Origin of the sequence: Paenibacillus albicereus (assembly GCF_012676905.1) — a bacterium.
In the GTDB taxonomy this organism is placed as follows: domain Bacteria; phylum Bacillota; class Bacilli; order Paenibacillales; family Paenibacillaceae; genus Paenibacillus_O; species Paenibacillus_O albicereus.
Genome location: NZ_CP051428.1, coordinates 3,891,454 through 4,117,584 on the forward strand (window position 1 = coordinate 3,891,454; position 226,131 = coordinate 4,117,584).

214 protein-coding genes, 5 tRNA genes and 2 riboswitches (2 of these 221 cut by a window edge) are annotated in these 226,131 nt (G+C 63.1%); of the genes, 55 read left to right on the forward strand and 164 right to left on the reverse strand.

The genetic code is table 11. The features are described 5' to 3' along the window. The 3 genes from HGI30_RS17485 to HGI30_RS17495 form a co-directional block, all read right to left on the reverse strand. Positions 1-240 carry the 5' end (the start) of an ABC transporter substrate-binding protein gene (locus tag HGI30_RS17485; protein ID WP_168908727.1) on the reverse strand. The gene continues 1,062 nt to the left of window position 1, outside the view, so 240 of the gene's 1,302 nt are visible here — the first part of the coding sequence; it begins with the start codon at positions 238-240; its stop codon lies off the left edge, out of view. A 223-nt stretch (positions 241-463) separates the two neighbouring features. Next, positions 464-1,294, reverse strand: coding sequence for a carbohydrate ABC transporter permease (locus HGI30_RS17490; RefSeq protein WP_168908728.1), 831 nt, complete (start codon positions 1,292-1,294; stop codon positions 464-466). Next, entirely contained in the window at positions 1,294-2,175 is an 882-nt protein-coding gene (locus HGI30_RS17495) for a carbohydrate ABC transporter permease (RefSeq protein ID WP_168908729.1), read from the reverse strand. The genes HGI30_RS17490 and HGI30_RS17495 overlap by 1 nt, the downstream gene beginning before the upstream one ends. Before the next feature lie 225 nt (positions 2,176-2,400). Between HGI30_RS17495 and HGI30_RS17500 the strand changes: the two genes are divergently transcribed. Both HGI30_RS17500 and HGI30_RS17505 read left to right on the forward strand, forming a co-directional pair. Further along, positions 2,401-4,251, forward strand: a complete 1,851-nt coding sequence (locus HGI30_RS17500) for a cache domain-containing sensor histidine kinase (RefSeq protein ID WP_168908730.1) — start codon at positions 2,401-2,403, stop codon at positions 4,249-4,251. Further along, a complete protein-coding gene (locus HGI30_RS17505) occupies positions 4,248-5,837 on the forward strand; it encodes a response regulator (RefSeq protein WP_168908731.1) in 1,590 nt (529 codons plus the stop codon). The genes HGI30_RS17500 and HGI30_RS17505 overlap by 4 nt, the downstream gene beginning before the upstream one ends. A 377-nt stretch (positions 5,838-6,214) precedes the next feature. Here the strand turns inward: HGI30_RS17505 and HGI30_RS17510 are convergent, their stop codons facing one another. Beyond that, the gene (locus HGI30_RS17510; RefSeq protein ID WP_168908732.1) at positions 6,215-6,463 is read right to left on the reverse strand and encodes an AbrB/MazE/SpoVT family DNA-binding domain-containing protein; all 249 of its coding nucleotides are present in this window, start codon (positions 6,461-6,463) and stop codon (positions 6,215-6,217) included. A gap of 211 nt (positions 6,464-6,674) precedes the next feature. Beyond that, a complete protein-coding gene (gene trmL / locus HGI30_RS17515) occupies positions 6,675-7,139 on the reverse strand; it encodes a tRNA (uridine(34)/cytosine(34)/5-carboxymethylaminomethyluridine(34)-2'-O)-methyltransferase TrmL (protein WP_168908733.1) in 465 nt (154 codons plus the stop codon). A 117-nt stretch (positions 7,140-7,256) separates the two neighbouring features. Between trmL and HGI30_RS17520 the strand changes: the two genes are divergently transcribed. Beyond that, positions 7,257-7,982, forward strand: a complete 726-nt coding sequence (locus HGI30_RS17520; RefSeq protein ID WP_328805152.1) for a response regulator transcription factor — start codon at positions 7,257-7,259, stop codon at positions 7,980-7,982. 138 nt (positions 7,983-8,120) lie between these two features. Here HGI30_RS17520 and serC read toward each other — a convergent pair whose 3' ends face one another. The 4 genes from serC to HGI30_RS17540 form a co-directional block, all read right to left on the reverse strand. Further along, a complete protein-coding gene (serC, locus tag HGI30_RS17525) occupies positions 8,121-9,209 on the reverse strand; it encodes a 3-phosphoserine/phosphohydroxythreonine transaminase (protein WP_168908735.1) in 1,089 nt (362 codons plus the stop codon). A 255-nt stretch (positions 9,210-9,464) separates the two neighbouring features. After that, positions 9,465-10,889, reverse strand: coding sequence for a type I glutamate--ammonia ligase (gene glnA / locus HGI30_RS17530; RefSeq protein ID WP_168908736.1), 1,425 nt, complete (start codon positions 10,887-10,889; stop codon positions 9,465-9,467). Between the two features lie 333 nt (positions 10,890-11,222). Continuing rightward, on the reverse strand, positions 11,223-12,284 hold the full coding sequence (gene aroF / locus HGI30_RS17535) for a 3-deoxy-7-phosphoheptulonate synthase (protein ID WP_168908737.1): 1,062 nt from the start codon (positions 12,282-12,284) through the stop codon (positions 11,223-11,225). 230 nt (positions 12,285-12,514) lie between these two features. Beyond that, complete coding sequence (locus tag HGI30_RS17540) at positions 12,515-13,867, reverse strand: sugar efflux transporter (protein ID WP_235680171.1); 1,353 nt, start codon at positions 13,865-13,867, stop codon at positions 12,515-12,517. Between HGI30_RS17540 and HGI30_RS17545 the strand changes: the two genes are divergently transcribed. Next, complete coding sequence (locus tag HGI30_RS17545; protein ID WP_168908738.1) at positions 13,805-14,734, forward strand: AraC family transcriptional regulator; 930 nt, start codon at positions 13,805-13,807, stop codon at positions 14,732-14,734. The genes HGI30_RS17540 and HGI30_RS17545 overlap by 63 nt on opposite strands. Before the next feature lie 75 nt (positions 14,735-14,809). Here the strand turns inward: HGI30_RS17545 and HGI30_RS17550 are convergent, their stop codons facing one another. The 11 genes from HGI30_RS17550 to liaF form a co-directional block, all read right to left on the reverse strand. Then, entirely contained in the window at positions 14,810-15,661 is an 852-nt protein-coding gene (locus HGI30_RS17550) for an aldo/keto reductase (protein WP_168908739.1), read from the reverse strand. 217 nt (positions 15,662-15,878) lie between these two features. Next, positions 15,879-18,164, reverse strand: coding sequence for a glycosyltransferase family 39 protein (locus HGI30_RS23475; RefSeq protein WP_168908740.1), 2,286 nt, complete (start codon positions 18,162-18,164; stop codon positions 15,879-15,881). Positions 18,165-19,656: 1,492 nt separating this feature from the next. Beyond that, positions 19,657-20,211 (reverse strand): DUF2062 domain-containing protein, encoded by a 555-nt coding sequence (locus tag HGI30_RS17560; protein ID WP_168908741.1) that lies wholly within the window; start codon positions 20,209-20,211, stop codon positions 19,657-19,659. Further along, positions 20,208-21,158, reverse strand: a complete 951-nt coding sequence (locus HGI30_RS17565; RefSeq protein ID WP_168908742.1) for a 4-hydroxy-3-methylbut-2-enyl diphosphate reductase — start codon at positions 21,156-21,158, stop codon at positions 20,208-20,210. Before HGI30_RS17565 ends, HGI30_RS17560 begins: the two co-directional genes overlap by 4 nt. A gap of 86 nt (positions 21,159-21,244) precedes the next feature. Next, the gene (locus HGI30_RS17570; protein ID WP_168908743.1) at positions 21,245-22,720 is read right to left on the reverse strand and encodes a sensor histidine kinase; all 1,476 of its coding nucleotides are present in this window, start codon (positions 22,718-22,720) and stop codon (positions 21,245-21,247) included. Position 22,721: 1 nt separating this feature from the next. Beyond that, entirely contained in the window at positions 22,722-23,417 is a 696-nt protein-coding gene (locus HGI30_RS17575) for a response regulator transcription factor (protein ID WP_168908744.1), read from the reverse strand. 135 nt (positions 23,418-23,552) lie between these two features. Then, positions 23,553-25,184 (reverse strand): S1C family serine protease, encoded by a 1,632-nt coding sequence (locus tag HGI30_RS17580; protein WP_168908745.1) that lies wholly within the window; start codon positions 25,182-25,184, stop codon positions 23,553-23,555. Between the two features lie 208 nt (positions 25,185-25,392). Next, positions 25,393-25,812, reverse strand: a complete 420-nt coding sequence (locus tag HGI30_RS17585) for a YugN family protein (protein ID WP_168908746.1) — start codon at positions 25,810-25,812, stop codon at positions 25,393-25,395. A gap of 152 nt (positions 25,813-25,964) precedes the next feature. Next, positions 25,965-26,627, reverse strand: coding sequence for a response regulator (locus HGI30_RS17590; protein ID WP_168908747.1), 663 nt, complete (start codon positions 26,625-26,627; stop codon positions 25,965-25,967). After that, positions 26,624-27,661, reverse strand: coding sequence for a sensor histidine kinase (locus HGI30_RS17595; protein WP_168908748.1), 1,038 nt, complete (start codon positions 27,659-27,661; stop codon positions 26,624-26,626). Before HGI30_RS17595 ends, HGI30_RS17590 begins: the two co-directional genes overlap by 4 nt. Before the next feature lie 10 nt (positions 27,662-27,671). Further along, complete coding sequence (gene liaF / locus HGI30_RS17600) at positions 27,672-28,796, reverse strand: cell wall-active antibiotics response protein LiaF (protein WP_168908749.1); 1,125 nt, start codon at positions 28,794-28,796, stop codon at positions 27,672-27,674. A gap of 392 nt (positions 28,797-29,188) precedes the next feature. On the opposite strand from liaF, the gene HGI30_RS17605 reads away from it, so the two are divergent. After that, the gene (locus HGI30_RS17605; RefSeq protein ID WP_168908750.1) at positions 29,189-29,647 is read left to right on the forward strand and encodes an Lrp/AsnC family transcriptional regulator; all 459 of its coding nucleotides are present in this window, start codon (positions 29,189-29,191) and stop codon (positions 29,645-29,647) included. Positions 29,648-29,691: 44 nt separating this feature from the next. On the opposite strand, the gene HGI30_RS23605 is transcribed toward HGI30_RS17605, so the two are convergent. The 3 genes from HGI30_RS23605 to ytxC all read right to left on the reverse strand — a co-directional run bounded on the left by HGI30_RS23605 (position 29,692) and on the right by ytxC (position 33,858). Beyond that, on the reverse strand, positions 29,692-30,510 hold the full coding sequence (locus tag HGI30_RS23605) for a 3D domain-containing protein (RefSeq protein WP_168908751.1): 819 nt from the start codon (positions 30,508-30,510) through the stop codon (positions 29,692-29,694). Positions 30,511-30,619: 109 nt separating this feature from the next. Further along, the gene (thrS, locus tag HGI30_RS17615; RefSeq protein WP_168908752.1) at positions 30,620-32,563 is read right to left on the reverse strand and encodes a threonine--tRNA ligase; all 1,944 of its coding nucleotides are present in this window, start codon (positions 32,561-32,563) and stop codon (positions 30,620-30,622) included. Between the two features lie 350 nt (positions 32,564-32,913). Next, a complete protein-coding gene (gene ytxC / locus HGI30_RS17620) occupies positions 32,914-33,858 on the reverse strand; it encodes a putative sporulation protein YtxC (protein WP_168908753.1) in 945 nt (314 codons plus the stop codon). Between the two features lie 206 nt (positions 33,859-34,064). On the opposite strand from ytxC, the gene HGI30_RS17625 reads away from it, so the two are divergent. Beyond that, positions 34,065-35,186: a GGDEF domain-containing protein gene (locus HGI30_RS17625; protein WP_168908754.1), complete on the forward strand. Its 1,122-nt coding sequence runs from the start codon at positions 34,065-34,067 to the stop codon at positions 35,184-35,186. A gap of 1,166 nt (positions 35,187-36,352) precedes the next feature. Here the strand turns inward: HGI30_RS17625 and mqnC are convergent. The 10 genes from mqnC to metA form a co-directional block, all read right to left on the reverse strand. Next, complete coding sequence (gene mqnC / locus HGI30_RS17630) at positions 36,353-37,486, reverse strand: cyclic dehypoxanthinyl futalosine synthase (RefSeq protein WP_168908755.1); 1,134 nt, start codon at positions 37,484-37,486, stop codon at positions 36,353-36,355. 344 nt (positions 37,487-37,830) lie between these two features. After that, positions 37,831-38,607: a sulfite exporter TauE/SafE family protein gene (locus HGI30_RS17635; protein WP_168909946.1), complete on the reverse strand. Its 777-nt coding sequence runs from the start codon at positions 38,605-38,607 to the stop codon at positions 37,831-37,833. Positions 38,608-38,614: 7 nt separating this feature from the next. After that, positions 38,615-39,739 carry an MBL fold metallo-hydrolase gene (locus HGI30_RS17640; RefSeq protein ID WP_168908756.1) on the reverse strand — a complete coding sequence of 375 codons (1,125 nt, stop codon included), beginning with the start codon at positions 39,737-39,739 and terminating at the stop codon, positions 38,615-38,617. After that, on the reverse strand, positions 39,736-40,335 hold the full coding sequence (locus tag HGI30_RS17645) for a sulfurtransferase TusA family protein (protein ID WP_168908757.1): 600 nt from the start codon (positions 40,333-40,335) through the stop codon (positions 39,736-39,738). The genes HGI30_RS17640 and HGI30_RS17645 overlap by 4 nt, the downstream gene beginning before the upstream one ends. An 84-nt stretch (positions 40,336-40,419) precedes the next feature. After that, a complete protein-coding gene (locus HGI30_RS17650; protein ID WP_168908758.1) occupies positions 40,420-40,905 on the reverse strand; it encodes a DsrE/DsrF/DrsH-like family protein in 486 nt (161 codons plus the stop codon). 76 nt (positions 40,906-40,981) lie between these two features. Continuing rightward, positions 40,982-41,209, reverse strand: a complete 228-nt coding sequence (locus HGI30_RS17655) for a sulfurtransferase TusA family protein (RefSeq protein ID WP_206110107.1) — start codon at positions 41,207-41,209, stop codon at positions 40,982-40,984. 102 nt (positions 41,210-41,311) lie between these two features. Beyond that, positions 41,312-41,572: a metal-sensitive transcriptional regulator gene (locus tag HGI30_RS17660; protein ID WP_168908760.1), complete on the reverse strand. Its 261-nt coding sequence runs from the start codon at positions 41,570-41,572 to the stop codon at positions 41,312-41,314. 152 nt (positions 41,573-41,724) lie between these two features. Beyond that, positions 41,725-42,921 carry a trans-sulfuration enzyme family protein gene (locus HGI30_RS17665; RefSeq protein WP_168908761.1) on the reverse strand — a complete coding sequence of 399 codons (1,197 nt, stop codon included), beginning with the start codon at positions 42,919-42,921 and terminating at the stop codon, positions 41,725-41,727. Continuing rightward, the gene (locus HGI30_RS17670; RefSeq protein WP_328805155.1) at positions 42,918-44,087 is read right to left on the reverse strand and encodes an aminotransferase class I/II-fold pyridoxal phosphate-dependent enzyme; all 1,170 of its coding nucleotides are present in this window, start codon (positions 44,085-44,087) and stop codon (positions 42,918-42,920) included. The genes HGI30_RS17665 and HGI30_RS17670 overlap by 4 nt, the downstream gene beginning before the upstream one ends. 24 nt (positions 44,088-44,111) lie before the next feature. Next, entirely contained in the window at positions 44,112-45,029 is a 918-nt protein-coding gene (metA, locus tag HGI30_RS17675) for a homoserine O-acetyltransferase MetA (protein ID WP_168908763.1), read from the reverse strand. Positions 45,030-45,148: 119 nt separating this feature from the next. After that, positions 45,149-45,258, reverse strand: a riboswitch (SAM riboswitch). Between the two features lie 231 nt (positions 45,259-45,489). Between metA and uraA the strand changes: the two genes are divergently transcribed. From uraA to corA, 3 genes are all read left to right on the forward strand, one after another. Next, a complete protein-coding gene (gene uraA, locus HGI30_RS17680; protein WP_168908764.1) occupies positions 45,490-46,788 on the forward strand; it encodes a uracil permease in 1,299 nt (432 codons plus the stop codon). A 271-nt stretch (positions 46,789-47,059) separates the two neighbouring features. After that, positions 47,060-50,296, forward strand: a complete 3,237-nt coding sequence (locus HGI30_RS17685) for an S-layer homology domain-containing protein (RefSeq protein ID WP_168908765.1) — start codon at positions 47,060-47,062, stop codon at positions 50,294-50,296. Positions 50,297-51,530: 1,234 nt separating this feature from the next. Beyond that, positions 51,531-52,466 carry a magnesium/cobalt transporter CorA gene (gene corA, locus HGI30_RS17690; protein ID WP_168908766.1) on the forward strand — a complete coding sequence of 312 codons (936 nt, stop codon included), beginning with the start codon at positions 51,531-51,533 and terminating at the stop codon, positions 52,464-52,466. Between the two features lie 144 nt (positions 52,467-52,610). On the opposite strand, the gene HGI30_RS17695 is transcribed toward corA, so the two are convergent. Continuing rightward, positions 52,611-53,942 (reverse strand): MFS transporter, encoded by a 1,332-nt coding sequence (locus tag HGI30_RS17695; RefSeq protein ID WP_168908767.1) that lies wholly within the window; start codon positions 53,940-53,942, stop codon positions 52,611-52,613. 227 nt (positions 53,943-54,169) lie between these two features. On the opposite strand from HGI30_RS17695, the gene HGI30_RS17700 reads away from it, so the two are divergent. The 3 genes from HGI30_RS17700 to HGI30_RS17710 all read left to right on the forward strand — a co-directional run bounded on the left by HGI30_RS17700 (position 54,170) and on the right by HGI30_RS17710 (position 57,010). After that, the gene (locus HGI30_RS17700) at positions 54,170-55,072 is read left to right on the forward strand and encodes a LysR family transcriptional regulator (protein ID WP_168909947.1); all 903 of its coding nucleotides are present in this window, start codon (positions 54,170-54,172) and stop codon (positions 55,070-55,072) included. An 11-nt stretch (positions 55,073-55,083) separates the two neighbouring features. Then, positions 55,084-55,893 (forward strand): histidinol-phosphatase, encoded by an 810-nt coding sequence (locus HGI30_RS17705; protein WP_168908768.1) that lies wholly within the window; start codon positions 55,084-55,086, stop codon positions 55,891-55,893. A 196-nt stretch (positions 55,894-56,089) separates the two neighbouring features. Beyond that, a complete protein-coding gene (locus HGI30_RS17710; protein WP_235680172.1) occupies positions 56,090-57,010 on the forward strand; it encodes an EamA family transporter in 921 nt (306 codons plus the stop codon). A 9-nt stretch (positions 57,011-57,019) separates the two neighbouring features. Here HGI30_RS17710 and HGI30_RS17715 read toward each other — a convergent pair whose 3' ends face one another. Both HGI30_RS17715 and HGI30_RS17720 read right to left on the reverse strand, forming a co-directional pair. After that, a complete protein-coding gene (locus HGI30_RS17715) occupies positions 57,020-57,841 on the reverse strand; it encodes a DUF695 domain-containing protein (RefSeq protein WP_168908769.1) in 822 nt (273 codons plus the stop codon). A 229-nt stretch (positions 57,842-58,070) separates the two neighbouring features. After that, positions 58,071-58,466 (reverse strand): DoxX family protein, encoded by a 396-nt coding sequence (locus tag HGI30_RS17720; RefSeq protein ID WP_168908770.1) that lies wholly within the window; start codon positions 58,464-58,466, stop codon positions 58,071-58,073. Positions 58,467-58,630: 164 nt separating this feature from the next. Between HGI30_RS17720 and HGI30_RS17725 the strand changes: the two genes are divergently transcribed. Continuing rightward, positions 58,631-58,939 carry a winged helix-turn-helix transcriptional regulator gene (locus HGI30_RS17725; protein ID WP_168908771.1) on the forward strand — a complete coding sequence of 103 codons (309 nt, stop codon included), beginning with the start codon at positions 58,631-58,633 and terminating at the stop codon, positions 58,937-58,939. Positions 58,940-59,107: 168 nt separating this feature from the next. Then, on the forward strand, positions 59,108-60,040 hold the full coding sequence (locus tag HGI30_RS17730; protein ID WP_168908772.1) for a hypothetical protein: 933 nt from the start codon (positions 59,108-59,110) through the stop codon (positions 60,038-60,040). Positions 60,041-61,600: 1,560 nt separating this feature from the next. Here the strand turns inward: HGI30_RS17730 and sdhB are convergent. The 3 genes from sdhB to HGI30_RS17745 are packed head-to-tail and all read right to left on the reverse strand — an operon-like array spanning position 61,601 to position 64,831. Then, positions 61,601-62,371, reverse strand: coding sequence for a succinate dehydrogenase iron-sulfur subunit (sdhB, locus tag HGI30_RS17735; RefSeq protein ID WP_168908773.1), 771 nt, complete (start codon positions 62,369-62,371; stop codon positions 61,601-61,603). A gap of 18 nt (positions 62,372-62,389) precedes the next feature. Beyond that, complete coding sequence (sdhA, locus tag HGI30_RS17740; RefSeq protein ID WP_168908774.1) at positions 62,390-64,138, reverse strand: succinate dehydrogenase flavoprotein subunit; 1,749 nt, start codon at positions 64,136-64,138, stop codon at positions 62,390-62,392. Positions 64,139-64,165: 27 nt separating this feature from the next. Continuing rightward, on the reverse strand, positions 64,166-64,831 hold the full coding sequence (locus tag HGI30_RS17745; protein ID WP_168908775.1) for a succinate dehydrogenase cytochrome b558 subunit: 666 nt from the start codon (positions 64,829-64,831) through the stop codon (positions 64,166-64,168). 246 nt (positions 64,832-65,077) lie between these two features. On the opposite strand from HGI30_RS17745, the gene HGI30_RS17750 reads away from it, so the two are divergent. Further along, positions 65,078-66,010 carry a LysR family transcriptional regulator gene (locus tag HGI30_RS17750; protein ID WP_168908776.1) on the forward strand — a complete coding sequence of 311 codons (933 nt, stop codon included), beginning with the start codon at positions 65,078-65,080 and terminating at the stop codon, positions 66,008-66,010. A gap of 35 nt (positions 66,011-66,045) precedes the next feature. On the opposite strand, the gene HGI30_RS17755 is transcribed toward HGI30_RS17750, so the two are convergent. Next, positions 66,046-66,723: a potassium channel family protein gene (locus HGI30_RS17755; protein WP_168908777.1), complete on the reverse strand. Its 678-nt coding sequence runs from the start codon at positions 66,721-66,723 to the stop codon at positions 66,046-66,048. Positions 66,724-66,744: 21 nt separating this feature from the next. Next, positions 66,745-68,097 carry a TrkH family potassium uptake protein gene (locus HGI30_RS17760; protein ID WP_168908778.1) on the reverse strand — a complete coding sequence of 451 codons (1,353 nt, stop codon included), beginning with the start codon at positions 68,095-68,097 and terminating at the stop codon, positions 66,745-66,747. 70 nt (positions 68,098-68,167) lie between these two features. Further along, a riboswitch (cyclic di-AMP (ydaO/yuaA leader) is annotated at positions 68,168-68,343 on the reverse strand. Positions 68,344-68,590: 247 nt separating this feature from the next. On the opposite strand from HGI30_RS17760, the gene HGI30_RS17765 reads away from it, so the two are divergent. Beyond that, complete coding sequence (locus HGI30_RS17765; RefSeq protein WP_168908779.1) at positions 68,591-70,213, forward strand: CPBP family intramembrane glutamic endopeptidase; 1,623 nt, start codon at positions 68,591-68,593, stop codon at positions 70,211-70,213. A 73-nt stretch (positions 70,214-70,286) separates the two neighbouring features. Here the strand turns inward: HGI30_RS17765 and uvrC are convergent, their stop codons facing one another. Next, a complete protein-coding gene (gene uvrC / locus HGI30_RS17770; protein ID WP_168908780.1) occupies positions 70,287-72,191 on the reverse strand; it encodes an excinuclease ABC subunit UvrC in 1,905 nt (634 codons plus the stop codon). A gap of 283 nt (positions 72,192-72,474) precedes the next feature. Here uvrC and HGI30_RS17775 point away from each other — a divergent pair, with 283 nt between their 5' ends. The 3 genes from HGI30_RS17775 to HGI30_RS17785 all read left to right on the forward strand — a co-directional run bounded on the left by HGI30_RS17775 (position 72,475) and on the right by HGI30_RS17785 (position 74,390). Continuing rightward, a complete protein-coding gene (locus HGI30_RS17775; protein ID WP_168908781.1) occupies positions 72,475-72,627 on the forward strand; it encodes a YqzM family protein in 153 nt (50 codons plus the stop codon). A 150-nt stretch (positions 72,628-72,777) separates the two neighbouring features. Then, the gene (locus HGI30_RS17780; RefSeq protein WP_168908782.1) at positions 72,778-73,059 is read left to right on the forward strand and encodes an ArsR/SmtB family transcription factor; all 282 of its coding nucleotides are present in this window, start codon (positions 72,778-72,780) and stop codon (positions 73,057-73,059) included. A 98-nt stretch (positions 73,060-73,157) separates the two neighbouring features. After that, a complete protein-coding gene (locus HGI30_RS17785) occupies positions 73,158-74,390 on the forward strand; it encodes an MFS transporter (RefSeq protein ID WP_168908783.1) in 1,233 nt (410 codons plus the stop codon). 124 nt (positions 74,391-74,514) lie between these two features. Here HGI30_RS17785 and HGI30_RS17790 read toward each other — a convergent pair whose 3' ends face one another. From HGI30_RS17790 to HGI30_RS17825, 8 genes are all read right to left on the reverse strand, one after another. After that, entirely contained in the window at positions 74,515-74,703 is a 189-nt protein-coding gene (locus HGI30_RS17790) for a YezD family protein (RefSeq protein ID WP_168908784.1), read from the reverse strand. Positions 74,704-74,706: 3 nt separating this feature from the next. Beyond that, positions 74,707-75,597: a sulfate ABC transporter permease subunit CysW gene (gene cysW / locus HGI30_RS17795; protein WP_168908785.1), complete on the reverse strand. Its 891-nt coding sequence runs from the start codon at positions 75,595-75,597 to the stop codon at positions 74,707-74,709. Between the two features lie 12 nt (positions 75,598-75,609). Then, on the reverse strand, positions 75,610-76,443 hold the full coding sequence (cysT, locus tag HGI30_RS17800) for a sulfate ABC transporter permease subunit CysT (RefSeq protein ID WP_168908786.1): 834 nt from the start codon (positions 76,441-76,443) through the stop codon (positions 75,610-75,612). 40 nt (positions 76,444-76,483) lie between these two features. Further along, a complete protein-coding gene (locus HGI30_RS17805; protein ID WP_168908787.1) occupies positions 76,484-77,626 on the reverse strand; it encodes a sulfate ABC transporter substrate-binding protein in 1,143 nt (380 codons plus the stop codon). Between the two features lie 290 nt (positions 77,627-77,916). After that, positions 77,917-78,888 (reverse strand): primosomal protein DnaI, encoded by a 972-nt coding sequence (gene dnaI / locus HGI30_RS17810; protein ID WP_168908788.1) that lies wholly within the window; start codon positions 78,886-78,888, stop codon positions 77,917-77,919. Between the two features lie 36 nt (positions 78,889-78,924). After that, complete coding sequence (locus tag HGI30_RS17815; protein WP_168908789.1) at positions 78,925-80,436, reverse strand: replication initiation and membrane attachment family protein; 1,512 nt, start codon at positions 80,434-80,436, stop codon at positions 78,925-78,927. Positions 80,437-80,480: 44 nt separating this feature from the next. Further along, on the reverse strand, positions 80,481-80,651 hold the full coding sequence (locus tag HGI30_RS17820; RefSeq protein WP_168908790.1) for a hypothetical protein: 171 nt from the start codon (positions 80,649-80,651) through the stop codon (positions 80,481-80,483). A gap of 1 nt (position 80,652) precedes the next feature. Beyond that, positions 80,653-80,940, reverse strand: a complete 288-nt coding sequence (locus HGI30_RS17825; protein WP_206109943.1) for a YuiB family protein — start codon at positions 80,938-80,940, stop codon at positions 80,653-80,655. Between the two features lie 184 nt (positions 80,941-81,124). On the opposite strand from HGI30_RS17825, the gene hemQ reads away from it, so the two are divergent. Further along, positions 81,125-81,871, forward strand: a complete 747-nt coding sequence (gene hemQ, locus HGI30_RS17830) for a hydrogen peroxide-dependent heme synthase (RefSeq protein ID WP_168908791.1) — start codon at positions 81,125-81,127, stop codon at positions 81,869-81,871. A gap of 145 nt (positions 81,872-82,016) precedes the next feature. On the opposite strand, the gene HGI30_RS17835 is transcribed toward hemQ, so the two are convergent. Genes HGI30_RS17835 through HGI30_RS17890 form a run of 12 tightly spaced genes read right to left on the reverse strand, consistent with a single transcriptional unit; the run spans position 82,017 to position 93,482 of the window. Beyond that, entirely contained in the window at positions 82,017-83,165 is a 1,149-nt protein-coding gene (locus HGI30_RS17835) for a class-II aminoacyl-tRNA synthetase family protein (RefSeq protein WP_168908792.1), read from the reverse strand. A gap of 28 nt (positions 83,166-83,193) precedes the next feature. Then, positions 83,194-84,060 carry a sugar phosphate isomerase/epimerase family protein gene (locus HGI30_RS17840; RefSeq protein ID WP_168908793.1) on the reverse strand — a complete coding sequence of 289 codons (867 nt, stop codon included), beginning with the start codon at positions 84,058-84,060 and terminating at the stop codon, positions 83,194-83,196. A 31-nt stretch (positions 84,061-84,091) separates the two neighbouring features. Next, a complete protein-coding gene (locus HGI30_RS17845; protein WP_206109945.1) occupies positions 84,092-85,444 on the reverse strand; it encodes a class I adenylate-forming enzyme family protein in 1,353 nt (450 codons plus the stop codon). 17 nt (positions 85,445-85,461) lie between these two features. Further along, positions 85,462-85,755: an acyl carrier protein gene (locus HGI30_RS17850; protein ID WP_168908794.1), complete on the reverse strand. Its 294-nt coding sequence runs from the start codon at positions 85,753-85,755 to the stop codon at positions 85,462-85,464. Beyond that, entirely contained in the window at positions 85,736-86,812 is a 1,077-nt protein-coding gene (locus tag HGI30_RS17855; protein ID WP_168908795.1) for a hypothetical protein, read from the reverse strand. The genes HGI30_RS17850 and HGI30_RS17855 overlap by 20 nt, the downstream gene beginning before the upstream one ends. Next, positions 86,813-88,597 (reverse strand): ABC transporter ATP-binding protein, encoded by a 1,785-nt coding sequence (locus HGI30_RS17860; RefSeq protein WP_168908796.1) that lies wholly within the window; start codon positions 88,595-88,597, stop codon positions 86,813-86,815. After that, positions 88,594-89,559 carry a DUF6005 family protein gene (locus tag HGI30_RS17865; RefSeq protein ID WP_168908797.1) on the reverse strand — a complete coding sequence of 322 codons (966 nt, stop codon included), beginning with the start codon at positions 89,557-89,559 and terminating at the stop codon, positions 88,594-88,596. The genes HGI30_RS17860 and HGI30_RS17865 overlap by 4 nt, the downstream gene beginning before the upstream one ends. Further along, positions 89,556-89,825 (reverse strand): acyl carrier protein, encoded by a 270-nt coding sequence (locus HGI30_RS17870; protein WP_168908798.1) that lies wholly within the window; start codon positions 89,823-89,825, stop codon positions 89,556-89,558. The genes HGI30_RS17865 and HGI30_RS17870 overlap by 4 nt, the downstream gene beginning before the upstream one ends. A gap of 1 nt (position 89,826) precedes the next feature. After that, complete coding sequence (locus HGI30_RS17875) at positions 89,827-90,963, reverse strand: DegT/DnrJ/EryC1/StrS family aminotransferase (protein WP_168908799.1); 1,137 nt, start codon at positions 90,961-90,963, stop codon at positions 89,827-89,829. Next, positions 90,932-91,960 carry a Gfo/Idh/MocA family protein gene (locus HGI30_RS17880; RefSeq protein WP_168908800.1) on the reverse strand — a complete coding sequence of 343 codons (1,029 nt, stop codon included), beginning with the start codon at positions 91,958-91,960 and terminating at the stop codon, positions 90,932-90,934. The genes HGI30_RS17875 and HGI30_RS17880 overlap by 32 nt, the downstream gene beginning before the upstream one ends. 1 nt (position 91,961) lies before the next feature. Next, positions 91,962-92,225 (reverse strand): phosphopantetheine-binding protein, encoded by a 264-nt coding sequence (locus HGI30_RS17885; RefSeq protein WP_168908801.1) that lies wholly within the window; start codon positions 92,223-92,225, stop codon positions 91,962-91,964. A 3-nt stretch (positions 92,226-92,228) separates the two neighbouring features. Then, a complete protein-coding gene (locus HGI30_RS17890; protein WP_168908802.1) occupies positions 92,229-93,482 on the reverse strand; it encodes an AMP-binding protein in 1,254 nt (417 codons plus the stop codon). A gap of 99 nt (positions 93,483-93,581) precedes the next feature. On the opposite strand from HGI30_RS17890, the gene HGI30_RS17895 reads away from it, so the two are divergent. Then, a complete protein-coding gene (locus tag HGI30_RS17895) occupies positions 93,582-94,778 on the forward strand; it encodes a macrolide family glycosyltransferase (protein ID WP_168908803.1) in 1,197 nt (398 codons plus the stop codon). A 30-nt stretch (positions 94,779-94,808) separates the two neighbouring features. Here the strand turns inward: HGI30_RS17895 and HGI30_RS17900 are convergent, their stop codons facing one another. From HGI30_RS17900 to HGI30_RS17950, 11 genes are all read right to left on the reverse strand, one after another. Continuing rightward, positions 94,809-96,035 (reverse strand): glycosyltransferase, encoded by a 1,227-nt coding sequence (locus HGI30_RS17900; protein WP_168908804.1) that lies wholly within the window; start codon positions 96,033-96,035, stop codon positions 94,809-94,811. Further along, the gene (locus HGI30_RS17905; RefSeq protein WP_168908805.1) at positions 96,032-96,640 is read right to left on the reverse strand and encodes a D-sedoheptulose-7-phosphate isomerase; all 609 of its coding nucleotides are present in this window, start codon (positions 96,638-96,640) and stop codon (positions 96,032-96,034) included. The genes HGI30_RS17900 and HGI30_RS17905 overlap by 4 nt, the downstream gene beginning before the upstream one ends. Before the next feature lies 1 nt (position 96,641). Next, the gene (locus HGI30_RS17910) at positions 96,642-97,232 is read right to left on the reverse strand and encodes a D-glycero-alpha-D-manno-heptose-1,7-bisphosphate 7-phosphatase (RefSeq protein WP_168908806.1); all 591 of its coding nucleotides are present in this window, start codon (positions 97,230-97,232) and stop codon (positions 96,642-96,644) included. After that, the gene (locus tag HGI30_RS17915; protein ID WP_168908807.1) at positions 97,220-98,194 is read right to left on the reverse strand and encodes a GHMP family kinase ATP-binding protein; all 975 of its coding nucleotides are present in this window, start codon (positions 98,192-98,194) and stop codon (positions 97,220-97,222) included. The genes HGI30_RS17910 and HGI30_RS17915 overlap by 13 nt, the downstream gene beginning before the upstream one ends. Before the next feature lie 40 nt (positions 98,195-98,234). Then, positions 98,235-99,320: a hypothetical protein gene (locus tag HGI30_RS17920; protein WP_168908808.1), complete on the reverse strand. Its 1,086-nt coding sequence runs from the start codon at positions 99,318-99,320 to the stop codon at positions 98,235-98,237. A gap of 166 nt (positions 99,321-99,486) precedes the next feature. Continuing rightward, entirely contained in the window at positions 99,487-100,362 is an 876-nt protein-coding gene (locus tag HGI30_RS17925; protein WP_168908809.1) for a carbohydrate ABC transporter permease, read from the reverse strand. After that, positions 100,359-101,288 (reverse strand): carbohydrate ABC transporter permease, encoded by a 930-nt coding sequence (locus tag HGI30_RS17930; RefSeq protein WP_168908810.1) that lies wholly within the window; start codon positions 101,286-101,288, stop codon positions 100,359-100,361. The genes HGI30_RS17925 and HGI30_RS17930 overlap by 4 nt, the downstream gene beginning before the upstream one ends. 95 nt (positions 101,289-101,383) lie before the next feature. Beyond that, the gene (locus HGI30_RS17935; RefSeq protein WP_235680173.1) at positions 101,384-102,826 is read right to left on the reverse strand and encodes an ABC transporter substrate-binding protein; all 1,443 of its coding nucleotides are present in this window, start codon (positions 102,824-102,826) and stop codon (positions 101,384-101,386) included. Between the two features lie 246 nt (positions 102,827-103,072). After that, a complete protein-coding gene (locus HGI30_RS17940) occupies positions 103,073-103,573 on the reverse strand; it encodes a discoidin domain-containing protein (protein WP_168908811.1) in 501 nt (166 codons plus the stop codon). Between the two features lie 369 nt (positions 103,574-103,942). Next, complete coding sequence (locus tag HGI30_RS17945; protein ID WP_168908812.1) at positions 103,943-104,209, reverse strand: hypothetical protein; 267 nt, start codon at positions 104,207-104,209, stop codon at positions 103,943-103,945. Further along, the gene (locus tag HGI30_RS17950; protein ID WP_168908813.1) at positions 104,209-105,402 is read right to left on the reverse strand and encodes an NAD(P)/FAD-dependent oxidoreductase; all 1,194 of its coding nucleotides are present in this window, start codon (positions 105,400-105,402) and stop codon (positions 104,209-104,211) included. The genes HGI30_RS17945 and HGI30_RS17950 overlap by 1 nt, the downstream gene beginning before the upstream one ends. A 207-nt stretch (positions 105,403-105,609) precedes the next feature. On the opposite strand from HGI30_RS17950, the gene HGI30_RS17955 reads away from it, so the two are divergent. After that, positions 105,610-106,605: an NAD(P)/FAD-dependent oxidoreductase gene (locus tag HGI30_RS17955; RefSeq protein ID WP_168908814.1), complete on the forward strand. Its 996-nt coding sequence runs from the start codon at positions 105,610-105,612 to the stop codon at positions 106,603-106,605. A gap of 408 nt (positions 106,606-107,013) precedes the next feature. Here the strand turns inward: HGI30_RS17955 and sda are convergent, their stop codons facing one another. Together sda and HGI30_RS17965 are read right to left on the reverse strand one after the other, a co-directional pair. Beyond that, positions 107,014-107,157 (reverse strand): sporulation histidine kinase inhibitor Sda, encoded by a 144-nt coding sequence (gene sda, locus HGI30_RS17960; protein ID WP_168908815.1) that lies wholly within the window; start codon positions 107,155-107,157, stop codon positions 107,014-107,016. A gap of 231 nt (positions 107,158-107,388) precedes the next feature. Further along, positions 107,389-108,039, reverse strand: coding sequence for a YheC/YheD family protein (locus tag HGI30_RS17965; RefSeq protein ID WP_168909952.1), 651 nt, complete (start codon positions 108,037-108,039; stop codon positions 107,389-107,391). Positions 108,040-108,491: 452 nt separating this feature from the next. On the opposite strand from HGI30_RS17965, the gene HGI30_RS17970 reads away from it, so the two are divergent. Beyond that, positions 108,492-109,004, forward strand: a complete 513-nt coding sequence (locus tag HGI30_RS17970) for a hypothetical protein (protein ID WP_168908816.1) — start codon at positions 108,492-108,494, stop codon at positions 109,002-109,004. A gap of 122 nt (positions 109,005-109,126) precedes the next feature. Here HGI30_RS17970 and HGI30_RS17975 read toward each other — a convergent pair whose 3' ends face one another. The 4 genes from HGI30_RS17975 to HGI30_RS17990 all read right to left on the reverse strand — a co-directional run bounded on the left by HGI30_RS17975 (position 109,127) and on the right by HGI30_RS17990 (position 113,909). After that, complete coding sequence (locus HGI30_RS17975) at positions 109,127-111,079, reverse strand: ABC transporter permease (protein WP_168908817.1); 1,953 nt, start codon at positions 111,077-111,079, stop codon at positions 109,127-109,129. Continuing rightward, positions 111,054-111,830 carry an ABC transporter ATP-binding protein gene (locus HGI30_RS17980; protein WP_168908818.1) on the reverse strand — a complete coding sequence of 259 codons (777 nt, stop codon included), beginning with the start codon at positions 111,828-111,830 and terminating at the stop codon, positions 111,054-111,056. Before HGI30_RS17980 ends, HGI30_RS17975 begins: the two co-directional genes overlap by 26 nt. Positions 111,831-111,934: 104 nt before the next feature. Further along, the gene (locus HGI30_RS17985) at positions 111,935-113,050 is read right to left on the reverse strand and encodes a sensor histidine kinase (protein WP_168908819.1); all 1,116 of its coding nucleotides are present in this window, start codon (positions 113,048-113,050) and stop codon (positions 111,935-111,937) included. Between the two features lie 67 nt (positions 113,051-113,117). Then, entirely contained in the window at positions 113,118-113,909 is a 792-nt protein-coding gene (locus HGI30_RS17990) for a response regulator transcription factor (RefSeq protein WP_168908820.1), read from the reverse strand. Between the two features lie 231 nt (positions 113,910-114,140). Here HGI30_RS17990 and HGI30_RS17995 point away from each other — a divergent pair, with 231 nt between their 5' ends. The 6 genes from HGI30_RS17995 to HGI30_RS18020 all read left to right on the forward strand — a co-directional run bounded on the left by HGI30_RS17995 (position 114,141) and on the right by HGI30_RS18020 (position 117,234). Then, on the forward strand, positions 114,141-114,467 hold the full coding sequence (locus HGI30_RS17995) for a hypothetical protein (protein ID WP_168908821.1): 327 nt from the start codon (positions 114,141-114,143) through the stop codon (positions 114,465-114,467). Between the two features lie 179 nt (positions 114,468-114,646). After that, complete coding sequence (locus HGI30_RS18000) at positions 114,647-115,228, forward strand: TetR/AcrR family transcriptional regulator (RefSeq protein WP_235680174.1); 582 nt, start codon at positions 114,647-114,649, stop codon at positions 115,226-115,228. Between the two features lie 188 nt (positions 115,229-115,416). Further along, a complete protein-coding gene (locus HGI30_RS18005; RefSeq protein WP_168909953.1) occupies positions 115,417-115,743 on the forward strand; it encodes an SMR family transporter in 327 nt (108 codons plus the stop codon). Between the two features lie 31 nt (positions 115,744-115,774). Beyond that, positions 115,775-116,089, forward strand: a complete 315-nt coding sequence (locus tag HGI30_RS18010; RefSeq protein WP_168908823.1) for a DMT family transporter — start codon at positions 115,775-115,777, stop codon at positions 116,087-116,089. Positions 116,090-116,225: 136 nt separating this feature from the next. Further along, entirely contained in the window at positions 116,226-116,900 is a 675-nt protein-coding gene (locus tag HGI30_RS18015) for a CPBP family intramembrane glutamic endopeptidase (RefSeq protein WP_168908824.1), read from the forward strand. A 70-nt stretch (positions 116,901-116,970) separates the two neighbouring features. Next, positions 116,971-117,234: an excalibur calcium-binding domain-containing protein gene (locus HGI30_RS18020; protein WP_168908825.1), complete on the forward strand. Its 264-nt coding sequence runs from the start codon at positions 116,971-116,973 to the stop codon at positions 117,232-117,234. 174 nt (positions 117,235-117,408) lie between these two features. Here HGI30_RS18020 and HGI30_RS23670 read toward each other — a convergent pair whose 3' ends face one another. From HGI30_RS23670 to HGI30_RS18050, 6 genes are all read right to left on the reverse strand, one after another. Further along, on the reverse strand, positions 117,409-117,744 hold the full coding sequence (locus HGI30_RS23670) for an IS3 family transposase (RefSeq protein WP_168908826.1): 336 nt from the start codon (positions 117,742-117,744) through the stop codon (positions 117,409-117,411). A gap of 320 nt (positions 117,745-118,064) precedes the next feature. Beyond that, positions 118,065-119,024 (reverse strand): ABC transporter permease, encoded by a 960-nt coding sequence (locus HGI30_RS18030; RefSeq protein ID WP_168908827.1) that lies wholly within the window; start codon positions 119,022-119,024, stop codon positions 118,065-118,067. Continuing rightward, entirely contained in the window at positions 119,024-119,959 is a 936-nt protein-coding gene (locus HGI30_RS18035) for an ABC transporter ATP-binding protein (protein ID WP_168908828.1), read from the reverse strand. The genes HGI30_RS18030 and HGI30_RS18035 overlap by 1 nt, the downstream gene beginning before the upstream one ends. A gap of 14 nt (positions 119,960-119,973) precedes the next feature. Continuing rightward, on the reverse strand, positions 119,974-120,798 hold the full coding sequence (locus tag HGI30_RS18040) for an ABC transporter permease (protein ID WP_235680450.1): 825 nt from the start codon (positions 120,796-120,798) through the stop codon (positions 119,974-119,976). 1,032 nt (positions 120,799-121,830) lie between these two features. After that, positions 121,831-122,190, reverse strand: coding sequence for an iron-sulfur cluster insertion protein ErpA (gene erpA, locus HGI30_RS18045; RefSeq protein ID WP_168908830.1), 360 nt, complete (start codon positions 122,188-122,190; stop codon positions 121,831-121,833). A 171-nt stretch (positions 122,191-122,361) separates the two neighbouring features. Beyond that, complete coding sequence (locus tag HGI30_RS18050; protein ID WP_168908831.1) at positions 122,362-123,141, reverse strand: phytanoyl-CoA dioxygenase family protein; 780 nt, start codon at positions 123,139-123,141, stop codon at positions 122,362-122,364. A 134-nt stretch (positions 123,142-123,275) separates the two neighbouring features. Between HGI30_RS18050 and HGI30_RS18055 the strand changes: the two genes are divergently transcribed. From HGI30_RS18055 to HGI30_RS18065, 3 genes are all read left to right on the forward strand, one after another. Beyond that, complete coding sequence (locus tag HGI30_RS18055) at positions 123,276-124,154, forward strand: AraC family transcriptional regulator (protein ID WP_168908832.1); 879 nt, start codon at positions 123,276-123,278, stop codon at positions 124,152-124,154. A gap of 299 nt (positions 124,155-124,453) precedes the next feature. Next, entirely contained in the window at positions 124,454-125,557 is a 1,104-nt protein-coding gene (mqnE, locus tag HGI30_RS18060; RefSeq protein ID WP_168908833.1) for an aminofutalosine synthase MqnE, read from the forward strand. 79 nt (positions 125,558-125,636) lie between these two features. Next, the gene (locus tag HGI30_RS18065; protein ID WP_168908834.1) at positions 125,637-126,704 is read left to right on the forward strand and encodes an NAD(P)/FAD-dependent oxidoreductase; all 1,068 of its coding nucleotides are present in this window, start codon (positions 125,637-125,639) and stop codon (positions 126,702-126,704) included. A 27-nt stretch (positions 126,705-126,731) separates the two neighbouring features. On the opposite strand, the gene HGI30_RS18070 is transcribed toward HGI30_RS18065, so the two are convergent. After that, positions 126,732-127,001 (reverse strand): YuzB family protein, encoded by a 270-nt coding sequence (locus tag HGI30_RS18070; RefSeq protein WP_168909954.1) that lies wholly within the window; start codon positions 126,999-127,001, stop codon positions 126,732-126,734. A gap of 68 nt (positions 127,002-127,069) precedes the next feature. Between HGI30_RS18070 and HGI30_RS18075 the strand changes: the two genes are divergently transcribed. Further along, positions 127,070-127,315 carry a NifU family protein gene (locus tag HGI30_RS18075; RefSeq protein WP_028600524.1) on the forward strand — a complete coding sequence of 82 codons (246 nt, stop codon included), beginning with the start codon at positions 127,070-127,072 and terminating at the stop codon, positions 127,313-127,315. Between the two features lie 60 nt (positions 127,316-127,375). Here HGI30_RS18075 and HGI30_RS18080 read toward each other — a convergent pair whose 3' ends face one another. From HGI30_RS18080 to HGI30_RS18160, 17 genes are all read right to left on the reverse strand, one after another. Next, positions 127,376-128,167 (reverse strand): SDR family oxidoreductase, encoded by a 792-nt coding sequence (locus HGI30_RS18080; RefSeq protein WP_168908835.1) that lies wholly within the window; start codon positions 128,165-128,167, stop codon positions 127,376-127,378. Positions 128,168-128,185: 18 nt separating this feature from the next. Then, positions 128,186-128,911, reverse strand: a complete 726-nt coding sequence (locus tag HGI30_RS18085) for a Cthe_2314 family HEPN domain-containing protein (protein WP_168908836.1) — start codon at positions 128,909-128,911, stop codon at positions 128,186-128,188. Between the two features lie 25 nt (positions 128,912-128,936). Further along, on the reverse strand, positions 128,937-130,709 hold the full coding sequence (locus tag HGI30_RS18090) for a UbiD family decarboxylase (protein ID WP_168908837.1): 1,773 nt from the start codon (positions 130,707-130,709) through the stop codon (positions 128,937-128,939). Beyond that, the gene (locus tag HGI30_RS18095; protein ID WP_168908838.1) at positions 130,706-131,635 is read right to left on the reverse strand and encodes a COX15/CtaA family protein; all 930 of its coding nucleotides are present in this window, start codon (positions 131,633-131,635) and stop codon (positions 130,706-130,708) included. Before HGI30_RS18095 ends, HGI30_RS18090 begins: the two co-directional genes overlap by 4 nt. 1,051 nt (positions 131,636-132,686) lie before the next feature. After that, positions 132,687-133,031 carry a thioredoxin family protein gene (locus HGI30_RS18100; RefSeq protein ID WP_168908839.1) on the reverse strand — a complete coding sequence of 115 codons (345 nt, stop codon included), beginning with the start codon at positions 133,029-133,031 and terminating at the stop codon, positions 132,687-132,689. Between the two features lie 27 nt (positions 133,032-133,058). Next, on the reverse strand, positions 133,059-134,621 hold the full coding sequence (locus HGI30_RS18105; protein ID WP_168908840.1) for a copper amine oxidase N-terminal domain-containing protein: 1,563 nt from the start codon (positions 134,619-134,621) through the stop codon (positions 133,059-133,061). Between the two features lie 84 nt (positions 134,622-134,705). Beyond that, entirely contained in the window at positions 134,706-136,388 is a 1,683-nt protein-coding gene (locus tag HGI30_RS18110) for a putative polysaccharide biosynthesis protein (protein WP_168908841.1), read from the reverse strand. 227 nt (positions 136,389-136,615) lie between these two features. Then, positions 136,616-137,344 (reverse strand): ThuA domain-containing protein, encoded by a 729-nt coding sequence (locus tag HGI30_RS18115; protein ID WP_168908842.1) that lies wholly within the window; start codon positions 137,342-137,344, stop codon positions 136,616-136,618. Between the two features lie 31 nt (positions 137,345-137,375). Then, positions 137,376-137,864: a DUF456 domain-containing protein gene (locus HGI30_RS18120; RefSeq protein ID WP_168908843.1), complete on the reverse strand. Its 489-nt coding sequence runs from the start codon at positions 137,862-137,864 to the stop codon at positions 137,376-137,378. A 2-nt stretch (positions 137,865-137,866) separates the two neighbouring features. Then, positions 137,867-138,619 carry a Cof-type HAD-IIB family hydrolase gene (locus HGI30_RS18125; protein ID WP_168908844.1) on the reverse strand — a complete coding sequence of 251 codons (753 nt, stop codon included), beginning with the start codon at positions 138,617-138,619 and terminating at the stop codon, positions 137,867-137,869. Positions 138,620-138,814: 195 nt separating this feature from the next. Next, positions 138,815-139,876 (reverse strand): glycosyltransferase family 2 protein, encoded by a 1,062-nt coding sequence (locus tag HGI30_RS18130; RefSeq protein ID WP_168908845.1) that lies wholly within the window; start codon positions 139,874-139,876, stop codon positions 138,815-138,817. A gap of 153 nt (positions 139,877-140,029) precedes the next feature. Then, entirely contained in the window at positions 140,030-140,911 is an 882-nt protein-coding gene (locus tag HGI30_RS18135) for a metal ABC transporter permease (RefSeq protein WP_168908846.1), read from the reverse strand. 1 nt (position 140,912) lies between these two features. Then, positions 140,913-141,872: a metal ABC transporter permease gene (locus HGI30_RS18140; RefSeq protein WP_168908847.1), complete on the reverse strand. Its 960-nt coding sequence runs from the start codon at positions 141,870-141,872 to the stop codon at positions 140,913-140,915. Next, entirely contained in the window at positions 141,869-142,744 is an 876-nt protein-coding gene (locus HGI30_RS18145; protein WP_168908848.1) for a metal ABC transporter ATP-binding protein, read from the reverse strand. The genes HGI30_RS18140 and HGI30_RS18145 overlap by 4 nt, the downstream gene beginning before the upstream one ends. Beyond that, on the reverse strand, positions 142,741-143,712 hold the full coding sequence (locus tag HGI30_RS18150) for a metal ABC transporter solute-binding protein, Zn/Mn family (protein WP_168908849.1): 972 nt from the start codon (positions 143,710-143,712) through the stop codon (positions 142,741-142,743). Before HGI30_RS18150 ends, HGI30_RS18145 begins: the two co-directional genes overlap by 4 nt. A 220-nt stretch (positions 143,713-143,932) precedes the next feature. Beyond that, on the reverse strand, positions 143,933-145,300 hold the full coding sequence (locus tag HGI30_RS18155) for a transglutaminase domain-containing protein (protein WP_168908850.1): 1,368 nt from the start codon (positions 145,298-145,300) through the stop codon (positions 143,933-143,935). A gap of 51 nt (positions 145,301-145,351) precedes the next feature. Next, positions 145,352-145,780, reverse strand: coding sequence for a hypothetical protein (locus HGI30_RS18160; protein ID WP_168908851.1), 429 nt, complete (start codon positions 145,778-145,780; stop codon positions 145,352-145,354). A 206-nt stretch (positions 145,781-145,986) separates the two neighbouring features. Here HGI30_RS18160 and HGI30_RS18165 point away from each other — a divergent pair, with 206 nt between their 5' ends. The 3 genes from HGI30_RS18165 to HGI30_RS18175 all read left to right on the forward strand — a co-directional run bounded on the left by HGI30_RS18165 (position 145,987) and on the right by HGI30_RS18175 (position 147,951). Next, on the forward strand, positions 145,987-147,147 hold the full coding sequence (locus tag HGI30_RS18165; RefSeq protein ID WP_168908852.1) for an MFS transporter: 1,161 nt from the start codon (positions 145,987-145,989) through the stop codon (positions 147,145-147,147). A gap of 135 nt (positions 147,148-147,282) precedes the next feature. Next, on the forward strand, positions 147,283-147,420 hold the full coding sequence (locus HGI30_RS18170) for a hypothetical protein (protein WP_168908853.1): 138 nt from the start codon (positions 147,283-147,285) through the stop codon (positions 147,418-147,420). Positions 147,421-147,576: 156 nt separating this feature from the next. After that, positions 147,577-147,951 carry a toprim domain-containing protein gene (locus HGI30_RS18175; protein ID WP_168908854.1) on the forward strand — a complete coding sequence of 125 codons (375 nt, stop codon included), beginning with the start codon at positions 147,577-147,579 and terminating at the stop codon, positions 147,949-147,951. Between the two features lie 77 nt (positions 147,952-148,028). On the opposite strand, the gene HGI30_RS18180 is transcribed toward HGI30_RS18175, so the two are convergent. The 4 genes from HGI30_RS18180 to cyoE form a co-directional block, all read right to left on the reverse strand. Continuing rightward, complete coding sequence (locus HGI30_RS18180) at positions 148,029-150,398, reverse strand: putative bifunctional diguanylate cyclase/phosphodiesterase (protein ID WP_168908855.1); 2,370 nt, start codon at positions 150,396-150,398, stop codon at positions 148,029-148,031. A gap of 91 nt (positions 150,399-150,489) precedes the next feature. Continuing rightward, positions 150,490-151,422: an AEC family transporter gene (locus HGI30_RS18185; protein WP_168908856.1), complete on the reverse strand. Its 933-nt coding sequence runs from the start codon at positions 151,420-151,422 to the stop codon at positions 150,490-150,492. A 91-nt stretch (positions 151,423-151,513) separates the two neighbouring features. After that, positions 151,514-152,149, reverse strand: a complete 636-nt coding sequence (locus HGI30_RS18190; protein WP_168908857.1) for an SCO family protein — start codon at positions 152,147-152,149, stop codon at positions 151,514-151,516. Between the two features lie 70 nt (positions 152,150-152,219). Continuing rightward, positions 152,220-153,116: a heme o synthase gene (gene cyoE, locus HGI30_RS18195; protein WP_235680176.1), complete on the reverse strand. Its 897-nt coding sequence runs from the start codon at positions 153,114-153,116 to the stop codon at positions 152,220-152,222. 292 nt (positions 153,117-153,408) lie between these two features. On the opposite strand from cyoE, the gene HGI30_RS18200 reads away from it, so the two are divergent. Then, entirely contained in the window at positions 153,409-153,831 is a 423-nt protein-coding gene (locus tag HGI30_RS18200; protein ID WP_168909955.1) for a cell wall hydrolase, read from the forward strand. A 53-nt stretch (positions 153,832-153,884) separates the two neighbouring features. After that, positions 153,885-154,346, forward strand: coding sequence for a spore coat protein GerQ (gerQ, locus tag HGI30_RS18205; RefSeq protein WP_168908859.1), 462 nt, complete (start codon positions 153,885-153,887; stop codon positions 154,344-154,346). Here gerQ and HGI30_RS18210 read toward each other — a convergent pair. After that, positions 154,343-154,633: a hypothetical protein gene (locus HGI30_RS18210; protein WP_168908860.1), complete on the reverse strand. Its 291-nt coding sequence runs from the start codon at positions 154,631-154,633 to the stop codon at positions 154,343-154,345. The genes gerQ and HGI30_RS18210 overlap by 4 nt on opposite strands. Before the next feature lie 182 nt (positions 154,634-154,815). Here HGI30_RS18210 and HGI30_RS18215 point away from each other — a divergent pair, with 182 nt between their 5' ends. Next, a complete protein-coding gene (locus tag HGI30_RS18215; protein WP_168909956.1) occupies positions 154,816-155,802 on the forward strand; it encodes a metal-dependent hydrolase in 987 nt (328 codons plus the stop codon). A 125-nt stretch (positions 155,803-155,927) separates the two neighbouring features. On the opposite strand, the gene HGI30_RS18220 is transcribed toward HGI30_RS18215, so the two are convergent. Beyond that, positions 155,928-156,149: an alpha/beta-type small acid-soluble spore protein gene (locus HGI30_RS18220; protein ID WP_168908861.1), complete on the reverse strand. Its 222-nt coding sequence runs from the start codon at positions 156,147-156,149 to the stop codon at positions 155,928-155,930. A gap of 137 nt (positions 156,150-156,286) precedes the next feature. Between HGI30_RS18220 and HGI30_RS18225 the strand changes: the two genes are divergently transcribed. Continuing rightward, the gene (locus tag HGI30_RS18225) at positions 156,287-156,454 is read left to right on the forward strand and encodes a DUF5325 family protein (RefSeq protein WP_168908862.1); all 168 of its coding nucleotides are present in this window, start codon (positions 156,287-156,289) and stop codon (positions 156,452-156,454) included. 198 nt (positions 156,455-156,652) lie between these two features. On the opposite strand, the gene trpS is transcribed toward HGI30_RS18225, so the two are convergent. Next, positions 156,653-157,636, reverse strand: a complete 984-nt coding sequence (trpS, locus tag HGI30_RS18230; protein WP_168908863.1) for a tryptophan--tRNA ligase — start codon at positions 157,634-157,636, stop codon at positions 156,653-156,655. Between the two features lie 450 nt (positions 157,637-158,086). On the opposite strand from trpS, the gene HGI30_RS18235 reads away from it, so the two are divergent. The 3 genes from HGI30_RS18235 to HGI30_RS18245 all read left to right on the forward strand — a co-directional run bounded on the left by HGI30_RS18235 (position 158,087) and on the right by HGI30_RS18245 (position 159,842). Further along, entirely contained in the window at positions 158,087-159,085 is a 999-nt protein-coding gene (locus tag HGI30_RS18235) for a permease (RefSeq protein WP_168908864.1), read from the forward strand. A 19-nt stretch (positions 159,086-159,104) separates the two neighbouring features. Next, positions 159,105-159,548, forward strand: a complete 444-nt coding sequence (locus HGI30_RS18240) for a DUF1980 domain-containing protein (RefSeq protein WP_168908865.1) — start codon at positions 159,105-159,107, stop codon at positions 159,546-159,548. Between the two features lie 72 nt (positions 159,549-159,620). Further along, the gene (locus HGI30_RS18245; RefSeq protein WP_168908866.1) at positions 159,621-159,842 is read left to right on the forward strand and encodes an alpha/beta-type small acid-soluble spore protein; all 222 of its coding nucleotides are present in this window, start codon (positions 159,621-159,623) and stop codon (positions 159,840-159,842) included. A 71-nt stretch (positions 159,843-159,913) separates the two neighbouring features. Here HGI30_RS18245 and HGI30_RS18250 read toward each other — a convergent pair whose 3' ends face one another. Next, a complete protein-coding gene (locus HGI30_RS18250) occupies positions 159,914-160,342 on the reverse strand; it encodes an O-methyltransferase (protein WP_168908867.1) in 429 nt (142 codons plus the stop codon). Between the two features lie 271 nt (positions 160,343-160,613). Between HGI30_RS18250 and HGI30_RS18255 the strand changes: the two genes are divergently transcribed. Together HGI30_RS18255 and HGI30_RS18260 are read left to right on the forward strand one after the other, a co-directional pair. Next, complete coding sequence (locus tag HGI30_RS18255; protein WP_168908868.1) at positions 160,614-161,870, forward strand: methyl-accepting chemotaxis protein; 1,257 nt, start codon at positions 160,614-160,616, stop codon at positions 161,868-161,870. Between the two features lie 149 nt (positions 161,871-162,019). Then, positions 162,020-162,862 carry a polysaccharide deacetylase family protein gene (locus HGI30_RS18260; RefSeq protein WP_168908869.1) on the forward strand — a complete coding sequence of 281 codons (843 nt, stop codon included), beginning with the start codon at positions 162,020-162,022 and terminating at the stop codon, positions 162,860-162,862. A gap of 72 nt (positions 162,863-162,934) precedes the next feature. On the opposite strand, the gene HGI30_RS18265 is transcribed toward HGI30_RS18260, so the two are convergent. The 3 genes from HGI30_RS18265 to HGI30_RS23315 all read right to left on the reverse strand — a co-directional run bounded on the left by HGI30_RS18265 (position 162,935) and on the right by HGI30_RS23315 (position 166,005). Next, on the reverse strand, positions 162,935-163,591 hold the full coding sequence (locus HGI30_RS18265) for a 3D domain-containing protein (protein WP_235680177.1): 657 nt from the start codon (positions 163,589-163,591) through the stop codon (positions 162,935-162,937). 347 nt (positions 163,592-163,938) lie between these two features. Continuing rightward, the gene (locus HGI30_RS18270) at positions 163,939-164,661 is read right to left on the reverse strand and encodes a CAP domain-containing protein (RefSeq protein WP_235680178.1); all 723 of its coding nucleotides are present in this window, start codon (positions 164,659-164,661) and stop codon (positions 163,939-163,941) included. Between the two features lie 291 nt (positions 164,662-164,952). Further along, a complete protein-coding gene (locus HGI30_RS23315) occupies positions 164,953-166,005 on the reverse strand; it encodes an HNH endonuclease (protein WP_235680179.1) in 1,053 nt (350 codons plus the stop codon). 355 nt (positions 166,006-166,360) lie between these two features. Here HGI30_RS23315 and HGI30_RS18280 point away from each other — a divergent pair, with 355 nt between their 5' ends. Beyond that, positions 166,361-166,723 carry a helix-turn-helix domain-containing protein gene (locus tag HGI30_RS18280; RefSeq protein WP_168908870.1) on the forward strand — a complete coding sequence of 121 codons (363 nt, stop codon included), beginning with the start codon at positions 166,361-166,363 and terminating at the stop codon, positions 166,721-166,723. 126 nt (positions 166,724-166,849) lie between these two features. Here the strand turns inward: HGI30_RS18280 and HGI30_RS18285 are convergent, their stop codons facing one another. The 23 genes from HGI30_RS18285 to HGI30_RS18395 all read right to left on the reverse strand — a co-directional run bounded on the left by HGI30_RS18285 (position 166,850) and on the right by HGI30_RS18395 (position 192,423). Further along, on the reverse strand, positions 166,850-167,674 hold the full coding sequence (locus tag HGI30_RS18285) for a hypothetical protein (RefSeq protein WP_168908871.1): 825 nt from the start codon (positions 167,672-167,674) through the stop codon (positions 166,850-166,852). A 49-nt stretch (positions 167,675-167,723) separates the two neighbouring features. After that, a complete protein-coding gene (locus HGI30_RS18290) occupies positions 167,724-168,914 on the reverse strand; it encodes a copper amine oxidase N-terminal domain-containing protein (RefSeq protein ID WP_168908872.1) in 1,191 nt (396 codons plus the stop codon). A gap of 6 nt (positions 168,915-168,920) precedes the next feature. Next, positions 168,921-169,487, reverse strand: coding sequence for a hypothetical protein (locus HGI30_RS18295; RefSeq protein WP_168908873.1), 567 nt, complete (start codon positions 169,485-169,487; stop codon positions 168,921-168,923). A gap of 93 nt (positions 169,488-169,580) precedes the next feature. Continuing rightward, the gene (locus tag HGI30_RS18300) at positions 169,581-172,367 is read right to left on the reverse strand and encodes an S-layer homology domain-containing protein (protein WP_168908874.1); all 2,787 of its coding nucleotides are present in this window, start codon (positions 172,365-172,367) and stop codon (positions 169,581-169,583) included. Positions 172,368-172,412: 45 nt separating this feature from the next. Continuing rightward, entirely contained in the window at positions 172,413-173,759 is a 1,347-nt protein-coding gene (locus HGI30_RS18305; RefSeq protein ID WP_168908875.1) for a UDP-glucose dehydrogenase family protein, read from the reverse strand. Between the two features lie 19 nt (positions 173,760-173,778). Further along, on the reverse strand, positions 173,779-174,999 hold the full coding sequence (locus HGI30_RS18310) for a glycosyltransferase family protein (RefSeq protein WP_168908876.1): 1,221 nt from the start codon (positions 174,997-174,999) through the stop codon (positions 173,779-173,781). 138 nt (positions 175,000-175,137) lie between these two features. After that, the gene (locus HGI30_RS18315; RefSeq protein WP_168909959.1) at positions 175,138-176,514 is read right to left on the reverse strand and encodes a sugar phosphate nucleotidyltransferase; all 1,377 of its coding nucleotides are present in this window, start codon (positions 176,512-176,514) and stop codon (positions 175,138-175,140) included. A gap of 46 nt (positions 176,515-176,560) precedes the next feature. Continuing rightward, on the reverse strand, positions 176,561-177,928 hold the full coding sequence (locus tag HGI30_RS18320; RefSeq protein ID WP_235680181.1) for a glycosyltransferase family 4 protein: 1,368 nt from the start codon (positions 177,926-177,928) through the stop codon (positions 176,561-176,563). Between the two features lie 67 nt (positions 177,929-177,995). Continuing rightward, on the reverse strand, positions 177,996-178,628 hold the full coding sequence (locus tag HGI30_RS18325; protein ID WP_168908877.1) for a WcaF family extracellular polysaccharide biosynthesis acetyltransferase: 633 nt from the start codon (positions 178,626-178,628) through the stop codon (positions 177,996-177,998). After that, positions 178,625-179,845, reverse strand: a complete 1,221-nt coding sequence (locus tag HGI30_RS18330) for a glycosyltransferase (protein ID WP_168908878.1) — start codon at positions 179,843-179,845, stop codon at positions 178,625-178,627. The genes HGI30_RS18325 and HGI30_RS18330 overlap by 4 nt, the downstream gene beginning before the upstream one ends. Positions 179,846-179,872: 27 nt before the next feature. After that, complete coding sequence (locus HGI30_RS18335; protein ID WP_168908879.1) at positions 179,873-181,021, reverse strand: glycosyltransferase; 1,149 nt, start codon at positions 181,019-181,021, stop codon at positions 179,873-179,875. A gap of 16 nt (positions 181,022-181,037) precedes the next feature. Then, positions 181,038-182,405, reverse strand: coding sequence for a hypothetical protein (locus HGI30_RS18340; RefSeq protein WP_168908880.1), 1,368 nt, complete (start codon positions 182,403-182,405; stop codon positions 181,038-181,040). Positions 182,406-182,415: 10 nt separating this feature from the next. Beyond that, a complete protein-coding gene (gene gmd, locus HGI30_RS18345) occupies positions 182,416-183,411 on the reverse strand; it encodes a GDP-mannose 4,6-dehydratase (protein ID WP_168908881.1) in 996 nt (331 codons plus the stop codon). 71 nt (positions 183,412-183,482) lie between these two features. Then, on the reverse strand, positions 183,483-184,415 hold the full coding sequence (locus HGI30_RS18350) for a GDP-L-fucose synthase family protein (RefSeq protein WP_168908882.1): 933 nt from the start codon (positions 184,413-184,415) through the stop codon (positions 183,483-183,485). A 33-nt stretch (positions 184,416-184,448) separates the two neighbouring features. After that, positions 184,449-185,096: a sugar transferase gene (locus HGI30_RS18355; RefSeq protein ID WP_168909960.1), complete on the reverse strand. Its 648-nt coding sequence runs from the start codon at positions 185,094-185,096 to the stop codon at positions 184,449-184,451. 102 nt (positions 185,097-185,198) lie between these two features. Next, positions 185,199-186,194 (reverse strand): polysaccharide pyruvyl transferase family protein, encoded by a 996-nt coding sequence (locus HGI30_RS18360; protein ID WP_168908883.1) that lies wholly within the window; start codon positions 186,192-186,194, stop codon positions 185,199-185,201. Positions 186,195-186,199: 5 nt separating this feature from the next. After that, entirely contained in the window at positions 186,200-187,624 is a 1,425-nt protein-coding gene (locus tag HGI30_RS18365; protein ID WP_168908884.1) for a lipopolysaccharide biosynthesis protein, read from the reverse strand. Between the two features lie 98 nt (positions 187,625-187,722). Next, the gene (locus HGI30_RS18370; protein ID WP_168908885.1) at positions 187,723-188,622 is read right to left on the reverse strand and encodes a glycosyltransferase; all 900 of its coding nucleotides are present in this window, start codon (positions 188,620-188,622) and stop codon (positions 187,723-187,725) included. A gap of 1 nt (position 188,623) precedes the next feature. Beyond that, a complete protein-coding gene (gene galU, locus HGI30_RS18375; RefSeq protein WP_168908886.1) occupies positions 188,624-189,538 on the reverse strand; it encodes a UTP--glucose-1-phosphate uridylyltransferase GalU in 915 nt (304 codons plus the stop codon). Positions 189,539-189,630: 92 nt separating this feature from the next. Continuing rightward, on the reverse strand, positions 189,631-190,329 hold the full coding sequence (locus HGI30_RS18380; protein ID WP_168908887.1) for a CpsD/CapB family tyrosine-protein kinase: 699 nt from the start codon (positions 190,327-190,329) through the stop codon (positions 189,631-189,633). Continuing rightward, on the reverse strand, positions 190,310-191,083 hold the full coding sequence (locus HGI30_RS18385; protein WP_235680182.1) for a YveK family protein: 774 nt from the start codon (positions 191,081-191,083) through the stop codon (positions 190,310-190,312). The genes HGI30_RS18380 and HGI30_RS18385 overlap by 20 nt, the downstream gene beginning before the upstream one ends. 125 nt (positions 191,084-191,208) lie before the next feature. Continuing rightward, positions 191,209-191,511 (reverse strand): hypothetical protein, encoded by a 303-nt coding sequence (locus tag HGI30_RS18390; protein ID WP_168908888.1) that lies wholly within the window; start codon positions 191,509-191,511, stop codon positions 191,209-191,211. 477 nt (positions 191,512-191,988) lie between these two features. Next, entirely contained in the window at positions 191,989-192,423 is a 435-nt protein-coding gene (locus HGI30_RS18395; RefSeq protein ID WP_328805161.1) for a GtrA family protein, read from the reverse strand. Between the two features lie 239 nt (positions 192,424-192,662). Here HGI30_RS18395 and HGI30_RS18400 point away from each other — a divergent pair, with 239 nt between their 5' ends. The 4 genes from HGI30_RS18400 to HGI30_RS18415 all read left to right on the forward strand — a co-directional run bounded on the left by HGI30_RS18400 (position 192,663) and on the right by HGI30_RS18415 (position 196,116). After that, positions 192,663-193,478: a phosphatidylinositol-specific phospholipase C/glycerophosphodiester phosphodiesterase family protein gene (locus HGI30_RS18400; RefSeq protein WP_328805288.1), complete on the forward strand. Its 816-nt coding sequence runs from the start codon at positions 192,663-192,665 to the stop codon at positions 193,476-193,478. Between the two features lie 382 nt (positions 193,479-193,860). Further along, on the forward strand, positions 193,861-193,998 hold the full coding sequence (locus HGI30_RS23610; RefSeq protein WP_328805162.1) for a hypothetical protein: 138 nt from the start codon (positions 193,861-193,863) through the stop codon (positions 193,996-193,998). A gap of 503 nt (positions 193,999-194,501) precedes the next feature. Continuing rightward, on the forward strand, positions 194,502-194,990 hold the full coding sequence (locus HGI30_RS18410; protein WP_168908891.1) for a hypothetical protein: 489 nt from the start codon (positions 194,502-194,504) through the stop codon (positions 194,988-194,990). Between the two features lie 139 nt (positions 194,991-195,129). Next, on the forward strand, positions 195,130-196,116 hold the full coding sequence (locus HGI30_RS18415; RefSeq protein WP_168908892.1) for a lipoate--protein ligase: 987 nt from the start codon (positions 195,130-195,132) through the stop codon (positions 196,114-196,116). Between the two features lie 251 nt (positions 196,117-196,367). Here HGI30_RS18415 and HGI30_RS18420 read toward each other — a convergent pair whose 3' ends face one another. From HGI30_RS18420 to HGI30_RS18480, 13 genes are all read right to left on the reverse strand, one after another. After that, positions 196,368-197,120, reverse strand: a complete 753-nt coding sequence (locus tag HGI30_RS18420) for a MerR family transcriptional regulator (protein WP_168908893.1) — start codon at positions 197,118-197,120, stop codon at positions 196,368-196,370. Positions 197,121-197,314: 194 nt separating this feature from the next. After that, positions 197,315-197,713, reverse strand: coding sequence for a DUF2500 domain-containing protein (locus HGI30_RS18425; protein WP_235680183.1), 399 nt, complete (start codon positions 197,711-197,713; stop codon positions 197,315-197,317). 228 nt (positions 197,714-197,941) lie between these two features. Continuing rightward, positions 197,942-198,970 carry an ABC transporter ATP-binding protein gene (locus tag HGI30_RS18430; protein WP_168908895.1) on the reverse strand — a complete coding sequence of 343 codons (1,029 nt, stop codon included), beginning with the start codon at positions 198,968-198,970 and terminating at the stop codon, positions 197,942-197,944. Continuing rightward, the gene (locus HGI30_RS18435) at positions 198,967-200,004 is read right to left on the reverse strand and encodes an ABC transporter ATP-binding protein (RefSeq protein WP_168908896.1); all 1,038 of its coding nucleotides are present in this window, start codon (positions 200,002-200,004) and stop codon (positions 198,967-198,969) included. Before HGI30_RS18435 ends, HGI30_RS18430 begins: the two co-directional genes overlap by 4 nt. Next, positions 199,971-200,942, reverse strand: coding sequence for an ABC transporter permease (locus HGI30_RS18440; RefSeq protein ID WP_168908897.1), 972 nt, complete (start codon positions 200,940-200,942; stop codon positions 199,971-199,973). The genes HGI30_RS18435 and HGI30_RS18440 overlap by 34 nt, the downstream gene beginning before the upstream one ends. Continuing rightward, entirely contained in the window at positions 200,939-201,907 is a 969-nt protein-coding gene (locus HGI30_RS18445; protein ID WP_168908898.1) for an ABC transporter permease, read from the reverse strand. The genes HGI30_RS18440 and HGI30_RS18445 overlap by 4 nt, the downstream gene beginning before the upstream one ends. A 212-nt stretch (positions 201,908-202,119) precedes the next feature. Then, a complete protein-coding gene (locus HGI30_RS18450) occupies positions 202,120-203,877 on the reverse strand; it encodes an ABC transporter substrate-binding protein (RefSeq protein WP_328805163.1) in 1,758 nt (585 codons plus the stop codon). A gap of 541 nt (positions 203,878-204,418) precedes the next feature. Beyond that, positions 204,419-205,489 carry a M42 family metallopeptidase gene (locus HGI30_RS18455; RefSeq protein WP_168908899.1) on the reverse strand — a complete coding sequence of 357 codons (1,071 nt, stop codon included), beginning with the start codon at positions 205,487-205,489 and terminating at the stop codon, positions 204,419-204,421. Between the two features lie 79 nt (positions 205,490-205,568). Then, on the reverse strand, positions 205,569-207,389 hold the full coding sequence (locus tag HGI30_RS18460; RefSeq protein WP_235680184.1) for a sensor histidine kinase: 1,821 nt from the start codon (positions 207,387-207,389) through the stop codon (positions 205,569-205,571). Positions 207,390-207,397: 8 nt separating this feature from the next. Continuing rightward, positions 207,398-208,183: a response regulator transcription factor gene (locus tag HGI30_RS18465; protein ID WP_328805164.1), complete on the reverse strand. Its 786-nt coding sequence runs from the start codon at positions 208,181-208,183 to the stop codon at positions 207,398-207,400. A 122-nt stretch (positions 208,184-208,305) separates the two neighbouring features. Continuing rightward, a complete protein-coding gene (locus tag HGI30_RS18470) occupies positions 208,306-209,964 on the reverse strand; it encodes an extracellular solute-binding protein (protein WP_168909963.1) in 1,659 nt (552 codons plus the stop codon). Positions 209,965-210,134: 170 nt separating this feature from the next. Beyond that, entirely contained in the window at positions 210,135-211,022 is an 888-nt protein-coding gene (locus HGI30_RS18475; protein WP_168909964.1) for a carbohydrate ABC transporter permease, read from the reverse strand. 50 nt (positions 211,023-211,072) lie between these two features. Then, positions 211,073-212,029: an ABC transporter permease gene (locus HGI30_RS18480; RefSeq protein WP_168908902.1), complete on the reverse strand. Its 957-nt coding sequence runs from the start codon at positions 212,027-212,029 to the stop codon at positions 211,073-211,075. Positions 212,030-212,381: 352 nt separating this feature from the next. Between HGI30_RS18480 and HGI30_RS18485 the strand changes: the two genes are divergently transcribed. Then, positions 212,382-213,407, forward strand: coding sequence for a DUF4183 domain-containing protein (locus HGI30_RS18485; RefSeq protein WP_168908903.1), 1,026 nt, complete (start codon positions 212,382-212,384; stop codon positions 213,405-213,407). A gap of 126 nt (positions 213,408-213,533) precedes the next feature. Here the strand turns inward: HGI30_RS18485 and HGI30_RS18490 are convergent. The 6 genes from HGI30_RS18490 to HGI30_RS18515 form a co-directional block, all read right to left on the reverse strand. Then, a tRNA-Leu gene (locus tag HGI30_RS18490) sits at positions 213,534-213,619 on the reverse strand. Positions 213,620-213,647: 28 nt separating this feature from the next. Then, positions 213,648-213,723, reverse strand: a tRNA-Lys gene (locus HGI30_RS18495). Between the two features lie 9 nt (positions 213,724-213,732). Continuing rightward, positions 213,733-213,807 (reverse strand) — tRNA-Glu (locus tag HGI30_RS18500). A 161-nt stretch (positions 213,808-213,968) separates the two neighbouring features. Further along, a tRNA-Ser gene (locus tag HGI30_RS18505) sits at positions 213,969-214,059 on the reverse strand. Between the two features lie 5 nt (positions 214,060-214,064). Continuing rightward, positions 214,065-214,140 (reverse strand) — tRNA-Asn (locus tag HGI30_RS18510). Between the two features lie 31 nt (positions 214,141-214,171). Beyond that, entirely contained in the window at positions 214,172-214,648 is a 477-nt protein-coding gene (locus HGI30_RS18515; protein ID WP_168908904.1) for a SprT family protein, read from the reverse strand. A 96-nt stretch (positions 214,649-214,744) separates the two neighbouring features. Between HGI30_RS18515 and HGI30_RS18520 the strand changes: the two genes are divergently transcribed. Beyond that, positions 214,745-215,098, forward strand: a complete 354-nt coding sequence (locus HGI30_RS18520) for a hydrolase/acyltransferase (protein WP_168908905.1) — start codon at positions 214,745-214,747, stop codon at positions 215,096-215,098. Between the two features lie 73 nt (positions 215,099-215,171). Next, entirely contained in the window at positions 215,172-215,318 is a 147-nt protein-coding gene (gene cmpA / locus HGI30_RS18525; RefSeq protein ID WP_168908906.1) for a cortex morphogenetic protein CmpA, read from the forward strand. Between the two features lie 209 nt (positions 215,319-215,527). Here cmpA and HGI30_RS18530 read toward each other — a convergent pair whose 3' ends face one another. The 4 genes from HGI30_RS18530 to HGI30_RS18545 form a co-directional block, all read right to left on the reverse strand. After that, positions 215,528-217,774: a Tex family protein gene (locus HGI30_RS18530; RefSeq protein WP_168908907.1), complete on the reverse strand. Its 2,247-nt coding sequence runs from the start codon at positions 217,772-217,774 to the stop codon at positions 215,528-215,530. A 73-nt stretch (positions 217,775-217,847) separates the two neighbouring features. After that, the gene (locus HGI30_RS18535) at positions 217,848-218,483 is read right to left on the reverse strand and encodes an MBL fold metallo-hydrolase (RefSeq protein ID WP_168908908.1); all 636 of its coding nucleotides are present in this window, start codon (positions 218,481-218,483) and stop codon (positions 217,848-217,850) included. 8 nt (positions 218,484-218,491) lie between these two features. After that, positions 218,492-219,058, reverse strand: coding sequence for a thioredoxin family protein (locus HGI30_RS18540; protein WP_168908909.1), 567 nt, complete (start codon positions 219,056-219,058; stop codon positions 218,492-218,494). Positions 219,059-219,129: 71 nt separating this feature from the next. After that, positions 219,130-219,738 (reverse strand): undecaprenyl phosphate transporter UptA, encoded by a 609-nt coding sequence (locus HGI30_RS18545; RefSeq protein WP_168908910.1) that lies wholly within the window; start codon positions 219,736-219,738, stop codon positions 219,130-219,132. Between the two features lie 177 nt (positions 219,739-219,915). Between HGI30_RS18545 and HGI30_RS18550 the strand changes: the two genes are divergently transcribed. Next, entirely contained in the window at positions 219,916-220,380 is a 465-nt protein-coding gene (locus tag HGI30_RS18550; RefSeq protein WP_168908911.1) for a cupredoxin domain-containing protein, read from the forward strand. 132 nt (positions 220,381-220,512) lie between these two features. Further along, positions 220,513-220,824 carry a dehydrogenase gene (locus tag HGI30_RS18555; RefSeq protein ID WP_168908912.1) on the forward strand — a complete coding sequence of 104 codons (312 nt, stop codon included), beginning with the start codon at positions 220,513-220,515 and terminating at the stop codon, positions 220,822-220,824. 12 nt (positions 220,825-220,836) lie between these two features. On the opposite strand, the gene HGI30_RS18560 is transcribed toward HGI30_RS18555, so the two are convergent. The 4 genes from HGI30_RS18560 to HGI30_RS18575 form a co-directional block, all read right to left on the reverse strand. After that, positions 220,837-222,906, reverse strand: a complete 2,070-nt coding sequence (locus HGI30_RS18560) for an O-antigen ligase family protein (RefSeq protein ID WP_168908913.1) — start codon at positions 222,904-222,906, stop codon at positions 220,837-220,839. Between the two features lie 423 nt (positions 222,907-223,329). Continuing rightward, positions 223,330-224,241, reverse strand: coding sequence for a hypothetical protein (locus HGI30_RS18565; RefSeq protein ID WP_168908914.1), 912 nt, complete (start codon positions 224,239-224,241; stop codon positions 223,330-223,332). 28 nt (positions 224,242-224,269) lie between these two features. Then, positions 224,270-225,352 carry an HD-GYP domain-containing protein gene (locus HGI30_RS18570; protein ID WP_168908915.1) on the reverse strand — a complete coding sequence of 361 codons (1,083 nt, stop codon included), beginning with the start codon at positions 225,350-225,352 and terminating at the stop codon, positions 224,270-224,272. A 127-nt stretch (positions 225,353-225,479) separates the two neighbouring features. Beyond that, a protein-coding gene (locus HGI30_RS18575; RefSeq protein ID WP_328805165.1) for a histidine kinase N-terminal 7TM domain-containing diguanylate cyclase crosses the window boundary here: on the reverse strand, positions 225,480-226,131 show its end. 1,079 nt of this gene lie beyond the right edge of the window; the window shows 652 of its 1,731 coding nt (coding positions 1,080-1,731); the start codon falls outside the window, past its right edge; the stop codon is at positions 225,480-225,482.

Consider the following 226,131-nt stretch of genomic DNA (forward strand, 5'->3'; position numbering starts at 1 on the left):
CTCGATGTTCAGCGTGACGTTCGGATTCTCCTTCTCGTAGTCCGCCTTCAGGCGGTTCATCGCGTCGGCGATCTCTACCTTGAACTGGAAGACGTTCAGCGTCACTTTCTCGCCGCTGCCCGCGTTTCCTCCGTTCGTGGCCGCCTCGTTGCCGGCGCCTCCGTTGTTGGACGTGCTGCAGCCGGCCAGCATGGCGATGGCTACGCCCGCGGATACCGCGGCCATCAAGCTCTTTTTCATCTTGTACAGTCCCCTTTCCTATCCTTGCTCCCCTTAGTATGCCAATGATTCCGCATCGGATGCGGGAGCATCTCTGCTTTATATCTCAAATTATAAGGGTTTCGCGCAAACGTTGGCACTGACGATATTGCGGCAAAAGGGGGAGGATATTGACCTCGCGCAAGCGCGGATCAACATCCTCCCCCTCGGGGAAGCGTCTCTTGAAAGGGGCTTTATTCGCCGATCAGCCCTTCACCGAGCCGGCCGTAATGCCCTCGATGATATGGCGCTGCAGCGTCAGGAAGAAGATCAGGATCGGCAGCACGCCCATGACGAGGCCTGCGAGCGCCAGGTCCCATTGCTTCGTATACTGGCCGAAGAACGAATACGTGGACAGCGGGATCGTCCGGTTCGCTTCGCCGAGAATCAGGTTCGGCAGCAGGAAGTCGTTCCAGATCCACAGGCTGTTCAGAATGATGATCGTCGCCGTCATCGGCTTGAGCAGCGGGAAGACGATCCGCCAGAAGACGCCGTAAGGCGTGCAGCCGTCGACCGTCGCCGACTCCTCGATCTCAAGCGGAATCGACTTGACGAAGCCATGGTAGAGGAAGATCGTGAGCGACGAGCCGAAGCCCATGTAGCACACCCACAGCCCCCAGATGCTGTTCGTCAGGCCGAACGACGCCGTCACCTTCATGAGCGGAATCATGATCGACTGGAACGGGATGACCATCGCCGCGACGAACACCATGAACAGGATGTTGTTGTACTTGGACGGATGGCGGACCATCCGGTAGGCGCACATCGAGCAGATGATCGCCAGGCCGATGATGCTCGTCAGCGTGATGAGGAACGAGTTGGCGAACGACGCCGGGAAGTTCATGATGTCCCAGGCCCGGGTGAAGTTGTCGAACGTCCACGGATTCGGCAGCGCGGCCGAGTCGAGCAGGATGTCCGCGTACTTCTTCAGCGAGTTGCTGACGAGGAAGTAGAACGGCACGAGGAAGATCAGCGCGACGAGCACCGCAAGGATTTCCAGGACGAGCGTCGACCAGCGATAGCGGCTGTTTTCCATCAGACCTGCACCTCCTTGCGTTTCGTCGCCCATACCTGCACGGACGAGATGAGCGCGACGACGATGAAGAAGATCAGCGCTTTGGCCGTGCCGAGGCCGTAGTTGTTGTTCTGGAACGCTTCGTTGTAGATGTTGAGCGCCACGGACTGGGTCGAGTTGTACGGTCCGCCCTTGGTCAGCGACAGGATGATGTCGAACGACTTGAACGACCAGCTGAGCGCGAGGAACAGCGAGATCGTCACGGCCGGCATGATGAGCGGCACCGTGATGTGGCGCAGCCGCTGCCAGGCGGTCGCTCCATCGATCGACGCCGCCTCGATCAGCTCGCGCGGCACGTTGATGAGCGCCGAGATGTAGATGACCATCAGATAGCCGGCCGTGCTCCAGATCGTCACGATGACGATGCCCCAGAAGGCGGTCGTCTCGTCGCCGAGCCACGGCAGGTTGAACAGCGCCCAGCCGGTCTTCTCGCCGACGGCCGCGAAGCCTTTGACGAAGATGAACTGCCAGATGAAGCCGAGCAGCAAGCCGCCGATGACGTTCGGCATGAAGAAGATCGTGCGGAGCACGTTCCGGGACTTGAGAGGCTGCACGAGCAGCAGCGCCAGCAGGAAGCCGACGAGGTTGGAGAGGATGACGGCCGCCACCGTGAACCGGGCCGTGAAGGCGAAGGAATTCAGGAATGTCTGGTCGCTGAAGATGTTGATGAAGTTGCTGAAGCCGATGAACTCGGCATTGTCGGACACGCCGTTCCACTCGAAGAACGAGTAGTACATGCCCATAAAGAAGGGAAGCGCAACAATGATCGCGAACGCGAGCGTGACCGGGCCCGTGAAGACGATCTGTTGGATCCATGATTTGGACCATCCGTTGCTTTTCATCCCGTATCTCCCCTTTCGCTTGAATCGTAGTCAGTTTGGCCTGCGTAATGTCGAACTATGCCTGCCGCTGGCCTCATTATTCTCAAGTATAAGCGCGGGAGGAAGACGCTCCCACCGAGGATGATGACCGGAAAGGTGTAAAATATTGATGCGCATGGCGCTTGCCGCTATAATCGAACGATAGCCCTTCCTGACCGGAAGGCATGTCAAAGGAGCGCACCGGCGGTGAAATTCTACTGGCTGAGGCGCAGCATCCGGACCAAGCTGGCCGTCTTCCTGCTGCTGGCGATCGGGATTCCGATGCTCGTCTCCATTACGATTACCAATACGCGGACGGCCCGCTTCGTCGAAGAGGACACGATCCGGCAGAACTCCAACCTGCTCTATCAGGGCAAGACGAATCTGGACAACTATTTCCGGTCCTTTTTCCAGACCTCGCTCGCGCCTTATTCCGATACGACCTTGTACCGCACGCTCGAGACCGGACGAAGCGACTATCTGACCGACAACCAGATTTTCGTCAGCCTGCAGCTCATGTCGTCGTCGGTCAAGGAGATCTATCAGGTCTACCTTCATTCCCCGCTCGCGGAGCGCGGCTACTTGTACTCCAAAGGCCAATACAAGCGGATGGAGCAGATCGTCAACGCTCCCGGCACGTCGCTGCCGGAAGGCGTCCCCTATTCGATCCGGCCGCTGCACATGAGCAGCAACTACAACATCAGCGCGGCGCCGCCGTTTCTGTCGAAGCCTGTCATCACCGTCATCCGGCCGATCCTGCAAATTCCGAGCGACAAGCAGATCGGCACGCTTGCGCTCGACATCACGACCGAGATGATCGTATCGATCTGCGACCAGCTGTATCAGCGGGGCGAGGGCGAGGAAGTATACCTGCTCGATCCGGACGGCGTCATCATCTACGGTCCCGACACCGACCGGTTCGGACTCAAGCTCGATGCCGACTGGTCGCGCGAGCTGCTCGGGCAGGCGTCCAAGCCGCTGCCGGACGGAGCTGCGGACGGGGCGCGCTCGACGAGGCTCGGCAGCGGCGAGCAGGAGGCCGTCTTCATCTACGAGCAGATCGAAGCGGGAGACAAGATGTGGACGCTCGTCAAGCGCATCCCCGACCACGTGCTGATGCGGGCGACGAACCAGGTCACGCAGGTGAATACCGGCGTGCTGATCGGCTCGCTGCTGATCGTCGCCGCCGCCGCGCTGTTCATCTCGTTCTGGATCACCCGGCCGATCAAGCGGCTGACCGGCTACGTCAGCCAGATCCAGTCCGGCCAGCTCCATACCGACATCCATCTCGGGCAGGCCGACGAGATCGGCCAGCTCGCCCGGCGCTTCCGCATGATGATGGAGACGATCAACAATCTCGTGCTGCGCGAGTACAAGCTGGAGCTGGCCAACAAGACGAACCAGCTCAAGGCGCTGCAGGCGCAGGTGCATCCGCATTTCCTGTACAACGCGCTGCAGTCGATCGGCACGACCGCCCTCAAGCGCGGGGTGCCCGACCTGTACAAGCTCATCATGCAGCTCGGCAAGATGATGCGCTATTCCATGAATACGGCGGAGGAATTTGTCGCTATTTCCCAGGAAATCGACCATGCCCGCTCCTACCTGGAGCTGCAGCGGCATCGCTTCGACGACAAGCTCACCTATGAGATCGCGATGGACGGCGACGTCGGCCAAGCCATGCTGCCGCGCATGGTCATCCAGCCGATCGTCGAAAATGTATTCAAGCATGCCTTCGATCCATCGGGCGGTGAAGTCCACGTCTCGATCCGCTGCTTCCGCGAGGACGGCTGGATCAAGATCGAGATCGCCGACAACGGCCCCGGCGTGAAGCCGGACCGGCTGCAGGCGCTGCGCGCGAGCCTGCGCCGCGTCGACGAGGACAGCGCCTCGGTCGGCGAGCATATCGGACTTGCCAATGTCGCGGCCCGGCTCGCCCTCCACTGCGGCTCGACTTCCTCGATGAAGCTCGATTCCGGGCTGGAGCCGCTCGGCGGATTCTCCGTCACGCTCGTCATTCCCGATCAACCTACATCCCAGACTAGCGAGGTGTCCCCATGAACGTATTGATCGTCGATGACGAAAGCCACGCGCGCGAGGCGGCGAAGCTGCTCGTCGACTGGCACGGACTCGGGTTCCAGCGCGTGCTCGAGGCCGACAACGGCGAGGCCGCCAAGATGCTCATGGACGAGCATGGCCCGATCCTTATCCTGACCGATATCCACATGCCGATTACGAACGGCCTCCGCTTCATGGAGTGGATCAGCACCCATCACCCGGATGCCAAGGTGATCGCCATCAGCGGCTACAACGACTTCGACTACGTCCGCAAGACGATGAAGTACGGCGGCCGGGACTATATCCTGAAGCCGATCGACCCCGATCAGCTGAACGAGGCGGTGCATCGGGCGCTCGAGGAGCATCGGGCCGAGACGAAGGAAAAGCAGCGCCAGGTGGAGAGCGGCATCGCGCTGAACCAGTACAAGCCCGTTTATTGGAGCCATCTGTTCGGCCGCCTGCTGGCCGGCTCCCAGGAGGCCGAAGCGGCCGCCGTCCAGCTGAAGGCCGAGTTCTCCGGCTTTCCCGATCAGGCTCCGATGCAGGCGGTGCTGCTCAGCCTGTATCCGATCCCGGACAAGCTGCTGCGCCGCTTCCGCGGAGACCGGGAGCTGCTCGATTTTGCGATCGTCAACGTGCTGAACGACCTCCTGCGGACGGAATGGCGCTGCGGCTACGCATTCCGCAGCTCCGACACGCCCGATGAGCTGGTCGCCCTGTTCTGGGATGGCTTCGACCGGCTCGAAGAGCGCGTCCGCCAGCTCATGGAGGCGGTGTCGATGACGCTCAAGGCGGAGCTTCATGCCGGCATCGGCAGCAAGGAAGAACGGGCTTCCGCCGCCTGGCAGTCGGTCAAGGAAGCCCGGAGCTCGCTTTCCCAGCGCAACCTGCTTGCCCCGGAGCAGCGCATCCATCGCAGCGGCCCCCCTGCGTCAAGCGCCGCGCTGCCGAACCTGTCGGCGATCGGCGACGCGCTGCGGCTGTCGATCCAAGTGCGCAACGCCGCCGAGGCGACAGCCTCGCTCGGCCAGTGGTTCCGCCTCGTCCGCAGCCACGGCGTCGTCACGCCGGCTCACGTCCGTGCCTGGGAAACGCAGATGAGCGTCATGCGCAGCCGCATTGAGCAGGAGTACGGGATCGAGACGCTGCGCGATCACGAGCTTCCCGTCGTGTTCAGCGACCAGGGCCGGCTGCTGCTCGACGAGACCGAGAAGGAATGGCGCCTGCTTCTGCTCGACTGGATCGACGCGCTGCTGCGGAGCATCCGGCAGGAACGCAGCATCATCGACGAGATGAGCTCGTATATCTCTTCGCACCTGGAGGAAGACTTGAGCTTGCAGGCGCTCGCCTCCCGCTTCTTTCTCAGCCGCGAGCACGTGAGCCGCCGCTTCAAGCAGGAGACGGGGCAGACGCTGAGCGATTATGTGGAGAGCATGCGCATGGACAAGGCCCGCAAGCTGCTCTCCTCGCCGGAGCTGCGCGTAGGCGACGTCGCCGTTCAGGTCGGCTATGCCGACGAAAAATACTTCAGCAAAGTCTTCAAGAAGCATGCCGGCTTGTCGCCGGGACAATATCGCCAACGCTCATGACACATTCTGTTCACAATTTGAATCGTTTTCTTTTATTCTCCAGTTGGGTATAATGAAGACAATTCGTACGGAGGTGCTACATATGTCCTTACCGTTTATCGTAGTCGTGCTGGTTTCGCTGCTCTTCCTGACGGCGATGCTCACCGCGGCGTACAACGACGACAAGACCAAAGGCCTGTAAGAGGCTCGGCACGACGATGCGGCGAGATGGCGATACGGCTTTCTTCTCCCTCTAGCGGCGAATCTCGTATCGGGCCAAAAAAGATAAGCCCCGTACGCGAGCTTATCCTCCTTTCTTTTTGCAGCAAAGGCCAGACGTTCCGGGTTTCTCCGGTCCGCCTGGCCTTTTTCTTTGCGCGATCGAAGCAGGCACCGCCTCAGCGGCGCAGCTGCACCATTTGTCCCATGCATTCCGCGCACAGGAACCTCTCCTTGAACTCCCGAACCTCTTCCATCGATCCGCAAAAGACGCAGCGGGGACGATAGCGCTCCAGGATGATGTGATCCCCTTGCACGAGGATTTCAACGGGATCGCCTTCGTTCATTTGATAGCGTTTGCGCAGCGACTTGGGCAGGACGATCCGTCCCAGCTGATCGACCTTGCGCACGACTCCGGCCGGTTTCATCGGTTGTATTCGCTCCTTATGTCTGAAAATCTAGTCACAACCAACCCTCGGCGAACCTTGGTCTCAGGGCTATTGGATGTCTATTCCCTCTTGTTGTTCGCTTTGCGCGATCGGATTCCTTCCTGAATCGCCTTATTTCTTAATATAGTCCAACTCCTGGCAAAATGGACTTCCGCTGGATGACGGGACGAGAGACATGCTTCCGCCGCGATCAAGCCATACCGGGAAACCCGTTCTGGCGCAACGCTTCGAACAGAATGACGGCTGCGGAATTGGACAGATTCATCGATCTGACCTCGCCTGTCATCGGCATGCGAATCGCCGATTCGCGGTTGGCCTCGATCAGCTCCGGCGGCAAGCCCTTCGTCTCCTTGCCAAAAACGAGCAGGTCACCGTCGCGATATGCGACCGTGTCATAGCGACGGCTCGCCTTGGTCGAGGCATAGAAAAAGCGGCCGTGCGGAAACCGCTCCTGAACCTCCTGGAACGAATCGTAATAAGCCACGCGGACGGCGTGCCAGTAGTCCAGGCCGGCACGCTTCAGCGTCCGGTCGTCCGTCTGGAAGCCGAGCGGCCGGACGAGATGCAGATGGGCGCCGGTCGCGGCGCAGGTGCGCGCGATGTTGCCGGTATTCGCCGGAATCTCCGGTTCGACAAGAACAATATGGAAAGCCATTGCCTTCAAGACATCCTTTCGTTGACGCTTTTACATTCCTTTTACGCGCCATTGATTCCTCTCTAAAGGTCGCGCTTTATGCTGGTTCAAAGAACCTGGAAAAGGAGACCGACCAAGGTGACGAAAAAAAAAGTTCTCATTGTCGACGACGAGCCTTCCATCTCCATGCTTCTGGAATTCAATCTCAATCTTGCCGGCTACGAAGTCCGCTCCGTCCATGACGGCTTGGCCGTGTTCGATACGCTCAAGCCGTTCCGGCCCGATCTGATCGTGCTCGATCTGATGCTTCCCAAGATGGACGGCATCGAGGTATGCCGCGAGCTGCGGCGGCGAGGCAACGCCGTCCCGATCGTCATGCTGACGGCGATGCAGGACGTCACCGATCGCATCGCCGGACTCGACAACGGCGCGGACGATTACATGACCAAGCCGTTCAGCCCGCAGGAGCTGATCTCCCGCATCCAGGCCGTCCTGCGCCGCGTGCAGGCGCAGCCCGGGCAGATGGAAGAGATCAACTACGATATCGGCCCGCTGCACGTCGATCTGGGCCGCCGCGAGGTGCACTTGAACGGATCGGCCATCGAGCTGACGCCCAAGGAGTTCGAGCTGCTCGCCTTCCTCTGCCGGCATCGGGGCAAGGTGCTGAGCCGCCAGCAGCTGCTCCAGGGCGTATGGGACTATCATTTTCTCGGGGACACGCGCATCGTCGACGTGCATATCAGCCATCTGCGGGACAAGATCGAGCGCAGCGCCCGTTCCCCGGAATTCATTATGACCGTACGGAATGTCGGATACAAGCTCGCCGGCCCCGGACCGCATGATCGGAAGAGCGCGCTGGCCTAGCTCGATGAGGGCGGCTCTTCGATATCCCGATCAAGCGGCAGTCTTCCGCTGGGGGGGACCCGCACAAAAGGCAGCAGCGCCCTTGCCGGCAAGTCCGGCAAGGGCGCTGCTGCTTCAGGCAAGCTGTGCATGCTTTGCTCAGCCGTTTTGGCGCTGGAACTCGGCCATGAACTCGGCGAGCGCCTGGCAGCTCTCCAGCGGCACCGCGTTGTAGGTCGATGCCCGCAAGCCGCCGACGTCGCGGTGACCTTTGAGGCCGACGAATCCAGCCTGCTCCGACTCCTGGATGAACTTCTTCTCCAGCTCTTCGCTCGTCAAGCGGAACGTGACGTTCATGAGCGAGCGGCTGCCGGACTCCGCTACGCCGCGGTAAAAGCCGCCGCTGCCGTCGATCGCGCTGTAAATGAGGCCCGTCTTCTCGCGGTTGAGGCGGTCGATCCCTTCCAGGCCGCCCTTGTCGCGGATCCATTCCAGCACGAGGCCGACCATGTAGACCGCGAAGGATGGAGGCGTATTGTAGAGCGACTTGGACTTGGCATGCGTATCGTAGCGCAGCATCGTCGGCACGCCGGGCCGGCTTGCCTCGAGCAGGTCGTCGCGGACGATGACGAGCGTGACGCCCGATGGACCGAGGTTCTTCTGCGCGCCGGCATAGATCATGCCGAACGAAGGGATGTCGAGCGGGCGCGACATGATGTCGCTCGACATGTCCGCGATGAGCGGCACCGCTCCCGTATTCGGGAAGGAAGCGAGCTGCGTGCCTTCGATCGTCTCGTTGGACGTCAGATGCAGGTAAGCCGCATTGTCCGGCAGCTCCACGGCCGCGAGATCCGGCATGCGGGTGAAGCGGGCGTCTTCGGAAGAGGCGACGACGCGCGTCTCTCCGATCAGCTTGGCTTCCTTGATCGCCTTTTTGGCCCAGCTGCCGCTGTTCACGTAAGCGGCCGTCTTGCCGTCCGCGAGCAGGTTCATCGGCACCATCGCGAACTGCGTGCTGGCCCCGCCCTGGAGCAGCATGACGCTGTAGCCGTCCGGCACGCCGAGGAGCTCGCGCACGAGGCGCTCCGTGTTGTCGTTGACGCCCTCGAATGCCTTGCTGCGATGGGACATCTCCATGATGGACATGCCCGCACCCTTGTAATCGACGAACTCCTCCTGGGCCTGCCGCAGCACTTCAAGCGGCAGCGCGGCCGGTCCGGCATTGAAATTGTAGGCTCTCTTCGTCACGCTCTCGCACCCCTGTCTCTGTCGCTGGAACGAAACGCTCCAGTAAAGTTATGAGTATCTTAACAAGTTTGGGTCTATCCTTCAAGGACAAATTCGCGAATGCTAGCCGGGAAAAGGGAAGCCATCATTCGGATTTAGGCAAGCTTCCCCGTGGCTTGCCCGAAGCCTGTCCGCCGCTCTCATCCGCTTCCCTGCCCCGCATGAAAACAAGGCTCCCTGAAACAGGGAGCCTTGAGGGTATGAGTGCGAATCCGATTAGCAGTCGAAGTAGAGGCCGTACTCGTGCGGATGCACGCGGATGGCGACGGCTTTGGCTTCTTGACGCTTGAAGGCCACGTAGTTGTCGATGAAGTCCTGGCTGAACACGCCGCTTTCGGTAAGGAACGCGGAGTCTGCCTCGAGAGCGTCCAGAGCTTCGTCCAGCGTTCCGGGAACGCTGCGGATCTCTTTTTTCTCCTCATCGGACAGCTCGTAGATGTTCTTGTCGTACGGACCGTAGCCGAGAGCCGTCGGATCGATCTTGCGCTGGATGCCGTCCAGGCCGGCGAGCAGCATGGCCGCGAACGACAGGTACGGGTTGGCCGTGGAGTCCGGCGTGCGGAACTCGATGCGGCAGCCCTTCGGCGTGACCGCGGCGACCGGGATGCGCACGGCTGCGGAGCGGTTACCTTTGGAGAACACGAGGTTGACCGGAGCTTCGTAGCCTGGAACGAGGCGCTTGAAGGAGTTCGTGCTCGGGTTCGTCAGGGCGATCAGCGCCGGCGCGTGGTGCAGGATGCCGCCGATGTAGTGCAGCGCCATCTGGCTCAGGTTCGCGTAAGCGCCTTTCTCGTAGAACAGCGGGCTGTCGCCGTCGAAGATCGACTGGTGGACGTGCATGCCGCTGCCGTTGTCGCCGAAGAGCGGCTTCGGCATGAACGTCGCGACCTTGCCGTATTGGCGAGCCGTGTTGTGCACGAGGTATTTGTAGAGCAGCAGATTGTCCGCCGTCTTGGTCAGCGTGTCGAAGCGGAAGTTGATCTCCGCTTGGCCGGCCGTCGCCACTTCGTGGTGATGGCGCTCGACGCGCAGGCCCGCTTCCTGCATCAGGCGGACCATCTCGCTGCGGATGTCCTGCTGGGAGTCGACCGGCGCGACCGGCACGTAGCCGCCTTTTACGCCGACCTTGAAGCCGAGGTTGCCGCCCTCTTCCTTGCGGCCCGTGTTCCAAGCCGCTTCCTCGGAGTCGACCGAGTAGTAGGAGGTGTTCATGGAGCTTTCGTAGCGCACGTCGTCAAAGATGAAGAATTCGGACTCTGGGGCAAAGAATGCCGTCGTGCCAACGCCGGAGGATTGGAGGTATTCTTCCGCTTTTTGGGCGATGCTGCGCGGATCGCGATCGTAGCGCTCGCCGTCAGGCGTGTGGATGTTGCACATCACGTTCAGCGTCGGATGGTCCGTAAAAGGATCGATGAAGACGGATTCCGTATCCGGCATCATGACCATGTCGGACTCTTCGATCCCGCGGAAGCCCGGAATCGAGGAACCGTCGAACGCAACGCCGTTGACGAACGTGTCACCGTCCACTTCCGTCGCAGGAAGGGTGATGTGGTGAGCGCGGCCGGCAAGATCCACAAAACGGAAATCGACAAACTGGATGCTGTTTTCTTTGATTTTGTCTAATACACCTTGAACTGACATCTGAAATTTCCTCCATTTCCGAACGTTAGCATTGATTGGAGCCCAAATTGTTCAACTTTGACCCTAAACCTTGAAGTAATTATAAAACTCTCGAATAACAGCGTCAATAGCTATGTCAGGTATTTCTGGCACAAGTGTAAGCATTACTCACAACATTTATACAATATTCACGCGAAGGACCGCCTTTCCGCACAAACATCCGTAAATCCTTGAGAGATCAAGGTTCTACGGATGTTTTACGAACATTTAGAGGGAACGCGATTCATGTCGTTATTCGTATTCCTACATATTTATGCGAAAACGCTTTCTTTCTCTCTCCCTCGAGCGCTGGTTTCAGCGCTGCCAGACGGCGAAAGCCTCGGGCTGCTCCTTCTTCGTGTCAAATTTCTTGCCGACGATCGGGGCGAGCCGCTCGAGGTCCTTGAGCAGGCCGGCGAACTGGTCGGGGAAGAGCGACTGCACGCCGTCTCCGGTCATGGAGTTGTCCGGATCGGTATGCATCTCGATGATGAGGCCGTTCGCGCCGGCTGCGACCGATGCCTTGGCCATCGGCTCGACGAGCTCGCGACGGCCCGTGCCGTGGCTCGGATCGGAGATGACGGGCAGGTGGCTCAATCCTTGCAGCACCGGGATCGCCGACAGGTCGAGCGTGTTGCGCGTGTACGTCTCGAACGTGCGGATGCCGCGCTCGCACAGCATGACGTTGGGATTGCCTCCGGCGAGGATGTATTCGGCCGCGTTGAGGAACTCGTCGTACGTGCTGCTGAAGCCGCGCTTGAGCAGCACCGGCGTCTGGATCGTGCCGAGCTTGCGCAGCAGGTCGAAGTTCTGCATGTTGCGCGTGCCGACCTGCAGGATATCGGCATGCTCCGCGCAGATGTCCACGTACTCCGGGGTCATGACCTCGGTAATCGTGAGCAGGCCGTGCTTCTCGCCGGCCTCGCGCATCATCTGCAGTCCCTCGACGCCTACGCCCTGGAAGCTGTACGGACCCGTGCGCGGCTTGAACGCGCCTCCGCGCAGCACCTGGCCGCCGGCAGCCTTCACGAGGCGCGCGATCTCGTCGCTCTGGGCCGGCGATTCGACGGCGCAAGGACCGCCCATGATGACGAGATTGTCGCCTCCGATGCGGACGCCCTTGATGTCGATGATCGTATCCGCCGGATGGAAGTCGCGGCTGGCGAGCTTGTAGGACTTGGAGATCTTGATGACGTTCTCGACGCCCTTGAGCTGGCGCAGATGCTCCGCGAGCGTCGGCGCGGCCTGGCCGATGATGCCGATGACGGTGCGGTCGGTCCCTTTCGATACATGGGCCGTGACGCCTGCCTGCTCGATCTGCGCGACGATCTCGGCGATGCGCGCGTCGCTGATGGACGGTTGGGTGATGACGATCATGACGGTTCTCTCCTTCGGCGGTTCGGATGGTTGGCGCTATTCGGACGGACAAGACTTTCGCGCTTGTTCGCTTTTAAGCTTTTATGCTTTTATTTGCTAAAGCTACTATAGCCGATCGCGCCTCTCCCTGTCAAGAAGCGGCCAGGGGCAGCCGCGTCCAGCCTTGCGCTCCAGGCTCGGGCCCTCGAACGGCCAAGAAGCGCCCTTGGCGGGCCGCCCGACCGTCGCGGCTAGCCCGCCGAAGGCGATGCTCTTTTATTCCGATGCAGATAGACATAGGCGAGAAGCGCCAGCAGCAGGTAAGCCCAATAGACGTTGCGGAACCCGAGCTGCTCCGCGGCGAACCCGCTGCCCATATTCCCGAGCAGCCTCCCGAGGGTGGAGGCATTGGCATAGATGGCGGCCGCGATGCCTGGAGAGCCAGGAAACCATTCCATGAAATAGCTCAATCCGTTGCCCATGACGATCGCCACGAATATCGCCTGCAGAACCTGCGCCGCCATGACCTGCCATACCTCGCCCGCTGAGGCGAGCACGATGCCGTACAGCATGCCGACCAGGCAACCGACCCTCAGGAGCAACGGGCTGCTTATGTGCCTGCCCAACGCTCCGAGAACGAGCAGGATCGGAATTTCCAGTCCTGCGCAGAGGCTCACCATCCGGCCCACATCCGCATGCGTCCCCCCGATTTCGTTCACCATGAACAACGGCGTATGGACCGTGTTGAACGCATTGGCCATGAACAGCAAGACGAAGGCAAGGAACGGCTCGCGAAACGCCTTGCTTCGGAACGATGGCATGGAAGCCCTGCTCGTCCGCGCCGCCGCAGGCACGGCCGGTTCCGCGCGATGCACGAACAGCAGGACAAAGGCCGCTAGGACGGCGTAGAGCCCTGCCGTTGCCGCAAACAGGCCTTGATACCCGTACCCGGTCAAAACGAACGTGCCGGCCAGAGGTCCGGTCAAGAAGCCGACCGAAATGAGAGTGCGCAAGGCGGACATCGCGAAGGGCTTGTCCGTCGATCCGCTCGCATCGGCCGCCTCCTGGGCGGATGCGTACACCTGGGGAACCGCGATGGCTCCGATGCCGGTCAGCAAGCTCACAAGAAGCAGGAGAAGGACGTACTGGTGAATCGTCATATACGCAAGGTAAGCCAGCATCGAGCCGACGGCCGCGGCAAGGATCAGCCATTTTCGGTTGAGGCCGTTGTCCGAATGCCGGGCCAGCCCTGTATTGACAAGCACGCCGGATAAGGAGCTTGCGGCCATGAAGATGCCGAAGGCCGTGGCGCTCATGCCGAGCTCTTCGGTAAAATAAAGGGCCAAATACGGGGTCGTGATCGATACGCCGATTCCGATGAGGAGCATGCACAGAAACAGCACGGGATACCTCGGGATGGCGAAGATGCTCTTCATGCGTTGAATCAAGGCGCGGTCCTCTTTTCTCCTTCTGCTCGCGCCATCGCAAGCGGGTTGGTTTAATTTTATAATGGGAGCAGCCGCACCGAGGAGGATGAAACCATGACCATCGAAAGCCTGGCCAAGATGCAGAACGAAATGGCGCAGCTGCTGCAGCGCCATCATGGCCGTGAAGAGGGAGTCCTCGAAAGCAGGATCCCCTCGCTGTCCACCATCTACCGCATCGGGCGCACCGAGCCGAGCCATCGGCTGTACCATCCGGCTTTCTGCTACATCGCCAGCGGCCGCAAAGAACTGCGGCTGGCGGATGAGCGGCTGGAATACGGACCGAACGACTATCTGATTGCTTCGATGGATGTTCCCGTCATCGGCAAAATCATCCAAGCCACGGCCGCAGAGCCCTACCTCAGCTTGAAGCTGGACTTTACGCCGGTCGAGCTGATCGAGGTGGCGAAGGAAGCCGGGCTTCCTGTCCGCCGAAACGAGCCTTCTCCCCGAGCGCTCGCCGTCGAAGAGATCGAGCCTTCCATCTTGGAGGCAGTCCTTCGGTATGTCCGGCTGCTTGACCGGCCGGGAGACATCCCTTTTCTCGCTCCCATCTACAAAAAAGAAATTCTGTACCGGCTGCTGCAAGGGCGGTACGGCTTGATGCTTTCGCAGCTGGCCATCGAAGACAGCGCCGGCTTCCGCATCCGCGACGCGCTCCAACGCATCATTCGCGATTTTGCCCGCCCGCTGCGGGTAGACGAGCTGGCGGAAGAGGCGCGGATGAGTCCGTCGACCTTCCATCGCCATTTCAAGGATGCGACCGCCATGAGCCCGATCCAGTTCCAAAAGCAGCTCCGGCTGCAAGAAGCAAGGAGGCTGCTGATAGCGGAGTCCCTCGATGCCGCAGACGCCGCTTTTCGGGTCGGATACGAGAGCTCTTCGCAGTTCAGCCGCGAGTATGCGCGCATGTTCGGCGCTCCGCCCGCTGCCGATCGCAAGCGGTGGCAGGAATCCCTCCCGACCTCGCCGCGCGCCACTTCCTGATGCGTGCGGCGACGGAGGCGAATCGGCAAGCGGCCGCCTTAGCGGCCTGCTCGCGGAATCCTGTCCGATCCCTGATTAAAGGTCAAGCTTCCGCGTCCCGATCCATTTCACCATCTCCGGGTCCTGGTGGGAAAAGAACATGCTCTCGTTCGTATCCAATGCCGCGATGCGATCCATATCCTGCGGGCCCAGCTCGAAATCGAAAATCTGGCCGTTCTCTATTATTCGTTCTTTCCGGACTGACTTCGGAATCACGACGATGTCCCGTTGCACCAACCAGCGCAAAATGACCTGCGCCACGGACTTTTCGTGCTTTTCCGCGATCGCTGCCAAAACTTCGTTTTGGAACAGGCCGTTTTTTCCTTCTGCAAACGGCGCCCACGATTCATGCCGGACCCGGTGCTCGCTCATAAAGGCGGAGCTTTTGATCTGCTGGCAGAACGGATTCGTCTCCACCTGGTTCACAGCCGGTACGACTTCGTGATGAAGGATGAGGTCCATTAACCGATCGGAAGAGAAATTGCTGACCCCGATGGCCCGGATGGTCCCTTCTCGAACCATTTCCTCCATCGCGCGCCAAGAGCCGTAAACATCCCCGTACGGCTGATGGATGAGGTACAGGTCCAAATAATCCAGTCCCAGCCTTTGCAAGGATCGGGCCACGGCTTTTTTGGTGCGCTCGTATCCTGCATCTTGAACCCACAGCTTTGTCGTGACGAACAGCTCTTCCCTGTCGACGCGGCTTCTTCGAATGCCCTTGCCCACCGCCTCCTCGTTCAAATAAGAAGCCGCCGTATCGATGAGCCGGTAGCCTGCCTCGATCGCATCGAAGACGCTTTGCTCGCATTCGTTCGAATCGGACATCTGAAAAACGCCCAGCCCCAAGATCGGCATCTCCACGCCGTTATTCAGCAACACTTTTTCCATTGCCGCTCCTCCTTCGCATTCGCGCCGACCAGATCGCCCTCGTCAACGCCTCTTCCTGAATCTATTATGGTCGCATCCCGGTCTCGACCGTTAACCCATTCGTGCCGAATGATTGCCTATTCCTCTCGCCCTGGACGCAACGCTGCCTGGGGAGAGTCCGGCGAGACGTCGAAAAGCCGCTTCCCAAGCGTTCGGGAAACGGCTGCAGCTCGTTCCATTACTTCAGCGTGACTTCGTAGAGCGTCGCCGCCGCCGACGCAGAGGAGCCATAGGCCGACGGCTCGACCGCCTTGCCGTGCTGCTCGATCCAGGCGTTCAGACTGTCGCTCCCCCGTCCGCCTCCTCCCCCGAAGCCGCCTCCGACAAGGAAGTACTTCACCTTGCCCGAGCGGACCAGCGCCTCGAGCTTCGCCTCGTCGTAGACCGGATCGGAGTTCTGGAACCCGTGCAGGATGACGACCTTCTCGCCTTCTCCGACGATGTAGGGAGCTGCCGTGCCGTAGTCGGACACGGCGATCAGATAGTCCGTCGTCTCGTTGTCCCGCAAGTAGGCGAGCAGGCCCTGATCGACCGCGACATCGCCTCCGCTTCGCCCGACGGGGAACGATCCGGCCGTCATGCCGCCGAAGCCGTTCTGTTCCTGCGAATCCGCCGCGCCGCCGGAGCCGTTGCCGGAGCCGTCGCTGAGTCCGCCGGGAGCGCCGCCGCCTGCACCGTCATCCGCTCCGTCGCCTTGGGCGCCGCTCCAGCCGCCCGCGCCGGGCATTCGCCCGCCCGCTCCTCCTTCCGGCATCGCGCCGGGAAATCCGCCGGCCATGCCGCCGGCGGCTCGTCCGGACATCGCCCCGCCGAAGCCGCCCACGCCGGAGTCCGGTCCGGCGGCCGGAATCATCGTATTCTGCCCGTACACGATCGGCGTCGCCGACCACCAAGCCGGTCCGACGAGCAGAACCATCAGGCCCGCCGCCGAAATCCAGCGCACGGAGCGGCGGTTGCGTCCTGCCGCCCCGGTCGTGCCCAGCACGAGAACCGACAGCAGGCCGAGTCCGGCGACGGCGATCGTCCAGCCGAGACCGATCGTCGATTCGTACGCTTGCAGGACATAGCCCTGGAACAAAGCCGTCGCCGCGATCGACGCCGGCAGCAGCCAGGACTGCCAGCTCGTGCCTTCGCGGTAGCGCGCCCACAGCGTCCATGCCCCCGCGCCTGCCAGCGCGGCGATCGGCGGCGCCAGCATGATGAGATAGTACGAGTGGAAAAAGCCGGCGACGCTGAAAAATGCCGCTGCCGGAACGAGCCACGCCAGCCAGAACAGCGTCTCCTTCTGCGCCGCCGTCAGGCTGCGGAGCCGCAGCGGCAGCAGCAGCGCCAGCGCCGACAGCAGCGCCAGCGGCAGCAGCCAGCTCGCCTGGCCGGACAGCGCCTGCTGGAACAGCCGCAGCGGCCCTGCCTCGCCCGTGTTGAACATGCCGCCTCCGCCGAATCCGCCGCCAGCGCGGCCTCCGCCAGCGCCGGCAGTGCGGCCTCCGCCATCGCCGGCAGTCCGGCCTCCGTCCGAGCCGAAGCTCCCGGCTCCGAACCCTCCGCCCGCATCCGACCGATCCGCCCCCTCTCCGCCCATCCCGCTCGCACCGCTCGCACCGCTCGCACCGCTCGCACCGCTCGCACCGCTCGCACCGCCCGCGCCGCCACGGTCGCCGGTCAGGCGGGACAGGCCGTTGTAGCCGAACGCCAGCTCCAGCACGGAGTTCGTCTCGCTGCTGCCGATATACGGCCGCTTGTCCGCCGGCACCGCGTCGACGACGACCGCCCAGGAGACGGAGATCAGCAGCAGGAGCGCGGTGCAGCCGGCCAGCAGGCCGTACTTGGCCTTCGCCTTCATCCGCACGCCCAGCAAGTAGAGCAGGTAGAACGCCGGCAGCACCATGTACGCCTGGAGCATCTTCATGTTGAAGCCCGCTCCGATCAGCGCGAACGCGGCCAGCAGGCTGCCCGCGCGTCCTTCGCGGACGCCGCGCAGCAGGAACCAGGCCGCGAGCGCAAGCGTGAACACGAGCATCGCGTCGATGTTGTTCGTCCGCGACACCGCGGCCGCCACCGGCGTCAGCGCCATTGCCCAGGCGGCGCCGCGCGCCGCGACCGCGCCGAAGGTCGGCTTCACGCAAGCGTACAGCAAAGGCACGGTCGCGACGCCCGCCAGCGCCTGCGGCAGGATGACCGACCAGCCGTGCAGGCCGAACGCCCAGGCGAACGCCGCTTGGATCCAGAAGGTCAGCGGCGGCTTGTCGACCGTCACCGACCCGGCCGAGTCCAGCGCCCCGTAGAAGAAGTTGTGCCAGCTCTGCAGCATGCTCCCGACCGCCGTCGTGTAGTACGTGTTGGCATACGTCTCCTGCCAGATGCCGTACCCGTTCAGGAAGGCCGCCGCGGCGATCGCCGCCAGCAGCCATCCGTCCGCGGCGATGCGGCGGCGCGGCCTCGCTGCCCTCTCATTTCCTCTCATCGTTCCCACTCTCCTCGTCCATCCGGGCTGATTCCACCATCTTACGGGATCAAGATGAACGAAAAATGAACGAGGCCGCGCTCAAAACGAACCAATTGGGGCAGCCGCCGAAATCCGCAGAACGCTGGACCATCCAAAACCTGCACCCGCTTCGCAGAGCCGGGACTCAATTGAAACCTGCACCCGCTTCGCGAAACGCTGGAGCATTCGAAACCTGCACCCGCTTCGCTGAGCCGGGACTCAATTGAAACCTGCACCCGCTTCGCGGAGCCGGGACTCAGTTGAAACCTGCACCCGCTTCGCGAAACGCTGGATCATTGGAAACCTGCACCCGCTTCGCAGAACGCTGGATCATTCGAAACCTGCACCCGCTTCGCGGAGCGGGGACTCGTTCCGATCTCCCTGGAGCCCAGATTCCTTCGATCTCCTTCTCTTAAACGGAAGGAATCCGGCCTCCAAGGGAACCGCTGCCGCTTCTCCACGAGCCCCCGTCCGCTACGCTCTTCGGTTCCATTTCTAGACTCTCGCTTCGCGCACGCGGCTCGGTCCACTGCCTCTCCCGCCAAAATGCAGCTCGGCTCCGACCGTTCGCTCCGCCTAACGGAAATCCGCTCAGCCGACATTGCACGATGGGCTCCGTTTTGCTGCGCGTCTTCGGCCTTTACTCCAACCCGCATTCCAACTAACTCGATTTATTCGACTTACCGGCTCGACTTCGCTTCCCCGAGTACCCGTTAACTCGATTTATTCGACTTACAGGCTCGACTTCGCTCCTCCGAGCACCCGTTAACTCGTTTTATTCGACTTACCGGCTCGACTTCGCTCCTCCGAACACCCGTTAGCTCGATTTATTCGACTTACCGGCTTGACCTCGCTCCTCCGAACACCCGTTAACTCGATTCTTTCGACTTACCGGCTCGACCTCGCTTCTCCGAACACCCATTAACTCGATTCTTTCGACTTACAGGCTCGACTTCGCTCCTCCGAGCACCCGTCAACTCGATTTACTCGACTTACAGGCTCGACTTCGCTTCTCCGAACACCATTAACTCGATTTACTCGACTTAACAGTTCGACTTCGCTCCTCCGAGCACCCGTTAGCTCGATTTGTTCGACTTATTGGCTCGTTTCCCAGGTATGCGGGAGACGGCCAACTCCCCCCCAAAAAAGGGGGGAGCAAGTAATGAGGGACAAGGCAGAGCGAAGCGAGCCGATGCCTTTCGGAGAAGCGGCAGCGGTCCTCTTGGAAGACGGATGGCCTCCGTATAGGAGGTCGGGAAATCAGGGCATCCGGCTTCCAGTGGAATCGGAGAAAGGCTCGGCTCGTGCAGCGGCCTTCTTGCCCACCGAAGTGGCCCGGCTCGCGCCAACGGACTTTTTTTCCCATGCGCAAAAAGCCGCCCGCGAGCCCGAAGCTCGCGGACGGCCGTATGGAACTACCTTGCCGCTGCCTGCATCGGCGGCAGCAGCCAACATCGGACAGCGGCTCCGCTCAGCCCCGCGCGATGTCCGGCTCAGATGCAGCTGCGGGGCGCCGACGAAGCCGGCGGCGTTCCTTGCGCTGCGCAGCCAGATAAAGCAGCAAGGAGCGCATCGCGATGAACAGCACCGCGCCGATCCACAACCCGTCGACCATGCCGCCGACGATCAGCTTGAGATTCAGCAGCAGGATGCGGTTGATCTCCTCGCCGATGAGCGGCAGGTGGAAGCTGAGGCGCGTCGGCAGCACCCAGCCCCCGACGACGGAGTGCAGGTAGGCGAGCGGCAGATAGACGACCTTGCCCAGCACGAAGCCGACAAGCGCTCCCGCGAAGCTCCCCCGCAGCACATAGATCAGCGGGAAGATCAGGAAAAACGCGAGCCCGTACGTCGGCAGCGTGAACATCTCGCAGAAGAAGCCGACGGCGAAGCCCGTCGCGACGAAGGTCGGCCCGCCCGGAGCGCGCAGCAGCTGCAGCAGCTTGAAGCGCGCCCAGCGGCGGATGCCGGCCGGCCCGAAGCGAAGCCCGGTACGCCTGCTCCGCCCCGCTTCTTTCCGATCGGTCATGGGGTCGACTTGACCTTGACCTTGGGCAGCAGCTTGGCCATGTCGACCGTCCGCTTGAGCTCCCATGTGGCCGGGTCCTGCTCGTCGTACTGCTCCAGGAACTGGATGACCTCGCGCGTCAGCGGCGTCGGGGTGGAGGCGCCGGAGGTGACCGACACCCGCTGCTTGCCCTGCAGCCACTCCAGCTTGAGCTCGGACAGGTCGGCGATCCGGTACGCCGGCACGCCGGAGATTTCCTCCGATACCTGCGCGAGCCGGTTGGAGTTGTTGGAGCGCGGGTCGCCGACGACGATCGTCAGCTCCGCCGCTCCCGCCTGGTCGGCGACCGCTTCCTGGCGCACCTGCGTGGCGAGGCAGATTTCGTTGTGGATCTCGGCGTGCGGGAACTTCTCCAGCAGGCGGGAGATGAGATGGCGGATGTCCCACTGCGACATCGTCGTCTGATTCGTGATGAGGATGCGGTCGCCCGCCACCTCCAGCCGCTCGATGTCCTCCTCGCGCTCGATCAGATGCACGAGGTCAGGCGCGACGCCGACGGCGCCTTCCGGCTCGGGGTGGTTCTTTTTGCCGATATAGATGATCCGGTAGCCCTCCGCCGTCTTCTCGCGGATGAGGTCATGCGTCTTGGTGACGTCCGGGCAGGTGGCGTCGACGACGGTCAGGCCCTTCTCCTTGGCGCGGCGGCGCACCTCCGGAGAGACGCCGTGCGCGGTGAAGATGACAGTGCCCGACTCCACCTGCTCCAGAATGTCGAGGCGGTTCTCGCCGTCGAGCGTGATGATGCCCTCTTCCTTGAAGGCGTCGGTGACATGCGCGTTGTGCACAATCATGCCGAGAATATAGATAGGGCGCGGGAGATCGAGATTGCGCGCGGTCTGCAGCGCCAGCACCATCGCGTCGACCACCCCGTAGCAGTAGCCCCTGGGCGATATTTTGACAACTTCCACTTGGATGACCTGCCTTCCCTGCCGCCGCCCGTAGGATATCGATCCGGCATCCCCGAGCCCGCGGCGCTAGCTGTCTCCAGTATACTCTATATGGCCGGGACGGAAAAGGCGACCGGCAGCCAGACGGTGAACGTCGTGCCCGCGCCGGGACTCGTATGCACCTCGACCGAGCCTCCGTGCTCGTCGATGATCCACTTGGCGATCGACAGGCCGAGGCCGGTGCCGCTCGTCACGCCCCGCGACTCGTCGGCGCGGTAGAACCGTTCGAAGATATGCGGAATCTGCTCCGGGCTCATGCCGAGGCCGGTGTCGCGGATCAGGATGCCGGCCTGGCCTCCGCTCAGCGTCGCCTCCAGCCGCACGAAGCCCTCCGGCGTGTACTTGAACGCGTTCTCGATGAAGATGAACATGAGCTGGCGCAAATAGTCCGCGTTGCCGTGCACGCCGATGCCCTCCAGCGCCGACAGGTCGCCCGGCCGCCACTGCGCCGTGCGCGGCAGCAGCGCGGCCCGCCGCACGACGTCGTCGAGCAGCGGCAGCAGCTCGATCGGCTTCTTCTCCATGACGAAGCCGGCGTCGGCGCGCGCGAGCGCGAGCAGGTCGTTGACGAGGCGGCTCATGCGCCGCGCCTCGTCGCCGATGTCGCGCATCGACTCGCGCGACATCTCCTGCCGCAGCGCCTCCTGCTCCGAGACCGGCTCGGAGCGTCCGGCCTCGGCTTCCAGAGCGGGCGTCCACATCTTTTCAAGCAGGTCGATGTTGCCCCGGATCGTCGTGAGCGGCGTACGCAGCTCATGCGAGGCGTCGGAGACGAACCGGCGCTGCGCGTCGTACGCCTCGTCGAGCTCGTTGTAGGCGCGCTCCATCCGGCCGAGCATGCCGTTGAGCGTATCCGTCAGCCGCCCGAGCTCGTCGCTCGGCCCGTCCCAGGCGATGCGCATGCGCAGGTCGGAGCCCTTGTCGATCTGCTCGGCGGCCTGGATGACGATCTCGATCGGCCGCAGCGCCTGCCGCGCCATGATGAGCCCGACCGAGAACGCCAGCAGCAGCCCCATGATCGACGAGAACACGAGGATCGTGCGCAGCTGCTGCAGCAGGTTCTCCTGGGCGCCGACGAACAGTCCGACCTGCAGCAGCCCGACCGTCTGCTGGGTGCTCGTCGCCTGGATCGGCACCTCGTAGATGTAGAACGGATTGCCGGAGACGGACGTTTTGACGAAGCGGGCCTCGGTCACCTTGCCCGCGTCCTTTTCGTAGGGAAAAAGCAGATTGCGCTGCACGAGGCCCGCGGAACGCTGCCCGTCATCGGTCCGGTAGTTGTAGATCTGGATGTAATATTCGTCCTGCAAATAGGAAGACCGGTCCAGCTGCAGCCGTCCGGGATCGAATACGCTGTTCTGCACGATCTGCTGGCCCAGATTCTGGCCCTGCTTCTGGAGCTTGCCCTTCATCTCGTTGTACGTGTTGTGGTAGAGGAACGCATACACCGAGCCGCTCAGGATAATCAGCACGAACGCCAGGATGCCGCTGTACCAGAGCGTCAGCTTGAGACGGATCGGCACGTCAAGCCCCTCCTCCGCGCAGCACGTAGCCGGTGCCGCGCACCGTCTGGATGAGGCGGCTTTCCTTGCCGGAGTCCTCGGTCTTCTGACGCAGCATGGCGATGTACACCTCGAGCACGTTGGACTCGCCGCTGTAGTCGTAGCCCCAGATCTTGTCCATGATGGAGTCGCGCGTCAGCACCCGCTTCGGATTGCTCATGAAATACTGCAGCAGGTCGAACTCCTTGGCCGTCAGCTCGATGCGGCGTCCGCCGCGGATCGCCTCGCGCGAGTCGAGGTCGAGCACGAGGTCCTCGAAGACGAGCCGGTTGGACGGCTCCTCCAGCTTGTCCGGCTTGCGCCGCAGCAAGGCGCGCACCCGCGCCAGCAGCTCCTCCAGCGCGAACGGCTTGACGAGGTAGTCGTCCGCGCCGAGATCGAGCCCTTTGACCCGGTCGCCGATGTCATCCTTGGCCGTCAGCATGAGGATCGGCACGGAGCTGCCCCCTTCCCGTACGCGGCGGCATACTTCCCAACCGTCCACCTGCGGCATCATCACGTCGAGGATGAGCAGCTGCGGCTCGATGCCGAGCAGCACCTTGAGCCCCTCTAGCCCGTTGCCGGCCGTCGTCACCTCATAGCCCTCGAAAGCCAGGCTGCGGCGCAGCATCGATATGATCTTCTCGTCGTCGTCGACGACCACGATATGCGGTCTCATGTTCCGCCCCTCCTCCATCCATCCTGCCTCTATCTGCCTCTATCGTACCGCATTGCCGCCGCACGCAAAAGCGCAGGCGCCTGTTTCGAAGCGCCTGCGCGTCCGCAGCGGCTTTCGTCGAGCCGCTTCTACCGCTTACTCCATGTCGAACTGGCTCTTGTCGCCGACCTCGACGGTCACCTGCATCTTGTCGCCCTTGCGCATGACGTCCAGGACGACCTTGTCGCCGACCTTCTTTTTCTGAATTTCCGCGATGAGCTCTTCCTTCTTGGCATAGGCTTTCCCATCCATGCCCGTGATGACGTCATATTGCTGCAAGCCGGCCTTGTACGCAGGCGAGTTGAACAGCGTCTCGCGCACGATCGAGCCGTCCGTGTTCGGCAAGCCGAGGTTCTGCTGCATCTGCTCGCTGATGTCCGCGAGCGTCGCGCCGATGAACGGCGTCGGCATCGTCACGTTCTGGCTGCTCTTCAGCTGCTCGAGCACTTCCTTGATCGTGGAGGTCGGGATCGCGAAGCCGATGCCCTGCGAATCCGCGCTGATCGCCGTGTTGATGCCGATGACCTCGCCGCTGGTATTGAGCAGCGGTCCGCCGGAGTTGCCGGGGTTGATGGAGGCGTCCGTCTGCAGCAGATGCTGGTACGTCCGGGCCGTGCTGCCCGTGCTGTCCGCCGCGACCTGGATCGTGCGCTCGCGCGCGCTGAGCACGCCGACCGTCACCGTGTGGTCAAAGCCGTTCGGGTTGCCGATCGCGACGAGCCAGTCGCCGATCGCGACGGCTTCGGAGTCGCCGAGCGGCAGCGTCGGGAAGTCCTTGCCGTCCACCGGCTCGACCTTCAGCACGGCCAGGTCGAGGTCCTTGGCGGAGCCGAGAAGCTTGGCCGTCAGGTCCTTGCTTTCGCCCTGCACCTTGACCTTGATCTCCTCGGCGCCGTCGATGACGTGCTGGTTGGTCAGGATGTAGCCGTCCTTCTCGAAGAAGAAGCCGGAGCCGAGGCCCGTCTCCTGCAGCTGCCCGCCGTTCCCTCCCTGGCCGCCTTGCCCGCCCTGGCCGCCTTGTCCACCTTGCCCGTCTTGTCCGCCGCCTCCGAACTGGTCGCCGAAGAATTGGCGGAAGAACGGATCGTCGTACAGGCTGCTGCCGGAGCTGCTGCTGCGCGAGCTCGCATACGTCGTGATGAGCACGACGGCCGGCGAAGCCTGCTCGGAGATTTGGGCGATGTTCATCGGACGGGTCGTATCCGCAGCCGTGGATGCCTTGCCGCTCGTCGGCACGTTCGTGGAGCTCTGGCCGGAGAGGGCGACGGCCGGAGCCGAGTCGCCGGTGAACCAGTTGTCCGTATCGGCTTTCCACATCAGGCCGCCGACCGCGATGACGCCGGCGAGGAACGAGACGGCCGCCGTGCGCAGGCCGCTGCCGCGCTTCTTGTTGCCGCCTCCGCCGCCGCTGCCCTGCCATTCGCCCTTGCCGGCCGACGAGGCGGGCACGAACGGACGAAGCTGGCGGGGCGGAGTGACGACGACGTTGCGCGGCTCGCCGCCCTCGGCCTGGGCCCGCTCTTCCGGCTGCCGGGAGGCCTCGTTTGCCGCGCCCTCCGGCTGGCCCTGCTTGAACGGCCCGTACGAATAGTAGTAGGACGAAGAGCTTTGGGACCGATCGGAGCCTTGTCCTTGCTGGTCCTGCTGCTCCTGCCGATCGTCCCGGTCCCGTCCCGCCTCGGAGTCCTTGCCGCTCCAAAACTCGTCATAGCGATTGCGATCGTCCATGTTTTTGTTCCTCCTCTTGGTCTCTATGAGATGCGCCTATCGGCGCCTGACTGGTATGGTTCTATCATGCACAACCTTCCTTAAAAGAAACTGAAAAAGCGTTTAAGACAACATAAAAAAGCCTCAGCTCCCAAATGATCGGGGCAAAGGCTTTTGAAACCGGGCCGCAGGACGCCCGCTTGCCGGAAGGAGCGGTCCGTCGCGACCGTCAGCGGGCCGTCAGCAGCTGGTCCTCGGCGCGGCGAAGCTGCTCCCCGGCGAGATCGACCCACTTGCCGTCCACCTCGGCGTCCGGATCGACCGGCGCCTGGAACTGGTCGAACAACGCGCCGACCGTACGCGCCTTCGCTTCGGGATCGTTCCCTTCCCGGTACAGATGGCGCAGCACGTACGGAGTCGTGAGCTTGACGGAGGCGTCGTTGTCCTCCGTCTGGTCGTCGACGTTGCCGCGGAGCACGTCGAAGCCCAGACGCAGCCATACCTTGTTCTCTTCGTCGAGGTTCAGGTCGAAGGAGCCGCTGCCGTAATCCCAGTTGCCTCCCAGCACGAAGCCTTGCTTCTCCAGCACGCGCTTGATCTGAACGAAATCATGCTCGGTCCCCTCCAGCGGGGATTGAATCGCGATCATGGACACCTCTCCTTGTCGGCTCAAGTAGGATCAGCATTCCCTGTGGGGAGCCGGCTTATGTGCGGGAGCAGAGGCGCCATGCAGCGCGGCCGGGCGCGATGCGGGCCGGATCGGCCCTCAAGGCGCGAGCGGACCTTGCCGCGGCACGCCGGTCAGGCCTTGACCCAGCCCTTGCGGTGGGCATAGACGGCCAGCTGGGTGCGGTCCTCCATCTCGCATTTCATAAGCAGGTTGCTTACATGGGTCTTAACCGTTTTGATGCTGATGTGAAGCTCCTCGGCAATCTCTTTGTTGGCCCGGCCCTCGGCGATGAGCAGCAGCACTTCCTTCTCGCGCTCGGTCAGTCCCTCGTCTACGCCCTGCGCGGAGCGCTGGCGCAAGCCGCGGGTGAGCGCCTGGGAGACGTCCGAGGTCATGACCGGCATGCCGCGCAGCGCGCCGTTCAGCGCATAGACCAGCTCCTCGGAGCTGACCGTCTTGAGCACGTAGCTGACGGCGCCCGCCTCGACGGCGGCGACGACCTTCTCATCCTCGAGGAAGCTCGTCAGCAGCACGATGCGCATCGCCGGGAACGCCTCGATGACGCGGCGCGTCGTCTCGACGCCGTCCATGCCGGGCATCATCAAGTCCATCAGCACGAGATCCGGCGGCCCGTCCGGGAGGCCGGTCTCCAGCAGCCGCAGCGCCTCTTCCCCGCTGCCCGCCTCGGCCACGACCTTGAATTTCGGCTCCAGCATCAAATACGTCTTGAGCCCCATCCTCACCATATCGTGGTCGTCCACGATCATGATCCGGCAAATCTGCGTTTCCGTCATCCTTCCGCCCGCTCCTCTGCTCCATAATTCGGGAGCGACACCCGAATGCGGGTGCCTCCTCCCGGCTTGCTGACGATGGCGGCGTCTCCGCCGAGCTGCAGCGCCCGCTCCTGCATCGTCGACAGTCCGTACGATCCCGGGCGGACCTGGTCCGCGCGGAAGCCGATCCCGTCATCCTGCAGCAGCATCGTAAGTCCGGTCCGCGTATCCGACAGGCTGAGCGTGACGCTCGTCGCCTGCGCATGCTTGACGACGTTGGCCATCGCTTCCTGCACGATCAGGAACAGCTGATGCTCCTTGGCCTCGGAAATGTTGCCCTGCACGCGCCAATCCAGCTCTCCCTGCAAGCCGTTCTGCCGGCAATAGTCCGGGAACCACCGCTCCAGCGCATCCTCCAGCGATCGTCCCTCCAGCTCCAGCGGCCGCAGCTGGGCGATCAGCCCGCGCATCTGCTTCTGCGCGTGGGAGCTCATCGTGATGAGCTGCTCCATCACCTCGCCCGCGCGCTCCGGACTCGCGGAGAGCAGCTTGGGCAGCGAGGAGGCCGACATATGGATGGCGAACAGCTGCTGGCTCACCGTATCGTGCAGGTCTCGCGCAAGCCGCTTGCGCTCCTCGAGCACCGCTTCTTCATTGGAAGCCGCCTGCTGCAGCACATGCATCTCGTTCTGGCGCTGCATCACCTGCAGCCTCCGCTCCAGCTTGCCGGCCAGCTCGTTGAACTCGGCATAGGCCGCGCCGAGCGAGTAGCCTTCGCGTTCCGGCAAGCGCACGGCGAGATTGCCCTGGGCCGCCTGCTTGAGCGCCAGATGGAGCGCGTCGATGCGCGACTGCTGCCGGCGTCCTACGCCATAACCGAAGCCTACGCCCGTCAGCGCGAATATGATCGTGCCGATCATCCACAGCTGCGCGGTGGAGGCGTCCGGCATGGCGGTATGCTTGATTGCATAAAGAATGCTCCACGGAAGCACGGAGCTGATGATGAAGAACATCACCAGCTCCAGCCTTCCGCTTCTCAGCAGCTTGACCATCATGACCGATTTCTCACCCGACCTTCGTCACTCGCACATCCCCGATGAATGTGCTGCATACCAGCTTGATCCGGCGCTCGCTGTCGCGGAAGCCGGTCGATTGCGTGTCCATGTGGCGGAACATGCCGCCTTCCTTGCGCCCGAGCACCTTGGAGTCTCCGATGAACGCGCTCGAGACCACTTGGATGCCGATGTCGGAGTCGGTCGGGAGGAACACCTTGACGTCTCCGATGAACGAGCTCACCGTAATCCGGGTCTCGCCGGGCGCGATGTTCGCGCGCGTCAGGTCGATCACCGTATCGCCGATGAAATGCGAGATGTTGAGCGGCACGAGGTCCCAGTAATCATGGCCGAGATGGATGTCCCCGATGAAGTTCGAGCGGGTCTGGACGTTCGCCTCGGTGTTCCACCATTCGGTGCGCCCGCCCGCCCGTTCCTGGCGCTCGCGGCGATCGGCGCGGTGGGAGTGCAGATGATGGCGGCCCTGCTTGACCGCGTCCCGGATGTCCTCCTGCACCTCCCTCAGGTCATCCTTCAGCTCCCGCTTGGCGCGGCGCAGCTCATCTCGCCAGTCGTCGGCTTCCCCTTGTCCGTCGGCGGGCCGGGCCGGACCGTCCTGCTCGCGCGGTCGGCTTGCCTTGCCAGGAGGCGGCGGAGGCGCGGAGCCGGGGGACTCAGAGCCTTCGCGGTCGAGATCCTTGCCGAGCGGGTCCGGATGAAGAGGCGGCGGCTCGGGAGCGTCATAGGGAAAGGAATCGTAGGAGGTCCACTCCTCCTCCTTGGCTTCCTTGCGGCGGCTCCGGTTCGATCGGCCCAGCAGCAGCTGGAGGCCGTAGGCGATGATGCCGACCGGGATGAGATAGCGGATCACGTCGCCGAATTCCATATCGTAAAAGCCCGAATTGCGGCTCAGCATGACGAGCGCGAACACCGTCACGGCCAATCCCGGCAGCCATCCGCCTCCGAGCAGCATCGATACGCCGACATAGAGCGGGGCGATCGGCCAGTAGCGGCTGATGAACTCCCCGATGCCGAGCGGCTCGAAGCCGAACAGGCCGGCGGTATGGAACAGGAACAGCGCTCCGATGGCGACGATGGCGAGGCCCGTCAGCACCTGATTCAGTTTGGCATGGTTCATCTATGACACGCTCCTCGGATGTAGTTCCGTTGTGATAGTTGAAGTATAGCGCATGGGATTGCCGCGCTCCAGAGGCTGGCGGTCGATCCTCGCCTCGGTCTGCAGACCGAGGACAGGTCACGGACCGGCGGCTGGCGGCACGAGGATGAGAGATGAGGAGAAAGAAGATAAGATAGCTTACATTGACCTACCATTAATTTCGGCAGGCTGAACTCCATTCCTATCCTTCCTTTGCCGAATTCTCCCCCATTCCCCTTCCTTTTACTTGCGTAAAGCATGAAATGGACGGGACGGCGTTGCTGTTCGCAATCAAAAACCTCTACTCATTCTCTTCTTTATATGTTATGTTTATTGACATCAATATTGGTTTGCAGAAAGGAGTTCAACCGGCCATGAAGCTCCCCCACCTGGACGAGATCGACCAGCGGATCGTGCAGCTGCTTCTAGAGAACGGACGGATGCCCTACGCCAAGATCGGGGAGGCGCTGAGCCTGTCGCGCGTGGCCATTCAGAAGCGCGTCGAATCCTTGCTCGACAGCGGCGTTTTGGAGCATTTCACCGTTCGCGTCAACGTGGCGAAGCTCGGTCGCACCGTCTCCGCCTTTTTCGAAGTGCAGGTCGAGCCCCGTCATGTCGATGCGGTCGGGCAGCAGCTGTCCGAGGAGGTGCAGGTCATCAGCATCTACCAGATGACCGGCTCGAGCACGCTCCATGTCCACGCCCTGCTGCGGGACGAGGAGGAGCTGGAGATGTTCCTGTACGACAAGCTCTACGTGCTCGAAGGCGTCGTCAACGTGCAGACCCAGCTCATGATCAAGAAGTACAAATCGGCCAGCGGGCTTGATGTCTAGCCGGCCGAGCGAGCGAAAAAAGCTGAAGCCTCCCTGAGGAGGCTTCAGCTTTTTTGTTCGTCGATCAGCAGGCTCTTGCCCGCCTTCATCGCTTGGTTCATCCGGTTCAGCGTCGACTGGTCGAGCTTGCCGCTGCCGAACCTCAGCACCTGCACGGTGACCTGCTTCTTGCCCCATTCCTTGTACACCTGCTTCGTCGTATCGAAGTACAGGTCGATGCGGCGTCCTTTGATCTTGGAGCCGGTATCGGCGACGACGCCGTAGCCGTAGCCCGGCACGTAGACGATCGTGCCGATCGGCATCACCTTCGTATCGGCAGCGATCGTCGACACGTCGCCGCGCCGGACCTTGACGCCGGAGCGGGTGATGCCGTAGAGCGGATGCCCCGGCTTCTTGCCCGTCGACTCGATGCCGGCGGTATAGCCTGTGGCAAGCACCGAGATCGACTTGAGCGCCGGAGGAACCGCCCGGCTCGCCGGTGCGGCAGGCTTGTCCGCCTCATGGCGCCGCTGCGGAATGGCCGGCCTCGCCGGCTTGGCCTCGCGCGCCTGGATGACGCGGTGCAGCCGGGCGATGCCGGGCTGAGCGGAACGAACCGCCGGCTCGTGGTGCAGCGCCGCGAGCGGCGCCGCTTCCTGCAGGCGCTTGTCGAGCTTCTCTTCCAAGCGGATGCGGGACGCTCCGCCTGCAGGTCCGCTGCCGTCCGCCACGACAGGCTTGGCCGGTTCCGGCGCGTCCGCCACGACGACCAGACGGCCGGCGGCCAGGCAGAGCGCGGCGACCAGCAAAAGCAGCAGCGTATGGGCAGCGCTCCAGACGAAGCGCGTCTTGCCATATGGATCGTTTCGATAGCCTTTCGGCATGTTTGCAATCTCCCCTTTACACGGAGGTTACCCGCCGCAGAAGGAGCTTATTCAGATTCAAGGCCAAAAAAGCGCCCTCCAATTGCTGGAGAGCGCTAATGATCTATCGCTATTGCACGGTTTTGCTGCGGATTTCTTCCGCAAGCTGCGCCGCCAGCTCCGCGACCGGACGGGCGCCGAGGTCGCCTTCGCCGCGCTTGCGCACGGAGACGGTGCCGGCTCCGGCCTCGTTCTCGCCGACGATCAGCATGTACGGGATCTTTTCGAGCTGCGCCTCGCGGATCTTGTAGCCGAGCTTCTCGTTGCGCAGGTCGCTCTCGGCGCGCACGCCGGCGGCGAGCAGCTGCTCCTCGACGCTGCGGGCATAGCTTTCATACGCCTGGGAGACCGGAATGACGCGCGCCTGCTGCGGGCTCAGCCAGAGCGGCAGCGCGCCGGCGAAGTTCTCGAGCAGGAACGCCGTCATGCGCTCCATCGTGCTGATGATGCCGCGGTGGATGACGACCGGACGATGCTTCTTGCCGTCCTCGCCGACATACTCCAGCTCGAACCGCTCCGGCAGCAGGAAGTCGAGCTGGGCGGTGGAGAGCGTCTCCTCCTTGCCGAGCGCGGTCTTGATCTGCACGTCGAGCTTAGGCCCGTAGAACGCCGCCTCGCCCTCCGCCTCGAAGAACGGCAGGCCGAGCTCCTCCACGACCTCGCGCAGCATGCGCTGGCTCATCTCCCACATCTCGTCGTTCTGGAAGTACTTCTCCGTGTCCTTGGGATCGCGGTACGACAAGCGGAAGCGGTATTCCTTGATGCCGAAGTCCTCGTAGACCTGCTGGATGAGGTTCACGACGCGCGCGAACTCCTCCTTGATCTGGTCCGGACGGCAGAAGATGTGGGCGTCGTTGAGCGTCATCGCGCGCACGCGATGGAGGCCGGTCAGCGCCCCGGACATCTCGTAGCGGTGCATCGTGCCGAGCTCGGCGACGCGGATCGGCAGGTCGCGGTAGCTGCGCATGTCGCTCTTGAACACCATCATGTGATGCGGGCAGTTCATCGGACGCAGCACGAGCTCCTCATTGTCCATGACCATTTTCGGGAACATGTCCTCGCTGTAGTGCTCCCAGTGTCCGCTCGTCTTGTACAGATCGACGTTGGCGAGCACCGGCGTGTAGACGTGCTGGTAGCCGAGACGCTCCTCCAGATCGACGATATAGCGCTCGAGCGTGCGGCGCACGCGCGCGCCGTTCGGCAGCCAGATCGGCAGGCCTTGTCCGACCTCCTTGGAGAACGTGAACATCTTCAGCTCGCGCCCGAGCTTGCGGTGATCGCGCTTCTTGGCCTCCTCGAGCAGGTGGAGATGCTCGTCGAGCTGGGCTTTCTTCGGGAAAGCCGTGCCGTAGATGCGCTGCAGCATCTTGTTCTTGGAGTCGCCGCGCCAGTAGGCGCCCGCTACGCTGAGCAGCTTGAACGCCTTGATGCGGCCGGTGCTCGGCAGATGCGGCCCGCGGCACAGGTCGAAAAATTCGCCCTGGTCGTAGATCGTGATGGCGGCGGATTCCGGCAGGTCGCGGATCAGCTCCAGCTTGAGCGGGTCTTCCAGCTCCGTGAAGATGCGGACCGCTTCCTCGCGGCTCACCTCGCGGCGGCGGATCGGCAGGTCCTCCTTGATGATGCGCTCCATTTCCTTCTCGATCTTCTCGAGGTCCTCCGGCGTGAGCGACTGCTCCATGTCGATATCGTAATAGAACCCGTCTTCGATGACCGGACCGATGCCGAGCTTCACCGTCTTCTCGCCGTAGATGCGCTTGATCGCCTGCGCCATCAGATGCGCCGTGCTGTGCCGGTACACCTCCAGGCCGTCGGCCGAGTCCAGCGTGACGATCTCGACGGTCGCGCCGTCGGTGACAGGCGCGTACAGGTCGACGACCTTGCCGTCGAGCTTGCCGGCGACCGCGTTCTTGCGCAGGCCGGAGCTGATCGAGCCGGCCACGTCCTCGATGGTCGCTCCCGCTTCGTACGAGCGCGCCGCTCCGTCGGGGAGCTTGATTTCTACTGCTGCCATATTCATTCGCCTCCGCCAAAAATTGTTGTCGTAGGACGCAAAAAAGCACTGCGTCCCGCAAAGGGACGAGTGCTGTCGGTTCAGACCCGTGGTTCCACCCTCATTCAACGTCCCTCGGCCGCAGCGGCCGAACAAGGAGCGTTCTCCTGATGTCCGGTAACGGGGACGAGTCGTCAGGACATACTGCCGGCGGACCGGGTTCCATCCTGCAGCTTCGAAGGGGTACCGCCATCCGCGCTCGCATCGGGGGCTTGCAGCCTAAGGCTCCCGTCTCTGAAAAGGGCTGTCGGAGGCCGCATGTCTTCGTCACGGCTTTGTGTTGCCATTATAGCGGCGCGAAGGCGAGCCCGTCAAGGCTCGCCGCCGCCCAATCCTTCCCGGCGCTCCTCGGCGCAGTCGGGGCACCCTCCGCAAATGCCGATCCGGCTGTCGAAGATCGATCGGATCGTCCGCACGACCTGATGCTCCGGATCGGACGTATGGATCCGAATCGAAGCCGGCGCCGCGGCGATGAGGCTGCTCAGCACCATGTCCTCCATGTTCAGCTCCGCGTCCACGAGCTCGGCCAGCGCTTTACCTTCCGACCGGATGTCGAGCGGCTCGCGGCTCTCGTCCAGCAGCCGGATGCCGCGCTCCGGCTCGTGAAGCACATGCACGAGGCTGCGGCGGCTCGGCTGGGAGGCCACGTAATACTTCAGCAGCGAGATGAACTCCTGGTACTGCTTATCCATCACGTATTCCTCTACCGCGTACTCCGCCGCGTCCCGCAGCTCCTGCCAATATCCGTGCAGGCGGAAGGTCACATAGCCTTGCAGATGCAGGCTCGCGTTCTCTTCGAAATAATCGCGCAGCTCCGCCGCGATCCGGCTGCTGCGCAGGCTGCGGCCGGAGCCCGGCGCATCCGCTTCCTCTCCGGCGCTCCACTGCTCGCCGGAAAGAACGAGGCGGCAGCAGCGCTCGACAGCCAGCTCCTCCTCGCGGGAGTAGCGATAATGCTTGCGGATGATCTGGCGGACCAGGTCGCCTTCGTGCCGGTCGACGATATAGTCGGACAAGGCGCTTGCCGCTCCTTCATACAGCAGCCCCCCATGCTCGCCGAGCCGGAAGCGGGGCAGGTTCGCCGTGCAGCGCAGCCGGCCGGCTTCCTCGGCCAGCCCCCAGCTCCAAAGCGGCTCCTCCGAGGCGGCGCTGCCTTGGCTCGCGGCCAGGGCGGCGTGCTCGTTCAGCCGCTCCAGCAGCAGCGCGGCGCCGCCGTCCTCTCCTTTTTCGATGAGCTCCACGACAAGCAGTTCCATCGCCATCCGCCTCCTTTCCTTCCGCTAGTATATGGCTGAGCGCGGTCGGATATGCGGCTTGCAGGGCGTCGTTCGTAAGCCCTAAAGATGTAGGAAAATGGTGGTTAATCATGAAATATCTATTTAGGGAGGATTGGAATGAATTCATATTCATGGTATATTGTTTAACGTGCATCATTAGCTTTCTAGCTGGAGTGAACCTAACCTTGGATGATCAACTGCTCGACTTCACCCGGGCGCGCTGGAACCGGATGCTGATGAACGGCTTCTGGTGCCTGCTCGTCTTGATGGTCATATTGGAAGGCCTGTTCCTGATCTTCATCACTCCGCTTGCTCCGGATGTTTTTTTGCGGCGGTACATGCTGCTGCCGACGTCCCTCCATCTGAGCGTGCTCGTGCTGACGGAGCTATGCCTCCGCTTCCTGGAAGAGCGGCTGCGCGACTATTCGCTGCTGGCTGCCTCCTCGCTGCTGACGTTCATCATCGTCGACATCAACATCGAGATCGGCTACATCATCCCGGCGCTGTTCCTGCCCGTGCTCGTCTCGATCTTCTACTTCTCATCGCGCAAGCTCATCGCCGCCGCGATCCTATCGCTGACGACGCTGTACAGCCTGTACTTCTTCAACCGGAGCCTGGATATCTCCGTCGTCGGCATCCTGTCGCTGACCGCGATGCTGGGCGCGTTCTGCCTCATCGCCTGGGGCGTCATCTCGCGGGGCAAGGAGATGCGCAGCTACTACATCCACGCCGCCAAGTCCAACCAGGAGCTGCTTGTGAAGAACATCCTGATGGACAAGCTGGCCAAGACCGATGCGCTGACCGAGCTGTACAACCATATCACGTTCCACGAATACCTGGACAAGCTGATCGAGCATCACGACGCGACGTCGATGCCGCTGCAGCTTGCCCTGATCGATATCGACAACTTCAAGTCCGTCAACGACCAGTTCGGCCATCGCGCCGGCGACTCCGTGCTCAAGCAGGTCGCCGACCTCGTCCGCTCGCAGGCCGGCATGAACGATTTCGTCGCCCGCTACGGAGGCGAGGAGCTGGCGCTCATCTTCACGGACAAGAGCGCCGACAAGTCGCTGCAGCTGCTGGAGACGATCCGCCACAACATCGAGGCGGCTTCGTACGAGGAGCTCGGCTCGCGCAAGATCACCGTCAGCATCGGCTTCGCGGATTACCTCGGCGAAGGCAAGGAGCAGTTTTTCGTCCGCACCGACCAAGCTCTCTACGCCGCCAAGTCGCAGGGCAAGAACCGCATCGTCACCGCTGCCGCGGAGCCCGATCCCGGCTCGAAGTCCCGTTTCGCCTGGCAATAATGTAGACAGCCCTTTCCTGCGGGAACGGGCTGTTTTTTTCGTCGGCTTCGCCGAGCGGGCGGTTGAGTTTCGAAACCTGCGCTCGCTGCGCGGAGGGGCCAAGGTAACCGTATGAACCCTGTATCCGCTGCGCGGAGGGGCCAAGGTAACGTATGAAACCTGCATCCGCTGCGCCGAAGGGCCAAAGTAACGTATGAAACCTGCATCCGCTGCGCCGAAGGGCCAAAGTAACGTATGAAACCTGCATCCGCTGCGCGGAGCGGGAACTCGTTCCGATCTCCCTGGAGCTCGGATTTTTTTGAATTTATTATTCGCAATGAAAAAATCCGCCCTCCAAGGGAACCGCTGTCGCTTCTCCACGAGCCCCCGTCCGCTCCGCTCTCCGGTTTCATTTAGGACCGCTCGCCAGCACATCTCTTGCGAAGGTAGTCCTGACCCCGTCACAAGCGCAAATGAGCTTACGCTATGCTCGCGAAGGTAGTCCCGACCCCGTCACAAGGGCAAATGAATTTTCGCTACGCTCGCGAAGGTAGTCCCGACCCCGTCACAAGGGCAAATGAACTTTCGCTACGCTCGCGAAGGTAGTCCCGACCCTGTCACAAGGGCAAATGAACTTTCGCTACGCTCGCAAAGGTAGTCCCGACCCCGTCACAAGAGCAAACGGGCCTTCCCTACGCTCGTGACGGAAGTCACGACGGGGGGATGGCATGTACCATGTTCCGCCTTCCGGTTCTATGGAAGGCGTCCCTCCCCCAAAAAAAAGGGGTGGGCGGGCAAGTGGACAAAGCAAGCGAAGCGAGGCGATGCCTTTCGGAGAAGCGGCAGCGGTCCTCTTGGAAGACGGATGGCCTCCGCATAGGAGGTCAGGGGATCAAGGGCATCCGGCTTCCAGTGGAATCGGAGAAAGGCTCGGCTCGCGCAGCGGGTTTCTTGTCCTAAAAAAGTTCCGGCTGCTGCCGAGAAAGGCTCGGCTTGCGCAGCGGGTTTCTCGTACTAAAAAAGTTCCGGCTGCCGCCGAGAAAGACTCCGCTCGCGCAGCGGGTTTCTCGTACTAAAAAAGTTCCGGCTGCCGCCGAGAAAGACTCCGCTCGCGCAGCGAACTCCTTATCCGCATGAAAAAAAGCCTTTTCCCGAATTCGGGAAAAGGCTCTTCCTGCACGTCAAGCTCAGTTCTGCATGACGAAATCGCGCTCCGCATGCTCGCCCTCGCGGAACACGCGAAGGATATCATAGCGGGTGTTGCGCTGCGCGGGAACCTTGCCCGCCTCGCGGATGTACTGCAGGATCAGCTCGATGTTGACCTTGTGCGTCGTGCCTGCGGCGGAGACGACGTTCTCCTCCAGCATCGTGCTGCCGAAGTCGTTGACGCCGTACGACAGCGACTGCTTGCCGATCTCCGGTCCCATCGTCACCCAGCTCGCCTGCATGTTCGGGATGTTGTCCAGCATGATCCGGTTGATGGCGACCATCTTGAGGTACTCCTCCGGCTTGGACTTCTCCCGCTTGAGGTTCGTGTTGTCCGGCTGGAACGGCCAGGTGATGAACGCCAGGAAGCCGGGCGACGGATAGCCGAGCTCCTTGCACTCGTCCTGCGCCTCGCGCACGCGCAGCATGTGCAGCGCGCGCTCCTCCATCGACTCGCCGAAGCCGTACACCATCGTCGCGGTCGTGTTCATGCCGTTGCGCCAGGCCGCCTTCATCGTATCCATCCAGTCCGTCCAGGAGCCCTTGAGCCGGCTGATCTTGCGGCGCGTCCGGTCGTCGAGGATCTCGCCGCCGCCGCCCGGCAGCGAGTCGAGGCCCGCCTCATGCAGCTGCCGCAGCGTCTCGTCGAGGGAGAGGCCGGAGAGCACTTTCATCTTTTGAATTTCGGCCGGGGAGAAGCTGTGCATCGTGATGTCCGGGAAGCGCGCCTTGATCTTGCGAAGGATATCGAGATAGTACTCGAAAGGCAAGTCCGGGTTGACCCCGCCCTGCATCAGCACCTCGTCGCCGCCCACATCGGACAGCTCCTGGATCTTCTGCAGGATCGTCTCGTCCGGCAGCACGTAGCCTTCCTTGGAGCCCGGGGGACGGTAGAATGCGCAGAAGCGGCAATACACGTCGCACACGTTCGTATAGTTGATGTTGCGGCCGATGTTGAAGGTGACGATCGGCTCCGGATGGCGCCGCCTCATGATCTCGTCTGCGGCCCGTCCCATTTTTTCGATCTCGTCGGACTCCAAAAGAACGATGCAGTCCTCGAGGCTGATCCGCTCGCCCTGCAGCGCCTTATCCAGCACGCGGTCCACTTGTTGCATCTCTGCGGCCTCCTTCTATCGCGAGGCGGCGCCGGGGCTCATCCAGAGCCTCGGCGCCGCAGCTGTTCAATTTGAACTACGTTCCTATTTTCACAGCTTATGTTACCATGAAGCGCTTCCCGCGTCACGTTGCAATTCCATGTCCAAAATGGAGCACGGACGAGAATGCGGCCGCTCCGCGGCTCGCGATCGCTTGATTCAGGCTGCCTTCCGGATTGCGCTGCGGCGCGGTTCTGTGTCCATAACCCGACTAGGCAGCCCCTCCGGATTCCGGCAGGACTGCCTAGGACAAAGATCACCGTCCGCCGCCTCGCTCCTGCACGCAGAACAAGGGCGCAATCGGCTCAAACCATGTCGATCCAGATTTTGATGGCAGTCGCCACGATCAGCAAGGCGAGGATAAGCTGCAGCAGCTTCGTATTCATGCGCTTGCCGAGCGCCGCTCCCAGGGGAGAGGCGATGAGGCTGGCTACGACCATCACGGCGGCGGCCGCATAGTCCACTTGTCCCGTCGAGACTTTGCCTGCCGTCGAGCCGATCGAGGAGATGAACGTGATCGCCAGCGAGGAGGCGATCGTCATGCGAGTCGGGATGCGGAGCACGACCAGCATGATCGGCACGAGCAGGAACGCTCCGGCCGCGCCGACGATGCCCGAGCCGATGCCGACAGCCAAGGCGAGCGCAGCCGCCAGCGGGCGGTTGAATCTCACCTCGTTCAGAGGCAGGTCTTCGGAGCCTCTTTTGGGAAAGAACATCATGACCGCCGCGATCGAAGCCAGTATGCCGTAGACGATATTGATCGCCTGCTCGCTCATCGCGCCCGAGCCGAAGCCGCCGATGAAGCTGCCTGCGAGAATCGCCGTGCCCATGTATCCGATCAGCGGACCGTTGAGGTAGCCTCCCTTGCGGTAAGCCCACACGCCGCCGATCGTCGCGAACAGAACCTGTACGGCGCTGATGCCCGACACCTCATGCGCGCTGTAAGCGGCATAGCCGAGCAGCGGAGGAATGTAGAGCAGCATCGGATACTTGATGATCGAGCCGCCGATGCCGACCATGCCGGAGACAAGCGAGCCGACGAAGCCGATCAGAAACAGCGTGACGACGAAGCCGAGGCTCATCTCCATGTCATCTCACCGCACAGCGGTTCGGCCCGATCTCCATCTCCCGCTGCTGCTCCTCGCCGGGCTGCAGCCGCCCCATATTCGTCTGCCGGATTTCTTGATAAGCGTTGGGCTGCGGGGGCAGCTGCTCCGTCACCATCGAACGGAACTCCTGCTCGTCCTTGACGTTCAGGCCATGATTGCGGCGAAGCAGCTCGCCGAGCGGGCGGGAGACGGTGCCGTCCGCGTTGAGCTCCTCCATGACCATGAAGTGCGCGGGCAGCACGAGCAGTTCTTCCGAAAGGGCCCGGTAGCGCACGTACAGCGTCTCCCTCAGATCGCCGACCCAGTCTTGCGCCGATCCGGCAAGATCCGGCCGGCCGATCGAGTCGACGAACAGGATGTCTCCCGTCAGCAGATAGCTGCCGTCGATGATGAAGGACATCGAGCCGATCGTATGGCCGGGAGTTTCCAGCGCCTCGATCCGGATGCTCGACGAGCCGACCGCAAGTTCGAGTCCCGGCTCCAGCGGCTCGTAGCGGTAAAGAACCTGCTCCGCGTCTTTGGGCGGCAGCCAATAGCTCGCCGAAGCGGCTTCCGCGATGCTCCGGCCTCCCGAAATATGGTCGGCATGAAGATGCGTATCGAAGACATGCCGAATCTGGACGCCGCGCCGCTTCGCAAAGTCGAGGTAGACCTCCGTCATGCGCGTCGCATCGAACAGCGCCGCTTCGTCTCCGGAGATCGCCATGTAGGACAGGCATCCCTTCCCGATGCGGTTGAACTGGAACAGCTCTCCTCCGCCAGCCAGATCCCCGACCTTCAGCGGCACCAGATGCTCGCTCCAGGCTTTCATGCCGCCCTTCAGATACCCGACTTGCCGCCCGTGCCCGTCCAGCATCTCCGCGATCATCCTCGACGATCCTTCCTTGGCGCAGACGACAAGAATGTCTTCATCCGCCGGAAGACGGTCCAGAATGTTCTCCACTCCGTCGATCAGGTCGTAATAGGGTACGTTCAAGTAGCGAAAGCCTTCTCCCTCGACCTTCCAATCCCGGAAAGCCTCTTCGTTGCGCACGTCCAGAATGAACAGGGAATCGCCGCCGATCGCTTTCGACGCAAGCTCCGCCGCTTCCACTTCTCTCATCATCGGCTCTCCTCCTTGACCGGTTTTCCATCGATGGCTTCCAGTTCCCCCGTCCACCCGTTCATGCCGGGCACGACATTGAACACGCGCCGGAAGCCCGCTTCCGTCAGCAGCCTCGCCGCCAGATCGCTGCGCGTGCCGGACCGGCAGATGACATACAGCTCCGACTCCGCATCCAGCTCCGACCGGCGCTGCTCCAGCTCGCCCAGCGGAATGGAGATCGCCCCCGGGATGTGGCCGAAAGCATACTCCGCCGGCTCCCTCACATCCAGCAGCAGCGCTCCGCCGTTGAGCTTCTCCCTCAGCGCGTCCAGCTCCGCGACCGCCTCGTGCCGTCCCTCTTCCGCTGCTGCTTGCTCGGTGCTGGCCGCCTTGCGGACATAATGGCGTAGCACGCCCTGCTCCTCCTTCGTGCCCAGGTACTGATGGCCGGCGCTTTGCGCCCACGCTTTGAGATCGGAGGTCGAGCCCGCATCCGTCGCTTCGATTTCAAGCACCAGACCCTCGCCGAGCTCCTTCATCGCTTTTTTGGTGCGCACGATCGGCATCGGGCAGGCAAGCCCTTTCGCATCCAGCTTTTGATCGCTAGGTATGGTCACGTCAATTCTCTCCTTTATACATATACGAGTATGGGTATTTTATAAGGTATAAAAAACGACAGCCCGCTCTGTTCGGCTTCCCTGTTAAATAAACAAATTGACCCGGCCCTGCTCCGCATCGCCCAGATAAGCCGCCACGCCGGCGTATTCGATGCCGTCGAGAAGCTCGGCTTTCTGCAGTCCCAGCAAGTCCATCGTCATCGTGCACGCGACCAGCTTGACCTCCTGCTCCTGGGCCATCTCGATCAGCTTCGGCAGCGGCACGGCATTATGCTTGCGCATGACCTGCTTGATCATTTTCTGGCCCATGCCCGCGAAATTCATTTTGGAGAGCCCCATGCGGTCTGCTCCGCGAGGCATCATGCCGCCGAACATTTTTTCCATGAACCCTTTAGGGGAGGTCAACTTAACCGATTCTTCCTTGCGCAGCGCGTTCAGTCCCCAGAAGGTATGGAAAATCGTCACCTCGTGGTCATATGCCGCTGCGCCGTTGGCGATAATGTAGGCGGCCATCGCCTTGTCGTAGTCGCCGCTGAACAAGACGATCGTCGTTTTTTTCGTTTCTTCCATGCTAAGCTTCATCTCCTTCATCCTGGATCATTCCTAAATTTACCTATACGGGTTGGGGTATTAAAAAGGGCGAAACTCAGCCCTTTTTCAGCCAGAATTTCAGCACGCCCTGCTCTTCGCTCCCGTGAAGAAGCTCGTTCCCGCTGGATTTGGCCCATGCCGCCAGATCGCTGCGCGCGCCTTGGTCCGTCGTATGCACTTCGAGCACCTCGCCGGTCTGCATGTCCTTCATCGCTTTTTTCGTTTGGACGATCGGCATCGGACAAGCCAATCCTTTCGCATCCAGATAACGGTCCGCTTTCATCATAGATCGTTCCTCCTTTATTGTCTTCATACCCTGCGGGGTATCGTGAAGAGTAAAAAAAAAGGGAAGCCCCTTTTTCTTCTCGGGGATAGCCGGCTGAAGTCAACGGCTGCGCACGAGCAGCTCCACCGCTTCCTTGATGAGCTTCTCGGCATCCTCGCCGTTCTTCTCTCCCTCGCGCACGCATTCCACCAGGTTGGCGCTGACGATGACGCCGATCGTCCGGTCGATGGCCGTGCGCGTGGCGGACAGCTGCGAGATGACGTCCTTGCAGTTCTCCTGCTGCTCCATCATGCTCAGGATGCCCCGGAGCTGGCCTTCGATCCGCTTGACGCGGTTCTTGATCGGATCCTGATACTCCACGTGGTTCGTCCTCCTCCACCAAGCCCCGATTCGGCCGCCCGGCCCGCTTGGCTTGAGACCTACTATATACCCATGGGGGTATAATGTCAAGCTGTCGACTCGCTTCTCCGAAAAAAATGCCGCCGGCGCAAAGCCGGCGGCGAAAGCAACAACTAGGAATCGGCCCCGCCGAGCGCCTGCTCCAGATCCTCGAGCAGGTCGTCGACATGCTCCAGGCCGACGGAGTAGCGCAGCAGCCCGTCGCCGATGCCGCGCTCGGCGCGGACCTCCGGCGGCATCGCGGCATGCGACATCATCGCCGGATAGGAGAGGATGCTCTCGACGGCGCCGAGGCTGACCGCAACGAGCGGCAGCTGCACGCGGCTCAGCACGCGCTTGGCCCGCTCGCCGCTGCCGACGTCGAACGAGACGACGGCTCCGTAGCCGAGCGACTGGCGCTCATGCACGTCGCGGCCGGGATGCTCCGGCAGGCCCGGATAGTAGACGCGGGCGATATCGCCGCGCGCGGCAAGCCATTCGGCGAGCCGCCTCGCGCTGCGCTCGCTCTGCTCCATGCGGGCCTGCAGCGTCTTCATGCCGCGCAGGAGCAGCCAGCCCTCCTGCGGGGCGAGCACGGCGCCGAGGCCGTTCTGCAGCGCGTAGAGCCTTTTGCCGAGAGCCTCGTCCTTGGTCACCGCCAGCCCCGCCAGCACGTCGCTGTGGCCGCCGAGGAACTTGGTCGCGCTATGCAGCACGATGTCCACGCCCAGCTCGAGCGGACGCTGATGGTAAGGCGTCATGAACGTATTGTCGACCATCGTGAGCAGGCCGCGCTCCTTGGCCCAGGCGGCGACGGCGGCGACATCGGTGATCTTGAGCGTCGGATTGGACGGCGTCTCCATGAAGACGGCGGCCGTATTCGGCTTGAGCGCCGCCCGGACCGCATCGAGGTCGGTCATGTCCACGAACGTCGTCTCGATGTTCATCCGCGTCAGGATCGTCGTCAGCAGCCGGTACGTGCCGCCGTAGACGTCCTCGGTCACGATGATGTGGTCGCCCGCCGACAGCAGCAGCAGCGCGCTCGAGATCGCCGCCATGCCGGAGGCGAAGGCGAAGCCGCGCGTGCCGCCCTCGAGCAGCGCGATCGCGCTCTCCACCGCCGCGCGGGTCGGGTTGCCGGAGCGGCTGTAATCGAACGCCGGCGGGTTGTAGATGTCGTGGTGATGGAACGTCGACGCCTGGTGGATCGGGACGCTGGAGGCGCCGGTGACGGCATCGATCTCGCCGCCGAAATGCAGCAGCTTCGTGGCGAAGCGGCGCTCGGAGGGCGATTTTGGTCCTCCGCGCTCGCTGAGCTCGCGGCCGCTCATGCCGTCACCTCGCCAGCGATCTCCCGGCGGGCCGCCTCGAGCGCCTGCCCGAGATCGGCGATCAGGTCGTCGGCATGCTCGATGCCGACGGAGAAGCGCAGCAGCCGGTCGTCGACGCCGACGGCGCGGCGGATCTCCTCCGGAATGTCGGCATGCGTCTGCACGGCCGGATACGTCATGAGCGACTCTACGCCGCCGAGGCTCTCGGCGAAAGCGATCAGCCGGATGCGCCGCAGGATCGGCTCGACATAGCGCGCGTCCTTGACCTTGAAGGAGAAGATGCCCGTGTTGCCGGACGACTGGCGGTTCTGCACGTCATGGCCCGGATGATCGGGGAGCGCCGGGTAGAACACTTCCGCGATCGCGTCATGCCCTTGGAGGTATTCGGCCAGGCGGGTCGCGTTGTATTGATGGCGCTCCATGCGCAGCGCCAGCGTCTTCATGCCGCGCATGAGCAGCCAGGAATCCTGCGGGCCGAGCACGGCGCCGATCGAGTTGTGCAGCACGGCCATCTCGGCCGACAGCTCCTTGCCCTTCGTCACGATGAGCCCGGCAAGCACGTCGTTGTGGCCGCCGAGGTACTTGGTCGCGCTATGGATGACGATGTCGGCGCCGAGCTCGAGCGGGCGCTGGAAAAACGGCGTCAGCAGCGTGTTGTCCACGATCGTCAGGATGCCCTTGGCCTTGGCCCACGTACAGACGGCCTCGATGTCCGTGACCATCATGAGCGGATTCGTCGGCGTCTCGATGAGGACGGCTTTCGTATTCGGCTGCAGCAGCTTGTCCATCGCCTCGATGTCGTTCGTGTCGACGTAGGAGGTCGTGACGCCGAAGCGCGACATGATCCGCTCCAGCAGGCGGTACGTGCCGCCGTACAGGTCGAGCGAGACGATCAGATGGTCGCCTTGGCTGAACAGCGCGAAGATCGTCTGCAGCGCGGCCATGCCGGAGCTGCAGGCGAAGGCGGCGTCGCCTGATTCCAGCTCGGCGGCCGCTTCCTCGAGGACGGCTCGGGTCGGGCTTTTGGTGCGGGCGTAGTCGAAGCCGGTGCTTTCGCCGAGGCGGGGATGGCGGAACGCCGTCGCCTGGTACACCGGGAAGCTGACGGCGCCGGTGACGGGCTCTTGGATGGATCCGATCTGGGCAAGGCGGCTTTCAATCTTCATGGGCATCAAGGTCTCCTTTGCGAATCAGATATGCGCGCCAAGCTCGAACGGCGTCTGCTGGTACACGTAATAGTTGAGCCAGTTGCTGTAGAGCAGGTTGGCATGGGCTCTCCAGGTCGACAGCGGCTGCCGGGCCGGATCGTTGCCCGGATAATAGTTGGCCGGCAGCGCGATGTCCATCCCTTTGGCGATGTCGCGGTCGTACTCGTACTTGAGCGTCTCCGGATCGTACTCCGAATGGCCCGTGACGAAAATCTGCCGTCCGTCCTTGGAGGCGACGAGATAGACGCCGGCATCCGGCGATTCGGACAGGATCTGCAGGTCGGAGATGCGCTCGATGTCCTCGCGGCGCACGTCCGTATGCCGCGACTGCGGCACGAAGAACAGCTCGTCGAAGCCGCGCAGCAGGCTGACGTTGCGTTTGCGGATCGTGTGCGGGTAGACGCCGAAAATCTTCTGGTCCAGGTCGTATTTTTCCACTCCGTAATGATGGTACAGCCCCGCCTGCGCCGCCCAGCAGATATGGAAGGTCGAGGTGACGTGGCTGCGGCTCCAGTCCATGATGTCCTTGAGCTCCTCCCAGTAGGTGACCTGCTCGAACGGCAGATGCTCGACCGGGGCGCCGGTGATGATGAGGCCGTCGAAGTACAGGTGGGCCACCTCGCCGAACGTCTTGTAGAACGACTGCAGATGCTGGGAGCTCGTATTCTTGGACGTGTGGGACTGCGGATGCAGCAGCACGACCTCGACCTGCAGCGGCGTGTTGCCGATCAGGCGCAGCAGCTGCGTCTCGGTCGTCTCCTTGGTCGGCATCAGGTTCAGGATCGCGATCCGCAGCGGACGGATGTCCTGCTGGTAGGCGATGCTCTCGTCCATGACGAAAATATTTTCCTCCGCCAGCACTTCCTTGGCCGGCAGATGGTCAGGCACTTTGATCGGCATGCTCGTCACTCCTTCGTGGCTCGGAAATATAGGCCGTACCGAATACCTTCCGGGCTAAGGGCGCAAAAAAAGACCCCTATCCTGACAGAGAGGGGTCGTGTATGAAAACACATGCACCTCTCTCATCTCTCAGACATGCGCTACATGTCCGCAAGAATTAGCACCGTGCGTGTCAACGCCGGTTGCCGGGCTTCATCGGGCTGGTCCCTCCGCCTACTCTTGATAAGAAAGTTACGTATTCAGTTCATGGGCAGGTTGCTGCTCCCCTCCTACAATAAGGGTTGCGCCGCTCTTTCGTCAAGAAGCGTTTGCAGAGAACAGGGCATATCGGGGAATAATCATTGTCAAAACGCGTCGATCCCTGTAGAATGGAACCGTTTGTGCTTGCAGCCGGGACAAGCCCGGCCGCGGCGCGACGATTGGACCACCATATCCGCTAGCCGAAGGGGCGTCTCAACGAATGAAAAAAGAAATCGGAGTGCTGGAGCGGCCGTCAATCGGCCCGGGCATGCTGCTGAGCCTGCAGCATCTGTTCGCGATGTTCGGCTCGACCGTGCTCGTGCCGAACCTGCTCGGCGTCGATCCTGCCATCTGCCTGCTCATGAACGGCATCGGCACGCTGTTCTACATCCTTATCACCAAAGGCAAGATTCCGGCCTATCTCGGCTCGAGCTTCGCCTTCATCGTGCCGGCTCTGACCGTCATCGGCACCCAGGCGTCGGGAGGCGGCTACGCGGCCGCGCTCGGAGGCTTCATCGCCGCCGGCGTCGTATTCACGATCGTCGCCATCATCGTGCAGCTCGCCGGCACCGGCTGGATCCACGTCCTCTTCCCGCCGGCCGCGATGGGCGCGATCGTCACCGTCATCGGCCTCGAGCTGATCCCGGTCGCCGCGGGCATGGCCGGCTGGATCAACCGCAGCCCGGGCAGCGACTGGACGCCGAATACGGATGCGATCCTGCTGTCGATCGCCACGCTGCTGCTCACCGTGCTCGGCTCGGTGCTGTTCCGCGGCTTCCTGAAGATCATCCCGATCCTGATCGGCATCGTCGGCGGCTATCTGCTCGCCTGGGGCATGGGACTGACGGGAGAAGCGGGCAAAGCCGTGGGAGAAGCCGCCTGGCTGAAGCTGCCGGTGTTCACCACGCCGGAATTCCACTTGAGCGCGATGCTCGTCATCGTGCCGGCGGCATTCGTCGTCATCGCCGAGCATGTCGGCCATCTGGTCGTCACCGGCAACATCGTCGGCAAGGACCTGTCCAAGGATCCGGGCCTGCACCGCTCGATGCTCGGCAACGGCATCAGCACGATCCTGTCCGGCTTCGTCGGCGCGACGCCGAACACGACGTACGGCGAGAACATCGGCGTGCTGGCGATCACGCGCGTCTACTCGACGTTCGTCATCGGCGGCGCGGCCGTCATCGCGATCGCGCTCAGCTTCCTGGGCAAAGTGTCGGCGCTCATCGCCTTCATCCCCGAGCCGGTCATGGGCGGCGTATCGCTGCTGCTGTTCGGCGTCATCGCCGCCTCGGGACTGCGCATGCTCGTCGAGTCCAAGATCGACTACGGCCGTCCGACGAACCTGTACCTGACCACGATCGTGCTCGTCGCGGGCCTCAGCGGCGCGAAGATCGTCATCGGCGACTTCTCCCTGTCGGGCATGGGCCTCGCCACCGTCGCCGCCATCGTGTTCAGCCTGCTGTTCAAGCTGTTCGAGGTGACCGGCCTGTCCAACGACAAGGAAGAGTCGGCTCACTGAGCCGGCTTGCATTCAAGCCCTTGCATCAAATGAAGCCGGGACGAATCGGAGACGGACTCCGCTTCGTCCCGGTTTTGCTTCCTCTCCGTTTTCGGCCCGATCGGCATGGATGTCCGAATCTAAGCGGATAATTCCTCCAATTTATCCGGTAGGTTGTCCGAAACCGCCCCTTTATACTGGGAGGGATCGTTGAAATCGCTTCCAGCAAGCAGGTAAATTGAAAGCGCTTAACCTCTCTTGCCGAAGCCAACGAGAAGAAGGAGCTGATGAGATGTTCAAGAAATGGAGCGCCGCCGCCCTCGCGGCCTGCCTGCTCGCGCCGCTGGCCATCCCGCCTGCGGCCGCAGCGGCCGCGCCGGCGGACAGCGCGCAATCGCCCGGGCGCCAGCAGCCGTACGCCTGGAGCCGCGCCGCCGTCGTCGGAGGCGGCTACATTCCCGGCATCATCTACAGCGAGGCGGAATCCGGGCTCGCCTACGCGCGCACCGACATGGGCGGCGCCTACCGCCGCGACGCCTCGACCGGAGGCAAGTGGAAGCAGCTGCTCGAGGGCGTCGGCATGGAGGAATGGAACCTGCTCGGCGTCGAGAGCATCGCGGCCGATCCGTCGGATCCCGACCGGGTCTATGCCGCTCTCGGCACGTACACGAACGACTGGACGGACATGAACGGCTTCATGTACCGGTCCGGCGACCGCGGCGACAGCTGGCAGCGGACGGAGCTTCCGTTCAAGCTCGGCGGCAACATGCCGGGGCGCAACATGGGCGAGCGGCTCGCCGTCGATCCGAACGACGGGCGGGTGCTGTTTTTCGGAGCGCGCAGCGGCAACGGCCTCTGGAAAAGCTCCGACGCCGGCGCGACCTGGGCGCGCGTCGCGTCGTTCTCCGCGGTCGGCCAAGTCGCGGACGACTATATGAAGGATCCGCTCGGCATCGCCTGGGTCGTCTTCGACAAGACCACCGGGCAGCCGGGCCGCCCGACGCCGACGCTCTATGCCGGAACGGCTGAGCGGACGAGCCCGATCTACCGCTCGACGGACGCCGGCGAGACATGGCAGCCGGTTCCGGGCCAGCCGGAGCAGGGCTTCCTGCCGAACCGAGGAGTCCTTGCCCGCGATGGCCGCCTCTACGTCAGCTACGCCAAGGACATCGGGCCTTACAACGGCGGAGAAGGCTCGCTCTGGGTGCTCGATACGGCGAGCGGCGCCTGGACCGACATCAGCCCGGAAGGGGCCGGCTCCACCTCCAGCCCGTACGGCGGGCTTGCGGTCGACGCGCAGAACCCCGACATCGTGATGGCCGCTACGCTGAACAAATGGTGGCCGGACGAGCAGATCTACCGCAGCCTCGACGGCGGACGCAGCTGGACGCCGTTCTGGACATTCGGCACTTATCCGGAGCGCGACAACAAGTACGAGCTGGATTATGCCCTGTCCCCGTGGCTCGACTGGGGCCGCAAAACCGATCCGCTGCCGGAGACGTCGCCGAAGCTCGGCTGGATGATCGGCGACCTCAAGATCGACCCGTTCGATTCCGACTCCTTCCTCTACGGGACCGGAGCGACGATGTACGGATCGGACAACGCGACCGCGATGGACCGTCCGGTCACGGTCGGCGGCGACGTGTACGGGAAGGTGCGCATCTCCGTCAAAGCCGAGGGCATCGAGGAGACCGCCGTGCTCGGCCTGGTCAGCCCGCCGTCCGGCGCGCCGCTGCTCAGCGCGATGGGCGACATCGGCGGCTTCCGGCATGCCGACCTGAGCCGCGCGCCCGAGATGATGACGAATCCGTATATCGGCTCCAGCACCGACATCGACTATGCCGAGCTGGATCCGAACCGTGTCGTGCGCGTCGGCAACGTCTCCGGCAGCGATGTCGGCATCGGCGTCTCGCATGACAACGGCGTCACCTGGCAGCCCGGCACCAATCCTTGGGGCGGCGGCGCATCCGTGAACGGCGGCTTCGTCGCCATGGGCGCCGATGGCGGCTCGATCGTCTGGGGAGCGGAAGGCCAACCGATCCATCATTCGGTCGACGACGGCGCGAGCTGGACCGCATCGGCAGGCATCCCGGCCGGCGCGGTCGTCGCCTCGGACCGGGTCGATCCCGAGCGCTTCTACGGCTTCGCGGAAGGCGTGCTGTATGCGAGCGAGGACGGCGGAGCGACCTTCGCGCCGAGCGGCGCCGAGGGACTGCCGCGCAAGATCACGAGCAAGCTCAAAGCCGTGCCCGGCCGGGAGGGCGAGGTATGGATCGCCGGCGGACGGGACAACAAGAACCCGGAGGACGCGTTCGGGCTATACCGCTCGACCGACTCCGGCGCGACGTTCGAGCGCCTGGACGGCATCGAGGAGGCGGTCACGATCGGCTTCGGCAAAGCCGCTCCGGGACAGGATGAGCCGGCCTTGTACAGCTACGCCAAGCTGGACGGGCAGTGGGGCATCTACCGCTCCGACGACGGCGGCGCGGACTGGATCCGCATCAACGATGACGCCCATCAGTTCGGCGCCGCCAACCGCGCGATCACCGGCGATCCGCGCGTGTACGGCCGCGTCTACGTCGCGACGAACGGCCTCGGCATCGTCGTCGGCGAGCCGTCCGGCGAGATCGAGCCGCAGCCGGGCACGAGTCCCGACCCGCAGCCGAGCGCGGAGCCGAGTCCGAGCGTGAGCCCGGACCCGCAGCCGAGCGCGGAGCCGAGTCCGAGCGTGAGCCCGGACCCGCAGCCGAGCACGGAGCCGAGTCCGAGCGTTAGTCCCGACCCGCAGCCGAGCGCGGAGCCGAGTCCGAGCGTGAGCCCGGACCCGCAGCCTAGCGTTGATCCGTCTCCGACAGCCGCCCCTCCGGCGCCCCCTTCCCCGACGCCGGCTCCGACGGCGAGCGCCGCGCCGTCCGCGGCGCCAAGCGCTTCTCCGGCCGCATCCCCATCGCCGTCCGCCGCTCCGCCTTCGTTCGCCGACGTGACCGACGCGCATTGGGCTGCGGAAGCCGTCGCCGGACTCGCGAGCCTCGGCCTCGTGCAAGGCACAGCGAACGGCCGCTTCGAGCCTGCGCGGCCGATTACGAGAGCTGAGTTCACCGCCCTGCTCGTCCGCGCGCTGCGCCTGCCTGCGGCCGAGGCGGGGGCCGCGCCGTTCGCCGACGTGCCGGCCGGCTCCTGGCATGCGGCCGCAGCGAGCGCCGCGTCGGCCGCCGGCCTCGTGCGCGGCACCGCGAGCGGCCGCTTCGAGCCGGACGCGCCGCTGCGCCGGCAGGACATGGCCGTGCTGCTCGAGCGCGCGCGGCAGCGGCTGGCGGCATCGCGGAACGCGCCGCTGGAACCCGCCGCCGCCGCGTTCCGCGATGCCGGCGACATTTCCGGCTACGCCCGCGCTTCGGTGCAGGCGCTGGCCGCGGCCGGCATCCTCGGCGGAGACGCCGAGGGCAGGCTGCTGCCCACCAAGTCCGCGACGCGCGCCGAAGCGGCGGCCGCGCTCTGGCGCTTGCTGCAAGCTGCACCGCAAGGCTGAGCCGCAGCCGGAACTTGCCGCCCCGCTCCGGCAGCGGCCCGCAGCACGCCGCTCCCTTGTCCATTCAACGATGGCCGCAGCCCAGGCAAAGGATGCCCGGGCTGCGGCTTTTCACGCTGCAGCCTGTCCAAGGCCGGTGCGGCATATCTGTTGCGAATCGTCTTGTCCGAGGCATCATGGACGTTCCGAGAATCAACGCTAACAACGCCTGAGACGCTTAGCCGGCCCTTTTTTGCCTTTCCGGCAGGCTAACGACTCCTCACGCGCTTAACGACTAGTTTCGCCTTCTATCCGGGCTGATTCCGGCCTTTTTCAGCCGCTAAGCTCATCACGCGTCGTTAACCAATCGAAACCTCTGCTTTTATCGTTCTAACAAGCCGATTCGTCGTAAGGCAGCCACATGAATCGGCGAATGAAAGGTTCCGGACATCCGACGGGCTATCTTGCTCGGGTAGGACATGGCCGGGTCAGGCCGCGCCTCGCATGCTGCCGGCTCATCCTCGCAGTCCGCCCCTCCGGTTCACTTCGCCGCTTCATAGGGCCGATCCCATGTCGTAAAGCCTCCTAGCTCGGCGCACCTTTTCCCAGCCGTCGAATAAGATGGGCCATGGGCCGACGGGTCTTGCGGAAAGGCCGGACAACACGCCTGCGATGGCCCTGCAGACAGGCGGGCCCGTGTGTCTGGCGAGCGGCTTGAGCCAGGGAGCCGGCACCTGGCCCGCTTGGAAGGGCATTTCCAACGCTCGTCCCGCTAGCGCCTCTCCGGCCTCCGCTGCCGAACCCCGACGCTGAGCCCGCTTGCGCCTCTCCACACTCCGCGGCGGAGCCTCGACGCTCGTCCCGCAAGCGCCTCGCCGGCCTCAGCGCCAGCCTCAGCCGCTGGCTTCCGCAAGCCGAGGCTGCAGGGCCTCGCAAGCGCCGCGCAGCCGGTTTTTCCTTCTTGAGTGTGGTCGGCCGGAAGAGTATACTAGACAAGACTTTCAACCGAAAAGGCAAAGGAGTGAAACGCCATGGAAGGCGATAGGCCGAAGCCCGTCCCGACAGCAAGACCCGCAAGCAAGCATCGCGATAGACGACAAGCCGGCCCCGCCTCTCCTGGCGGATGACCTCCCTCGCCTGCCCGAAGCGCCATCCCTCCGCATCCAGCGGCTGAGGAAGGCCGCTTCGGCGTGCCGCGCCGCGGTCTCCCCCGGCTTCTCCTGTCGTCCTCGCGCACGAGAGGAGACCGAGACCCATGAAGATTCGCATGGTCAACAACGGCGTATTCACGCCTGTGGACGAGCTGGAGCACACGCTCACCCCTCCGCTGGAGGGCTTTTACTGGATCGATGCCGATGTCGAGGATCTCGCCTATCTGCAGCCTCTGTTCGGCCTGCATGACCTGGCGGTCGAAGACTGCCTGACCGAGGAGGAGCAGCGCCCCAAGATCGAGCTTTACGAAGGGCATTATTTCATCGTCATCAACAGCATCCGCTTCGACGACGAGGAGATTTTCCTCCGCGCGCTGAACATCTTCCTCGGACGCCACTACATCATTACCGTCACCAAGCAGAAGATCAACGAGCTGCGATCGCTCAAGCCGATCCTGTGGGAGCAGGAGGTCAGCCGGCCGGACCGGTTCCTGTACCACCTGGTCGACATCGTCGTGGACAACTACTTCCTCGTCGGCGACCGCATCGAGGCGCGCATCGAGCGGCTCGAGGAAGACATCCTGATGCACACCAAGAAGTCCCATCTGAACGAGATCATCGGCCTGCGCAGCGAAATCCTGTGGCTCAAGAAGGTGCTCGGGCCGCAGCGCGACGTCATCGCCACGCTCAACAAGAAGGACCTGCGCCTGATCGACGACCAGCTGCAGAAGTACTTCAGCGATATTTACGAGAACGCCGTCAAGATCACCGAGACGTTCGACACCTACCGCGATCTGATGGGCAACTTGCGCGAGGCGTACCAATCCAGCCTCTCCAACCGGGCGAACGAGATCATGCGCGTCTTTACGGCGCTGACGACGATCTTCATGCCGCTGACGTTCATCACCGGCATCTACGGGATGAACTTCGCGCACTTGCCCGGCGAGACGTTCTACTACGGCTTCTACATCCTGCTCGGCTTCATGCTGCTCCTCGGCGGGGGCATGTTTCTCCTCTTCCGCAAAAAGGATTGGCTGTAACCGCCGCGTCGGCCCGAACGGAGTTCGAGCTTGAATAAATCGAAAGCCCCCTTGCCTGTCGGCCGCGGCCGACGAGCAAAGGGGCTTTTCTCTATTCTCCGCCAGGCCGAAGGCTCGGCCGCCGCGCGGCGGCCGAGGGCTCCGTCAGGAAGTCAATCCCGCTGGCGGCAAGCCGCTCCCCGGGCCGTCCGCATCGCCGCTGCGGGCGGCCGCCTGCTCCGCTCCCCGGTGGAAGTCGACGCGCTGGAGCAGCAGCCAGCCGAGCACGAAAAAGGCGGCGACCGACAGGATCGCGGCGCGGCTCGAGCCGGTCAGCGTCGCGCTGAGCGAAAAGACGAGCGGGCCGAGCACCGAGGTGAACTTGCTGCTGAGCGCCAGGAAGCCGAACCACTCGCCGGAGCGGTCCGGCGGCACGAGCCGCGCGTACAGCGAGCGGGCCGCCGCCTGGCTGCCGCCCTGTACGAGCCCGACGAGCGTCGCCAGGACGAAGAAATGCAGCGACGTCGTCATGAAGTAGCCGAGGATGACGATGCCGAGATAGATCAGCAGCGAGGCGCTCAGCATGCGCTTGGCCCCGAAGCGGCCGACCAGCCGGCCGAAGCCGAGCGTCGCGGGCAGGCCGACGAACTGCGTCACGAGCAGCGCGAGGATGAGATCGTCCGAATCGATGCCGATGCCCGCGCCGTAGATCGTCGCCATGACGATGACCGTGCTGATGCCGTCGTTGAACAACCAGAACGCCGCCATGTACTTGAGCAGCTCCGGATAGCGCCGCAGGCTGCGCAGCGACTGGGCGATGCGGCCGAACGACGCTCCCGCCGCCTGCAGCACGGTCGGGCCGCTCCTCATCGGCTCCGCAGACGCCGGCCGCTCCTTCCAGCGCGTGAACAGCGGCAGCGAGAACAGCAGCCACCAGACGCCGACCGTGGCGAACACGACCTGCGTCGCGGCCGTCTTGCTCGGAAAGCCGAGCGCCTCCCACTGCAGGATCATGACGAGGTTGATCGCCAGCAGCGCCCCGCCTCCCGCGTAGCCGTAGGCGTAGCCCTTGGCGCTCACCGCATGGCGCTGCTCCTCCGGCACGCCGTCGCGCAGCAGCGCGTCGTAGAACGTGTTGCCGGTGGAGAAGCCGACGATGCCGAGCACGAGCAGGCAGGAGGCGAGCAGCCAGTCGCCTTCCCCGGCCAGCGCCATCAGCGAGCTCGATGCCGCTCCGAGCACCGTGAAGGCGATCAGGAAGCGCAGCTTCGAGCGCGAGAGGTCGGCTGCGGCGCCGGCCAGCGGCGCCAGCACGGCGACGAGCAGCATCGCGATGCTCTGCGTGTTCGCCCAATACGACTGGGCCGCGCCGTCGGCAAGTCCGCTTGCGGCCACTCCTTCGTAGTAAACCGGCATGACGGCTGCCAGCATCGTCGTCGCGAACGCGGAGTTCGCCCAGTCGTACCAGATCCAGCCTCGGACCGCTTTTCGATCCATCCCAAGTTCCCCCGTTTCTTGCGGGCGCAGACCGCCCCTCGGATAGAGCTTCGCCGCTCTCTGTCCGATTCCTGCACCCGCTCCGGCCGCTCCTTCCTTGCTTTTTCGTAAAGGCTGCCCGCTTTGCTCTGCGCCTCCGGCTTGGATATACTAGGAAGAAGAGTGATAAAAAAGTCTTATCGAACGGAACCGAAGCCTCGGTTCGAGGCGAGAAAGGAGAGCTGCCCCTGAATATCAGCCAGCTGGAGACGCTGCTTACCATTTCCAAAACGATGAGCTTCCGCAAGGCCGGCGAGCTGCTCAACCTGACCCAGCCCGCCGTCTCCGCCCAGATCAAAAGCCTGGAGGAGGAGTTCAAGACGGTGCTCGTCGACCGCAACCAGCCGGTCACGCTCACCGATCGCGGCCAGGTGTTCCTCGACCACGCCACGCGCATCCTCGACATCGTCGAGGAGCTCAAGCAGAAGCTGTCCGACTTGAACCATACGCCGCAAGGCCATATCGTGCTCGGCACGACGAGCTCCATCGCCATCCAGATCCTGCCGCGCGTGCTGTCGTATTTCCAGAACCAGTTCCCGCTCATCAAGACGACGATCCATACGATGCCGTCGGCGCAGGTGCTCTCCAGCGTGGAGAACGGCAGCGTCGATCTCGGCCTGACCTATCTGATGGAGCATAATCCCCATGTGCGGACGGCAACGCTGTACTATGACACGTTCGAGCTCGTCGTCTCTCCGCGCCACCCGCTCGCCTCGCTCAAGCACGCGTCGCTGGACAAGCTGCGCGATGTGCCGCTCATCATGCTTTCGCCGGACACGCTCGGCCGCCGCTTCGTCGACCGCGTCTTCGCCGAGCACGGCATCGCGCCCAACATCGTCATGGAGCTGTCGAGCAGCGAGGAGGTCAAGCGGATGGCGGAGATCAATCTCGGCGCCGCCGTCGTCTCCAAGCAGTCCATCGCGAGCGAGCTGCGTCTGGGCACGCTGCGCATGATCAAGGTGAGCGAGCTCGAGGTGAGTCATCCGGTCGGCGTCGTCTACAAGTCGGGGCGCTATCTCAATTCGGCGATGCAGCAATTCCTCAGCGACCTCAAGGGCATGCCCGAGGCGCAGTTCATCAGCAGCGAATAGGAGGCCTTTCCATGAAATTCGACCTGCATACCCACCACTCGCGATGCGGCCACGCCGAGGGCAGCATCGAGGACTACATCCGCGCCGGCATCGACGCCGGGCTGTCCGTCATCGGCATCTCCGACCACTCGCCGTATTTCGGCAGCGAGGAGGATCATCCGCAGCCGGGCATCGCGATGGCCCGCAGCTCGCTGCCGGGCTATGTCGAGGAGGTGCTGGCGCTCAAGGCCAAGTACGAGGGGAAGATCGAGGTGCTGCTGGGGATGGAATCCGACTTCTTTCCCGAGCATGCCGAGACGTACCGCCGCGCGTACGAGCCGTATCCGTTCGACTATCTCATCGGCTCCGTCCATCTCTCGGGGGGCAAGAGCATCTTCAACCGCAACCGCTGGAAGGGACTGTCCGACCTCGTGCAGATCGAACAGAAGCGGGACTACTATGAGCTGATCCGCCAATCCGCCGTCTGCGGCATGTTCCAGGTGCTCGGCCACATCGACGCCATGAAGGGCTACTATCCGGCCTTCTCGGACATCCCGGCATCCGAGAGCATCGACCTGACGCTGCAGGCGATCTCCGGCAGCGGAGCGGCCATCGAGATCAATACGTCCGGCAAGACCAAGACCGTCGGCGGCTGGTATCCGTCCGAAGCGATCCTCGAGCGCGCGCTGTTCTACGGCGTGCAGGCGAGCTTCGGCTCCGATTCCCATGTGCCTTCGCGGGTCGGCGACGAGTTCGAGGAGGTTCGCGCCAAGCTCAAGGAGATCGGCTTCAAGGAGTGGGTGTTCTACCGCCAGAAACGTCCGGTGGCCGTGCCTCTCTGAGGCCGCAGCTCGGAAAAAAGACAAAAAAAGTGGACCTTCCGGAAGGAAGGTCCCAAGAAATATTTATTAAAAGGGGGTCATGCAACTATCATAACCGCTCCTTGTAATAATACCGTGACAGGATTATTTCAATTGTGTAACAAAACGCATGTCTCCCCCGTTCTTCGGACAATCTGCTTGAAGGAGATTCCGTCTTATGCCCGCTGACATGCCCTGGCTCCTGGTCGCGATCGGCAGCGCCCTCGTCTTCGGCCTCGCCGGCTGGTGGATGAAGGTGTCCCAGATGAAGCAGGGCGGCCGGACGGCGCTGCTGCTCGGCCTTTATGCGTCCGGCACGGCCGGGTTCGCGGCGCAAAGCTTGACGGACGGCGGCTGGTCGGCGCTCGGCGACTGGCGGCTCTGGCTCTATGGCGGCATCGTCGGCGCCGGGTCGGCTTGGGGCAACGCGGTCTTCATGAAAGCGCTGGAGCACGGTCCCGCCAGCATCACCTCGCCGATCACGAACCTCAACATTGTCCTCGTCGTGGCGATGTCGGTCGCGTGGTACGGCGAACGGCTCGGCCCCGCAGAAGCGGCCGGCATCGCGCTGCTGCTCGGGGCGGCGGTGCTCGTCGCGATCCGCCCGGCGGAGAAGCTGCGCCTCTCCAGCCGCCTCTGGTACATCTACACCGGCGCCGCCGTCCTGCTGTTCACGTTCCGCAACGGCGGCCTCAAGGTGACCGGCGAAGCCGGACTGCCCTCGTCGGCCGTCCTGTTCAGCGGCTATGCGCTGGCGCTGCTCTGGTTCGCTGCCGCCGCATGGCGCGAGCAGGCCCGCTCGGCTGCCCCGCGACCATCTCCGGACTCGCCGACCCCAGCGGTGCGGAGCGAGGCGGCGGCGCGCTTCCGCATCGGCCTGCGCCATGGCCTGCTCGCCGGACTGTTCTCCTACGGGGGGCTCCAGCTCTACGCGCTGGCGCTCGAGACCGGCCCTGCGGGCCTCGCCGCCCCGATCTTCGCGACAAACAGCCTTGTCGTCGCGGCCGGGTCCATCCTCGTGTACCGGGAGCGCCTGACAAGGCTGCAATGGCTTGCTTTCGCCTGCCTCATGGCAGGGCTCGTCGTCATCCGGCTGTAGCCGTCCGGCTCAGCTCTTGGTCCGTCCGGACAGCCGCTGGATGCCGAGCCGCTTCTTGGCCCATTGGCGCAGCCGGTACAGAGGCGGCTGCTTCATGACCGAGCCCCAGCCGTCGTACTTGCCGCCGCCCCCGCCGAGAACGCGGTACAGCTCGTCGACGCGGCCGTTGACCGTCTCCAGCCGCACGTCCTCATAGCGGCTGATGACGAGCGGATACGGATAATCCGGCTCCGGCTCCCCGCTCTTTCCTTCCTCGATCCGATAGCCCATCCCTTCCAGCTTCATCCGCATCATCATGCGATCGTCCGAATCGCGGAACAGCAGCCAGTGGTAGACGTTGCGCGGCTGGCGGATGTCGTCCCCGCGGTTCAGCAGCGCATACACCATCTGCGCATTATGGATGAACAGCTCCTCCAGCGTGTCCGGCATCATGAAGCGGTAAAATTCCCACTGCGGATCCGGCTTGGCATAGTATTGCAGCCGATAGCCCTGGTGCTCGCGGATCATGTTCTCCAGCGGCTCCAGCACGGCGTCGGACGCGATATAGTAATAATATTCCAGCCTCTTGGGCGTATTGATCCTTCCGGCATAAAAGGCTTCCCCCCCGGCCAGCACCGCTTCCTCCAGGCGCTGCTCCAGCTTCTCCAATTCGGCAATCATGGCGGCCTTTTTCTTCTGACGGCTGCGCACCGAATACAGGTTGATCGTGATGGAGAGCAGCCGGGTCAGCTCGGAGGGAGGCGTTTCTTTTTTCCAGGCGCAATTGACGAGAATCCTCATCTGCTCCTTGGACTCCGTCATGCGTTCAAAAAATCCCCAATCGTCCGGCATGGAGTCTCCTCCTCTCTGGTGGGTCCGTTCCACTCATTATAGCGAAACCTCGCCGCCATCTCATCCTTTTTTGCCAAGCATCTTACTCAAGAGACGAAACTCTACCTGAAAAGTTGCGCTTCGCGCCTCTTTTCCACAACCTGGCCACGCCCGATCTCAATCCGTCCGCAAAGAAAAAAGAACCGCCCCCTGCCGCAGTCTCGGGAAGGGACGATTCTTGGCCTTAATCTTACAGAAGCGCGTCGATGGAATAAGCTCCCGCTCCGGAAAAAGCAAGCGCAAGCGCGGCCGCGATCAGCACGAGATTGTACTCGTAGCCGTTCGATGTCGACCAGATGCCGTTCGCTCCGTGCACCTTCGCGATCGCGACGAGCATCGTCACGACGATGAGGGCGGCGGCCACCCACATCCACAGGCCGAGCGCGAGCAGCAGTCCGCCGAGCAGCTCCGCTCCTCCGGCCAGCACGGCCATCAGCACCCCCGGCTTCGCCCCGATCGACTCCAGCCAGCCGGCCGTTCCCTTGATGCCGTAGCCTCCGAACCAGCCGAACAGCTTCTGCGCGCCGTGCCCGATGAACAGCAGGCCGACGACGACCCTCAAGATGAGCAATCCCGTATCCAACATTGCAACCCTCTCCTTTATCGTCTCTTGTTTGTTTCGATGGACTAATCTTATATCCATAACTAACTAAAGTCAAGTAAATATATTTAAGTTATTTAGTGGGCCGCAGTCACTTACATTTCCTTAGTCAATGTGGTACAATAGCGGCAACAGAAGGAGTGATGCGAATGGACTACTCCACGATGTGCCCCAAGTATGAGGCGGCGATCGAGCTCCTCGGCAAGAAGTGGACGGGCCTGATTATCCGCGTGCTGCTCGGAGGGCCGAAGCGGTTCAAGGAAATCAAGGAGCAGATTCCGGAGATGAGCGACAAGATGCTGACCGACCGGATGAAGGAGCTCGAGACGAGCCAGATCGTCAATCGCAACGTATATCCGGAGATGCCGGTCCGGATTGAATATGAGCTGACCGAAAAAGGACGGAACCTCAAGCCGGTCATCGAATCGATCCAGGACTGGGGAGAGAACTGGCTTTGACCCCCGCCTTGCCGCCTTCGGGCGGCTTTTTCGTTTTGCTAAAAGCCTATGTGCGATTCGGAGGATTTAGGACCTTGCCGGCTGGGACTTGCTCGAGGATAGTGGAAACGCTTCTTCGAGGGGCTTATACTAAAGAGGACATCTATAAGCGGACAGTGAGGGTGAGGCATGGACAACGAAACGATCAAGCAGGCCTATGCGGATCTGGGGCTCGATCCCGCTGCGACCAAGGAGGACGTGGAGAAGCGGTACGACCTGCTGCTTCGCCGCGCTCGCAGCAGCCGGTCCGGGGCGCAGCTGCAGGAGGGACAGGTCGACCTGGAGCGGATCAACGCCGCCTATCGCACCATCCAGAACCAGGATCGCGAGGCATCGACCGAAGCGTACAACGAGCAGGCCTACGGCAAGTACAAGGGCATGGCTCCCGCGATGCAGAAGCTCGACCATTTCTTCAGCTATTATAAATTTCATCTGCTGGGAGCGATCGTGCTCATCGCCGCCGTCGTCTACGGCATCAACGCCTATCAGGACAAGAAGCGCGAGGAGGCCGAGCTCGCCAAGCTGCCCCCGGCCGCGATCGCCGTGTCGTTCTTCGGCCAGTTCATCGGCGCCGACGGCAGCAGTCCGATCGGCGGCGGCGTCGACCTGAAGCCGGCGGAAGAGCAGATCGTCAAGCGGTTTCCCGAGTGGAAGCGCGCGATCGTCCACCTGACCTTCGTCCCGGAGGAGCCGCAGTCGAGCCAGGATATGGCGATGGTCCAGAAAAGCCTCATCGACCTCATCTCCAACAAGGACGACGTCTACATCCTGGACAAGCCGAACTTCGAGAAGCTGGCGCGGGACAATGCCCTCGTCGATCTCGGCCCGCACGCTTCGTTGCTGGGCCTGGCTGCGGACGACAGCCGCGCCGTGCATACGGCGACGACGGATGCCCCGACGACGGAGCAGTGGTTCGGCGTCGACGTCTCGGACAGCCCGCTCATCAAGAGTATGGGCCTTGCCGGCAACACGTTCATCGCCGCCGTCCGCGGCGACACGCAGAAGCTCGACAACTCGCTGCAGCTCATCCAGGCTGCGGCATCCGATACGTCGGCTCCTTGATCGCTCCTGTCCATCGCTGGAAAAAGACGGCCTCTCGGCCGTCTTTTTTGTTCCGGGAGCGATGCGGGAGCTGCTGCCGCTTCGCAGACCCTCGTGCTAATGCTTTGAAACCTGACTCCGCTTCGCGGAGCGGGGACTCGTTCCGATCTGCCTAGAGCCCGGATTCCTTTCATCCCAATTTCCCAGCAGGGTGGAATCCCGCCTCCTAGGGAACCGCTGCCGCTTCTCCACGAGCCCCCGCCCGCTTCGCTCCAGGTTCCAAGCCAACTCGTCTCATGCATGGCGTTCGCTGCATGGAGCAAGATGAGACATTGCTCCACCTGACCGTCGGCACCCGAGTTGCTCGGTTTTTCCGCGCAACGCGCTCCTTTTCGCCGCCTCCGCACCCGAGCTGCTCGGTTTTTCCGCGCAACTCTTCCTTTTCGCCGCCTCCGTACCCGAGTTGCTCGGTTTTTCCGCTCAACTCTTCCTTTTCGCCGCCTCCGTGCCCGAGTTGCTCGGTTTTTCCGCTCAACTCTTCCTTTTCGCCGCCTCCGCACCCGACTTGCTCGGTTTTTCCGCGTAACTCTTCCTTTTCGCCGCCTCCGCACCCGAGTTACTCGGTTTTCACGCGCAACGTGCTCCTTTCCGCCGACCCCGCACCCGAGTTGCTCGGTTTTTCCGCGCAACGCGCTCCTTTCTGCCGACTCTGCACCCGAGTTGCTCGGTTTTTCCGCGCAACAATTCCTTTTCGCCGCCTCCGCACCCGAGTTGCTCGGTTTTTCCGCGCAACGCGCTCCTTTTCGCCGCCTCCGCACCCGACTTGCTCGGTTTTCACGCGCAACTCTTCCTTTTCGCCGACTCCGCACCCGAGTTGCTCGGTTTTTCCGCGCTCGCCGACTCCGCACCCGAGTTGCTCGGTTTTTCCGCGCAACGCGCTCCTTTCCGCCGACCCCGCACCCGAGTTGCTTGGTTTTTCCGTGCAACTCTATTCGCTGCGGGTTGAAGCAGCCTTTTACTCCTTTAGCCTTGTGAGGTGTGGGGACCGGCTAGCTGCATTGGGCTTGTCCCTGTGCTTAAACGTTTTCTGACCTATGCAGCTTGCTGCATGCCTTATACGGCCGGTAAGTCCGGGCTGTGCGTAGCGCTGCCGTCTCCCTGGTATGCGGGAGATGCCCCCCTCCCCCCAAAAAGGGGGGAGGAAGACGCCTAGGGACAGGGCAAGCGAAGCGAGCCGATGCCTTTCGGAGAAGCGGCAGCGGTCCTCTTGGAAGACGGATGCCCTCCGAATCGGAGGTTGGGCAATCCAGGCATCCGGCTTCCAGTGGAATCGGAGAAAGGCTCGGCTCGCGCAGCGGTATGCTGTCCTGCTCCGTCCTGCTCCGTTCTCCGGCTCTCACGGAGAACGAAAGGCTCGGCTCGCGCAGCGGTATGCTGTCCTGCCCCGTCCTGCTCCGTTCTCCGGCTCTCACGGAGAACAAGCGGCTCGGCTCGCCCAGCGGCTTGCCTGTCTGGACAAAGCAAAAAGCCTCCCGCGCCGCCTGCTAGGCAGGCAACGCGGGAGGCTTTCGTCCATCGAGCTTAGAAGCTCAGCCAGTTCTTGAACAGCTGGGCCGTCGTGTCGCGGTTGATCGCGGCGATCGACGTCGTCAGCGGAATGCCTTTCGGGCAGGAGCGCACGCAGTTCTGCGAGTTGCCGCAGCCCTCGATGCCGCCGTCCTCCATGAGCGTCTCCAGGCGCTCGGCCTTGTTCATCTCGCCCGTCGGATGGGCGTTGAACAGGCGCACCTGCGAGATCGCAGCCGGGCCGATGAAGCTCGAACGGTCATTGACGTTCGGGCAGGCCTCGAGGCAGACGCCGCAGGTCATGCATTTGGAGAGCTCATAGGCCCACTGGCGCTTCGTCTCGGCCATGCGCGGTCCGGGACCGAGGTCGTACGTGCCGTCGATCGGAATCCACGCCTTCACGCGCTTGAGCGCGTTGAACATGCGCTCGCGGTTGATGACGAGGTCGCGGACGACCGGGAACGTGCTCATCGGAGCGACGCGCACCGGCTGCTCCAGCTTGTCGACCAGCGCGCTGCACGCCTGGCGCGGCTTGCCGTTGATGACCATCGAGCAGGCGCCGCATACTTCCTCGAGACAGTTGGACTCCCAGATGACCGGGGTCGTCTTGCCTCCGTCGGTCTTGACCGGGTTGCGCTGGATCTCCATCAGGGCGCTGATGACGTTCATGTTGGGACGGTAAGGAAGCTCGAACTCCTCCGTATAAGGAGCCGCTTCCGGCGAGTCTTGGCGGGTGATGATGAATTTGACCGTCTTGCCCGCCTTAACCGGGGTTTCGGTTGCCATGGTCGTTCTCCCTCCTCGTTAGGACTTGCTGCTCGAGTAGTCGCGCTTGCGCGGCTGGATGAGCGAGGTGTCGACTTCCTCGTACGAGATCTCCGGACCTGCAGCCGTCCATGTGGCGATCGTCGTCTTGAGGAACTGGTCGTCGTTGCGGTCCGGGAACTCCGGCTTGTAGTGCGCGCCGCGGCTCTCGTCGCGCAGCAGGGCGCCCTTGGTCATCGCCTCGGCCAGCTCCAGCATGTTCCACAGCTGGCGCGTGTAGGCGACGCCGGCGTTGTTCCAGCGCGCGGTATCGTTGATGTTGATGTTGGAGTAGCGCTGCTTGAGCTCCTTGATCTTGTCGATCGTCTGCACGAGGCGGTCGTTGTAGCGGACGACGGTCATGTTGTTCGTCATCCACTCGCCGAGCTCCTTGCCGAGCACGTAGGCGTTCTCCGTGCCGCCGAGCTTCAGGATCGACTCGTAGTTGTCCGTGCGCAGCTTGACCTCGCGGTCGAAGATGGAGGACGGGGCGTCCTCGGCGGACTTCTTGAGTCCTTTGATGTACTCGACCGCTTTCGGTCCCGTCACCATGCCGCCGAAAATAGCGGACAGCAGCGAGTTCGCGCCGAGACGGTTGGCTCCGTGGTACTGATAGTCGCATTCGCCGCAGGCGAACAGGCCCGGGATGTTGGTCATGCCGTTGTAGTCGACCCACAGGCCGCCCATCGAGTAGTGGACCGCCGGGAAGATCTTCATCGGCAGCTTGCGCGGATCATCGCCGACGAACTTCTCGTAGATCTCGATGATGCCGCCGAGCTTGACGTCGAGCTCCTTGGGATCCTTGTGGGACAGGTCGAGGTAGACCATGTTCTCGCCGTTGATGCCGAGCTTGTCGTCCACGCAGACCGAGAAGATCTCGCGGGTCGCGATGTCGCGCGGCACGAGGTTGCCGTAGGCGGGATACTTCTCTTCGAGGAAGTACCACGGCTTGCCGTCCTTGTACGTCCAGATGCGTCCGCCCTCGCCGCGAGCCGACTCCGACATGAGCCGGTTCTTGTCGTCGCCCGGGATGGCCGTCGGGTGGATCTGGATCATCTCGCCGTTGGCGTAGTTTACGCCTTGCTGGTACACGGCGCTTGCCGCGGTGCCCGTATTGATGACCGAGTTGGTCGTCTTGCCGAAAATGATGCCGGGGCCGCCGGTCGCCAGAATGACCGCGTCCGCGCGGAAGGAGATGACCTCCATCGTGCGCAGGTCCTGGCCGGTGATGCCGCGGCAGACGCCGTCGTCGTCCAGAACCGCGCCCATGAACTCGAAATGCTCATGCTTGCTGACGAGGCCGGCGGCCTCCCAGCGGCGAACCTGCTCGTCCAGCGCGTAGAGCAGCTGCTGGCCGGTCGTCGCGCCGGCGAACGCCGTGCGGTGGTACTGCGTGCCGCCGAAGCGGCGGAAGTCGAGCAGTCCCTCGGGCGTGCGGCTGAACATGACGCCCATGCGGTCCATCAGGTGGATGATGCCGGGAGCGGCTTCGCACATCGCCTTGACCGGAGGCTGGTTCGCGAGGAAGTCGCCGCCGTAGACCGTATCGTCGAAGTGCTCCCAAGGGGAGTCGCCTTCGCCCTTCGTATTGACGGCGCCGTTGATGCCGCCCTGCGCGCACACGGAGTGCGAGCGCTTCACGGGCACCAGAGAGAACAGGTTGACGTGGACGCCGGCTTCGGCCGCCTTGATCGTGGCCATGAGGCCGGCCAGGCCGCCGCCGACGACGATGATGTTGTTTTTAGCCATGTGAGTGGGTCCTCCTTCTCTATCGTGTTATCCGATCCAGGTCCGTACGGCAGCCGACGTCTCTGCGAACTCGTCGCCGCGGAACGCCGCGATGGAGAGCAGGAACAGGGCCGACACGATGACGAACACGCCCATCCAGATGTACGAGGAGATGCGCTGCGCGCGCGGGCCCACGGTGATGCCCCAGCTCACGAGGAAGGACCACATGCCGTTGGCGAAATGGAATACGGCGGCGAGCACGCCGATCGTGTAGAGGACGACGCTGACCGGATTCGTGAAGATTTCGTGCATCTGATTGCCGAGCTGCTCATGCGTCAGCTCGCCGATCAGCACCTGATAGCGGGTCTGATAGACGTGCCATACGACGAAGACGAACGTGATGACGCCAGTGAGGCGCTGCACCGTGAATGCCCAGTTGCGGCCGTATTGGAAGCGGGAATTGTTCCAGTTCGACTGGTAGGCGACGTAAAGGCCGTAGACGCCGTGGAAGATGAGCGGCAGGAAAATGCCGAAAATCTCCAGGAAGTAGATCAGCGGCAAGCCGTTGAGCATCTCGACGCTGTCGTTGAACCCTTCCGGGCCCCCCTCGAACGCCGAGTAGTTGGTGATGGCGTGGTTGACGAGGAACAGGGCAAGAGGCACCACCCCGAGAAGCGAGTGGATCTTGCGCGTCAAATAGGAATTTCCTTTCATAAATAATGCGTTCTCCTTTCCAGCCGTTTGAATGCGTAATCATCATCAGGGACAAACCTTACCCATTTTACAGCCCGTGCCTGAGAGCGTCAACAATTCGCGACAGCATCCGACTTCGGCATGGACACAGATTAGCCACAGTTCCCATCGTACCCTTTTTTCGCTTATAAAGATATTGTTTATTTTTTATACGATGTTATAACATATACGCATAAGGAAACGAGCGACTCGAAAGGATGGGATTCGATGCAGGAAGACCTTCAGCTGTTCGCGGTCATCGTCGAGCAGTCCAGCATGAACAAGGCGTCCGCGCTGCTCAATCTGTCGCAGCCCGCCCTCTCGCGCAAGATCGCCAAGCTCGAGGAGGAGCTCGGAGCTCCGTTGTTCCGCCGCGTCGGGCGGCGCCTCGAGCTGACGCGCATCGGCGAGCTGACGTACGACTATGCCGTGCAGCTGCGCCAGATGCATCGGCAATACCTGCTGACGCTCGCCGAGTTCAAGCAGACCCATCGGTTCACGCTGACGATCGGCGCCAGCCTGACGACGCTGCAGACGACGCTGCCCGATCTCATCCAGGCGCTGACCGCCGGCCATCCGCAGATCGACATCAAGGCCGTCACCGGCAAGACCCATGAGATCGTCTCGCTCGTCCGGGACAAAAAAATCGAGCTCGGTCTGGTGGCATCCGTCATAGACGACCCGCAGCTGCACTGCGTGAAGCTGTTCGACGACCACCTCGAGCTCGTGTTGCCTCGCGGGCGCATGCTGTCGGACAAGCTCGCGATCGAGGATCTGAACGGCCTGCCGATGATCCTGTTCTCCAAGGGCACCTGGTTCCGCACGCTCACCGACGAGCTGTTCGACAAGTTCCGCCTTCATCCCGACGTCCGCATGGAGATCGATTCCTTCGAGGCGATCCTGCGGCTGCTGCATACGTGCGGAGCGGCCACGCTGCTGCCCCGATCCTACATCCGCCCGCAGATGGCCGAGGACAACGACCTGCTCATCGTGCCGCTGCCGGAGCTGAAGAAGACCCGGCGCACGACGTCGCTCATCCACGGCGATCCGGCGCTGCTGGAGCCCGTCGTCCGCCAGTGGATCGCGGAAGCGTCGGCCGGCTATGCGGCGCGCTCGGGATTGCCGCTGAGCGCTCGCGGCGGACTGCCGGGACAGGCGTAGCGCTGCCGGGGAACGTCCCCGCTGCCCGCTCGCAATCAGCGCTCGCTGACCATGTTCTCGAAATCCTCGATGCCCTCGTTCGTGCCGATGACGACCATGATGTCGCGCTCGGCCAGCACCTGCTCGGCCTTGGGCGCGATGACGATGCCTTGCGGCTTGTTGACGGCGACGATGCTGCAGCCGAACCGCTTGCGCGGATCGATGTCGGCAAGCGTCTTGCCCGCGAGGCAGCGCGGCACGGACAGCTCCGCGACGGAGTAGTCGGAGCTCAGCTCGATGTAGTCGAGCAGATTGGGCGAGACGAGCTGATGCGCGACGCGGATGCCCATGTCCCGCTCGGGATAGATGACCCGGTCGGCGCCCAGCTTCTCCAGCACGCGCCCGTGCAGCTCGCTGACCGCCTTGACGACGACCTGCTTCACGCCGGCGTCCTTCGCGAGGATGGCGGTCATGATGCTCGCCTGGATGTCCCCCCCGATGGCGACGATGCAGCAGTCGAAGTTGCGGATGCCGAGCGCGCGCAGCGCCTCCTCGTCCGTGGAATCCGCGCATGCGGTGTGCGTGAGCGTGCCGCTCATGTCGTCGACGAGCTCCTCGTTGCGGTCGATGCCGAGCACTTCATGGCCGAGGTGCACGAGCTCCTTGCCGAGGCTGGATCCGAACCTTCCCAGCCCGATGACGCAAAATTGACTTCCTTTGGCTCCCTTACCCATTGTCTCTCTTTCTTTCCTTTCCTATCCGATGATGATCTTGCCTTCCGGATGCTTGAAGTATTCCTTGCTGGCCTTGGGGCGAAGCGCGTACGCCATCGTCAGCGGGCCGAGCCGGCCGGCGAACATGACGAAGCTCAGCACCAGCTTGCTCACGTCCTGCAGCCCCGGCGTGATGCCGGTGCTCAGCCCGACCGTGCCGAACGCCGACACCGTCTCGAACAAGATCCGCAGGAAATCGCGGTCCTCGAGCGTGCAGAGCACCATCGTCGAGGCGAGCACGATGGCGATCGACAGCATCGTGATGGTGAGCGCCTTGAGGATGCGCTCCTTGGCGAGGCGGTAGCGGAACAGCACGATGTCCTCCTTGCCGCGCAGCATCGCCCACATCGCCGCAGCGAGCGTCATGAACGTCGTCGTCTTGATGCCGCCCCCGGTCGAGCCCGGCGACGCTCCGATGAACATGAGGATAATCATGAAGAACAGGCTCGCCTGGGTAAGCGCTCCGATATCCACCGAGTTCGGGCCGGCGGTGCGCGTCGCGACCGACTGGAACAGCGAGGCGAGCAGCTTGCCGCCCAGGTCGAGCGGCCCCATCGTGCCGGGGTTGCCGTACTCGAACAGGAAGATGACGACCGTGCCCAGCGATACGAGCCCGCCGGTCGCCAGCAGCACGACTTTGGAGTGGAGCGTCAGCCGGCGCTGCCTGCGGAAGTCGACCAGATCGGACAGGACGATGAAGCCGAGCCCGCCCAGGATGACAAGCGAGACGGTGACGAGATTGACGAGCGGATCCGCGACGTAAGCGGTCATGCTGCGGTACTCGCCCATGATGTCGAAGCCGGCGTTGTTGAACATCGAGATCGCATGGAAGATGCCGTAGTAGACCGCCTGGCCGATCGGCATGTCGTACAGGAAGCGGATCGCGTACAGCAGCGCTCCGCAGCCTTCGATGACGAGCGAGTAGAGCAGGACGCGGCGGATCAGCCGCACGATGCCCTCCATCGAGCCCTGGTTCATCGCTTCCTGCAGCAGCAGCCGGTCCTTGAGCGAGATCCGCTTGCGCAGCACGAGCGCGAACAGCGTCGCCATCGTCATGAAGCCGAGACCTCCGACCTGGATCATCAGCAGGATAATCAGCTGTCCCGCGATCGAGTAGTGCGTCCCGGTGTCGACGACGACGAGGCCGGTGACGCATGTGGCGGATGTCGCGGTGAAGAGGGCGTCGATCCAGCGCGTCCCCTGGCCGTCCGCAGTGGCGAACGGCTGCATGAGCAGCAGCGAGCCGAGCAGGATGATGAGCCCGAAGCCGGCGATCAGAATCCGCGGCGGGGATGGGATGAGCAGCTGCTTGAGCTGCAGCCTCCATGCGGTCATAGGCGGGAAGTCTCCTTTTTTTGAACACGACAAAAAGGCACCGGAAACACCCGGTGCCCAGCGCCTGTGTGAGTCCTGTCATGAAGCCTGCGAGGTTAGCTGACGGATTCGGGCGTGACGGCCGCCCTAACCGCCGGGGCATGTCCCCGGCGGCATTCACCCCTGCGGACGGCAGCTGCTCGAGCGGCCGTCCGCGCTGGTTCCCCCGCTTCCGGCGCATCGTCCGGAATTCGGCAGTTTAAAGTTCTATAGGATCGGATTTGATTATATAGGATAAAGGACAGGTTACCAAACGCATCGGCGGGCGATGGCGGCCGATTTGCTTCGTTATTCGGGGCTGGCGGACTTTGCGGCGGATGCTATCCCCATCGCGCTCGCTCTTTTGGCCGCTGGCTCGTCCGCACGCCCGGGCGGCATGGATAAAAGGAAAGCCGCTGTGGTAAGGTTAAACCATGGATCCAACCAGGCAGCGCCATCAGCAAGGAGGACTTCAATGAATTCATCCCGTCTCGATCAAGCTTTTCGAAGGTACGTATGGTATGGCGCGATCGGAGCCGCTTTATTCCTGCTGCTGCAGGTCATCCCTTCGGCAGCGGGGCTCGGCGAGGAGATGGAGCCGGCTCATCCGGTCAGCCGCGAGCAGGCGTTGGCGGCGGCAGCCGACTTCGCCCAGATGCAGCTGGGGTCGCTTCCGCAGAACGCCCATGCCGTGCATCAGGCCGACCGGCTGATGGCCGGCTATGTCGCCAAGGAGAAGCTGGGCAAGACGATGGACAGCAGCGCCGGCCTCAAGGTGCCCGTCGATCTATGGCAGGTGACGCAGAACTTCGAGGACGGCCGGCGGCTGCTCGTCGAGATCGGCATGACGAGCGGCAAGCTCGTCGGCTGGAAGCAGCTGCTCGAGCCGTCCGGCGGCGACAGCAGCGGCTCCCCGCTGGAGGGCGGCGCCCTGGACCGGACTGTGCAGCGGCAGGCCGACGAGCTCGGGATCGGCCAGCTCCGCCGCGCCTTCGCCGGCGAAGGCGACTCCGTCCGCTACGAGGCCGATGGGATCACCGTCGGAGAAGCGAGGCTGACCGTCCTGGCCGAGGGCGAGCGGCTCGAGGGCGAAGGCCGGCTGACGCGATTCCAGCCCGTCTACGAGGTTCCTGCCTCCTACGCGGCCTACACGGAGGAGCAGGACCGGCTCGGCGAACGCCTGTCGCTGCTCGGCAACCTGCTGCCGTCCGGCGTCATGACGCTGCTCGCCATTGTTTACGCGATCGTCATGCGGCGCTTCACGTCGTTCCGCCGGGGCTGGGCGCTCGCGCTGATCTTCCTCGTCTTTTATACGATCAACAACTTCAACCTGCTGGACGGCCTGCGGGCCATCTACGGGGGCGAGGTCAACGCCGAGCTGGCGGCGATGGCGCAGCTCGTCTTCATGTCGGTGCTCACCTTCGCGATGGCGGTCGGCGCTTACTTCTCCCTCGTGGCCGGAGACGGCCTGTGGAGAGCCCAGGGCCGTCCGCTATGGACGGCCGGCCGGGAGCCCGGCTTCGGTGCCCAGGCGTGGAGCGCGATGAAGCTTGCCTACGTGCTCGCCTTCGTGCTGCTCGGCCTGCAGACGCTCATCCTCGGCGGCCTCTCGGCCGCCACAGGCGCCTGGGCGACGACCGACGTCACCCAGTCGCCCTACAACATGTCGGCGCTCTGGCTCATGCCTCTGCTCGCCTGGTGCGCCGCCATCCAGGAGGAGGCGGTATACCGGCTGTTCGGCATCGGACTGCTGATGAAATGGATCAAAAACCCGTTCATCGCCTCGCTCATCCCGACCGTGATCTGGGCGCTCGGCCATGTCACCTACCCGATCTATCCGTCGACCACCCGGCTGATCGAGCTGACGATCCTCGGCCTGCTGTTCTCGTACCTGTTCTTGAAGTTCGGCTTTTTCACCGCCGTCTTCACCCACGCGATCATGAACAGCGTGCTCATGTCGCTGTCGCTGTTCATGACCGGACGTCCCGTCGAAACCGTGGCGGGCGCCATCTACATCGCCGCTCCGATCGCAGTCGCCTGGCTGATGCGAAGGTACGGCATGCAGCGGAGCGCGGCCGCCTATCCGCCGCCGGCCTGACGCCGCATATGAAAAGAGACGAAGCGGACTTCCTAATCGCTTCGTCTCTTTTTGCCTCCGGCCGACCCAGCCGCTACTCCTCGCGGAGCGCCTCGACGATGCGCTCCGCGAGCTTGTCGCCGATGCCGAGCGGGCGGAAGTCCTCGGCCTTCGCCTCGCGGATCTTCTTGAGCGAGCCGAAATGCCTCAGCAGCTGCTTGCGCCGCTTCTCTCCGATGCCGGAAATCGAGTCGAGGCGCGATTCGGTCATGGACTTGCCGCGCTGCTCGCGGTGGAACGAGATCGCGAACCGGTGCACCTCGTCCTGGATGCGCTGCAGCAGGTAGAACTCCTGGCTGTCGCGCGGCAGCGTCACCGGCACCGGCGGATCGCCGACCATGAGCTGCGCCGTCTTGTGCTTGGCGTCCTTGACGAGGCCGCATACCGGCACCTGCAGGCCGAGCTCGTTCTCGAGGATGTCGTTAGCCGCGCTGATCTGGCCCCTGCCGCCGTCGACGACGATCAGGTCGGGCAGCGGTAGCCCTTCCTTGAGCACGCGCTCGTAGCGTCTGCGGATGACCTCCCGCATCGTCTCGTAATCGTCCGGCCCCTGCACGGTGCGCACCTTGTACTTGCGGTATTCCTTTTTGTCCGGCTTGCCGTCGGTGAAGACGACCATCGCGGAGACCGGGTTCGTGCCCTGGATGTTGGAGTTGTCGAACGCCTCGATGCGGCGGATGTCCGTCATGCCGAGATAGGCCGCGAGGCCCGTCGAAGCCTTGACGCTGCGCTCCTCGTCGCGCTCGATCAGCTTGAACTTCTCGTCGAGCGTCACCTTGGCGTTGCCCTCGGCCATCGCCACGACCTCGCGCTTGCGGCCCCGCTGCGGCAGATGGACCTTGACCTTGAGCCAGCTCTGCAGCGAGGCGCGCACCTCGTCGGCGGCCGAGCCGAGCGCCGGCTCGGCGCCGTCGGCCTCGTCCCCGCCGAGCCTCCCGCCCGCTGCGGGCGCGTCTGCGGCGACGCTCTCGGCGGCCGCCGCCTCGCCGTCCTTGCCCGCTGCCGGCGCGTCCGGCAGCGGCAGCAGGATTTCTTTGGGCAAGGCCGGATTGTCGCTGTAGTACTGCGTCACGAACGTCATGAAGTCGTCGTAGGCCTCGCCGTAATACGGGAACGACGTCGTGCGCCGCTCGATCAGCTTGCCGCCGCGCATATAAAGGATCTGGACGCACATCCAGCCCTTGTCGACGGCGAATCCGAACACGTCGCGGTCGAGCGCGTCGGCCAAGGTGATCTTCTGCTTTTCCATGACGGCGTCGATCGCCTGGATCTGGTCGCGGTACTCCTTGGCCCGCTCGAACTCCATCGCCTCCGCGGCCGCCGCCATCTTGCGCTGCAGCTCCGCCTTGACCTCGTCCTGGCCGCCGTTCAGGAAGCGCGCGATCTCCTGCACCATCGACTCGTAGGTGCCGGGCTCGACCTCGTACTCGCACGGCGCGATGCACTGGCCCAGGTGATAGTAGAGGCATACCTTGTCCGGCAGGGTGTTGCATTTGCGGAGCGGATACAGCCGGTCGAGCAGCTTCTTCGTCTGCTGAGCCGCGTAGGCGTTCGGATACGGGCCGAAATATTTGCCCTTGTCCTTCACGATCCGCCGCGTCACCTCGAGCTTCGGATGCTTCTCGTTCGTAATCTTGATGTACGGAAACGTCTTGTCGTCCTTGAGCAGGACGTTGTAGCGCGGATGGTACTGCTTGATGAGGTTGCATTCGAGAATGAGGGCTTCCATGTTGCTCGCCGTCACGATATATTCGAAGTCCCGGATCTCCGAGACGAGACGCTGCGTCTTGCCGTTGTGGGTCCCGTTGAAATACGAGCGCACCCGGTTCTTGAGCACCTTCGCCTTGCCGACGTAGATGATGGTGCCTTCGCCGTTCTTCATCAGGTAGCAGCCCGGCTGATCGGGCAGCAGGGCGAGCTTGCCCTTGATCTGATCCATGGCCCAGAGGCCTCCTTTCCGCGGCGCATCCGCAGGATTGCCGTACCTTCTATTGTAGCACAGCGCGCTTCGGCGAGTCAGTCCCCGTCGGCCGACAAGGCCGGCCGACCGATCGGCAGCAATCGCTTCCATCCGATCCGGACAGGCAAAATTCGCCTTTACATAAGTTCCGCAGTCTGGGTATACTACTAGGAGAAGTTGTCACGTCAGGTGCTGGCCCCCGGCCATGGACGCCGCCGCGCCGGCGGCAGGGACAGCGATATTGAAGCGAGGAGGACGCACAATGGAGAACGTCAACGTCAGAGATCCGCGCGAGCATGTGAACGAGGAGCCCCGCGACGACCTGAAGGATCTCGTGTTCGGATTCGGCGGCATGATCGGCTTTATGACCGTCGCCTATATCATCATGGTGGTTGTCAAGTACATCATCGACTAACGATCCGCTCCCATCCAACTCAACCCTCCGGCCCAGCCGGGAGGGTATTTATTTTTTATGGCCCATTGCAAATGACGTATTCGATGTGGTACTTTATTTCCATCTTTATCGAATCAATAAGAAAAATCACAAAGGAAAGGCGGGGATGTCATGGTCGAGGACAACGAGGACGTCAAGCAAGCCGTCAAAGTCTACAAAGCTCTCGGTGAACCGACCCGGATTAAAATCGCCATGCTGCTCACGGAGGAGAAGAACCTCTGCTGCTCCGACATCAGCGGCAAGCTCGATTCCGTCGCCGGCTCCACGCTCTCCCATCATCTCAAACAGCTGACGGAATGCGGCCTGCTGAAGCAGCGCAAGGACGGAACCTACATGTACTACAGCGTCAACAAGGACATCGCCCGCAAGTACGCTCCTTATCTGCTGGAGTGATTTTTTTCCGCCCTTTATTTCGACATCGATGGAAATATGACTTCATGGCCTTTATTTCGATATTTTTAGAAATATAAACGAATAGGAGCTGGAAAATCATGACGCCAAGCTGGACATGGAAAATCTATATGCTGGCCATCGTCAGCTTTTTGGTCGGCACGTCGGAGTACATCATCGCCGGCATCTTGGATCAGGTCGCCGCCGATATCGGAGTCTCGCTCGCCGCCGCCGGCCAGCTGATTACCGTCTATTCCCTCGCCTACGCCTTCGGCACCCCCTTCCTGCTGGCCGCCGCGGCCAAGGCCGACCGCAAAAAGCTCATGATCGGCTCCCTCGCCGTCTTCGTCGCCGGAAACTTCGCCGCGCTCGCGTTCACCGGCTACGGAGCCCTGATCGTCTCCCGCATCATCCTCGCTCTGAGCAGCGGCGTCTTCATCGTCACCGCGATGTCCGTCGCCTCCAGGCTCGCCCCGCCGGGCAAGCAGGGCCGCGCCATCGCGACCCTCGTCATGGGCTTCAGCATGTCGCTCATCATCGGCGTCCCGCTGGGCCGAATCATCGCCTCGGCGTACGATTGGAATCTCGTGTTCGGCGCCATCGGCCTGCTCGGCCTGCTCGCCATGGGGCTCATCTTCCATGCGTTTCCGCCGACCGACGGAGAGAAGCTTATTCCGCTGAAGGAGCAGCTGAGGCTGCTGGCGAATCCGAGGATCGCCATCGGACTCCTGATTACGTTCTTCTGGATCGGCGGCTACTCCATCACACATACCTACATCTCCCCCTTCCTGCTGGACGTGACGGGGATGAGCGATCGAAGCGTCAGCATCGCCTTGTTCGCGCTCGGCATCGCCGCCTTGATCGGCTCCCAGCTCGGAGGCTTCGGCACGGACCGGTGGGGCTTCCCCCGCATGCTGGTCGGCGGCATGGTTCTCCACTCGATCTTCCTGCTGCTGCTGTTCCTGTTCGCCCCGTCGGCTGCCGTCGTCGTTCCGCTGCTCCTGCTCTGGTCCATAGCGGCCTGGTCGTCGGGTCCGACCCAGCAGTATCATCTGCTCACGCTGGCGCCTGGAGCGGCAGGCATCATGCTGAGCCTCAACAGCTCCATGGTTCAGCTCGGGATGGCAGCCGGAGCCGGGCTCGGCGGACTGATCGTCGAGGGCTCCTCGCTGGCGGCCACGAGCGGGATCGGAGCCGCAGCCGTCGCCGTCGCGGCGCTGACCGCGGCCGCGTCGTTCGGCTATCTCAGCCCGGCAGCCGCGCGGCGCCGAAAGGCGAGCCTCGCCGGAGCCGGCATCGCCGGGAAGGGGATCGGCCTGAAGGACGATAACTGACGAGCGGGCAGCGCCGTCATGCGGGCGCAGCGCTTGCCGGACGGCCTCATCGAGACGAAAAGAAAGGACGAGGCGGAAAATCCGCTCTCGTCCTTTTTGGCAAGACTCCCCGCTGCCGTCGAACTCACCCTTGAGCGGAAGCCGCCCCCTGCTGCCGGACCGCCGCGGCGTCGAACCGCTTGCGATCGGTCCGGTCGATCTGCACGATCCGCCCGTCATGCACCGTGATGAGCACCGAGCCGTACTCCAGGCCGTTGACCTGATCCGCAATTCGATCCAGCCACGCTTCATCCAATTCCACCGGCTTCGCCATCCTTCATCCCTCCAGATTTTGATTTCGCTGAGCGGTTTTCCATTCGACGAGACTCTTCGCCCCCAGCGTCAGCAGCGCGAGCAGCATGAGCAGCGACGCCGCTGCGAACGAGGCGGAAAACTGGTATTCATTGTAGAGAATCTCGACATGCAGCGGCAGCGTGTTGGTCTCGCCGCGGATGTGGCCGGAGACGACCGAGACGGCTCCGAACTCGCCCATCGCGCGGGCGTTGCACAGCACGAGGCCATACAGCAGACCCCATTTGATATTCGGCAAGGTGACGCTCCAGAAGATGCGGAAGCCCTTGGCGCCGAGCGTGGCCGCGGCCTCCTCCTCCTGGATGCCTTGAGCCTGCATGAGCGGAATCAGCTCTCTGGCCACGAACGGGAACGTGACGAACATCGTCGCGAGCACGATGCCCGTGGGAGCGAACACGACCTGCAGGCCGCGTTCGTCCAGCCATGGCCCCAGGTAGCCCTGGGCGCCGAACAGCAGCATGAACATGAAGCCCGCGATGACCGGCGACACGGAGAACGGCAGATCGATGAGGCTGAGGAGCAGGCTCTTGCCGCGGAAGCTGAACTTGGCGATGAGCCAGGAAGCCGCGATGCCGAACACTGTGTTGAGCGGCACCGCGATCGCGGCGACGAGCAGCGTCAGCTTGAGCGCCGATACGGCATCCGGGTCGACGAGCGCGCTGAGATAGACTTCCCAGCCGCGCTTCAGCCCCTCTACGAATACGGTGAGGAGCGGGAGCAGCACGATCAGCGTCAGGAACAGCACCGCGATGCCGATCAGCAGCCAGCGCACGGCGGCCGGCTCGGTTGTCGGACGTCCGGTGTCGGGCGGCGCCGGCGTTCGGACGGAGCGGGAGGCGGCGATTGCGCCTGCCATAGGCGATCCCTCCTATTCCGCCAGAGCGCGCCGGCTGGCGCGCCACTGGATGTAGTTGATGACAAGCAGCATGGCGAAGCTCATGACGAGCAGCACGACGGCGATCGCCGTCGCCTGCTCGAGCTCGAACGACTCCAGCTTGGTCATGATGAGCAGCGGCGCGATCTCGGTCTTCATCGGCATGTTGCCGGAGATGAAGACGACCGAGCCGTACTCGCCGATGCCGCGGGCGAAGGCGAGGGCGAAGCCGGTGAGCAGCGCCGGCATGAGCTCCGGCAGCACGACGCGCAGCACCGTGCGCCAGCGTCCTGCCCCGAGCATGACCGCCGCCTCCTCGATTTCCTGGTCCAGATCCTCGAGCACGGGCTGCACGGTCCGCACGATGAACGGCAGGCCGATGAAGATCAGTGCGATCGTGATGCCGAGCGGGGTGAAGGCGACCTTCAGGCCGAGCGGCTCCAGCCACTTGCCGATCCAGCCGTTCGGCGCGTAGATCGCCGTGAGCGCGACCCCGGCGACCGCCGTCGGCAGCGCGAACGGCAGGTCGACGAGGCTGTCGAGCAGCTTGCGGCCCGGGAACCGGTACCGGACGAGCACCCACGCGACGATCAGCCCGAACAGCAGGTTGACGAGTGCGGCGCCGAACGAGGTGAGCAGGCTGATCCGATAGGACGCCATCACCCGCGGCGCGGTCACGGTCGACCAGAACTCGCTCCAGCTCAGAGCGGACGTCTTGAGGAAGATGCAGGCCAGCGGAATGAGGACGATCATGCCGAGATACAGCACGGTAATGCCCATCGTGAGGCCGAAGCCGGGCAGCACGCTGCGGGAACGGGAACCTTTCATGTGAAGTCAGCTCCTGTAACGGTAGGATAGCAGCATCGTCTTACTTGGAGCCCGGCACGTAAATCTCGTCGAACGTGCCGCCGTCGGCGAAATGCTTCTTCTGCGCTTCGGCCCAGCCGCCGAAGTCCTTGTCGATCTGCAGCAGCTCAAGCTCCTTGAACGTGTCTTTGTACTGAGCGGCGATGTCCGGGTTGATCGGGCGGTAGAAGTTGTCGGCCGCGATCTTCTGACCCTCATCCGTGTAGAGGTACTTCAGGTACTCCTCCGCCACCTCGCGCGTGCCCTTGCTGTCGACGACCTTGTCGACGACCGCGACCGGCGGCTCCGCCAGGATGCTGAGCGAAGGATAGACGATCTCGAACTTGTCGCCGAGCTCCTTTTGGGACAGGAACGCCTCGTTCTCCCATGCCAGGAGCACGTCGCCGATGCCGCGCTCGGTGAACGTCGTCGTCGAGCCGCGGGCTCCGGAGTCGAGCACCGGCACGTTCTGGAACAGCTCTTTGATGAATGCCTTGGTCTTGGCTTCGTCGCCGCCGTCCTGCTTCTGGGCGTAGCCCCAAGCCGCCAGGTAGTTCCAGCGGGCGCCGCCGGACGTTTTCGGGTTCGGCGTGATGACCTCGACGCCGTCCTTCACGAGGTCGCCCCAGTCCTTGATTCCTTTCGGATTGCCCTTGCGGACGAGGAAGACGATCGTCGACGTGTACGGGGCGCTGTTGGCCTCGAACTTGCCCTTCCAATCTTTGTTCAGCAGTCCCTTTTCGGCGATGGCATCGATGTCGTAGCCGAGCGCCAGCGTCACGACGTCGGCCTTGAGGCCGCCGATGACCGACAGCGACTGCTTGCCGGAGCCGCCGTGCGACTGCTTGACGGTCACTTTTTGGCCGGTCTTATCCAGCCAGTACTTGGCGAAAGCACCGTTGAAGGACTCGTACAGCTCGCGCGTCGGATCGTACGAGACGTTCAGCAGCTCGACCGGCTCCTTCGGCGTCGCCGGAGCTTCCGTCGCGCCGGCGTTCGCAGCCGTATTGGATGCAGCCGTGTTTTCGGCAGGCGCGTTGGCGGCTCCGCCGCTTCCCGCCGAGTTCGAAGCATTGTTGCCGGACCCGCATGCGGTCAGACCGAGAGCAAGCGAAGCGGTGAGGAGCAGGACAGGCCATTGGGAAAGCGGATTTCTTTTGGACATATGGACACACCCCTTGGTTTTGGTCGATTCGCGCTCATGCCGGTAGTCCGGTAACAAGCCGTTAATTCCCAGCTGTTTAGTTGGTTATGAATGGAATCATACCAGCCTATTCCTCCCTGTGTCAACGGATTTTTCAGCGAGAGTTATACGCCCGATAAGAATTCCTTATGCGCCATCGCCCGATCGTCGGAGCCGCCGCGTCCGCGCCGTCCCTGGCTGCGGCCGGGCAAAAATCAAAAAGCCCTGGAAGGAACGCTCGTCCTCTTCCAGGGCTCATCAAGCTTGCTCGGTTATAATTCCGTCTCGTCCTTGCGGCCGCGCTTGTTCGTCCCTTTGACGTGCACGACCTCGACGAAGGGGCCGATCCGGTCCATCAGGCGCCGGCCCTTGTGATATTCCTCGCCGTCCTTGCTCGTGAAGCTGAAGTGCTGCTCCAGGTCGGCGAGCGCATGGTTGGACGTATAGAAGGTCGGCTTGCGCTCCATCCGGTAGTTGAGGATCGAGCCCATCACATGGTCGCGCACCCACGGGCTCAGGTTCTCGGCGCCGATGTCGTCGAACACGAGAAGATCGGCTTCCTTCATCAGGTCGATCGTCTCCTTGAGCTTGCCCGGCTCGCCGAACATCGCCTTGAGATCCTCGACGAAGTCCGGCATGTAGACGATGACGCCGGAGTAGCCGCTCTTGGCCAGCTCGCCGAGAAGGTAGCTCATCAGGAACGTCTTGCCGGTGCCGAACGATCCGGTCAGGTAAAGCCCCTCGGCCTGCAGGCCCTGCTCCTTGGTGCGCCGGATATACTCCAGCACCTTCATGACCGCCGTCGAGCGGGCGCGGTCCTTCATCAGGATCTCGTCCGCCGAGTAGGCGCTGTCCAGCGTGCGCTCGCTCACGTAGAAGCTGCGGATGCGGGAGCGGATCTGCTCCTCGTTGCGGCGGGCGATGAACTTGCGGCAGGCCGTCTTGCGGTCGATCAGCCGCAGCTCGTCCGCGACCGTCTCGGCGGAGAGCAGCGTGTAGTGGCCCTGGAAATCGTTGGGGCAGCGGTCGAGCCCCGGACAGCTCTCGCAGTTCCGATGCTCGCGCACGTATTGGTACACGAGATTGGAGTTGCGCCGCAGCACGTCCTCGTCCAGCTCCGGATGCTGGTCCATCAGCTTCCGCACCTTGGGCTCGCGCATCAGCTCGCCCAGCTGCTCCTGCGCGCGGGCGCGCAGCTTGCCCCCTCCGGGCATCGTCTTCAGCAAATCGCGCAGCGATTCCATCGCTTCCACCTCCTTCGTTCCGATCGGCTCCTCGGCCTAGCGTCCGTCGAGCTTGCGCGCGAGCTTGCGCATCTCCTCCAGCTCTTCGTCGGAAATATCGGGCTCCTGCCCGGCGTCGTCGCCGACGACCGGCAGCACCGGCTTGCGCGGCTGGCCGGCTCCGCGCCGGTAGCCGCCCGCGCCTTTCGCTCCGGCGGCGGCTCGTCCTGCCGGCTTGGCCGCGCCGGCGGCTTCAGCCGCTTCCTTGCTCCGTTCGAGCTCGGTCTGGCTGCGCACGTACAGCACCGCCTTCTCGAACTCGTCGACCTGCTGCACGAGCATGTTCGAGGCGACCGCCTCGATGAACGTCTTGGTCACCCGGGCGGAGCCCTTCATGCCGAACACGTAATGCACGAGCACGTTGATGACCGGCGCCGGGAGGCGATAATGCAGGTCGATGCGCTCGAACTGCCGCTCGATCCAGTCCGGCACCGCTCCGGGGAAGAAGCGCTTCAGGAAGCGGGTGTGCGGCTCGTTGCGCATGAGCATGTTGTACTGCTGGATATCGCAGCGTCCCGTCAGCTGGGACGGCACCGGCAAGTAATGCTCGGCCTGCACGCCCTGCTCCGGCAGCTCGGACTCGGCTTCCTCCTGCAGGCGGGAACCGGCGGCGCGACGCTCTTCCTCGCGCTTGAGGTCATGCCGGTACAGCTGGACCGCCTTGAGCTGCAGCGCGTCGGTCTGCAGGCCGCCGCGCCGGTCGAACGCGTCCTCCTCGTCGAGCAGCCGGCACAGATCGGCCGGACCGAGATCGTATTTGTAGGCGATGTAGTTGAGCTGGGCGAGCGCGTCCTTGTCCCCGCGCATCCGCTCCACGAACGGACGGTTGAGCGAGCCGCGGGGGAAGCGGTACAGGATGTCGCCGTATTCGATGCCCGCGCCCGGCTGGGCGACAGGCTCCGGCGGCTGACGGAGCGGCGCGGACTCCTCCAGCGCCTGCTCCAGCTCGGCGTCCACGGCGGCGCTCAGGCGGAACAGCTCGTAGAACGGCATCGAGATGTTCTCCCGCTGCAGCTCATGCTGCGCCAGCTCGTCCGGCTCCCGCCGCAGCAGCGTCTCCTGGAGCGCCACGACGCCGTACTTGCCGACCTTGTCCCGCAGCAGCATGCTCAGATGCTGGCTGCGGAAAAACTCGGCCGGCGACAGCGGGGCATGCAGCTCGTACTCGTACACGACCTCCTCCTGCCCCGGCAGGAACAGCCGGCAGGTCGTGAGCAGGCCGAGCGCCTCCAGCACGGAGGCGCAGCGCACGAGCTCGCGGCGTCCCGACTCGCTCGGGTCGAGCCCGAGGCCGAGGAACAGCCGGCGCTGCGCGTCCATCGGCGAGTAGCCGCTGTAGCCCTCGTCCACTTGATGGTACAGGAGCTGATACAGGGAGGAGGCCGCCCCGCCGGTCATCGGCTGGTAGATGAGCGCGAGCATCCGCTGGTCGAGCGGGCTCAGCGCGAAGCCCCGGTACACGCAGAACCGGTGATGCTCGGTAAAAGCCAGCTTGCTTCCGATGCGCATGGGCGCGACCCTCCTCCGTTCATGTCCTTTTTCGTCCTATCAGTTTAGCATAGAGAGGGCGCATCCGACAGCATTCGCCACGAGAAATCGACTGCCTCCTCCTGCCAGCCCAGCGCCGCTGCCCGGCGATCGCCGCCGAAAAAGAGGGCGGCCCGCTCCTCCCGTGGCTCCGGCGGAACCGTCAGGAAGAAGCGGGCCGCCTGTCCGGCCGGCATCCTAGAACATCTTGTAGCCGCCGATCCGCAGCGCGCGGATCGCGTAGCCGCTCACGTAGGCGCCGACAAGCGCCGCGACGACGGGCAGCCAGTCGATGAAGGTGAACTCCGTCAGATTGGCGCCGAAGGATGCGGCGTGATCCCAGGTCGACCATATGTAAAGCGGCACCAGCACGAGTACGAACAGGTAGATGGGGAACCAGGTCGTCTTCATCAGCATGTTGAGGATGAAGCCGATTCCGAACATCATGACAAAAAACAACACCATCGCAATCACGATTTGAAGCATGCAGCCGATCATCCCTTCGGATAGCGTTCCTTTTCAGTTTATGCCAAGCCCCCCGGCAAGTCAATTTGCAAAAGGCCGGCCGGCTCGACGAAGAGAGGGGGATCGGCTACAATGGAGGATGGACCTACAAGCGTATCGGGGGGCGCAACTCGCTCCCTTTAATGAAGGAAGGAGCCATGCAACGATGAGTGATGCCGCACAGACGCTGGAGGGCTGGTACGTCCTCCATGATTTCCGTACGATCGACTGGCAGGCGTGGAAGCAGGCCGGAGCAGGAGAGCGCGCTGCCGCGCTGGACGCGATCCAGTCGATGCTCGCCGACTGGAACGCCCAGGAGGAGCAGCGCGAGGGCAGCACGGCGTTCTACGCCATCGTCGGCCAAAAGGCGGACTTCGTGCTCATGCACCTGCGCGAGACGCTGGAGGAGTTGAACGAGCTCGAGAACCGCTTCAACAAAAGCCCGCTCGCCGCGTTCACCAAGCCGGCATATTCGTACGTCAGCATCGTCGAGCTGTCCAACTACATGAGCAAGCCGGGCGAGGACCCGCTGCAGAACCCCGACATCGTCGCGCGCCTCAAGCCGGCGCTGCCGAAGGCGCGCCACATCTGCTTCTACCCGATGAACAAGCGCCGCGACGGCGGCGACAACTGGTATATGCTGGGCATGGACGAGCGCCGCGCCATGATGCGCAGCCACGGCATGATCGGCCGCCAGTATGCGGGCAAGGTCAAGCAGATCATCAGCGGCTCCGTCGGCTTCGACAACTGGGAGTGGGGCGTGACGCTGTTCGCGGAGGACGCCCTGCAGTTCAAGAAGCTCGTCTACGAGATGCGCTTCGACGAGGTGAGCGCCCGCTACGGCGATTTCGGCGACTTCTACGTCGGCAATCGGCTGGATGCGGACAAGCTGGTTCAGCTGCTCCAGGTTTAAGCTCCGCGCACAGGACGAGGAAGCCGCTCCCGATTCGGGAGCGGCTTTTTTGGGCTGCCTCAGGGCGATCACCCGCGCCGGAGGCCGCCCCTTTTCGATTTCGCGGCCGAAGCCTCGATTGCCGGGGGCGGCCTCTTATGCCGGGTTACTGCGGCACGGCCATCCGCGCGCTCTCCAGCGTCTCTCTCACGCGGGCAGGCCACTTGCCGTAATCGCCGCCGTACCCATCGAGCAGGGCGTACGCCCAGCGGTCGATGCCGAAGGCGATGCAGCCCGACTGCATCGGATTCGCCTCCGCGTCCAGCACCTCGAACGGCTTGCAGAGCGAGTCGCCCATATGGTTGAACGACGCGATGGAGAACGAGCCGCCGTCCTCGCCCGCCCGGGCGATGAGCTCGTACTTCATGTTCCCCATCAGCTGCTGCTGGCCTTTGCCGCTTTCCTCGGAGAAAAAGAAAGGGTCGCTCGCCGTCTCGATCTTGCCCGCGAGCCCCAGCCTTTCGAACAGCGACCACGCCTCCTCCATGAACGCGCGGCGCTCCTCTTCGATGAAGGACGCCTCCCCGAACAGGACGATCTCCCGCATGCTGAATTCTTGAAGCCGATGCTTGCCGACGCGCCAGGCGGCTTCGTGGCGGAAGCAAGTTCCGCGTGAAGTCAGTACGAGCGGCTCCTGCAACCGCGAGCCCGACAGCTCCGCGTAGCAATGGAAGCAGACCGCGGGCGAGAGCGCGTACGGGCTGAGGCGCGCCAGCCCGTTCAGATCGCCCGCCTCGCGGACCTTCTCCAGCTCCTCGAGCCGATGGGGGAACTCGGACACGAAATGGATGTTTTGCGGGAAGGTCTCGATATACCGACACTTGCGCAGCGTCTCGACGGGAATCATCGAAGGGTAGCTGCGCAGCTGCGCCTGATGGCGCTGCGCCCACTCGACGAGCAGCCGGTCGATCTGCTCGGACAGCGTCACGGCCAGCCCCCGCTTCCAGGCGCCGTTCGGAGCGAACAGCTCGCCCGCCGTCTCCGGCGTGCCCGCCCGCGCGTCCTCGCGGGCTTCCGTTTCCCGGTACAGGCGCGAGCCGATGATGCGGCTGCTGCGTTCCTTTGCGATCAGGCGCTCCACGGCGTCGTCGATGGGTCCTTGGGCAGTGCCGGGCAGCAGCTCCACGATTATCGCTTGCGTCGTCTCGTCCAGCCGGCAGCCCGAGATGCCCTCGATGCTGTAGATGAGCTTCGCCAGCAGCGACTGCGCCTGCCGTTCGTTCAGAATGTTCGAAGTCGGGTAGGTTTTGATCACGATTCGCTCCCCTTTCATTATGTTGGCGTCATCCGTGGGCATGGGCCGCCTCCCTGCCCGGACTGCTCCAGCCGGCCAGCCAGCGCCGCTCCTCCTCCAGCCGAGCGAACGGATGCTCGCCGAACCATTCGATCGCGATCGGATGCGGCGCAGCGTCTTGGTGCAGCCGATCGAGGACGGGCGTGTAGTCGATGGCCCCCTGCGCCAGCGCCGACATGCCGTCGCGCTTGCCGGAGGGAGAGAAGACGTTGGCCGGCTCGAACAGCCCGGCTTGCTCGGGACGGGCTACGTTTTTGACGTGGAAATTGACGATCCACCGCTGCAAGGCCCGATACGCTTCGAGCGGGGCGGTGCCGGACTCCCATAGGTGCAGGAAGTCCAGATTGATGCCGATATCGCCCCGCCCGGCATCGCGCAGCAAGCGGAGCGTCGCGTCCAGCGTATCGGCATAGGTGCGCGGGTGCGTCTCGACGACGAGCTGCGCGCCGGCCTCCGCGGCCATGCCGGCCAGCTGGCCGAGCCGGTCCACGCACAAGGCCCAGTCCCGCTCCGTGGCCGTATGACTCGGGCGGTCGCCCGCGAAGATGCGGATCTTGCGCGCGCGGAACGGCTGCGCCAGCTCGAGCAGGGCCGCCCATCGCTGCAATAGCTGCCGTGTCCGATCCTCCGGCGCGAGCAGGTCGACATAGTCGCTCATCATGGAGATGCCGAGTCCGCGCGCTTCCATCCTCTCCATCAGGCCGGGAAGCTCCTGCCGCCGTTCGCGCAGCAGCGACTTGGCATGGACGCCCCATAGCTCGATGCCTTGGAATCCGGTCCGGTCCGCGAACTCGATCAGCTCGCCGAACGACACCAGCTCATGGCGGAACGAGATGGAGCAGAGACAAATATTCATTCAAACCCACCTTTCGTCGGCTTCGCGCGCCCTAGCGGCCGGGCAGCTGCTCCTTCCGGATCTTCTTGTAGCGATCCGTATACAGCTCGCCTTGCCGGATCTCGATCTTGACGGGAATCTGGTACTCTTCCAGCTTTCCGCGACAGAAGCTTCGGATGCGGGCTTTGAGCTCGCTCGGCTCCAGCGGCTCCTGCACGTTGACGGCGGCCGCGACGATGCTTCCGAGCAGCGGGTTCGGCTCGCCTCTCACGGCCGCGTCCGCCACCTCGGGCATCTGGAGCAGGACGTCCTCCACTTCGACGGGGTACACCTTGCGGCCGCCGACGTTGATGACTTCCGACCTCCGCCCCAGGATGCGGATGTATCCGCCGTCCTCGAGCACCTCATCCTGCGTGTCGAACCAGCCCTCTTCGTCGAACGGATTCGGCGCGTTCAAATACCCTCGCATCGCCGTGCCGGAGCGGATGTGCAGCACGCCGTCCACGATGCGCGTCTCGATGCCCTCGCCGCCGATCCGCAGCCAGGGCGATCCGGAGGCGCGCGACTTGGCGCGCAGGATGCCGAGCTCGGACAGGCCGTACGTTTGCCGCAGCTGCGCCTCGGGGAAGGCCAGCCGCGCGGCGTTGAGCGTCGCGTCCGGCATGACCTCGGTGCCGTAGGTGATGATGCGGAGCGAGGACAGGTCGTAGTCGCGATGGACGCCGGACAGGAGCAGCAGGTTGAGGAAGCTCGGCGAGGCGGGGAGGAGCTCGATGCGGTGCCGCTCGATCAACGCGCAGATCGCGGGCGCGGTGCGGCTGTCCGGCGCGATGATCGTCCCTCCGTTGGCGAACGTATGGAACATCGTATTGATGCCGCCGATATGGTCGAACAGCAGGAACGTCAGCGTCCGCAGCGTGTCCCTCGGCGCCTTGTACCGTTCCAGGAAGGCGGCGAAATCGTGCAGGATCGCTTTGGGCCGGCCCGTCGTGCCCGACGTGAACAGGACGAGGCCCGGCTTCTCCTCCTTGATGAAAGTATCCAGCAAGCCCGCGTGCCCGCTTCTCGCAAGCGTGCGGACCGCCGCTTCCGGGCCGCCGTCAAAGACGATCGAGCGGTCGACCTGCGCGATCTCGGCCAGCTCGTCCCGCCTATGCCTCACGCTCGCCGACAAGGGCACGATCACATTGCGGTTCGCCAGCAGCGCCAGCATCGCGCCGCATGCGGAGGGCGAGTAATCGCCCTCCAGCGATACGACTTCGCCCGGCTGGATGCCGTGCTCTCGAATCCTGCCGGACCAGCTCCGGCAGCTCGCCAATAGGTCCGCATACGTGATCGAGCGCTCGCCGCGCACCATCGCCTGCCGATCCGCGTAGCCCGCCAGGGTCTGCAGCAGCCATTCCATTGTCGCATGCCTCCTCATCATCCGCCGCGCCCGGCAGGGCCTGCAGGCACTCCAGGGCTCGCGGCGACTTTGCTTGTCACATAGGCTTCCAGCAGCCGGAGCTCCCGCAAGAGCGACAGCCCGATCTCCTCCACGTCGATCGTGATGCCGAATTCGACTTCGAGATCCGCCAGCAGATGGACAATCGCGATCGAATCCAGCCCCAAGTCGTGAATCAGGTCGGTATCGGGGCCGATCTCCTCCCTCGCTGCTTTCACCGTCTCGTTGCGCAGGATCAAGTCCCGGATCCGGTCAAGCCATGGGCTCGGCATAGGTCCCTCCTCCTGCGGCAGTCCGGTGCAGCCACTCCAAGAACCGGAGCTCCGCCTCCTTCACGGCTCCCGCGCGCTCCACGAGCGCAGGGAGCATTTCCGCCCCGCGCTCGCCGGCGCGCTCGTATTTAAGCAGAGCCAGATTGCACGCCGTCCAGGCGTCCGACACCGGCTGGAGCCGCAGCCGCCCCTCCTCGGCCTGCTGCTCGTCCATCTGCAGGAGCTCCCGGTACACCGTCCACGTCCGGGCCCGAAGCTGTCGGATCGACAGCATCGTAAGCGAATTCTGCCTGACCCACCGCGCTCGCAGAGCCGGCGTCCAGTTCACGGAATCGCGCGCATCCGAGACGAACAGGTCCCATGCCCGCGCGCCGATGCTCCGCTGCCGCAGCCGCTGGCGGATTCGATCCCATTTGTCCGGCTTGCCGTCCCCGCCTTGCTGCACCAGATCCCCGTCGTCCGGCGCCTGATACGCATGCAGGTTGCGCTCCGCGCCGGTTCGCAGGCAGTCGGCCACATCCGGCTCCGAATAGGGAGCCTCCGGCTCCTTCAGCACGAAGAAAGGAATGTCATCGCGGTCCGCTCGAACGAGGCTCGCTTGACGCAATCGGTCGGGGGACAGCTCGACGACGACGCCGACGACGGGGTCCGCGACGAGCAGCACGCCCTTCTCCGCGTCCCATCCCCGCACGAGAATCGCATGCCGGAACCCGCTCGACTCCATGCCCAGAAACGAGCGCGGAAAGTACTCCAGCAGGGACGCCTGGCTCAAGCAGATGACCGATCGGCCCGCCTTCACGACCGACAGCAGCCGCTCCACGGAAGCTTCCTCGAACGACAAGCCGATGCCGTACAAGTACCGCAGCGGGATATACGCCGCGTTCTTGCTCGACAGCAGCGTCCGGCGCTCATAGCTCAGGTTCCAGTAATTCAACAGCACCTTGCGGTAATCGCGTCCCGTGCTCTTCAGATAAGTCAGCACGCAGGAGGTCAAGCATTCCATATAAGCCAACTGAACCTGGTCCTCCGGCTTCAAATCCGCCAGCTTGCCGATCATTCACATCGCCTCCAATCGTTCGCCGCCCGTTCGTCCGTCCCGTTCGTGCCGCTCCTCGCGCTTCGCCAGCTCGACGTAGAGGGCGCAGCGGTCCATGAGCTCGTCGTGGGTGCCGCTGTCGACCACCCGGCCTTGCTCCATGACGTAGATGACGTCCGCCGCGCGGATCGTCTCCATCCGGTGGGTGGAGATCAGCGTCGTCTTGCCGCGCATGACCTGCTGGATCGTGCTCAGCACCTGCTCCTCGGTATGGCGGTCCAAGGAAGAGGTCGGCTCGTCCAAAATCAAGAGATCGGGCTGCTTGATGATGGCCCTGGCGATGGCCATGCGCTGCCGCTGTCCGCCGGACAGCTGGAAGCCTTGGTTGTCCAGCTGCGTATGGATGCCTGCGGGGAGCGCATCCACGTAAGCTTGCAGGCCGACCTCGCGCAGCGCCCGGCATACCTCCTCCTCCGAAGCGTCCCGCTTGCCCAGGGCCACGTTCTCGAACAGCGTGCCGCGGAACAGGAACGTCTCCTGCGAGACGAAGCTGACCGATCGGGAGAGGGCGCTTCGCGGCCAGTCGCGGATCGGCCTCTCCCCGATGCGGAGCATGCCGGACGCAACCGGCATGAAGCCTTGCACCGCCTTGAAGAATGTCGACTTGCCCGACCCGCTCCGCCCGACGAACGCCGCGACCTGACCTTCCCGCACGTCCACGCTCACCTGGCGCAGAATCGTCGTTCCTTCGTAAGCGACGACGAGATCCTTGCAGGTTAGATCAAGCGGCCGCCGTGCGGGGAATGGCTCCAGCCCGACGTCGTCTCCGGCCTCCGCGGCGGATTCGGCCGGCGTGGAGAGGAACGCTTCGATCCTCCCCATCGCGACTTCGCTGCCGATCAGATCGCCGATCAGGTAATTCATGCCCTGAATCGGATTCAAGACGGATTGCAGATACGGGACGGCCGCGACGAGCAAGCCGACGGAGAAGGCGCCGGACAGCACTTGGCCGCTGCCGAATCCGTAAAGAAGCACGGTCGCGAGCGCGACGGCCAGCGTCCCGGTCTGGCCCGACAGCTGCCGGAACAGCCCCTCCCGGACGCTGAGCTTGACGAGGCCCTCGTACATGGCTTCATTGCGCTCCTCCTCCCATCCCTCCAACCCGTACGCGCGTATTTCCCGCGAGCCTTGAATGCTCTCGTACAAGGAGGAGCCGATCTGCTCGTTGTGCGAGCGGAGTCCGCCGACGGCGGCGCGGATCGGCCTCCGGTAGAGCCGGGGGAGGCTCATCATGATCGGAATGCCGGCGACGGCCATCAGGCCCAGACGCCAGTCGATGGTGAACAGGAACGCCAGCGCGACCAGCATCTGGAGCCATAGCGAGATCAGCTCGATCATGATGACGTTGATGAACCGGGCCGTCGTCGTCGTATCCATGCCCAAGAGCGCCATATACTTGCCCGCGCCATGCTTCTCGATCTCGGGCAGCGGAATTCGCCGGATGTGGCGCAAAATCGTCGTCCGCATATCGAGCGTGTGCCGGGCTTCGAGAAATCGAAAAATGGTAAACCCGATGACCGTGCCCAGGGCGGCGACGGCCGCCAAGCCGAGCGAGGCTCCCAAAATCGGGACGACGAGCCGCGCATTCCGGCCGATGAGCACCTCGTCGATGAACCGCGAGACCAGGTAAGGCTGGCACAGATTCAGCACCAGGCTGGTCAAGGTCAAGAGAAGGCCGACGCTGGCCGTTCGCCAGCGCGGGCGGATGCGCCGGATCAAGCGGACGTACATGCGGATGCTCTTCATCCGGAACTCCCCCCGTGCCCGACGGCTTGTCCGGCGGCGGAGGACCACGAGGCCAGCGCGCCCAGCAGCTCCTCCCGGATGGAGGCCTCCCGTTCATGCAGGCGGGCAAGCTTCTCCGACAGGGCCGGCAGATCCGCGGCTCGCTTCAGCAGGCCGATGCGCGCGATCGTCAGCAGAAAGCTCTCCCAGCCTTGGATGAGCGCCGCCACGTCGGCGGCCAGTGCGGCACAGGCTTCCTCGTCGCGGCCGGCAAGGTAGCGGAACACGCGAGCGTACCCGCCGAAGCGCTTGGCGATGACGCCGGTCTGCTGCAACGATTCGAACAGGGTCGGCGGCGCATGGCCGCCGCTGCGCTCGACCGCTTCGCGCACGAACCGCTCCACGTCTCCGAGGAGCGGATTGATTCCGGGACGGATGTCCTCGCGGAACAGCTCTGCCGCCGTCTCCGGAGCGGCCTCGTGCATGGCGGCCGAATCGAGCCATACGCCGGAGAGAAAGCCCTCCCGGAGCGTCTCGCGCGAGACGCCGCCCGACCACGAGAAGTACGGATCGATGATCCGCCATTCCCCGCCGGCCGGCGCCTCGAACACGACGATATGCGGAAGATGCCTCGACCCGAACCGAGGCGCGTGGGGAAAGTGGTACAGGTCGACGGTCAGCACGAATGCGCCGTCGGAGCGATCATCCAGAAGCCCGAGCAGCTTCGCGAAATTCGCGCTCCGCTTGGCCCCGTAGTCGCACCAGTGCACGACCGCGGCGCCATAGAGGCGGCGCATCCTCTCCTGCCAGCGCTTGGGGTCGATCTCCTCGCCGAAATAGGCGATGCCGCGCTCGCTGACGTCGTAGCTGGCCTCCCACGCCCCGCTGTACAGCGGACGGCTGTCGAAGCCGGCCCGCTCGATGATCCAGGCGTAGCAGTCCAGCATGCAATGAATCGGCTCCCGCTTCGTCACCGTAGTCACCGTGCGACGCCGAGCTTCTGGACGATCCTGTCCGCGATGACCGCGATCGTCCTGAAGTTCTCGAGCAGCATCTCGTCGTCCTCGAAGGCGATGTCGTAGGCCGTCTCGATCTGCACGACCAGGTGGATCAGCTGCATGGAGTCGATGCCCGCGTTCCGGATCGGCTCGTCGTCCTCCGGTCCTCCGGCCGACGGCCGGTCCTTCGCCAAGCCGGCCACGCTGCTCCTCAAGAAGCGCTTGATGTCTTCTACTGAATTCCCGCTCATCCTAAGACCTCCCCGGAACCGGCGACGCGGCGAAAAACGACTGGATCTCGGCTCCGATCGCGGCGACGTCCCGCTCCTGCAAGGCGGCGTGCATCGGCAGCGACAGGATTTCCGCGGCGTACCGCTCCGCTCGCGGAAAGGAGCCCGGACCATAGCCCAAGCCCGCATAGGCCGGCAGAAGGTGGACCGGAACCGGGTACTGCACGGCGGTCAGGATGCCCTTCTTCTGCAACTGCCTCCTCAGCTCATCCCTGCGTCCTCCGCCGACACGGACCACGTAGAGATGGAACACGTGGCTGGAGTCGTCCGGCTCGACGGGGCCGGGGAGCGTCAGCTCGGATACGCCGGCCAGATGGCTGCGGTACCAGCCGGCGGCGCTGCGCCGATGGGCGTTCCACTCGTCCAGATAAGCGAGCTTGCAGTGCAGGGCGCTGGCCTGAATCGGATCCAGCCGGCTGTTGAAGCCCGGCAGCTCGTGCTGGTAGCGCGCCTCGCCGCCATGGTTGCGCAGCTTGCGCAGACGACCGGCCATCTCGGGCGAGGAGGTGACGACGGCCCCGCCGTCGCCGAGGGCGCCCAGGTTCTTGTCGGGGTAAAAGCTGAAGCAACCCATGACGCCCCAGCTGCCGGCGGCCTTCCCCCGAAGCGAAGCGCCCGCCGCCTGCGCGCAATCCTCGACGAGCGCGATTCCCCTCTCCTCCGACCACGCCTTCCACTCGGCCAGGTCGATCAATTGGCCGTACAAGTGGACGGGGATGACCGCTCGCGTGCGGGCCGTGACGGCGGCGCGCACGTCGGCCAGATCCATCAAGTACCCGTCGCTGCAGTCGACGAGAACGGGCGTTGCTCCGGTATGATGGATGGCGCTCGCCGTCGCCACGAACGTGTTGGCCGCCGTGATGACCTCGTCCCCCGGACCGATGCCGAGCGCCTTCAAGGCGAGGAACAGCGCATCCGTGCCGTTGCCGACGCCGATCGCCGCGCCTGCATCGAGGTAGGACGCCCAGGCGGATTCGAACTTCGAGACCCGGGCGCCCCCGACGAAGACGCCCTGCCGGCCGATCTGCGCCACGTCCGCCAGCCATTGCTCCCGGATGATGTCGTACTCAGCCTGCGGTGCCGAAAATAAGATTCCCATCTTCCCGCTCCTTCGTTTGCTGCGCGCAAGCGCGGATGTCGTCGAGCAGCGTCATCGTCTCGATCGCCTCGTCGAGCGTGACCGCCAAGGCGCCGCCATGCCGCACGGCGTCGGCGAACGAGGCATAGATGCGCTCCGGCCCCTGCCGCTCCTCCTTGCCCATGTCGATTTGCCGTGGCGGCTTGCCCGGCTCGTACACATAAGCCTCGCCGGGAGAGGCCACTTGCAGCGTCGCCTTGTCGCCGCCCGCGACCCACATCGGCGACGGAAGCGCGGACGCGAAATTCAGGTTCATCGACAAAAGGACGTTCCGGTCCGTCGCCATGTCAGCTTGGACGAAGTCGTCCACCTCCTCCTCTCGCGGCCACAGGCTGCGCATCGTCGCGCGGACGGAGCCGCGCTTCCCCAGTCCGAGCCGCAGCAGCTGATCGGCCAGGTGGACGCCCCAGTCCAGCAAGGCGCCTCCGCCGTACCGCCGCTCGTCCCGCCACTGCGGATAGAACGACTTCACGCCGAAGGAAGCGCCGCTGCCGAACGCATGGTGGCGCCTCTCGACGAAGAGCGGCGAGCCGAGGACGCCCTCGTCCAGCAGCCGCTTGACGAGCAAGAAGTCGGCGTCGAAGCGGCGGTTGTGGAAGACGGTCACGACCCGCTCTTCCTGCCTTGCGATGTCGCGGATGCGCGTCGCCTCTTGCGCGCTCACCGCGACCGGCTTCTCGATGAGCACATGCTTGCCGCCCCGAAGCGCCAGCTCCGCAAGCTCCGCATGGCTGCTCGGAGGCGTGGCGACAAGCACCGCATCGATCTTGGCGTCCAGCAGCGCCTCCGCCTGGTCGTACACCTCGAACCCCCGCTTCGCGGCGAGCGCCCGCCGCTGCGGGGTAATATCGTAGACGCCGGCGACTTCGAACTCTCCCAGCCGCTTCAAGAGCGGCAGATGCGTCAGCTCGACGATTCTGCCGAATCCCGCGATGCCCAATCGGATCGGATCGGCCATGCTACACCGCCGTCCGCCGGAACGACTCGATCAGCTCCGCCAGCGAGCCGATCGTGAGGAAATGCTCCGGATCGACGCCTTCGTCCGGCAGGCTCACCTGGAAAACCTCTTCGATGTACACCATCAGTTGCAGCACCATGATCGAATCGATCTGCAGATCGTCGTACAGGCGCATCGACTCGTCCAGCGCCTCGGGCGCCTCCAGCTCCAGGTTCTCCGTAATCAACGTGCGAAGCTCGTTCAGAATCCACTTGCGGTCGTCCATTTCTCATCTCTCCTTTTCCGCGATAGAAGTCCGGCTGATCTTGCCCGCCGGCGTACGGGGAATCCCGTCCGTCATGTCGATGACGCTCGGCACCTTGTAGGCCGGGAGATGGCGGATGCACCACTCCCGCACGTCTCCCGCCTCGATCGCGGGCTCTGCGACGACCATCGCCCGGACGGCATCGCCGGATACGCGATGCGCGGTCCGCAGGACGAGGGATTCCTTGATGCCCGGCATGCGCAGGAGGACCGACTCCACCTCCGAGGGAATCACCTTCAGCCCCGATACGTTGATCAAATCGTCCAGACGGCCCAGCACATGCAGCCGGCCGTCCTGCGGATTCATGGCGCCGAGATCCCGCGTGCGGATGTGAATGCCGCCGATCGCGGCCACGATTTCCCCTTGGCTGGCCGACGGCTCGCCCGGCTCCTCTGGAGCGAGCGTAACCTCGACATGCGCGAGCGGATGGCCGACGTCCGAGGCGCATGCGGGATCGCGCGCCACGGAGATGCAGCCGGCCTCCGTGCAGCCGTACTGCTGCCACACTTCGTCCGCGCGTGCCTTCATCCGCTCCAGCAGCGGGTCGGAGGGCGGCGACCCCGAGATGACCATCCGATGGAAGCGGTCCTCCTCGCTCGCCATCGCATCGAGGATGCCGAACAGAAACGGCACGGCATACACCAGGGGACGCGCCCGGCTCCGGATCGCCTGCAAGGCGGCCTTCGGATTGCGCTGCGGAACGATGGCCGGCTCCTCCCCGCGCGCCATGGAAGCGAGCGTGCCGGCGATCAGGCCGTACGAATGGGATACCGGCACGAGCAGGACCGGATCGAGACGCGCCTCCCTGCGAAATAGCCGATTGTAATGCTCGATCTCCGTCTCGACCTGCTCCCAGCCGCGCTCGATGAGAGCGGGCTGACGCGAGGTGCCGGAGCTGTACTGAAGGATGGACGGCCGATGGGCCGCAGCTCCCCCGAGCTTCAGCGTATCCTCCCATCCGCCGTGGACCAGGCAGGAGCAGTCCGCCTTGCGGGCCGCATCGACAGCCGACGATAGCGGCGTCGACTCATGCATCAGCAGCACCGATCCTCCCCGCTCGCGCATGTACAGCACGATCGCGACCAGATCGAACGCATGGCCGACGCATACCGCATATCGCTTCCCTTCGGGATGGCGATACGCTTCAAGCCGTTCCATCTCGGCATGCCGGGCATGGAACGCATGCTCATCGAATCGTTCCTGATGGACGGTAAGCATGAATCACCTCTCCACAACGTAATCCATTATGCTATAATTTATAAATATAGGTATATTTGTATTATTTCTACATTTCATTTTCATAAAAGGAGGTCGCGCATGGCAAAAGTCCTGTTCATCAACGGTCCCGCCAGCGGCCACGTCCATCCGACGCTCGGCCTCGTCGAGGAGCTCGTCGCCGCAGGAGAACAAGTCGTCTACCTGTGCAGCGAGCCGTTCCGCCGCCTCGTCGAGCGGCCCGGCGTCACCTTCATCGCCTACGAGGACTTCCTGAGCCGGGAGGACCCGTTCGAGACGAGGCATTTCCTCTCGCTCGTCATCAAGATCCTCGGCGCGTACGACGTCATCCTGCCCTGCGTGCGGCAGGCCGCGGCCGATCACTCGTTCGACTATCTCGTACACGATTCCATGTACGGCTGCGGCCTCGTCGTCGCGGACCTGCTGGGCCTCCCTCATATCGCGACGTGCACGTCGTTGATCCGAGCCGAACGGCTGAGCGGGAGTGCCGGCAGCGCCGCTCCGATGAAGGACAACCTGCAGCTCGTCAAGCAGTACGCCGCCCTGGCCGCCCGCATCCGGGCCGACCACGGGATCAGACGCAAGCTGGAGATCGATCGCGTGTTCTTCAACGAGGGGATGCTGAACCTGGTGTTTACGTCCGCCCTCTTCCAGCCGGACCACGAGCGGCTGGGCAGCTCGTACAAATTCGTCGGCGCGAGCTTGGCCCAGCGGCGCGGCATTCAAGGGGAGCTGCCGCCCGGCGTCGGCCGCTCCGGCCGCAGGCTGGTGTACATCTCCATGGGCACGATGTTCAACGACGTCGCCGAGCTGTACATGCTGCTGTTCGAGGCGCTCGCGTCGCTGGACGCCGACGTGCTCCTGGCCGCCGGCTCGCGCGTCGACCTCGGCGAGCTGCGCGGCATCCCCGGCAACTTCACCGTAGCCGCCCGGATGCCGCAGCTGGAGATTTTGCGGCATGCGGACCTGTTCATCACCCACGGGGGCATGAACAGCGTGAACGAAGCGCTGGTCCACGGCGTGCCGCTGCTCGTCATCCCGATGGCGGCCGATCAGCCGATCAACGGCGACCGGGTTCAAGCGCTCAGCGCGGGCCTCCGCCTGGATCGGGAGACGCTGACGAGCGCCCGGCTGCGCGAGGCGGCCGACCGGCTGCTGGCCGCGGACGGATACCGGAGGAACAGCGCCGCGATCGGAGAAAGCCTGCGCGCCGCCGGCGGCCACCGGACGGCGATGGCCCATGTCCGGGCGTTCAAAGAGCAGCATCGCTTGCGGTAAGGATGGCTGGTGGAGAAAGAGGCGCGGCGCTTAAAGCCGCGCTTCTTCCTGCTGCGTCAGCGTTTGCGTACCTTGCGCCGCATCCCGCCGCAGTGCCGTCAAGCAGCGGACGAAGCGCTCCGGCCGGATCTGCGCCTGGAACGCGCGAGCCGCCTGCTTGGACTGCTCCGCGATCCGCTCATACTGCTCGCGGTCTCCCGTCAGCTTCGCCAGGGCGGCAATCCAGGGACGCATGTCCTGCTCTGGAAGGACCGGAACGGGAATCAGCCGTTCATCCACCCGGGTCTCGTAGGCTTCGATCGGATGGACCGGAATGAGGTAGTCGACTCCGAGCTTCGCCTCGGACGTGCCGCCGACATCGCTGGCGATGACGGGGATGCCCCGGAGCATCGCATCGACGATGACCGCCCCGAAGGCTTCTCCCCACAAAGAAGGCACGATCAGCACCTTGGTCGTCTTCATGATGTCGTCGATGTCGTCGGCTCGCGGCAGCAGGGTCATGTTCGGCAGCGACCTCAACGCCTCGAGGTCGCTGCTCGTCGTCGCCCAGGTCGGAACGGCCGCGAAGGGCAGCTCCGGGAACCGCCTCGCCAGGTCGAGGAAGATCGGCAAGCCTTTGATGCCCGACGGGTTAATCATCGTCACGTACCCGCCGTCAAAGTTGCGGTAGTCCTGGAACGGCCCCCATCCGTGCACCGGGAACGGGACGGCGGTCGACTCGAGATCGCTCCATCGGCGCAAGTACGCCTGGACGTAAGCGCTGGTGGCGATGATCCCGGCCGTCTGCCTCAGCAGCTCCAAATGGCCGGGATTCTGCGCGTAGCATTCCGGGCCGAAGGGGAGCGCCACTTGGCTGTGCGCGATCTCGACCACTTGGCCGGGAGCGGCGAGCAAGGCGCTCTCCAGGACGGCCGGCACGCGATCCTCGGTCACCAGCACCCACTCCGGCCGGAACGCTTCCATCCGCTCGCGCACGAATTCGCGCAGCGCGCCTGCATCCCGGAGCGCATGGATCTCGACCCCAGCCGACCGATAGACGTCGCAGGCCTCGTCGGAGCGGACGCGCTCCACTTCTCCGCGGGCAAGCTTGTCCGCGAACAACGCTTCGTCGCTCAGCCCGTTGTCGTTCGGCGTGGCGGTGAGGACGAGGCATTCATGCCCGATGCGCGCGAGGCCCTCCATCAGGTTGCGGTTCGCCTTGCAGGCGCCGCTGTACGAGATGAAGTAACCGAGCGCTTGAATCAGCGCGATCCTCATGCGATCCCTCCCTTGCCGACCGCCAGGCGGCGATCCTCCTCCACGCGTTCCATCAGCTGGCATACCTCCAGCGCCATGCCGTGGCAGAGCAACGAATGGCTGTCTTCGATAACCTGCATGCTGTCGCTGAACGTGATGATGGGGTAGTCCGTCATCCGGCTGACCGCGCCGCCTTGGAACCCGCTCAGAGAGGCGGTCGCGGCGCCTGCCTCGGCGGCATAGCCGAGCGCTTTCACCACATTGCCTGAATTTCCGCTCGCCGAGATGGCGATGACCATGTCCCGAGGCTCCAGGAACGGGATGAGCTGATGGATGAAGATGTCTTCATAATGCGAATCGTTCGCCCAAGCCGTCAGGATGGCCGCGTTGTCGGTCAGGGAGACCGCTTTGACCCGGGGGCGACCGCCCGCGATCGTCAGCTTGCTCAGGTCGCAGGCAAAATGGGATGCCGTCGAGGCGCTCCCGCCGTTGCCCATGATGTAGATCGTGCCGCGCTGCTTCCAGACGCCCACGATCGCGCCCGCAAGCCGGTGAACCCGTTCCGCATTTACAGAGTCAAGCGAGCTGGACACCGCATGAAAATAGGACTCGATAAAGTAGCTCAATTCAATTCCTCCTTCTCGAAAACCAACTGGTCTGCGCAAGCGATTCGACGGCTTCCATCACCCCCTCGCAATAGCGGTCGGCCGCTTGCAGCCGCCTCGTCTCCGCTTCCTGAGCGTGGCCTCGGCCGCTCAGAACGAGAATTCCGGACGCTCCGGCAGCCTTGGCCGCCAGCATGTCCGACAGGGCATCGCCGATGAAAAAGCTGGCCGACAGGTCGATCTCGTGCTCCTCGGCGGCTCGCAGCAGCATGCCGGGCCGAGGCTTCCGGCACGCGCAGCCGGTTTCCGGCCGATGCGGGCACACATAGATGCCGTCTACGACCGCTTGCCGGCTCGCCAGCTCCCGCCTCATCCGGTCATGGATGCCGTCGATGGCCGACCGGCTCGCGATCCCTTTGCCGATGCAGGCCTGATTCGTGACGAGAATCGCCTTGCGCTCCAGCCGGTTGAGCAGCGCGATCGCGTCGATCGCTCCGGGCAGCCACCGGAACGCATGCCAGCCGGTGACGTAGCCGCCTGGAACGTTCTCGTTGAGGACGCCGTCCCGATCCAGGAACACGGCCCCACGGCGGCCGGCGCTCAATCCAGGCATGCGGCGGCGCGCGTTCCGAGCCGATCGAACCGGACGTCCAGCGCCGGAAGCCCGATCTTCTCCCGCAAGGCGGCATGATGCCGCTCCTCGGCGTGCAGCAGCAGGAACCCGCCTCCCCCAGCCCCGGCGATCTTGCCTCCCGTCGCTCCGTTTCGGAGCGCTTGTCCGTACCACTCGTCGATGGCCGGCGTCGTGATTCCGTCGGCCAGCCGCTTCTTCCATTCCCAGCCCTCATGCAGGATCGCGCCGAGCGTCTCGCCGCCCGTGCCGTCCTCCAACGCCCGCCTCATCGTCTCGCACTGAGCCTTGATCCGCATCCAGTACTCCATGTTTCTCGCGGCGTCGTCCGTCTGCCTGCGCAGTATCGCCGACGCCGACCGGGTGATGCCCGTGTAGAAGAGAAGGAGGCTGCGCTGCAAGCCCTCCAGCCGTTCGGCGGCCATGCGGATCGGCTCCTCGTCGACCGCCCCGTCCCGGTGAAACGCATAATGCCGCAATCCGCCCAACGCGGCGGCGTATTGATCCTGCTTGCCGATCGGAGCCTGCAGCACGTCGATCTCGATCTCGCACGCTTGCTCGGCCAGCCGGCGCTGGCTGACGGCTCGTCCCTGATAGCGATGGCAGGCGTTCAGCAGCCCGACCGTCAAGGCGCTCGACGAGCCGAGGCCAGTGCCGGCCGACGGGATATCCGAGAAAATGGCGATGTCGACGCCGCCGCGGATGCCGGTCGCCTCCAGCACGGCCCGGACGAGATCGTGGCGGATGTCGCCGACGCGCTCGACCTCTTCGACCGCGTCCGCAGCGATCCGGATGCGGCCGTCGAACCGCTTATGGAGCGCGACATACACGTACTTGTCGATCGCAGCGCTGATGACCGCTCCGCCGTGAACGCCATAAAAAGCGCGAATATCCGTCCCGCCCCCGGCAAAGCTGATGCGCAGCGGCGTTTTGCTGATTAGCATAGGTCCGCGATCCGCTCCTTTCTTGATCGACGCCGCCGGTCTATACCGATGCGGCCGCCCATTCGGCAAGCTCGAGCTGAATGGGTCTCCACGCTTCTCTCTCGCGGTCCGCCATCATCCTCAGCGCGGCCGCCGCATGCTCCAGCACCCGGTTATTCCCGGAGATGCGGTACTTCATGGCGACGTTGCGCAGCTTCAACGACTGCTCCTCGATCTCTTTCAGCCGATCCAGATGGAGCGCAGCGTTCGGATAAGCGCCGCTGTCGCCCAAATACTGCACGCGCAAGCACATGATCCGCTTGTGCTCGGCCAGCAGGTGGAACGAGCGCACGTCGCAGGCCACGTCGCTTTGGCTCTGCACGAGCTCGACATGCCGGATCAGCATCGCATAGATGTCCATGCCGAAATGGTCCCGCGACGCGTTTTCAAAGGCGGCGTAGGCGGCGGAGGTGTTTCTGGCGAGCAGATAATCCTCCATCAGACGCGCGATGTGGCCGATATCCAGCAGGTAGGGCCGCTTGGCATGAAAGACGGAGCGCGCGCCAAAGCGGAGCATCTCGATCCCGCTCAAATGATTGTTGAGGTCGGTGCTGGCCGCATGCTCGTAGTCGATCCGGCCGTCGTTGCGCTCGTCCACGCTGATGTAGGCCTGCTCAAGCTCGGCGTAGGGAATTTCCCGGAACTCGTATTTCCCCCCCTCGAAGAAGTCGGCGGCGTGGACGACCTCTCGGACCGAATCATAGCCAAAAAGAAAAATCTCGTGGAAGCGGTGGTAGCGTCGATAATAGTAGGGGTAGGCCTGGATGTAGTAGCTGTTCACCGTCGCTTGGACATACCGTCCGTCGTCGATGCAGCTTTGGACGAAGGAAAGGAAGGAAGGGAACCATCGGCCAAGCGTAGCTCGGCTCAGCTGCTCGTAGTCCACGACGGGACAGACCCGCTGGACATTGTCCGGATAGATCAGCAGATCCAGCGCATACGGCTTGCGGCTGCACTTCAGCTGGATATGGTTGCTGTAGAACCAAGGATAGAATTCCTCATGCATCGACAGCATGGCCATCAAGTTGGTCGGTTGGGGATAGGTCGTCACAAAGGGGTAGCGGATGGGCAGCAGACGTTCGGCCATGATCCTCCTCCTGACGCGCCGCTCGGAAGCTCGCAGCGTCTCGAATTAAAGTTCAGAATATTCAAAAAACAAAGTCCGGCAAGAATCCGGCGCTTGTCCGGCCTCCCGGCTGCGGACGAGAGCCGCTGAACGTCTTGTTCCGCGCATCCCGTCGCAACGGTCGGTCTCACCCCTTGACGGCGCCGGCGCTCAGTCCGCCGACGATGTACTTCTGGAAAAACAGGAACAGCACGGCCGGCGGCAGCAGCGTCATCGACAGGATCGCGAACCGCACGTTCCAGTTGATGGTGGAGCCGGCATAGATGATTTTCGTATAGATCGCCGCGGCGAGCGGCTGCATGTCCTCCTGCATGACGAGGCTGGACCAGTAGAAATCGTTCCAGGTCGTGGAGAACCCGAGCATCGTGATCGTAATGAGGATCGGAATGGACAGCGGAACCGCGATCATCGCGAAGCTCCGCAGCTCGGAAGCGCCGTCGATGCGGGCCGCCTCCAGCATCTCCTTATGGATGCCGTCGAAGAAGTTTTTGAGCAGCATGAGATAGAAGGCATTGGCGCCTGCCGGCAGCCAGAACGCCCAGTACTGGTTCAAGAGGCCGAGATCCTTCAGGTTCAAGAAGTTCGGGATCAGATAGGAAGCGGCCGGGATGAGCAGGGTGCACATGAAGTACAGCGTCACCGCTTTTTTGAACGGCACCCGCATGTGGGCCAAGCCGTAGGCGGCCAAGCCGAGGACGACCAGCGAGAAGACGGTGTTGCCCACGAAGATGAGCAAGGTGTTCTTGAAATGAAGCAGGATGTCCAGGTATCCGAACGATTCCTTGTAATTGCTCCAGTGCCACTCGCTCGGGAAGAACGGCGCGGGGAATTCGAAGAACTCCTGCGTCGACTTGAGCGAGTTGAGCACCGTATTGACGAACGGATACAGCATCGACATCGAGATGAGCGCGATCGCCAGCACCACGAAGCCGTAGATGACCCGGACGGCCGGCTTGCGAAAATCATAGCGGGACATAATGGCCCGATCCTGCTCGGCCTTCATGCGGCATCATCTCCTTTTCTGAGCTTGATCGTGAGCAGCGAGAAGGCGACCAGGAACACGAACATCAAGACGCCCATCGCGCTCGCCTTGCCGAAGTTGAAGAAGGTGAACGCCTCCCGCGTCGTCAGCAGCAAGTACGTCAGCGTGCCGTTGTCCGGGCCTCCGCCGAACATGATGAGCTGGGATTGGAACGCTTGCGAAGTGGAAATCAGCTGCAGCACGAGCAGCAGCAGGATGAGGTTTTTGATGCCCGGCAGGGTCACGTACCGGATCCGTGCCCAGACGCCTGCGCCGTCCAGCTCCGCCGCCTCGTACATGTCCTTCGGAATGGCGGAAAGTCCGGCGATATAGATCAAGGTCGCGCTTCCGAAATTCTGCCAGGTTTCCAGGATGACGAGCGAGAACATGGCGTTCTCTTTGCTGTAGAAGTCAAAGCTCGGCAGGCCCAGGAAGTTCAGGAACGTATTGATCGGGCCGATCGGATCGTAGAACCATTGCCACATGCCGTAGAGCACGATCGCCGGGATGATGCTGGGCAAATACCCGATGATGCGCGCCGGTCCCCGGAACCACTTCAGCTCCGACACCCCGATCGCCATCGCGATCGGCACCCAGAAGCCGATGACGAGCGCCAATCCCATGTAGTACAGCGTGTTTTTGATGGCCGTATAGAAGTCCGGGTTTCCGAGCACGTCTTTGTAATTCTGCCAGCCGACAAAGGTGTTGCCGCTGACGAAATCGACCTGATAGAAGCTGTAGCCGATCCCTTTGGCGATCGGAACCCACAGGAACAGCAAGAAAACGAGCACCGCCGGCAGCAGAAACAGACTTCCCCACCCGTATTTCTTCAATCGCCTGCTCAGGCTTGCATGGGCAAGGGGCGCATCCGCTTTCGCTGGCGCCTGCGGTTGAACTTGCGTTGTCATACCCTTTCTCCTTCCTCTCCCGCGCATTCGCCCGTCCGGGCAATTCAAAAGGGGGACGCCCGGCTTTGTCCGTTCGGCCCCCTTTTGTACCGGTATTATTGAACCTTGACTTTATCGAAGTTTTCCTTCTGCACCTTGGCCGCCGCATCGTCCAGCAGCTTCTGCAGGTCCAGGTCGCCTTTGCTGATGAGCACTTTCTGGATGACGTTCGCCATCTCGGCATAGTAGGCCTGCGTCTCGTATGTCGCTTCCGGCTTCGATTCCATCAGCTGGATCAGTTCAGGGGAGTATTTGTAGACGTTGTCATGCTTGTCGAGCACTTCCTGATACTTCTTGCCGTACTCGGAGTCATCGTTCCAGTAGTTGATGAGCTGCGGGACGTAGACTTGATTTTTGGATTTTTGATCGACGATCTGCTGATCGATCGCATCCAGATATTCTTGCGTGAAGTATTCGTCGACTACGAAATCGAACGCCGCCTTCTGCTGCCCTTTGTCGGCAAGGCCGTTGATGACTTTGTAGTTGCCGCCGGCTACGCCGATATGCTTGCCGCCCTTGGACACGGACGGAATCGGATAGATCAGGACGTCATCCTTGCTGATGCCGCCTTGATTGATCGCGCCGTCCAGCGCGTTGCCGCTGCCGCACATGACCATCGCGCCGCGCCCTTGGTTGAACATCGCCAGCGCGTCGCCGTAGCCGAGCGCCCATTGCTTCGGAATGACATTGGCGACCTTCAGGTCGTTGTAGAACTGGAGCGCTTTCAGGCCGGCTTCGCTGTTGAACGCCGCCGTCACCTTGCCGTCCGCCACCGTCTGGATATCGCCGCCCGCCGTGTAGAGGAAGTTCGTCCAGTTCCAGCCGGCCTCCGTGCCTTTGCCCATCGGGATGAAGCCTGCGATGCCTTTGGCCGGGTCGTTCACGGCTTTTGCCGCCTCGATGAACTCCTCCATCGTCCAATCCATCGGCGGCAGCGGCACGCCTTTTTCTTCGAAGATTTTCTTGTTGACGGTAATCGTCATGCCGTAGGCATCGATCGGAATGCCGTACGTCTTGCCTTCGATGACGAAAGGCTTGGTGGCGAATGCGTTCAAGTCCTTCGCGTACGGCCAGGTCGCCATATAATCGGACAGATCGGCGATCCATTTCTTGTCGGTCAGCAGCTTGCCTTCCGTCGCCCACGTCGTGAATTCGGTCTGCGCGCTGTTCGACGCCATCTTAATCGCGATTTCCGAGTTTTCATATTTCCAGTATTTAGGCGTAATGGAGACGTTCGGGTTCTTCTCCATGAACCGTTTGATCCGGGCGTCCAGCGCCGCGTTCTCCGCGGTTTTGTCCGGCGGGTATGCGTAGGCGACGATGCTCACCTTTTCGGCGGGCGGCGCCGATGCTTCGACGCTTCCGTTCGCATTGTCGGCTGGCGCGCCCGCATTCGTGCTCGTATTTTCTGTGTTCGCATTGCCGCCGCATCCGGCCAGCAGGACGAACATGGCCATGCCGCCGTAGGCCAGCATCCGTTTGCTTTTCCCTTTATTCATGGTCTAACCCCTCGCATTTCCTATATTTGCTTGCCCTTTTATTGTAGGATAGGACCTCCCTCTCTTCGAGGTGCGATCTAACGGGCCTGAGGTGTAAAATTACGCTCTTGCGCCAGGATTCGAGCGCAGGCAGCCGTCTTCAAGCGGGTCGCACCGGCCGCATCCTGCGACAAAACGGCAAAGGCAGCCGGCGCGGGGCCGGCTGCCTGAGGAGGATGGGGAAAATCGCGATTCCGTTCGGATAACTCAAGGCCCGTAGACTTCGAGCTCCCCGATCGTCGTCGCCGTGCTGACCGGCGCTACGTTCACGCGAACGTAGCGCGCGTTGACGGCATTCGGAAGTTGGATGGTGACCGTATACGAATTGGCGGAATAGAAGGCGTAAGTGCCCGACGTTTGAGCGGCAAAGCTGCCGTCGTCCGCCGAGTCGCTGGTCAGGACCGACACCGCCTCCACCCAGTGGCCGTAAGCCGGCGACTTCAAGACGATCTGCTGGACCGATTGCGAGCTGCCGAGATCGACTGTAAGCCACCCTTGCCCGCCGCCGCTTGGCTGCCAGAAGGTGTTTGGCACGCCATCCACCCCGTTGGCCGGACTTGATCCGCTGCTGGCCCATGCGTAGCGGCCCAGCGCCTTGTTCCACGATGCGGACGCGCTGCCGGGCTGGAACGAGAACGACGAGGCCGTCAGCAGCACCGCCAGCAGCGCGATAGACAATCTCTTTTTTGGATACCGAAACTTCTTCACCCTATCTTGCCTCCTTGAACGGGTCGAATGAAAGACGAAAAGCGAGCGTTCAGCTTTGGAGCCGGCACCGCTGCCGCCGGATGCGCAGGCAGGACCAGCCCGCTTCGGACCACCTCCCGGTCTCTCCCGATGCCGCCTGCTTGGCGAGCCTGTCAGCCGCAGAGATGCGATGTGCCGCATGGGAGAGGGTGAATCCACCATAGCATGGATAGGCCTGGCAAAGAATGTCTATTCTTATTGTAGTTTTTCACATGCTGACAGGGAATGCCGTCCCTGGTAAGCGGAACGGAACGGCAAAAAAGGACGGCGAAAAGCTTCGCCGTCCTTCTCCTTATGCTTATGGACCTGCGGACCGCTCCAGCGGCAGTCCTAATCCTCGTCCTCGTCTTCGTCCAGCTCGGCCGCCTCGCGCTTGGCGTTCAGATACGCCTCCGTGTCGCGGTCGCGCTGGCGGCCCTTTTCCTTGAGCCGCTCAATGCCGGGCAGGATGAGCCGGTCGACCTCCTGCTGGACCGCGTACGCCAGATCGTGGCGGTTCTGCGACTCCAGGTAGGAGCCGACCTCCATCAGCGCGTTGTAGCGGTCGAGCTCCTCGCGGGTCAGCAGGCCGCGCACCTGGACGCTGCAGTGCCGCATTAGAAGAACTTTCCTTTGCGCAGCACGAGCGGGATGCCGCCGATGATGAACAGGTAGCGCAGGTCGATCATCTTCTTGAGCCAAGCGGCCTTGCGGCCCATGTATTTCTTGCCGAAGGCGACGCCGATGCCCTCGCCCTTGCCGAGCGAGGCGACCGTGCCCTTGTTGCTGAAGGCGAACGTCTTGAGCGGCTGGCTGCGGATCGCCGCGACCAGATTATGGGCGCAGGTGACGCCCTGCTGCATCGCGATCTGGGCGGTCGGCGGGTACGGACGGCCTTCTTCGTTGAACATCAGGGAGTTGTCCCCGATGATGTAGATGTTCTCGTGGCTCGGCGCGCGCAGGTAGTCGTCGACCTTGACGCGGCCGCGCATCGTCTCGAAGCCGGCCTCCTCGATGAGGCGGCTGCCGCGGATGCCGCCCGTCCAGATGACGGTCTTGGAGCGGATCTCCTCGCCGTCTCCGACAATGACGCCGTCCGGCGAGCACTCCTTGATCGCGGTGCCGATGCGGAAGATGACGCCTTTCTTGGTGAGCACGTCCATGCCGTACTGCACGAGCTCCGGATCGAAGCCCGGCAGCGCGCTCGGCGCCGCCTCGATGTTGTACAGCTTGACGAGCGAGCGGTCGACGTCGAAGGCGCGGCACAGCTGCGGGATGCGGTCGGCCAGCTCGCCGACGAACTCGATGCCGGTGAAGCCCGCTCCCCCGACGACGAACGTCAGGTAGTCCGTGCGATGAGGCTCGCGCTTGTAGCGGGCGAACTGGTACTCGACATGCTCGCGGATCAGGCGCACCGAGTTGATGCTGCGGATGCTCATCGCGTGCTCCGCCAGGCCCGGGATGCCGAACGTCTCCGGCTCGCCGCCGAGGCCGATGACGAGGTAGTCGTAGGACAGCGTGCCGTCCTCGAGGATGACTTTCTTGTCCTGCGTGCGGATCTGCACGACAGTGGACTTGACGAAGTCGATCTTGAACTCGTCGATCAGCTTGGAGATATTGACGCGAGCGTTCTCCGGATTGTCCGTGCCGGCGGCAGGCATATGCAAATGGGTCGTGATATAGTGGTAATCATGCTTGTTCACGAGAGTGACGTCGGCTTCGTTGTAGTTGAGCTGCTTCTGCAGCTTGAGGGCGGTCAGAATGCCGCCATAGCCGGCTCCCAAGATGACGATCTTCGGTATATTGCTCATATGGTGCTTCCCTTCCCATCCATCTCTAATCCCTTTTTATCTATACTCAAGCCATGATAACAAATCCGCGAGAGCCACTTCAAGGTGAATTCCTACGAAATTAATTAGAAGAACGTACAAAACGCCCGCGCTCGGCAGGGCGCTTTCTACGCGAGCTTCCGGGACGTATAATGAAAGGGAAGGAACGCGATCTGGAGGTGCGAGGCAATGACAGACGTGAAGATGGAGCCGGTCGACATCGCCGTCATCGGCGGAGGTCCCGCCGGCATGTTCGCCGCCTTTTACGGCGGCATGAGGCAGGCTTCGGTGAAGCTGATCGAGAGCATGCCGCAGCTGGGCGGCCAGCTGGCGGCCCTCTATCCCGAGAAGTACATTTATGACGTCGCCGGCTTCCCCAAGGTGACGGCCCAGGAGCTGGTCGACTCGCTGCGCCGGCAGATGGATCATTTCGACCCGGAGGTCTGCCTGGAGGAAAAAGTGACCGGCCTCGTCAAGCGCGCCGAGCGGGAGTTCGAGATCCAGACCGACAAGGGCACGCACCTCGCCCGAGCGGTCATCATCACAGGAGGCGTAGGCGCCTTCGAGCCGCGCCGGCTGGAGCTGCCCGAGGCGGCCTCGTACGAAGGCCGGGGCCTCCACTATTTCGTCCGCGACCTGCTGCAGTTCAAGGGCCGCAACGTGCTCATCAGCGGCGGCGGCGACTCAGCGGTCGACTGGGCGCTCATGCTGGAGCCGATCGCGCAGAGCGTGACGCTCATCCACCGGCGCGACAAGTTCCGGGCCCACGAGCACAGCGTCGAGAAGCTGCGGGCGTCGACCGTCGACGTGCTCGTGCCGATGGAGATCGTCCGGCTCGAGGGCGAGGTGTACGTAGAGAAGGTCACGCTTGCCCATGCCAAGACCGGCGAGGAGCAGACGCTCCATGTGGACGACGTCATCGTCAACTTCGGCTTCGTCTCCTCGCTCGGCCCGATCGCCGACTGGGGACTCGCCATCGAAGGCGGCAGCATCGTCGTCGACACCCGCATGGAGACATCCATCCCCGGCATCTTCGCCGCAGGAGACATCACGACCTATCCCGGCAAGCTCAAGCTGATCGCCGTCGGCTTCGGCGAGGCGCCTACGGCCGTCAACAACGCCAAGGTCTACCTCGATCCGACCGCCAAGCTGTCTCCCGGGCACAGCAGCAACCTCAAGCTGTAGCGGCAGGCCTCTTCGCCGCAGCTTTCCGACTAGCGCCAACAGTCAAAGGGCATCCTACTCCTCGACTTCAATGCCGAGGGAGGATGCCCTTTTCATGATGTGTCCCGTATGCAATGGCATTCGACTGCTCGATGCGGACTGCCCTCGCTGCCTGGAGCCGCTGGTCGACTGCGGCCCCGAACAGGATCTGGCGGGTCCGTACGCTCCTTACGGGCCGGCTGCGGCCGTGGCGATGCTCGCTCCCGAAGAAGAGCGGCAGGTGGTACCGGTTTGCATGCACAGGCTGTATTGTACCGTCTGTTCGCGCAGCAGCGATGCCGGCGTCCCGCTTACGCTCGGGTAAAGCGGTTCCGGCTGGCCCTACGGCTGCACCGTAGCGGCCTCTTTGTCAGGCGTCACGTTCGGGCTTCAGGCTCCTAGTCGAATCATCTCCGGGTTCAGTTGTCTGCGCTTGATCTCGCATGCGAGCAGCTTGATGAATTCCATGTCCAGATTGAATTGAACCGCGCTGAAGTAGGTTTCGATCAGCAATTCGTCAGACAACAGCTCCATCTTACCAGCCTCCTTTTCGTGCGGATTGGATGTGCTTCCCAATCTTAGCATGAGCGGAAATCGAGGAACAAGCGTTCGAATATCCACAGTTCGGAGTGGACAAGATGTGTATAAAATGTGGGTACGACGGGATTTCCGAGGAAAAACCAGGGGGAGGATGTGGATAGAGTTATACACAAGTGATTAAGTGGGAATAGCGATAAATAAGTTTTATGGATATTTCTTCCTTGATTACTTCGGCCGCGTGTTGACCTCGAAAATCCAAATCTTCCCGCTGCGGTCCAGACCGTAGTCGAAGCCGAGCTGCCCGATGCCGGGGAACCTCGATTCCAGCACCGACGCCGACAGCCGCGTCAGCCGCCTCATCTCCTGCTTCTTGCCGCGGATGCTCGCTCCGGGCAGCGAGCGGCCGATGCCTTGCGCCGCCGTCAGCTGGCTGCCTCCCCGGCACAGATTGGTGACGAACAGTCCGGAGCGGGCGACGCGGCCCACCATCGAGCGGATTTCCCAGCGTGCCCCGTTTTTGACGTATTTGACGCGATAATCGATCGGACGGCCGCCGACCGTTGCCAGATGGATGCCTTTCTGGATCAAGTAGGAGCGTCCTTTCTGCAGCGGTTTCAATGCCAGATGAAGCGCGCCGATCGATGCCGCCCGCTTCGTGCTGGAGCCCGAAGCATAGCTGTATCCGCCGTCCACGCGGCTGATTTTGATGACGCCGTGGCCTCCGGTGCCGCGCACGGGCTTGATGACGACCATCCCATGCTGGTCCAGCATGCTTTTCAGGTTCGTCTCGGAATAGAGGCGGGTCGGAGGAATATGCGGCGCGATCGAAGGATGGGCAAGCAGCGCGGCCGTCTTCGCCCACTTGCTGGCGAGCATCCGACCGGTTCCCGCGCTCCCCTTCGGAAACGGCTTGGCCAGCACCTTCTGGACGTACGCGAGCTCCTCGGCGGCAGCTTCCTCGCCGCCCTCGGCGGGCGCTAGAGTCGGCGACGGCTCCGCTGCGACTGCGGCTGCGGCTGCCGGCTCGGCAACAGCCGCAGATGCGGCGGCTTCCGGAGCGGGCGCGGCTTCCATTCGAATCTCTTCGGTCATTCTCTTGCTCTCCTTTCTTCTTCTACTCTAGTCTATGCTTTCGGGCGTGCGTTCTCTTGGATGATTGTCCGCGGCCGAACCGCCCTGTTTGCGGCCGGAGGCATACGGGCATCCGTACCGCAGGGACATCGGCCCAGCGATCCGCCGTCTCTCCGTCTCGAGATGGAGGACAGAGGCGGCCAACGCTGATACAGTAGAGGCAAAGAACCCGATCCCGAAAGGTTGTGGACCCTCCCATGAATCGTCAAGGCAAAGCGGTGCTCGGCGCCGCCCTCGTCCTGCTCGGCGCGTATTTGATGCTCCAGCAGGGCAGCCGAATCGGCCCCGCTCAGATTTTCGGCCATTTCTGGCCGAGCCTGTTCGTCATTCCGCTCGGCATCTTCTTCCACTGGATGTACTTCTCCCTGATGCAGCGCAAAGCGGCTGGACTGCTCATCCCGGGGGGCATCCTGCTCGGAGCCGGGCTCGTCTGCCAGTTCGCCATGCTGCTCGACAACTGGGGCTCGATCTGGCCCGGCTTCATTTTGGCCGTCGCCTTCGGCTTGTGGGAATTTTACTGGTTCGGCAGCCGCAACCGCTGGCTGCTCATCCCGATCAACATCCTGCTCGTGCTCAGCCTCTTGTTCGGGGCCGTCTTCTCGATCAGCGCGCTGACCTCCGGCCTGGACAGCTATTATCCGTACGCCGCTCTCGCGCTCATCCTCGGCGGCTCGTTCCTGCTGCTCTCGCGCAAGACGAGCGGAGTCTGAACGAGGCTTCGGCTTCGCGCAAGCGGATCGGCACGACAAGAAGCTCCATTCGGAACCGGGTTCCGAATGGAGCTTTTTGGCCATCAAGCTTCGTCCTCGCATGCTGCCGGCGTGCCGGCGGCTCAGGAACGCGACTCGCGAACGATGCTGCGCGTGTACGTGATCCAGGAAATCAGGCAGTAGGCCGCCTGCATCAGGATGTAGACGCCCATGACGACCAGGCCGTACATCCATACCGGCTGCCGGAGCAGCATCCCGAGCGGCTGCATCGCGAACAGGCTGTGCACGATGCCGACGAGGCACGGCACGAGGTAGAGCAGGCCGACCTGAACGCCGACCGTGCGGCGCAGCTCGCCGGCGGTGAGGCCGATCCGGTTCAAGGCGCGGAACTGGCTGCGGTCCTCCTGCAGCTCGGTGAACAGCTTGAAGTAGAGCAGGCTTCCCGAAGCGATGAAGAACAGCGCGCTGATGAACAGGCCGATGAATACGGTGAGGCCGATCGCCTGCCTCATCTGGACGTACTCCGAGACGCGATAGGTTTGCGCCTGCTCCTTGCCGGCCGGCGTGAGCGCATCGGAGAAGCGCTTCACGTCATCCAGGCGCTGCTCCCAGTCCGCCAGCTCGAAGCCGCGGAACGTCAGCGCGGCGGATGCCGGCGCTGCGGCCATCCACTGCTCCAGCTGCCCGTCGGGCACGACGAGCAGCCAATTCGCCTGCGCGACCGGACTCATGACGGTGCCGTACGCGGTTTCCTCCAGCTTGAGCCGCAGCGGCGCGTCGCCGATCCGTCCCTGCAGCTCGCTTTCGCCGCGCTCCTCGGCCTCCATGTCCCGATAAGGCTGGACGAGGAAGCCCGTGCCGGCCGCGTCTTCCGCGAAGCTCCGCTCAGGCAGCCCCATCCGTTTCGCCTCGCGGTTGTAGTCCCGCAGCGAGACGATCATCGCCTCGCCCGGGCTTTCGGCGGTCCAGCGCGTCCCCTCGCCGTTGAGGCCGGCTGCGAGCAGCCCCTTCACCTCGACGCGCTCCTTCACGGCCCCGCCCTCCTGCTCCAGCAGCGCCTCGGCCTTGGCGGGGTCCATGACCGAGTGGCCCTCCCCCTGTTCCACATAGCCGACCGTATACGGCGTAAACTCCAGAATCTGGTCGCGCTGCACCTTTTGGAACACGTACACCGTGCTGGCCGCGCTCATGACGATCGCGCCCAGCACCGTCACGACGAACAGGATGCGGGCGTTGTCCTTGATGCGGAACGCCAGCTGCGAGATCGCCAGCAGGTTCGTTCCTTTATAGTAGAAGCTTTTGCGGCGCTGCAGCAGCCGGATGACCGCGACGCTCAGCTGCGTGTACAGGAAGTAGGTGCCGAGCACCGTCAAGCCGATGATCGGCAGCGCCAGCACGATGAACGTCTGGGCCGTAGCCAGCGCCGCCATGCCGTAGCCGGCGGCGAGCGAGACGGCGGCGACAGCCGACAGCAACGGCGAGAAGGCCGGCGGCCGCTTCGGGCGACGTCCCTCGCCCAGCAGGTCGATGATCTCCGTCCGTCCGACGCGCATCGCACTCAGCAGCGAGATGACGAAGAACACCAGCAGGAAGCCGCCGGCCGTCAGCAGCACCGCCTGGCCCGGCACGAGGAAGCGGATCGGCACGTCGGTGCCGATCAGCACGCCGAGCGCCAGGATGAACAGCTTGCTCAGCAGGATGCCGAGGCCGAGGCCGGCCGCGATCGACAACGCCGCGACGGCCAGGCTTTCGTAGACGACCATCTTGCGCAGCTGGCCGCGCGTCGTGCCGAACAGCGTCAGCAGGCCGAACTCCTTCTTGCGCGTCTTGACGAACGCCGAGCTGGAGTAGAGGACGAAGAAGAACGAGAAGATGATGATGAGGTAGAGGCAGATCTCCATCATTTTCTCCACCCGCTGCGCCTGCGCGATCTTGCCGTTCACGACATCTGGGTGCAGCAGGAACGAGGCATACAGATAAAAGATGAGGACCGAGAAGACGCTGCTCAGGAAAAACGCCGCATACGAGCGCCAGTTGCCGCGGATGTTGTTAAGCGCGAGCGAACGGAACGTCATCGAAATTCCCTCCCAGCACGCTCAGCGAATCCAGAATCTGCTGGAAAAACGCCTGGCGGTTGTCTCCCCGGCGGATCTCCGAGAAGAACCGCCCGTCCTTGATGAACAGGATTCGCTTGCAGTAGCTCGCGCTGAACGGATCATGCGTCACCATCAGCACCGTCGCGCCCAGCCGCTCGTTCAGATCCTTGAGCGACTCCATCACGTCCTTGGCCGCCTTGGAATCGAGGTTGCCCGTCAGCTCGTCGGCCAGCAGCAGCGACGGCTCGTGGATGATCGCCCGCGCGATCGCGGCGCGCTGCTTCTGCCCGCCGGACACCTCGTACGGTCGCTTCTCGAGGATCGCCGCGATGCCGAGCAGCGACGCCACCGGCTGCAGCGCCCGCTCGATCTGCGCCGGCGGCTTGCCCTCCAGCACGAGCGGCAACGCGATGTTCTCCTTGAGGTTCAGCGTGTCCAGCAGGTTGAAGTCCTGGAACACGAAGCCGAGCTCGCGCCGGCGGAACAGCGCCAGCTTGCGGTCGCTCAGGCCCGACGGATCGATGCCGCGCACGCTGATGCTGCCCGAGGTCGGCTTGTCGATCGTCGCCAGCAGGTTGAGCAGCGTCGTCTTGCCGCTGCCCGACGGCCCCATGACGCCGACGAACTCGCCCGGCTGCACGGCCAGGTCGATGCCGTCGAGCGCCTTGTAGCTGACCTCTCCTTTGGTGCTGTAGATTTTTCCGAGCGCCTTTACTTCCAATACGTTCATGAATCGATGCCTCCCGTTTTGCCTTGGATGGGTTCAGTATACCCTCCGGCGAGTGGTCCTCCCATCGATCGGGCTTACAGGCAAGGTGACAACATTGAAAGCTTTCAGCCGAGCCGATGGATCGCCCCGCTCTCGAAGCCGATACGCACGACCGTGCCCTCTCCTGCCTCGGAGCTCAGCTCCAGGGTCAGCCCAAGCTTGCCCGCCACCTGACGGCACAGGTACAGGCCCATGCCGGTCGATTCCTCGGAGCGCCTTCCGTTTTCCCCGGTGAAAAACGGATCGAACACGCGCGGCACATCCTGCGCGGGAATGCCGATGCCCTCGTCGGCCACCTCGATCCAGGCCGATCCGTCCGCAACGGAGCCGATCCGGATGTCGAGCCGCTTGGCGCCGGGCTTGAGCTTGGAGTATTTGACGGCGTTGCCGATGAGCTGGACGAGCAGGAACAGCACCCACTTGCCGTCGGTCTCGACCCAAGCCTCGCCTTCGATCCGGGGATAAACGCCCGCCGCGATCAGCAGCCGCTTGTGCTGGTTCACGGCCTCGCGCGCGGCGTCATGCAGCGCGATGCGGCGCGGATGCAGGTCCAGCCCGAACTCCTCCAGCCTCGCCGTATGCAGCATCTGCTCGAGGCCGCGCGTCAGCCGGTCCGTCTCCTCGCGCAGGCTGTCCGTCAGCTCGCGCAGCTCCTCGCGGCCGAGCCCCGCCTTGGCCGCATGGCTTTGGGCGATCAGGTCGATCACCGACACCGGCGTCTTCATGTGATGCACCCATTGGTACACAAAATGCCGATGCAGCTCCCGCTCGCGGTCATGCGCCTGAAGCCGGTCCTGCGCCATGCGGCTCAGTCCTTCCAGCATGCGTGCCGTCCGGCGCTGCTCCGGCGTCGCGGCTCCCTGCAGCGGCCGCCAGCCGGGGACATCGACGAGGCGGAGCAGGCCGTCGAGATAGCTGCGCTGGCGAAGGAAGCCGATGCCGAAGGCCGCCGCCGCCACGGCCGCGGACAGCAGCCAGAAATAGAGCAGGTTGCTCCAATCCATCCTCTGTCCGGTGCCGGTGCGCTCGAGGTACCAGACGATCGAGCCGGCGCCGAGCGACAGCGCCAGCACGGCCGCCGCAGCAAGCCGCCCGCGCGCGTACAGTCGCAGCGCCCGCAATGTGCGGGGCAGGCGGCCGCCCGAGCCGCCTCCGCCCGCCGCGGCCGTCGAGCGGCTCATCGGGACCTCTTCGCGGCCGGACAGGGCTTGTCCGGACCGCCGCTTGCCGTGTCCACGACTATCGGCATCATAAGCCCCCTCCATCCGGACCGGCAGCCAGGTCGGCGTCGTTCAGCCGGTAGCCCTGCCCGCGATGCGTCTCCAGCACGCCGCCGAGGCCGAGCTCCTCCAGCTTGCGGCGCAGACGCGTCACGTTGACGGTAAGCGTATTGTCGTCGACGAACGCCGTGTCGTCCCACAAGCTCTCCAGCAGTCGGTCGCGCGAGACGATCGCGCCGTCCGCCTCGAGCAGCGCCTCGGCGAGCAGCCGCTCGTTGCGGCTCAGCTGCGCCGACTGCTCGCGCCAGAGGAGCAGGCTGCGGCTGATGTCCAGCCGCAGCGCGCCGCAGCGCAGCTCGAAGCTGCCGGCCGGCGCGCCGTGTCCCGGCTTGTCGGAGGCTTGAGGATCATGAGCACGCTCCGCCCCTTCCCCGGAACGTGGCGCCGCGGCGTATTCGCCGTAGCTGCGCCGCAGCGCGCTCTTGATTTTGGCCAGCAGCAGATCGAGATGGATCGGCTTGGTCACGTAGTCGTCTCCGCCGTTCTCGATCGCCATCACCTGATCCATCTCTCCCGATCGGGCCGAGATGAAGAGGACCGGGGCGTTGGAGCGCTGGCGGAACTGCCGGCACCAATAAAAGCCGTCGAAGTACGGCAGATTGATGTCCATCAGCACGAGATGGGGCTGCTGCTCCTCGAAGTCGAGCGTCAGTTCTTTCATCCGCTGGGCCCGCTGCGGCTCGAAGCCGTAGCGCTCCAGGGCTTCTCCGAGCAGACGGGCGATCTTGTCGTCGTCCTCGACGATCGTAATGCGATACATGAGGTCGATCCTCTCCTTGATGGTTCCATTTCCTTGCCTGACGTTAAGTTTATCATATCCCGAACTCCGTCCCGACTGGACCGTAGACGGGGCCGTTTTTCGGCGCCGGCTGGACCTGGGTAGAGATTTCCATCCCGAAAGCTTCACTCCCGAAACTTCTCCGTCGATGTATCGTATGTTGGCTCAAACGGCCGGTTGCCGGCAACGTTCACTTACCAGGAGGTTTTGTCCATGTCTTTGCCCAAAGTACTGCGGCTCATCAGCGGCATCTGCGAGGGGCTGCTCGCCATCCCGATTCTCGGCGGCCTGTTCGTCATCTCCAGCGGCTATGCCGCCCTCGGCTTCATGTTCGTGTTCCACCTGATCGTGCTGTTCGTCTCGCTCTCGCACCGCGAGCCCGTGTACGGCAGCGCCGCCGGCCTTGCCGCTTCGCTGCTTGGCTGGATTCCTTTCCTCGGCTTCTTCCTGCATCTCATCTCCGCGCTGCTCCTCGTCGTCTCGGCGTTCCAGGGAGGGCCTCGCCGCCCCGAGCGTTACGGTCCGCCTCCACGGTATTGAGCTTCTCCCGTCTTGATCGATTCCGCGCCCCGGACGCCAGCGTCCGGGGCCTTTTTCCGTTTCGGCCTCGCCGCGGCGACCCGGTCGCGGCGGCCCGGTTGCCTGACCGCTGACGCGTATGGTACAATAATCATCAATAATGACTGACGTTCATTCATTTGATGCGAGGAGGAACGCCTGTGGACAAGCGGGAACGGATCATCGAGGCCGCGCTTGAGGTCTTTCAAGAGCTCGGCATCGAGAAGGCGAAGATTTCCGACATCGTCAAGCGGGCCGGCATCGCGCAGGGCACGTTCTATCTGTACTTCCCCTCCAAGCTGGCGCTCATGCCGGCGATCGCGGAGATCATGGTGGGGCGGATTCTGGAGCGGCTGCAGGAGATCCGTCCGGACGGCTCCGCGCGCGGCCAGCTGAACGGCATGGTCGAGGCGATCTTCGCCGTGACCGAGACCCATCGCGACCTGACGGCGCTCATCTACTCCGGCATCACCCAGACCGAGCATGTGCGCGAGTGGGAATCGATCTACGATCCGATCTACGGCTGGATCCGCGAGCGTCTGGAGCTGTTCCGCGAGCGGGGCGAGATTCGTCCGTCCGCGCGGCCGGACTTCTCGGCGCGGCTCGTGCTCGGACTGATCGAGACGGCCGCCGAGCAGAACTTCCTCTACGCTTCCGCCGAGGGCGAAGCGATTGCCGAGCACAAGGCGGAGCTGAAGCAGTTCCTCGCCGCAGCGCTCGGATCGGAGCCGCTCGATTGTTAAGGGCGGTTCTTTCGCCACATAATGACTGACAGTCATTCATTTATTATCGTTGCCGTGCCTCATGGTCCAAAATGCGATGGCCGGGTTGGACTCAAACCGCCCCGTCCAGGCTAAAACTACATTCATGCTGGTTTCAGAAAGGAGCTCTTCCCATGTCTTCTCAAGCCATCGCCGGGGCCAAGCCCCGGATGAACAAGGGCTGGCTGTTCGTCGCGCTCACCTGCGTCATGGAGCTGGTGTGGGTATACGGGTTCCATACGGCCACCGCGCCGCTCCACTTCGTTCTGGTCGTCGCCGTCATCGCCGTCGACTTCTATTTCCTGTTCCGCGCCTGCGAGCTGCTGCCGACCGGCACCGTCTACGCCATCTTCGCCGCCGCCGGCACCGCCGGGACGGCGCTCATGGACCTCCTGCTGTTCGGCGGCTCGCTCAGCCTCGCCAAGCTCGGCTTCATGGCGCTGCTGCTGGCCGGAGTCGTCCTGCTCAAGCTTGCCGACGGCAAGGACGGGCATTAAGTCTGCACGGCTATAGAGAGGAGGAATCATCATGGGTTGGCTGTGCGTCTTGACCGCGGCGTTCTGCGAGGTAGCGGGCGTCGTCGGCTTGAATCGCTTCACCGAGCGCAAGACGCTGCGGAACGCGCTCTGGTTCATCGGCGGCTTCGCCGCCTCGTTCGGCTTGCTGTACGCTTCGTTCCAGTACTTGCAGCTCAGCGTCGCCTACACGGTATGGATCGGGCTCGGCACCTCGCTGGCCGTCATCGTCAACATGCTGTTATTCGGCGAATCCCGCAGCCCGCTGCGGCTGTTCAGCCTGGCACTCATCATCGTCGGTGTGACGGGGCTGAAGGCCGTGTCGTAATTAAACTTGATATTATATCCAATTTTGGATATTGAACATTACCTCCCTTTGCTTTACACTCAACTCATTGTGCAGTGACGTTGACCAGGGAGGTTTTTTTGTTGAAGATAAGAATGATGTCGCGAGGCCCGAAAAAATGCTTCCTCTAGCAGCTGAACGCTTACAAACGATTCCCTCATTGAGCCGCAGCGAGTTATTGCGCTTCCTCGGCATCTGGCTGGGGATGCAGGTGCTGCTGGTGGGCACAGCCTTGATCTTGCGGGGAGAAGGACCTTCCTCTCTTTTTTGGAGTTCAGCCGCCATGCTGCTCTCCTATGTCGTTGCCTTCGCCTGCTCCCGAACCGCTCTGGCGGCCGCTCTTGACCGACTGAACGTGCCGGCGCTGCGGCGTCCTGCCTCGTGGGGGCTGTTTGCCGCCGCGTTCCTCATCCTACTCTCAGCAGCTCTAGTGTTCAGCGGTCTGAGCTGGGACGATCCAGCTGCCAACCAGGAGCTTTACGCCAACCGGTTGGACATCCGTACGGGCTGGCTGTATGCGGCAAGCCTGCTCCTGCTCACGGTCCTGCTGCCGATCGGCGAGGAGCTCGTCTTTCGCGGCCTGCTCCTCCGATTTTTCGAGTCACGATGGGGCTGGCTGCGCGGCGCGCTTTTGACTTCAGTTCTATTCGGATTCCTTCATACCGACCTGTTCTTCACGATGGCCCTTTTCGGATTCGTGTTCAGCCTGCTTCAACGATACGCCGGCTCCATCCTGTTTGCGATCCTGCTTCACATCTCGTGGAATACGTTCAGCCTGCTGCTGCTGGCTTGACCCATTGACGAGCCTGGATATGGCGTATACGATGAGGATAAATATCCCATTCCAGGAAAGGCTGGCTATCATGAAACGAACGAGCATCCTGCTGCTTGCCGCCGTCATCGGCGCGGCATCCGCGCTGCCTGCCGGCGCGACTGCCGCCGAGAAGGCGCAGACGTACAAAAACTGCACGGCTCTCAACAAGGATTATCCGGGAGGGGTCGCCATTTCGTCCTCCACCAAGAACAAGGGCGGAAAGACCAAGCATAAGCCTCACGCGTCCAAAGCCCTCTACGAAGCCAACAAAAAAAGCGATCGCGACAAGGACGGCATCGCTTGCGAGAAATGATTCGTCGCTTCTCCCTCTCTGGTCTTACCCCTGTCAAGTAGACAATAAAAAGAGTTTATTCATGCGGCGATCGCGTTTCGGTATTCTACCGGAGAGCGGTCGCCGAGTTTTTTCTGGAAGCGCTAATATCGGTAACAAGCTTTGTAAAAGGGGCATCGGCATGAAAGTCCCGCTTCAAGGCGTGGCCAAAGGGAACCGACGGTTTGCGCCCTGCATTCGGGCGCTTCTTTCGGATGACGGTCGAATCCCCAGCTCCCGCATAAGCCTCCGCACCTTCTTGTGGTTCACGCCCAGTCCCTCCTTCTTGAGGGCAGTGGTCATGCGAATATAGCCGTAGAAGGGGCGAAGACGATGAATCGCCAGCAAATGCTCCTTGATATCTGCATCGCAATTCTTTCGCTGTTTACCGGCACTTAAAGAGACCTTCCACTTGTAAAATCCGGCACGCCATTGTGAACGATACTTGACGTCTGGATCCGCCGAAGGCTGCGCCTGTGCTTCTGGAAACAATGGAAACGGGTGCGCACCCGAATCCGCGAATTCCGTGCGCTCGACATGCCGGAATGGGCCCGCTTCGTCATGACCAACACCAGACGAGGTCCGCGGGAGATATCCCGAAACACAAACAACGCCCTTACGACTTCCTACTGGGAAGCGAAAGGGCTGAGGAGCTTGCTTGCTCGCTATGTGGAGCTTGGTTAACCTTTTGGAAACGCCGGATGTGGACCCGCATGTACGGTGGTGTGAGAGGACGGGGGCTAGCCGCCCCCTCCTACTCGACTGCTTGCGGGCGAGGGCGTTCTGTTCAAATGATTAACTGATTTGATCAGCTAGGCATGTACATCTTGTTTTCGGAAAAGGACAAGGAGCAGAGTAAGGCAGACGGCATAGGTTGCCGTTAGGATCAAGAGGGATTCGAAGAAAGAACCGGAAGCATGCTTCCAGTCGGCAGTCAGATGGTCCAGGAAGGCGAAGTGGCGGGTCGGAAACATGCTCAAGAGAGGAATGCGATTGGAATAACCACTGAGCATGAACTCCGCTACAAACAGCACGGCAACAGAGATCACCACTGACATCGACACCGAATGCCGAAGAAGGTAAGAGACAAGGAGTATGATGCTCGCACATGCTGCTGTCACAATCATCTGGCCTGCCAGTGCGATCAGGATGAAGAGGTGGATCGGGATGACAGCAGACTGGTTGGCTCCATACACTATGACCTGAGAAGACGCCCCTTCATTCCATCCTCCATCAGCCAGACCGATACCGAAAACGACAGCAATATAGATAAAAAGAAAGAATTGAGCCATCAGCCACAGAGCCGTCCATTTGCCTATAGCGAGCTTTGTTCGACCGATAGGGCTTAAAAGAGGGCTCTTGATGGTCTTGGAGGCAAACTCCTTTGAAAAGAGATCCGAACCGAGGAACAACATCAGTAAAGGAAGCGCATATCGTAAAAATCCCCCATGCAGTTCCATGGATACCCAGTGTATCGCGCCACCTGCCTCGGGATTTGTCTGTGCCTGCAATTGAAGCTCCATGAAATGGGCTTTCCGCTCGAGCAGGACTCGCTCCTCTCCCTTTGCCTCAAGGCTTGCCATTTTGATCCTCTCCAACGTTTCCAGATGAGGTACGGTCCAGTCGGAAGGGGTTGGGGTGTTCTCCGGTCTTGCAGTCTCCTGGAGAATGACGAGTCCGATAAGCATAGCCGTGAATAGGCAGACAAGAACCATGAGGCGCCCTTTCAGCTTGACGAACTCATTGAAAACAGCTCCGCGAAACATAGCCATTAGCAGGTTCCTTTCCCTGTCGTCGAGGAAAGGAAGAACTGCTCCAGCGTCTGCTCTGCCGTCTCGACCCGATAGATCGGCACTCCTTGGACGTACAGGTTGTTCACGGTGCCAGGCAAGTCTTCCTCCATGAGGCGGATCAGGATGCGATCCCCTGCCAATTCCGGCTGAAGTCCCATCTCGCGAAGCAGCCCAAGGGCAGAAGTCCGTTGCTCGGGCTTGCAGAACAAGGAGACGCCGACCTCCTCCTCTTCATGCCGCAAAAGATTTTTGGAGGCTTGAATTCGCCCGTTTTCAATAATGAGGACTCGGGTACACAGCTGTTCGATCTCGCTCAGGAGATGGGAGGAGATGAAGACGGCGACACCGGTCTGCCGGCACAACTCCCGGATGACTTCTCTCATCTCAATGATTCCTGCAGGATCCAGTCCATTTGTCGGTTCGTCCAACACCAGAAGGCTGGGGGAAGCCAGCAGCGCTTGGGCGATCGCCAGGCGTTGCTTCATGCCAAGCGAATATCGCTTTACCTTTTCTCCGATACGAGTCTGCAGATGGACGAGTGCTATGCAGGCCTCCATCCGTTCCTTGGATATGGGCTTACCCGCAATGCGTGCCGCCTGCATGAGATTCTCCCATCCGCTCAGATGCTCATACAGCGCCGGTTGCTCGACGATGGCGCCGATATGGCTCATGGCCTGCGAGAACTGGGTGCGGATATCCGATCCACGAATCAGGATCTGACCGGAATTCGGTCGAATCAAGCCTGTAATCATTCGGATCGTTGTCGTTTTACCGGTGCCGTTCGGACCGAGGAAGCCCACCACCTCGCCTTCTTGTATGGTGAAAGAGATGTCTTCAATGACTTGTCGACCTCCAAGCTTTTTACGCACACGATCCACTTGAAGTACAGGCGCGCCTTGTTTCGGAATGCTCATCCAAGGATTCTCTCCTAACGGTTGATGTCTTGGTAGCGGAAGATGGTATTGACTGCTGCATACATGCATGACCCCGTCAAGGCAAGGATGCCGATAGACCTCCATAAGTCTGATGGCGCGTACGCAGAAGAGCTCGCCATTCCAGGCAGGTCCAGATGATTCAGGAACAAGTATTCCAGGGGGGGGAGGGAGGTCTGCAGCAGCAAGAGTGTCTTTCCGAATAAAAAGGCCACCATCATGGTCGCCATGGCGATTGCATTGGAGCGGATGAAGAAGGACATGAACAGAATGAATGAAGCGGTGAACATAATGACGATGATATGCAGCAGGAACTTGAACAGCAAGAAAAGCCACAGCGGCACAGTCCCCACCGCGAGCGGGACGGGGAGGTCCCAGTCGTGCAACCCATGGGATGACTGCAGCAGGAAGCCGCTTCCATACGCGATCGCGAGCAGCCCGACCGACAATAGGATCAGTGTCAGCCACTTTGCCAGCATATAGATCGGTCGTCCCACCGGGCGGAGAAGCGTCGCCTTTATCGTCCGATTGTTGAATTCCGACGACCATGAATCTCCTCCGATGATGACCATGAGCAGGGGAAAGATGACGACAACGAAGACTCCCTGCATGCTCGCTGCGAGTCTTCCGAATGCCCCTTGTGCATCGGCAGCAGTCGAATTCGTTTGGGAAGGCTCGGATAGTTCGGGCAAAAAAGGGATGATGTCCTGAAGGGCCTTGGCGGCGAGTAGAAGCAGGACGAGCGAACAGAGGCAGGAGGCGATGCTGATCCACCTCGTTCTGACTTTCATCCATTCGTTGACCATGGCCCCTAGCAGCATAGACAAGCGTTGAACCTCCTTCATAAACGAGTGTGTCGGAGTTAGAGCTAATTTCTTTTTTTTATTTGGTAGCGAATGATTAGCAAGAAAGCAAGTAAGGCAACGCAGCTATACCTAATATAGCTATTATCGTCTAAGTATAATTTGGCAAAAAAATATCCAACTACAGTCGCTATTATGGCGGAATTAACTAACATGAATTTATTGATGTTACTCACCTCCTCTCAACAGCGACGTTGGCGATGCTAGTTGGATAGTGACGAAGGGTATGCGTCTTGACATCAGTTATGCGCTTATAGCAAAAATGAAGGTTTTGGACTTGAAATCTCTTCTAGTGGCGTTGTAGTCAGGGGTAATTGTTCTATACGCAGCAGTTAATCATTCCAAAAGCATTGGTCCCTTGCTTATCAGTACCTGCAAATTCTCTTCTTTAAGAAATAGGCGCTTTAAGTTCATTATGCCGTGCAATTGTTGCCAAGCATGCAGCTCCACCGTCTTTAATATCCTGTTGATGAATAGCTATATATCGTTGTATGAACACCGCCCTTCTCCTTGTCCCTAGCAAACAACCTTAATAGTACACAATAATACAAATTTATACAATATAAATTTCTTGATATTGTATTAATTTTAATTATTAGTTTATAGTTAGAGTTAGGTTGACCAGTTCATATATAAGGAGAAGATTCTATGACGGATACATTTTTAAATCTTTCCAGTGACGAATTGATGGGGTTCTCTTACTATGCATTTACTGGCGGTTTCAGAGCTTCGGAAGCAGCAGCCGGTAGCGCAATCGGAGGTCCAGTCGGAGGCGTGGTTGGAGCAAGAGCAGGTGTTGTTCTTGGAGGAATAGCAGGAGCCCCTACTCCATAGGTATTAGTTTGTTATTAGCACATCATTGTCATGCGACCGGACTCGAGGGGCTCGAGTCCGTCACCTAAGGTAAGGCGCTGGCCAAGCAATGAGGGAATCGAACAAAAAAAGAGCCTGAGGGAGTAGTCCCCTCAGGCTCTTGCTATCGTCATGCGCTCAGCACTCGTCCGGCTTCGGCTTGCCGGCGTCGCTCGCCGTGCGGAAGCTCGATCCGCAGCCGCAGGTGACGGTGGCGTTCGGGTTGTGGATCGTGAATCCGCCGCCCATGGCGCCTTCCTTCCAGTCGATCTCCAGGCCGCGCAGATACTTGGCGCTGTCGCTGTCGACGATGACCTTGACGCCGTTCACGTCGAGCTGCTGGTCGTCTTCCTTCTGCTCGTCGTCGAAGCCCATGCCGTAGGAGAAGCCGCTGCAGCCGCCTTCCTTGACGCCGACGCGCAGGAACAGCTCCTGTCCTTCCTCGGCCGCGAGCATTTCCTTTATCTTATCCGAGGCTGTTTCGCTGATCTCGATCATCCTCATCATCCTCCTGTTCGAAGCGTTGCGTAGTCTTGCCCTTCGTCTCTCAAGTATACTCCTCTTGCCCTGGAGGCTCAAGGGAGAAGCGCACAGCGCTCCGAACGCCAGCCTTGCTTGTAGCTCTGGCTAAGGGTGGAAGCCTCCGCCAGACCTCGCTTCCGACCGAGCTTAGATTCCCGTCACCCGGAACTCCGGCTTGACCTTGTCGAACCTCGGGTTCCCGCCGCATACCATCAGGCCCGCGCCCCAATCGAGATGCACGTTCTCTGTCGGCTCGTCGGCCGGGTCCTTGTACTGGAACAGGACATTGCGGCGCGTGCGCTCGCTGCGGTTGGCATCCGAGCCGTGGATCGTCAGGTAGTTGAAGAACAGCACGTCTCCCGCGTCCGCCGGACAAGGGGTCCCGTCCGAAATCGGATACTGCTTGTGGTTCAGATAGTAGGAGCCGACATGCGGCAGGCTTCCTTGCGCCTGCGAGCCCGGCACGACCCTGAGGCAGCCGTTCTCCTCGTCCGCGCGGTCCAGATGCACGCTCGCCGCCAGCATCGTATGCCGGGCATGCGGGAAATACGGGTAGTCCTGGTGCATCGGGAACGCCGCTCCGTTCTCCGGAGGCTTCACGAGCATTTTCGAATGGTGCAGATGCACGTTCGGCCCGATCAGGCGCGAGAGAATCGCAGCCATGCTCGATTGCACGGCCGCCCGCATGAAGCAGGCTTCATGATAATGCACGTCGTGGAAGCCCTTGAGCACGAGCTTCTTCAGCTCCGCCGGCGGCATGAACTCGCCCTGCCAGGCGGCATTCTCGTCCCGCTTCGCCTCGGCCGCCCGGCGGATGATCCGCTCCACGCCTCCCCGCATCTCCTCCACCTCTTCGCCCGAAAAGACTCCCTTGACGAGCACATACCCGTTCCTTTTGTAAAAATCGACCTCTTGCTGGCGATTCATGCCGATTCCTCCTCTGCCCCAGCCCGATTGATTTTGCGCCGTTCATGCTTATAATCGTACTCAAAGGAGAAGGCCGCGTCTTTGAAGGCCGAAGCCTTCGTTTTGCACGTTGAAGCCATGGGGGACTGGAATCGATGGATCGATATCGGGAAAGCGCCGCCCGGCTGAACGGCCGGATCGTCGAAGCGCAGGCGGGCGGCGAGCGTTTCGTCATCCACTATTGGGGAGCCGACGGCCGGCTGCCGAGCAATCCTGTCCACAAGCATTCCTTCTTCGAGGCCTGTTACGTGCTGGGCGGCACCGGAACGTACCGGGATGGCGATGCGGTCCATGAGCTGTACGGCGGCGTCCTCTTCCTCTCCCGCCCCGGCATCGAGCATCAGATCGTGACCGAGGAAGGCCTTGCGATCGTCTTCGTCGCCTTCGAGCTGGACGAATCCGGCACGGAGCCTGAGGCGGCCGCCTCCTGGCGCGAGCTCGAACGGTCGGCCCAGCCGGTTCGCACCGGCGCGTCCGGCACGCCTTCCGCCCAGCTGTGGGAGTCGCTGCTGATCCGCGAGGACGGCCGCTTCCCGCTTCCGGAGAGCGCTCTTGCCCCAGCCGCCTCCGCGCTGCTGGCCTCGTTTCGGACCTTGTTCGGCGAAAAGCATGCGAGGACAGTCCCCTCCTCGCCTAGGCCGAGCCAGCTGCTGCGCCGGGCGAAGCTTTACATCCGCGACAACCTGTCCGGACCGCTCTCGCTGGGCGACGTCGCCTCCGCGCTGCATGTGTCCGAACGCCAGCTGTCCCGCCTGTTTTCCGGCGGCATCCACGAAAGCTTCTCCGGCCATGTCCGCCGGGAACGCATCCGCGAGGCGGCGCGTCTGCTGGCGCGCGACGAGCTGCCGATCAAGGAGATCGCCGAGCGGACCGGCTTCTCCTCCGTCCACTATTTCACCCGGACGTTCCGCGCGGTCAAAGGAACCCCGCCCGGCGAATTCCGCAAGCGCGCCGGCTTGAATTCCGCGGATTGAGGCGGGAAGGGCCTCCCCCTCATTGCTTTGCCTCGCTGCCGCGTCCACTCAGCGCGGACAATCCTTCCGTTCGGGCCGCGCTGCCTTCCCTTCCCTTTTGCCCTTTTTATATTGAAGCTTCACCACCTTAGGTTTATAATGAAGACGGTTTGTTTGCAGTAGACGCACGGGAAAGTTCCTTTTTTCACAAAGTTCTCCAGGCAGGACAGCCGCGAAAGGCAACCGCCCTGCCGATCATACCCGATCCTTCTGCCCGTCCGCGTGGCCAGCAGGATCCACGGCCAAGGAGGTCCCTAATCATGAACATCATCACTCCGACGGAAGCCTCCGTCATGCAAGGCATCCGCGAGAAGGTCCACGCCGGGGAGCGGCTCAGCCTCGAGGACGGCGTATTCCTGTACAAGTCCGACGATCTGCTGAGCATCGGGCAGATGGCCAACGAGGCGAACCTGCGCAAGAACGGCAAGAAGGTCTACTTCATCGATACGATGACGCTCTACTTCACCAACGTATGCGAAGCGCACTGCGCGTTCTGCAGCTTCCGCAAGGACGAGGGCGACGAGGGCGCCTACACGCTCTCCCCGCAGGAGATGATCGAGTACGTCGACAAGCACATCACCCCGACGGTGCGCGAGTTCCATATCGTCGGCGGCCACAATCCGCATGTGCCGTTCCAATACTACGTCGACTCGCTGAGCGCGCTCAAGAAGCAGTATCCGCATGTGACGCTCAAGACGTACACGGCGGCCGAGATCGACTTCTTCTCGCGCATCAGCGGGCTCAGCTACCGCGAGGTGCTCCAGGAGCTGCAGAAGGCCGGGCTCGAATCGCTCACCGGCGGCGGCGCGGAGATCCTCTCCGACCAGTACCGCAAGAAGATGCGCGTCGAGAAGGCCGACGTCAGCCAATACCTCGACGTGCACCGCACGGCGCATGAGCTCGGCATCAAGACGCACACGACGATGCTCTACGGCGCCGTCGAGACGCATGAGCAGCGCATCCAGCACATGATGTCGATCCGGGAGCTGCAGGACGAGACGAACGGGTTCCTCGTGTTCATTCCGCTGTCCATGCAGCCGCACAGCCCGCGCGCCGGCATCCGGCGCCGCAACTCGGCCTACGAGGACCTCAAGACGATCGCGATCAGCCGCCTGATGCTGGACAACTTCGACCATATCAAGGCGTATTTCATCAACATCGGCCCGCAGCTGACGCAAGTGTCGCTGACGATGGGCGCCTCCGACGTGCACGGCACGCTCGTCCGCGAGCGCATCAGCCATGCCGCCGGAGCGCTGACGCCGGAAGGACTGTCGCGCGAGGACCTGATCTGGTTAATAAAAGGTGCGGGCCGCATTCCGATCGAGCGCGATACCTTCTACAACGAGATCAAGGTGTTCGAGTAAATCCGCTCGGCAGCGAGCATATTAGGTTCATCCATCGCCATAGCGGCATCGTGAAAAGTAGACAAGGGTTGGGATAAGAATGAAGCGATTTGTCATATTGGGCGGCGGATACGGCGGCATGGCTCTGGCCCAGGAGCTGCTGGACGGAGACATCCCGTCGGATACGATCATCGTGCTGATCGACCGCATGCCGTTCCAAGGACTCAAGACGGAATATTATGCGCTGGCCGCAGGAACGTCCCCGGAGATCGATCTTCGGGTGTCTTTCCCGAGCGACTCGCGCCTGCTCATCACCTACGGCGAGGTGACGGGCATCGACCTCGATGGCAAGCGCGTACTGCTCGAGGGACAGGATCCGGTGTCGTACGACTGGCTGACGATCGGCCTCGGCTGCACGGACAACTACCACGGCATCCCCGGCGCCGAAAAGTACTCCTGCAGCATCCAGACGTTCTCGTCGACCCGCCGCACCTACCAGGCGCTCGGCGACGTCAAGCCGTACGGCCAGGTGTCGATCATCGGCGGCGGCCTGAGCGGTGTCGAGATCGCCGCCGAGCTGCGCGAGGCCCGCAAGGACCTCAACATCCGCATCATCGACCGCGGTCCGAGCATCCTCTCGGCGTTCCCGCCGAAGCTCAAGACGTACGTCGCGGCCTGGTTCCTCGAGCATCATGTCGAGATGCGCGGCCATGTGTCCCTCAAGCTGCTGGAGGGCGGCATCCTGCATGACGGCAACTCGCCCGAGCCGATCTATACCGACGCCACCGTCTGGACCGCCGGCATCCGTCCGGTCGACGTCGTCAGCGAGCTGGACGTGCCCAAGGACAACCAAGGCCGCCTCGTGCTGAACGAGCTTCATCAGCTGCCGGACCATCCGGAGGTGTTCGTCATCGGCGACTGCGCCTCGGTGCCGTTCTCTCCGAGCGGGCAGCTGGCCGGCGCCATGGGCAAGCAGGTCGCGGACGTCATGCAGGCGATGTGGAAAGGCCGCACGCCAAAGGTCGGCAAGATCAAGCTCAAAGGGACGCTCGGCTCCCTCGGCAAAAAAGCCGGCTTCGGCCTCATGGGCAATACGGCCATCATGGGCCGCGTGCCGCGAGTGCTCAAAACCGGCGTGCTCTGGCGTTCCAAAAACCACTTCGGCTAAAGGCGCGGGGCGGGCGGACCGGCGAGCCTACAGATCGTCAATCAGCTTGTCCAGCGCCTCGCGCTCGGCGGCCTTGCGGAGGATGTTCTCCTGCAGGGCCGTTTCCAGTTCCTCGACCGTATCGGCGGCGACGATCTCGCCGTCGACCATCGCGAACGGCGACAGGTAGCATTCGCCGCAATTGCCGAGGCAACCGTATTCGATGACCTCATATCGGTCATCCTGTTCTAGAGCCTGCATCAGCCGATCGGTGCCATGATGCATGTTGCTCGAGCAGAATTCAACGACGGGCTTCAGCATGGCGGTACCTCCGTTTTCAATCGTCTAGCTTTGTATTATAATAGGGAAGAAAGGAGTTGAATGCAATGAGCGAAAACGCACAAAGCACGATGTACGACGAGGTTCTGGATGTTCTTGACAAGCTTCGTCCGTTCCTTCAGCGCGACGGCGGCGACGTGGAGCTCGTGGACGTGGAGGACGGCATCGTCAAGCTCCGTCTGGTCGGCGCCTGCGGCAGCTGCCCGAGCTCCACGATCACGCTGAAGGCCGGCATCGAGCGCGCCCTGCTGGAAGAAGTCGAAGGCGTGCAAGAGGTTGTCCAAGTCTTCTAAGAAGTTCTCGAAATAGCAAGCGGCTGGCCTCCCTTCCGGGAAGCCAGCCGTTTTTTTTGTTCAGCCGGATGCCTGCGGCTTGATGCTCGTCCGGATCGGGTCGAAGCCGCCCGTCACGTCGATGATATTGCCTGTCAGGAAGTCCGACTGCGGCAGGCACAGGAAGGCGATGACGCGGGCGACATCCTCTCCCGTGCCGGGGCGTCCCAGCGGAGAGTCGTCGTCGGCGATGCCCTGCACGTCGGCGATCGACTTTTCCTTGTAGTCGCCGCGGATATCGCCGGGGCAGACCATGTTGACGGTAATGCCGTGCGCCCCCTCCTCGACGGCCAGCGTCTTGGTGAACGACACGAGTCCGGTCTTGGCCGCCGCGTAGACGGCGCGATGCGGCCAGGCGCGTCCTTCCATGGCATGGCCGAAGCCGAAGTGGATGACGCGTCCCCAGCGCCGCTCGCGCATCGCGGGCAGCAGATGGCGGTCCAGCAGCATCGCGCCGAGCAGATTGCCGTGCAGCAGCGCGATGATTTCCTCTTCCTCATAGTCCCCGAACACCCTGCGCTCGCGAATGAACGGTCCGGCGTTGTTGACCAGGATGTCCACCCTTCCGGTCAGCTCCAGCGCCTCGCGCGCCAGCCTCGCGGCGTCTCCGGGCTCGGCCAGGTCGGCCCGGATGGCGCAGGCGCGCACGCCGCAGCGGAGCGCTAGCTCCCGCGCCAGCGCCTCGGCGTCATCCGCGCTCGTGCGGTAGTTGAGCACGATGTCGCAGCCGAGGCGGGCCAGCTCCTCCGCGGCCCGCTTGCCGAGCCCTTTGGCGCTGCCGGTAATCAGGGCGGTTTTTCCCTTGAGCTCCACGAATCGTCCTCCTCGCCGTTATCGGCCGGGCTGGGGAGCCTTCTCCTCCGCCAGGCTCGCCAGGTAGGCGAAAGCCAGCTGCAGGGAAGCCGCCGCAAGCTCCAGGCCGCTCGCCATGTCCTCCAGCTGGTCGGAGATGCTCTCCAGGCCGATTTCCTCGCCGAAATGGAGATGCATCTGCAGCAGATCGTCCTGCAGCTCGGAGTTCAGGTTGTGAATCTCCTCGTTGCGGCGCTTGCGCAGCCTCGCGACGGGCTTGTCATGCTTGGCCTTCAGGTCGCTCAGCGGACCCGCGAGAGCAGGATGCAGCTTCTTTTCGCGCATGCGGCGCAGCACCGTGAAGTAGGAGAAGCGAACCTTGAACTGCTGCGTGTTCAGCGCCAGGGCGTCGTTCAGCAGCGTGCCGAGCTTGTCCAGCAGGGAGAACAGGCGGATGAAGGCATTTTTGTCGAAATAGACGTAGCGACGGTACTGCAGCCGCTCCTCCGGAGGCATGTCCGCCCAGGAATCGCTCGTCACGAGCGCGCCGTAGCGCGAAGCCGCATAGCAGCTCTGCTCCAGCTCGTCGAGCGAGGCCATCAAGCCGAACGTCATGACCTCCCGGGTACGCGCCTTATGGTCCTGGTCGCGTCCTGAAGCAACATAAAGATGCAAGGCCGAGGCGTAAGCCTGCATGGCCTTCAGCGCCTCGGCGACGTGGCCGGCAGGCGCTGCCGGCTCTTCTCCAAACAACGCGCGGAGCATAAGCCGACCTCCTCTAGGATGTAATTCAAGCTCCGGGGAAATATTCCTTCCACCGCTTGTCGACCAGCTGCACGATATCTTCGCGCGGGAACAGCTCATCCGGGTAGCCCGGCTTCATGCGGGCGTCGATGACGATCGGCAGATGATAGGCCAGATGATGGCGGCGCGCATCGGCCAGCGCGTAGATGTCGTCGGCCGGATTGAAGCGCGTGAACACCGTCCACAGGAACGGCGTCTGCGCGGAGGCGACGGTGGACGCATCGTCGACGAGCACGATGAGCGGCCACTCGGTGCCGCGTGCGGCGACGCGCTCCAGCAGCTTGGCCGGCAGCTCCGGGTCGGCGGCGTATGAGGCGCCCGAGACGACGAGCGCGCCTTTGCAGTAGACGGCGATGTCGTTAATCTCCGCAATCGGCCCCTCCGTATATTCATAGGGCAGCGTGCGCACCGGCTCGCCGACGCCGATGAGCAGCCCTTTGCTGCCGTGGTTGAGCTTGCCGCTCGTATAGTCGAGCGTGTCATGGGACGTGTTGTCGAAGATGAACAGGTCCGTCTCCGGCTGGAACCGCTCCAGAATCGTCTCGAGCAGCTCATCGAACTTGGACAGGTCGACCGGCTGATCGGTCAGCATGAGGAACTTGGTCAGCGACAGTTGCCCTTGGCCGAAAATGGCGAAGCCGGTGCCGAGCGCCTCGCGCGAGTAGCTCTCCCGCACGACGGCGGCCGCAAGCGCGTGCACGCCGGTCTCGGCATAAGCCCACAGGTCCTTGACGCCGGGCATCGCCATCGGGAACGCCGGGCTGAGCAGCCGCTGCAGGTATTCCCCGAGGTAGTAGTCCTCCTGGCGCGGCTTGCCGACGATCGTCGCCGGATAGATGGCGTCCTTGCGGTGGTGGACATGCTTGACGTTGAACACCGGGAAGTCGTGCTGCAGCGAATAGTAGCCGAAATGGTCGCCGAACGGCCCTTCCGGCCGGCGCAGATGCGGCGGCACCGTGCCGTGGATCGCGAATTCGGCCTCGGCCGGGATGCGATGGCGTCCGAGCGGATCCTGCGTCACCGGCAGCTTGCTGCCGAGGATCAGCGAGGCGATCATCAGCTCCGGCAGATGCTCCGGCACCGGCGCGATCGCTGCGGCGATGAGCGCCGGCGGTCCGCCGAGGAACACGCTCACCGGCAGCTCCTGGTTGAGCTTCTCCGCCTCATGGTAGTGGAAGCCGCCGCCCTTGTGGATCTGCCAGTGCATGCCGGTCGTGCGGTCGTCGAAAATCTGCATGCGGTACATGCCGAGATTATGCTTCTTGGGATGAAGCGGATGCTCCGTATAGACGAGCGGAAGCGTGACGAAAGGACCGCCGTCCTCCTGCCAGCTGGTCAGGAACGGCAGCCCTTGCAGCGGAGCCTCTCGGCGCACCTGCTGCAGCACCGGGGCCGAGCCGCTCGGCACTTCCTTGAGGCCGACCTTGAGCAGGTCGAGCATCATGCCGCGCTCGCCCCAGATCGCGCCGAGCGTCGGCGGCAGCAGCCGGTCGGCCGCCCCGACGACCGTCTTCATGAGCTGCTCGGGCTTCGGCCCGAACGCCAGATCGACGCGGCGGGCCGTTCCGAACATGTTCGTGAGGACGGGGAATGTGCTTCCTTTCACATTCGTGAACAGGAGGGCCGGACCCTCCTCCTCGATGACGCGACGATGAATCTCGGCGAGCTCCAGATTCGGATCGACCGGGGCGTCGATGACGGCCAGATCGCCGTCTTGGCGGAGCGCTTCCGTGAATTGCCTCAAGTTCGAAAAATTCATGAAGTCCGTCCTTCCTGCCTTTTCCAAGCCTGGATGCCGAGATCGATCAGGATGGAAAAAAGAATGGTAATAATCAGGTTGTGCAGCATGTTGGTGAACAGGAACCACTGCTCGTTCTGCATCGTCGCGGTCAGCCACGCGCCGCTGAAAATTTGGCAGACGACGAGAATCAGCACGAGGCGGGCCGATCGGGTCGCGCCGTCTCCTGCCGGAGCTTGCCGACGGAGATGCAGGTACAGCCACAGGAACAGCAGTCCAAGCAGCATGCCTGCGACCCGGTGGATGAAGACGATGCCGGTCGCGCCGCTGAGCTCGGGCACGACTTGTCCGTTGCAGAGCGGCCAGCCGATGCAGCCGCCGCCGGAATCGGTATGGCGGATGAACGCGCCGAGATAGACGACGACATAACAATAAATGCAAGCCGACAGCACGAGCGTGTAGACCGAGCGCGGCAGTCGGGCGAGAACGGCGTCGTCATGCCCTTTGCGCTGGCGTCCGATCCAGATGACGAGCAGCACGGTCGAGGCGACGGCGAGCAAGGAAATGCCGAAATGCAGCGCCATGACCGGCGGGCTTTGGTACCACATGACCGCGGCCGCGCCCATGAGCGCTTGGATGATCGTGAAGGCCAGCGTCAAGCCGGCGTACCAGAGCGGCTCGCGATGGCCGTGGCGGCGGTACAGCCGGACGGTGAGGATGAACGTCGCGACGACGATGATGCCGACGAGGCCGGTTACGGCCCGGTGGGAATATTCGATGGCGGTCTCCAGCGTAAAGGCGGGAATGAACTTGCCGTTGCAAAGCGGCCAGTCGTCTCCGCAGCCGCGGCCGGACTCGGTATTGGTTACAAGCGCCCCGGCCAGCAGGACCAGGAACATGCCGATGCAAGACATCCATGCAAGCAGGCGGTAGGCTCGGGAGAACATGATTGTCGGTTGTCACCCCTTCTTCCTATGGATACAACCCTCATTATAGCGACAAAAAAATGCAAAAGCCATGTTGAAAATGTGACGATCCCGGCCCGAATCCGTGGCGGTCCGGAGCGCCCTGACCGTGGTTTTTCGAAGCTTGGGGCGCCTGATTAGCTTGCCCTGCGGACGCCGCTCCCGTCCCCGTTCCAGCTGGCAATAAGCGGCGGCGGAGCGGGCGATGAAATACCGAGCAAACCCCCATCTGCCCGCGTTGCTCGGTTTTTCCGCGCAACTCCGACCGTCTGGCTCTCCATCCTCTCGAGTTGCTCGGTTTTTCCGCGCAACTGCGACCGTTCGGCCCTCTATCCGCACGAGTTGCTCGATTTTTCCGCGCAACTGCGACCGTTCGGCCCTCTATCCGCACGAGTTGCTCGATTTTTACGCGCAACTCCGCCATTCGGCCCTCCATCCGCACGAGTTGCTTCGTTTTTCCGCTCAACTGCGACCGTCTGGCCTCCATCCACCCGAGTTGCTCGGTTTTTACGCGCAACTCCGACCTTTCGGGCTAGCTCTATCTGCGGCGGCCGAATGGTGCCGGCCGCTGGAGCGCTGCCGTCTCCCAGGTATGCAGGAGACGGCCCCTTCCCCCCCAAAAAAAAGGGGGGGGGCAGAGGTGATGGGACAAGGCAAGCGGAGCGAGCCGATGCCTTTCGTAGAAGCGGCAGCGGTCCTCTTGGAAGACGGATGGCCTCCGCATAGGAGGTCAGGGGATCAGGGCATCCGGCTTCCAGTGGAATCGGAGAAAGGCTCGACTCGCGCAGCGGGCTTCTTGTCCAACGTACGTTGCGGCTACCTGCCGAGAAAGGCTCGGCTCGCGCAGCAGACCTCTTTTCCACCGAGTCTACCTGCCGAGAAAGGCTCGGCTCGCGCAGCGGACCTCTTGTCCACCGAGGCTACCTGCCGAGAAAGGCTCGGCTCGCGCAGCCGGCTTCTCGTTCCGCAGACGGAATGTCGGAGAACAAAAAGGCCGAAGCCTAGAACGGCTTCGACCTCCTTCATGCGGCGGTCAGCCTGGAAGGGCGTCCGCCACTTGCAGCGCCCGGTCCAGAAACTGCTCGATCTCCTCGCGGGACTTGCGGAGCTTGTTCACGAAGCGCACCAGCTCCTTGCTCTCGCGGAAGGCGACGAAGCTCGGGATGCCGAGGATGTTCAGCTCGGAGCACAGCTCCGGCAGGTCGTCCCGGTCGATTTCGATGAACGCGATGCGGCCGGCGTACTTCTGCTCAAGCTCCGGCATGAACGGATCGATGAAATGGCAGTCCGGACACCAGGTCGTCTTGAACACGGCGACGGTGACGCCGCTCGCGGAGACGGTCTGGCGGAACTGGTCTTCGGTCGTCAGCTTCTGCATGGACATCTTCCTTTCGGGGATGCGGGACTATCCGACTTCGCGGACAATCTCGACGACGTTGGAATAGCTTGTCTTCTTCATGCTCGCGCTTGCTCCGAGCAGCTTGGCGATGTCCTTGGCCGGGACGTAGAGCGTGCCGTCGATGACGGTCGGCGGGAAGCTGAGCTGCGTCTTGGCGGAACCGGCAAAGACGGTCTTGCTTCCTTTGGCGAGCCAGATCGTGCGGCCGCGGGCGTCATCGGCGAGCGCCCACTTCTTGCGGCCGCTGTCGTACGTCAGCGACGCGCCCATGCTGTCCGCGAGCGAGCGCAGCGGAACGAGCGCTTGTCCGGAAGGCACCGAGATGTAGCTGTCGTAGCCGTAGGCGTAGAATTCGGCCGACTGGCGGCCCAGCCGCAGCTCCTGCTTGAGCAGCTTGTACGCGTCGGAGCCGCGGTCGAAATCGCGGAGGAAGCGGGAAGCCCCCGCCGTGCCCGACCAGCGGTCGGGGCTCCAGCTCGCCGATGCCGCCTGCGGCTTGTCCGCGACGACGGCTCCGTTGACGTTCCACAGCTCCGTCTGGATGCGCAGCGAGACCGACGACACCGGAATGTCCGCGGCCGCCTCCGCTCCGGGCGCCCAAGTCAGCGCCGCATCCAGGCTGCGGATGTCGAGGCCGGCGTCGAGCAGCAGCTTGACGTTCAGGGACGTGCCTTCGGTGAACAGCTCTCCGAGATCCTCTTCGGAGCGGGCCTCCTCCATGGAATCGGAAGCATCCTGCAGCATGCCCGCGATCGCTTCCTGCCCTTCCTCCACGAACGCCGCCTTGTCCTCGTCGGTCAGCGGCTCGCCGTCATCATCGGTCGCTCCGGCCTCCGGATGGTCCTGCAGCACTTCGAACAGGCCGTCCAGCATCGCGGCCAGACCCGCCGAATCGGCGAGCAGCGCCTTGACGTAAGCATGCGCCCAATCGAACAGCTCCATTCCCTTCCACCCGGCGTCCACCTGCCATAGCGCCGTGCCGCCGCCGTAGACGCTTTGCGCGACCGGCTTCACTTCCAGCCGGCTTGCATTGGGCAGGTTGTGGATCCAGTAGGAGCCGGCGCGGTCGACCAGCTCGCGGGCGAGCGCGCCGGTCTGCTCCGGCGTCGCCTCGGAGCCGCTGACGACGTCCGTCAGCGAGGCGCCCGAGCCGAGATCAAGCAGGGACGCTTCGTCGAGCGCCAGCGAGATCGGCCGCTTCAGCCCGTCCAAGCGCAGCGTCGCGGACGACTCGTCCTGCTGCACGGAGAAGCCGATCTCCTTGCCGCCGACGAGCAGCGCGCCGCTCACGGAGCTGCGGGACTCGTTCTCCACCTTGGCGGTATCGATGCGCAGACGCAAGTCGCGCAGCAGCTCCAGCCGCTCGCGCTCGCGCTTGTCCAATCCCTCGAACGCTTCCGGCTCGAAGGCGACGGCCAGCGCGACCGTGCTGCGGCTTTCCTGCGTCTTGGCCTTCAGCGATTGGAAGATCGCCGCGTTCAGATCCAGTCCGGCGATCGACTGGCAGCCGGCGGCCGTTACGGCCAGCAGGCAAAGCATAATCAAGCTCATGCGCAAGTTTCGGTTCAAAAGACCCACGATCCTCTCTCATCACATCAAATTCCTGTCTATTCTACCATGGCAGGAAACCAATGGGAATGAGAGGGACTAGATTCATAGGTCCGCCGAAACCTGCCCGTCGCGGCGGCCGAGCCGCCGCACGAGCGGCAGCAGCAGCTTGCGCAGCGGGCCGGGGAAGCTTTTGGCGTCGGCTTCGCGGATGACGCCGAGCGCGACCAGCAGGAACAGGTAGAAGAAGCCGCAGACGAGGCTCGTCGCGATCACTCCCGCGAGGAAGACGAGCTTGGCGTGCAGCGCCGTGCCGAGCATGCCGCGCACGGTCATGTCCGTGCCGAAGCCGGCCGCGGCCGTAATGATTACCGCCGCCAGATAAGGCGTCCAGCGCTTGCCGAGCACCCGCAGCTGCACCTTTTGCCGGATCGCCAGCAGGTTGAGCGAGGTGATGACCATGAAGCAGAGCATGGAGGCGATCACGAAGCCGTACCCTCCCAGCAGCGGGCCGAGCAGCAGGCTGCCGACGATCTTGACGGCATAGCCGATGAGCGTGCTTATCATCGCCGGACGCGGCGTGCCGAGTCCGAACAGGATCGAGTTGGACGTCATCATCGTGATCTGGAAGATCGTGCCGACCGTAAGGGCGGCGACCATGCCGCTCGCGGCCGGGTCGACGAACAGCAGGCCGTTGACGCTATGCGCGGCGACCGTGAGCAGCAGCGCCGCCGGGACGCCGGTGAACACGACGATGCGCATGACGAGCGACGCCTGGCGCTGCACCTCGTCGAGCCGGCCCACGGAGTTGGCTGCGGACAGCACCGGCAGGATCGACTGGCTGAGCGCGATCGCGAGAATCGGCGGGATGCCGGCGATCGACTGCCCGTTGTAGATGAGGTAGTTCCGCACCTGCTCCGCAGCCGCCTCGCTGGCGAAGAAGCCGGAGGTCCAGCGAATGAAGAACGACGCGTCGACGAGATAGATGAACTGGACCGTCATCGCGGTCACGACGACCGGGATCGACATGGCGAACATTTCCTTGTAGATGGCCTTCAGGCGCATCGGCGGCGCGGCGCGGCGGCCCGTCGGGCCGACAGCGGCGGCCGCTTCCGCTCCGGCGGCCAGCTCCTCCTCCAGATCGGAGCGCTTCAGCTTGCGGGCATAATACAGCATGACGAGAAAAGCGCCGATGCTGCCGAATACGCTGCCGAACGTCGCCGCGGCGGATACCCAGGTGTCGCCCCAGCCGAGGTTGAAGACGACGACCGCGAGCGCGACGCCGAGCAGCACGCGCGCGATCTGCTCGACGATCTGCGAGATGCCGCCCGCGCTCATCAGCTGGCGGCCCTGGAAATAGCCGCGCATCATCGCGATGACAGGGAACAGGATGAGCGCAGGCGCGATGGCGCGCACCGATGCCGCCGCGTCCGGCGACTTGGCGATATGCTCCGCATACCAGGGAGCGAGCGCCCACAGAGCCGCGGCGAGCACCACGCCGGTGACGACACCGAACAGAAGGCCGGCGCGATAGATGCGCTGCGCTTCGTCCGGCCGTCCGATCGCATACCGCTCCGATACCATCTTGCTGATGGCGCTCGGAATGCCGGCCGTCGCGATGACGAGCAGATAGAGGTAGACGTTGTTGGCGATGCCGAGGTAGCCCGAGCCCCCGCCGGTGAACAGGTAGTCCAGGGGCACTTTCTGGAACACGCCCAGCACGCGGGCGATCAGAGCCGCGGCAGCCAGGATGAGCGTGCCGCGAATGAGAGAATCCTTCTTGACCATGAGAGGGTCCATCCTTCTTCCTTTGCCGATCTGGCGTCGATCGGATGATGACGAGTGCATGAGGCCGTCTGGCCGGCTTCTGACAGTGTATCACAAAATGGCGGGCTTGCCCCAGGAGAGGCGCAGACCCGGCATAGACCCAAAAAAGCCGGACCCGGTCCGCCTTCAGGCGACCGGGTCCAGCTCGGATGCCTGCCGTTCTCGCTGGAGACGCGGCAGGATCGGATTTAATTTTTGGCGCGGATCGGCTCGAGCGACGGCTCGCTGTGGCCGCGCACCGGAGTCGCGGCTCCGGACGGAGCGGCCCAGCGGACGGAGTTCGCGATGACCTTGAGCACGTTGGCGTCGTAGTACGTCGGATGCGTCTCATGGCCCGGGCGGAAGTAGAAGATCTTGCCTTGGCCGCGATGGAACGTGCAGCCGCTGCGGAACACGTTGCCGCCCTCGAACCAGCTGACGAACACGAGCTCGTCCGGCGCGGGAATGTCGAAGTGCTCGCCGTACATCTCTTCCTGCTCCAGCACGAACTGCTCCGGCAGGCCGGAGGCGATCGGATGCGCCGGGTTCACGACCCAGATGCGCTCGCGCTCGCCGGCTTCGCGCCACTTGAGGTCGCAGCCGGTGCCCATCAGCTTCTTGAAAATCTTGGAGAAGTGGCCGGAGTGGAGCACGATCAGCCCCATGCCCTCCATGACGCGCTTGTGGACGCGCTCGACGATCGCGTCGTCGACGCGGTCATGCGCCATATGGCCCCACCAGACGAGCACGTCGGTGTCGGCCAGCACGCTCTCGCTGAGGCCGTGTTCCTCCTCCTGGAGCGTCGCGGTGCGGATCTGCAGCTCGGCGTCCGCCAGCCCCTTGGCCAGGGCGTTGTGGATGCCGTCCGGATAGACCTTGCGCACCTCTTCGTGTTCTTGCTCGTGAACGAATTCGTTCCAGATCGTAAGCTTAATCATGGGTAGGAATCTCCTATCGGATGGAATTGAATTAGACCAGCAGCCAGACGATGAACAAGACGATCATAGCGAGCTGCAGCACGATCTTGACCAGCGTGCTCGACAGCAGGCCGACGACCGCGCCGAAGCCGACCTTGAGCGACTTGTCGAAGCTCGAGCCGGCGATCAGCTCGCCGATGACCGCGCCGGCCAGCGGGCCGATCAGCAGGCCGAAGCCGGGAATGACGAACGGTCCGACGAGGATGCCGATCGTACTGCCGATGACGGAGGCGCGGGAGCCTCCGAATTTTTTGACGCCCCAGGCGTTCACCGCATAATCCGCCAGGAACAGCGCGGCGACGATGATCGTCTGCAGCGTCCAGAACACCCAGCCGAACGGCTCGAAGCTGATGAAGAAGCCGTAGACGAAAAAGGCCGCGTAGATGGCCAGCGCGCCCGGCAGGATCGGATAGACCGCTCCCGCCATGCCGACGGCGAACAGGGCGATGACGAGCACCCAGCCGATGATGTCGAGCGTCATCGTCATCCCCGCCCTTTCAGCACGAATTCGCGGATCGCGTGCGCGACGCCGTGCTCGTTGTTGCCGAGCGTGACGGCATCGGCCGCTTCCTTGACCTCGGCCTGGGCGTTGCCCATCGCGATGCCGAGGCCGCATTCGCGGATGGCCGCGATGTCGTTGAGGCTGTCGCCGATCGCGACCGCCTCCTCCATCGCGATGCCGAGCAGGCCGCACAGCTCGCGCAGCGCCGACGCCTTGTTCACCCCGAGCGGGTTGAGCTCGAGGTTCCAGGGCGAGGAGTTGGTGATCTCCAGCGAGCCCCAGCCTTCGATCTCCTGACGGATCGCCTCGCGGATCGCGTCATTCTCCGTATGATACCCGAACTTCAGCCAATGCAGACGGTCGAAGCCGTCCGCGGGCTCGATCCACTTCTCCTTGTTGAACACGCCTTCGACGGCGTAGCCCCAGAACCACGGCTCGGCGTGGCGGACGGCCAGCTCGTGCAGGCGGCGAATCTCCTGCGCTCCCATGAGCGTCCGGCGATGAAGCACATGCGGCCTGCTCCAGATCTCGCTGCCGTTGACGGTGATGAGCGGCGTCTCGAGGCCGAGCTGCTCGGCGAATGGAATCGCTCCCTGGAAGCCCCTTCCGGTCGAAAAGCAAACCGTGATTCCCGCTTCCATGGCGCGTCCGATCCACTCCGCGTTCTCCTCGCTGATCGTCTGCGCGTCCGTCAGCGTCGTACCGTCCATATCCAGGGCAAGCAGCTTGTACATGAGCGAAGTTCCTCCCTGCCAGATGGTTTCCCCTGCCATTCTATCACAGCGGGCGGGCAAACGCTCGGCGAGGGGTCAAACGTTTGAACATGCCGGCTCTTTCATTATAGGGCGTAAGGCCCGCTCAATCTCCATCCGATCTTGGCGAATCCTCGTTCGATTTTGGCCTTTCCCCCTGGCCGCCTGCTCCGAGCGCTACCATAGATCCAGCGCGCGGCGAAGCATCGGGCTGCCGCCGCTTCTTCCGGCCAGCAGTCGAGCGGCCAGCAGCAGCGTGAGCAGATGCGGCTTGGCCGCCAGCGAGCGCCGGCAATAGCCGAGCGACCTTCTCCGGTCGCGGCGGGCCAGATAGGCGAGCGTGTAGTACTTGCCCGCGATGCCGTAGTCGATGCCCGCCAGCAGCCGTCGGCGCGTCCGCTCCGTGACGGCATCCGACTGCTCGACCTGGCGGCGCACTTGCCGGCGGACGGCGACCGAGCGCTCGCCGAGCTCCTCGAAGCGGCGCTGCAGCTTCTCGTCGGCTCCGATCTGATCGGGATCCAGGCCGCGGCGGTCGCAGAAGAAATACAGGCTGTCTTCCGACTCGTAATAGACGGAGTGCGGCTCGGGCTGAAGCGCGATGCGGCAGCGGTCGAAGAAGCGCATGAGGAAGGTCGTATCCTCGCCCAGATGATGCTCCTCCCCGATCAGGCCGACCTGGTCCAGCAGCTCTCGGCGCAGCACCATCGTATTCAGCTGGAAGAAATTGCGCGGCATCGTCAGGAACTGCTCGAACAGCCCTTTTTCGAATACGATCGTCTCTCCGTCCCGGCCGAACTTCTCTCCCATCTCCCGCAGCAGCCGGCGCTCGACCTCGCCCTCGAACGGGTTCGTCTCGACGACGCCGTGCCGCTCGATCCAGAGGGCGAACGAGACGTCCGCTCCTGTCCGCCGGATCGCAGCCAGGCTTGCTTCCAGATGCCGGGGCAGCCAGCGGTCGTCGGAATCGAGGAAGGCGAGAAAGCTCCCCCGCGCCTCCAGCATGCCGGCGTTGCGCGCGCCGCCCGGTCCCTTGCTCCGCTCGCTTCGGATGTACCGGATGCGGCGGTCCAGGCTGGACATCGCCTCGACGACTTCCCGGGTACGGTCTGTGCTGCGGTCGTCCGCGACGATCAGCTCCCAGTCCTGGAAGCTCTGCTCTCGAATCGACTCGATTGCCCGGGAAATGACATGGGCGCGGTTGTAGGCGGGCATGACGATGCTGACGGTAGGCGGCATGGGCTCTCCCCTATCCTTCATTTTTTGGAGAGAATTTCGCGGTTTTAAGCAGGTTTCCTTCTTTTGGCGGCAAAAGAAAACCGAACGCCAAGCTCTCGCAAGGAGGAGCTTGGCGTTCGGTGAAAGGGCGGGAACCCTAGTGGCAGGAAACCGTCAGGCCGCGCGGCTCAGCCGCGAGCGCCGCAGCTTGGCGGACAGCAGGCCGTGCTTCGGCGACAGCAGGAACGACGCGGCGAACAGCGCGCCCGCTGCGACGATGATGCAGCCGGCGATGGAGGCATCAAGACGCACCGCGAGCGCATAGCCGAGCACCGTGGAGGCGATGCCGATCAGCGCGCTCAGGCCGATCATGACGCCGAGCCGGTCGGTCAGCAGGTAGGCCGCCGAAGGCGGGATGACGAGCAGGCCGACGACGAGGATCGCGCCGACGCTTTCGAACGAGCTGACCGTGGCGACGGAGACGAGGCCCATCAGCACGTAATGGAACAGCGCCGCCGGAATACCGATCGCCGCCGCCAGCATCGGGTCGAAGGCGCACAGCTTGAACTGCTTGTAGAACAGGCCGATGACAGCCAGCACGAGCAGCAGCGTCCCTCCAAGCAGCCACACCGAGCGCGGGCCGAGATCCACCCCGCCGATCTGCAGCGTGTTCCAGGCGGAATAAGCGATCTCGCCGTACAGCACGCAATCGAGGTCAAGGTCGACCTGGCGGGCGTTGAGGCTGACGAGCACGACGCCGATCGCGAACAGCGCCGTGAACACGACGCCGATGGAAGCGTCGCTCTGAATGCCGCGCTGGTTGAACCATTGGATCAGGAACACGCACAGCAGGCCCATGATCGCCGCCGCGACGAGCATCAGGATCGAGCCGCGCGAGCCGCTGACCATATAGGCGATGACGATGCCGGGCAGCACCGAGTGGCTGATGGCATCGCCGATCAAGGCCATCCGGCGCAGGATGAGGAAGCAGCCGAGGATGGCGCAGCTGACGGCGGCGAGCGAGCCGGTCAGCAGAATCCAGAAGTCCATGCTCATGTCAGCCGGCCTCCTTTGCCGATGAGGTTGAAGCTCCAGACGCGGTTGCCGCTCGCGGCAGCTGCAGCTCGAGGCGTGCGCGGCGGCGCGTGAGGCGGGCCGTCAACAGCCCGCGCTTCGTGCCGAACACGACCGAGAAGAGGAACAGCGCGGCAGCGGCCAGCACGCTCACCGGTCCTGTAGGCAGCTGGCTCACCTGGGAGCTGATCCACGCGCCGAGCAGTCCGCTCACCATGCCGAACAGGCCGGAGAGCGCGAGCATGCGGCCCAGACGCTCCGTCCAGAACCGGGCCGAGACCGCCGGCGTGATGAGCAGCGCGGCGACCAGCACGACGCCGACCGCCTGGATGCCCGCCACCACCGCCGTGACGAACAGCGCCTGCAGGATGAAGTCGAGCACGGACACTGGGAAGCCCGCTCCCTTGGCGAAGGCCGGATCGAACGACAGCAGCTTGAACTCCTTGAACAGCAGCGTGCACGCCGCGGCCAGCAAGAGGCTGACGCCGGCCATGAGCTGCACGTCCGAGCCGATCATCGAAGCCGCCTGCCCGAACAGGAACTTGTCGAGGCCGCTTTGGCTGCCGTCGCCGCTATGCTGGATCATCGTGAGTAGCACGATGCCGAAGCCGAAAAACGAGGACAGCACGATGCCCATCGCCGCGTCCGGCTTGATTCGCGAGCGGGCCGTGACGACCCGGATCGCGAGCGTGCCGACGATGCCGGCGGCGACGGCGCCGAGCATGAACAGCGGCAGCGACTTGGTCCCGCTGAGCAGGAAGGCGACGCAAATGCCGGGCAGCGCGGTATGCGCGATCGTATCGCCCATGAGGCTCTGGCGGCGCAGGTAGGCGAAGCAGCCGATCATGCCGCTGCTCAGGCCGAGCAGCATGCAGCCGAGCGCGATCCAGCGCAGATTCGGATCGCTCGCGAGGGCGGAGATGGAATCCCAGAGGCTGTTCATGCCTCCGCCCCCTTCGAGGCTGCGGCTGCGGTCCCTGCCGCTTCGGCCGAGACCGCCGGCGCAGTGGCGACCGCAGATTCAGCCGTGGCGCGGGATGGCGATGCCGCTGCGGCGGCGAACGCCATCCGGCCGCCATACGTCCGCTGCAGGTTCGCCTCCGTGAACGTCTCGGCCGTCGGACCGAACGCCTGCAGCGACACGTTGAGCAGCAGCACGCTGTCGAAGTATTCCGGCACGGTCGCCAGGTCGTGATGCACGACGATGACCGTCTTGCCTTCCGAGCGGAGACGCCGCAGCAGGTCGACGATCGCCTTTTCGGTAGCGGCGTCGACGCCGGCGAACGGCTCATCCATAAAATACAGGTCCGCGTCCTGGGCCAGCGCCCGGGCGAGGAACACCCGCTGCTGCTGGCCGCCCGACAATTGGCTGATCTGCCGGTCGGCGAACGCCTCCATGCCGACTCCTTTCAGGCAGTCCATGGCGATCGCCTTTTCCTTGCGCCCCGGGCGGCGGAACCAGCCGAGGCGGCCGTAGCGGCCCATCATGACGACATCGAGCGCATGCGTCGGGAAGTCCCAGTCGACCGACTCCCGCTGCGGCACGTATCCGATGCGTCCCCGCACCTCGGCGACCGGCCGGCCGAACGCCCGCACGCTGCCGCCGAGCGAAGGCGTGAGGCCGAGAATCGTCTTGATGAGCGTCGACTTGCCGGCTCCGTTCGGTCCGACGATCGCGATCAGCTCTCCCTGCGGCGCCTGAAAGGTCACCTCCCGCAGCACGGCCTGGCTGCGGTACGCGGAGCTCAGCCCGCTCACCTCCAGCACCGGCTGCGAAGCCTCGGCCGCCCGTGCGTCTTGTTCGCTTTTACTCATGGTGTGCTCTCTCCTTTCAACGCTTCCGCGATCGTATCGACGTTATGCCGGAACATGCCGGCATACGTTCCCTCCGGCGTGCCCGCCTCGCCCATCGCGTCCGAAAACAGCTCGCCGCCGATGACGACCGTGCTCCCCATCCGCGCGGCCCCCTCGATGACGGATTCGATCGACTTGCGCGGGATGCTCGATTCGACGAATACTGCCGGGATACCGCGCTCGACGAGGAAATCACGCAGGGAAGCGACGTCTTTGGACCCGTATTCCGAGGAGGTGCTCATGCCCTGCAGTCCGGTCACTTCCAACCCATAGGCGCGGCCGAAGTAGCCGAAGGCGTCATGGGCGGTGACCAGCACCCGCCGCTCCTCCGGTATGGACCCGATCCGCTCCAGCGCGTAGGCGTGGAGCTCCTCGAGCTCCGAGATGTAGGCGTCCGCCCGCTGGCGGTAGCCCGCCTCATGCTCCGGATCCTCCGCGATCAGCGTGTCGCGGACCTTCTCGACGGCGTATGTCCAAAGGCTCGCGTTGAACCAGACATGCGGGTCGGGCGAGCCCGATCCCGGCTCGCTCTCGAGGACGCGATCCTCGGGTACGCCGTCCGTTACGGCGACGACGGGGCGGGAGCGGCCCAGCTTCTCCAGCACTTCCGTCATCTTGCCCTCCAGATGAAGCCCGCTGTAGAGCACGACATCCGCTTCGTCCAGCTTGACCATGTCGCCATGCGAAGCCTTGTACAGATGAGGATCGACGCCCGGTCCCATGAGCGCGGTGACGCTCACCCGATCCCCTCCGACTTCCTTGGCCGCATCCGCGATCATGCCGGTCGTCGTCGTGACGGCCAACGTGCCCGGCGCCGGGTCGCTGCCGCCCTGGCCTTCGTTCTGCTGTCCGCAGGCTTGAAACGCCAGCATCGCGCCGAGCAGCGCCATGCCGCCGAGCAGCCTTTGCACGCTTCGATGCATGTTCATGTTTTCGTTCCTCTCCTTCCGGCCCCCTATGTTGGCTGTGCGACTATATGTTCATCCTACACAATATTGTTTCTCTTGTGCAACATATTTTTGTCGGACTAACATTTTCGCTCCTTGCGCACGCCAAAAAACCGCCCCGGCACGCTCCCGAAATCGGGAGGTGCCAGGGCGGTGAGCGCCTGAAAAGCCGACCGGCCGCATCCGCTGCCATAGAGGCGGATCAAGCCTTGGCGATATGGGTCTTGTCGAAATCCGCCGAGTCGAACCAGTCCCCCGACTGCGCCCATGTCGCATCGAGCGGAATCCAGCCGCCGTCCTCGTCCGCAAGCCGAACCTCGTTCCAGGCATGGGAGCCGAAGCCGCCGCGGCCGTCGGCGCCCATGCCCGTTACGACCTTGACCTCCAGGCCGACCGCGCGCGCCATCACGGCATAAAGCCTGGCCGTATCGATGCAGACGCCCTTGCGGGTGCGGAACGTATCCTCCGGCGTCTGCTCTTTCCAGACGCCGCGCTCGACGTAGCCGTCGGCCTTGTCCCAGTCGTAGGCGATGCGGCTGCCGAGCCAGTCGTACAGCCTCCGTGCCCGCTCGCGGTCGCCGTCCGCGCCGGACGTGATCCGGAGCGCGGCGGCGGCGATATCGTCCGGAATATCCGCGTCGACCAGCTCGTAGCGGCGCTGCATGACCTGCTGCAGCTCGCTGCCGACCGCCTCGGTGATGACCGGGCCGCCGCCCTTCAGCAGATCGCCGGCAAGCGGCTGCAGGAGGCGGTCCGCCGCCTGCCGGTACACCGGCGAGCTCTCGATGCCGGCCGCCAGCGGAGCCGACGGAAACAGCGAGACATAGAGGAACAGTCCCGCCAGCAGGACCAGCGCGCGGCCGATGCCGTGCAGCCCGCCGAGCAGCGCGCCGGCGGCGCGGCTGGCCAGTCCTCCTCCCGCCGACTGGCGGGGCGGCCGCGAGCTCCGGCGGGAACCGCGGCGGCGCGGCCCTTCCTCCTCCGCATCAAGCCCATACGGTCCGTAGGGCTCGTCCTCACCGCTCCAGCGGTCATGCCCATAGAGCTCGTCCCGGCCGCGACGCCGATGCTCGGCGTACCGTTCCTCCCGCTCCTTCCACTCCTCCCCATCTTCCCGCTCCGCCTCGTCCTCGTCGTCTTCTAGGCCGGACGGACGGGTCAGCAACTCGTAGCCCCTCCATGCCAGCGGCGTGAAGGCGGACAGCAGCAGCCGCAGCGCCGCATATGCGAGCAGGAACAGCACGCCGATCCGCAGCAGCGGCAAGTCGCGCACGCTCGTCAGGAACGTATACCAGACCTGCTCGAGCGACCCGAGGCCGCGCTCCGGCACGACGACCTGCCTCCTCAGCCAGTCCGCCGCAGGGGCGGACAGTAGCTGCGCCAGGCGCGCCGCGCCAAGCACAGAAAGGACGAGCAGGATGCCGTCCCATACGAACGAAAACAGCCGCCGCGAGGAGCGTCCCGCCCCTCGGCGGAAGCCTTGCAGCAGCGAGGCCGCGATCAGCAGCAGCACGGCCAAGGCGACCGGCTCCAGGCCAAGCAGCGAGCGCAGCCATCCCGGCTCCTCCATCCGCATCTCCTCCCTTTCTGCGGCCGCGGCCGCGCCGGCGGCGCGCTCTCGCTAGCCGCCTCTTTTCGCGCCCTCGATCAAGGCGCGGATCGTGCCGTCGATGCTCCAGCTGCCGAGCGGAGCGCCTTTGAACGCAACGTCCACCTTGTCCTCGCCCTTGGCCCCGGTCAGCTCCAGGTTGCGTGTCGTGACCGTATAGGTGCCGTCGCCGTTGTCCTTGTAGACGGCCTCTGCCGCCTCGCCGGCCATCGCCGTCACCGCCTGGTCGCGCACCTTGTCTCCCAGGTCGCGCAGATCCTGCAGGTTGTAGCCGCTGTACAGCACGAGCCCGATCACGATGACCGCGGCGAGCGCCCATTTGGCGACCGTCTTGACGATGCCGATGACGAGCAGCAGCACGACGAGCCCGGCGGCCAGCACGAGCCAATTCTCTTCGAAGAACGTTTTCCACGTATCCAGATCCAATCCGGAAAGATCCATCGTTCAAGCCCCCCTGTGGCAGACGCCTTGAAAACCGCCGGCGCCTCGCTTCTTTCCCCAGTCCCCATTATACCCGACCCCCTTTGGAGCGTAAACGCGGCCCCGGTCCAGGCGGTCATATCCTGGCGGCGCGGGGCGTACAAGTAGTAGAGCCTGGCCGCAAGGCCCGCCGAGGCAAAAGAAAGCCGCAAAGGAGGCTGCTCGCCGTGAAGACAGCCGTCTGGCTGTATCTGTTTCTTTTCGTGGCGTTTTTCGACCTGCACGCCCAGTATCCGATCCTCACGCCGTTCGCCGTCTCGCTCGGCGCGGCTCCGTCCTTCATCGGCCTGATGATGGGCCTGTACTCGCTCACGCATCTTCCGGGCAATCTGATCGCCGGCTACGGCATCGACCGCTTCGGCAGCCGCCTGTTCATCTCGCTCAGCCTGCTCGGAGCGGGCCTCATCCTGCTGGTGCAGGCGCAGGTGACCAACCCATGGCAGCTGCTCGCCCTGCGCTCGGTGAGCGGCTTCGTGCTCGCCTTCCTCTCGCCGGCCTGCAGCGCGCTGCTCGCCCGCATGGCCACGTCGGCGCTGCAGCAGGGCCGGCTCATGTCCGGCAGCGGCCTCGTGCACACGCTCGCCTCCGTCGTCTCGCCGGCGGCCGGCGCCTTCCTCGTCGCCCGCATCGGCTTCGCCAGCGCCTTCAACCTGCTCGGCTGGGTGCTCGTCGCCACGGCCGTCTGCTCCATCCTGTTCGTGCGCGATCCGAAGTCCGCCCCGGCCGCCGCGAAGCCCGCCGCCGATCCGTCCTTGGGTGAAGCGGGCGGCAGCGGACGCATCCCCTGGCTGCTGTACTCGCTGCCGATCGCGGTCAGCTGCTCGCAGGGCATCCTTTCCTTCGAGCTGCCGCTTCTGTCCGCCACCACCGAAGGGATGATGCGCACCGGCATCCTGTTCTCCGTCGTCAGCCTCGGCGGGCTCGTGACGCTCAGCATGCTGTTCCTGAACCGCGTCTCCGCCTTCTCGCGCACGCTGCTCGGCGCTCTCCTGCTCGCGGCCGCCTACTACGGCATCGCCGCAGGGGCGCCGGTCCCCTTGGTATACCTGCTGTTCGTCGTCGGCATGGCGAAGGGCGTCATCTTCCCCGCTCTGTCCACGCTGCTCATCGAGCTGAGTCCGAGCAATCGGTACGGCCGCACGTTTTCCATGCTGTCGATTTCGTTCTCGGTCGGAGCTTTCCTCGGACCGATGATCGCCGGCCAAGTCCGGCATCTCGTCTCGCCTTATTTCATCTCGTTCCTCGTGCTGATGGCCGCAGCGGCCATCCTTCCGTTCCATGGGGGCTTCCGGCGGCCCTCCGCCGCGCCAGCCGCCCATTTGCGCTGAATATGGGTGAATGCACAGGGCGCGTGCCAGGGAGGCACATATACTGCACCATGTCTGCCGGAACGGATTGCCGCCGAGTACCTCGGCGCTTCCCTCCGAACGACCCCAACAAGCAGCGAAGGGGTGACAAATCAGATGTCTTATGTCGAAGGTGTTGCAGGTGCAGGCGCTTGCGGTCCTGTTGGCGGATACGGCGGCGCGTGGGGCTCCACGGGCGCGATCCTCGTCCTGTTCATTCTGCTCGTAATCATCATCAGCAGCTTCTGCTACTAAGCATGAGCCCCCGCTCTCATAAACCCCTTGAAGGCCCGCCTCGGCGGGCCTTCCTTTTTCCTTGTAGCGGACGCGGAAGAAGGGTATCGTATTAGCTAAAAGCGGCCTGGGACGGACAAGCCGTCCCCGCGCCGGGCGGAAGGAGCGGGGCGGCGAATGACGAGCGTCATCATCGTGGAAGGCAAGAACGACCGCAGCCGGCTGCGGCGCGTGCTGAGGGACGAGGTCGCCATCCTGTGCACCTACGGCACGCCGGGCACGGCTCAGCTGGAGCTCCTGCGCAAGCAGGCCGGCGACGCGCAGGTGTTCATCTTCACCGACAACGACGCATCCGGCAAGCGCATCCGGGGCATGCTGCGCGACCAGTTCCCCGACGCCGAGCATATCTACACGCGGCGCGGCTATCCCGGCGTGGAGAAGACGCCCCCGGAATACTTGCTGGAGCAGCTTCTGAAGGCCGGCTTCGAGGAAGAGCTGATCTTTCCGGAGCCGCCCGAGGGTTCCCGTTGGAGCAAGGAAGACGGCCTGTAGCGCATGGATGCGCCGCAGGCCGTCTTCAATTGAGGGAGCTTCATTCTCCATCCTCCAGCTTGATGGCGGCGATGCGCTCAGGCCCGCTCGGAGCCTGTCTTGCGCGGAGCGGACGGACGGTGGCGGATGCGCCGCAGCACCTCTCCGGTCTGCTCCGCCGACTGAGGACGGAAGAACAGGTAGCCTTGGATCTCGTCGCAGTCATGCTCCAGCAGATAGCTCAGCTGCAGGTCCGACTCCACCCCTTCGGCGACGACCGACAGCTTGAGGCGGCGCGCGATGAGCAGCATCGCGTGAATGATCGCCTCGTCCCGCTCGTCGACGCCGATGCCGCTGACGAAGCTGCGGTCGATCTTGATCCGGCCGACCGGCAGCCGCTTCAAATAGCTGAGCGAGGAATGCTGCGTGCCGAAGTCGTCGATCGACAGCAGGATGCCCATGTCGCGCAGCTGCTCCAGCGTGGCGAGGTTCTCGTTGCGCATCGCCATGTTTTCGGTGATCTCAAGCTCCAGGCAGCTCGGATCGAGCCCTGTGTCCTCGAGCACGCGCCGCACCGTGCCGACCAGATCCGGCGCCGCGAACTGGCGCGCCGACAGGTTCACCGCGATCCGCAGTCCCGCGGCCCCGGCATCCTGCCATGCCTTGTTCTGGGCGCAAGCCTCGCGCAGCGCCCACGCGCCGATCTCGACGATGAGGCCGGTCTCCTCCGCAAGCGGGATGAACTTCTGCGGCGACACTTGGCCGAACCGGGGATGGTTCCAGCGCAGCAGCGCTTCCAGTCCGGTGAGCCTGCCCGATGCGGCCTCGATCTGCGGCTGGTAATGCAGCTCGAACTCCCCCCGCTCCAGCGCGCGGCGGAGGCCGTTGCGCAGCTCCATCAGCTCCGCGGCGCCGGCCTCCTCGGTGCCGTCGAACCATTTGTAGTGGTTCTTTCCTTCTTCCTTGGCCCGATACATCGCCAGGTCGGCGTGCTTCGTCAGCTCCTCCGCATCCGCGCCGTGGTCGGGATAGAGGGCGATGCCGATGCTTGTCGTCAAGAAATACTCCGCTCCGCGCAGTTGAAACGGCATCCGGAAGCGGCCGATGATCGCGTCGGCAAGAACCTCCGCTTCGCGCATGCCGCTGACGCCCGGAAGCACGACGGTGAACTCGTCGCCTCCGAGCCGGAAGCAGGCCGGGCCGTCTCCCGGCATCCGCTCGAGGCCCCGTTCCTGCCGGTCGGTCAGCCGGAGCGAGGCCTCCCGAAGCAGGTGGTCGCCGAGCTGATGGCCGAACGTATCGTTGACCAGCTTGAACTGGTCCAGGTCGAGATAGAGCAGCGCGACGCCCTTCCCCGGCTGCTCCCCGGCTCTGGCGATCGTCTGCTCCAGATGCAGGTTGAAGCAGGAGCGGTTGAACAGGCCGGTCAGCGGATCACGATAGGCGAGGAAATGCAGCTCCCGCTCCTTGCTGGCCAGCATGCGGTTCTGCTCGCGCAGCTCTTCTTCGATCGCGATCAGCTCCTCGTTGGAAGCTTCGATCTCCTCGTTCGCCTCCTGCAGCTCGCGCGTCCGCTCATCGACCTTGGCCTCCAGCTTGTAGCGGCCCGTGAGCTGCACGTACAGCAAATACAAGACGAGCATCATGACGGCTGCGCTGCCGAAGCGGGCGAGCCACAGCTTCGTCTCGATCTGGCGGAGGGCCTCCTCCTTGAGCTGCCCGGCCAGCTCCCACGTGCCGTCCGGCACGTCCACAAGCTCCCTCAGCCGGCTGCCGCCGAACAAGGCCGACTCGCCGAGCAGCACGTTGCCGTTCACCCGCAGCGCGATGTCGAACTGCTCGTGCTGGAAATCGTCCGAAATGCCGCCAAGCAGATCCTTCATGTCCAGCACGACCGAGGCGAAGCCCCAGAACTGGTCGTCGTGATAGACCGATTGGCGGGTGACGAGGCCGCTGCCGCCTTGGATCAGCTCAAGGGGGCCGACCAGCGTCACCGTCCTCAGTCCTCTCGCCCTCTCCGCGTTCTCCCGGATGGCCGGACGGGTATCCTGGAACAGATTGACGCCGAGCAGCAGCTCGTTGCCTTTTTGCGGATAGACGTACCAGGCGACTCCGCTCGGATAGAGGGACAGGTTCTTGACATCCGGCAGCGCCGGCACGAAATGGGAGGAGAACTGGTTGAACCTGCCGTAGTCGACGTAGCCGTTGTAGCGGAGCTCGGTCTCGACGAAGGCCACCAGGCTCTCCGTCAGCAGCACCCGCCGCTCGACGCCGAGCCGAAGCTCGTTGGCCTTGAACGACAGCTGGCGCGAAGCATCGCGGTAGGCCTCGTCGGTTAGCTGCTGCCGGTAGAGCGCGGTGCTCCACAGCACCATGGAGGAGAGCAGGATGAACAGCAGGCCGAGCAGTCCCCACAGGGTCAGCCTTTCGCGGCGGCTCGGCATGTATCGGCGGATGGATTGTCTCACGCGGCGGCCTCCTCCGGGCTCGGCCCGCATGCGAGCAGGCCGAATCGTGTTGATTCACTCTACCCTATATCGGCAACGGCGGGAGGCTGGATTAGAGATCCAGCACCGCGATGACAGCGGTCACCGTGGCGATGCTCGCGACCGTCGACAGCAGCACCGCCTGCGAGGAGAATTCCGGCTCGTTGTCGAACTCGACCGCCAGCAGCACGCTGCTGAGCGAGGTCGGCACGGCGGAGCTGACGATCAGCGCCTTGGCCGCCAGGCCGTCGATGCCGAGCATCCACACCGTCAGCGCGGCGAGGACCGGACCCGCCGCAAGCCGCAGGCCGAGCGACAGGCTGAGATCGAGCGCCCGGCCCGGCTTCGGCGTCCCGCCCCGCCTCATGCTGCCGAGCTGCACCCCGAGCGTTAGCAGCGCGGTGCCGATGAACGCGTCGGCGACGTAATCGAGCGGCGTCTGCAGGTAGACCGGCATCGGCGTGCCCGTCCCGTTAAGCAGAAACGCGAGCGGAATGACGTAGATGACCGGCTGCGACAGGATCTGGCGGCGGATGCCGGCCCAGCTGCTCTTGTGCGCGTTGACGCTGTAGATGCCGTACGTATTGGGCAGCAGCGACTGCATCATCATGATGAGCACCTGGATCGACAGCGTGAAGGGATTCGCCGCGAAGGCGAGCTGATTGAGCGGAATGCCGTAGTTGGCGCTGTTGTAGAAGAGCACGCTGTTGCGCATCGCCGCCTTCATCCCTCCCCGGTAGCCGCGCAGGCGGACGACGAGCTCCACGAGGGCGTACTGAAGCGCCATGAAGACGGCGAAGAACAGCAGCACCTGGCCGATCAGCGCGATCGGGATGTCCGTCGAGTAGAGCAGCTTGAAGATGACGGCCGGCGAGAACAGATAGAAGTTGAGCTTGGACAGCGTGCGGATATCGAGCGTGAAGATGCGCTGCAGCGCTACGCCGATCAGAATCATGATGCAGAGCGGGATGATGTTGTGCAGCAGAATCGATCCGAGCAGAGCCATGAGAGCGCATTCCTTTCTTTGAAGACAGCAAAAGGCCGGCCCTGCGCCAGCGCCGCCGGGAGGGGGCGCGGCGGCGCGGAGGCCAGCCTGTCTAGTCGAGCGCTTCGACCGCTTCCACGAGGGAGGCGGCGATTTCGTCCGGCGTTTTCTTGAGATCGTTGCTGCCGATGATGTACTTGCGGATGTTGCCTTTTTTGTCCACGACGAAAATGGCGTCGGTGTGGGAGTAGTTGCCTGCCTCGTCCTTGACGACCATCAGGCCGAAGTCCTTGGCGAGCTTCTCCGAGGCGGCCGCATCCTCTTGGCGGAGGAACCGCCAGCCGGCCGGATCGGCGTGGAACTTGGCCGCGAACGCGCGGATCGCCTCCGGCGTGTCGCGCTCGGGATCGAACGTGATCGACTGCAGCTCGGCTTTCGTGCCGAGCAGCCCCTTTTCCTTGAGCTGGTCCTGCGCCTTGGAGAGGATGAACGTCGTCGCGGGACAGACGTCCGGGCAGCTCGCCCAGAAGAAATAGACGAGGCGGACCTTGCCGTCCGATTCCGCCGACGAGAAGGACCTGCCTTCCTCAAGCTCGCTTTGCAGCGTGTAGGCGGGAGCCGGCGTATCCATCGGGAAGCTGACCGAGCTGCGGTTCTCCTGCAGATAGGTGACGAGCAGATAGGCGCCCATCAGTGCGCAAAGCGCGAACAGGGCGATTTTGAACGCGTGCCTGCGGATGAAGGTCAACGTGGTTCTCTCCTTATGGCCCCCATGGCCTTATGTAGCGGAGCCGATCCGGCTCCGGCGGCGCGGCCGATCAGGAGAAGAGGCTCGTCCAGATCGAGAGGCCGGCTTGACGGGACGTGTCCGCGATCATGAGCAGGAACACGACAAGCAGATAGTTCACCGAGATGAGGAAGTTGACCTTCGCCCATTTCACCGTCTTCTCCTCCGTGGAGGCATAGACGCCGGTGAACGTATGCACGAACCAGACGACAGTCAGAATGCCCGAGATCCAGAGGAACCAAGGTCCGACGTAATCATACGCATACATCAGGATGACGGTCGGGATGAGCAGCAAGACGTATGGAATCATCTGGAGCTTGGTGCGCCGGATGCCCTTGACGACAGGCAGCAGCGGATAGCCGGCGGCGCGGTACTCCTCCACCCGGCGGATGGCGAGCGACCAGAAATGGGCCGGCTGCCAGAGGAACAGCAGCGCGAACAGGATCCAGGCTCCGGCGTCGATCTCGCCGGTGACGGCCACATAGCCGATGACCGGCGGCATCGCTCCGGACACGCCGCCGATCGACGTGCTCCAGGTCGAGCTGCGCTTGAGCCAGATCGTGTAGACGACGATATAGACGAACCAGCCGAGCAGGCCCAGCCAGCCGGTCAGCGGATCGAGCGCGAACAGCACGGCCAGTCCCGCCGCGCCGAGCACGGCGCCGTAGGTGATGACGAAGGCCGGAGAGATGCGGCCCGTCGGCAGCGCGCGGTCGCGCGTGCGCTCCATGCGCGTGTCGAGCTCGCGGTCCCAATAGTTGTTGATGACGCAGGCCGATGCCATCGTCAGGCATGTCCCGATCAGCATCCAGAGGAGCAGCAGCCAATCGACCTGCCATTTGGACGCCACCCAGAAGCCGCCGAACGCGGCAAAAGCATTCATCCGGACGATGCCCGGCTTGGTAAGAGCGATCAGGTCTTTCAGCACATTCGTGCGCCTCCTGTTTTTGGAGCGGCAAAAGCGCTTCGGTGCGCTAAGGGCTTCAGTAGTCAACGTTACTTATGATACCGAAAATCAAACACGGTGACAACGGAGCGCCCGAGTTGTTCATGATTTCGACATGCCGGAGCGTCAACAATCCGACTTTTTTTGCCATCTCAGGATTGTCCTTGAGGAACACTGGGCAGCGGCCCGCATAGATTGAAGATGGGGTCAGGAGCCCAGGCGGAGGGCATCCGGCTCAAGGCTAGACTCCCGCAGGAGGAGCGTGATCAGAAAGATGGCCGTCATCAAGACGAATGCCGAGAATACGAAGCTGCTTGCCCGGCTGATGAGGGCGGAAGCGGAAGGCGAAGGCGAGCTCGGCATGCTCATGGTCGGCAACGTCAGCGTCAACCGCGTCCGCGGCAACTGCCTCGACTTCCGCAACATCCGGTCGATTCCCGACATGGTGTATCAAAGTCCGGGCGGATACGAGGCCGTGCAGAAAAGCTACTTCTATCAAAAGGCCCGCGACAAGGAGATCCGTCTTGCGGAGCGGGTCATCTCCGGCGAGCGCCAGCATCCGGCAAGCAACGCCCTCTGGTTCTTCCGGCCGACGGGCAGCTGCCCCGGCACCTGGTACAATCAGGCCAATACGGGCCGCTTCAAGGCGCATTGCTTCTTTGCGCCGACCGCATCGGACTGCCCGGACGTCTACTGAAGCAAGTCGCAGGACCAAGCAACGACAACGACTAGAGAGCGGGGAAACCAACCATGTCGAATGTTTATGATTACCGCAGCATGTACGCCCACGGAGGCCATCAAGGCTATCCGGGAATGCCGATGCCGATGCAGACGCCTTTCGGAGGCAACTTTGTCGCCATGCCGCCGGCCGTGCCGAGCGGCGCCGTCGTCACGCCTCAAGGCGGAACGGTGCAAATGATGCCGTCGACCGAGGAATCCTACGTGGAGAACATCCTGCGCCTCAACCGCGGGAAAATGGCGACGTTCTACATGACGTATGAAAACAACAAGGAATGGAACGCCAAAATTTTCCGTGGCATCATCGAGGCAGCCGGACGCGACCATATCATCATCAGCGATCCGTCCACCGGCATGCGCTACCTTCTGCTTACGCTGAACCTGGACTACGTCACGTTCGACGGTCCGATCGCGTACGAGTACGCCTTCCAGGGGCAAACCATTACGAACCAGACTCCGGCTACTTCGCGCTAGATCGGTGCCGGGCGGAACGTCCATGCATGGATGCGGCCCGCCCCGCCCGACGTCCAGCTTCCGATCGCCGACCAGGGAGAGCGTCCGTCCAGACGCTCCTCTTGGCATGCCCTCGCTTCCGCCTCCGTTGCCGCAGGCCAAATCTCCACGAACAGTCCCGGCTGCTCGGAGCCTTCATAGAGCCGCACGCGGGGCCAACGCCGCTGCAGCTCCGAGAGCAGAGCCAGGAAGTCCTGCCGATGCCGCTCCTCGATCTTGTATTCCACCATCAGCGCATATCCGTCCATATTCATCCTCCTGGCCCGCATCGCCCGGAATCGCGCCCGAGCATGGGTCGCCTCATCCTACCATTGCCAGAGCGGCTGGACAAGCGCTGCGCGTCTCCTTTCCCGACCGGCGGCCGGATAATCCGGAGCGTCCGGTGGGAGCCTACAGGAAGAAGTCCATGATGAAAGGGGACATGAAAGCGATGGATACGGGCACTCATCTCGTATTCGGTCTCGGACTCGCCGGCCTCGCCACCGTCGATCCTGCGGTCGCCGCCAGTCCGGCTTTGTTCGGCGCCGTTCTGGCCGGCACGATCATCGGCTCGCAAGCGCCGGACCTGGACGGCCTGCTGCGATTCAAAAGCAACGCGCTTTATATCCGCAACCATCGCGGAGCCTCGCACTCGCTGCCGGCGGTGCTCGGCTGGACGGCGCTCATCACGGCCGCCATCGGCCTCGCCTGGCGCGGAAGCATCTCATGGCCTCATCTCGCTTTCTGGGTGCTGCTCGCCGTCTCGGTCCATGTGTTCAGCGATTGCTTCAATACGTACGGAACCCAAGCCGCCCGTCCGATCACGTCCAAGTGGATTTCCTGGAACATCATCCATATCTTCGACCCGTTCCTGTTCGCCGGCCATGCGGCAGCCCTGCTCCTCTGGCTGCTCGGAGCGGCTTCGCCGCAGATCATCTTCCCGGTCCTCTATGCGTTCGTCGTGCTGTACTATGTCTGGCGGACGCTCGTCCACCGGCGCACCGCCCGCTCGCTGCCCGGCCTCGATGGCGAGGCGGAGGGCGGCGAGAGCTACATCCTCATCCCGACGCTGAAGCCGGCCAGCTGGAACGTCGTGAAGCAGCGGAGGGACGGCGCCTTCCGCATCGGCGACCTGCGCGGCGGAAAGCTGTCCTGGACGGGCACCGCCCGGTGCGAGGAGCATGAAGCGATCGAGCAGTCGAAGTTCGACGCTTCCGTGCGCTCGTTTCTCTATTTCACCTCGTTCGCCTGCTCCGAGATGACCGAGCATGCCTGGGGCTACGAGGTGCGCTGGTTCGACGTCCGCTACCGGCATCGCAAGCAGTATCCGTTCGTCGCCGTCGTCGTCATGGACCGGGACTACAAGACGCTCGGCTCGTACGTCGGCTGGCTGAGCGACGAGCGCCTTCAGAAGAGGCTGCGGATGAATACGTATTGAAGGACCTGCCGGTTGACCGCGAGCGCCCCCATCCTGCACAATAGATGGGGGCATTCTTATGCCCCGGCAGCCGCGCCAAACCGAAAAAAAGCCCAAGGTTTCCCTTGGACCTCTTTTTGTATGGCTTAGCGTTGAGTTCCGGACAGTTGCTGCTCGGCGATTTGCACCAGTTTCTTGGTGATGTAGCCGCCCAGCGATCCAGCGTCGCGCGTAGCTACGTTGCCGTAGTAGCCGTCAGCCGGGATTTGAACACCCAGGGATTGTGCCGCTTCGAATTTCAGTTGCTCAAGGGCTTGTCTTGCGCCTGGTACGACCAGTTTGTTGCTGCCGCTGTTGTTGCTTGCCATTGTGAATTGCTCCTTTCGAAGTTCGCACTGTATGGTGTGTGTTGCAAGCTTGCAAGCTTATTATGTTCCGATTGCTTCGTTCTATTCGAAGCGATGTCGTTTTTTTTCTCCATTTTATATTCGGGAGGCCGTTTTCCATGTCCAAGCCCCTTGCCCTCGTCTACGCCCTGCTGTCCGTAGCGCTCATGAGCGCCACCGCAATCTCCATCAGCTACAGCGGCCGCGCCGCCATCGCGCTCGGCCTGGCCACGTTCCTGTTCATCGGAGCCGGCTTCGTGCTGAAGTCCCGCCTTCGGAAAAACTGACCCGATCGCCAAGGACAAGCCGTCCGCTCGCAGCCGCCTCGGCTGCGGGCTGCGCGGATCCTGCTCGTACGAGAAGAAGCGTCTGCCCTCGCGGCAGACGCTTCTTCTCGTTGATGCGGAATGGAACGCAAGCGGCGAGGCGCCGGCCAGCGGGGCAGCCCGCGCGCTTCCGGCTCTTTCGAACGCATGCTCCGCGGCCTAGCCTCGGAGAAAGCCCATGCGCTCCTTCACGCCTTCGACGACGCGATCGGCGACCGAGGACGCTTTCTCGGCGCCTTGCTTCAGCACTTCCTCCAGCATGCCGGAGCTGCGAATCTCGCGGTAGCGCTGCTGCAGCGGCTCCAGCACGGCGACGACGCGCTCGGCCAGCTCCTTTTTGAACGGGCCGTAGCCTTGCCCCTCGAATCTAGCCTCGATCTCCGGCAGCGAGAGGCCCGACATGAGCGAGTAGATGCCCATCAGGTTGCTCACCTCCGGCTTGGCTTCGCGATCGAACCGGATCTCGCGGCCCGAATCGGTCGTCGCGCGGCTGATCTTCTTGCGGATGACGTCCGGCTCGTCGAGCAGGGCGATCAGGCTGCCGGGATTCGGATTGCTCTTGCTCATCTTCTTGGACGCATCGTCGAGCGACATGATGCGCGCTCCCACCTCGGGGATGTACGGCTCCGGAACGGTAAAGAAGTCGCCGAAGCGGCTGTTGAACCGGTTCGCGAGGTCGCGCGTCAGCTCCAGATGCTGCTTCTGATCGTCGCCGACCGGGACGAGATCGGCGTTGTAGACGAGGATGTCCGCCGCCATGAGCGCAGGGTAGACGAACAGCCCGGCTCCGACCGACTCCTTGCCCGCCGACTTGTCCTTGAACTGCGTCATCCGCTCCAGCTCGCCCATCGACGTGAGCGTCGTCAGCAGCCATCCGAGCTCCGCATGCGCCCGCACGTGGGACTGCATGTAGATCGCCGCGCGCTGCGGGTCGATGCCCGCCGCCAAGTACAGGGCGGCGACCGACTGCGACTGCTCCCGCAGCGCCGCCGGCTCCTGCGGAACCGTGATGGCATGCAGATCGACGACCATGAAATAGCACTCATGCGTCTCCTGCAGGCGAACGAAGTTCTGGATGGCTCCAATGTAGTTGCCGATCGTCAGCTGGCCGCTCGGCTGGATGCCGGAAAGCACTTTTTTCATCTTGCTTCACGCCTTCTCTTGAGATTTGGGAACGCAAAAAAGGCCTCTCCTCCGCAAGGGACGAGAGACCGTGGTGCCACCCTAATTCGCCGGACGCGCTTGTCGCGCGGCATCGGCCTTGAGGATCCGCTAACGGGGATCAATCGGGGACAGGCCCGGCTCCAGAGTCCATTCCGCGCGGTCCGTTCCGCCGGCTTCGCAGCTGCCGCCGGCTCTCTGGGAAACGTCCTTGCTCGCGCGTACTCCATTCTGTCATTGCCTTTAGAACGATTATAGACCCGCTCCCCGAAAAGTCAAGGCGAGGCCGCGAGCAAGCGACATTCGTGCTGCAGAAAGAAACGGCCGTTCTGTCTTCGTCCGTCCAAGCATAAGCATGGAGGAGGAACGTCCGGCCCGTCCGCCTCTCTCCGGGCCGGACAGGACAAGCCGGACCGGAAAGGAGCTGCCCCGATGACCCGACGCCTGCTGCCGCTGCTCGCCGCCGTATCGACGATCGGAGCGGGAGGGGTCCTGCTGCTGATCGCCCGGCGGGACATGGGGCTGGACGCGGCGGCCGCCTCCCGCTTCAGCTCCGTCTTCATCGGCATCCTGCTCGAAGCGCTGCCCTATCTGCTGCTCGGGGTCGCCATCTCCGCCGTCCTTCAGGTCTATCTGTCGGAGCGGCTGCTGCGCCGCCTTCTTCCCCGTCATCCGCTGCTCGCCGTAACGGCGGCCGGACTGCTCGGCGTCATCTTTCCCCTCTGCGAATGCGGCATGATCCCGGCCGTGCGCCGTCTCATCCGCAAAGGCATGCCCGCCTATGCCGGCATCGCCTACATCCTCGCCGGCCCGGTCGTCAATCCTGTCGTCTTCACGTCGACCTGGGCCGCGTTCGGCGGCACGCCGCAGATGGCGATCGCGCGCGCGGGACTCGCCTTTTTCGTCGCCTTCGCGATCGGCGCCATCTTATGGAAGACGCTCCGAGGCGACCCGCTGAAAGCCGATCTCGCCTCGCTCTACGCCTCGCTGCCGCAGGAGGAGGCGCAGGAGCGGCCGTCCGGCAGCCGGCTGCAGTCGGCCGCGCTGCACGCGACCGACGAATTTTTCGACATGGGGAAATATCTCATCCTCGGCGCCGCGCTCGCGACGCTGTTCCAGACGGCCGTCAGCCGCTCCTTCCTCGAGGAGCTCGGCGGCAGCCAGCTTCTTTCGCATCTGTTTCTGATGGGCATCGCCTTCCTGCTCTCGCTCTGCTCGACGTCGGATGCGTTCGTCGCCGCCTCGTTGGGCGGCAGCTTCGAGAACGGCGCGCTGCTGGCCTTCCTCGTCTTCGGGCCGATGATCGATCTCAAAAGCATGTTGCTTCTGCTCGCTTCGTTCCGCGTCCGCGTCGTGCTGCTCGTCGCAGGACTCGCCGCCCTCCTCACGCTGACCGGCTCCTGGCTGCTCGAAGCGATCTATCTTCCCTGACAAGGAGGCGCATTCGCCCATGACTCCGTCCGCCCTCGCCGCCATCCATCACGCGGCCAAGTCGGCCGTGCTCGCCGTGCTGTCGCTCTCGCTGACGCAGCTCGCCCGGACCGGATCGCTCGGTCGCTACATCGAGCCGCAGCTCGAGCTCGGCGTCAAGCTGTCGGCGCTCGCCCTGTTCGCGCTGGCCGTCTTCCGGCTGTGGATCGCCGTACGCGCCTGGCAGGGCGACGACGCCGAAGCGGACTGCGGCTGCGGAGCCCACGGACCGGCCGCAGGGCCTCGGCCGCTGGCGGCATGCTTGGTGTTCCTGCTGCCCGTCGCCTTGGGGCTGCTGCCGCCCGCCCCGCTCGGCAGCGCGGACGCCGCCCGCGCCGGCATCCACCTGCACGGCGCCGGAGCGGAGCGCCCGGCCAGCGTCCCGGCCCCTTCTGCAGCCCGCTCCCTCGATCCGGATTATTGACGGTCCACAGCCTCCTATGCATATATTGGGAAGCAAGGCGCATACTACCTCCATCAAAAGGAGGTGACGCACATGTCAAGAAGCAACAAGCTCGTCGTCCCGGGCTGCCAGGCCGCGCTGGAGCAGATGAAATATGAAGCCGCGCAGGCGCTGGGCATCCAGATTCCCCAGGACGGCTACTACGGCAACATGGCGACACGCGACGCCGGCTCTCTCGGAGGCTACATCACGAAGCGTCTGGTCGAGATCGCCGAGCAGCAGCTGTCCGGCAACGCCGGCCGCATGGGGCGCTGAGCGCAGCCGAGCCCGACAGGTCGAAAAACAGCCTTTGTCCGCCATGGACAAAGGCTGTTTTTCGTGGAACATCAGTCTTCCGACACGCTGCCGCGATCCCACAGGCCGGGATGCTTGGGCTCGTAGCGAAAATGAGTGCTGGCCATATTGTAGTTGGATTCGCAAAGCATGCTGGCGGACCAGCTGGAGGCGGCTCCTTGGCGGCGCACCGAAAAATCGTACAGAAGCTCGCCGTGGGTCCAGCTCCACTTGCTTTTGAGGGCGTCCACCGCCATTTGCCGGAACTCCTTGACCTGCTCGGCTGTCAGTCCCGCTGGAGATTGGGGGGATGCGGGCGACTTCAGCTCGATGGGGTTGTGGCGGATGCCGTACTTGCCGACCGTATTGTTGCGGATATGGATCAATACCGTCCCGGAGGAGGCATGGGTCAGTTCGGACTCAAGCTGCCGGAAAACGAAATCGACTTGCCGGGCCAGAGGCGAAGCGCTGTTGCCTTGCATATGTGATTCACCTCCGATCCAAATGAAGTCGTTGTAGCGACATTATAGGACAGCGTTTTTCCAGATTCAACTAAATATTCACGGAATAGGATAGGGTTTTAACCCTTTTTCGGGTATATCGATCTACTTCCCAATAGGAAACCCACACCTTTCGACCCACTTCGCCTTTTTTTCGATTCGATAGCCCCAGACCTACAACTTGATGGGCCTGTTACCGATTATTAGGTAACGCTTACTTACCCTATATCAGCGAATAGGAGTCGATTTCAGCATGGAATGGTATCATTCGCTCTCCATCAAGAACAAGGTGCGCCTCGGCATCTACATGGCGCTCGCGGTCTCCCTCCTGGTTTTCCTGATTCTCAGCATCATGGCGGGGTCGCCGCTATGGCCGGTCGCGGCCGCGCTCGTTCTGGGAGCCGGCGCCTCCTTCCCGCTCGCCTCGGTCGTGGAGCGCTCGCTCACGAGCTCCATCGACGAGATGACGACGGTCGCTTACGGCATCTCCAAGGGCGACTTCACGCAGCGGGTCGATACGTCCAGCGCCTCGCTCGGCCAGCTGGCCCACTCCTTCAACAGCATGGTCGACAAGCTGCGCGAAATTCTCGCCGACACCTCGCGGATCGGCCGCATGGTCAACGAGACGAGCACGAGCATCTACAACAAGAATACGCAGGTGAAGGCCGTCATGGAGCAGGTCGGCACCTCGGCCGGCGAGCTGGCCGCAGGCGCGGGCGAGATCGCCGAGGAGGTCGGCGGCATGAGCGACTCGATCCGCGAGATCGAGAGCAAGGTGGCGACCTACGCCGAATCGAGCCGCCGGATGAACGAGCGCTCGGAGGCGGCGATGCGCCTCGTCGAGAAGGGCCAGCAGTCCGTCGAGACGCAGGCCGAAGGCACCCGTCGCACGGCTGAGGCCGCGGCTCACGTCTCCGAGGCGATCGCGCGCTTGTCCGAGGCGGCGGGCGGCATCTCCGCCATCACCCGGACGATCTCCGATCTGGCGGAGCAGACGAACCTGCTCTCGCTCAACGCCTCCATCGAGGCGGCCCGCGCCGGGGAGCACGGCAAGGGCTTCGCGGTCGTCGCCCAGGAGGTGCGCAAGCTCGCCGAGGAATCGACGGCTTCGACCAAGGAAGTGTTCACGCTCGTCAAAGGCATCGAGCACGGGCTCAAGGACGCCAACGCCAACATCAAGATCAACGAGCAGGCCGTCGAGCTCCAGGCTCAGATGCTGCGCGAGACGGAAGCGGTGTTCCGCGACATCGTGGAGAGCGTGCAGTTCATTTCCAGTCAGATCGAGCAGTTCGCCCGCGAGAGCGAGAGCATGCTGGACAACGCCCGCGCCATCTCCGGCGCCATCGGCAACATCTCGGCGATCACGCAGCAGTCCGCGGCCGGCACCGAGCAGGTGTCCGCGTCGATGAACGAGCAGGTCGACTCCATCCAGACCATCGTCGAGGAGACGGGACGGATGCAGCAGATGGCTTCCCAGCTGCAGCGCACGATCCAAATCTTCAAGTTCTGATCGGCTGCCGGCCAGCGGCAAAGAGGCGCTTTCGCACGCTCGCGCCTCCATGCTAGACGAACGGTATGGAGCGGAGGGACCCGGGGAATAGCTAATCCGCAAGCCTTTCTCTGCGGAAGGCCGGCTTGATCCCTGTAGGAGGTGTAGCGATGAAGCCTTTGCGCCGTTGGTTGGGATGGCCTGCCCTGCTGCTCGTGCTGATGCAGCTTCTGGGCGGCGCTCCGAGCATGGCCGGAGCCGCATCCGCGCCGGCCAATGCCCGCGCCCTCCCCCCGGAGGCCGCGAACGCTCAGGCGGCTGTGCTCAGGCCGAGGACGGTATCCTGGATCACCCTCTCGCGGGAATTTCCCGGAGCGTTCGCGACCCGCGGACCCGCCGGCCTCAAGCGTGTCGCGCTGACGTTCGATGACGTGCCGGACGAGCAGTATACGCCGGAGGTGCTGGACATTCTGGCCCGGGAGCATGTCCGGGCCACCTTTTTTGTCGTCGGACAAAGAGCGGCCAAGGCGCCCTCCATGCTCCGCCGCATCCATGCGGAAGGCCATGCCATCGGCAATCATTCGTATGACCATACGTCGTACGCGAGGCTCTCCGAGTCCAAGTTCGAAGAGCAGATCGAGTCGACGAGCCGACTGCTGAAGGCCCATCTCGGCTATACGCCGAGATTCCTGCGGCCGCCGTACGGCGAAATCACGCCGAGCCAGCTGATGTGGACCCAGAGCCGAGGCTACTTCGTCGTGAACTGGGATGTCGACACGCAAGACTGGCGAGGCTTGTCCGCCGATCAGATCGTGCGCAACGCGCAAAAAACCCTCGCCCCGGGCAGCATCATCCTGCAGCATGCCGGCGGCGGCATCGGCGAGGACTTGAGCGGCACGGTCAAGGCGCTGCCCCGCCTCATCCGTCTGCTGCGCGAAAAAGGCTATGAGATGGTGACGGTGCCGGAGCTGCTCGGCGAGTCGGAGGAGATCGAAAGGATGCGCTTGTTTTAAGCCAAAAAAGCGGCCCGAACCAATTGACATGGTTCGGGCCGCTTTCCATTTGGCGAGCCGTTTCGATTTGAATCAGCCCAGGACGTGGACCTTGACCCATTGGAAGCCGAACGAGCGGGCTTCGGCCGTCGTGCCGGGCACGAAGATGTCGATGCGGTCCCCTTTGATGCTGCCGCCCGTATCGGTGGCGGTCGCGATCATGCCGCCGATCGGCAGGCCGTCATAGCTGTAGCCGGTAATGTACAGCTTCGTTCCGAGCGGGATCCGGTTCGGATCGACCGCCACCGTGCCGACGCGCAGCGGGTTGCCGAAGTAATCGACCGCTCCCCATTTGCCGTTTTCCGACGCCGCGGACGTGTACGCGCTTGCCTTGATCTGGAGCGTGCGTTTCACTTGATGGGACTTTCCGGACGGCTCGATGACCTTTTTCGCTCCTGCATCCGCGTCGATCAGGCGCACGCCGGCGGCCGAGGCCTGGATCGTCGTGCCCGCCGGGATGGACAGCTTCAAGCCGGCGTAGATGTTCGTCGGCTCTACCCCTTCGTTCAGGTCCATCAGCTTGTCCACCGGGACATGGAACGCCTGCGCGAGCTTCCAGAACGTATCGCCGTCCTTGGCGACATACGTCGTAGCGGCAGAGGCGGATACGGGAGAGCTCAGGATCGCGAGGCCGGCCAGAACGGCGGCGGTGGATTTGAACATCGGGCGGAGCATCGTCTTCATGGTCATGGGCTTGGTTCCTCCTTGGTGGGACGCCTCGGGCTTGAATCGCCCGCCGGCGGATTTTATTCGGTCCGCGCTGAAACCTACGGGTGTCAGAATAACACAGGCATCCGAGCGGCGGACCGTCCAAAAACCACCAGCTACGGATTATGAAAGGCTCTCATTTTCTCGCGGAAGACGGCAAACCCATGGCGCGCAAGGCCCGAAGCGACCAGCTGGAGCGCGCTGTGAGGGGACGGATGAAAAAACTCTAATGCGCCGCAGGCCGCGCAAACAAAAAGCTGTCCCCCGCATCGCCGCTGGGCGAGCAAGGGACAGCCTCTATGTCGGCATAGCCGATAGGAACAAGGAAACTAGGCTTTGAACATCTGTACCCAGACGCCGTTATGATAAGCGACGCCGATGTTCGTGTACTCCGCCTTCAGAATGTTGGCTTTGTGGCCCGCGCTGTTCATCCAGGCATTCATGACCTCGGCCGGGGTGCGCTGGCCTTTGGCGATGTTCTCGCCCGCATAGCGGTACGTCACGCCGAACTGCTTCATCATGTCGAACGGCGATCCGTACGTCGGGGACGTATGGGAGAAATAGTTGTTCGTGTACATATCCTTCGCCTTCACGAGAGCGACTTCAGAGAGCTGGGTGTCGCTCTTGAGCGCGGCCAATCCCTGCTTGGCGCGTTCCTGGTTCACGATCGTAACGACCTGCTGCGCAAAGCTGCCCGTGCCGCTCTCCTCCTGTCCGGATCCCGGAGCCGTCGTCGGCGCAGGCGTCGCCGTCGGTGCAGCCGTCGGCTTCGGCGTCGCGGTCGGGGCCGCGGTCGGCTTCGGCGTCGCCGTCGGAGCCGCAGTCGGCTTCGGCGTCGCCGTCGGCTTGGCCGTATAGTTCGGCCATGCAAATCCGTTTTGCTGCAGTTTATTCAAAAGCTCCTCCAAGTTGAAGCCGGAGCCCGCATAAAGCTGTTGGAGCACGGAGGACCCGGAAGGCTGAGCCGGCGCCGCGCTGGCCGTGCCGGCAGCCGAGACGCCCGTGAACGCGACTCCAGTGGCAAGAGCTAAAGAAAGAATTTTCTTATTCAAAATGAATTCTCCTCCTGTTGTCCTTCGTCATGTCGGAAGGATGAGTATAAGGCCGGTAAAGCCTTTCGCTCCTCTATCCTAGCATGATGAACCGCTGGATCAAGCTGTTAGATGCTGGGAATCAGGTGTCGGATGCGAAAAATGAGAGAGCCCGGAAGCCCGAAGTTCAGCCGGAGTGCGGGTTGCGAATCGCGTCCTGAGAGCGATGAGAATTCTCTCATCGATCCTCGGAGCCTCCCCGGAGCTGCGGAAACCTAAAAAAGAGCCGAACGCTCCGGCTCGACTCTCGTCTTAGAGATAGTCCGGAAGCGTATCGGCTTTTTTGAGGTTGCAGGCGGAGCAGGCGCAGACGCAGTTGTCCGGCGTGCTCAACCCTCCTTTGGACTTGGGAAACACATGGTCGATCGTATCTCCGAAGCGGCCGCAATAGTGGCACACATAGTTGTCCCGCTGCAGGATGAGCAGCCGGAAGTCGCTCTTCGTGTACAGCTTGTGGATGAGGCGGGGATGAAGGATGCCGGCCGCTCCTTCCTGGACCATGCGCACCGCGATGTCCCGATCGATCTCGGTATGCCAGCGCTTGCCGCTCTCGCGGCGGCCCCGCAGCTGGATCAAGCCGGTCCCCCTGTCGTTGAGGATGGACGGATCGTAGGAAAAAGGGCCCTTGAACGGCCGAATGGGCTTGTACGGCAAGCGGACTCCCGGCGTATGCGAATGCGATGCGGCGACAGCCGCCTTGCGCCCCTTGCGGCGACGGCGGCGCTTGCGCTTGCGCTTGGCCGGTCCCGAATCCGATCCGGCGTCAGCCGACGAGACCGCCGCCTCGGGCAAGCGCGCCGCATCCGCGCGGGGCTCGTCGGCGGCCGGCAGCTCCGCCGCCGCCCGGCCGTCCGCGCCGGACCTGCGTTCGTCCGAAACGGCCGCCGCTTCGGGCGCGGGTCTCCGCGTCGCCGCCACGGCAGCGGAGGAGCCTGCGCCCTTGCCTGCGGCAGGCTCCGGTCCGGCCGCTCCGGATGGCGGCGCGGAGGAGACCCTCGAGGCGGGCCTGCCTCCGGCAGCGGTCGCCCCCGTCGCGGCTCCAGCGCCAGGAGCTTGTCCGGACTCGCGGGAGGGAAGCGCGGCTGCGTCTTCCGAAGCGGCTCCGGGGGCGCTTGCCCCCGCGCGCCCGCGCGAGCGCCGGGCGGCCGCCGGCGTCGGCAGCAGCAAGTCCGAGCCGCCCTCGTCCCGCTTGCGCCTCCGCTGGCAAGCTCTGCACGTGCCCCTGCGCCCTTTGCGGCCGGTGCGCTTCGGGAAAGCTCCTTCTGGTTTGTCGCGGCCGCATACGGCGCATTGTTTGGTATCCATTGAATCGTACGCTCCGTTCGCCGAATGTCTTCTCCAAAGCATACCATATCGAAGCGTGCCGATAAACAGCGCCGTAGCCGGCGCTCGGCCCGAACTTGCGCGCCGCGAGTCCGCGGGACGAGCTCAAGCCGCTGTCACATCCTAATAATTGTATTTTCTAGCAATAAAACGCTCTGTGTTGAGACTATAGTCTCAACTCCATGTTACTAATGTCCTATAAAAACGGGTGCATCTTCCTAGAAGCCATGCTATAATACGAATATTCGATACATATGACATTCAGACCGGCATGAACCCTGCTGGAGCGCTTCGGCGGCTCCCGACGGGGCATAGGCCGCAGGGGGGATGGTGGCGGATGTTTGCGAAACGACTCAAAGCGCTCCGTAAAAAGAGAAAGCTTACGATGCAGGAAGTAGCCGATTATGTGGGCGTGGCCAAAAGCACCTACGCCGGCTACGAGTCCGGATACCGCCAGCCGACCCTGGAATCGATCCAGACGATTGCGCGCCGCCTGCACACGACGTCCGATTATCTGCTCGGCCTCACCGAGTACGCGGAGCCGGTCGAGCCGAGCAGCAACGCCCGCGAATGGCTGAACCTCCAGCAGCTGCATTGGGACGGAATTCCGCTGGAGCAAGAGGATGTCGAGCTCGTCCGGCTGCTGCTGGAACGCGTCGTCCGCGAAAGGCTCCGAAACGACCAAACCGGCCAAGGCTAACCCGCCTTGACCGGTTTTTTTTATTCCCCAAAAACGGCGTGCCCCTGACATCGGCTCGTCTGGACGGGGCAGTGCCGGAAAGCCGAAAGCGGCTGGTCTCGCTCCGCGGCTAGAAGAGTGCAAGCCCTAGCCCGCGGCCGACGCCAAGGCGTCGAGCTGCTTGGCGAGCCCGGCGCGCAGCAGCTCGCGGGACTGCTCATAGCTCTGCATCCACTCGCTGCGCTTGTCCGCCGGAACTTCCGCCGCCTCCGCTTCCGCGATCAGGCGCTCGAAGCGGCTGCGGCAGCCGGATTCGGCTGCGTCCATCTCGCCCGCCAGCTCCGCTTCGGCTTGCTGCAGCTGCGGCTCGGTCAGCTCTCCGCTCCTCGCCTCGCACAGACGGGCCTCGCCTCCTTGAAGCACCGCGGCCCCCGCAGCGACGCACTGCTCGCGAATCGTATCCAGACGCCGCTCGTAGGCGGCGGAGTCCGGCTTCGGCGCCGCGCTTGCCGCTGGAGCCTTCGCACCGGAAGGCGTCGTGTCCGGCATGGCCCCGGCCGGCGGCTGCGCCTTCGTCGGCGCAGCCGAAGGAGCCTCAGAAGGCGATGCCCCGGCTGCGCCGCCAGCCAGCGGCGCTTCAGCGGAAACGCCGTCCCCGCCTTCGCCGGTTCCGGCGTCAGGCGCTGGGGAAGGCTTCGACGCAGAACCGGATGCTCCGCCAGCGCTTTCTTTCTCGCGTGACGCACCCGCTTCGGCGCCTGCCGGCGAAGGAGCCGGAGCAGCGGAGTCCTGCGGCAGCAGCGCCATCGCCGTCTCCGTCGTCCCTCGTTCCAGCTCGCGATGGTTCAGGTAGCCGAGCACGGCCGGCACGACAGCCGCCGCCATCGCCAGCGCGAGCAGCAGGCGCCCGGCTCGCGGCCGCAGTCCTCCGCGGTTCCGGGAACGTTTCTTGCGCTTGCTTCGATGGCTCATGATGACAGCCTCCTCCTTTGCTTATCCTGCGCGATTCCCCCCCGACGGCTCAGCCGAGCAGTCCCTCCAGCAGGGCGCGCCCTTCCTCCAACTCCCGTTCGTACTCCTTGCGGTAGTCTTCCAGCCGTCCGGTCGAATAGCCGTTTGCCTCGAGCTTGGCCCTCGTCGCGCTCATGATGCGCTCGAACGAGGCGTCGCAAGCCGCGAACACCGCTTCTCCTTCTTGCCGGGCTTTCGCCTTCTGCTCGGCCGTGGAGGCCGACGAGTAGCGCAGCGCGAGCGCGACCAGATCGCTGCGGCATTTCCCGCGCAGCGCGTCGGCCTCGCTCCTTGCCTGCCGGTGGATCTCCTCCTCCGATGCCGAAGGCGAAGGCGAGGGCGAGGGCGAAGGCGTCGGCGTCGCGCCTGGAGACGGCGATGCCGTCGGCGAAGGCGCAGGGGAGCCCGGAGGGGCCGACGGCGCCGGCGATGCGGACGGCGCAGGGGTGGCCGGCGGCGGCGCCCAGCCTCCGCCTCCTCCGCCTCCTCCGCCTCCTCCGCCTGCAGGCGGGATGACCGGAGCCGGCGTAGCGGTCGGCGCGGGCGACGACGCTCCGTCCGGCGGCGCAACGGTCTCGCTCCCGCCGCTCAGACCGTCCTCGGCTGCGCCTCCGCTGCCGGCTTGCGCCGCCGGCGCGATGTCTACGCGCAGCCGTGTGCCGTCCCAGGCGACGGACGCTCCCGTCAGCTCGGCGACGAAGCGCAGCGGGACGTAGAGCGTGCCTTTGGCGATGAACACCGGCTGGCCTTGCGGCAGCGCGGCCACTTGGCCGAAGGCGAGGAAGCGGACCGGAACCGGCGTCAGGCCGAGCTTGACGCCGCCGTCGGCCGAGCGGCCGTCCGCCTTGAGGCGCGCAGCCAGCTTCGCCGCCAGCGCCTGGCGCTGCGCATCGGACGGCTGCTGCAGCGTCAGCTTCTTGACGGCATGATCCCAAAGCGCTTCCAGCCCGAGCGCCTCCGACGCTGCCCGCAGCGGCACGTACGTCCTCCCTTCATGAAGGAAGACCGAGCTCCCCTTGTCCAGCACCAGCACCCGGCCTTCGACCGCGATGGCCGCCGGCAGCGATACCGCCGTAACCGTCTTCGCCGCAGCGGCGGATGCCTGGGCGGCCGGTGCCGTCGCCGAGAATCCCGCTCCGGGCGAGAACAGCAGCAGCGCCGCCGCGAGCAGCGCCCCCTTGCTTGCCCCATTCCGTTTCATAACCGATCAGCCTCCTGCATCGTGATTGCCCAGCGCCTTGCGCGCGAGCTCGCGCAGCCGACCGTAGTCGGCCTCGTCCAGTCCGTCGCGCAGCTTGCGCTTGACCTGCTCCTTCTCCTCCGCCGTCACGCCGCCATCGGCGAGCCGCAGCAAGCCGAGCGCCTCCCGCCGGTCCATCGCGCCGAGAACGATGGCGATCGCCTCGCGCTTCTCGGCAGCCGACAGCCGGGCGGCCGCGTCGGCATAAGCCGCCGGAGCTTCCGCCCCGGCTCCGTCGCCTGGCGGTCCGCCGCCTTCCTTGGACCGGAATGGCTCCGACTCCGAAGCCGGCTTGCCGGCCGCAGCCGGAACTCCGTCCGCCTGTCGCGGCGAAGCCGGAGCGGCGCCGCCGGAAGCGGGCGGGACCGCTCCGCCTGCCGAGACGCCGCCATCCGCCGCCAGCTGAGGAGCGAGCTGCTCCATGAAGGCGGCAAGCGCCTTGTCGGCCGCCCGCTCCGCGGCGATCCAGCCTGCACCGCCGAGCAGCAGCATGGCCGCCAGCCCGATCCCGACTCTTTTCACGCTGATACGCATGAATGATCCTCCTTCCCCGAAACGAAGCGGGGGGCGGACGCCGGACGGATGGACCCCGCCCGGCGGAAGCTCCGCCCCCGCGATTCGATTCGGCTACAGCTGCTTGGCGGCGCGGTACAGCATCGCGGACGCTTCGGCGCGCGAAGCCTGCTGCTGCGGCTTCAGCTCGCCGCCGCTGCCGATGATGCCGAGCTGGGCGGCGATCGCCACGGCCGGCTTCAGCGACGCGCTGACTGCTGCCCGATCCTTGTAGCTCGCAAGCCCCTGCTCGGTGAGCAGCGACGCCGGATAGCCGCCGGCCTGCGTCAGCGCCCGCGCGATCATCGCGGCCATCTCCTGGCGGCTGATCGCCGCATGCGGCGCGAAGCTGTCGGCGCTGCGTCCGCTCGTGATGCCGCTGGCCGCCGCCGTGCCTACATACGGAGCGAACCAGTCGGACTCCTTGACGTCCTTGAACGTCAGCGGGACCGCTTCCGAGCCGAGGTTGAACGTGCGCACGAGCATCTTGGCGAACTCGGCGCGCGTTACGCTGCGCGACGGCTCGAAGGTGCCGGCGGAGACCCCGTTCATGATGCCTTTGGCCGCCATCGTCTCGATCGTGGCGCGCGCCCAGTGCGAAGCCGGGATGTCCCGGAACGCCACCCGGTTCTCGACGACCGCGTACACCGAGCCGGCATCCTGCACGTCCGCCGAGTAGACCGAGCCCGCTACGCCCGATTGGAAGTCGGCGGCACGTCCCGCACGGATCTTGACGAGGCTCAGCCGATCGGCATCGACGGCTCGGGACGCCGCCAGCGGCAGCTCGAGCCGCACCGGCTTGCCGAAGGTCGTGATTTTGCGGCCGGACTGCTCGATCTCGTACGTGTACGCTCTCGATGCGAGCGGCAGGCTGGAGGCGGAGGTGACGGCGCTGTCCTGCAGGCGGCTCAGGCGGATCGACAGCTTGCCGGTCCGCGCCGCGACCGGCACCGAGACGCGAGCGCCCTCCGCGTTGAGCCCGATGAAGTCGATGCCGCTGCTCTTGGCGCTCTCCAGCACCTCGGCCGGAATGTCGACCGACCAGCTGTCGGCCTCGTCCGTTTCGAAATCAAGCTCCGCGCTTACGCGCAGCGAGCCCGTGCCGGCTTGTCCGGCTCCCTCGAACTCCGCGAGCGCTCCCTTGATCTGGGCCGCCGCATCGGAGATGGCCGTAAACTGGCCTCCCGCCTCTTCCGCGCTCCACTCGGCGCTGAAGGCTCCGGCCGAGCGCGGCGTCGGCGCCGGAACTTTGATCTTGCCGATCGCGTCGAGCGCTTCCTGCGCCGCTTTGTACGCCTCGCGGATCAGCTTCAGCTTCTCGCTGATCGAGTTCGTGGCGTCGTAACGCTGCTTGATCGATTGGAGCTTGGCGAAATACTGCTGCAGGATCGCCGCGATCTGCTCCGCTACGCTGCCCGGACCGGTGTTGCCCGGCTCCTCTCCGGAGCCGCCCCCGCTGCCGGGAGTCGGCGTCGGGAAACCAGGGAATCCAGGGAACCCGGGAAAGCCCGGGAACCCAGGGAACCCGCCCCCGCCGCCGGGATTCGGCGTCGGGCTTGGCGTGGCGCTCGGCGTGGCGCTTGGGGTCGGCGTGGCGCTCGGCGTGGCGCTTGGGGTCGGCGTGGCGCTCGGCGTCGGAGACTCGCTCGGCGTCGGCGTCGCGCTTGGCGTCGGTGTCGGAGACTCGCTCGGCGTCGGCGTGGCGCTCGGCGTCGGTGTCGGAGACTCGCTCGGCGTCGGCGTGGCGCTCGGCGTCGGTGTCGGAGACTCGCTCGGCGTCGGCGTCGCGCCTTCGGCCGTCAGCGTGATCTCCTTTTCGAAGATGACCTTGTCCGGACCGCCGTACGGGTTGAGCAGCCGGGCCTGGATGACCGCGCTCGCCGAGGACGCGCTGGAGGGAATCGTGACGATGCCGCTGCCCGTGACAGTCACGTCGTCGCTGCCGGAAGCCTTGGACCACGTGAGCGCCACCGAAGGGATGGCGATGCCGCTGACGGTCAGCGAGTACTGATGCTGCCGTCCCTGCTGGGACACCTGCGCCTGCTCCACGCTCGTCAGCCGCATGAGGGCGACGATCAGCGCTGTCGCGGCCGGCTTCTCGCCGTCGAGCCTCTCCTGGAAGTTCACCATCGTGCGCTGCAGGTCCAGGCTCGTGATGCCGTACTCCTGCAGCATCGCGCTGAACGTGTACTCATCCGTGCGGGCGAGCAGGTCGTTCAGCACGCGCAGCATGAGCTCGTTGCGCTTCTGCGGCTCATAAAGCAGCTGGAACAGCTGCGCCTGGCTCAGCTGGGCGATATGCTTGCGAGCCGTGCCCTCGACGCCGAGCCGCGAGCCGCCGTCGCCGTAGAAGAACGTGACGACCTCGTCCATCGTCAGGTCGGCGTCGCCGCCCGCACGCACGATCGCGGCTAGAGCCGCGCGGTAGTCGGCGTTCGTGCGCAGCTTGCGCAGGTCGTCGTACTGGGGACGATACGTCAGCGCAAGCGTGTCGCGGTACAGCGCGAACAGGTTGTTCCGGATGAACTCGCGGTCCGCCGAAGCCGGCAGCTTGGCGTCGATCTTGTCCCATACCGGCGCGGCGAGATGGAACTCGGCGGCCGGATCGAGCGCTTCGAGCTCCTCGCGGAATCGCAGCACGTCCTGCAGGTCGGCCGGATCTCCGGCGAGCAGCGCTTCATGCAGCGCGTACAGCTGCGCCAGCGCGCCGTCGATGTTCGGCGGCTGCGCCAGCGAGCCGGCCGCGCTGGCGGTGCCGACGCCGGACATGGAAGTAAGCGCGGCCGGAGGCAGCGCGGACAATGGGCCTGCCGCCATGACGGCGGCGAGCATGGCCAGAGACAGCTTGCGATGGTTCGTCATGATCGTTCATCACCTCATTCGTTCGGATAGGGGTTGCGGGAACATCTAGTAGCTCAGCTCCGGCACGGGAGCCTTGACGCCGCGGGCGAGGCTCGGCCTGCCGACGGAATAATAGATGAAGTCGGTTCCTTGGAGCGCGGCTTCGTCGAACGCGTTGCGCCCGTCGATCAGCACCGGCTCGCGGACGACGGCGCGCAGCCGCTGCAGGTCCGTCTCGCCGAACTCGCTCCACTCGGTAAGCAGGCACACCGCGTCGGAGCCGGCCGCCGCCTCCAGCGCGCTGCCGCACCAGGCGACGCCGCCGCCGCCGTCGCCGAACTGGCTGCGGAAGTTGTCGGTCGCGATCGGATCGTACGCCCGCACCTGGACGCCGCGCGCCAGCAGCTCGCCGATGATCTCCTGGGCAGGCGCCTCGCGCACGTCGTCGGTGTCCGGCTTGAACGCGAGTCCCCATACCGCGACCGTGCGGCCGGCGAGCTCGCCGCCGAAGATCGCCTCCAGCTTGCGGATGACGTTGTAGCGCTGATCCTGATTCACCTCGACGACCGAGCGCAGCAGCTTGAACTCGTAGTCGACGTGCCCGGCGATCTGGATGAGCGCCTGCGTGTCCTTCGGGAAGCAGGAGCCGCCGTAGCCGATGCCGGCCTTGAGGAACGAGGCGCCGATCCGCTTGTCGTGGCCCATGCCCTCGGCGACGCGGGTGACGTCGGCGCCGACCTTCTCGCAGATGTTGGCGATCTCGTTGATGAAGCTGATCTTCGTCGCGAGAAAGGCGTTGGAGGCGTACTTGATCATCTCCGCGCTGCGGATGTCGGTGACGACGAAGGCGCAGCCGAGGCCGGCGTGCAGCTCCCGCAGCAGCGCCTCGGCGCGCGGCGACTCGGTGCCGATGACGATCCGGTCGGGATGCATCGTATCGGAGACGGCGGAGCCTTCCCGCAGGAATTCCGGCAGCGAGACGCTGTCGAACGGGCAGTCCGTCCGCTCCCGGATCAGCTCACGCACCTTTTCGTTCGTGCCGACCGGCACCGTGCTCTTGATGGCGACGACGGGATGGCCCTCCATCGCGTCCGCGATCTCCTGCGCCGCCAGCTCGATGTAGGCCAGATTGGCCTGGCCGCCCGGCAGCGGCGGCGTGCCGACGGCGATGACGATCAGATCCGCCCCTTTGACCGAATCGCCCAGGCTCGACGTGAAGCGCAGCCGCCCGAGCTGCGCATTGCGCACGGACAGCTCCTGGAGGCCCGGCTCGTAGATCGGGATCTCCCCGTTCTGGAGCGTCGCGACCTTCATCGGATCCTTGTCCACGCAGATGACGCTGTGCCCCAGCTCCGCGTAGCAAACGCCCGATACGAGGCCGACATATCCTGTCCCTACTACCGTAATCTTCATCGCTTCCACTCCCGATCGTTTATTGGCTTCTCTCTAAAGGCCTTCGCCCTGGCGCCTGTCCGCCCGCGGCGGCTCGCTCCAGCAGCCGGGCGGCGATCCGCGCCGCTTCGCCGGGCGGGGCGAGCGGCGCCTCCTCTTCCTCCGTTCGCAGCTCGCCCGCAGCGGCGCCGCTCCGGCCGGCCAGCTCCAGCAGCCGGTCGCCCAGCTCCGGCTCCGCCAGCTCCTCCTCGCCGAGCCGCAGCAGCGGATGCCGGCCGCGAAGCGTCTCCGCGATGCACCGGTCCTCGCGGAAGCGCGGCCGCTCCAGCAGCGCGAGCGGCTTGCCCAGGCAGACCGCCTCGGATACGGTGCCCCAGCCGGGCTTCGTCAGCACCGCGTCGCAAGCCGCGACGTACAGCTGCGATTCCGTGCAGCTTTCCGGGATGCGGACCGCCTCCGCGCCTGCCGGCAGCTCCATCCCGGAGGAGACGACCGCTAGCCAGCGCGGATCGCGCAGCAGGGCGAGCCGCTCGAGAGGGCTGCCGGGTCCCGACCCCATGCCGGGGAACAGCGCGACCAGCCGCCTCCCGCCGCTCGGGTCCAGCCGGCGCCGCAGCTGCTCCGCCCGCTCCGGGTCCGCCACGCGGCAGAAGTACCCGGCCCGCTCGACCGGCTCGTCTCCCCACTGCGGCTCGCTCGCTCCGGCCAGCGCCACGAAGGCGTCCATGTCCAGGTAAGGACGGGCAAGCGGCGCGAGCAGCTCCTCGGGCAGCAGCTCCTGGTAGGCGGTATACCAGGTGAAGTTGGACAGGCCGACCGATGGCAGTCCCGCTCGCCGGGCCGCCGGAAAGGCCTCCGCGACGATGTCCGACACCGCCAGGCTTGCGCCGGTCGAGCCGAGCCACGCCGCTTCCCGGCGGATGCGCAGCGGCAGCGCCTCCAGATAGGCCAGCGCCGCCGCCCGCTGCCGCAGCGGGTCGGCCTGCAGGCTGCCGGGCCGCAGGGCGTAGCCCGGGTCCGAGTCGATGCGCCGCGTCAGCAGCCGGTGTCCGCAGCCGCCGATGCGGGCAGCCGCGGCGAAGCCTTCCGTCAGCGAGCGCTCGAGGAACGGCAGCGCCCGGCCGCTCGCCAGGTGCAGCTGCAGCGGCCGACCGGCTTCATCCGCCTGCCGCAGCAGCTCGCGGATGACGGCGACGGAGCGCGCGGCGTGGCCGTAGCCGTAGTCCGACACGTAATAAGCGATGGATATGGCGACGGCCATGCCTCGCAGCCTCCTTTGCCCGAATGGAATGCCTCGTTCAGTCTATGTCTGCCGGGCGGAAGGCCGGCGCTGCAAGCGCCTCCTTTACCGAAACCACATGATTCGCCGGACGCGAGGCAGCCACGATCCGTCGTGCGATCAAGCCCGCAGGCAGTTCTGCTCGATCTCCTCCCAGCTGCCGTACAGCTCCATGATCGAGTTCTCGAGATGCTTCGGACCGGTCTGCACGGAGATGAACTCCAGATCGTCCGCCGCCCGTACGCCGTGCAGCGTCTTCATCGGGATGTGGACGACGTTGCCTGCGCCGATCTTCATATAAGTGCCGTTGCAGATGAACTCGCCCGAGCCCTTCACGACCGTCCACACCTCGGCGCGGTGCTGATGCAGCCGGTAGCCGATGCTCTGGCCGCGGTCGATGCCGACACGCTTGGTCAGGACGGCGGTGCCGTCGTCGTAGCTGCGGTCGTCGAGCACGCGCACCCAGCCCCAGCGGCGCTCCTCGTACATGGGCCGCTGGTCGTGGCCGATGAACTCCTTGAGCCGCGTGCTCGCGCCCTTCTCGGCGACCAGGATGCCGTCGGGACTGGCGGCGACGACGACGTTGGAGAGGCCGATGACCGTGACCGGGATGTCCGTCTCGTTGACGAGATGCGTGTTCACGCAGTCGCCGCTGACGATGCCGCGCCCCATGCGCGCGTCCTTCATCTCCTCGGTGAGCGTGTTCCACGTGCCGAGGTCCTTCCAGTAGCCGTCATAGGACACCGCCGCGATGCTCTGCGCGCGCTCCACCACCTCGTAGTCGAAGCTGATGCTCTCCAGGCTCTCGTAGTCGGCCGCCAGCCGGTCGTAAGCGAGCGGGATGCCCTTGGCCGCCATGATGTTCAGCATGTAGTCGAGCTTGAAGGCGAACACGCCGCAGTTCCACAGCGCGCCGCTCGCGATCAGCTCCTGCGCCGCCGCCTCGGACGGCTTCTCGCGGAAGCCGCCGACGCGCAGCGAGCCGCCTGCGCCCGGAGCGGGCTGCCCCGCCTCCGGCACGATGTAGCCGTACTTCTCGGAAGGATAGGTCGGCTGGACGCCGATCAGCGCGAGGTCGGCGCCGCTCTGCTCCAGCACGCCGTCGAGGCTGGCCACCGTCTGGAAGAACCGGTCCTCGACGTACGGATCGACCGGCAGCACCGCGACCGTCTCGCTGGGATCGATCTTCTCCACGGAGAACAGGTACGCCGCCGCCAGCGCGATCGCCGGGAACGTGTCCCGCCGCGCGGGCTCCACGATGAGCGGCACGTCCGGGCCGAGCTGGCCGCGGATGAGCTCCGTCTGCGTAGCGCCGGTGGCGATATAGCCCGAGCCGGCGAAGCCCGCCTCCTCGATCTGGCTCCAGACGCGCTGGACCATGGAGACGCGGGCGCCTTCGACGTCTTCGAGCACCTTCAGGAACTGCTTCGACCTCAGGTCGTTGGAGAGCGGCCACAGCCGCTTGCCGGAGCCTCCGGACAACAGGACGAGCTTCATCATCGATCTCCGCCTTTCGGATGGGAATGGGTGAACCATGAACGGTCTAGCGCGGCTCTCCGCTGGCGCGCATCGACGCGCCGGCGACGCTTGCGGCGGCTCCCGCCTCCGCTTGCGATCGTCCGGCCGCCTCGCGCCCCGCGGGGACCTTGCGTCCGCGGCCGCCGCCGGCATGCAGCGACAGCAGCAGCTGGCGGTACTTCTCGAGCGACAGGCTGCGGCGCAGATGGCGCTCGAGGTACTCGCGGCCTTGCAGCCCCCGCTTCGCGAGGCCGGCGCGGCCGAGGCTGTACAGCGCCATCAGCTGGCGCGCGGCGTCGCCGTAGCGCTGCGGCTCGGTCGACGTGCCGCAGCCGCTTTCCACGATAAGCCGATGCGCCTCGCTGCCTTCCTCCAGCACGCCCATGACCGCCTTGCCCGCCGCCATGACGCCGTAGATCTTGCTCGGCACCGAGACGCCCTTGATGCCCTTCTGGTTGACGACCAGATGCACGTCCGCCGCGCCGAGCGAGTAGCGGAGCTGATCCTTGGGCTGGTAGGGCAGGAACATCACGTTCGTCAGCCGCTGCTCGCGCGCGAACTGCTCCATGAGCGGCTTGACCGCGCCTTCGCCGATGAACACGAACATCAGGTCGGACAGCTCGCGGAACTGCGGCGCGATGCGGATCAGGTTCTCGAGATCGTAGTACAGCCCGAGGTTGCCGGAGTACATGACGACGAACTTGTCCTCCAGCCCATGCCGCTTCAGGAACGCCGCCACGCCGGGATCGTCGCGCTTCAGCGGCACGATGTCCTGCTCGTCGGTCCAGTTGTTGATGACCGAGTGCGCCGGCACTCGGACGCCGCCGAACCGGCGGGACAGCGTCTCCTTCATGTCCTGGCCGACGAGGATGACGTGGTCCGACAGGCGGCAGTTCAGCTTGTCGATCCACAGCGCCGTCCGCTGGATGAGCGGCTGGTTCATGAACCCGACCGCCTGTGCCTGCTCGGGGTTGAAGTCCTGGATGTTGTAGATGTGCTTGGAGCGCAGCAGCAGCTTGCCGATCGTGCCGATCAGGCCGCCGAGCACCGGCGGCTGCGAGATCGTGTAGACGAAGTCCGCCTTGCGCTGCCGCAGCAGCAGCCTCACCGCATGCAGGAAGTAAGCCGAGATGTAGCGCAGGCGGCTCGCCTTGCTGCGCTTGTCCACCTCCGGCAGCCGGATGCGCAGGATCCGGATGTTCTCCAGCCGGTCCTCGGCGTAGCGCGCTGCCTTGGCGTCCTTCTTTTCCCCGGCGTAGCCCGGCTGCTGCGCGATGACCGTAATGTCGAAGTCATGCTGCAGATGCAGGCACAGCTCGGTGAGGATCTGGCCGGTCGAGGCGTAATCGGGATAAAAATAATTGATGACGAACACGATGCGAGGCTTGCTCATCGCCCTCTCGCCTCCTTTCTTGCGGGCTCGCCGGCGCTGCGGCCGGTCTCCCCAATCTCTTGTCCGGCTATCCGGCGCTGCGGCCCGCGTGTCCGCCGTTTCGTTGCACTCCGCCATCCGGCAAGGCCGCGCTTCCGTCGCTTTCCTCGACGATCCGGCGCTTCACGAACGCAGCCGGAGTGCCGGCGTGCACCTCGCCGTCCGGCACCGGACGGGTGACCGTGCTGCGGGCGGCGACGACGCCCATGACACCGACCGTTATGCCGGGATAGACGAAGGCGTCGCTCGCGACCCAGGCGCCGTCGCGGATGACGATCGGCCGCGTCACCAGGCCGAAGCAAGGATCCTCGATGTCATGGGAGCCGGTGCACAGGTAGCTGCGCTGCGAGATGACGCAGTGGGCGCCGACCTCGATCCGGTCCAGGCTGTAGAACTCCGCGTCGTCGCCGACCCACGACCAGTCGCCGATCGACACCTTCCACGGATAGGTGAAGCGCGCGGTCGCCCGCACCTGCACGCCGCGCCCGATCCGCGCGCCGAACAGCCGCAGCAGGAAGCGACGCCAGCCGTACATCGGATGGAGCGAGTAGCGGAACAGGCTGCCCTGCACGAGCCACCAGAGCAGCACGACCGCCCCGCTCCGCCCGCGCGAGTATCCGCTCTGGTCGTACCGGTCGAGGCGGATGCGGTTGCGGCTCATGAGCCCCAGGTCAGGCCCGCCCGGGCGCTGCTCCCGCTTCCGGCCGTGCCGGCTTCGCCCGCCAGCTGCCGGTACTCCTGCTCCAGCTGCGCGGCGACCTGCGACCATTCGTAATACTGCGATACCATCGCGCGGCCGCGCTCGCCCATCTGCTCCCGCAGCTCGGGATCGTCCAGCAGCCGGGACGCCGCGTCCGCCACCTGCGCCGGATCGACCGGCGTCGCCAGTCCCGCGCCCTCGGCGACGACTTCGCGCCAGATGTTCACCTTGTCGGAGATGACGACCGGCACGCCGCAGGCCATCGCCTCGACGACGGCGATGCCGAAGTTCTCGGAGTACGACGGCAGCAGGAACAGGTCGGCGTCGCGCAGCACGGCGAGCTTGTCCGCTCCGGTCAGCATGCCGGTGAAGATCGCGAACTCGCTCAAGGACGCCGCCTTCAGCCATTCCCGCACCTTCTGCCCGTAGTTCTCGTCATCCGGTCCGGTCAGCACGAGCACCGTGTCGGGATGCCGCCGGTGAATTTCGCGGAACGCTTCCACAAGCACGTCCAGCCCTTTTTTGAAGTTGATGCGGCTGAAGAACAGCAGCATCTTTTTGCCTTCCAGCAGCTTGTACCGGGAGCGGAACGTTCCCTTCGGCGGCAGCTCGCGGTAGTCGGAGGAGTTGACGCCGTTCGGGACGACGAAGCCGGGGCTTCCGTGCACGTAAGGCTCGGCCAGCAGCAGCTCCTCCTCGGTGGTGTAATGCAAGGCGTCGGCGAGGCGGATGTTGCGGTCTTCGAACAGCGTCTCCATGATCTTCTTGCGATAGCGATGGCGCGCGTACATGACCGGATCGAGCGTCCCGTGCGGACGGACGATGTAGGGCACGCCATGCTTCCGCGCATAGTGCCCGGCGGCCATCCCGTGGAACAGATAGAGCGAGTGGATATGCACGATGTCGAAGTTCGGAATCTCCTTTTTCAGGGCAGCCGCCATCGCCGGCGAAGTGCGCCAGAACTTCGGCTGGACGACCGGGAAATACCGTACGTCCACTCCGTTCTTGCGGATGATCCGATCCGTGGGCACCTCCAGCACGCCGTCCCCGTCCTGATTGGTCGTGAAGATCGTCACGTCGTGGCCGCGCGCCGCGAGGGCAGCCGACATCTCCATTCCCGCTTTCGCCGGGCCTCCGTAGCGGGGCGCCAGATTGGCGATCACATGCAGTATTTTCATCCCTTCACTTCCCTGTTCTCAAAATGGTCAGCCGGACAGCTTGCCCGCGCTCGGCAAGGAGCCGCCTGCGGAATCGGCCGCATTGCCGCCGATTCGCTGCAGGATGTCATGCAGCCTCGCCGTATAATTCGCATAGCTGAAGTGGCCGAGTCCTTCCGGCACCTCGCCGCGCCGCTTGGCGAGCAAGCGCAGGATTCCGCCTTGCACTTGCTCGGGATCGGCGGGATCGATCAGCTCGCCGAGCTTGCCATGCATCAGCGCCTCGCTGCTGCCGTCCTTGCTGGAGGCGAGCACCGGCACGCCGCAGGCCATCGCCTCCAGCAGCACGATGCCGAAGCCCTCGCCGTGGCTCGGCATCGCGAAGCCGTCGGCGAGCCGGTAATGGTCGGCTTTCTCTTCCTCCGCGATCAGTCCCGCGAAAACGACCGCGTCCGCGACGCCGAGCGCATTCGCCTTGGCCTCCAGCCGCGCCCGATCGCTGCCGTCGCCGACGATCAGATAGCGCAGCCGAGGCACCTGCTGCTTCAGCTTCGGCATCGCCTCGAGCACCTCGTCGAAGCCCTTGCGCCGATCCTGGCCCGCTAGCCGGCCGAGCGTCATGACGATGCGGTCCTCCGGCCGCAGCCCGTAGCGCTCCATCAGATAGCCCGGTCGCGGACCCGGCGTGAACCGTCCCGGCTCGAACGAGTTGGGCAGCACGTAGGACGGAACGCCGGCGAGGCCGGACCAGCCGCAGAAGCGCTCCAGCGTCAGCCGGCTGACGGAGATGACGGCATCCAGCTGGTTCAGCGCCCAGCCGGTCCCGCCTCGCGTGACCGGATCCCAGGCGTCGATGCCGTGGATGACGAGCGCCAGCTTGGCTCCGGTCATTTTCTTGGCAAGCGCCGCGAACGGCAGCAGGTTGATATGGCCGCATAGGATGACGTCGCTTCCTCTCGCTCGCCCCAGCAGCGAGCCGAGCACCGTTTTCAGGTAACGCGGCTTGCTGTTCAGGCCGGCGGTCACGTAGTCGAGCTTCGCCGGCAGGTCGCCGGGCGGATAAGGCATGATGCGGGGGATGGCCGTGGCCCGCTCGACCTCAGGACTGGAGCAGACGGCGCCGAGGAGGTCGCGGTTGAATTTGGCGATGCCGCCGTGTCCGCCATAGGCGTCGGTGAGCAGTACAAGCGGCTTCATCGAATCAGGTCTCCTTTCAGGTTGGCATCGGAGCGGCTGCCCGGCTCGGCGCCCCGGAATCGGAGCGGCTCGCCTCGCGGTCCGTCAGCACCGCCCAGCAGGCGGCCAGCAGGAACAGGTAGACGAACTGCTCCAGAATGTTCGTCGAGATACAAAGCACGAAGTTGACGACGACGAACACGTACAGCTGCAGGCTCCTGCTCCCGAGCTTGCGCAGCAAGCCTGGCGCGGCGGCGATCGCCGCCGCAAGCAGCAGCGACAGCGACAGCAAGCCATACTGCGTCAGGATCGAGTTGAACGTGCCGTCCATGATCTGGTGATCGAGCTCGACCTCGAGCTGCTTGTTCAGATTGACGCCGGCATTCGTGCCGTAGCCGATGCCGTCGCCGAACAGGACGACGCTGAGCGGGTTCGAGGTGAAGAAGCCGGTCAGCATGTCGATCCTGCCGCCTTCCACTTGCGCCTCGACGATGCTGCCGCGGTCGGCCATCAGCGTCGCCGCCTGCACGCCTCCCATGAGCGCGAGCAGAGAGAAGCAGATGATGGCCGGCGTCAGATAGGCCGATCCGGGCCGCTTCCGCCCGAGAAACACCTTTTCGACGAGCAGGAAGAACACGATCAGGAAGCAGCCGATGATGGCCGAGCGCGTGCCGGACATGCCGGCAACGCCAAGCGCAAGCAGCTGCAGGACCGGTCCCAGCCTGCGCTGCGCGACTCCGAGCTGCGGCCGGGCCGCATACAGGATCATCGCGCTTCCAAGCGCCATGTAGCCGGCGATCGAGATGCCTCCGAACGTGCCGATCAGCCGCAGGGAGAAAGGATTCACGACGCCGAACCGACTGGTGAACAGGACGTACTGGATCGCCAGCACGATGAATTCGACCGCCAGCAGCCAGCCGATGCAGCGGGCAAGCGTGCGGACGAAGTCCGTCCGTCCGCGGATGAAGCCGATCGCCTTGATGCAGAACAGGATGAGCAGGAGCGATCGCCCTCCGGCAGCCACCTGGTACACGTTGACCGCCGACTCCCGGAAGGCGAGGACGGCGCTGCCATAGAGCAGGAGCAGAAGCACGGGCAGGTAATGGGCCGCCAGCCGGTAGCGCTCTTGCTTGCGCACGTCGATCCAGAAGAACAGCCCGAGCAGCGCGACCATCAGGATGTCCTTCACGTACCGGATGCTCGGCCCGAACAGCGGCTCGCCGATCGCGAACTTGGCATAAGACACGCGCATGTTCGCGATATCGTTGAGCGCCTCCGGCAAATACGCCATCGAGGCGAAAACGAAGTAGGCGATCAGCCCCCTGCGCGCCCAGTCCTCCAACGACGCTCCCCCGGAGCGGCCGCCCCGGCGGAAAGCGGGCTGCAGCGAATTGGACCTTGCCATGGCCATGGCCCTAGGCGTTCGCGCTCATGGCGTGCAGGTAGGCGGCCTCGTGCCGGACGCGCTTCAGGTCCTCGTCGACCATCATCTTGACGAGCTGCTCGAAGCCGACCTCGAGCGTCCAGCCGAGCTTCTCCTTCGCCTTGGTGCAGTCGCCGAGCAGCAGGTCGACCTCCGCCGGGCGCTGGAACTCCGGATCGACGACGACGTAGTCGCGATAGTCGAGCCCGACGTGGGAGAACGCGACCTCCAGCAGCTCGCGCACCGTGTGCATCTCGCCGGTCGAGATGACGAAGTCGTCCGGCTCGTCCTGCTGCAGCATGAGCCACATCGCCTTGATGTAGTCCCCGGCGAAGCCCCAGTCGCGCAGCGCGTCGAGGTTGCCCATGCGCAGCTCCTTCTGCAGGCCCAGCTTGATGCGGGCGACGCCGTCGCTCACCTTGCGCGTCACGAACTCGACGCCGCGGCGCGGCGACTCGTGGTTGAACAGGATGCCGGAGCAGGCGAACATGCCGAAGCTCTCGCGGTAGTTGACCGTGATCCAGTGGCCGTATACTTTGGCCACGCCGTACGGGCTGCGCGGATAGAACGGCGTCGTCTCCTTCTGCGGCGTCTCGATGACCTTGCCGAACATCTCGCTGCTCGACGCCTGGTAGAAGCGCGCGGTCGGCTTGACGATGCGCACCGCCTCGAGCATGTTCGTCACGCTGATCGCCGTCAGATGGCCCGTCGCCAGCGGCTGCGGCCAGGATGCGGCTACGAACGACTGCGCCGCCAGGTTGTACACCTCGTCCGGATCGGAGACGCGCACCGCCTCGATCAGCGAGGCCAGGTCGGTCAGGTCGCCCGACACCCAGTTGATGCGGTGCTTGATGTGCTCCACGTTCTCGTAGTTCGGCGTGCTCGTGCGACGGCGCATGCCGTATACCTGATACCCTTGGCCGAGCAGGAACTCCGCCAGGTACGATCCGTCTTGACCGGTTACCCCTGTAATGAGCGCTTTTTTCATATGCCGCATCCCCCTATGGATGATTGATTTTGGTTGAAAAGCTGCGAGCCTCCGCTTTTCTGGTGCCGGAGCTACGCCAGCACCGCTTGCCGGTACCCGGCGTACACCTCGCGGATGCCGTCTTCGAGCGTCGTGGAGGCGCGCCAGCCGAGGCCGTTGATGCGGCTCGTATCGACGAGCTTGCGCGGCGTGCCGTCGGGACGGGAGGCGTCGAACGCCAGCCGGCCCTCGTAGCCGACGACGCGGGCGATCAGCTCGGCCAGCTCGCGGATCGCGATGTCCTCGCCGACGCCGATGTTGACGATGTCGCTGCCGTCATAGTGCTCCATCAGATAGAGGCAGGCGTCCGCCAGATCGTCCGCGTGCAGGAACTCGCGGCGCGGCGTGCCCGTGCCCCAGATGTCCACCTCGGGCGCGCCGGACTGCTTGGCCTCATGGATCTTGCGCAGCAGCGCCGGCAGCACGTGGCTCGTCTCCAGGTCGAAATTATCGTTCGGGCCGTACAGATTCGTCGGCATCGCGGAGATGAAGGTCGTGCCGTACTGGCGGTTGTACGCCTGGCACATCTTGATGCCGGCGATCTTGGCGATCGCGTAGGCTTCGTTCGTCGGCTCCAGGTCGCCGCGCAGCAGGCTCTCCTCCTGCAGCGGCTGCGGAGCCAGCTTCGGATAGATGCACGTCGAGCCGAGGAACAGCAGCTTCTTCGCGCCGTGCCGGCGGGCCGCGTCGATGACGTTCGTCTGGATGAGCAGGTTGTCGCGGATGAAGTCGCCGCAGTAGTCGTTGTTGGCCACGATGCCGCCGACCTTGGCGGCGGCGAGGAAGACGTACTCGATGCCCGCCGAGGCGAAGAACGCCTCGACCGCCCCCGCATCGCGCAGGTCGAGCTCGCGGCTCGTGCGGCCGATGAGCCGGGCATAGCCCCTGGACTCGAGTGTCCGCCAGATGGCCGAGCCCGCCAGGCCGCGATGGCCGGCGACGTAGATGGCCGATTGCTTGTCCATGTCCTTCACTCCTTGCTTCCGGTTAGATGCCGCTTAAAACGCGTCCTTGCTGCCGAGCAGCACCCGCACGGTCCGCAGCAGGATGCGCATGTCCATGCCGAGCGAGCGCTCGCGCACGTACCGCAGGTCGAGCTCGACCATCTGCTCGAACGTCAGGCTGCTGCGCCCGCTCACCTGCCACAGCCCGGTGCAGCCCGGCGTGACGTCGAGGCGCTGGCGGTCGTACGGCGTGTACTCCGCCACCTCGCGCGGCAGCGGCGGCCGCGGTCCGACGAGCGACATGCTGCCCTGCAGCACGTTGACCAGCTGCGGCAGCTCGTCGATGCTCGTCTTGCGGATGAAGCGGCCGACCCGCGTGATGCGCGGATCGTTCTTCATCTTGAACATCGCTCCCTGGACCTCGTTCTGCTCCAGCAGCTCCTTGAGCCGCTCCTCCGCGTTCGAGACCATCGAGCGGAACTTGTACATGCGGAACGGCTTGCCGTCCTTGCCGACGCGCGTCTGGTAGAAAAACACGCTGCCCTTCGGGTCCTCGAGCTTGATCAGCAGGCCGATCAGCACGAACACCGGACTGAGCAGCACGAGGCCGATCAGCGAGCAGACGACGTCGAGCGCCCGCTTCATGCCTTCGTACAAAGCGATCTGCCGCGCCTGCGCCGGACAGCTGCCTGCCGCCACCATTTCCTCGCTTCGGTCTGGATAAGCCAAGTGACCGCACCTCGCTTCCTTGGATTCGTTCGCCCGGCGGCCGTCCGCCGGTCCGTCCCCCGGCTCATCGCCCGGTCAATTCGCCTGCTCCGCCGCCGACAGCTCCGCTCCCGGCACGTCCCTCGTCCACGCCTGGTAGTAGCTCGTGTTCTTGCCGTAGGAGTTGTCGAGTAGCACGCTCGGCTTGTCCATCAGGCAGGCGAGGATATGGCCGTGCAGCCGCGAGGTGACGATGCTGCCGTAATTCCCGAACTCGCGGATCGCCTTGTCCACCAGAAACTGCGAATACCGGTACCAGATGCGCCGGAGCAGCCCCTGAGTCCCGGGAAGCCGGTAGAGCTTCATCATCAGCACCAGCGCCTTGCGCTCCGCCGCCGTGTAGAGGCTCGTCCAGTCCTTGGAATCGGTTCTGGCTCCGGAGGCAGCCTCCAGCTTCTCCTGCTCGGCGGTTTTCTCGATGTCCGTCCGCAGGAAGAACAGCGTGCCGGCCGCGTCCGCCGGACCGGGAGAGTCGATCGGATAGAGCTGATGGGCCATGTCCGGGGACATCTGGACTTTGACGTTCTTGAATTTCTTGCGCGCCATCTCGTAGCTGAGCGTGTCCCGGACGTACAGATGCAGGTCGGGATGCCGGTTGAAGATGGCGGCCGTACGGCCGAAGTTCAGCTCGCTCTTGTAAAAGATCGTCTGCGGCAGCATCACGATCCGGTTGCCCGGGTAGCGCTCCACGATGCTCTCGCGCAGCAGCTGATGCTTGGCGTACAGATCGCCGAAGTTGCCGCCGCCGTGCAGGACGAGGATGCAGCCGGTCGGCACGCTCAGCCGGTCCGGAAAGTCGAGCACGCTGTAGCGGGCCCTCACCCGGATGCCGTAGGCTTTGAAAAAGGCCTCGGTCCCCTTCATGATGAGGATGTCGCCGCCGTTGCTGTGGACCGGATAGTCGATGTAGATGATCTCCGAGCCCTTCGGGATGCTGCGGGTGATGAGCGCCAGCCTTTCCTTGAGCTGCTCCATCGGATGCAGGCCTGGTCGGCCCGCCGCGTGCGGCGATTCGATCTCGGTCTTGCCCATGCGTTTCATGCTCCCCCTTCGGCGGCGGGTGCCGCCTTTCTTCTTGCTTGGATTCGAGCCTTCAGGAACTTCAGATCCTCGCGGCCGGACAGGATGCCCCGGATCGGGACGCCGAACAGCAGCTTCATCGAGGCGATCGAGAACGCCATCCGGATGAACGCGCCGCCGAGCAGCGCGAGCGCCAGTCCCTCCAGGCCCCAGACCGGCACGAAGGCGAAGAACAGGCCGATCGTGGCGGCGAGCGCCACCAGCTGCCGCACGAGCACCATGCCCGGCCGGCCCGTCGCGTTGAACGCCGAGGCGAGGATCCAGGAGCCGCCGCCGACGATGCACTCGATCGACAGCAGGTAGAACGCGGCGGTCGAGCCGGCAAACTCAGGGCCGAACACGAGGCCGATCAGGCGGCCTCCGATCAGCATCCCAGGGACGACGGCGAGCGCCATGAGCGCCATCGACAGCCGGAATGCCCGGCTGACCGAAGCGATGACGACCTCCTTGCTCTCGCCTGTCACCTTCGGGAACACGACGCTCGTGATCGCGGTCTGCACGACGTTGAACATGCGGGAGAGCGCGTAGATGACGGAGTAGACGCCGAAGTCGCGCGGCGCAAGCAGCGCCAGAATGATCAGCTTGTCGAACTGGCCGTACAGCGTGCCGAGCAGGTCGGTGCCGTAGACGCGGCTGCCGTATCCGAGCATGGGGCCGGCGACGCGCCGGCTCCATGCCTGGCGCAGCGGCGCCCAGCCGAGCTCGTCCCGCATCGCGTACAGCGCCGCCGCGATGACCGCGCCGGTCGTCGCCAGATACACCGAGGCGGCGGCGGTCAGCGTCAGCGCGCCGGTCGCCCACAGCAGGACGAGTCCGGCGAGGTTGAGCAGCGGCACGTACAGCCGGATGCCGTTGTACACCCCGAACCTCGCGCGGCTCTGGGCGGCGGCGGCGATCAGATTGACCGCCAGCGCCATCGGCACGGCGAGCGCCGCATAGAACCGGGCCGCCGCGATCGCCTCGGCGCTGTAGCCGTCCATCCACTGCGGCAGCAGCATCCAGGCGAGCGTCCCGGTCAGCAGGCTGACGGGCAGCAGCAGCGAGAAGGCCAGCGCCGCCGCTTCCTTCAGCGCCGCTCCGCGCTTCACCTGATAGATGAGCGAGGTCGGCAGGCCGAAGCCGGTCACTCCGGCCAGGAAGGCCGGCCAGAACAGGATCGCCGCCAGCTCTCCCTTGCCCTCCGCGCCGAGCAGGCGGGCCGTCAGGATGGAGCTCAGCGTGCCGAGCAGCAGGATAAGCAGGTTGGCTCCGCTCGTGCGGGCGATCGTCGCCAGCGCGCCTTTGCCGCGCAGCGCGCCGGCCAGGCGGCCGATCCGGCCCCGCCGCCGGGACGGCGGCTGCGCCGGGAGCGCGATTTCCGGCCGGATCGGGTCCAGACTCATGAACGATTCTCCTTTATGACGATGATTAGAAATTATTCATAACGCGACCTTCGGGGTAGTAGGAACCATGCGCCTCATCCGCCCGGATCCGGGGGCGCTTACTTGAACCAGCCGAGCCGTCCGGCGATGTAGCCGCCGCTGTACTGGATGCGCCGCAGCTGCACCATCTGCTTTTGCGGATCGGGCAGCGACAGCAGCAGGAGCAGCGCCGAAGGGGCGATCTTGAGCGCCTGCTTCAGCATGTAGGCCGCTCCCCGGCCTCCGCGCGCGGCGTCGCTGATGCCTTGCCAGTACACCCGGCGGAGAAACCACTTGCGGCTGATGCGGCTGCGGTCGATCTTGTGGTCGACGGCCGCATGCGGCGTGTAATACACCGTGCTGCTCTGACGGATGCGGCCGATCAGCTCGCTCTCCTCGTTGGACAGCAGGCTGCTGCCGACGCGTCCGAGATCCTCGCGGAACGGCTCATGCTGCCGGAACAGCGACGCCCGGAAGGCGACATTGGCGCCGAACGGGATGCGCGGAGCTTCCATCTCGACGACGCGCGGCGCGTAGTCCAGCACCGTGTACAGCGTCTTGAACGCCTCCGGCAGCCAGGCCGGCTCGCCGCCCTCCCATACCGGATCGATGCGCCCGCCGACGCAGCCGATCGCCGGGTCCCGCTCGAACACGTCGACGATCGCGCCCATCCACCCCGGCCGCGCCACCGCGTCGTCGTCGAGGAACAGGATGTACTCGCCCCGCGCCTCGCGGATCGCGCGGTTGCGCGCCGCCGACAGGCCGAGCTTGTCCTCGCGGATGCAGCGCACCCGCTCCGGCCCGACGCCGGGGCGCTGCTGGATGGCTCGCACCGCCTCGGCGGTGCCATCGGTCGAGCGGTTGTCGATGACGAGCACCTCGTACTGCGCTTCGTCGACCTGCTGGGCCAGCACGCTGTTCACCGCTTCCGCCGTATCCTTGGCGCGATTGTGCGTGCAGATGGCAACGGTCACCTTCATGCTACTCGCCCCGTGCCGCCATGAGGCCCCGGCCAAGCTCCCGCTCGAGCATCTCGCTCATCTCCGCCAGCAGCGGATGACGCAGCTCCGGGTTGCGGATCGCGAACTCCAGCGACGTCAGGATGAAGCCGAGCTTTTCTCCGACGTCATAGCGGATGCCCTCGAAGTCGTAGGCGAATACGCCCTGGCTTTCGTTGAGCCGCTGAATCGCGTCGGTCAGCTGAATCTCCCCGCCGGCGCCGATCTCCTGACGGCCGAGGTAGTCGAAGATTTCCGGCGTCAGCACGTAGCGGCCCATGATGGCCAGGTTCGACGGAGCCTCGCCCGGAGCGGGCTTCTCGACGAAGCGGCTGACGCCGTGCAGACGGCTCTGCGGCACTTCGATATGGCCGATCGGATCGACGATGCCGTAGCGGTGCGTCTGGTCGACGCCGACCGTCTGCACGCCGATGACCGACTTGCCGGAGCGCTCGTACTGCTCGATGAGCTGACGGGTGCACGGCGTGTCCGACTGCACGATGTCGTCGCCGAGCAGCACGGCGAACGGCTCGTTACCGATGAAGTTGCGGGCGCACCAGACGGCATGGCCGAGTCCCTTCGCTTCCTTTTGACGTATGTAATGGATCTCGACGTTGGAGGAGCGGCGCACCTTCTCCAGAATGTCGAACTTGCCCTTCTCCTCCAGCGTATGCTCCAGCTCGAAGGCGATGTCGAAGTGATCCTCGATCGCCCGCTTGCCCTTGCCGGTGACGACGATGATGTCCTCGATGCCGGATTCGATCGCTTCCTCTACGATGTACTGGATGGTCGGCTTGTCGACGATCGGCAGCATTTCCTTCGGCATCGCCTTCGTCGCGGGCAAGAACCTCGTTCCGAGCCCTGCCGCAGGGATAATCGCTTTCCTTACTTTCTGCATGCCCCTCATCCCTTCTGTGAATCGGATTGGTGTTGCGCTCTCGGCCCGCCCTGCTCCGGTCCGGGCCGGTCCCGTCCGCGGACGATCCGGCTCTAGGCCTGCTGCTCGTCCCCGCCGTAGTAGTAATAGTAGTAGCCGCCTCCGCTTGAGCGGTCCACGTTGTTGAGCACGACGCCGAGCAGCCGCGAGCCCGCTTGCTCCAGCGCCGCCTTCGCTTTGCGGGCGACCTCGCTCTTGACCTTGCCGGAGTCGATGACGAGCAGCACGCCGTCGCATTTGCCCGCGACGATCTGCGCGTCGGTCACGGCCATGATCGGCGGCGTATCGATGACGATCCGGTCGTAGCTGTCCTTCGCCTGCTCCAGCAGCGAGGCCATCGCCTTGGAGCCGAGCATCTCCGACGGATTGGGCGGCGTCTGGCCGGCCGTCAGCACATCGAGTCCATCGACCGCCGTCTCCTGGATGCCTTGCGTCAGGCTGCATCGTCCTTGCAGCACCGACGTCAGTCCCGCGCGGTTCGACAAGCCGAAAATATGATGCTGCGAAGGCTTCCGCATGTCGGCATCGATCAGCAGCACCTTTTGTCCGGTCTGCGCAAACGTTACCGCCACATTGGCCGATGTCGTGCTTTTTCCTTCTCCGGCCCGGCATGAGGTCACCATGAGCAGGTCGACCGGTTCGTCGACGCCGGCATATTCGATGCCCGTCCGCAGCATGCGGTACGACTCGGAGATCGGCGATTTCGGATTGTTCTGGGCGATCAGGCTCCAGCTACGCGTCGAGCGTGACATTGTTTTTCCTCCCTACCCGGCTCGCGGTCGGCAGCGGTTGCTTGTCTCGATGCGTGCCGGCCGGCGGCAGCGCCTCGCTGTCCTTGAATTTCGGGATGACCGTCAGCACCGGAAGTCCCAGCACCTCCGCGACATCCTCCTCGGTCTTGATCGTATCGTCCAGGTACTCCAGCAGGAATGCCAGACCCAGCGCCGCCAGCAGCGAGAGCGCCAGCGCCATCGCGATGTTGAGCTTCGCGTTCGGAGCGACCGGAGCGGCTGACGCTTGCGGGTCCGCCTGGTTCAGGATGGAGACGTTGTCCACCTGCAGCAGCTTCGGAATCTCGTTGGAGAAGACGACGGAAACCGCATTGACGATGCGCGCCGCGCTCTCGTAGCTGCCGTCCCTAGCCGTGACCGACATGACCTGGGTGTCGTTGACGGAGCTGACGGTCACCTTGCCGGCCAGCTCGCCGGCCGTCTGGTTCAGCTGCGGGTACTCCTCGGCGACGATCTGCATGATGCGCGGCGTCTTGATGATTTCCTTGTAGGTTTTGATGAGCTGGATGTTGCTGTTGATGAGGTTGAGATCAAGGCTGGACATCAGTCCTCCGCCATCCTTCACCTGGCCGACGAGCAGCTTGGCCGAGGCTTCGTACTGCGGCTTCGCGTACCAGTAGGAGTACGTCGCTGCGAGCGAGCCGCTGATGACGACGATCGCCGCGATCATCCAGAGCCGCTTGCGGATGATGAACAAGTAGTGATTGAGTTCCAAGATGTCCCCTCCAAATGAGAATTCTTAACGAGTTATTAGAGAGCTTTAATTATTCGAATCGAGAACTTTCATGGAAAAAAAATAGCATCCATCGGATTCTTCTCCTTTGTCTGCTCTAGCTTCGATTATCGACGATCGGCCGCCGCTCTCTGCAGAAACGTCTCGACGCTGCCTCCGCCCAGCACATGCTCCATCAGCTGATCGGCACCTTCGGCGATGCCGCGCTCGCGCAGCAACCCGGTCAGCAGCAGGGCCGCATCCGCAGGCAAGCCCGCGCCGGCCGGAGCGGCCGCCGGCTTCGCTCGATCCGCCGTCGCCGGTCCGTCTGCCGCCAGCATCTCGTCCTGCGCCAGTCGATCCAAAAAAAGGCGAAGCCTCTCCCTCTTCGCTGCCATCGACCGGTCTTCCGCCTGCTTTTGAAGCGCCATATCGGTTCCTCCTGAATCATCAGACTTCTCGTGGATCAGACACCAGCCGTCAGAAGCCGCCTCGCTCTAGGGACAAGCATCCGACACTCCGGAGCTTGTTGGTAACGATTATGACACAGATAGTAGCAAAGGCATGAGGGAAGAAAGGCGCGTTTCGGATTAGTCTTTCTTATTCATTTTCAAGTCCTATTTTCAAGCTTTGCTTCCTGCATCACCTCCACGCCAAGCATGAATTTTCAGAAATGTTTCCGCTTTCAGATCCATGTATGCGCTCCCTTTCCTTTTCCTAGAAAACGCTTGCTTCGTTTTCTCCAATGACTTCCGGCTCATGACCCGGGAAACGCGAAAAAGACTGGAAATCCCGTATGGCAAGCGGGTATTCCAGTCTTCCTGGTTTGCTGTCGAGCTGACATGGTCCTGCCGGGCCGACTAGAGCCCAAGGACTTGCGAATCAGATGATCCTCCGAAATTCCCGGTTCAGCTCTGCTCCGAATTCGTTTCGACAAGTTTCGCGACTTTGGTCACCTCCGCCGATGCCCCGGATTCTCGGAATACCCAGAGCCGATTCAAAATGAATCCGATTCCAGTCGCGATTACGATCGAGATCGCTTTGCCGATCAGCGCGTTCCAGCCGAGCCATTCCTCGCAAACGACCAGAATCGCGGTCGATAATCCGAACATGAGGCCGTTTACGGCGAGAAATTTCAGTAGTTCCGCTTTGTCGGCCCGGCCTCTGCGACCAAAGGTCCAGGTGCGGTTGACCAAATAGCTGTTGATGGTCCCGCAAGCGAAGCTTGCCGTCTGGGCCAGCAGGTAATTGACGCCGAGCAGCGCGTGCAGCAAGACGAACACGCCGTAATCGACCAGCGTGTTCATGACGCCGGTCAAGCCGTATTTGACTAAAGTTCCCATGGCTCTTTATTCTTTCCTTCCTTGCCTCGAGCGGCGCGGTCTGCCTCCACCGTAATGCAACGCGAGGGCCCTCGTCAAGGATTGCAAGAGAATAGTGAGATTGGTCTTATCCTATAATAAACTAACTACAATAATTTAGAACGAGGTTAAACCCGACTATGACCATTAGATTGAATCAGCCTTTGTCTTTAGGTGGGCTTGTAATATTTTTTTTATCAATGATGACGAACAACGTGTCTATGGAAAACTCTCCCTATATAGCGACCTCTAGTTGGACAAATCACTTCTTAATCGCTCATGCAGCTGGTTCAGTTGACCATCAAAGCTTCACCAATTCACGCGAAGCGTTTGAACAAAATTATAATCAAGGCTACCGCGTCTTCGAGGTCGACTTGCAGCTGACGACGGACGGCTACCTGCTCAGCCGCCACGACTGGGGCAACTACCTGTACGACCGGTTCAAGCAGGTCATTCCCCGCGAGCAGATGGACCGCCCGGCTCCGCTGGAGCTCGTCCTCTCCTTGCCGATCTACGGCCGCTATCATGCGATGAGCTTCGAGCAGATCGCCGAGCTGCTGCAAAACTATCCCGACATCTGGGTCGTCACCGACACAAAAGGAACGAGCGAGCATGAAGTCCGCCAGCAGTTCGAGGCGATGCTGCGAGCCGCTGCCGGCAAGGAAGGCGTGCTGGACCGCGTCGTCCCGCAGCTGTACAGCCGCGACATGCTTCGCTGGGTGGAAAGCGTCCACTCTTTTCCTTCCTATATATATACGCTGTATCAATCGCAGGACACCGACCAGCAGGTGCTCGACTTCGTTCGGGCCGAGCCGAAGATCGACGCCATTGCAATCGTCCAGGACCGCGCTATGAAGTCCGCTTCGTTGATCGCCAGGCTCGAGTCGTTGCGCGTGCCGGTCTATGCGCATACCGTCAACGATCCGACGGCCATCCGCGACTTGGCGGCGATCGGCGTTGATGGCGTCTACAGCGATTCGATGACCTACGAGCGCTTGGAGCAATCTCGAATTCGGCTGCCAAAAAGAAATTCTTGATGCGGACGGATCGAAGGCAGGAATGGAGCTTTGAATCCAGAAACCTTGTAGAAAGAAATTCGTATCAGAGGTTGCAACTGTTGTCAAGTTTGATTATACTTACTTTACGAAAGAAACGAATTGCATGCTATTCATACTTGCAACTTCCGCAATCCTTGCCGTTGTAACCATTTCATAACGCTTTTTTAAGAATCTCTTAATCTTGCTTGGGTACAATAAGAACAACCAAGAACGACAAGGAAAGACCGATAAAGCTTGACCAACTCGAAAAGAATTGGAGTGAAGAGACATGAGAACGCTCATTTCCTTTCAAAACAAAAAAATTCCCGTTTATGTAACGGAACAAAACAATAAAAAAGCGTTGGATAAACTGGGCGAAGTCATGAACCGCAAGCTATTCACCGGCAAAAACTCGCTCAAGAACAGCCTTCGCTCGCTCATCAGCGTGGAGATTACCGGCAGCGAAGCGACGCTGCATACGTACAACGAAAAGGATACGTTGACGATCTCTCTTTACTAGTACATTGGTACAAGAGTAAAGACAGAAATTAAAAACATTTTTAGAAAAATAACCAGTCGCCATGAGTTATCTGGCGACTGGTTATTTATTTTTAACTTTTAGTTTTTAATTTACATTCTTTTATACCGTTGCGTTCACATGTGAATTGATATTTTGACATTACTAGTTATTTTATTTGTGGTTCTATATACCTAAAGTTTAGAATCAGCAAAAATAAACAACCTTTTTTTTAAAACCATACTTATATGGTATTTAATCATTATAAATTTATAATAGTTATTTAACTAATAGAAAATTACCTAATTTTACTATATAACACCTGTTAAATTAGTAAATATATTTAAATTACATATTATCAAAATAAAAGTATTAAACTTAATCTAGTATAAAATTTATATAAATATATAATTTGTATAAATGTAAAATGAGTCCAATTTACTATGTATTAAATGAGATAATATGTTATAATAGAACCTGTTAAATAAATTAATTGGAGGTATAGAATGAAAAAAATCACTCTTCTACTCTCATCGACCCTCGTTGCTTCTTCACTATTTACTGGAAGTTATGTCAGTTCGGCTTATCCGTCTATTACAACTACTGAGACTTCTCTGTCTTCCTTTACAGCTTCTGAAACGCGACTGTCCTCCTTTTTACTAGTTAAACCTCCTGTAATTTCTCCACAAGCTCTACTTTTAGGCGAAACAAAAACCTTTGATGGTCAAGGTTCTTCAGGATTTATCTTTAACAAAGCAAGTTCCAAGGTACGAATCTATGTAAAGAATTGGTCCAGTAAGCCAGTTGATTTAAAACTGATTAGTCCTCAAGGTTATAATTGGCTTGATCGACGATTGACAACTTCAGGAGATGGAAGCAAAATAGAAACAACTGTCGATTGGGGTACCGCTCAAAACGGGAATTGGTCATTTACCTATGTCACTACGGATGGAAGTCAAGGGAAAATTGAATTGGCTGTTCGTGATGATGTTTAATCTAGCTTTAAAAATTGAGATCCTTGCTAAAAGCAGGGGTCTTTTTTTCTTCATATTGATAATATGGTTTTGAGCTGGCTTAAGATATGATACATTGTTTTCATCGCAAGCATCCTTATTCGATGGAGGAGAAGCCGCCATGCTGTTCGTCTCGAACCGGGACATGCACGATCCGTCCCTCAACCTCGCCTTGGAGGAGTACATCCTGCGCCATCTTCCCGCCGACAACGACTACCTCCTGTTCTATATCAACGAGCCGTCCATCATCATCGGCAAAAACCAGAACACGCTCGAGGAGATCAACGAGGAATACGTCAAGGAGCAGGGCCTCCATGTCGTACGCCGCCTCTCCGGCGGAGGGGCCGTCTACCACGATCACGGCAACCTCAATTACAGCTTCATCACGAAGGACGACGGCGAGTCGTTCCGCAACTACCGCAAGTTCACCGCTCCGGTGATCGACGCGCTGCGCTCGATGGGCGTCGAGGCCGAGCTGAGCGGGCGCAACGACATCCAGGTCGGCGAGCGCAAAATATCCGGCAACGCCCAGTTTGCGACGCGCGGTCGCATGTATACGCACGGCACGCTGCTGTTCCAGTCCGACATCTCCCATGTCGCCTCCGCGCTCAAGGTCAATCCGGAAAAGTTCAAGTCGAAGTCGACCAAGTCGGTCCGCAGCCGCGTCGCCAACATTTCCGAATTCCTGCAGGAGCCGATGACGGTCGAGCAGTTCCGCTCCCGTCTGCTGACGGCGCTCTACGAGGGACGCACCGTGGAAGCGTACGAGCTGACCGACGCCGACTGGGAAGGCGTGCGCAAGCTCGCCGACGAGCGCTACCGCAACTGGGACTGGAACTACGGCCGCTCGCCGGCGTTCAACATGCGGCAGGTCAAGCGGCTGTCCGCCGGCACGTACGATGTCCGGCTCAATGTCGCCGCCGGGCGCATCGAGCAAGCCTCCATCTACGGCGACTTTTTCGGCACCGCCGAGGTCGCCGAGCTCGAGGAGCTGCTGGCCGGCATCCGCTATGAGCCGGAGGCGGTCCGCGAAGCGCTCGAGGGCGTAGAGCTCACTCCCTATCTTGGCCCGGTCGAGCCGGACGAATTCCTGCAGCTGCTGTTCTGACGAGGCTGCGGGCATGCAACGCCTGATTGAGCAGGCTGCAGCTCCTCTCCTGCAGGCGCCCAGCCTGCACCGCTGCTCCGGGAGAACGCTCGCCGGCCTTCTCCGGCTTCAACTCTTTCCCGCGAGCCATTTTCTCCACCCCAGCAAAGGAAGCTCCCGCCTAGGTTGGCGGGAGCTTTTTTCGATGCTCGGCTTTCTGTCCGACTGCCTCATCCCGACTGCTTCATTCCGAGAGCTTCATTCCGAGAGCTTCATTCCGACGGCTTCGCGACCGCCTCGGCCGCAGCCGCCAGGTAGTAGCTGAGCCCGGCCTGCTTGCCTTCCAGCAGCTGCCGGTGGAACGGGTCCTCCCGGAAGAAGACGCTCTGCTCCACGAAGGACTGAGGCGTCACGGCATGGCCATGCGCCTGCATGAACAAGATATGCTGCCGGACCGCTCCGGTCGCCGCTTCCCCGTCATGCCGCTCTCCGCTCCGCAGCAGGTCCGCCAACGTTTCGGTAAACTGCGCGGACTCCTCCGCCTGCTCGTTCAAGCTTCCGACGTCGAGCGGAAGCTCGGTCCCCAGATCATGGCCGTACTGCTCCTGGACGTACTCGCGCTGCTGCCGCATCGCTTCCTTCCATTGCTCTTCGTCCTTAAATCCTTCAAATTGATCCACGCTCATCTTGATCTCCTCTCCTTTTCTCGCGGCCTGAATCGCTCCCTCAAGCGTTCGCAGCATCCGTTTCCACCGGTCGATGCGCTCCACCGTCCTCCCGTGCTGGTCCTCCAGCAAACAAAGCGTATTCGGCTCCTGATCCAGAAGCTGCTTGATCTGCTCCAGCGTGAACTCCAGCTCGCGGTAGAACAAAATATGCCGCAGGCGAAGCATCTCCTCCGGTCCGTAAAAACGGTATCCCGCCTCGCTCACTTCGGCCGGCGGCAGCAGGCCGATCCGATGGTAATAATGAAGCGTCTTGACCGTGACGCCGCCCGCTTCCGCCATCTCGCTCACTCCAAGCATGCTCGCTCCTCCTTCCTTAGCTAACGATACACCCTCCTCTTGCAGGAGAGTCAACCCCGGCGGCCTTAAAAAAACGAGTACGCCAAACACCGGATTTCCTCGAAGGAAATCCGGTTCTATCCGGTGCGAGCGGCACGACCGCTCCCGGGTCTGGACAGGCTTCGGCTTCATCGCTTCGTCCCGACGATATCAATTCAGCCGAATTGGATGACGCGATTGTTGTCGCGCTCGAAGCCTTGGAAGCGGCTGCCGCGAAACGTCAGCTTGCCGACATCGCCTTCGGCCAGCTGGCCGTAATCCCGCCCGCTGACCGTAAACTCCAGCCGGTCTCCGCTTTCCACTTGGAACGTCGCGTAATAATCCGTGCGCGTCTGCTGCTGCCCTTCCTCATAGGGTTGCTGGCTGCGCACGCGCGAGCGCTTGCTTACGACCGCGGCCTTGACCGAGAGCAGCGGCTGGGCGCTGCTTCGGCTCCAGCTGGCGTACGAGCGGATCAGCCCCGCTCCGATGATGACCGCGATGACCGCGATCAAGATCGTCAAGCTCGTTCCCGCCGCCGTGAAGATCGAATCGATGCCCGAATCGGTTCCCAATCCCGTTCCCTCCCCGATGACTGACCTTAGGCTCCTTAGTCCCATTTTATGTCGGCGCGGGAAGCTTATTCGGGGGGATTGGCCGGACTCGTCCTTCTTCGCGCCGGCCCGGCTCCGCTGCCACCAAAAAAGCCGTCCCGCCCATGCCGGCGAAGCCGGCTTGGCGGAACAGCTTCTTAAACGGTCGGCCCAGGCCGAGGGTCGACCGCCAGCTTGCCTTTGATCGGCTCAGCCGAGCGTTTTGGCCGCCAGCCTTGCCAACGCTCCATCCTCGACGAGCGGGAAATGGCAGGCGACTTGGCGGCCCGGCAGCACTTCCGCAAGCAGCGGCTCCTCCGCCTTGCAGCGGTCTTGCGCCATCGGACAACGCGGATGGAAGCGGCAGCCGCTCGGCGGGTTGGCCGGAGACGGCACGTCGCCCTTGAGGATGATGCGCTCGCGCTTGAGCGCCGGGTTCGGACGTGGAATCGAGGAGAGCAGCGCCGCCGTGTACGGGTGAAGCGGCTTGTTGTACAGCTCCTCCGTAGGGCCGACCTCAGCCATCTTGCCCAGGTACATGACCCCGACGCGGTCGGAGATGTGGCGGACGACGTTCAGGCCGTGGGCGATGAACAGGAACGTCAGGCCGAGCTCCTTTTGCAGGCGGGCCAGCAGATTGAGCACCTGCGACTGGACGGATACGTCCAGCGCGCTTACCGCCTCATCCGCGACGATGAACTTCGGACTCAGCGCGATCGAGCGCGCGATGCCGACGCGCTGCCGCTGGCCGCCGGAGAACTCATGCGGATAGCGGTTGCGGCGGGAGGCGTCGAGGCCGACGAGCTCCATCAGCTCGACGACGCGGGCGTCGATCTGCGCGGGCGTCATGTTCGTATGCACCTTGAGCGGCTCGCCGATGATGTCGCTGACCAGGAAGCGCGGATTCAAGGAACCGAACGGATCCTGGAAGATGATCTGCAGATCCTGGCGCAGGTCGCGCAGCTTCGAGCTGCCGAGCGCATGGATATTCTGGCCGTTGTAGATGACTTCGCCATCCGTCGCGCTCTGCAGCCTCAGGATGACTCGTCCGAGCGTTGATTTGCCGCAGCCGGACTCGCCGACGAGGCCGAACGTCTCTCCCTTTTTGATTTCCAGGGAAATATCGTCGACAGCCTTCACTTGGCCGACGACGCGGCTGAGCAGCCCTTTTTTGATCGGGAAGTATTTCTTGATGTGCTTGATCTCGATGAGCGTCTCGTTCGACAGCTGCTTGCTCATACCCTTACCTCCCCGTGCTCGATCGCTGCTCTCGCCGGCGACACCTTCGACTCGGCGGCATGCTCCTCGAACAGCCAGCAAGCGGCCTTATGGTCCGGTCCCAGCTGGAAGAAGCCCGGCTCCTGCTTGCGGCAGATATCCATCGCATGCTCGCAGCGCGGATGGAAGCGGCAGCCGGTCGGCAGCTGGTTGATGCGCGGAATCGTGCCTTTGATCGTGTACAGGTCGTTGCCGTCGTTCGCCTCGAAGCCGGGGATGGATTTCAGCAGACCCACGGTGTAGGGGTGGCTGGGCTGGGCGAAGATTTCTTCGACCGAGCCTTCCTCCATGATGCCGCCGGCGTACATGACGACGATGCGGTCGGCGACTTCCGCCGCGACGCCCATGTCGTGGGTGATGAGGATGATGGCCATGCCGGTTTCCCGCTGCAGGTTCTGAAGCAGGTCCAGAATCTGCGCCTGCACCGTCACGTCGAGCGCGGTCGTCGGCTCGTCGGCGATGAGCAGCTGCGGCCGGCACGCCAGGGCGATCGCGATGACGACACGCTGGCACATGCCGCCCGACAGCTCATGCGGGTACTGCTTCGCGCGGACTTCCGGGGACGGAATTCCGACCTGGCGCAGCAGCTCCACCGCTTCCTTCATCGCGTCCTTGTCGGATTTGTTCTGGTGAAGGCGCAGGCTCTCGGCGATCTGGTCGCCGACCGTGAACACCGGATTGAGCGCGCTCATCGGATCCTGGAAGATCATCGCGATCTGATTGCCGCGAATATGGCGCATCTCCTCCTGCTCCTTCGCCGGCAGCGATTCGCCGTTGAAGGAGATGTCGCCCTCGAGAATCGCGCCGCCGGCGTAGTCGATCAAGCGCATGATGGCGAGGGAAGTGACGCTTTTGCCGCTTCCGCTCTCACCGACGATGCACAGCGTCTTTCCCTCTTCCACGTTGAAGGAGATGCGGTCGGTCGCTTTCACGATCTCCTTGTTCACGAGGAAGCCGGCACTCATTTCGTTGACTTCGAGAATTTTGCGCGCCATTGATCCAGCCTCCTTGGAGAAAGTTGTGCTTTTTGACGGGGGTCCATCGCATCACGAATGCCGTCGCCGATGAAGTTCACGGCCAGAACGACGACTAGAATGCAGACTCCGGGATAGACGCCTTGCATCGGATCCAGCAGCATGAATTCCTGAGCGTTGCTGAGCATCAGCCCCCAGCTGGTAGCCGGAGATTGAATACCGAGCCCAAGATAGGAGAGGGCGGATTCAGCCAGAATCGCACCGCCGACCATGAGCGTGGCGTTCACAATAATTGGGAACGTAGAGTTGCGAAGCAAATGGCGGAAGATGATGCCCCAGCTGCTGACGCCCATAGACTTGGCGGCCTCGACGTATTGCATCTCGCGCAGCTGCAGGAAGTTGCCGCGGACGAGCCGCGCTACGCCCATCCAGCTCGTGAACGACAGGATCATGATCATCAGCATGAAGTTCGTGCCGAAGATGGCTCCGATCAGGATGTTCAGGAACAGCGTCGGAACGGAGTACATGACGTCGACGATGCGCATGAAAATGATGTCGGTCCAACCGCCGAAGTAGCCGGAGATTGCACCGATAAAAGAGCCGATCGTAACCGCTACAGCTGCTACGGCAAAGCCGATCGCCAGCGAGATGCGTCCGCTGAAAATGATCCGCGAGAAGATGTCGCGTCCCAGCTCGTCCGTGCCGAGCACATGGTCGCCGGTGAATGGCCGCAAGTTGGCGCTCAGCAGGTCTTGCCGAGCTGGATCATAAGGTGCTATCCATGGTGCCGCAATGGCTCCTACAATAAACAATAGCAGAACGACAAGCCCGCTCATCGCGAACGGATTACGCTTGAACTTGTTCCAAGCCATCCGCCAAGGCCCGAGCGGCTTGTCAGACAAAGGAGAGGGACTGGCTGGAGCTTCTGTATTGGAAGCAGACTGCAGTTGGGCGCTCATGCGGCCTTCCCTCCTTTGTTCAGCTGGACGCGAGGATCTACAGCTGCATACAAAATATCCGCAATCAGGTTGCCGATGACAACGAATACCGCACCAAGCAAAGTGATGGCCATCAAGACCGAATATTCACGTCCATTCGCCATATCCACGAACAGTCGCCCCATGCCCGGCCAGTTAAATACGGCTTCCGTCAAGGCGGCGCCCCCGACCAGCATCGGCAAATCGAGGCCCACAAGCGTAATAAGCGGGATCATCGCGTTACGCAGCGCGTGACGGAAAACGACTTTATTCTCTCCTACGCCCTTGGCACGGGCCGTGCGGATATAGTCCTGCTGCAGCACCTCCAGCATGCTGGAGCGGGAGTACTTTAAATAACCTGCCAAGGAACCAAGCGTCAACACGGATACTGGCAGCACCATATGCATCAGCAGATCGGGAATGTTTCCTTCTTTTCCGATCGTATACATGTCCGATAGCGGCAGCAAGTCCAGTTTGATGGAAATATAGCTCTGCAGGATGATACCGAACCAGAACGTCGGCATCGCGAAGCCGACATAGGAGATGAAGGAAGCGCTCTGGTCGGACAGGCCGTACTCTTTCGTACTATTATAAATGCCCCACGGGATGGCGATCAACAGCGTGAGGATCCAAGTGGCGCTCATCAGAATGACGGAATTCTTGACCGTCGGCCATAGGATATCCCCGACGGGAATGTTGTTCTTGAACGTCGAGCCGAGATCGCCGGTCAGGATGTTGCCGAGCCAGCGGAAATATTGCTGCGGCAGCGGGTCGTTGAGGCCGAGCTGCTCCGCCCGGATCTGGCCTGCTTCGGGTGACAGCCCGGGAGAGAGGAAGATCTGGGTTGGGCCTCCAGGCGCTGCGTGGATCAAGCCAAAGGTGAAGATGGTGATAAGAAAGAGCACGACGACAGATTGCAGCGTCCGCCGAATCAGATACTCGCCCATAAGTGGATCCTCCTTGTGTGCTGGATGCTTGAGTGCGGACAACCGGCTTTGCGCCGGGCAGAACCGGACAGCAGGCGTTCGGGACCGGTTATGCTCAGGGCAAAACCGTCTTCCCATCGCGAGGGAAGGCTGGGTTCCAAGTGGAGAAAGGATAAAGGAGGAAGGGCAATGCCCTTCCCCCTTCATCAATCCATGCTCAGGCTAACAGGGTCTTATTTCTTTTCTTCCAGCGACCATTTGTTGATGCCGAAGTACTCGCCGTAAGCGAGAGCAGGTACCGGCTTCGCATCGCCGAAGACCACACGTTTGTTGTAGACCGACGGAGTGCCGTACTGGTACAGGAAGACATACGGCAGGTTCGTGGAGATTTCTTTAGCGACCTGCTTGTAAATTTCCTTGCGCTTTTCTTGATCCGTCGTGGAGTAGCCGTCCACCCACAGCTTGTCCAGCGTCTCGTTCACGTACCAGCCGGAGTTTTGGCCGTTCGGCGGCAGGTACTTGGAGGAGAAGGTTGATTCGGCGTCCGGATCCGGATTATTGATCGACCAGGCCTGCAGCGCCGCTTGGTATTTGCCTGGCGTGATGTTCTGCTCGATCCAGGACGAGAAGTCGATGCCTTTGGTCGTGACGCCGATGCCGATGTCAGCCAGGTTCTGCTGGATGACGGCGGATACCGCTTCGCGGCGGCTGTTGCCGGAGTTGTACTGGAGCTCGAACTTGAACTCGAAGCCGTCCTTGTCGACGGTGCCGTCGTTGTTGCTGTCTTTCCAGCCGTCTTCGGCCAGCAGCTGCTTCGCCTTGTCGGCATTGTAGTCATACGCGACGGCGTCGCTGCCCGGGTCGGCCCATGTGCCCGGCAGGAACGGAGCGTTGAGCGCCTTGCCCGTGCCTTTCAGGATGTTTTCAAGCACGCCTTGGCGGTTGATCGCGTAAGCGATTGCCTGACGCGTCTTTTCGCCGGTGAACGGAGACTCCTTGCCGCCCCAGTTCATTTTGTTGAAGTTGAAGCTCATGTACTCGTACAGCGGACCTGGCTCCAGCTCGACGGTAAGGTTCTCTTTCGCCTTGACGGCTTCGACCTGGGTGACCGGGATGCCGCCGACCATGTCGACATCGCCTTTGATGGCTGCTTGCACCGTCGTGTTCTGGTCTGCATAGATTTTATAGATAATCTTGTCGATGTTGACGTCGTTGACGTCCTTCGCCCAGTAGTTCGCATCCTTTTCGAACGAAAGGTATTGCTTCTGGTTCCATTCCGTCCATTTCCAAGGGCCGTTCGTGACTGTCTTGGCCGGGTCCGTGCCGTATGGATTGCTTTGCAGCTCGGCTGCCGGCACGTCTTTCAGGAGATGAGAAGGAACGACGTTGGTTACAAGCGCATTGAGGAATGGAGCGTACACGGTTTTCATCGTGATTTTAACCGTTTGAGCGTCGACGACTTCAACCTTGTCCACTTTGTCGAAGGTGCTGATGCCTGGAGAAGCAGCGGCCGGATCCTTGATCGTATTGAACGTGAACGCGATATCGTCTGCCGAGACCGGCTGGCCGTCGCTCCATTTGGCGTTCGCCTTGAGCTTCAGCGTGTACGTCAGGCTGTCTGCCGAAATTTCCGGAAGAGCCTCGAGCAGAGACCAAGGCTCGGCGACAACGTTGCCGCCCGCATCATAATCCAGCAGGTTGGAGAACATGAAGTACGCCGCATCGCCGGAGGATGTATCCGAGATGAACATCGGATTCGCGTTGACGATGTCGGAGAACGTGCCGATCGTCAGCGTGCCGCCCTTGGCCGGGGCGGAAGGCTCAGCCGATGGAGCCGGGGACGCCGCGCCCTCGTTTGCGGTGTTCGTCGCCGGTGTATTTGTGTTTCCGGCGTTGTTGGTGCCGTCGTCATTTCCGCAGCCTGCGGCGATGACCCCCATAACGGACAAGCTGGCAATCATGGCTTTCCACTTAAACGATGAAGCTGCCACTCCACATTCCTCCTTGGCTCTAGCCAAAACTGTGTTTTTTCGGTCTCATTGTAGCACCTTTTTTAACGTTAGAATATAGATATGTCTGAAAATAATTAAAATTTTATTAATCGTATAATTATGCATAGAAACCTTTTATGTCAGGCAGCGCTTTCAGTCATGCTGCTGTTAGGTTTTTCGACGTTTTTCGAAGGAGGTCAAATATGAGATAAGTATTCGATTTTCGGGATATTCAAACAAAATGTCAAGAAATCTAACGCTTTTATTTCGAATTGAAACCCGTTCGAGATACAGTACAAAATGAAGCGAAAAGCTATTATTTTCGTTCATTTTTTATTGTTTTTTAGAGCAACGCTTTAACGCAACATAAAAGCAATACGTTAACTTAATGTTGTAATTTTTCCTCTATTATTCCCACCTTATCCCATTAAGGTGAAGCCAGGCTTTCCATCGGCTTCTCCTTTTAGGGCTAAAAGCGGACATGATTCCATGAAAAAAGACCCCTGGACAGGGGTCTTTTGAGCCAGCTGAAGTCCGGATCTTACCGGGACAGAATCGTCTCGAAGACGCTTTTGTCGATCGTGCGGACCAGCTTGAACAGCAGCTGCTTGGCCGCCTCGTAATCATCCACATGCATGATGGCCGCCGCCGTGTGGATGTAGCGGGCTGGCAAGCCTATGACCGCAGACGGCACGCCGATGCCCGACAGATGCACTTGTCCGGCATCCGTGCCGCCTTGCGAGAAGTAATACTGGTACCGGATGCCCTCCGTCTCGGCCGTATCCCGGATAAGCTCGACCAGGCCGCGATGGGTAATCATGCCTGGATCCTGGACGCGCAGCAGAGCGCCTTTGCCCAGCTGGCCCATCGCCGACTTGTCGCCGGTCGCGTCCGCTGCCGGGCTCGCATCGAGCGCCAGGAACAGGTCCGGCTGCACGAGATTGGCCGCTGTCCGGGCCCCGCGCAGGCCGACCTCTTCCTGGACCGTCGCGCCCGTGTAGATCACATTGGGATGCTTCGAGCCTTTGAGCTCCTTGGCCAGCTCCAGCGCCAATCCGACGCCGTAACGGTTGTCCCACGCTTTGGCCATGATCTTCTTCGGGTTCGCCATCGGCGTGAACGGACAGACCGGCACGATCGCCTGGCCGGGGCGGATGCCCATCGAGATCGCGTCCTCGCGGTTGTCGGCGCCGACATCGAGATACATCGCCTTGATGTCGACGACCTTGCTGCGCGAAGCCTCGTCGAGAAGATGCGGCGGCGTCGAGCCGATGACGCCGATGACCGGCCCGCCGTCGGTGACGACCTCCATGCGCTGCGCCAGCATCGTCTGGGCGTTCCAGCCTCCGAGCGTCACGAACTTGAGCATGCCGCTCTCGGTGATCGCCGTCACCATCAGCCCGACCTCGTCCATATGTCCGGCGACGAGAATGCGCGGTCCCTGCTCGTCGCCTCGGAACACGCCGAACACGCTTCCGAGCCGGTCGTGGACGAGCTCGTCCGTATGCTTCTTCAGCTCAGCCTCGACGAACCGCCGCAGCTCCCGCTCCTGCCCCGGCACGGCCCTCATCTCGGTAATCGTGCGGAACAGCTCCATCGTTTCCTGATTCATCGTGCTTGACCTCCTGCTACCCGAATGATTCCAGTATAGCTCATGCCGGGTAGGATGCCAAAGCCTGGGGCATGTCTGCTCAGCTGCCCGCATGCTCCTCCAGCAGCTCCTCCACCGACGCGGAGGCTCCCTCCACGCCGCGCCGGGCCGGAATGCAGAGGCGGATGAGCGTGCCGCCGCCCGCCGGATCGCTTTCGATGGATACGCCGTACGGAGCGCCGTAATACAGCTGAATCCGCTCATGCACATTGCGGATGCCATATCCGCGGCGAGCGGGCTGACGATCCGAGAACAGCTCCTTGACCAAATCCTGCGGCATGCCGATGCCGTCGTCGCGGACGCGGAATTCCAGGCGCGGGTCTTCCTCTTCTTCCTCCATCAGCCTCGCGCCGATCGTCAGCTCGATCCGGTCTCCCCTCCATGCATGCTCCAGCGCGTTCTCCACGAACGGCTGCAGCAGCAGCTTGATGATCCGGTACTCGTCGACTCGGCTGTCCCACTCGTAGCTCACCCGGACCCGTTCTCCGTACTTGACCTGTTGGATGGCCAGATAAGCCTGAATCTGCTCCAGCTCGTGGCTGGCAGAGATGATTGTCTTGCCGTCGTTCAGCGTCATGCGGTAGAAGCGGGCCAGGTTCATGATCATCTGATGCTGCTTGTCGACCTCTCCGAACTTGGCGAGGCGGCTGATCGAAGAGAGCGTATTGTAGAGGAAATGGGGATTGATCTGCGCCTGGAGCGATTCGAGCTCCGCCTCCTTCTTGCGCAGGTTGGTCATATAGACCTCTTGGATGAGGTTGTCCGTCCTCGCCCCGAGCGCGTTGAGCGAATCGGCGATCTGCGCGAACTCGTCATGCCCGCGGTAGCGGACCCGCTTGCTGTAGTTGCCTTGGCTGAACGCCTGCAGAATCTGGATAATCTTGTTGATTCGCTTTATGAACGCCTGCGTCACCGTCAGCGCCACTGCCGCGATAACAAAGGCGCTCACGACGCACACCAGCATCGTGACCCAGGTTATTTTGCGCGAGCCGGATTCCAGCACATCGATCGGGATGGCCGCGACCAGTTTGTAGTCCAGCTTAGGCAAGGGGTCCTCGATCATCATGTACCGTTCCATCTGTACGCCTTTCCAGCTGGCGGCAGTCATTCCGTTGCTGCTGCCGGAGGCGAACTTCACCTGTTTGTCCGCCGCTTCAATGTGCAGCTCGCTTCCTTCGATCAGCTTGCTTACATCCACACTCTCGAACAGATCGCTCAGATATACGCTGATGCGGATCATGCCGACCTCGCGCAGCCTCGTCGCCTGGCTCATGTCCACCAGCCGACGGATAAGCGAGATCCGGCCGTGCTCGGCGTCATCCCCCACTTGCTGCCAGACGAGCGTCGAGCCGTATTTTTCGGCCGGAAACGCTTGGTACCAGGCCTCGTTCTCGATTCGGCTCAGATGAAGCATCTCGTAGAAGCGCCCCTTCTTGGAGACGATGTCTTCCCCGGGATCGCTGGTGTAGTAGATTTCCGTAAGCGCCTCGTTCTTGAGATAGACGCTCAGCCGCATCTTCCGATCCGTCGAGTCGAGGATAGCCGAGAACTTCGGCATCAGCACTTTTTTCGTCGCTTCGTAGCTGACCCACCCCGCCTCGGCATGGCGGATCGAACGGGACAGCGTATTGTCGAAGTACAGGACGTCGCTCAGGCGCTTCGTATCGTTGACCTTGTATTGGATGTTGTCCTCCATCTGCCGCAGCGTGCCGCGCAGGCTGCTTTCCGTTTGGGACCGCACCGAGTCGGACAGGACGGTGCTCGCGATATAGCCCAGTACGGCCAAGGGCACAATTGTCAGCAGCATATAGGAAGCAAACAGCTTGATGCCGAGCGGAATGAATCTCTTTTTTGTCTCCACGTCGCGGGTCATCCCATTCTCCGGAACTCGTTGGGCGTGACGCCGAACGTCTCCTTGAACTGGCGGCTGAAGTAAGGCATGTACCGATAGCCGACCTTGTCGGCGATCTCATAGATGCGCAGCCTCGTCTCGCGCAGCAGCTCGCCCGCCTTGTGCATGCGCCGGTCGATGAGATGCTCGCTGAAGTTCACTCCCGTCTCCTCCTTGAACAGGGCGCCGAGATAATTGGGCGAGAAGGAGAATTCGTCCGCCAGCAGCTTCAGCGTCAAGTTCTCATGCAGATGATCCTCGATGAAGGCCATCATCGAGACGATGAGCTTGGCGTTTTTGGAGCTTCCCTTGCCGGCCCCGGATGGACGAGGCTCCTCCTTCGCGGTGGAATCCGCCGGGGCGGCTGCCGCCAGCGCCTCCTTCTCCGCATCCAGCTGCTGCACGAGCTTCAGCAGCGCCGCTTCCAGCTCCTGATCGTCCATCGGCTTGAGCACGTAGCCCCACGCCCGCAGCTGAAGCGCCTGCTTCACATATTGGAAATCCTGGTATCCGCTCACGAAGATCACGCGCAGCGATCCATACAAGGCAAGCGCCTTTTCCGCCAGCTCCAGCCCGTTCATGCTCGGCATATGGACGTCGGTCACGAGGATGTCGACGCGCTCCCGTTCCAAAAGCTCGTAGGCCGCGTAGCCATTATGGACCGCGCCTGCTACCTCCAGCCCGAGCCGTTCCCACGGAATGAACGTCAGCATCCCCTTCAAATCCAGCTCCTCGTCGTCGACAAGAAGAACCTTGTACCTCACGCAGCCCCCTCCTTCGCGTATCATCCAGCCGCCATGGTCGAAGTAAAGAAAACCGCCGTCCCGGCCGGGACGGCGGACTTTCTTTTAGTATAGCGTTAGCGGGACTGGAATACAGTCGCTTCTTAGTTGCCGGCCATTTTCGTTTTGTTTTCTTGCCATTTTTGCGTCTTGAAGTCGAGCAGCTGCTGATAGCCGACCGCCATGGCGTCCTTGTCCGCCTTGTCAAGCACCGACAGCACTTCTTCGTCGCTCTTCGCATACAGCGCCTTGGCGCGGGCTTCGTCCCAGATCTCTTCTACGCTCGTCTGGATGATGCCTTCCTCGGAGTCAGCCGCAGGCGCGAGGTTGATGAATTCCGTCGCGTCCTTCTGCGTCTTCCACGTAATCGAGCTTTGGTACTTCGATTCCCACGTCTGCTCGGCTTCCGGCAGCGTCGATTCGAACTTCATTTTGGACTTGTCGATGAAGACGGAGTTGCCGACCCATTGCAGGTTGACCGTAGCGTCCATCGTCTTGGTGCGGCCTTCCACATCTTTCAGGTAGGCTTCCGTGAACTTAGGCGCGCCGTCTTCATCATATCCGTCCCAGTACTTGCCCTCTGGACCCCAGATCAGCGTACGCGTGCCTTCCGGACCGGTCAGCCAGTCGAGGAACGCGAAGATCTTTTCCGGATCCTTGGCGGACTTGGTGATGACGCTGACGTTCCAGCCGAGGCGCGTGAACGTGCCCGGGAAGATCTTGTTCTTGTCGAGGCCTTCCTTGTGGATCGGCCAGACCATGAAGTAGCCGTCGTTCGCATCTTTCTTTTTCAGCTCCGCGTCGCCTGCGGAACCGTACTCCGTCGGGCTCGCGCCGGCGAACACGGCCGCTCTGCCGGTAAAGGCCTTTTCCTTCACCTGATCCTTCGTCTGCGTCATGGAGTCTGGATCCATCAGCTTCTCGCGGAACAGCTTGGAGGCATACAGCATGGATTCGCGGAACACGTCATCCTTGAAGATCGACGTCAGCTTGTCGCCCGTAATTGCAGCGCGGTTGGAGACAGACGCCAGGTTGCCGTCTTCCTTGAAGGCGCTGTACAGAACGTCCAGGCCTTGGCCGTCGACCGCGAGGTCCGGGTTGAACGGCATCACGTTCGGGAACTTCTCCTTGACGGCCTTCAGGTAGTTGTAGAAATCGTCCGTCGTCTCGAGCTTCGGCGAGCCGAGCGCCTCGTAATATTTCTTGTTGACGACGTATCCGGCGTTGCCGATCGGCTGCGACGTGTACCAGTTCGGGAATTGATAGATTTTGCCGTCGCTGGAGCGGAGCATGTTGATGGCTTCCTCGCCGACCCATTTTTTGAAGTTCGGGTATTTGTCGAGGTACTCGTCGAACGGTACGAGCATGTCGGCCGCGCGCAGCTTTTCGACATCCGCGCCGCGGTCCATCCAGATGACGTCCGGCAGCGTGCCCGACGCGATCATCGTGTTGAGCTTCTGGGCCGCATTGCCGCCCGATTGGATCGCCGTGACGTTGACCTTCATGTTGTCCTGGATCCACTTGGAGGACTCGTCCGCGCCCCATGTCGGCATCGTGTACCAGTCATAATGGCCGTACATGCTGTACTCGAGCGGCTCGCTGCCGACCGTCCAGGCCGCGCCGGCCTCAGGCGCGGCGGATGCTGCCGGAGAAGCGCTTGGCGTGCCCGCGTTTTCCGTACCCGTGTTGCCCGTACCGCTGTTGCCGTTGTTGCCGCCCGAACAGCCGGCCAGCGCTGTCGCAGCCGCCAATGCCAGAGCCATGCCTTTGAACGCGTTCTTGTTCCATTTGCTCAACTCGTTCATCCCCTTTTCCAAGCTCTAATTATAGAAGGATTGCTATGTTTGAACGCGCGGCCATCCGCTCGGCGAACCGCCGCGCCTAAAAACCGTTCCTTGCTGCCTGTCGGCAGGTGAATGCTCGAACCGATCGATCAGCCCTTGACGGAGCCGACGAGGACGCCCTTGACGAAGTAGCGCTGCACGAACGGATAGACCATGATGATCGGCAGCGTGGCCACCATCATCGTCGCCATCGAGAGCGACTTGCTCGTAATGCTCTTCATCGCCGACAGCCGGGCTTGCGCCGCCGAGTCGAGCTGCTGCATCTGCTCCGTCATGATGTTGGAGTTGAGGATCTGCTGCAGCTTCGTCTGGATCGGAATCAGGTTCTCGTTGTTGATGTAGATGCTTGGCAAGAACCAGTCGTTCCAGTGGGCGACCGCCGTAAACAGGGACAGCGTCGCGATGACGGGACCTGAGAGCGGAAGCACGATCCGGAAGAAGGTGCCCCAGTACCCGCAGCCGTCGATCTTCGCCGACTCGTCCAGACCTGCTGGCAGGCCGAGGAAGAAGGTGCGGAAGATAATCATGTTCCAGACGCTGATGAGCGACGGGACGATGAACACCCAGAACGAGTCGAACAGGCCGAGCTCGCGGATCAGCAGGAAGGACGGGATCAGTCCGCCGCTGAAGTACATCGTGATGAGGCAGGCCACCATGTAGAACTTGCGGCCCATCAGCTCGCTGCGGGTCATGCCGTAGGCGAAGACCGCCGTGCACAGGATCGCGGTGACGGTGCCGATGATCGTCCGCAGCACGGAGACGCCGAAGGCATGGATGATGCGCTTGTCCTGGAAGACGATCTCATAGTTCTCCAAGGTGAAGGCGCGAGGCCAGACGGTGATTCCGCCGAGCGCGGTATCCATCCCTTTGTTCAGGGAGACGACGAGCGCATTCCAGAACGGATAGAAGGTCGAGATGGCCAGCAAGGCCAGAAAGAGATAGACGAAGGCGGTCAACGCGCGGTCGCCGTTGGTCATCTTGATTTTCAACGCAGCTTCCTCCTTTAAAGCCTAATTCTCGGTGTCGATTACCAGAGGCTGTTGCCGGAACGCCTCGCGAACAGATTGGCCAGCGTCAGCAGCCCTACGCTGATGATCGCCTTGAAGAGGCCGACGGCAGTCGCATAGGAGAACCGCTGGGACTCGATGCCCATCCGATACACGTACGTATCCAGAACATCCGACACGTTGCGGAGAATCGGGTCTTTGCCGAGCAGGAGGATATCCTCAAAGCCTGCGCTCAGCAGGTTGCCGACCGCCAGGATGAAGAAGATGACGACGACCGGCATGATCGACGGGAGCGTGACCAGGAAGATCTGCTTGAAGCGGCTGGCTCCGTCCATGGAAGCAGCCTCATACAAGCTCGGATCGACACCGGCGATGGCCGCCAAGTAGACGATGGAGCCGAAGCCGATTTCTTTCCAGACGCCTGTCGTGACGAGGATCGTCCAGAAGTACTCCGGCATGCTCAGCCAGCTGAGCGGCTCGTCGATCAGGTTGAGCGATTGCAGAAGCATATTGAGGCTGCCGTTCTCCGTGGACAGGATGGAGATGGCGAGGCCGGATACGATGACCCAGGAAAGGAAGTGCGGCAGGTAGCTGACCGTCTGCACGATCCGCTTGAAGAAGCGGTTGCGCACCTCGTTGAGGAGCAGCGCGAGCAGAATGGGAGCCGGGAAGCCGACGGCGAGCTTGAGCCCGCTGATGACGAGCGTGTTGCGCATAACGCGCATGAAGTTCGGGTCGTTGAAGAAGCGCTCGAAATGCTTCCACCCGACGAACGGGCTGCCTGTGATGCCCTTGAAGATGTTGTAATCCTGGAAAGCCGTGATGACGCCGTACATCGGGATGTAGCTGAAGACGAAGATGAGAAGCAGCGCGGGAATGACCATCAGCTGCAGATCCCACTGACCGAAGAAACGGGTCAGGACCGTTTTCTTTTTCGGGCGTTGTACCGGGTTCAATTCCGTTTGTAGTTGAGCCATGTTGATTGTTCCTCCCCCCGCTTCTAATTGTAGGATGCGTCTGGAAACGCTTCTACGTGCCCATTCAACGAAAAATGATAGAAATCAAAGAAATGTAAGTTTCCATCACATATTTGATCGAGATACTCGCCTATTGTGAGCCCTTACAAAAAATGTATGCGCTATCCAATCGGATTGGTTTCGCTTACAGCTCACATGCCTGCTCCGAACGATGCGGATAAGTCAATATACCTCACACCGATTATGGTCAAGCTTGAACGCTTCCCGTCTCCTTTTCCGCCTAAAGCTCGGGCCGCGCCGTTTCGATCCGGCCAGCGGCTTCATATACTTTTGGCAAAGGCGGAGAGCAGAAATGAAGAAACGAGGAACAAGCGAGCCTCTGCTGCGTGCCCCGCAATCGGCGCCATGCAGCAGGCTGAGCAAGCGTCGCTCCGGAGGCGAAGCGGCGGACAAAACCAAAAGCCGCGCCACGCGACGATCCGCACGGGCCGGGCTTCAAGCCCGCGGCTGCGGAACGGCGGAAAAGCGCCGAATTGCGCCGCGCCGCGGCAAGTCCAAGCCGGGCTGTCATCGCGCCCGCAACTCGCGCACGATCGTGGCCGAACGCTTTCAGTTCCTGGCTCGCTCCGACGGCATCAGTCGCCGGTATGGGCCGGGCGAGCGCGGCATCGGAGACATCCCCGCTCCCGGGGCCGTCACCTGGCAGCAGCTGTATGTCAACGGCATGCTCCAGCCGGAAGGGGCCTACTCGGTCGAGCCGGGCCGGATTACGCTGCTCGCGCGCGACCTGCCTGCCTCCGGGACGCCCATCCAGCTCGAGAGCTATCGGCTCTCGCTGGCCGCCCGGCCCTGCCGAAAAGCTTCGTCCCGTTCCGGGCGCGAATCTATCACCTTCCCGTGGCGGGATTCATATTTTATAGCATCAACCCGGAAAGGAGAGGATCCTCCTATGCCTCCCTCCCTGATCAAGCCGTTCATGATCGTGACGAGCACGGTAAGCGGCACCGTGGATACGACGACCGTCACGTCCGTCGACGATGTTGCGACCCGCTTCAACGCGACCGTGACCGCTCCGATGATCGATGCCGGAGCCGGCACGGTCACGATTCCGGCGGAAAGCTTTTTCGACGACGCCGGAAATCCCGTGCCGACGGGCAGCCTTCCCCCCGTCTCCGCAGGCGGCTATGTCAACGTCTACATCAACGGCATGCTGCAGCAGGAAGCGCTCACGGCGACGTCGCCGACTACGGTCGTGATCGCCTCCGCCGCCCTGCTGCCTGGAACTCCGGTCATCCTGGAATTCCATTCCTACGCCGGCACGACCTCGACCAGCACGTCCGTGCCTTCGCTTACCGTCGATTCGACCGTTACGAGCTGACCGACGCGCAGCGGCCCCGATAAGCCGAAAAGGCCCCCGTCTCCACTCCGAGACGGGGGCCTTTCTGCGGGATTGCTGAAAATAAAAAAGACCCTCGCCAAGGCGAGAGTCGAAGTCGTTGAGATATGGTGCGGTAGAGAGGACTCGAACCTCCACGGGCGTACGCCCACTACCCCCTCAAGATAGCGTGTCTGCCATTCCACCACTACCGCACATGAGAAAAACGAGGGGAACCCTAAATGGTGAGCCATGAAGGACTCGAACCTTCGACACCCTGATTAAAAGTCAGGTGCTCTACCAACTGAGCTAATGGCTCTAATGAAAATGGTGACCCGTAGGGGATTCGAACCCCTGTTACCTCCGTGAAAGGGAGGTGTCTTAACCCCTTGACCAACGGGCCTCAATGGCTTGTCCGGAACCCAGTTCCTCGAAGCAACATGAATGATCTTATCATAGCCTGACCAATAACGCAAGCATTATTTTAGAACCCTTTTGATGACGCCGAGCCGAACACGGGAAGAAAAAAAAAGACCGCTGTCGGTCCTTTGAGAATGAAACAGGTGGCGGAGAGAGAGGGATTCGAACCCTCGCACCACTTACGCAGTCTAACCCCTTAGCAGAGGGTCCCCTTGAGCCACTTGGGTATCTCTCCATGAATGGCTCCCCGAACAGGACTCGAACCTGTGACAACTCGATTAACAGTCGAGTGCTCTACCAACTGAGCTATCAGGGAACGGTTACAAAGCAAGCTTGACCATAATTTATCATGGTCGCTGCGCCGTGTCAAGCGCGTGCAGGGACAGCCGGCCCCGGCATCGTCCGCAGACGTAGCGGGCCGGATCGGCCTTCCGCTTCCGGAGATACTCCATTCGGCATGACCCGCAGACGAGCTTGTACCGATAAGGCAGCGTCTTGCGCGCTTTGTCCGGCAGCGGCTTGCAATAGCGCGAGCCTCCCGAGCGCGCCAGCCATTCCTTGAACTCAGGATCACGGTGACGGTAGCCGCGTCCGAGCAGATGGAGATGATAATGGCACAGCTCATGCTTGATGATCTTCTCCGTCTCCTCCGCTCCGTAGGCGGCGAGCTGCTTGGCGCTGATCTCGATATGATGCGACTTCATGAAGTAGCGCCCTCCGGTCGAGGACAGCCTGCGATTGAAGACGGCCCGATGACGGAACGGAAGGCCGAACGCCTCGAGCGAGACGCGCTCCACCCACGATTGCAGCTCATGATTGTCCATGTCCGCCCCCTCCTTCCCCTTGAATTGTAAAGCGATCCTGGGCTACACTGTCAAGTAGACGAAAGACCGACCGCGAGAGGAGCCCGATGTTTCGCCATGCCTACGATGAAATATGTCCTGTTCCAGCTCGGAGAGCAGCTCTCCCTGGTGGAGATGCCCGATACGCACGCCTACCAGCTGTCCGCGCTCAACCTGCGGCTCCACAAGGAGCTCGACAAGCTGACAGCGGCTGAAGTGCCTCCGCTGGCCCGCTGCATCGCCGAGTTCTCGCCGTCCGAGCTGCATGAGCGCGGCTTGCCGATGCAAAGCGGCCTCGACTATCTGGAGCAGCTGGAGCGCTCCTTCAAGGAAATTCCGGAAAAGTCCTATCCCCTCATCTCGCTGCTGACCGAGATCCGCGCGCTGCTCGCGCAGCTGGAGCAGTGGTACGAGGAAGAGTACGAGGGCTGATCGGACCTGCACCTGCTAGCCGGTTCCTCCATATGCTGAGTAGATCACGAACGGCAGAAGGAGGACGATGCGGATGCCGCAATGGCTGAGCAGCCAACTGATGCGCGCCTTCCAGAAAAAGGATCTCCGGCAGGTTCGCCTGCTGAACGATTGCTGGTTCTATTATCGGACGAAGCAAGCCGCCAAGCCGGAAGAGGAAGCGGTCCGACAGGACGGCTGATTCCGCTGCGGACCTCGCCTCGCCGCTGGAGCGGGAGCGCGGGTCCAGACGCACGCCTAGGAGCTGCCCGCAAGATCCGTCCGACGGGTCTTGCGGGCAGCTCCTTTTCCTTGCGCCGCCGGGCCCTATTGCAAGGGAAGGGCAAGAGGCAAACGGGACGAAACGGGAGCTTGGCTCCGCTTCGTCCCGTTTCGCTTTTTTCTCTAGCGCTAGCCCGATGCCGGACCGCGCATCGTCAAGCCGACGCGGCCTTTCTTGAGATCGACGTTCAGCACCCAGACGTTGACGACATCGCCGACCGATACGACATCCATCGGATGCTTGACGAACTTGCGGCTGAGCTGCGAAATATGCACGAGGCCATCGTTCTTGATGCCGATGTCCACAAACGCGCCGAAGTCGATGACGTTGCGCACCGTCCCCTGCAGCTCCATGCCGGGCTGCAGGTCCTCGATCGCCAGCACGTCCTGGTGGAACACAGGCGCCGAGAGCTCCTCGCGAGGGTCGCGTCCTGGCCGCATGAGGCTCTCTACGATGTCGCGCAGCGTCGGCTCGCCGACGCCGATCGCCGCGGCAAGCGCCGGAATGTCGGCTGCCGCAAGCCGCTGCCGGGCCGCCTCGCCGCCGACCTCGCCGAGCGACAGTCCGAGCTGCTTGAACAGCCGGTCGACGACGCCGTACGACTCCGGGTGGATCGGCGTGCGGTCGAGCGGATTTTCCGCCTCGGGGATGCGGATGAAGCCGATGCACTGCTCGTACGTCTTCGCGCCGAGCCTCGGCACCTTCTGCAGCTCCTTCCGGGAGCCGAAGCGTCCGGTGTCCTCCCGGTGCTTGACGATGTTCTTGGCCGTCGTCGCGTTGATGCCGGCGACATACGCGAGCAGCGACGCCGAGGCGGTGTTGACGTCGACGCCGACGTGGTTGACCGCCGATTCGACGACGCCGCCGAGCGTCTCGCCGAGGCGCTTCTGGCTGACGTCATGCTGATACTGGCCGACGCCGATCGCCTTGGGCTCGATCTTGACGAGCTCCGCCAGCGGGTCCTGCAGCCTGCGCGCGATCGACACCGCGCTGCGCTCCGCTACGTCGAGCTTGGGGAACTCCTCGGCGGCGAGCTTGGAGGCCGAGTAGACGCTCGCTCCGGCTTCGTTGACGATGATGTAGCGCAGCGCTTCGGCACCGGGCTTGCCGGCGGTGACGCGGCCGCGGATGAGCGAGGCGATGAAGCTCTCCGTCTCGCGCGACGCGGTGCCGTTGCCGATGACGAGGAGCGTGATGCCGTGCCGGTCGATCAGCGAGCCGATAAGCCGCTCCGCTTCGGCGACCTTGTTGTTCGGCGGCGTCGGGTAGGCGACCGCCACCTCCAGCAGCTTGCCGGTGGCGTCGACTGCTGCCAGCTTGCAGCCGGTACGGAAGGCGGGATCGACGCCGAGCACGACATGCCCGCTCACCGGCGGCTGCAGCAGCAGGCTGCGGAGATTCGCGGAAAAGATGCCGATCGCATGCTCCTCGGCCTTGTCCGTCAGCTCCGCGCGCACCTCCCGCTCGATCGACGGCGCGATAAGGCGCTTGTACGCATCCTCGACGACGGCGCTCAGCACGTCCCGGACCGCCGGGGCGACGCCCTGGCGGAGCGTATGGCGGCTGATATGGTCATGGATGCGCGCGGCCGGCACATCCAGCGAGACGCGCAGCACCTCCTCGCGCTCGCCCCGGTTGATGGCGAGCGTGCGGTGAGGCGGCAGCTTGCGCAGCGGTTCCTGGTAATCGTAATACATCTCGTACACCGACTCCGCGCCGGCCTGCCGCGCCTCGGAACGGATGACGCCCTGCTCCGCGGTGAACTTGCGCACCCAGGCGCGGATGCGGGCATCGTCGGCGATGCCTTCGGCGACGATGTCCATCGCGCCCTGGAGCGCTTCCTCCGGCGTCTGCACGCCGGCCTCGGCGGAGACGTAGCTGCGCGCCTCGGCGAGCGGCTCTCCTTGGCGAGGCTGCGAGAGCAGCCAGTCGGCCAGCGGCTGCAGCCCGCGCTCGCGCGCGACGGAAGCGCGCGTCTTGCGCTTTTGCCGGTACGGCCGGTACAGGTCCTCGACCTCCTGCAGCTTGGACGAGGCGGAGATCGCCCGCTCCAGCTCCGGCGTCAGCTTGTCCTGCTCGCCGATCAGCCGCAGCACCTCGCGCTTGCGGTCCTCCAGATTGCGCCGGTAGGCGAGCTTCTCCTCGATGCCGCGCAGCTCGTTCTCGTCGAGCTCGCCGGTCATTTCCTTGCGGTAGCGCGCGATGAACGGAATCGTGTTGCCCTCGTCGAGCAGCGACACCGCCGCTTTGACCTTGCCGAGCGGCACCCCCAGCTCCTGGGCGATGCCGCGCACGATCCGCTCCTGCTCCTCCGCCTTCTGCGTCGCCGTCGGCTCGCCGGCCGCTTCCTTCACGCCTGCTTGTTGCTGCGCCATGCCGATTCCTCCTGTCCGAAAATGAACCGCTCCCGCCCGCGGCAAACGCCGCAGAGCGGGAGCGGATGGCCGGTCAGCCCAGCCGTACGTATGGATTGTGGGCCATCTCGTGGCCGATCGTCGTCTTGGGCCCGTGGCCGTTGTAGACGGTCACGTCCGGATCGAGCCGGTACAGCTTGCCCCGGATCGAGTTGAACAGATCCGCCTCGCGCCCGCCGGGCAGGTCGGTTCGGCCGACCGACTCGCGGAACAGCACATCGCCGGAGAACAGGTTCTTGCCATGCAGGAAGCTGACGCTGCCCGGGCTATGGCCCGGAGTGTGCAGCACTCGGAACTCGAAGCCCGCGAGCTTCAGCCGCATGCCTTCTTCCAGCGCGTATTCAGCCGGATCGGTCGTCAGCGGCGGCGTCATGTGGCTCCAGCGCAGCGAGCCGTTGAGCGTCGGATCGGTCAGCCAGTCCGCCTCCAGGTCATGGATGTAGACCGGACAGCCGCAAGCCTTGCGCACCTCGTCCACCCCGCCCATATGGTCGAGATGGGCATGCGTCAGCAGGATCGCTTCGAGCTGGATGGAGTCCTGCGCGATGCGGCTCAGCAGCGGCTTGGGATTCATGCCGGGGTCGATGACGACGGCCTGGTTCGTCTCTTCGTTGACGAGCAGATAGCCGTTGGTCTGGATCGGTCCGAGCACGAACGAAAGAATCTTCATCGCCGCCATCAGAACGCGGAGAGGAGCTCGCGCAGCTCCCGCACGATGACCGCCTGATAGCCGGTTCCCTCCCCGTAGCGGCGTCCGATCTCCTGCCGCGCCAGCGAAAGCTTTTCCTGATAGTCGGGCGCCTCGCGGTCCGGATGGTCCCGCTTGAACGCGGTCATCGCTTCCTGCACATGCTTAGGACGCGGTCCCCATGTGCCGAGCACATGGCCGCCGGTATCCGCCACGATGACGATCGGCACGGCGCGCCCGCCCATCGTCAGGAACTCGTCCATCGTGTCCAGATGCTCCTCCATGACGAGCACCTCCACCGGAACGCCGCTACCCTCGAGCGCGCGGAACACGACAGGGATGTTGCGCACGACGTCGCCGCACCAGTCGGCCATCAGGATGAGCACGCGCAGGTCGTCGCGGTTGTTCAGCTGCTCGAAGAACTCCCGGTCCTCCTCGCTCGGCCATGCGAACTTGTCGTACCACTCGTCGAACGCTTCCTTGTTCTTGGTCATGCCGTCCCGGAACTGCCGGGGGCTGATGCCTTGATTCAGCTTGCTGGCCACGCTGCGTGCCATGCGGATCACTCCTTCGGTTGGTTGGTCATAGGTCGCCTTCTATTGTAGCAAAAGGCGGCTCGCCGGCTCAATCAGACGGTCCGTCCGCGCGAACGCTGATACTTGAACAGCGCATAGACGGTCATGACCGCGAGCGCGACGATGATTGCCGGAATCGTATACGGGGCCGCCTTGTCCTTGATCTGGCCCCAGTTGCTGCCGAGGCTGCGCCCGATCGTCACGAACAGGATCGACCATGGCAGCGAGGCGATCGCCGTCAGCACGGTGAACCGAGTCAGCGACATGCGGGCCATGCCGGCCGGAATCGAGATCACCTGGCGCATGACGGGCACGAAGCGGGCCGTGAACACCATGCCTGGTCCGTAACGGTCGAACCAGCGCTCCGCCGCGTCGATATGCTTCGGCTTGATCTTGATGAACTTGCCGTACTTGTCGAGGAAGGGACGTCCTCCGTACAGGCCGATCGCATAGAGGATCCACTGCTGGACGATCGCGCCGACCGTGCCGCAAAGTACCGCCAGCCAGAACGTCATGCTGCCGGTCGACACCATGTAGCCGGCGTAGCCGAGTACGATCTCGCTCGGAATGACCTCCATCGCGAGGCCGAGGATGATGCCGAAATACCCGAGCTGCTCGACGACGCCGAGCAGCTTGTCCACCAGATCATGCAGCAGATTCATGCGCTCCACTCCTTCTCTCTCTCACTCGCGGCTATCGTCCGGGCCGCTTCTGTCATCGGTATTCTATCACAGGGCTGTCAGGAGATGCCATAGATTGATCGGCCTGTTTCCGCTGGCATGGACAGACCGTCCCCCGCATAAAAATAGGACAGCACCGGACAAGAAGGGAGACGGAACATGAAAGCGATCATCATTACGAAACGCCATCTGCGGACGGCCGGGCTCACGCTCGCCATCGCAATCCTGGCGCTTGCCTGCTGGCAGCTCTACCCGAAGCAAGGCGAACAGCTCCCTGCCTCGGCCGCCTCGCAACAGCCGGATACGGGACATGTCTATGAGATGGTGACGGGGGAATTCAAGACGACGACGCGCGGCGGCGAGGAGCTCGAGGTGTACCAGTGGAGCCCCAGTACGCTTGTCGTGCCCAAAGGCGAAAAGGTCACGCTGCGCATCAGCGGCGTGAACGGAACCTCCCATCCGTTCACGATCAAAGGGCTCGGCGTCAGCGGGGAGGTCCGGAAAGGCGAGACGACCGAGGTAAGCTTCGTCGCTTCCAAAGCCGGCACGTACCCGATCGAATGCCAGGTCCATACCGACCTCAAGCACAGCGGCCCGATGGTCGGATACATCGTCGTCCAGTAATGAAAAAGAGCCTTCCTTCTCTGCCGAGAAGGAAGGCTTTTTTGCTTTTGGGCTCTGAAAGGGCGTCCGCCCTCCTCCGCACCTAGGCGGCGGACCCGGCATATAGATGGAGAACGAAAGGAGTGGACTCCCATGAACAGCCCCAAGACGAAGCACACGGCCGAGCTGCCGACGGCCCGCAAGATCCGCCGCGCCTGCAGCAACGAGCTGTACCGGACCGCCAAGCGGCTTAAGACGTTCATTTCCAAGGAGAAGATGGAGCAGGCGGAGAAGCTGTATACGAAAAAAGTCTGCCTCAACCTGATCTTCGTCCATGAAAACCACGACAACCGCAAGAAGCTGTGCGACTGGTGGGACGAAGCCGTCTGCGGCGAGATCGCCGAACTGTGGGAGGTCGAGCCGGAGCGGCTCCGCTCGGCGTTCCGGGATGCTTTTGGCGGCTGAGCGCCGCCGCCGTCAGGTCCCTCTCCCGCCGGGCCCGGGACTTTCCTCCTCGGGTCTCGGCGGATATAGGGATGCGCTTGCAGGGGGCAAGAGCGAAACGGACGGGCTTGCCGTCAATCGAGGCGGAGCGAGGGACGCGCAGGCGGCGGACAGGACGAGCAGCAGCAGCCAATAGGCGCCGTAGCACATGTCCACGTCGATCGCCGCATGCAGCAGCAGCGTCGCCGCCGGCACCGCGCCGAGCGCGCCTTCGGCGCCGGCGGCCGCGAGCAGCGCCGCTCCGAGCGCCAGCAGCAGCGCCAGGCCGGGCGCTCCGGCCGTAAGCAGCATGTCCAGGTAGCCGCTGTGCACTTCCCCCGCCGCGTAAGGCGCAGACTGGAAAGACCCGCGCAGCAGCTCCCACGCCCGGGCGCCGTAGCCGACCAGCCACGATTCGCGCGCGGCCGCCCAGCCGTCGCGATAGAGCAGCAAGCGCGCCGCTCCCGTCGCCGCCGAAGCCGGTTCGGCCGGATCGAAGCGGTCCCAGCCGCCGTCAAGGCGCAGGCGAAGAGCCGCTGCGGCGCCGAGCAGCAGGACGGCGGCGGTGCGGGCGTCCAGGCGAATTAAACGCCGCAGGCGGCGTGAGTCTAAGGAGGCCAAAGCCGGGTTCAGCCTCAGGCGGCGAGGAGCCGCGATGGCGGGGGCGGGGTTCGGCCGCTCCGCATGCCGCGTGCCCCCGGACGGCGCCGTGATCCAGACGGCGCTCGCCGCGCATGCCGCCACCAGGGCAAGCAGGACGGCTCCGTCCTGGGCGAGCGCCGCCTCCGCCGCCTGCTCGCGGAATCGGGCGACGGCGACGATCGCGGCCGTGCCCGGCATGCTGCGCCAAGCCGCTCCGCACCAGCGTCGACGCTCCGGCACGCGCGCCAGCAGCAAGCCGGCGGCTGCCGTTAGGAGAAGCGCCAACGTCGCCCCGCGCGACTCGCTCAGCAGCAGCACGGCGAGGCAGGGAGCGGCCAGCCAGGCGGCGCTGAGGCGCAGCCTCGGCGAGCCGCTCCGCGCGAGGACGAGCCACTGCCAGGCCAGCAGAGCGGCGGCGAAGGCTCCAAGCGTGTTGCTGTATTGCAAGTAGCCGGCGAGTCTGGCGCCTGTGGCGCTCAAGCGTCCGTCGACGGTACGGAGCACGAAGTCAGGGCCGACGATCCATCCGAACCAAGCAGCCAGCGAGCTGGCCGCGAAAAAACCGGCGAAGCTCTGGAGCGCCCATGCGGCCGCCGGCGCGGACGTACTGGCCAGTGGCAAGGGCGCGCGAGCGGCGTCCATGACGGCCATCGGAGCGCCGAACGAAGCCGTGCCGCACGGAACAGCCGTCGTAGCACCGAACGAAGCCGTGCCGCACGGAACGGCCGTCAGAGCGCCGAACGAAGCCGTGCCGCACGGAACGGCCGTCGTAGCACCGAACGAAGCCGTGCCGCACGGAACAGCCGTCGTAGCACCGAACGAAGCCGTGCCGCACGGAACGGCCGTCGTAGCACCGAACGAAGCCGTGTCGCACGGAACGGCTGTCGGAGCGCCGGCATGCAAAGCCGATGAAACGCCGGATGAAGGCGTCGATGCCGTTCGCTCCGCAGCCCAGTCCGCCGACTCCTGCCGCTGCCAAGCTGCAAGCAGCAGTGCCAACGAGCTGTACGCGAGCCAGCGCAGCGCTTCTTCTGCATTGCCTGGAACCGAGACCGGCGAGCCGAACGCACGCATCGCATAGAGCAGCGCCAGTCCGATGCAGCAAGTCGACGCGACGAGCAGCCGCCTGCCCTTCCACCCCCGGTCCGGCCAGAGCTCTCCCCGCCCTTTTCCCCACACGGAAACAAGCCCGCATGCGATCAGCAGCGCCACGAAGCCATGGCCGTCGCGGTCGAAAAACCAGCCCGAGCCGTGAAAGGCCGCGCTCAGCAGCAGCGCTAGCCCCGCCGCGCGCAGGAGCCGCCGTCGGTTGCCGGCTCCCTCGCCTTTCCACGCTTTGGATCGGGAGCGGCTGACGGAATTGGCCTCCGCTTCCCGCCCCATCGTCTCCGGGTCCCCTTCCTCCACGATGTCCGTCGCCACATGTTTCCCTCCCCCGCAGGGAGCCGGCAAAGATAGCCTGATCCCTAGCCATAACCGCAGCCTTTGGTAGCAGTCTAGCCTGCCGAAGCGCGGCTTAGACGGAGACGGATCGCGGAGGCAAAGGAGACGAGAAAAAGGGAGCTGCTTTCTTCGATTCGACGGCTTGCCCTCATCCACACTTGGAGCCGAGCGGCTCCCTCTTTTTTGCGAAAGCGCAAAAAAGCCGGAGAGCATGCTCTCCGGCTTCGCTATTGTTGCGTTCATAGTCCTTGCGGGACGCAGCCCAGCTCCGCGATAGCATCCGCTCCGCTGAATCCAAGGCTCGCAGTAGACGTTTCGACGTGGACGCCGCCAGACCGCTCCGCGCATCTGAACCCCACGTCGACGCCAACCCCGCCTGTCCGCCGGGCCGACAAGCAACAATCAGCGCTCCGGGTATTCGCCCGCCGCCGCTTCGAGGGCGGCGGCCGCGCCGTCTTCGCCGGCGAGGCCGCGGCGCACCTGATAGTACTGCTTCATCTGCTCGTGAAGCACGAACGCCCGCAGCTGGCGGGCGCCGTCGGCGGTAAACCCGCTCATCCGCGCGCCGTAGCTGAGCACTCCGGCGGCATCTTGCCGCCAGAGAATCTCGAGCGTGCAGCTCAGCTCGAAGCCGAGATCCAGCACGGCTCCGACGGTGCCGTGGCATTCCAGCTCCAAGCCGCCCGCAGCGCGGAAGCCGACTCCTTCGAGGCTGATGTTGGAGACGACGATCTCGGCGCGCGCGGCTTCGTCCCGGCGGCTCCGCTCCTCCTCCTCGAGCAGATGCAGGTCGTCCTCGTCCATGAGGCGCACCAGCTTCTCGAGCAGCGCTTCGTCCAGCCCATCGTGCCGCAGCTCGTCCGACCAGCGGTAGCGGAGCAGGTCCGCCCGCGACGGCTCGCGCTTCAGGCGCTCGTCGTCCATGAGCAGGCGGCCCGGGCAGTTCACCTCGACCCGCGGATGGACGCGCTTCTCGTCCATGAGGCGGTAGCGCTCGTAGGGAAACAGCAGCGCGAGCGACCGGGAGCGCCGGCCGATGACGCGCGTCACCATGCGGTAGCTGCCGGACGGAGACTCCACGGTCAGCCAGACCGATTCGCCAAGGCGGAACCGCTCCGGCTCCTCCACCTCGATCTCGATCAGGTCTCCCTCCAGCAGTGTGAGCGTGCCTCCCGCCGAAAGCCCCTGCTGCTCGACGAGCGTGCGGCTTCCGAGGAGCAGCGCGGGAATGAGGGTAGTCTCCAGGCTGTCGCCGGCAAGTGCCGCCGGCTCTGCCTCGGCTTGCGCGGGAACCGTTGAATCAGGCTGCATCATCTTGATCCTCCCAATCCGTAGTGGAGTACTAAATCTCGCGAACGATCGTCACATGAAGCAGATCCCTCAGGTCGATCTCGTACGGCTCGGCCGGCGTCCCTCCTCCGGCCTCCCGGATGACCCGGATGACCGGCCGATGGACCGCCACCTGGAAGTTGCGCGCGACGACTCCGATCTGACCGGTGCTCAGCAGGACGGTGGTCGAGACCGGATACATGGAGACGTGGCTGCAGAACAGCCGCACCAGCTCCAAGTCGAAATACGTATTGCCGGCTGCGAAAAGGAATTCAATCGCCTCCGACGGGGTGTAGCGCTTGCGGTACGAGCGCGCCGAGGTAAGCGCGTCGAACACGTCGGCGATGGCGATGATCTGCGCGTACTCGTGGATCTCGCCGCCGCGAAGGCCGCGCGGATAGCCGCTGCCGTCGTAGCGCTCGTGATGCTGGAGCGCGCAATGCGCCGACAGCAGCGACAGGTCGTGCTCTTTGCGAAGCAGGTCGTAGCCGTCTGCCGCATGGCGCTGCATGACCGCGCGCTCCTCGGCGGTGAGCGGCCCCTTCTTGTCCAGGATGGCGCGGGGGACCTTGGTCATGCCGATGTCGAACAGCAGCGCGCCGATGCCGAGCTCCTCCAGCTGATTGCGGTTGTACCCCTTGGCGATGCCGATGATGCCGGCCAGCACCGCGACATTGATCGAATGCTGGAACAGATAGGAGTCGTGGGTGTTGATCTGGCTGAGCCCGGCGAAGACGTCGTCCCGGGTCATGACGTCGTTCAGGATCTCGCTGAACACCGAGCGGAAGACGCGGCCGAGCTCCGGCCGGGCCGCCCTGCCGAGCGCGGCGTTCTGGCTCATCTGGGCGGTGACCAGCTTGTGCATCGCCTCGGTCGCCTTGCGCCGGGTTTCATCGCGCAGCGTCTCGTTCGGCTCGATGCCTGCGGTCAGCTCGTCCTCGATATACACGATATCGACGCCAAGATCGCTCAGTCGCTGGATGAAGCGTTCGCTGAGCGCCATGCCCGCCCCAAGCAGCACGTTGCCGTCCTCGCGGAAGATCGGCTTGGCCAGCGTCGCGCCGGGCTGGATGCGGTCGAGTTGTACTTTTCTCATGCTTGGGCTCCACTTTCTCTTGGTCCCGCCCCAATTGAGCTGACATACGGGATTTTCCTTCTATTCTACCAAATGGTTCGGCGAGTTGTCATTCCTTTGAGGGGGTCGAACGTCCCAAAGGAACACCTTACGCCCTCCTCCTTCCGACCATGCAGTTGCGCCCGTTGCCCTTCGCTTCGTAAAGCGCGGAATCCGCTTCCTCGAACAGCTCCCGCAAATAGGCTTTCGGGTCCTTGATTCCGAGCGGACTCTCGTTCTCGACCGAAAGGACGCCGAGGCTGATCGTGATGGACAGCGCCAGTCCCGGCCGTCCCGTAGCGATCCGGTTCGCCTCGACCCCCTCCTTGATCCGTTCGGCGAGCCGCTCGGCCTGCAGCCGGGTCGTATGGGGGAGATAGATCGCGAATTCCTCTCCGCCGTACCGGGCGAGCACGTCGGAGCGCCGCAGCATCCCCTTGACCGCTGAGGCGGTCTCCAGCAGCACCTCGTCTCCGACAAGATGGCCGTGAAGGTCGTTGATGCCTTTGAAGCGGTCGATGTCGAACAGAATGACGGCGAACGGAATGCGGTACCTCACGTTCGCCACCACCTCCTGCTCCAGCCGCTGCATCAAGTAGCGCCGGTTGTAGCAGCCGGTCAAGCTGTCCGTCGTCGCCATCTCCTCGAGCTTGAGGTTGGCTCGGAAAAGCTCCTCCTGGATCTGCACCAGCTCGCGGTTGCGGAGCTGCAGCATCTCGTTCTGCCGGTTCTTCTCCTCGATGAGACGGCGAATCTCCGAG

What these genes read in the sequence shown, in the direction of transcription:
- HGI30_RS17490 (WP_168908728.1), bottom strand. Translation starts at nt 1,294, where the DNA reads ATGGAAAACAGCCGCTATCGCTGGTCGACGCTCGTCCTGGAAATCCTT.
- HGI30_RS17495 (WP_168908729.1), bottom strand. Translation starts at nt 2,175, where the DNA reads ATGAAAAGCAACGGATGGTCCAAATCATGGATCCAACAGATCGTCTTC.
- HGI30_RS17505 (WP_168908731.1), top strand. Translation starts at nt 4,248, where the DNA reads ATGAACGTATTGATCGTCGATGACGAAAGCCACGCGCGCGAGGCGGCG.
- HGI30_RS17510 (WP_168908732.1), bottom strand. Translation starts at nt 6,463, where the DNA reads ATGAAACCGGCCGGAGTCGTGCGCAAGGTCGATCAGCTGGGACGGATC.
- trmL (WP_168908733.1), bottom strand. Translation starts at nt 7,139, where the DNA reads ATGGCTTTCCATATTGTTCTTGTCGAACCGGAGATTCCGGCGAATACC.
- glnA (WP_168908736.1), bottom strand. Translation starts at nt 10,889, where the DNA reads ATGTCAGTTCAAGGTGTATTAGACAAAATCAAAGAAAACAGCATCCAG.
- aroF (WP_168908737.1), bottom strand. Translation starts at nt 12,284, where the DNA reads ATGATCGTCATCACCCAACCGTCCATCAGCGACGCGCGCATCGCCGAG.
- HGI30_RS17545 (WP_168908738.1), top strand. Translation starts at nt 13,805, where the DNA reads ATGACCATCGAAAGCCTGGCCAAGATGCAGAACGAAATGGCGCAGCTG.
- HGI30_RS17540 (WP_235680171.1), bottom strand. Translation starts at nt 13,867, where the DNA reads ATGATGGCGCTGCAGCAGCTGCGCCATTTCGTTCTGCATCTTGGCCAG.
- HGI30_RS17550 (WP_168908739.1), bottom strand. Translation starts at nt 15,661, where the DNA reads ATGGAAAAAGTGTTGCTGAATAACGGCGTGGAGATGCCGATCTTGGGG.
- HGI30_RS23475 (WP_168908740.1), bottom strand. Translation starts at nt 18,164, where the DNA reads ATGAGAGGAAATGAGAGGGCAGCGAGGCCGCGCCGCCGCATCGCCGCG.
- HGI30_RS17560 (WP_168908741.1), bottom strand. Translation starts at nt 20,211, where the DNA reads ATGACCGATCGGAAAGAAGCGGGGCGGAGCAGGCGTACCGGGCTTCGC.
- HGI30_RS17575 (WP_168908744.1), bottom strand. Translation starts at nt 23,417, where the DNA reads ATGAGACCGCATATCGTGGTCGTCGACGACGACGAGAAGATCATATCG.
- HGI30_RS17580 (WP_168908745.1), bottom strand. Translation starts at nt 25,184, where the DNA reads ATGGACGATCGCAATCGCTATGACGAGTTTTGGAGCGGCAAGGACTCC.
- HGI30_RS17585 (WP_168908746.1), bottom strand. Translation starts at nt 25,812, where the DNA reads ATGATCGCGATTCAATCCCCGCTGGAGGGGACCGAGCATGATTTCGTT.
- HGI30_RS17590 (WP_168908747.1), bottom strand. Translation starts at nt 26,627, where the DNA reads ATGACGGAAACGCAGATTTGCCGGATCATGATCGTGGACGACCACGAT.
- HGI30_RS17595 (WP_168908748.1), bottom strand. Translation starts at nt 27,661, where the DNA reads ATGATGGTCAAGCTGCTGAGAAGCGGAAGGCTGGAGCTGGTGATGTTC.
- liaF (WP_168908749.1), bottom strand. Translation starts at nt 28,796, where the DNA reads ATGAACCATGCCAAACTGAATCAGGTGCTGACGGGCCTCGCCATCGTC.
- HGI30_RS17605 (WP_168908750.1), top strand. Translation starts at nt 29,189, where the DNA reads ATGAAGCTCCCCCACCTGGACGAGATCGACCAGCGGATCGTGCAGCTG.
- HGI30_RS23605 (WP_168908751.1), bottom strand. Translation starts at nt 30,510, where the DNA reads ATGCCGAAAGGCTATCGAAACGATCCATATGGCAAGACGCGCTTCGTC.
- thrS (WP_168908752.1), bottom strand. Translation starts at nt 32,563, where the DNA reads ATGGCAGCAGTAGAAATCAAGCTCCCCGACGGAGCGGCGCGCTCGTAC.
- ytxC (WP_168908753.1), bottom strand. Translation starts at nt 33,858, where the DNA reads ATGGAACTGCTTGTCGTGGAGCTCATCGAAAAAGGAGAGGACGGCGGC.
- mqnC (WP_168908755.1), bottom strand. Translation starts at nt 37,486, where the DNA reads ATGCAACAAGTGGACCGCGTGCTGGATAAGGCGCTGCAGGGCGAGCGG.
- HGI30_RS17635 (WP_168909946.1), bottom strand. Translation starts at nt 38,607, where the DNA reads ATGAGCCTCGGCTTCGTCGTCACGCTGTTTCTGATCGGCTTCGTCGGC.
- HGI30_RS17640 (WP_168908756.1), bottom strand. Translation starts at nt 39,739, where the DNA reads ATGATGAGAGAAGTGGAAGCGGCGGAGCTTGCGTCGAAAGCGATCGGC.
- HGI30_RS17650 (WP_168908758.1), bottom strand. Translation starts at nt 40,905, where the DNA reads ATGGAAGAAACGAAAAAAACGACGATCGTCTTGTTCAGCGGCGACTAC.
- HGI30_RS17655 (WP_206110107.1), bottom strand. Translation starts at nt 41,209, where the DNA reads ATGAAAGCGGACCGTTATCTGGATGCGAAAGGATTGGCTTGTCCGATG.
- HGI30_RS17665 (WP_168908761.1), bottom strand. Translation starts at nt 42,921, where the DNA reads ATGAGCGGCCGCGAGCTCAGCGAGCGCGGAGGACCAAAATCGCCCTCC.
- HGI30_RS17670 (WP_328805155.1), bottom strand. Translation starts at nt 44,087, where the DNA reads ATGAAGATTGAAAGCCGCCTTGCCCAGATCGGATCCATCCAAGAGCCC.
- metA (WP_168908763.1), bottom strand. Translation starts at nt 45,029, where the DNA reads ATGCCGATCAAAGTGCCTGACCATCTGCCGGCCAAGGAAGTGCTGGCG.
- uraA (WP_168908764.1), top strand. Translation starts at nt 45,490, where the DNA reads ATGAAAAAAGAAATCGGAGTGCTGGAGCGGCCGTCAATCGGCCCGGGC.
- HGI30_RS17685 (WP_168908765.1), top strand. Translation starts at nt 47,060, where the DNA reads ATGTTCAAGAAATGGAGCGCCGCCGCCCTCGCGGCCTGCCTGCTCGCG.
- corA (WP_168908766.1), top strand. Translation starts at nt 51,531, where the DNA reads ATGAAGATTCGCATGGTCAACAACGGCGTATTCACGCCTGTGGACGAG.
- HGI30_RS17695 (WP_168908767.1), bottom strand. Translation starts at nt 53,942, where the DNA reads ATGGATCGAAAAGCGGTCCGAGGCTGGATCTGGTACGACTGGGCGAAC.
- HGI30_RS17705 (WP_168908768.1), top strand. Translation starts at nt 55,084, where the DNA reads ATGAAATTCGACCTGCATACCCACCACTCGCGATGCGGCCACGCCGAG.
- HGI30_RS17710 (WP_235680172.1), top strand. Translation starts at nt 56,090, where the DNA reads ATGCCCGCTGACATGCCCTGGCTCCTGGTCGCGATCGGCAGCGCCCTC.
- HGI30_RS17715 (WP_168908769.1), bottom strand. Translation starts at nt 57,841, where the DNA reads ATGCCGGACGATTGGGGATTTTTTGAACGCATGACGGAGTCCAAGGAG.
- HGI30_RS17720 (WP_168908770.1), bottom strand. Translation starts at nt 58,466, where the DNA reads ATGTTGGATACGGGATTGCTCATCTTGAGGGTCGTCGTCGGCCTGCTG.
- HGI30_RS17725 (WP_168908771.1), top strand. Translation starts at nt 58,631, where the DNA reads ATGGACTACTCCACGATGTGCCCCAAGTATGAGGCGGCGATCGAGCTC.
- HGI30_RS17730 (WP_168908772.1), top strand. Translation starts at nt 59,108, where the DNA reads ATGGACAACGAAACGATCAAGCAGGCCTATGCGGATCTGGGGCTCGAT.
- sdhB (WP_168908773.1), bottom strand. Translation starts at nt 62,371, where the DNA reads ATGGCAACCGAAACCCCGGTTAAGGCGGGCAAGACGGTCAAATTCATC.
- sdhA (WP_168908774.1), bottom strand. Translation starts at nt 64,138, where the DNA reads ATGGCTAAAAACAACATCATCGTCGTCGGCGGCGGCCTGGCCGGCCTC.
- HGI30_RS17745 (WP_168908775.1), bottom strand. Translation starts at nt 64,831, where the DNA reads ATGAAAGGAAATTCCTATTTGACGCGCAAGATCCACTCGCTTCTCGGG.
- HGI30_RS17750 (WP_168908776.1), top strand. Translation starts at nt 65,078, where the DNA reads ATGCAGGAAGACCTTCAGCTGTTCGCGGTCATCGTCGAGCAGTCCAGC.
- HGI30_RS17755 (WP_168908777.1), bottom strand. Translation starts at nt 66,723, where the DNA reads ATGGGTAAGGGAGCCAAAGGAAGTCAATTTTGCGTCATCGGGCTGGGA.
- HGI30_RS17760 (WP_168908778.1), bottom strand. Translation starts at nt 68,097, where the DNA reads ATGACCGCATGGAGGCTGCAGCTCAAGCAGCTGCTCATCCCATCCCCG.
- HGI30_RS17765 (WP_168908779.1), top strand. Translation starts at nt 68,591, where the DNA reads ATGAATTCATCCCGTCTCGATCAAGCTTTTCGAAGGTACGTATGGTAT.
- uvrC (WP_168908780.1), bottom strand. Translation starts at nt 72,191, where the DNA reads ATGGATCAGATCAAGGGCAAGCTCGCCCTGCTGCCCGATCAGCCGGGC.
- HGI30_RS17775 (WP_168908781.1), top strand. Translation starts at nt 72,475, where the DNA reads ATGGAGAACGTCAACGTCAGAGATCCGCGCGAGCATGTGAACGAGGAG.
- HGI30_RS17780 (WP_168908782.1), top strand. Translation starts at nt 72,778, where the DNA reads ATGGTCGAGGACAACGAGGACGTCAAGCAAGCCGTCAAAGTCTACAAA.
- HGI30_RS17785 (WP_168908783.1), top strand. Translation starts at nt 73,158, where the DNA reads ATGACGCCAAGCTGGACATGGAAAATCTATATGCTGGCCATCGTCAGC.
- HGI30_RS17790 (WP_168908784.1), bottom strand. Translation starts at nt 74,703, where the DNA reads ATGGCGAAGCCGGTGGAATTGGATGAAGCGTGGCTGGATCGAATTGCG.
- cysW (WP_168908785.1), bottom strand. Translation starts at nt 75,597, where the DNA reads ATGGCAGGCGCAATCGCCGCCTCCCGCTCCGTCCGAACGCCGGCGCCG.
- cysT (WP_168908786.1), bottom strand. Translation starts at nt 76,443, where the DNA reads ATGAAAGGTTCCCGTTCCCGCAGCGTGCTGCCCGGCTTCGGCCTCACG.
- HGI30_RS17805 (WP_168908787.1), bottom strand. Translation starts at nt 77,626, where the DNA reads ATGTCCAAAAGAAATCCGCTTTCCCAATGGCCTGTCCTGCTCCTCACC.
- dnaI (WP_168908788.1), bottom strand. Translation starts at nt 78,888, where the DNA reads ATGGAATCGCTGCGCGATTTGCTGAAGACGATGCCCGGAGGGGGCAAG.
- HGI30_RS17815 (WP_168908789.1), bottom strand. Translation starts at nt 80,436, where the DNA reads ATGCGCATCGGAAGCAAGCTGGCTTTTACCGAGCATCACCGGTTCTGC.
- HGI30_RS17820 (WP_168908790.1), bottom strand. Translation starts at nt 80,651, where the DNA reads ATGCCGGCCGGACAGGCGGCCCGCTTCTTCCTGACGGTTCCGCCGGAG.
- HGI30_RS17825 (WP_206109943.1), bottom strand. Translation starts at nt 80,940, where the DNA reads ATGCTTCAAATCGTGATTGCGATGGTGTTGTTTTTTGTCATGATGTTC.
- hemQ (WP_168908791.1), top strand. Translation starts at nt 81,125, where the DNA reads ATGAGTGATGCCGCACAGACGCTGGAGGGCTGGTACGTCCTCCATGAT.
- HGI30_RS17840 (WP_168908793.1), bottom strand. Translation starts at nt 84,060, where the DNA reads ATGAATATTTGTCTCTGCTCCATCTCGTTCCGCCATGAGCTGGTGTCG.
- HGI30_RS17845 (WP_206109945.1), bottom strand. Translation starts at nt 85,444, where the DNA reads ATGGAATGGCTGCTGCAGACCCTGGCGGGCTACGCGGATCGGCAGGCG.
- HGI30_RS17850 (WP_168908794.1), bottom strand. Translation starts at nt 85,755, where the DNA reads ATGCCGAGCCCATGGCTTGACCGGATCCGGGACTTGATCCTGCGCAAC.
- HGI30_RS17855 (WP_168908795.1), bottom strand. Translation starts at nt 86,812, where the DNA reads ATGATCGGCAAGCTGGCGGATTTGAAGCCGGAGGACCAGGTTCAGTTG.
- HGI30_RS17860 (WP_168908796.1), bottom strand. Translation starts at nt 88,597, where the DNA reads ATGAAGAGCATCCGCATGTACGTCCGCTTGATCCGGCGCATCCGCCCG.
- HGI30_RS17870 (WP_168908798.1), bottom strand. Translation starts at nt 89,825, where the DNA reads ATGAGCGGGAATTCAGTAGAAGACATCAAGCGCTTCTTGAGGAGCAGC.
- HGI30_RS17875 (WP_168908799.1), bottom strand. Translation starts at nt 90,963, where the DNA reads ATGGGAATCTTATTTTCGGCACCGCAGGCTGAGTACGACATCATCCGG.
- HGI30_RS17880 (WP_168908800.1), bottom strand. Translation starts at nt 91,960, where the DNA reads ATGGCCGATCCGATCCGATTGGGCATCGCGGGATTCGGCAGAATCGTC.
- HGI30_RS17885 (WP_168908801.1), bottom strand. Translation starts at nt 92,225, where the DNA reads ATGGACGACCGCAAGTGGATTCTGAACGAGCTTCGCACGTTGATTACG.
- HGI30_RS17890 (WP_168908802.1), bottom strand. Translation starts at nt 93,482, where the DNA reads ATGCTTACCGTCCATCAGGAACGATTCGATGAGCATGCGTTCCATGCC.
- HGI30_RS17895 (WP_168908803.1), top strand. Translation starts at nt 93,582, where the DNA reads ATGGCAAAAGTCCTGTTCATCAACGGTCCCGCCAGCGGCCACGTCCAT.
- HGI30_RS17900 (WP_168908804.1), bottom strand. Translation starts at nt 96,035, where the DNA reads ATGAGGATCGCGCTGATTCAAGCGCTCGGTTACTTCATCTCGTACAGC.
- HGI30_RS17910 (WP_168908806.1), bottom strand. Translation starts at nt 97,232, where the DNA reads ATGCCTGGATTGAGCGCCGGCCGCCGTGGGGCCGTGTTCCTGGATCGG.
- HGI30_RS17915 (WP_168908807.1), bottom strand. Translation starts at nt 98,194, where the DNA reads ATGCTAATCAGCAAAACGCCGCTGCGCATCAGCTTTGCCGGGGGCGGG.
- HGI30_RS17920 (WP_168908808.1), bottom strand. Translation starts at nt 99,320, where the DNA reads ATGGCCGAACGTCTGCTGCCCATCCGCTACCCCTTTGTGACGACCTAT.
- HGI30_RS17925 (WP_168908809.1), bottom strand. Translation starts at nt 100,362, where the DNA reads ATGAAGGCCGAGCAGGATCGGGCCATTATGTCCCGCTATGATTTTCGC.
- HGI30_RS17930 (WP_168908810.1), bottom strand. Translation starts at nt 101,288, where the DNA reads ATGACAACGCAAGTTCAACCGCAGGCGCCAGCGAAAGCGGATGCGCCC.
- HGI30_RS17935 (WP_235680173.1), bottom strand. Translation starts at nt 102,826, where the DNA reads ATGAATAAAGGGAAAAGCAAACGGATGCTGGCCTACGGCGGCATGGCC.
- HGI30_RS17945 (WP_168908812.1), bottom strand. Translation starts at nt 104,209, where the DNA reads ATGCGGCACTGCAGCGTCCAGGTGCGCGGCCTGCTGACCCGCGAGGAG.
- HGI30_RS17950 (WP_168908813.1), bottom strand. Translation starts at nt 105,402, where the DNA reads ATGAGCAATATACCGAAGATCGTCATCTTGGGAGCCGGCTATGGCGGC.
- HGI30_RS17955 (WP_168908814.1), top strand. Translation starts at nt 105,610, where the DNA reads ATGACAGACGTGAAGATGGAGCCGGTCGACATCGCCGTCATCGGCGGA.
- sda (WP_168908815.1), bottom strand. Translation starts at nt 107,157, where the DNA reads ATGGAGCTGTTGTCTGACGAATTGCTGATCGAAACCTACTTCAGCGCG.
- HGI30_RS17965 (WP_168909952.1), bottom strand. Translation starts at nt 108,039, where the DNA reads ATGCTCGCCAGCAAGTGGGCGAAGACGGCCGCGCTGCTTGCCCATCCT.
- HGI30_RS17970 (WP_168908816.1), top strand. Translation starts at nt 108,492, where the DNA reads ATGAATCGTCAAGGCAAAGCGGTGCTCGGCGCCGCCCTCGTCCTGCTC.
- HGI30_RS17975 (WP_168908817.1), bottom strand. Translation starts at nt 111,079, where the DNA reads ATGACGTTCCGTTCGCTCGCGCTTAACAACATCCGCGGCAACTGGCGC.
- HGI30_RS17980 (WP_168908818.1), bottom strand. Translation starts at nt 111,830, where the DNA reads ATGAACGTATTGGAAGTAAAGGCGCTCGGAAAAATCTACAGCACCAAA.
- HGI30_RS17985 (WP_168908819.1), bottom strand. Translation starts at nt 113,050, where the DNA reads ATGAGCCGCTCGACGGCCGCGGCGGGCGGAGGCGGCTCGGGCGGCCGC.
- HGI30_RS17990 (WP_168908820.1), bottom strand. Translation starts at nt 113,909, where the DNA reads ATGTATCGCATTACGATCGTCGAGGACGACGACAAGATCGCCCGTCTG.
- HGI30_RS17995 (WP_168908821.1), top strand. Translation starts at nt 114,141, where the DNA reads ATGTCTTTGCCCAAAGTACTGCGGCTCATCAGCGGCATCTGCGAGGGG.
- HGI30_RS18005 (WP_168909953.1), top strand. Translation starts at nt 115,417, where the DNA reads ATGAACAAGGGCTGGCTGTTCGTCGCGCTCACCTGCGTCATGGAGCTG.
- HGI30_RS18010 (WP_168908823.1), top strand. Translation starts at nt 115,775, where the DNA reads ATGGGTTGGCTGTGCGTCTTGACCGCGGCGTTCTGCGAGGTAGCGGGC.
- HGI30_RS18015 (WP_168908824.1), top strand. Translation starts at nt 116,226, where the DNA reads ATGCTTCCTCTAGCAGCTGAACGCTTACAAACGATTCCCTCATTGAGC.
- HGI30_RS18020 (WP_168908825.1), top strand. Translation starts at nt 116,971, where the DNA reads ATGAAACGAACGAGCATCCTGCTGCTTGCCGCCGTCATCGGCGCGGCA.
- HGI30_RS18030 (WP_168908827.1), bottom strand. Translation starts at nt 119,024, where the DNA reads ATGGCTATGTTTCGCGGAGCTGTTTTCAATGAGTTCGTCAAGCTGAAA.
- HGI30_RS18035 (WP_168908828.1), bottom strand. Translation starts at nt 119,959, where the DNA reads ATGAGCATTCCGAAACAAGGCGCGCCTGTACTTCAAGTGGATCGTGTG.
- HGI30_RS18040 (WP_235680450.1), bottom strand. Translation starts at nt 120,798, where the DNA reads ATGCTGCTAGGGGCCATGGTCAACGAATGGATGAAAGTCAGAACGAGG.
- erpA (WP_168908830.1), bottom strand. Translation starts at nt 122,190, where the DNA reads ATGATCGAGATCAGCGAAACAGCCTCGGATAAGATAAAGGAAATGCTC.
- HGI30_RS18050 (WP_168908831.1), bottom strand. Translation starts at nt 123,141, where the DNA reads ATGAATCGCCAGCAAGAGGTCGATTTTTACAAAAGGAACGGGTATGTG.
- HGI30_RS18055 (WP_168908832.1), top strand. Translation starts at nt 123,276, where the DNA reads ATGGATCGATATCGGGAAAGCGCCGCCCGGCTGAACGGCCGGATCGTC.
- mqnE (WP_168908833.1), top strand. Translation starts at nt 124,454, where the DNA reads ATGAACATCATCACTCCGACGGAAGCCTCCGTCATGCAAGGCATCCGC.
- HGI30_RS18065 (WP_168908834.1), top strand. Translation starts at nt 125,637, where the DNA reads ATGAAGCGATTTGTCATATTGGGCGGCGGATACGGCGGCATGGCTCTG.
- HGI30_RS18075 (WP_028600524.1), top strand. Translation starts at nt 127,070, where the DNA reads ATGAGCGAAAACGCACAAAGCACGATGTACGACGAGGTTCTGGATGTT.
- HGI30_RS18085 (WP_168908836.1), bottom strand. Translation starts at nt 128,911, where the DNA reads ATGCTCCGCGCGTTGTTTGGAGAAGAGCCGGCAGCGCCTGCCGGCCAC.
- HGI30_RS18090 (WP_168908837.1), bottom strand. Translation starts at nt 130,709, where the DNA reads ATGAATTTTTCGAACTTGAGGCAATTCACGGAAGCGCTCCGCCAAGAC.
- HGI30_RS18095 (WP_168908838.1), bottom strand. Translation starts at nt 131,635, where the DNA reads ATGTTCTCCCGAGCCTACCGCCTGCTTGCATGGATGTCTTGCATCGGC.
- HGI30_RS18100 (WP_168908839.1), bottom strand. Translation starts at nt 133,031, where the DNA reads ATGCAGAAGCTGACGACCGAAGACCAGTTCCGCCAGACCGTCTCCGCG.
- HGI30_RS18110 (WP_168908841.1), bottom strand. Translation starts at nt 136,388, where the DNA reads ATGGTCAAGAAGGATTCTCTCATTCGCGGCACGCTCATCCTGGCTGCC.
- HGI30_RS18115 (WP_168908842.1), bottom strand. Translation starts at nt 137,344, where the DNA reads ATGATTAAGCTTACGATCTGGAACGAATTCGTTCACGAGCAAGAACAC.
- HGI30_RS18120 (WP_168908843.1), bottom strand. Translation starts at nt 137,864, where the DNA reads ATGACGCTCGACATCATCGGCTGGGTGCTCGTCATCGCCCTGTTCGCC.
- HGI30_RS18125 (WP_168908844.1), bottom strand. Translation starts at nt 138,619, where the DNA reads ATGTACAAGCTGCTTGCCCTGGATATGGACGGTACGACGCTGACGGAC.
- HGI30_RS18130 (WP_168908845.1), bottom strand. Translation starts at nt 139,876, where the DNA reads ATGCCGCCTACCGTCAGCATCGTCATGCCCGCCTACAACCGCGCCCAT.
- HGI30_RS18135 (WP_168908846.1), bottom strand. Translation starts at nt 140,911, where the DNA reads ATGAGCATGGACTTCTGGATTCTGCTGACCGGCTCGCTCGCCGCCGTC.
- HGI30_RS18140 (WP_168908847.1), bottom strand. Translation starts at nt 141,872, where the DNA reads ATGAACAGCCTCTGGGATTCCATCTCCGCCCTCGCGAGCGATCCGAAT.
- HGI30_RS18145 (WP_168908848.1), bottom strand. Translation starts at nt 142,744, where the DNA reads ATGAGTAAAAGCGAACAAGACGCACGGGCGGCCGAGGCTTCGCAGCCG.
- HGI30_RS18150 (WP_168908849.1), bottom strand. Translation starts at nt 143,712, where the DNA reads ATGAACATGCATCGAAGCGTGCAAAGGCTGCTCGGCGGCATGGCGCTG.
- HGI30_RS18155 (WP_168908850.1), bottom strand. Translation starts at nt 145,300, where the DNA reads ATGGAGGAGCCGGGATGGCTGCGCTCGCTGCTTGGCCTGGAGCCGGTC.
- HGI30_RS18160 (WP_168908851.1), bottom strand. Translation starts at nt 145,780, where the DNA reads ATGGATCTTTCCGGATTGGATCTGGATACGTGGAAAACGTTCTTCGAA.
- HGI30_RS18170 (WP_168908853.1), top strand. Translation starts at nt 147,283, where the DNA reads ATGTCTTATGTCGAAGGTGTTGCAGGTGCAGGCGCTTGCGGTCCTGTT.
- HGI30_RS18175 (WP_168908854.1), top strand. Translation starts at nt 147,577, where the DNA reads ATGACGAGCGTCATCATCGTGGAAGGCAAGAACGACCGCAGCCGGCTG.
- HGI30_RS18185 (WP_168908856.1), bottom strand. Translation starts at nt 151,422, where the DNA reads ATGGCTCTGCTCGGATCGATTCTGCTGCACAACATCATCCCGCTCTGC.
- HGI30_RS18200 (WP_168909955.1), top strand. Translation starts at nt 153,409, where the DNA reads ATGGCCGTCATCAAGACGAATGCCGAGAATACGAAGCTGCTTGCCCGG.
- gerQ (WP_168908859.1), top strand. Translation starts at nt 153,885, where the DNA reads ATGTCGAATGTTTATGATTACCGCAGCATGTACGCCCACGGAGGCCAT.
- HGI30_RS18210 (WP_168908860.1), bottom strand. Translation starts at nt 154,633, where the DNA reads ATGGACGGATATGCGCTGATGGTGGAATACAAGATCGAGGAGCGGCAT.
- HGI30_RS18215 (WP_168909956.1), top strand. Translation starts at nt 154,816, where the DNA reads ATGGATACGGGCACTCATCTCGTATTCGGTCTCGGACTCGCCGGCCTC.
- HGI30_RS18220 (WP_168908861.1), bottom strand. Translation starts at nt 156,149, where the DNA reads ATGGCAAGCAACAACAGCGGCAGCAACAAACTGGTCGTACCAGGCGCA.
- HGI30_RS18225 (WP_168908862.1), top strand. Translation starts at nt 156,287, where the DNA reads ATGTCCAAGCCCCTTGCCCTCGTCTACGCCCTGCTGTCCGTAGCGCTC.
- trpS (WP_168908863.1), bottom strand. Translation starts at nt 157,636, where the DNA reads ATGAAAAAAGTGCTTTCCGGCATCCAGCCGAGCGGCCAGCTGACGATC.
- HGI30_RS18235 (WP_168908864.1), top strand. Translation starts at nt 158,087, where the DNA reads ATGACCCGACGCCTGCTGCCGCTGCTCGCCGCCGTATCGACGATCGGA.
- HGI30_RS18240 (WP_168908865.1), top strand. Translation starts at nt 159,105, where the DNA reads ATGACTCCGTCCGCCCTCGCCGCCATCCATCACGCGGCCAAGTCGGCC.
- HGI30_RS18245 (WP_168908866.1), top strand. Translation starts at nt 159,621, where the DNA reads ATGTCAAGAAGCAACAAGCTCGTCGTCCCGGGCTGCCAGGCCGCGCTG.
- HGI30_RS18250 (WP_168908867.1), bottom strand. Translation starts at nt 160,342, where the DNA reads ATGCAAGGCAACAGCGCTTCGCCTCTGGCCCGGCAAGTCGATTTCGTT.
- HGI30_RS18255 (WP_168908868.1), top strand. Translation starts at nt 160,614, where the DNA reads ATGGAATGGTATCATTCGCTCTCCATCAAGAACAAGGTGCGCCTCGGC.
- HGI30_RS18260 (WP_168908869.1), top strand. Translation starts at nt 162,020, where the DNA reads ATGAAGCCTTTGCGCCGTTGGTTGGGATGGCCTGCCCTGCTGCTCGTG.
- HGI30_RS18265 (WP_235680177.1), bottom strand. Translation starts at nt 163,591, where the DNA reads ATGACCATGAAGACGATGCTCCGCCCGATGTTCAAATCCACCGCCGCC.
- HGI30_RS23315 (WP_235680179.1), bottom strand. Translation starts at nt 166,005, where the DNA reads ATGGATACCAAACAATGCGCCGTATGCGGCCGCGACAAACCAGAAGGA.
- HGI30_RS18280 (WP_168908870.1), top strand. Translation starts at nt 166,361, where the DNA reads ATGTTTGCGAAACGACTCAAAGCGCTCCGTAAAAAGAGAAAGCTTACG.
- HGI30_RS18285 (WP_168908871.1), bottom strand. Translation starts at nt 167,674, where the DNA reads ATGAGCCATCGAAGCAAGCGCAAGAAACGTTCCCGGAACCGCGGAGGA.
- HGI30_RS18290 (WP_168908872.1), bottom strand. Translation starts at nt 168,914, where the DNA reads ATGAAACGGAATGGGGCAAGCAAGGGGGCGCTGCTCGCGGCGGCGCTG.
- HGI30_RS18295 (WP_168908873.1), bottom strand. Translation starts at nt 169,487, where the DNA reads ATGCGTATCAGCGTGAAAAGAGTCGGGATCGGGCTGGCGGCCATGCTG.
- HGI30_RS18300 (WP_168908874.1), bottom strand. Translation starts at nt 172,367, where the DNA reads ATGACGAACCATCGCAAGCTGTCTCTGGCCATGCTCGCCGCCGTCATG.
- HGI30_RS18305 (WP_168908875.1), bottom strand. Translation starts at nt 173,759, where the DNA reads ATGAAGATTACGGTAGTAGGGACAGGATATGTCGGCCTCGTATCGGGC.
- HGI30_RS18310 (WP_168908876.1), bottom strand. Translation starts at nt 174,999, where the DNA reads ATGGCCGTCGCCATATCCATCGCTTATTACGTGTCGGACTACGGCTAC.
- HGI30_RS18315 (WP_168909959.1), bottom strand. Translation starts at nt 176,514, where the DNA reads ATGAAGCTCGTCCTGTTGTCCGGAGGCTCCGGCAAGCGGCTGTGGCCG.
- HGI30_RS18320 (WP_235680181.1), bottom strand. Translation starts at nt 177,928, where the DNA reads ATGAGCAAGCCTCGCATCGTGTTCGTCATCAATTATTTTTATCCCGAT.
- HGI30_RS18325 (WP_168908877.1), bottom strand. Translation starts at nt 178,628, where the DNA reads ATGAGCCGCAACCGCATCCGCCTCGACCGGTACGACCAGAGCGGATAC.
- HGI30_RS18330 (WP_168908878.1), bottom strand. Translation starts at nt 179,845, where the DNA reads ATGAAAATACTGCATGTGATCGCCAATCTGGCGCCCCGCTACGGAGGC.
- HGI30_RS18335 (WP_168908879.1), bottom strand. Translation starts at nt 181,021, where the DNA reads ATGAAGCCGCTTGTACTGCTCACCGACGCCTATGGCGGACACGGCGGC.
- HGI30_RS18340 (WP_168908880.1), bottom strand. Translation starts at nt 182,405, where the DNA reads ATGGCAAGGTCCAATTCGCTGCAGCCCGCTTTCCGCCGGGGCGGCCGC.
- gmd (WP_168908881.1), bottom strand. Translation starts at nt 183,411, where the DNA reads ATGAAAAAAGCGCTCATTACAGGGGTAACCGGTCAAGACGGATCGTAC.
- HGI30_RS18350 (WP_168908882.1), bottom strand. Translation starts at nt 184,415, where the DNA reads ATGGACAAGCAATCGGCCATCTACGTCGCCGGCCATCGCGGCCTGGCG.
- HGI30_RS18355 (WP_168909960.1), bottom strand. Translation starts at nt 185,096, where the DNA reads ATGGTGGCGGCAGGCAGCTGTCCGGCGCAGGCGCGGCAGATCGCTTTG.
- HGI30_RS18360 (WP_168908883.1), bottom strand. Translation starts at nt 186,194, where the DNA reads ATGGGCAAGACCGAGATCGAATCGCCGCACGCGGCGGGCCGACCAGGC.
- HGI30_RS18365 (WP_168908884.1), bottom strand. Translation starts at nt 187,624, where the DNA reads ATGAGTCTGGACCCGATCCGGCCGGAAATCGCGCTCCCGGCGCAGCCG.
- HGI30_RS18370 (WP_168908885.1), bottom strand. Translation starts at nt 188,622, where the DNA reads ATGAAGGTGACCGTTGCCATCTGCACGCACAATCGCGCCAAGGATACG.
- galU (WP_168908886.1), bottom strand. Translation starts at nt 189,538, where the DNA reads ATGCAGAAAGTAAGGAAAGCGATTATCCCTGCGGCAGGGCTCGGAACG.
- HGI30_RS18380 (WP_168908887.1), bottom strand. Translation starts at nt 190,329, where the DNA reads ATGTCACGCTCGACGCGTAGCTGGAGCCTGATCGCCCAGAACAATCCG.
- HGI30_RS18390 (WP_168908888.1), bottom strand. Translation starts at nt 191,511, where the DNA reads ATGGCGCTTCAAAAGCAGGCGGAAGACCGGTCGATGGCAGCGAAGAGG.
- HGI30_RS18395 (WP_328805161.1), bottom strand. Translation starts at nt 192,423, where the DNA reads ATGGGAACTTTAGTCAAATACGGCTTGACCGGCGTCATGAACACGCTG.
- HGI30_RS18400 (WP_328805288.1), top strand. Translation starts at nt 192,663, where the DNA reads ATGGAAAACTCTCCCTATATAGCGACCTCTAGTTGGACAAATCACTTC.
- HGI30_RS23610 (WP_328805162.1), top strand. Translation starts at nt 193,861, where the DNA reads ATGAACCGCAAGCTATTCACCGGCAAAAACTCGCTCAAGAACAGCCTT.
- HGI30_RS18410 (WP_168908891.1), top strand. Translation starts at nt 194,502, where the DNA reads ATGAAAAAAATCACTCTTCTACTCTCATCGACCCTCGTTGCTTCTTCA.
- HGI30_RS18415 (WP_168908892.1), top strand. Translation starts at nt 195,130, where the DNA reads ATGCTGTTCGTCTCGAACCGGGACATGCACGATCCGTCCCTCAACCTC.
- HGI30_RS18420 (WP_168908893.1), bottom strand. Translation starts at nt 197,120, where the DNA reads ATGCTTGGAGTGAGCGAGATGGCGGAAGCGGGCGGCGTCACGGTCAAG.
- HGI30_RS18430 (WP_168908895.1), bottom strand. Translation starts at nt 198,970, where the DNA reads ATGAGCAAGCAGCTGTCGAACGAGACGCTCATCGAGATCAAGCACATC.
- HGI30_RS18435 (WP_168908896.1), bottom strand. Translation starts at nt 200,004, where the DNA reads ATGGCGCGCAAAATTCTCGAAGTCAACGAAATGAGTGCCGGCTTCCTC.
- HGI30_RS18440 (WP_168908897.1), bottom strand. Translation starts at nt 200,942, where the DNA reads ATGAGCGCCCAACTGCAGTCTGCTTCCAATACAGAAGCTCCAGCCAGT.
- HGI30_RS18445 (WP_168908898.1), bottom strand. Translation starts at nt 201,907, where the DNA reads ATGGGCGAGTATCTGATTCGGCGGACGCTGCAATCTGTCGTCGTGCTC.
- HGI30_RS18455 (WP_168908899.1), bottom strand. Translation starts at nt 205,489, where the DNA reads ATGAATCAGGAAACGATGGAGCTGTTCCGCACGATTACCGAGATGAGG.
- HGI30_RS18470 (WP_168909963.1), bottom strand. Translation starts at nt 209,964, where the DNA reads ATGGCTCTGGCATTGGCGGCTGCGACAGCGCTGGCCGGCTGTTCGGGC.
- HGI30_RS18475 (WP_168909964.1), bottom strand. Translation starts at nt 211,022, where the DNA reads ATGACCAACGGCGACCGCGCGTTGACCGCCTTCGTCTATCTCTTTCTG.
- HGI30_RS18480 (WP_168908902.1), bottom strand. Translation starts at nt 212,029, where the DNA reads ATGGCTCAACTACAAACGGAATTGAACCCGGTACAACGCCCGAAAAAG.
- HGI30_RS18485 (WP_168908903.1), top strand. Translation starts at nt 212,382, where the DNA reads ATGAAGAAACGAGGAACAAGCGAGCCTCTGCTGCGTGCCCCGCAATCG.
- HGI30_RS18515 (WP_168908904.1), bottom strand. Translation starts at nt 214,648, where the DNA reads ATGGACAATCATGAGCTGCAATCGTGGGTGGAGCGCGTCTCGCTCGAG.
- HGI30_RS18520 (WP_168908905.1), top strand. Translation starts at nt 214,745, where the DNA reads ATGCCTACGATGAAATATGTCCTGTTCCAGCTCGGAGAGCAGCTCTCC.
- cmpA (WP_168908906.1), top strand. Translation starts at nt 215,172, where the DNA reads ATGCCGCAATGGCTGAGCAGCCAACTGATGCGCGCCTTCCAGAAAAAG.
- HGI30_RS18530 (WP_168908907.1), bottom strand. Translation starts at nt 217,774, where the DNA reads ATGGCGCAGCAACAAGCAGGCGTGAAGGAAGCGGCCGGCGAGCCGACG.
- HGI30_RS18535 (WP_168908908.1), bottom strand. Translation starts at nt 218,483, where the DNA reads ATGAAGATTCTTTCGTTCGTGCTCGGACCGATCCAGACCAACGGCTAT.
- HGI30_RS18540 (WP_168908909.1), bottom strand. Translation starts at nt 219,058, where the DNA reads ATGGCACGCAGCGTGGCCAGCAAGCTGAATCAAGGCATCAGCCCCCGG.
- HGI30_RS18545 (WP_168908910.1), bottom strand. Translation starts at nt 219,738, where the DNA reads ATGAATCTGCTGCATGATCTGGTGGACAAGCTGCTCGGCGTCGTCGAG.
- HGI30_RS18550 (WP_168908911.1), top strand. Translation starts at nt 219,916, where the DNA reads ATGAAAGCGATCATCATTACGAAACGCCATCTGCGGACGGCCGGGCTC.
- HGI30_RS18555 (WP_168908912.1), top strand. Translation starts at nt 220,513, where the DNA reads ATGAACAGCCCCAAGACGAAGCACACGGCCGAGCTGCCGACGGCCCGC.
- HGI30_RS18565 (WP_168908914.1), bottom strand. Translation starts at nt 224,241, where the DNA reads ATGATGCAGCCTGATTCAACGGTTCCCGCGCAAGCCGAGGCAGAGCCG.
- HGI30_RS18570 (WP_168908915.1), bottom strand. Translation starts at nt 225,352, where the DNA reads ATGAGAAAAGTACAACTCGACCGCATCCAGCCCGGCGCGACGCTGGCC.